This is a genomic window from Pseudoduganella lurida, assembly GCF_007830455.1.
In the GTDB taxonomy this organism is placed as follows: Bacteria; Pseudomonadota; Gammaproteobacteria; order Burkholderiales; family Burkholderiaceae_D; genus Rugamonas; species Rugamonas lurida.
Genome location: NZ_VLLB01000001.1, coordinates 800,364 through 1,031,049, shown reverse-complemented (window position 1 = coordinate 1,031,049; position 230,686 = coordinate 800,364). Strand labels below are relative to the sequence as shown.

Annotated in this window: 183 protein-coding genes, 3 tRNA genes and 1 pseudogene (2 of these 187 only partly in view); 90 read left to right on the top strand and 97 right to left on the bottom strand. The window is 68.3% G+C overall.

The window, feature by feature from the left end; genetic code table 11:
• On the bottom strand, window positions 1-237 hold the 5' portion of the coding sequence (locus IP91_RS04420; RefSeq protein WP_229473860.1) for a DoxX family protein. Its footprint begins 198 nt before the window's first position; only the first 237 of its 435 coding nucleotides appear in the window; its start codon is at window positions 235-237; its stop codon lies beyond the left edge, outside the window.
• 177 nt (window positions 238-414) lie between these two features.
• Here IP91_RS04420 and IP91_RS04415 point away from each other — a divergent pair, with 177 nt between their 5' ends.
• Window positions 415-1,428, top strand: coding sequence for a LacI family DNA-binding transcriptional regulator (locus tag IP91_RS04415; RefSeq protein WP_145647531.1), 1,014 nt, complete (start codon window positions 415-417; stop codon window positions 1,426-1,428).
• Here IP91_RS04415 and IP91_RS04410 read toward each other — a convergent pair whose 3' ends face one another.
• From IP91_RS04410 to IP91_RS04390, 5 genes are all read right to left on the bottom strand, one after another.
• Window positions 1,429-2,511 (bottom strand): alpha/beta fold hydrolase, encoded by a 1,083-nt coding sequence (locus tag IP91_RS04410; protein ID WP_145647530.1) that lies wholly within the window; start codon window positions 2,509-2,511, stop codon window positions 1,429-1,431. It lies immediately after the preceding gene.
• 49 nt (window positions 2,512-2,560) lie between these two features.
• A complete protein-coding gene (locus tag IP91_RS04405) occupies window positions 2,561-3,055 on the bottom strand; it encodes a tetratricopeptide repeat protein (RefSeq protein ID WP_145647529.1) in 495 nt (164 codons plus the stop codon).
• Window positions 3,056-3,151: 96 nt separating this feature from the next.
• A complete protein-coding gene (locus IP91_RS04400) occupies window positions 3,152-4,726 on the bottom strand; it encodes a carboxylesterase/lipase family protein (protein WP_145647528.1) in 1,575 nt (524 codons plus the stop codon).
• A 15-nt stretch (window positions 4,727-4,741) separates the two neighbouring features.
• Complete coding sequence (locus tag IP91_RS04395) at window positions 4,742-5,539, bottom strand: hypothetical protein (protein ID WP_145647527.1); 798 nt, start codon at window positions 5,537-5,539, stop codon at window positions 4,742-4,744.
• 294 nt (window positions 5,540-5,833) lie between these two features.
• A complete protein-coding gene (locus IP91_RS04390) occupies window positions 5,834-8,773 on the bottom strand; it encodes a TonB-dependent receptor (protein ID WP_158643078.1) in 2,940 nt (979 codons plus the stop codon).
• A 251-nt stretch (window positions 8,774-9,024) separates the two neighbouring features.
• Between IP91_RS04390 and IP91_RS04385 the strand changes: the two genes are divergently transcribed.
• Entirely contained in the window at window positions 9,025-11,004 is a 1,980-nt protein-coding gene (locus tag IP91_RS04385; protein ID WP_158643077.1) for a heparinase II/III domain-containing protein, read from the top strand.
• A gap of 24 nt (window positions 11,005-11,028) precedes the next feature.
• Here IP91_RS04385 and IP91_RS04380 read toward each other — a convergent pair whose 3' ends face one another.
• The 6 genes from IP91_RS04380 to cydD all read right to left on the bottom strand — a co-directional run bounded on the left by IP91_RS04380 (window position 11,029) and on the right by cydD (window position 18,275).
• Window positions 11,029-11,778 (bottom strand): ABC transporter ATP-binding protein, encoded by a 750-nt coding sequence (locus IP91_RS04380; protein WP_145647524.1) that lies wholly within the window; start codon window positions 11,776-11,778, stop codon window positions 11,029-11,031.
• A 71-nt stretch (window positions 11,779-11,849) separates the two neighbouring features.
• Window positions 11,850-12,014: a cytochrome bd-I oxidase subunit CydX gene (cydX, locus tag IP91_RS04375; RefSeq protein WP_145647523.1), complete on the bottom strand. Its 165-nt coding sequence runs from the start codon at window positions 12,012-12,014 to the stop codon at window positions 11,850-11,852.
• Between the two features lie 35 nt (window positions 12,015-12,049).
• A complete protein-coding gene (gene cydB, locus IP91_RS04370; RefSeq protein WP_145647522.1) occupies window positions 12,050-13,207 on the bottom strand; it encodes a cytochrome d ubiquinol oxidase subunit II in 1,158 nt (385 codons plus the stop codon).
• A 7-nt stretch (window positions 13,208-13,214) separates the two neighbouring features.
• The gene (locus IP91_RS04365; RefSeq protein WP_145647521.1) at window positions 13,215-14,825 is read right to left on the bottom strand and encodes a cytochrome ubiquinol oxidase subunit I; all 1,611 of its coding nucleotides are present in this window, start codon (window positions 14,823-14,825) and stop codon (window positions 13,215-13,217) included.
• 31 nt (window positions 14,826-14,856) lie between these two features.
• Entirely contained in the window at window positions 14,857-16,530 is a 1,674-nt protein-coding gene (locus IP91_RS04360) for an amino acid ABC transporter ATP-binding/permease protein (protein WP_145647520.1), read from the bottom strand.
• Window positions 16,527-18,275: a thiol reductant ABC exporter subunit CydD gene (gene cydD, locus IP91_RS04355; RefSeq protein WP_145647519.1), complete on the bottom strand. Its 1,749-nt coding sequence runs from the start codon at window positions 18,273-18,275 to the stop codon at window positions 16,527-16,529. Before cydD ends, IP91_RS04360 begins: the two co-directional genes overlap by 4 nt.
• A 278-nt stretch (window positions 18,276-18,553) precedes the next feature.
• Between cydD and IP91_RS04350 the strand changes: the two genes are divergently transcribed.
• Complete coding sequence (locus tag IP91_RS04350) at window positions 18,554-19,129, top strand: GbsR/MarR family transcriptional regulator (protein ID WP_229473857.1); 576 nt, start codon at window positions 18,554-18,556, stop codon at window positions 19,127-19,129.
• A 109-nt stretch (window positions 19,130-19,238) separates the two neighbouring features.
• Window positions 19,239-21,926, top strand: a complete 2,688-nt coding sequence (locus IP91_RS04345; RefSeq protein WP_199754478.1) for a glycoside hydrolase family 3 C-terminal domain-containing protein — start codon at window positions 19,239-19,241, stop codon at window positions 21,924-21,926.
• Between the two features lie 227 nt (window positions 21,927-22,153).
• Here the strand turns inward: IP91_RS04345 and IP91_RS04340 are convergent, their stop codons facing one another.
• The 13 genes from IP91_RS04340 to IP91_RS04280 all read right to left on the bottom strand — a co-directional run bounded on the left by IP91_RS04340 (window position 22,154) and on the right by IP91_RS04280 (window position 41,377).
• Window positions 22,154-24,163: a PAS domain-containing hybrid sensor histidine kinase/response regulator gene (locus tag IP91_RS04340; RefSeq protein ID WP_158643076.1), complete on the bottom strand. Its 2,010-nt coding sequence runs from the start codon at window positions 24,161-24,163 to the stop codon at window positions 22,154-22,156.
• A 67-nt stretch (window positions 24,164-24,230) separates the two neighbouring features.
• Window positions 24,231-28,622, bottom strand: a complete 4,392-nt coding sequence (locus IP91_RS04335) for a DEAD/DEAH box helicase (RefSeq protein WP_229473846.1) — start codon at window positions 28,620-28,622, stop codon at window positions 24,231-24,233.
• Between the two features lie 128 nt (window positions 28,623-28,750).
• Entirely contained in the window at window positions 28,751-29,287 is a 537-nt protein-coding gene (locus tag IP91_RS04330; RefSeq protein ID WP_199754476.1) for a TlpA disulfide reductase family protein, read from the bottom strand.
• Window positions 29,284-29,841 (bottom strand): carboxymuconolactone decarboxylase family protein, encoded by a 558-nt coding sequence (locus IP91_RS04325; RefSeq protein ID WP_145647516.1) that lies wholly within the window; start codon window positions 29,839-29,841, stop codon window positions 29,284-29,286. The genes IP91_RS04330 and IP91_RS04325 overlap by 4 nt, the downstream gene beginning before the upstream one ends.
• A gap of 378 nt (window positions 29,842-30,219) precedes the next feature.
• Window positions 30,220-30,873, bottom strand: a complete 654-nt coding sequence (locus IP91_RS04320; protein ID WP_145647515.1) for a MarR family transcriptional regulator — start codon at window positions 30,871-30,873, stop codon at window positions 30,220-30,222.
• Window positions 30,874-31,057: 184 nt separating this feature from the next.
• Window positions 31,058-31,789, bottom strand: a complete 732-nt coding sequence (locus IP91_RS04315; RefSeq protein WP_145647514.1) for an alpha/beta fold hydrolase — start codon at window positions 31,787-31,789, stop codon at window positions 31,058-31,060.
• A 58-nt stretch (window positions 31,790-31,847) separates the two neighbouring features.
• A complete protein-coding gene (gene uvsE / locus IP91_RS04310) occupies window positions 31,848-32,747 on the bottom strand; it encodes a UV DNA damage repair endonuclease UvsE (protein WP_145647513.1) in 900 nt (299 codons plus the stop codon).
• Window positions 32,748-32,815: 68 nt separating this feature from the next.
• Window positions 32,816-33,265 carry a hypothetical protein gene (locus IP91_RS04305; protein WP_145647512.1) on the bottom strand — a complete coding sequence of 150 codons (450 nt, stop codon included), beginning with the start codon at window positions 33,263-33,265 and terminating at the stop codon, window positions 32,816-32,818.
• A 155-nt stretch (window positions 33,266-33,420) separates the two neighbouring features.
• Window positions 33,421-34,800: a sensor histidine kinase gene (locus IP91_RS04300; protein ID WP_229473844.1), complete on the bottom strand. Its 1,380-nt coding sequence runs from the start codon at window positions 34,798-34,800 to the stop codon at window positions 33,421-33,423.
• Window positions 34,801-34,813: 13 nt separating this feature from the next.
• Window positions 34,814-35,494: a response regulator transcription factor gene (locus tag IP91_RS04295; protein WP_145647511.1), complete on the bottom strand. Its 681-nt coding sequence runs from the start codon at window positions 35,492-35,494 to the stop codon at window positions 34,814-34,816.
• Window positions 35,495-35,510: 16 nt separating this feature from the next.
• Window positions 35,511-37,013 (bottom strand): efflux transporter outer membrane subunit, encoded by a 1,503-nt coding sequence (locus tag IP91_RS04290; RefSeq protein WP_145647510.1) that lies wholly within the window; start codon window positions 37,011-37,013, stop codon window positions 35,511-35,513.
• A 1-nt stretch (window position 37,014) separates the two neighbouring features.
• Entirely contained in the window at window positions 37,015-40,182 is a 3,168-nt protein-coding gene (locus tag IP91_RS04285) for an efflux RND transporter permease subunit (RefSeq protein ID WP_145647509.1), read from the bottom strand.
• A gap of 10 nt (window positions 40,183-40,192) precedes the next feature.
• Window positions 40,193-41,377 carry an efflux RND transporter periplasmic adaptor subunit gene (locus IP91_RS04280; RefSeq protein WP_145647508.1) on the bottom strand — a complete coding sequence of 395 codons (1,185 nt, stop codon included), beginning with the start codon at window positions 41,375-41,377 and terminating at the stop codon, window positions 40,193-40,195.
• A gap of 167 nt (window positions 41,378-41,544) precedes the next feature.
• On the opposite strand from IP91_RS04280, the gene cynS reads away from it, so the two are divergent.
• Both cynS and IP91_RS04270 read left to right on the top strand, forming a co-directional pair.
• A complete protein-coding gene (gene cynS, locus IP91_RS04275) occupies window positions 41,545-41,988 on the top strand; it encodes a cyanase (RefSeq protein WP_145647507.1) in 444 nt (147 codons plus the stop codon).
• A 238-nt stretch (window positions 41,989-42,226) separates the two neighbouring features.
• Complete coding sequence (locus IP91_RS04270; RefSeq protein WP_145647506.1) at window positions 42,227-43,870, top strand: methyl-accepting chemotaxis protein; 1,644 nt, start codon at window positions 42,227-42,229, stop codon at window positions 43,868-43,870.
• On the opposite strand, the gene IP91_RS04265 is transcribed toward IP91_RS04270, so the two are convergent.
• Window positions 43,821-47,627 (bottom strand): ATP-binding protein, encoded by a 3,807-nt coding sequence (locus IP91_RS04265; protein WP_145647505.1) that lies wholly within the window; start codon window positions 47,625-47,627, stop codon window positions 43,821-43,823. The two genes, IP91_RS04270 and IP91_RS04265, sit on opposite strands and share 50 nt — an antisense overlap.
• 159 nt (window positions 47,628-47,786) lie before the next feature.
• Here IP91_RS04265 and IP91_RS04260 point away from each other — a divergent pair, with 159 nt between their 5' ends.
• From IP91_RS04260 to IP91_RS04245, 4 genes are read left to right on the top strand one after another with little or no spacing between them, the layout of a single operon-like run.
• Window positions 47,787-48,815, top strand: a complete 1,029-nt coding sequence (locus tag IP91_RS04260; RefSeq protein ID WP_145647504.1) for an acyl-CoA dehydrogenase family protein — start codon at window positions 47,787-47,789, stop codon at window positions 48,813-48,815.
• The gene (locus IP91_RS04255) at window positions 48,803-49,567 is read left to right on the top strand and encodes a PIG-L deacetylase family protein (protein WP_145647503.1); all 765 of its coding nucleotides are present in this window, start codon (window positions 48,803-48,805) and stop codon (window positions 49,565-49,567) included. The genes IP91_RS04260 and IP91_RS04255 overlap by 13 nt, the downstream gene beginning before the upstream one ends.
• Window positions 49,554-50,147, top strand: a complete 594-nt coding sequence (locus IP91_RS04250) for a methyltransferase domain-containing protein (RefSeq protein WP_145647502.1) — start codon at window positions 49,554-49,556, stop codon at window positions 50,145-50,147. Before IP91_RS04255 ends, IP91_RS04250 begins: the two co-directional genes overlap by 14 nt.
• Complete coding sequence (locus tag IP91_RS04245) at window positions 50,144-50,860, top strand: glycosyltransferase family 2 protein (protein WP_145647501.1); 717 nt, start codon at window positions 50,144-50,146, stop codon at window positions 50,858-50,860. The genes IP91_RS04250 and IP91_RS04245 overlap by 4 nt, the downstream gene beginning before the upstream one ends.
• 58 nt (window positions 50,861-50,918) lie before the next feature.
• On the opposite strand, the gene IP91_RS04240 is transcribed toward IP91_RS04245, so the two are convergent.
• The 18 genes from IP91_RS04240 to IP91_RS04155 all read right to left on the bottom strand — a co-directional run bounded on the left by IP91_RS04240 (window position 50,919) and on the right by IP91_RS04155 (window position 69,481).
• Window positions 50,919-52,226 (bottom strand): type II secretion system protein GspD, encoded by a 1,308-nt coding sequence (locus IP91_RS04240; protein ID WP_145647500.1) that lies wholly within the window; start codon window positions 52,224-52,226, stop codon window positions 50,919-50,921.
• Window positions 52,223-52,606: a hypothetical protein gene (locus tag IP91_RS04235; protein ID WP_145647499.1), complete on the bottom strand. Its 384-nt coding sequence runs from the start codon at window positions 52,604-52,606 to the stop codon at window positions 52,223-52,225. The genes IP91_RS04240 and IP91_RS04235 overlap by 4 nt, the downstream gene beginning before the upstream one ends.
• A complete protein-coding gene (locus IP91_RS04230; protein WP_145647498.1) occupies window positions 52,603-53,154 on the bottom strand; it encodes a GspMb/PilO family protein in 552 nt (183 codons plus the stop codon). The genes IP91_RS04235 and IP91_RS04230 overlap by 4 nt, the downstream gene beginning before the upstream one ends.
• Entirely contained in the window at window positions 53,151-53,777 is a 627-nt protein-coding gene (locus IP91_RS04225; RefSeq protein ID WP_145647497.1) for a PilN family protein, read from the bottom strand. The genes IP91_RS04230 and IP91_RS04225 overlap by 4 nt, the downstream gene beginning before the upstream one ends.
• A complete protein-coding gene (gene pilM, locus IP91_RS04220; protein WP_145647496.1) occupies window positions 53,770-54,882 on the bottom strand; it encodes a pilus assembly protein PilM in 1,113 nt (370 codons plus the stop codon). Before pilM ends, IP91_RS04225 begins: the two co-directional genes overlap by 8 nt.
• Window positions 54,879-56,075 (bottom strand): GGDEF domain-containing protein, encoded by a 1,197-nt coding sequence (locus tag IP91_RS04215; RefSeq protein ID WP_145647495.1) that lies wholly within the window; start codon window positions 56,073-56,075, stop codon window positions 54,879-54,881. Before IP91_RS04215 ends, pilM begins: the two co-directional genes overlap by 4 nt.
• 13 nt (window positions 56,076-56,088) lie before the next feature.
• Window positions 56,089-57,012: a DNRLRE domain-containing protein gene (locus tag IP91_RS04210; protein ID WP_145647494.1), complete on the bottom strand. Its 924-nt coding sequence runs from the start codon at window positions 57,010-57,012 to the stop codon at window positions 56,089-56,091.
• On the bottom strand, window positions 57,009-57,512 hold the full coding sequence (locus IP91_RS04205; protein WP_145647493.1) for a prepilin-type N-terminal cleavage/methylation domain-containing protein: 504 nt from the start codon (window positions 57,510-57,512) through the stop codon (window positions 57,009-57,011). Before IP91_RS04205 ends, IP91_RS04210 begins: the two co-directional genes overlap by 4 nt.
• Window positions 57,509-57,901, bottom strand: coding sequence for a hypothetical protein (locus IP91_RS04200; RefSeq protein ID WP_145647492.1), 393 nt, complete (start codon window positions 57,899-57,901; stop codon window positions 57,509-57,511). Before IP91_RS04200 ends, IP91_RS04205 begins: the two co-directional genes overlap by 4 nt.
• A 50-nt stretch (window positions 57,902-57,951) precedes the next feature.
• Window positions 57,952-58,512, bottom strand: a complete 561-nt coding sequence (locus tag IP91_RS04195) for a pilus assembly FimT family protein (RefSeq protein ID WP_145647491.1) — start codon at window positions 58,510-58,512, stop codon at window positions 57,952-57,954.
• Between the two features lie 15 nt (window positions 58,513-58,527).
• Window positions 58,528-59,103 carry a prepilin-type N-terminal cleavage/methylation domain-containing protein gene (locus IP91_RS26685; protein ID WP_145647490.1) on the bottom strand — a complete coding sequence of 192 codons (576 nt, stop codon included), beginning with the start codon at window positions 59,101-59,103 and terminating at the stop codon, window positions 58,528-58,530.
• Between the two features lie 138 nt (window positions 59,104-59,241).
• Window positions 59,242-60,360, bottom strand: coding sequence for a type II secretion system F family protein (locus tag IP91_RS04185; protein WP_145647489.1), 1,119 nt, complete (start codon window positions 60,358-60,360; stop codon window positions 59,242-59,244).
• A 21-nt stretch (window positions 60,361-60,381) separates the two neighbouring features.
• Window positions 60,382-62,418, bottom strand: coding sequence for an ATPase, T2SS/T4P/T4SS family (locus IP91_RS04180; protein ID WP_145647488.1), 2,037 nt, complete (start codon window positions 62,416-62,418; stop codon window positions 60,382-60,384).
• Window positions 62,415-63,956, bottom strand: a complete 1,542-nt coding sequence (locus IP91_RS04175; RefSeq protein WP_145647487.1) for an HD-GYP domain-containing protein — start codon at window positions 63,954-63,956, stop codon at window positions 62,415-62,417. Before IP91_RS04175 ends, IP91_RS04180 begins: the two co-directional genes overlap by 4 nt.
• Window positions 63,946-64,374 (bottom strand): response regulator, encoded by a 429-nt coding sequence (locus IP91_RS04170; RefSeq protein ID WP_145647486.1) that lies wholly within the window; start codon window positions 64,372-64,374, stop codon window positions 63,946-63,948. Before IP91_RS04170 ends, IP91_RS04175 begins: the two co-directional genes overlap by 11 nt.
• A complete protein-coding gene (locus IP91_RS04165) occupies window positions 64,371-66,191 on the bottom strand; it encodes a PAS domain-containing sensor histidine kinase (RefSeq protein ID WP_145647485.1) in 1,821 nt (606 codons plus the stop codon). The genes IP91_RS04170 and IP91_RS04165 overlap by 4 nt, the downstream gene beginning before the upstream one ends.
• A gap of 208 nt (window positions 66,192-66,399) precedes the next feature.
• Entirely contained in the window at window positions 66,400-68,397 is a 1,998-nt protein-coding gene (locus tag IP91_RS04160; RefSeq protein ID WP_145647484.1) for an LTA synthase family protein, read from the bottom strand.
• A 166-nt stretch (window positions 68,398-68,563) separates the two neighbouring features.
• Window positions 68,564-69,481, bottom strand: coding sequence for a LysR family transcriptional regulator (locus IP91_RS04155; RefSeq protein ID WP_145647483.1), 918 nt, complete (start codon window positions 69,479-69,481; stop codon window positions 68,564-68,566).
• Window positions 69,482-69,592: 111 nt separating this feature from the next.
• Here IP91_RS04155 and IP91_RS04150 point away from each other — a divergent pair, with 111 nt between their 5' ends.
• Complete coding sequence (locus IP91_RS04150; RefSeq protein WP_145647482.1) at window positions 69,593-70,279, top strand: NAD(P)-dependent oxidoreductase; 687 nt, start codon at window positions 69,593-69,595, stop codon at window positions 70,277-70,279.
• 142 nt (window positions 70,280-70,421) lie between these two features.
• Window positions 70,422-72,842, top strand: coding sequence for a PAS domain-containing protein (locus IP91_RS04145; RefSeq protein WP_145647481.1), 2,421 nt, complete (start codon window positions 70,422-70,424; stop codon window positions 72,840-72,842).
• Here the strand turns inward: IP91_RS04145 and IP91_RS04140 are convergent.
• The 3 genes from IP91_RS04140 to IP91_RS04130 form a co-directional block, all read right to left on the bottom strand.
• Window positions 72,811-75,753 carry a glycosyl hydrolase family 95 catalytic domain-containing protein gene (locus IP91_RS04140; protein WP_145647480.1) on the bottom strand — a complete coding sequence of 981 codons (2,943 nt, stop codon included), beginning with the start codon at window positions 75,751-75,753 and terminating at the stop codon, window positions 72,811-72,813. The two genes, IP91_RS04145 and IP91_RS04140, sit on opposite strands and share 32 nt — an antisense overlap.
• 11 nt (window positions 75,754-75,764) lie before the next feature.
• A complete protein-coding gene (locus tag IP91_RS04135; RefSeq protein WP_145647479.1) occupies window positions 75,765-79,526 on the bottom strand; it encodes a TonB-dependent receptor in 3,762 nt (1,253 codons plus the stop codon).
• A 125-nt stretch (window positions 79,527-79,651) separates the two neighbouring features.
• Window positions 79,652-80,650: a pectinesterase family protein gene (locus IP91_RS04130; RefSeq protein WP_145647478.1), complete on the bottom strand. Its 999-nt coding sequence runs from the start codon at window positions 80,648-80,650 to the stop codon at window positions 79,652-79,654.
• A gap of 307 nt (window positions 80,651-80,957) precedes the next feature.
• Between IP91_RS04130 and IP91_RS04125 the strand changes: the two genes are divergently transcribed.
• The 6 genes from IP91_RS04125 to IP91_RS04100 all read left to right on the top strand — a co-directional run bounded on the left by IP91_RS04125 (window position 80,958) and on the right by IP91_RS04100 (window position 86,794).
• Window positions 80,958-81,296 carry a UxaA family hydrolase gene (locus tag IP91_RS04125; RefSeq protein WP_145647477.1) on the top strand — a complete coding sequence of 113 codons (339 nt, stop codon included), beginning with the start codon at window positions 80,958-80,960 and terminating at the stop codon, window positions 81,294-81,296.
• Window positions 81,293-82,522, top strand: coding sequence for a UxaA family hydrolase (locus IP91_RS04120; protein WP_145647476.1), 1,230 nt, complete (start codon window positions 81,293-81,295; stop codon window positions 82,520-82,522). The genes IP91_RS04125 and IP91_RS04120 overlap by 4 nt, the downstream gene beginning before the upstream one ends.
• On the top strand, window positions 82,523-83,575 hold the full coding sequence (locus IP91_RS04115; protein WP_145647475.1) for an aldo/keto reductase: 1,053 nt from the start codon (window positions 82,523-82,525) through the stop codon (window positions 83,573-83,575).
• A gap of 146 nt (window positions 83,576-83,721) precedes the next feature.
• Window positions 83,722-84,585: a fumarylacetoacetate hydrolase family protein gene (locus IP91_RS04110; RefSeq protein ID WP_145647474.1), complete on the top strand. Its 864-nt coding sequence runs from the start codon at window positions 83,722-83,724 to the stop codon at window positions 84,583-84,585.
• Between the two features lie 108 nt (window positions 84,586-84,693).
• Window positions 84,694-86,028: an L-fucose:H+ symporter permease gene (gene fucP, locus IP91_RS04105; RefSeq protein WP_145647473.1), complete on the top strand. Its 1,335-nt coding sequence runs from the start codon at window positions 84,694-84,696 to the stop codon at window positions 86,026-86,028.
• Between the two features lies 1 nt (window position 86,029).
• The gene (locus IP91_RS04100; protein ID WP_145647472.1) at window positions 86,030-86,794 is read left to right on the top strand and encodes an SDR family NAD(P)-dependent oxidoreductase; all 765 of its coding nucleotides are present in this window, start codon (window positions 86,030-86,032) and stop codon (window positions 86,792-86,794) included.
• Here IP91_RS04100 and IP91_RS04095 read toward each other — a convergent pair.
• The 5 genes from IP91_RS04095 to IP91_RS04075 form a co-directional block, all read right to left on the bottom strand.
• Window positions 86,785-88,440, bottom strand: a complete 1,656-nt coding sequence (locus tag IP91_RS04095; RefSeq protein ID WP_145647471.1) for a di-heme oxidoredictase family protein — start codon at window positions 88,438-88,440, stop codon at window positions 86,785-86,787. The two genes, IP91_RS04100 and IP91_RS04095, sit on opposite strands and share 10 nt — an antisense overlap.
• A gap of 11 nt (window positions 88,441-88,451) precedes the next feature.
• Window positions 88,452-92,090, bottom strand: a complete 3,639-nt coding sequence (locus tag IP91_RS04090) for a carboxypeptidase regulatory-like domain-containing protein (RefSeq protein WP_145647470.1) — start codon at window positions 92,088-92,090, stop codon at window positions 88,452-88,454.
• Window positions 92,091-92,132: 42 nt separating this feature from the next.
• Window positions 92,133-93,197, bottom strand: a complete 1,065-nt coding sequence (locus IP91_RS04085) for a hypothetical protein (RefSeq protein ID WP_145647469.1) — start codon at window positions 93,195-93,197, stop codon at window positions 92,133-92,135.
• A gap of 104 nt (window positions 93,198-93,301) precedes the next feature.
• Window positions 93,302-96,835 carry a choice-of-anchor X domain-containing protein gene (locus IP91_RS04080; protein WP_145647468.1) on the bottom strand — a complete coding sequence of 1,178 codons (3,534 nt, stop codon included), beginning with the start codon at window positions 96,833-96,835 and terminating at the stop codon, window positions 93,302-93,304.
• A gap of 93 nt (window positions 96,836-96,928) precedes the next feature.
• On the bottom strand, window positions 96,929-97,561 hold the full coding sequence (locus IP91_RS04075; RefSeq protein ID WP_145647467.1) for a hypothetical protein: 633 nt from the start codon (window positions 97,559-97,561) through the stop codon (window positions 96,929-96,931).
• Window positions 97,562-97,784: 223 nt separating this feature from the next.
• Here IP91_RS04075 and fliD point away from each other — a divergent pair, with 223 nt between their 5' ends.
• On the top strand, window positions 97,785-99,137 hold the full coding sequence (gene fliD, locus IP91_RS04070; RefSeq protein ID WP_145647466.1) for a flagellar filament capping protein FliD: 1,353 nt from the start codon (window positions 97,785-97,787) through the stop codon (window positions 99,135-99,137).
• 23 nt (window positions 99,138-99,160) lie between these two features.
• Here fliD and IP91_RS04065 read toward each other — a convergent pair whose 3' ends face one another.
• A complete protein-coding gene (locus IP91_RS04065; RefSeq protein ID WP_145647465.1) occupies window positions 99,161-99,937 on the bottom strand; it encodes an SDR family oxidoreductase in 777 nt (258 codons plus the stop codon).
• A gap of 109 nt (window positions 99,938-100,046) precedes the next feature.
• Between IP91_RS04065 and IP91_RS04060 the strand changes: the two genes are divergently transcribed.
• Window positions 100,047-100,970: a LysR family transcriptional regulator gene (locus tag IP91_RS04060; protein WP_145647464.1), complete on the top strand. Its 924-nt coding sequence runs from the start codon at window positions 100,047-100,049 to the stop codon at window positions 100,968-100,970.
• Between the two features lie 164 nt (window positions 100,971-101,134).
• Here the strand turns inward: IP91_RS04060 and IP91_RS04055 are convergent, their stop codons facing one another.
• From IP91_RS04055 to IP91_RS04015, 9 genes are all read right to left on the bottom strand, one after another.
• Complete coding sequence (locus IP91_RS04055; protein ID WP_145647463.1) at window positions 101,135-102,814, bottom strand: DUF11 domain-containing protein; 1,680 nt, start codon at window positions 102,812-102,814, stop codon at window positions 101,135-101,137.
• A 21-nt stretch (window positions 102,815-102,835) separates the two neighbouring features.
• Window positions 102,836-107,644: a DUF11 domain-containing protein gene (locus tag IP91_RS04050; protein ID WP_145647462.1), complete on the bottom strand. Its 4,809-nt coding sequence runs from the start codon at window positions 107,642-107,644 to the stop codon at window positions 102,836-102,838.
• A gap of 86 nt (window positions 107,645-107,730) precedes the next feature.
• On the bottom strand, window positions 107,731-109,059 hold the full coding sequence (locus IP91_RS04045) for a DUF11 domain-containing protein (RefSeq protein WP_145647461.1): 1,329 nt from the start codon (window positions 109,057-109,059) through the stop codon (window positions 107,731-107,733).
• A gap of 35 nt (window positions 109,060-109,094) precedes the next feature.
• On the bottom strand, window positions 109,095-109,583 hold the full coding sequence (locus tag IP91_RS04040; protein ID WP_158643075.1) for a DUF11 domain-containing protein: 489 nt from the start codon (window positions 109,581-109,583) through the stop codon (window positions 109,095-109,097).
• A 274-nt stretch (window positions 109,584-109,857) separates the two neighbouring features.
• Window positions 109,858-110,223, bottom strand: coding sequence for a response regulator transcription factor (locus tag IP91_RS04035; protein ID WP_145647459.1), 366 nt, complete (start codon window positions 110,221-110,223; stop codon window positions 109,858-109,860).
• On the bottom strand, window positions 110,220-111,779 hold the full coding sequence (locus tag IP91_RS04030; protein ID WP_145647458.1) for a sensor histidine kinase: 1,560 nt from the start codon (window positions 111,777-111,779) through the stop codon (window positions 110,220-110,222). The genes IP91_RS04035 and IP91_RS04030 overlap by 4 nt, the downstream gene beginning before the upstream one ends.
• A gap of 93 nt (window positions 111,780-111,872) precedes the next feature.
• Window positions 111,873-112,487, bottom strand: a complete 615-nt coding sequence (locus IP91_RS04025; RefSeq protein ID WP_145647457.1) for a response regulator — start codon at window positions 112,485-112,487, stop codon at window positions 111,873-111,875.
• 277 nt (window positions 112,488-112,764) lie between these two features.
• On the bottom strand, window positions 112,765-114,051 hold the full coding sequence (locus IP91_RS04020) for a DUF445 domain-containing protein (protein ID WP_145647456.1): 1,287 nt from the start codon (window positions 114,049-114,051) through the stop codon (window positions 112,765-112,767).
• 37 nt (window positions 114,052-114,088) lie between these two features.
• Window positions 114,089-114,418, bottom strand: a complete 330-nt coding sequence (locus tag IP91_RS04015; RefSeq protein ID WP_199754475.1) for a YkvA family protein — start codon at window positions 114,416-114,418, stop codon at window positions 114,089-114,091.
• Window positions 114,419-114,621: 203 nt separating this feature from the next.
• On the opposite strand from IP91_RS04015, the gene IP91_RS04010 reads away from it, so the two are divergent.
• Complete coding sequence (locus tag IP91_RS04010; protein WP_145647454.1) at window positions 114,622-116,043, top strand: GntP family permease; 1,422 nt, start codon at window positions 114,622-114,624, stop codon at window positions 116,041-116,043.
• Window positions 116,044-116,157: 114 nt separating this feature from the next.
• Here IP91_RS04010 and IP91_RS04005 read toward each other — a convergent pair whose 3' ends face one another.
• On the bottom strand, window positions 116,158-116,793 hold the full coding sequence (locus IP91_RS04005; RefSeq protein ID WP_145647453.1) for a class I SAM-dependent rRNA methyltransferase: 636 nt from the start codon (window positions 116,791-116,793) through the stop codon (window positions 116,158-116,160).
• Between the two features lie 130 nt (window positions 116,794-116,923).
• Here IP91_RS04005 and IP91_RS04000 point away from each other — a divergent pair, with 130 nt between their 5' ends.
• The 6 genes from IP91_RS04000 (at window position 116,924) to IP91_RS03975 (ending at window position 125,364) form a co-directional block, all read left to right on the top strand.
• Window positions 116,924-117,778: an STAS domain-containing protein gene (locus IP91_RS04000; protein WP_145647452.1), complete on the top strand. Its 855-nt coding sequence runs from the start codon at window positions 116,924-116,926 to the stop codon at window positions 117,776-117,778.
• A 64-nt stretch (window positions 117,779-117,842) separates the two neighbouring features.
• Window positions 117,843-119,360: a response regulator gene (locus IP91_RS03995; RefSeq protein WP_158643074.1), complete on the top strand. Its 1,518-nt coding sequence runs from the start codon at window positions 117,843-117,845 to the stop codon at window positions 119,358-119,360.
• 20 nt (window positions 119,361-119,380) lie between these two features.
• Complete coding sequence (locus tag IP91_RS03990; protein ID WP_145647450.1) at window positions 119,381-119,629, top strand: hypothetical protein; 249 nt, start codon at window positions 119,381-119,383, stop codon at window positions 119,627-119,629.
• A gap of 184 nt (window positions 119,630-119,813) precedes the next feature.
• Complete coding sequence (locus tag IP91_RS03985) at window positions 119,814-120,530, top strand: DNA-binding protein (protein WP_145647449.1); 717 nt, start codon at window positions 119,814-119,816, stop codon at window positions 120,528-120,530.
• A gap of 187 nt (window positions 120,531-120,717) precedes the next feature.
• The gene (locus IP91_RS03980; RefSeq protein WP_145647448.1) at window positions 120,718-123,474 is read left to right on the top strand and encodes an exo-rhamnogalacturonan lyase family protein; all 2,757 of its coding nucleotides are present in this window, start codon (window positions 120,718-120,720) and stop codon (window positions 123,472-123,474) included.
• A 15-nt stretch (window positions 123,475-123,489) separates the two neighbouring features.
• Window positions 123,490-125,364, top strand: coding sequence for a glycoside hydrolase family 2 protein (locus tag IP91_RS03975; protein WP_145647447.1), 1,875 nt, complete (start codon window positions 123,490-123,492; stop codon window positions 125,362-125,364).
• Between the two features lie 131 nt (window positions 125,365-125,495).
• Here IP91_RS03975 and IP91_RS03970 read toward each other — a convergent pair whose 3' ends face one another.
• Both IP91_RS03970 and IP91_RS03965 read right to left on the bottom strand, forming a co-directional pair.
• Window positions 125,496-126,119 carry an NUDIX hydrolase gene (locus IP91_RS03970; RefSeq protein WP_145647446.1) on the bottom strand — a complete coding sequence of 208 codons (624 nt, stop codon included), beginning with the start codon at window positions 126,117-126,119 and terminating at the stop codon, window positions 125,496-125,498.
• Between the two features lie 140 nt (window positions 126,120-126,259).
• Window positions 126,260-127,681, bottom strand: coding sequence for a sugar porter family MFS transporter (locus IP91_RS03965; RefSeq protein ID WP_145647445.1), 1,422 nt, complete (start codon window positions 127,679-127,681; stop codon window positions 126,260-126,262).
• A gap of 178 nt (window positions 127,682-127,859) precedes the next feature.
• Here IP91_RS03965 and IP91_RS03960 point away from each other — a divergent pair, with 178 nt between their 5' ends.
• From IP91_RS03960 to IP91_RS03895, 14 genes are all read left to right on the top strand, one after another.
• On the top strand, window positions 127,860-129,743 hold the full coding sequence (locus tag IP91_RS03960) for a P-loop ATPase, Sll1717 family (protein ID WP_145647444.1): 1,884 nt from the start codon (window positions 127,860-127,862) through the stop codon (window positions 129,741-129,743).
• Between the two features lie 113 nt (window positions 129,744-129,856).
• On the top strand, window positions 129,857-130,816 hold the full coding sequence (locus IP91_RS03955; protein ID WP_145647443.1) for an AraC family transcriptional regulator: 960 nt from the start codon (window positions 129,857-129,859) through the stop codon (window positions 130,814-130,816).
• Between the two features lie 99 nt (window positions 130,817-130,915).
• Window positions 130,916-131,518 carry a carboxymuconolactone decarboxylase family protein gene (locus IP91_RS03950; RefSeq protein WP_145647442.1) on the top strand — a complete coding sequence of 201 codons (603 nt, stop codon included), beginning with the start codon at window positions 130,916-130,918 and terminating at the stop codon, window positions 131,516-131,518.
• Complete coding sequence (locus IP91_RS03945) at window positions 131,518-132,645, top strand: acyl-CoA dehydrogenase family protein (RefSeq protein WP_145647441.1); 1,128 nt, start codon at window positions 131,518-131,520, stop codon at window positions 132,643-132,645. The genes IP91_RS03950 and IP91_RS03945 overlap by 1 nt, the downstream gene beginning before the upstream one ends.
• A gap of 38 nt (window positions 132,646-132,683) precedes the next feature.
• Window positions 132,684-133,460 (top strand): ABC transporter ATP-binding protein, encoded by a 777-nt coding sequence (locus tag IP91_RS03940; protein WP_229473985.1) that lies wholly within the window; start codon window positions 132,684-132,686, stop codon window positions 133,458-133,460.
• 19 nt (window positions 133,461-133,479) lie between these two features.
• Complete coding sequence (locus IP91_RS03935) at window positions 133,480-134,709, top strand: ABC transporter substrate-binding protein (protein WP_145647440.1); 1,230 nt, start codon at window positions 133,480-133,482, stop codon at window positions 134,707-134,709.
• 2 nt (window positions 134,710-134,711) lie between these two features.
• Window positions 134,712-135,467: an ABC transporter permease gene (locus tag IP91_RS03930; protein ID WP_145648013.1), complete on the top strand. Its 756-nt coding sequence runs from the start codon at window positions 134,712-134,714 to the stop codon at window positions 135,465-135,467.
• Between the two features lie 414 nt (window positions 135,468-135,881).
• A complete protein-coding gene (locus IP91_RS03925) occupies window positions 135,882-138,821 on the top strand; it encodes a TonB-dependent receptor plug domain-containing protein (RefSeq protein ID WP_145647439.1) in 2,940 nt (979 codons plus the stop codon).
• Window positions 138,822-139,244: 423 nt separating this feature from the next.
• Complete coding sequence (locus tag IP91_RS03920) at window positions 139,245-141,056, top strand: glycoside hydrolase family 28 protein (protein ID WP_199754474.1); 1,812 nt, start codon at window positions 139,245-139,247, stop codon at window positions 141,054-141,056.
• A gap of 2 nt (window positions 141,057-141,058) precedes the next feature.
• On the top strand, window positions 141,059-142,639 hold the full coding sequence (locus IP91_RS03915; protein ID WP_145647438.1) for a DUF5060 domain-containing protein: 1,581 nt from the start codon (window positions 141,059-141,061) through the stop codon (window positions 142,637-142,639).
• A gap of 18 nt (window positions 142,640-142,657) precedes the next feature.
• Window positions 142,658-143,974, top strand: a complete 1,317-nt coding sequence (pelA, locus tag IP91_RS03910) for a pectate lyase (protein WP_145647437.1) — start codon at window positions 142,658-142,660, stop codon at window positions 143,972-143,974.
• A 141-nt stretch (window positions 143,975-144,115) separates the two neighbouring features.
• The gene (locus IP91_RS03905; protein ID WP_145647436.1) at window positions 144,116-144,565 is read left to right on the top strand and encodes a MarR family winged helix-turn-helix transcriptional regulator; all 450 of its coding nucleotides are present in this window, start codon (window positions 144,116-144,118) and stop codon (window positions 144,563-144,565) included.
• A gap of 115 nt (window positions 144,566-144,680) precedes the next feature.
• Entirely contained in the window at window positions 144,681-146,216 is a 1,536-nt protein-coding gene (locus IP91_RS03900) for an MDR family MFS transporter (RefSeq protein WP_229473841.1), read from the top strand.
• 20 nt (window positions 146,217-146,236) lie between these two features.
• Window positions 146,237-146,602: a GFA family protein gene (locus IP91_RS03895; protein WP_145647435.1), complete on the top strand. Its 366-nt coding sequence runs from the start codon at window positions 146,237-146,239 to the stop codon at window positions 146,600-146,602.
• Between the two features lie 89 nt (window positions 146,603-146,691).
• Here the strand turns inward: IP91_RS03895 and IP91_RS03890 are convergent, their stop codons facing one another.
• Window positions 146,692-146,940, bottom strand: coding sequence for a DUF3297 family protein (locus tag IP91_RS03890; protein ID WP_145647434.1), 249 nt, complete (start codon window positions 146,938-146,940; stop codon window positions 146,692-146,694).
• A 145-nt stretch (window positions 146,941-147,085) separates the two neighbouring features.
• On the opposite strand from IP91_RS03890, the gene IP91_RS03885 reads away from it, so the two are divergent.
• Window positions 147,086-147,352 carry a UBP-type zinc finger domain-containing protein gene (locus IP91_RS03885; protein ID WP_145647433.1) on the top strand — a complete coding sequence of 89 codons (267 nt, stop codon included), beginning with the start codon at window positions 147,086-147,088 and terminating at the stop codon, window positions 147,350-147,352.
• Window positions 147,353-147,370: 18 nt separating this feature from the next.
• Here the strand turns inward: IP91_RS03885 and IP91_RS03880 are convergent, their stop codons facing one another.
• Entirely contained in the window at window positions 147,371-147,691 is a 321-nt protein-coding gene (locus IP91_RS03880; protein WP_145647432.1) for a DUF5710 domain-containing protein, read from the bottom strand.
• 175 nt (window positions 147,692-147,866) lie between these two features.
• On the opposite strand from IP91_RS03880, the gene IP91_RS03875 reads away from it, so the two are divergent.
• The 3 genes from IP91_RS03875 (at window position 147,867) to IP91_RS03865 (ending at window position 150,994) form a co-directional block, all read left to right on the top strand.
• A complete protein-coding gene (locus IP91_RS03875; RefSeq protein ID WP_145647431.1) occupies window positions 147,867-148,862 on the top strand; it encodes an OmpA family protein in 996 nt (331 codons plus the stop codon).
• 65 nt (window positions 148,863-148,927) lie between these two features.
• Complete coding sequence (locus IP91_RS03870; protein ID WP_145647430.1) at window positions 148,928-149,950, top strand: MBL fold metallo-hydrolase; 1,023 nt, start codon at window positions 148,928-148,930, stop codon at window positions 149,948-149,950.
• A gap of 27 nt (window positions 149,951-149,977) precedes the next feature.
• On the top strand, window positions 149,978-150,994 hold the full coding sequence (locus tag IP91_RS03865) for an AI-2E family transporter (protein WP_145647429.1): 1,017 nt from the start codon (window positions 149,978-149,980) through the stop codon (window positions 150,992-150,994).
• A 154-nt stretch (window positions 150,995-151,148) separates the two neighbouring features.
• Here the strand turns inward: IP91_RS03865 and IP91_RS03860 are convergent, their stop codons facing one another.
• Both IP91_RS03860 and IP91_RS03855 read right to left on the bottom strand, forming a co-directional pair.
• Window positions 151,149-151,637 carry a hypothetical protein gene (locus IP91_RS03860; protein WP_145647428.1) on the bottom strand — a complete coding sequence of 163 codons (489 nt, stop codon included), beginning with the start codon at window positions 151,635-151,637 and terminating at the stop codon, window positions 151,149-151,151.
• Window positions 151,638-151,731: 94 nt separating this feature from the next.
• Window positions 151,732-152,181 carry an Rrf2 family transcriptional regulator gene (locus tag IP91_RS03855; protein WP_145647427.1) on the bottom strand — a complete coding sequence of 150 codons (450 nt, stop codon included), beginning with the start codon at window positions 152,179-152,181 and terminating at the stop codon, window positions 151,732-151,734.
• 106 nt (window positions 152,182-152,287) lie between these two features.
• On the opposite strand from IP91_RS03855, the gene IP91_RS03850 reads away from it, so the two are divergent.
• Window positions 152,288-153,202: an NAD(P)/FAD-dependent oxidoreductase gene (locus IP91_RS03850; RefSeq protein WP_145647426.1), complete on the top strand. Its 915-nt coding sequence runs from the start codon at window positions 152,288-152,290 to the stop codon at window positions 153,200-153,202.
• 79 nt (window positions 153,203-153,281) lie between these two features.
• Window positions 153,282-154,232 carry a 2-hydroxyacid dehydrogenase gene (locus IP91_RS03845; protein ID WP_145647425.1) on the top strand — a complete coding sequence of 317 codons (951 nt, stop codon included), beginning with the start codon at window positions 153,282-153,284 and terminating at the stop codon, window positions 154,230-154,232.
• 21 nt (window positions 154,233-154,253) lie between these two features.
• Here IP91_RS03845 and IP91_RS03840 read toward each other — a convergent pair whose 3' ends face one another.
• Window positions 154,254-155,177, bottom strand: a complete 924-nt coding sequence (locus IP91_RS03840) for a helix-turn-helix domain-containing protein (RefSeq protein WP_145647424.1) — start codon at window positions 155,175-155,177, stop codon at window positions 154,254-154,256.
• 212 nt (window positions 155,178-155,389) lie between these two features.
• Complete coding sequence (locus IP91_RS03835) at window positions 155,390-155,815, bottom strand: universal stress protein (RefSeq protein WP_145647423.1); 426 nt, start codon at window positions 155,813-155,815, stop codon at window positions 155,390-155,392.
• Between the two features lie 248 nt (window positions 155,816-156,063).
• Here IP91_RS03835 and IP91_RS03830 point away from each other — a divergent pair, with 248 nt between their 5' ends.
• The 3 genes from IP91_RS03830 to IP91_RS03820 all read left to right on the top strand — a co-directional run bounded on the left by IP91_RS03830 (window position 156,064) and on the right by IP91_RS03820 (window position 158,502).
• Window positions 156,064-156,594: a hypothetical protein gene (locus IP91_RS03830; protein ID WP_145647422.1), complete on the top strand. Its 531-nt coding sequence runs from the start codon at window positions 156,064-156,066 to the stop codon at window positions 156,592-156,594.
• Window positions 156,595-156,746: 152 nt separating this feature from the next.
• The gene (locus IP91_RS03825) at window positions 156,747-157,931 is read left to right on the top strand and encodes a zinc-dependent alcohol dehydrogenase (RefSeq protein WP_145647421.1); all 1,185 of its coding nucleotides are present in this window, start codon (window positions 156,747-156,749) and stop codon (window positions 157,929-157,931) included.
• Window positions 157,932-157,941: 10 nt separating this feature from the next.
• On the top strand, window positions 157,942-158,502 hold the full coding sequence (locus IP91_RS03820; RefSeq protein ID WP_229473839.1) for a hypothetical protein: 561 nt from the start codon (window positions 157,942-157,944) through the stop codon (window positions 158,500-158,502).
• Window positions 158,503-158,613: 111 nt separating this feature from the next.
• Here IP91_RS03820 and IP91_RS03815 read toward each other — a convergent pair whose 3' ends face one another.
• The gene (locus tag IP91_RS03815; RefSeq protein WP_229473837.1) at window positions 158,614-159,030 is read right to left on the bottom strand and encodes an NUDIX hydrolase; all 417 of its coding nucleotides are present in this window, start codon (window positions 159,028-159,030) and stop codon (window positions 158,614-158,616) included.
• A 281-nt stretch (window positions 159,031-159,311) separates the two neighbouring features.
• On the opposite strand from IP91_RS03815, the gene IP91_RS03810 reads away from it, so the two are divergent.
• From IP91_RS03810 to IP91_RS03800, 3 genes are read left to right on the top strand one after another with little or no spacing between them, the layout of a single operon-like run.
• Entirely contained in the window at window positions 159,312-160,619 is a 1,308-nt protein-coding gene (locus IP91_RS03810) for a hypothetical protein (protein WP_229473834.1), read from the top strand.
• Window positions 160,620-160,628: 9 nt separating this feature from the next.
• Window positions 160,629-161,063 carry a phosphate ABC transporter substrate-binding protein gene (locus IP91_RS03805; protein ID WP_145647419.1) on the top strand — a complete coding sequence of 145 codons (435 nt, stop codon included), beginning with the start codon at window positions 160,629-160,631 and terminating at the stop codon, window positions 161,061-161,063.
• Window positions 161,063-163,804, top strand: coding sequence for a bifunctional diguanylate cyclase/phosphodiesterase (locus IP91_RS03800; protein ID WP_145647418.1), 2,742 nt, complete (start codon window positions 161,063-161,065; stop codon window positions 163,802-163,804). The genes IP91_RS03805 and IP91_RS03800 overlap by 1 nt, the downstream gene beginning before the upstream one ends.
• A gap of 25 nt (window positions 163,805-163,829) precedes the next feature.
• Here IP91_RS03800 and IP91_RS03795 read toward each other — a convergent pair whose 3' ends face one another.
• Window positions 163,830-164,360 carry a hypothetical protein gene (locus IP91_RS03795; protein WP_145647417.1) on the bottom strand — a complete coding sequence of 177 codons (531 nt, stop codon included), beginning with the start codon at window positions 164,358-164,360 and terminating at the stop codon, window positions 163,830-163,832.
• A 244-nt stretch (window positions 164,361-164,604) separates the two neighbouring features.
• Here IP91_RS03795 and IP91_RS03790 point away from each other — a divergent pair, with 244 nt between their 5' ends.
• From IP91_RS03790 to hmpA, 4 genes are all read left to right on the top strand, one after another.
• Window positions 164,605-166,926, top strand: a complete 2,322-nt coding sequence (locus IP91_RS03790; RefSeq protein ID WP_229473831.1) for an ATP-binding protein — start codon at window positions 164,605-164,607, stop codon at window positions 166,924-166,926.
• 105 nt (window positions 166,927-167,031) lie between these two features.
• On the top strand, window positions 167,032-167,256 hold the full coding sequence (locus IP91_RS03785; protein WP_145647415.1) for a hypothetical protein: 225 nt from the start codon (window positions 167,032-167,034) through the stop codon (window positions 167,254-167,256).
• Window positions 167,257-167,493: 237 nt separating this feature from the next.
• Window positions 167,494-167,952: an RrF2 family transcriptional regulator gene (locus IP91_RS03780; protein WP_145647414.1), complete on the top strand. Its 459-nt coding sequence runs from the start codon at window positions 167,494-167,496 to the stop codon at window positions 167,950-167,952.
• Window positions 167,953-168,248: 296 nt separating this feature from the next.
• A complete protein-coding gene (gene hmpA, locus IP91_RS03775; RefSeq protein WP_145647413.1) occupies window positions 168,249-169,427 on the top strand; it encodes an NO-inducible flavohemoprotein in 1,179 nt (392 codons plus the stop codon).
• Window positions 169,428-169,510: 83 nt separating this feature from the next.
• Here hmpA and IP91_RS03770 read toward each other — a convergent pair whose 3' ends face one another.
• A complete protein-coding gene (locus IP91_RS03770; protein WP_145647412.1) occupies window positions 169,511-170,347 on the bottom strand; it encodes an HDOD domain-containing protein in 837 nt (278 codons plus the stop codon).
• Window positions 170,348-170,389: 42 nt separating this feature from the next.
• Window positions 170,390-171,682, bottom strand: a pseudogene (locus tag IP91_RS03765) (D-amino acid dehydrogenase); the annotation flags it as partial.
• 111 nt (window positions 171,683-171,793) lie between these two features.
• On the opposite strand from IP91_RS03765, the gene IP91_RS03760 reads away from it, so the two are divergent.
• Window positions 171,794-172,285 carry an Lrp/AsnC ligand binding domain-containing protein gene (locus tag IP91_RS03760; protein ID WP_145647410.1) on the top strand — a complete coding sequence of 164 codons (492 nt, stop codon included), beginning with the start codon at window positions 171,794-171,796 and terminating at the stop codon, window positions 172,283-172,285.
• A 75-nt stretch (window positions 172,286-172,360) separates the two neighbouring features.
• Here the strand turns inward: IP91_RS03760 and IP91_RS03755 are convergent, their stop codons facing one another.
• Complete coding sequence (locus IP91_RS03755) at window positions 172,361-174,400, bottom strand: DUF4214 domain-containing protein (RefSeq protein WP_145647409.1); 2,040 nt, start codon at window positions 174,398-174,400, stop codon at window positions 172,361-172,363.
• 271 nt (window positions 174,401-174,671) lie between these two features.
• Here IP91_RS03755 and IP91_RS03750 point away from each other — a divergent pair, with 271 nt between their 5' ends.
• Window positions 174,672-176,258, top strand: coding sequence for a hypothetical protein (locus IP91_RS03750; RefSeq protein ID WP_229473828.1), 1,587 nt, complete (start codon window positions 174,672-174,674; stop codon window positions 176,256-176,258).
• A 33-nt stretch (window positions 176,259-176,291) separates the two neighbouring features.
• Here the strand turns inward: IP91_RS03750 and IP91_RS03745 are convergent, their stop codons facing one another.
• Genes IP91_RS03745 through IP91_RS03730 form a run of 4 tightly spaced genes read right to left on the bottom strand, consistent with a single transcriptional unit; the run spans window position 176,292 to window position 180,944 of the window.
• Window positions 176,292-177,464, bottom strand: coding sequence for an HlyD family secretion protein (locus IP91_RS03745; protein WP_145647408.1), 1,173 nt, complete (start codon window positions 177,462-177,464; stop codon window positions 176,292-176,294).
• 1 nt (window position 177,465) lies between these two features.
• Window positions 177,466-178,971, bottom strand: a complete 1,506-nt coding sequence (locus IP91_RS03740; RefSeq protein ID WP_145647407.1) for an efflux transporter outer membrane subunit — start codon at window positions 178,969-178,971, stop codon at window positions 177,466-177,468.
• A gap of 15 nt (window positions 178,972-178,986) precedes the next feature.
• Entirely contained in the window at window positions 178,987-180,519 is a 1,533-nt protein-coding gene (locus tag IP91_RS03735; RefSeq protein WP_229473817.1) for an MDR family MFS transporter, read from the bottom strand.
• A complete protein-coding gene (locus IP91_RS03730) occupies window positions 180,516-180,944 on the bottom strand; it encodes a MarR family winged helix-turn-helix transcriptional regulator (RefSeq protein WP_145647406.1) in 429 nt (142 codons plus the stop codon). Before IP91_RS03730 ends, IP91_RS03735 begins: the two co-directional genes overlap by 4 nt.
• A 162-nt stretch (window positions 180,945-181,106) precedes the next feature.
• On the opposite strand from IP91_RS03730, the gene IP91_RS03725 reads away from it, so the two are divergent.
• Together IP91_RS03725 and IP91_RS03720 are read left to right on the top strand one after the other, a co-directional pair.
• Window positions 181,107-181,610, top strand: a complete 504-nt coding sequence (locus IP91_RS03725) for a hypothetical protein (protein ID WP_145647405.1) — start codon at window positions 181,107-181,109, stop codon at window positions 181,608-181,610.
• A gap of 31 nt (window positions 181,611-181,641) precedes the next feature.
• The gene (locus IP91_RS03720; protein ID WP_229473815.1) at window positions 181,642-182,931 is read left to right on the top strand and encodes an NAD(P)/FAD-dependent oxidoreductase; all 1,290 of its coding nucleotides are present in this window, start codon (window positions 181,642-181,644) and stop codon (window positions 182,929-182,931) included.
• A gap of 64 nt (window positions 182,932-182,995) precedes the next feature.
• Here IP91_RS03720 and IP91_RS03715 read toward each other — a convergent pair whose 3' ends face one another.
• Window positions 182,996-184,426: a cytochrome P450 gene (locus IP91_RS03715; protein WP_145647403.1), complete on the bottom strand. Its 1,431-nt coding sequence runs from the start codon at window positions 184,424-184,426 to the stop codon at window positions 182,996-182,998.
• Window positions 184,427-184,511: 85 nt separating this feature from the next.
• Here IP91_RS03715 and IP91_RS26680 point away from each other — a divergent pair, with 85 nt between their 5' ends.
• Window positions 184,512-185,375: a helix-turn-helix domain-containing protein gene (locus tag IP91_RS26680; protein WP_145647402.1), complete on the top strand. Its 864-nt coding sequence runs from the start codon at window positions 184,512-184,514 to the stop codon at window positions 185,373-185,375.
• 15 nt (window positions 185,376-185,390) lie between these two features.
• On the opposite strand, the gene IP91_RS03705 is transcribed toward IP91_RS26680, so the two are convergent.
• Window positions 185,391-186,101, bottom strand: coding sequence for a sensor histidine kinase (locus IP91_RS03705; RefSeq protein ID WP_145647401.1), 711 nt, complete (start codon window positions 186,099-186,101; stop codon window positions 185,391-185,393).
• 166 nt (window positions 186,102-186,267) lie between these two features.
• Between IP91_RS03705 and IP91_RS03700 the strand changes: the two genes are divergently transcribed.
• Entirely contained in the window at window positions 186,268-186,792 is a 525-nt protein-coding gene (locus IP91_RS03700; protein WP_145647400.1) for a hemerythrin domain-containing protein, read from the top strand.
• Between the two features lie 202 nt (window positions 186,793-186,994).
• Here IP91_RS03700 and IP91_RS03695 read toward each other — a convergent pair whose 3' ends face one another.
• Window positions 186,995-188,635, bottom strand: a complete 1,641-nt coding sequence (locus tag IP91_RS03695; protein WP_145647399.1) for a response regulator — start codon at window positions 188,633-188,635, stop codon at window positions 186,995-186,997.
• 212 nt (window positions 188,636-188,847) lie between these two features.
• On the opposite strand from IP91_RS03695, the gene IP91_RS03690 reads away from it, so the two are divergent.
• Complete coding sequence (locus IP91_RS03690) at window positions 188,848-189,267, top strand: DNA polymerase Y subunit UmuC family protein (RefSeq protein WP_145647398.1); 420 nt, start codon at window positions 188,848-188,850, stop codon at window positions 189,265-189,267.
• A gap of 232 nt (window positions 189,268-189,499) precedes the next feature.
• Here the strand turns inward: IP91_RS03690 and IP91_RS03685 are convergent, their stop codons facing one another.
• From IP91_RS03685 to IP91_RS03675, 3 genes are all read right to left on the bottom strand, one after another.
• Window positions 189,500-190,495, bottom strand: coding sequence for a diguanylate cyclase domain-containing protein (locus IP91_RS03685; protein WP_145647397.1), 996 nt, complete (start codon window positions 190,493-190,495; stop codon window positions 189,500-189,502).
• Between the two features lie 288 nt (window positions 190,496-190,783).
• Window positions 190,784-193,702, bottom strand: a complete 2,919-nt coding sequence (locus IP91_RS03680; protein WP_145647396.1) for a hybrid sensor histidine kinase/response regulator — start codon at window positions 193,700-193,702, stop codon at window positions 190,784-190,786.
• A gap of 191 nt (window positions 193,703-193,893) precedes the next feature.
• The gene (locus tag IP91_RS03675) at window positions 193,894-194,721 is read right to left on the bottom strand and encodes a response regulator (protein ID WP_145647395.1); all 828 of its coding nucleotides are present in this window, start codon (window positions 194,719-194,721) and stop codon (window positions 193,894-193,896) included.
• Between the two features lie 94 nt (window positions 194,722-194,815).
• On the opposite strand from IP91_RS03675, the gene IP91_RS03670 reads away from it, so the two are divergent.
• The 5 genes from IP91_RS03670 to IP91_RS03650 all read left to right on the top strand — a co-directional run bounded on the left by IP91_RS03670 (window position 194,816) and on the right by IP91_RS03650 (window position 196,857).
• Window positions 194,816-195,088: a hypothetical protein gene (locus tag IP91_RS03670; protein ID WP_145647394.1), complete on the top strand. Its 273-nt coding sequence runs from the start codon at window positions 194,816-194,818 to the stop codon at window positions 195,086-195,088.
• Window positions 195,079-195,155: transfer RNA gene (locus tag IP91_RS03665), tRNA-Arg, on the top strand. The genes IP91_RS03670 and IP91_RS03665 overlap by 10 nt, the downstream gene beginning before the upstream one ends.
• A 118-nt stretch (window positions 195,156-195,273) precedes the next feature.
• Window positions 195,274-195,350: transfer RNA gene (locus IP91_RS03660), tRNA-Arg, on the top strand.
• A gap of 67 nt (window positions 195,351-195,417) precedes the next feature.
• Window positions 195,418-195,494 (top strand) — tRNA-Arg (locus IP91_RS03655).
• Window positions 195,495-195,702: 208 nt separating this feature from the next.
• Entirely contained in the window at window positions 195,703-196,857 is a 1,155-nt protein-coding gene (locus IP91_RS03650; RefSeq protein ID WP_145647393.1) for an alpha-hydroxy acid oxidase, read from the top strand.
• 289 nt (window positions 196,858-197,146) lie between these two features.
• On the opposite strand, the gene bla (IP91_RS03645) is transcribed toward IP91_RS03650, so the two are convergent.
• The 3 genes from bla (IP91_RS03645) to IP91_RS03635 form a co-directional block, all read right to left on the bottom strand.
• Window positions 197,147-198,025, bottom strand: a complete 879-nt coding sequence (gene bla, locus IP91_RS03645; protein WP_145647392.1) for a class A beta-lactamase — start codon at window positions 198,023-198,025, stop codon at window positions 197,147-197,149.
• Window positions 198,026-198,171: 146 nt separating this feature from the next.
• Entirely contained in the window at window positions 198,172-199,146 is a 975-nt protein-coding gene (locus IP91_RS03640) for a D-2-hydroxyacid dehydrogenase (RefSeq protein WP_145647391.1), read from the bottom strand.
• Window positions 199,143-200,084 carry a LysR family transcriptional regulator gene (locus tag IP91_RS03635; RefSeq protein ID WP_145647390.1) on the bottom strand — a complete coding sequence of 314 codons (942 nt, stop codon included), beginning with the start codon at window positions 200,082-200,084 and terminating at the stop codon, window positions 199,143-199,145. The genes IP91_RS03640 and IP91_RS03635 overlap by 4 nt, the downstream gene beginning before the upstream one ends.
• Before the next feature lie 206 nt (window positions 200,085-200,290).
• Between IP91_RS03635 and IP91_RS03630 the strand changes: the two genes are divergently transcribed.
• From IP91_RS03630 to bla (IP91_RS03600), 7 genes are all read left to right on the top strand, one after another.
• Entirely contained in the window at window positions 200,291-200,497 is a 207-nt protein-coding gene (locus IP91_RS03630) for a hypothetical protein (protein WP_145647389.1), read from the top strand.
• Window positions 200,494-201,363, top strand: coding sequence for an alpha/beta hydrolase (locus IP91_RS03625; protein WP_145647388.1), 870 nt, complete (start codon window positions 200,494-200,496; stop codon window positions 201,361-201,363). The genes IP91_RS03630 and IP91_RS03625 overlap by 4 nt, the downstream gene beginning before the upstream one ends.
• A 185-nt stretch (window positions 201,364-201,548) precedes the next feature.
• Window positions 201,549-202,769 (top strand): efflux RND transporter periplasmic adaptor subunit, encoded by a 1,221-nt coding sequence (locus tag IP91_RS03620; protein ID WP_145647387.1) that lies wholly within the window; start codon window positions 201,549-201,551, stop codon window positions 202,767-202,769.
• A gap of 28 nt (window positions 202,770-202,797) precedes the next feature.
• Window positions 202,798-205,986 carry an efflux RND transporter permease subunit gene (locus tag IP91_RS03615; RefSeq protein ID WP_145647386.1) on the top strand — a complete coding sequence of 1,063 codons (3,189 nt, stop codon included), beginning with the start codon at window positions 202,798-202,800 and terminating at the stop codon, window positions 205,984-205,986.
• On the top strand, window positions 205,983-207,506 hold the full coding sequence (locus tag IP91_RS03610; protein ID WP_145647385.1) for an efflux transporter outer membrane subunit: 1,524 nt from the start codon (window positions 205,983-205,985) through the stop codon (window positions 207,504-207,506). The genes IP91_RS03615 and IP91_RS03610 overlap by 4 nt, the downstream gene beginning before the upstream one ends.
• A gap of 425 nt (window positions 207,507-207,931) precedes the next feature.
• Window positions 207,932-208,594, top strand: a complete 663-nt coding sequence (locus IP91_RS03605) for a purine nucleoside phosphorylase YfiH/LACC1 family protein (RefSeq protein ID WP_158643073.1) — start codon at window positions 207,932-207,934, stop codon at window positions 208,592-208,594.
• A gap of 8 nt (window positions 208,595-208,602) precedes the next feature.
• Window positions 208,603-209,451: a subclass B3 metallo-beta-lactamase gene (gene bla / locus IP91_RS03600; protein WP_145647383.1), complete on the top strand. Its 849-nt coding sequence runs from the start codon at window positions 208,603-208,605 to the stop codon at window positions 209,449-209,451.
• Window positions 209,452-209,535: 84 nt separating this feature from the next.
• Here bla (IP91_RS03600) and IP91_RS03595 read toward each other — a convergent pair whose 3' ends face one another.
• Window positions 209,536-210,807 (bottom strand): MFS family transporter, encoded by a 1,272-nt coding sequence (locus tag IP91_RS03595; protein WP_145647382.1) that lies wholly within the window; start codon window positions 210,805-210,807, stop codon window positions 209,536-209,538.
• Between IP91_RS03595 and IP91_RS03590 the strand changes: the two genes are divergently transcribed.
• On the top strand, window positions 210,806-210,997 hold the full coding sequence (locus IP91_RS03590; protein WP_145647381.1) for a hypothetical protein: 192 nt from the start codon (window positions 210,806-210,808) through the stop codon (window positions 210,995-210,997). The two genes, IP91_RS03595 and IP91_RS03590, sit on opposite strands and share 2 nt — an antisense overlap.
• 33 nt (window positions 210,998-211,030) lie before the next feature.
• Here IP91_RS03590 and IP91_RS03585 read toward each other — a convergent pair whose 3' ends face one another.
• Window positions 211,031-211,378 (bottom strand): hypothetical protein, encoded by a 348-nt coding sequence (locus IP91_RS03585; RefSeq protein ID WP_145647380.1) that lies wholly within the window; start codon window positions 211,376-211,378, stop codon window positions 211,031-211,033.
• Window positions 211,379-211,641: 263 nt separating this feature from the next.
• On the opposite strand from IP91_RS03585, the gene ligD reads away from it, so the two are divergent.
• Window positions 211,642-214,815, top strand: coding sequence for a non-homologous end-joining DNA ligase (ligD, locus tag IP91_RS26360; protein WP_229473812.1), 3,174 nt, complete (start codon window positions 211,642-211,644; stop codon window positions 214,813-214,815).
• A gap of 2 nt (window positions 214,816-214,817) precedes the next feature.
• Here ligD and IP91_RS03560 read toward each other — a convergent pair whose 3' ends face one another.
• The 4 genes from IP91_RS03560 to IP91_RS03545 form a co-directional block, all read right to left on the bottom strand.
• Window positions 214,818-215,279 (bottom strand): carboxymuconolactone decarboxylase family protein, encoded by a 462-nt coding sequence (locus IP91_RS03560; RefSeq protein WP_199754473.1) that lies wholly within the window; start codon window positions 215,277-215,279, stop codon window positions 214,818-214,820.
• A 449-nt stretch (window positions 215,280-215,728) separates the two neighbouring features.
• On the bottom strand, window positions 215,729-216,811 hold the full coding sequence (gene ku, locus IP91_RS03555; RefSeq protein WP_145647377.1) for a non-homologous end joining protein Ku: 1,083 nt from the start codon (window positions 216,809-216,811) through the stop codon (window positions 215,729-215,731).
• Window positions 216,812-216,821: 10 nt separating this feature from the next.
• Window positions 216,822-217,799, bottom strand: coding sequence for an SDR family oxidoreductase (locus IP91_RS03550; RefSeq protein ID WP_145647376.1), 978 nt, complete (start codon window positions 217,797-217,799; stop codon window positions 216,822-216,824).
• A gap of 223 nt (window positions 217,800-218,022) precedes the next feature.
• Window positions 218,023-219,075: an aldo/keto reductase gene (locus tag IP91_RS03545; protein ID WP_145647375.1), complete on the bottom strand. Its 1,053-nt coding sequence runs from the start codon at window positions 219,073-219,075 to the stop codon at window positions 218,023-218,025.
• An 87-nt stretch (window positions 219,076-219,162) separates the two neighbouring features.
• Here IP91_RS03545 and IP91_RS03540 point away from each other — a divergent pair, with 87 nt between their 5' ends.
• The 12 genes from IP91_RS03540 to IP91_RS03485 all read left to right on the top strand — a co-directional run bounded on the left by IP91_RS03540 (window position 219,163) and on the right by IP91_RS03485 (window position 229,463).
• Entirely contained in the window at window positions 219,163-219,795 is a 633-nt protein-coding gene (locus tag IP91_RS03540; protein ID WP_145647374.1) for a TetR/AcrR family transcriptional regulator, read from the top strand.
• Between the two features lie 124 nt (window positions 219,796-219,919).
• Window positions 219,920-221,569 carry a SulP family inorganic anion transporter gene (locus IP91_RS03535; protein ID WP_145647373.1) on the top strand — a complete coding sequence of 550 codons (1,650 nt, stop codon included), beginning with the start codon at window positions 219,920-219,922 and terminating at the stop codon, window positions 221,567-221,569.
• On the top strand, window positions 221,566-223,296 hold the full coding sequence (locus IP91_RS03530) for a DUF885 domain-containing protein (RefSeq protein ID WP_145647372.1): 1,731 nt from the start codon (window positions 221,566-221,568) through the stop codon (window positions 223,294-223,296). Before IP91_RS03535 ends, IP91_RS03530 begins: the two co-directional genes overlap by 4 nt.
• A gap of 52 nt (window positions 223,297-223,348) precedes the next feature.
• Entirely contained in the window at window positions 223,349-223,579 is a 231-nt protein-coding gene (locus tag IP91_RS03525; RefSeq protein WP_145647371.1) for a hypothetical protein, read from the top strand.
• Window positions 223,580-223,732: 153 nt separating this feature from the next.
• Window positions 223,733-224,599: an urease accessory protein UreD gene (locus IP91_RS03520; protein ID WP_145647370.1), complete on the top strand. Its 867-nt coding sequence runs from the start codon at window positions 223,733-223,735 to the stop codon at window positions 224,597-224,599.
• Window positions 224,600-224,629: 30 nt separating this feature from the next.
• Window positions 224,630-224,932, top strand: a complete 303-nt coding sequence (locus tag IP91_RS03515; RefSeq protein ID WP_145647369.1) for an urease subunit gamma — start codon at window positions 224,630-224,632, stop codon at window positions 224,930-224,932.
• A 16-nt stretch (window positions 224,933-224,948) separates the two neighbouring features.
• Window positions 224,949-225,275, top strand: a complete 327-nt coding sequence (locus IP91_RS03510) for an urease subunit beta (protein ID WP_145647368.1) — start codon at window positions 224,949-224,951, stop codon at window positions 225,273-225,275.
• A 22-nt stretch (window positions 225,276-225,297) separates the two neighbouring features.
• Window positions 225,298-226,998, top strand: a complete 1,701-nt coding sequence (gene ureC, locus IP91_RS03505) for an urease subunit alpha (protein ID WP_145647367.1) — start codon at window positions 225,298-225,300, stop codon at window positions 226,996-226,998.
• 2 nt (window positions 226,999-227,000) lie between these two features.
• Window positions 227,001-227,531: an urease accessory protein UreE gene (ureE, locus tag IP91_RS03500; protein ID WP_145647366.1), complete on the top strand. Its 531-nt coding sequence runs from the start codon at window positions 227,001-227,003 to the stop codon at window positions 227,529-227,531.
• Window positions 227,531-228,211 carry an urease accessory protein UreF gene (locus tag IP91_RS03495; protein WP_145648005.1) on the top strand — a complete coding sequence of 227 codons (681 nt, stop codon included), beginning with the start codon at window positions 227,531-227,533 and terminating at the stop codon, window positions 228,209-228,211. Before ureE ends, IP91_RS03495 begins: the two co-directional genes overlap by 1 nt.
• A gap of 26 nt (window positions 228,212-228,237) precedes the next feature.
• A complete protein-coding gene (ureG, locus tag IP91_RS03490) occupies window positions 228,238-228,885 on the top strand; it encodes an urease accessory protein UreG (protein ID WP_145647365.1) in 648 nt (215 codons plus the stop codon).
• The gene (locus tag IP91_RS03485) at window positions 228,882-229,463 is read left to right on the top strand and encodes a HupE/UreJ family protein (protein WP_145647364.1); all 582 of its coding nucleotides are present in this window, start codon (window positions 228,882-228,884) and stop codon (window positions 229,461-229,463) included. Before ureG ends, IP91_RS03485 begins: the two co-directional genes overlap by 4 nt.
• Window positions 229,464-229,505: 42 nt before the next feature.
• Here the strand turns inward: IP91_RS03485 and IP91_RS03480 are convergent, their stop codons facing one another.
• Entirely contained in the window at window positions 229,506-230,111 is a 606-nt protein-coding gene (locus tag IP91_RS03480; RefSeq protein WP_145647363.1) for a redoxin domain-containing protein, read from the bottom strand.
• Between the two features lie 45 nt (window positions 230,112-230,156).
• Window positions 230,157-230,686: the end of a protein-disulfide reductase DsbD family protein gene (locus tag IP91_RS03475; protein WP_229473808.1), read on the bottom strand. Its footprint extends 1,567 nt past the window's final position; 530 of the gene's 2,097 nt are visible here — the last part of the coding sequence; its start codon lies beyond the right edge, outside the window; the stop codon is at window positions 230,157-230,159.

The window sequence follows — 230,686 nt, the reverse complement described above, 5'->3', positions numbered from 1 at the left end:
CAGGATGCCGAAGGCGCCCAGCAGCTCGAACACGCCGCTGATGATCACGGCTTGCACGGCCCACGGAATGTAGGGCGGCACGATGGACGCTTCCGTCTCCGTGGCCACGAAGTGCGCGATCCCGCCGATGAAGAACCACAGGAACACGAAGGCGATGCCGGCGCACTGGCCGGTGCTGTAGCGGCGCTGCTGCCAGGCGTGGCGGAGGCGGGAAAATGGCATGGTGTCGGGTCGCATGATGAAGTCCGGCCCACTGTAGCGTACCGCGTGGCGAACCCGACGCCCGGTTGGCCGGGCCGGATGCGTGACATGCTACGATAGGCGACCCCAGCGCCCCCGAAGGAGCATCGCGGCAGGCACGGGCGGCAGCGGCGAGACGGCCGTCGTGCCGGCCCGCGGCAGCCGCAGGACAGCATGACGAAGCGGAACACGATAACGGAAGTGGCGAAGATCGCCGGCGTGTCGGTGATCACGGCATCGCGGGCCATCCGCGGGGTCGGCTATGTGGCCCAGGCCACGCGCGATCGGGTGCTGCAGGCCGCGGCCCAACTGAACTACACGCCGGACCTGCTGGCGCAGCGCATGCGCGGCAGCAGCTCGATGCTGATCGGCGTGTTCATCCACGGCTTCGGTTCGTCCGTCGTCCATGAACTCATCACCAGCATCAACCGCTCGGCGCGCAAGCTGGGCTACGACCTGCTGGCCTTCAATGCGGAACACTTCGATGCACCGGGGCGCGCCAGCACGAGCGAGATGCTGCGCAAGCTGTGCGACGGCCTGGTGCTGGTACTGCCGAACGGCAGCGACACCATCCTCGACAAGCTGGCACGGGCAAAATCGCCCTGCGTGCTGGTGAATTTTTCCGCGCGCGAGGTCGACCTGCCCGTGATCATCGGCGCGAACCGGGCCGGCGCGCGCATCGCCATCGAACACCTGATCGGCCTGGGCCACACACGCATCGCCTTCATCGGCGGCACGCCGCACACGGGCCAGAGCGCCGACCGGCAGCGGGGCTACGAGGATGCGCTGCGCGCGGCCGGCATCCCCGTCGACCCGGCCTGGCTGAAGGAGGGCGACTTCATGCACCCCAGCGGCTATCGCGCCGCCCGCGAACTGTTCGCGCTGCCGCAGCGGCCCACCGCCATCTTCGCGGCGAACGACGACATGGCCTTCGGCGTGCTCGATGCGGCCGGCGAACATGGCATCGCCGTGCCGGCCGACCTGTCCGTCATCGGCTTCGACGACGTGGAAGCGGCCAACTACGTGTTTCCCCGCCTGACCACGCTGCGCCAGCCGCTGGAGGAAATCGGCAGCCGCGCCGTGAAGGAACTGGTCGCCATCATCGACGGCGGGCCGGCGCTGCCCGCGCGCGTGGAACTGCCGGCGCAGTTCATCGTGCGGGATTCGACGGCGGCGGCGCCGCGTTGATCACCGCGCCAGCGGCCGCACGAATTCGAGCAGGCTGACGAGCGTCTTGCCGGGCTCCTCCCATGGCACCATGTGCGCCGAATGCTCGAACCAGACGATGCGTTTCGATGGCGCCTCCACCTGCGCCATCCAGCGCACGGTCGGCGCGGTTGGCGTGGTGTAGTCGTGCCGGCCAAGGAACATCACCACCGGGATCGGAAAGCGTTTCACCGTCGAAAAATCGACCGCCAGGAATTCGGGCAGCACGCGGCCCAGCGTCAGCAGGCTGCCCTTGTCGAGATCGTCGACCTGCGCCGGCGTGTACTCGGGCGAGAGCAGCGGGCCCTGGAAGTAGTAGCCCGATTCACTGCGGAAGGCGCTCAGGCCGCCGTAGTGCTGCGGCCACTTGCGCGCGATGATGATGCGCTCGCGGGTAATGGGCTGGTCGCCCGGATACGGCGCGATCGAGCGCAGCTCCTGCAGCGCTTCGGCATTGTTGTCGCGCTGCGCCTGGGCCATGGCGTACTCGAAGCCGATGCGTTCGTTTTCGCGGATGTCGAGCACCTGGCCGATGCCGACATAGGCAAAGAACAGGTCCGGCCGCTTCAGTGCCGCGCGCAGGCCGATGATGGTGCCCCAGCTGTGGCCCATGAGGATCAGCTTGCGCTTGCCGTAGCGCGCCGTCAGGTGCTCGGCCACTTCGATGGCGTCGTCCACATAGCGCTCAATGCGGATCGTGCCGGCCACCGTCTGCGGGTCGGTCTCGCCATAGCTCTTGCCGGCGCCGCGCTGGTCCCAGTTGGCGACCGTGAAGTACTCCTCGATCGGCCGCTGGAACTGCCATTGCGTGGGCGTGACGGGCGAGGCAGGGCCGCCGTGCACAAACAGGATCATGGGATTGGCGCGGTCCTGGCCGCGCACGTTGAGCCACTGGTCGATGCCGCCGATGCGCGTCTTGTACGAGTCCTGCACACCGCCCGGTGCGGTGATGCGGCCCAGGTCCCCGATGATGGCGCGGGCCTTGGCGTAGGGATCACTGGCTTCCTGCGCCGACGTGCCCGTGCAGGCAAGCAGGGCGGCGAGAAGGATCGGAAGATGTTTCATGCGCTTGTTCGCAGGCTGCATGGTTGGACGGCGGTGTCCTGGCCGTGCTTCAGGTGGCGGGAGCTGCTACCGGCCCGATCTCCCTGCGCAGTTCCGCGGCGCGTGCTGCGGCCGCGGCCCGCTCGCTGTCGCCGAGCCCCTTGCGCACTTCATCGGCGGTGCGCAGGTACATCGCCACCTTGGCTCGCGGGATGAACCACTCGTCGGCATTTTTCGGGATGGTCTCGGCTGCGATGGTGTACCACGCGCTGGCCTGCACCATGTCGATCGGAACGCCCTGGCCGAACCGGTACATGATGCCCAGGCTGTACATCGAACCGTAGTTGCCGCGCCGGGCGGCGCGCCCGAACCAGTCCATCGCCGCGGTGTAATCCTGCGGCACACCGCGGCCCATTGCGTACAGGGCGCCGACGTTATGCATCGCTTCGGTGTCGCCCTTCTGCGCATCGGCCAGCTCGGTTGCAAAGTCGGCGGCGCCGGCGGAAGCGCAACACAGTGCCAGCGCAAAGCCGGCAGCGCGCCAGAAACGGGTAAGGTGGGACATGCGATGGTTCCGTTCAGGGATGTCGCCCAAGCATATCACCTGGCCAGCCCTGCAAAATTCACGAAAAGTCACGCGTGGCCATGGCGTGCGGCCCGTTCACGTCCCCGGCTGCACATACGGCACCTTCGCGAAGATCCTGCGCTCGGCGCCGCGCGGGTCGTCCTCCAGCCGTGGCGGCACGTCGAAGATCATCGTCTGGCGGCGCGCCAGGTCGTACGGCTCCCAGCGCGGGATGAACCTGCTGGCCGGGTTGCCGCTGCGGGCGAACGCAATGAACGCCTCGCTCATCATGTCGGCCATCGCCTGCGCCTGCGGGCCGATGGCGGTGGCGCCCGGCCTGGCGATATTGTCGAACACCAGCTGGATGTCGGATGCATGCGGTGCGCCGAACCTGCCGCCGTCCTTCGGCGTCGCCCAGTCCAGCTGGTAGACGAAGGCCGGGCTGCCCGATTTCGCGCGTTCTTCCGCCTCGATGATCGCGCCGCGCCAGGAGCGCGAGGCGGTGGTGATGCTGAACAGCAGATCGCTTGCCGACAGTGCTGGATACAGCTTGCGGTAGGCCGCGATCACCGCCTCCGGCTGGATGTCCACGCGCATATTGGCCGCCAGCCGTGCCGGCAGGTCGGCCCAGTCCAGCGTGAAATTGCGCGGATCGCCGCCGAGGAAGGCGCGCGTTTCGTCGTGCGTGTTCCCGATCATCATCGGGATGCGCGCCGACTGGGCCGGCGCATCCGGATAGAACGGGTGGCGCGGCAGGTTGCGCTCGTCCAGCACCGGCGCGAACGACACGCCACCGAATGGCAGCACGGGGTCGCGCGTGTTCAGCACCTCGAGGATGCGCTGGAAAGGCAGGGTGCGGAGTTCGTCGACGCGCGACGCCGGCAGCTGCAATGCATCGAGGATCGCCTGCGCGCGCAGGGCGCCGTTCAGCGGGCCGCTGCCGGTCACCTGCTGGCCGCTCATCGTGGCGGCGCGGTGGAACAGGCCGGCCGCGGCGGGCATCGCCATCAGCGTGGCGATCTTGGCGCCGCCGCCGGACTGGCCGAACACCGTCACGTTGCCGGCATCGCCGCCGAATTCGGCAATATTGTCGCGCACCCATTGCAGCGCGAGGATCAGGTCGAGCTGGCCCGCATTGCCCGAGTCCGCGAACTGCGCGCCGCCATGGCGCGCCAGATACAGATAGCCGAAGGCATTGAGGCGGTGGTTGACGGTGACCACCACCACGTCGCCGCGCCGGCACAGCCGCACGCCGTCGTACAGCGGGCTGGAACCGGAGCCGTTGTTGTAGGCGCCACCGTGGATGTAGACCATGACGGGACGCTTCGCCCTGTCGCGCAGGCCGGGCGTGTACACGTTCAGGAACAGGCAGTCCTCGCTGGTAGCGCCTTCGCCTTTCGACTGAGGCGCCGAGGCGCCGTGCTCCAGGGCGTCCCTCACGCCGCGCCAGGGTTCGGGTGGCAGCGGCGCCATGAAACGGCGCGGCGCTGTGTCCGCGCCATAGCGCACCCCCTTGAAGACGTTGATGCCGTTGTCCCGGTAGCCGCGCACCTGGCCGTGGCGGGTGGCGGCAACGGGTGACGGCGCTTCTGCGGCGCCGGCATTCACGGCCAGGCCGGAGGCGAGGGCGAGCGAGTGTTTCAGGAAGAGGCGGCGGGTCGGTGCGGTCATGGGCGGCAGGGCGGCTTACTGCAGGTTGGGGAGGGCGGCGGCAAAGCGGTCGCAATCGGCCGCCTCGATCTTCTTCGACATCGGGATGCCCAGCTCGTTTGCCTGCCACTTCTGGAGCGCGGTCTGTTCTTCCGTTGCCAGCGCGTGCATGTCCGCACCGCCAGTCAGCAGCAGCATCGCACCCTTGTCCAGCGCGGCCTTGCGTGGCGCCTCCCATTGCGCGATCGCGCCCTGGTACCTGCCGGCACCGGCCGCGAAGCGGCTCGCGCAGCCAGCCATCACGCCGCGCAGCAGATCGCGCCGGACCATCGTGTGCAGGGCGGCGCTGTCGTCGGCCGCCAGGGGTTTGGGTGCTGGTGCTGATGTCGGTGCTGGTGCTGGTGCTGGTGGGGCAGCCGGCTTCGGCGGCGCTGCCAGTACGGCATCGACCTTCCGGTAGAACGTGGCCACGTCGGTGCGGTAGATCGAGGCATCGCCGACCTGCTTGCCGCTCCGGAAAATCACCTGGGTCGGGACGCCATACAACTTGATCAGGTCGCCGAAATCGGGGATCGCGGCCCAGGGCGAATGCTGCACGCGGGCGAAGGCGAGCTTGCGGTTGCCGGGCGCTGCGGCCGCCGCGTCGAAGCGCTTGTCGGCGCCGATGCAGTAGCCGCACTTCGGATCGGGTGAGGTGATCTGCACGATCGCATCGGGATTGCGGGCGATGAAGGCGGCGACCTCGGTCGGCTTCAGTTCCTTGACGGGGGCGGCGAGGGCGGCGGTGGACAGCAAGAGGACCGCCAGCGGCGGCAGGCATGCGGTGGGATTCACACGGTCTCCTGGTGGATGGTGGCGAGAGTGTAACTTAAAGGACAACGGTTCAAGCCGGTGCGGACCGACTGGAGGAAGCGGTGCGCGGTAAAGCGACCGGGTAAAAGCCGGAGACCAGCGTGCCGCGGGCGGTGGTCGAAGGACGGGACTCCGGTTCGCGAAGCGCCGGGGGCAGGCACCGCTGGCCCGGCCGCGGACCGGGGCCGCGGGAGCCGATTGCGGAGCCAGCCCCCGGCGTGCCGGCACCGGGGGCATCGACCGCCCGCAACCGCGGCGGATCCCGGTGCGCGGGCATCAGAAGAACGTATAGCGCAGCGTGGCCTGGAAGGTGCGGCCGTCGTAGTCGGCGCGGCGCAGCTTGGCCATCGAGCCTTCGTACTCTTCGCGGAAGCTGTCGGTCAGGTTGAAGCCGTCGACGGCCACCGACAGGTTCTCCGTGATCTTGTACGAGGCCGACAGGTCGAACTGGCCGCGCGCCTTGACGGAGCGGGCTTCGCCGGAGAACGTGCCGCCGCTCGGCAGGTTGTAGTCGTCGCGCCAGTTGTACACGCCGCGCACGCCCCACGCCGGGGTTTCGTAGTACAGGATCAGGTTGGCGGAACGGGGCGAGACATTGTTCAGGAACGCCTGCGTGCCGTCCGGTGCCTTGCCCTTGATGCGCGTGTACGAGTAGTTGAACACGCCGCCCATGCCGTTGAACGGCGCCGGCAGGAAGTCGAACGCCTGCTGCACCGTCAGTTCCGCACCCTCGGCGATGAGGTCGTTCGGCGAGTTCACCGCGCCGCTGACATTGATCGTGTACTTGCCGTTCAGGCCTGCGCCGGCCGGCGCGGCGAGGTCGCTGACGCAGCGGTCGCCCACCACGCTCCACGAACCCAGCCCGAGCCCGTAGCCGTCGGCCGGGCACAGCGCCGCGTTGCGGTTCTCCGCCACGATCATGCCGTGGATATTCTTGCGGTACAGCGCCAGGCCGACCAGGCCGTTCGGGCGGTTGTAGTACTCCAGCGCCAGGTCCTGCGACTTCGACGTGTACGGCGCAATGTCCGTGCGGCCCAGGCTGACCGTGTAGCCGCCGTTGGCGACATCCTGGGTGATCGACGTGGTGAGCGGCGAGATGTCGCGGCCGTTCGGGCGGATGAAGGTCTTGTAGTTCCCGTAGCGGAGCACCAGCTTGTCCGTCAGGTCCGCCGCCAGCAGCATCGACGGCAGGTTGTTCTTGTAGGTCGTCTCGCGCGTGCCCGTCCTGAAGGTCGCCGTGGCGCCGGTGCCCACGCGGTCCATCGAGACCACCGTCTGCTTCGTTTCCTCGTGGCGGATGCCCACGTGGCCGCGCACCTTCACGCCGGCCACCTTGCCATCGAGCTTGGCCATCAGGTACAGCGCCTTGATCTCGTCGTCCTTGCTGAAGTTGTTGCTGGTGAAGCCGCCATCGGACGGATCGTTGACCCAGCCGCTGGCCGTGCGCAGTCCGCTGCCGGTCAGCGTGGGCTGCAGCGTGCCGGCCACCTTGTCGTAGTCGACCGTCTGCCAGTTCTGCAGGTAGTTGCCGGCATTGCCGCCGAAGTAGTCGCCGGAGAAGGCGCTCGGCACGACGAAGCTGCCATTGATCTGGCTGTAGTCGAAGCCGGCCGCGCTGGAGCGGTACGTCTGCGAGTTGTACTCGTTCCGGTTGTACTGCAGGCCGCCCTGCACGGATTCCAGCCAGGGCAGGTCGAGGAAGCGTTCGGTGTCGAGGCGCAGGCCCTTCACCGTGTTGTCCGCGTAGTTGTCGGTGCCGGCCACGATGAACACGTCGCCGTTCGTGTTGGTGACGGTCGGCGCGTTGCCGGCGCCGCCCCAGGTCCAGGGGCCGGTGGTCTGCGCCGCGCCCAGCGCCGGCGACGCCTGGTTGAACGCCAGCAGATAGTTTTCCAGCCCGCCGGACAGGCCCACGCTGCCCGTGATGCCGTTGCCCGCGCCGCCCGTGGTGGCCAGCGATTTCGCCGTGTTGCGCACGTCGACCTGCGCCTGGTAGCCGTAGTTGGTCGCCTTCGACAGGATGCCGTTCGCCTCCACGCGCCAGTCGTCGTTCTGGAACGTGCCGCGCAGGTTCAGGCCATCGGCCTTCTGCTTGAACGGTTCCTTGCGCATCGAGCCGTACACGCGCGGGTTGGTGAAGGTGTAGTCGGAGACGTAGTAGCGGCCATCCGTGTGCTGGTAGGGCGCGCCCGTCGGGTTGATGATCGTGTTCGCATCGCGCAGGTCGATGTCGAGCAGGTCCAGCGACGTGTTCTTCATGCTCCGGTCGGTGAAGAAGTAGTGGCCGCCGATCTTCAGTTCGGGCGAGAGCCTGTACTCGGCGCCGAACGCGCCGGAAACGAGCCGGCCATCGTTGACGCGCGCGGCCTGGCGGATATCGGTCGGCGCGGTCACCCCGACGTTCGAGAGCCTGCCCGTGCCGCCTGGCGCGGCCACGCACGGTGCCGCCTTGCCGGTGCAGTCGGCCGCGTAATAATCGGCGAAGCGGGACAGGAAGTCCGGCGTGGTGACGGGACTCAGCTGCGTGAACTGGTTGACGTACAGCGAGTCGCGGCGGAATTCTTCCTTCTTGGCGGCCAGGTTGGCGAACACGCCCAGCCGGCCGTCCAGGAATTTACTGGCGAAGTTGAACGAGGTCTTCGGCGTGGTGTAGCTGCCCAGCGTGTTGTGTTCGGCCGCCACCTTGACGGACAAGCCTTCCTTGCGCGACAGGGCCGGCGCGATGACCATGTCGATATTGCCGGCGATGCCGCCGCTCTGTTCCGCCGCGGAGACGGATTTCACCACCGTGAAGGAACTGAAGATGTCGGAATCGAAGGCGCCCATCGGCGCCGCGCCACCCAGCACGGGGGCGGCGAAGTCCATGCCGTTCATCGTGATCTTGGCGAAGGCGCTGGGCAGGCCGCGCAGGTTGATCGACGCGCTGCGGCCGTCTTCCTCGCGGTTCACCTGGATGCCGGGAATGCGCTGCAGTGCTTCGCCCACGTTCAGGTCCGGGAAACGGTCCATGCCTTCGGCCGAGATGCTGTCGCTCACGCCGATCGCCTGGCGCTTCATCACCAGCGCGTCCGTATAGCTCTTCTTGTAGCCGGTGACGACCACCGTGCTGGGCGTGGCGTCCGCCGGCGCCTCCTGCCCGAAGGCCGGCAGTGACAACGTTACCATATTGACGGACGTGAAAAGGACGGCAAAGCCGGTATGGGTCCTGATGCTCATTGATTGTCTCCGGTGATAGGCTGAGCCCTTTTTATGGTGTGCGGGAAGACCGATACCTCCCGCCAATCCAGTAAAAGGCAGGCGGCAGCTGCCCGTCAATATCGGCATGGCAGCAACCGCCACCGGCGGCCAGATAATCATGTTTGTGATTGGCAGCGAGCCGGGCTATGACATAAACGCAACGGCCCGGCATGGTAACGTTGGCACCCACGGCGCGCCGACAGCGCCGGAACCATAAGACAGGAGGAGACATGAACCGACGGGAGGTACTGGGCGGCGGCCTCGGGTTGCTGGCCGCGATCAACGTGCCGGGGTCCCATGCGCTGGCCGCGCAGGCGTTGCCACCACGGGATGGGGTCGTGCCGAAGCGCTACCTGCGCACGGTGCTCGACGAAGCCTTCCTGGCGCGGCATCTGCAGCCGGCGAATGCATGGCATCCCTATCCGAAGGCGGCCGACCGCGACGGCTGGCGCGACGTGCCGGCAGACGTCGTTGCGCAGCTCACCACGCGCGCCGACGGCTGGCTGGGCCAGGACTGGCCGCAGTTGCCCGCCAGCCTGTTCCTCGAGTTCCGCGAGAACGGCAACCGCACCCGCTACGAACAGCGCTACTTCGAACGGCGCAACCGGCTCGCGGGCCTGGTGCTGGCCGAGTGCCTGCAGGGCCAGGGCCGCTACCTGCACGCCATCGCGGACGGCGTGTGGCACATCTGCGAGGAAGGTTTCTGGGGCCTGCCGGCGCACAGCGGCATGCAGCGCAGCGGGGTCGGCCTGCCGGATGTGACGGAGCCGGTGATCGACCTGTTCGCGGCCGAAACGGGCGTCACGCTCGCCCATGTCCACTACCTGCTCGGGGCGGAACTGGCCGGCGTGTCGCCGCTGCTGCCGGCCCGGATCGCGGGCGAAGTGAAGCGCCGCATCCTCGATCCCGGCTGGCAGCGCGACGATTTCAAATGGATGGGACTTGGCGCACGCAAGGAGCCGCTGAACAACTGGACATCGTGGATCGCGTCGAGCTGGCTGGAAGCGAACCTGCTGCTGGAGCCCGATCCGGCGCGCCGCATCGGGGCGACATTGAAGATCTGCGGTTGCCTGGACCGCTTCCTGGAGGACTATTCGGCCGATGGCGCCTGCGAGGAGGGCCCCGGCTACTGGGCGCTGTCCGCCGGGCCGTACCTGGACTGCCTGGCCGCACTCGAATCGGCCACCGGTGGCGCCCTGAAGCTGGCCGGCGATCCGTTCGTGCGGCGCATGGGCCGCTACGTGCTGGACGTGCACGTGGCGGACGACTGGTTCGTCAACTACGGCGATGCGCATGCCAGGGTGCGCCACTCGCCGCAGCTGCTGTACCGCTTCGGCCGCGCCACGGGCGACCGCGAGATGATGGCGTTCGGTGCCTGCCGCGCACCGGCGAGCGGTTTCGAAGCGAGCAGCCAGGGCCGCCTGGCGCGCGACATCCCCGACCTGCTGAACGTGGCGGCGCTGCGCGGCCAGGCCAGGGCCGATGCGCTGGTCCGCTCGTCGTGGTACCCGGCGCTCGGGCTGGTCACGGCGCGGCAGCAGGCCGGTTCGAAAGCCGGCTTCTACCTGGCCGCACAGACGGCATCGAACGCGCGCAGCCACGGCCACCACGATTCCGGCAGCTTCATCGTCTTCCACGACGGTGCGCCCGTGTTCATCGATCCCGGTGTGGAGGCGTACACGGCAAGGACCTTCGGGCCCGAGCGGTACAGCATCTGGACGATGCAGTCCGGTTACCACAACCTGCCGCTGGTGGACGGCACGATGCAGGCGGGCGGCGCGACGAACCGCGCCAGCCGCGTCAAGGTCGACGATGGCGCGACTGTCACGATGATGTCGATGGACCTGGCGACGGCTTATGGGCCGGAGGCCGGCGTCACGCGCTGGGACCGCACGCTTGCGCTCCGGCGGGACCGGGGCGTCGTGACGCTGCAGGAGGTCTTCCAGCTGCAGCGGAGCGTTCCGGTGGCGCTGGTGTTCATGACGCCGCGGCTGCCGGAACCTGCCGGCAGCGGGCGCCTGAAGCTGTCGCTGGCCGGCAGCGCGCCCGTGCACCTGAACTTCGACGCGGGCACCGCGCGTGCCGGGATCGAACGGCTGCCGCTCGCCGACGCGGGACTGCGGCGGGAATGGGGAGAAGCGCTGTATCGGGTGACGCTGGCGTCCTTGCAGCCGATGGCGCAAGGGGAACTGGCAATCACGATCAGCTGACCGGGCTCGGCGCCGGCGCGGATGTCAGGCCGTCGGCGCCAGGTCGTCGTGGAACTCGGCGAGCAGCCGGTCATGCAGCGCACCGAAGGCCGGATCGCCGCGACGGCGCGGGTGGGCCAAGTCGACGGACTGGATGCGCCGCACGCTCCGGTCCAGCACCACCACGCGCTGCGCCAGCAGTACGGCTTCCTCGATGTCGTGCGTGACGATGACGACGGTGAGCCCTTCGTCGCGCCACAGCCCCAGCAGCTCCTGCTGCAGCCGGCCGCGCGTGATCGCATCGAGGGCGCTGAACGGCTCGTCCAGCAGCAGCACGGGCGGGCGGTTCACCAGGGCGCGGGCGATCGCCACGCGCTGCGCCATGCCGCCGGAGATCGCCTTCGGATAGGCGTCGACATGGTCGGCCAGTCCCAGCCGGGCCAGCCGTTCCAGTACCCGCGCGTGCTTCTCGGCGGCGGGGAGCGGCAGCTCGGCCAGCGGCAGCATCACGTTCCCGGCCACCGTCAGCCAGGGGAACAGCCGGTGATCCTGGAAGACCACGCCGCGGCGGAGGTCGGTGCCGGTGATCGGTACGCCGTCATGCAGCAGCCGGCCTTCGTGCTCGCGGTCGAGGCCGGCCAGCAGGCGCAGCAGGGTCGACTTGCCGCAGCCGCTGCGGCCGACGATGGCGACGAACTCGCCGTCGCCGATCTCCAGGTCGATGTCCTTCAGGACCTGGCGCCGCTGCGCGCCACTGCCGTAGGTCTTGTTCAGGTGCTGGATGGACAGGCTCATGGCGCTCCTTTTCGACGGCCCGCTGCCGGATGCCGCGGGCCGTCGATCTTAGCACCAGCCGAACGGCCGTGTCAGCGGCGGTTGATGAAACCTTCGTCCGCGGCGCGGCGGCCTTCCGGCGGCAGGCCGGCAGCCCGCTGGCGCTTTGCATCGTCCATCAGTTCGAACCACATCGCGTTCATCACCGCGAACGCGGCGGCCAGGGGCAGGCCGAGAAGCCAGGCGAAATACCACATGATCGTATCCTTTTCAGTCGTTTAAAAAAGCGTGGTCAATAAGCATGAGCCTTGCCATCGCTGATCTCGGCCGGGTTCACCTTGCCCCACAGGACCTTGTAGACCCACGTGGTGTAGGCCAGGATCATCGGCAGGAAGATGCAGGTGCCCACCAGCATGATGAACAGCGTGAGGTGGCTGGACGAGGAATCCCACACGGTCAGGCTGGCCCCCGGCTGGATCGAGGACGGCAGGATGAAGGGGAACATCGAGGCACCCACGCTCAGCACGATGCCGGCGATCGCCAGGCCGGAAAAGACCATCGTGGCGCCTTCCCAGCGCCGCGCCAGGCCCAGCATCGCCAGCAGCGCGCCGAGGAAGCCGAGGGCGGGTGCGGCGATCGTCCACGGATGGGCCGCGTAGTTGGCGAACCACGCGCCGCCGGCATGCGCCTGCACGGTCTTGAACAGGGGGTTCGAGGCACCGGTGGTGATCACTTCGCTGGTGACGCGGTAGCCGTCGATGAAGCTCCACAGGATCACGCCGGCCACCAGGTACAGCACGATCGTCGTCAGCGCCGCGCCGATGCCGATGGTGCGGGCACGGGCCGCCACGGCGCCGTCGCTTTTCAGCACCAGCCAGCCCGCGCCATGCATCACCAGCATGGCCACGGAGACCAGGCCGCACAGCAGCGCGAACGGGTTGAGGAGGCCGAAGAAGCCGCCCTCGTAGAAGATCTGCATGTCCGGCGTGAGGCGGAACGGCACGCCCTGCAGCACATTGCCCATGGCGACGCCGAACACCAGCGCCGGCACGAAGCCGCCCACGAACAGGGCCCAGTCCCAGGCCGCGCGCCACTGCACGTGATCGCGCTTGCTGCGGTACTTGAAGCCGACCGGCCGCAGGATCAGCGCCAGCAGGATGGCCGCCATGGCCAGGTAGAAGCCGGAGAACGACACGGCGTACAGCTGCGGCCAGGCGGCGAAGATGGCGCCGCCGCCCAGCACCAGCCACACCTGGTTGCCTTCCCAGACTGGGCCGACGGTGTTGATGACGACACGGCGTTCCAGGTCGGTCCTGCCGACGAACGGCAGCAGGATGCCGGTGCCCAGGTCGAAGCCATCCGTGACGGCGAAGGCGACCAGCAGCACGCCCAGCAGGATCCACCAGATGAACCGGAGGACATCGTAATCGAGCATGGTATGAAGAATCATGGTGGTATTACTCCGTAGTGATCATGGGGGCCGTGCGCAGCGCCGGGGTGGCGCCGATCAGCGGGCTGGCGGCACCTTGCGGCGACGCGGCTTCGTCTTCCGGGCCCTTGCGGATGGCTTTGAGCATCAGCTTCATCTCGACGATGATGAGGATCGTGTACAGCACCACGAAGCCGATCAGCGTCGTGAGCACCGTCTGGATCCCGAGGTTGGAGACGGCGACGGCGGTGGGCAGCACGCCTTCGATGGCCCACGGCTGCCGGCCCAGTTCCGCGACGATCCAGCCCGCTTCGGCGGCGATCCATGGCAGCGGGATCGACAGCACGGCCACCGTCAGCAGCCACGGATAGGCATCCAGTTTGCGGCGCGCGGACAGGATGAAGAACGTGGCCGTCAGCACGATGAAGTACAGGCCCAGGCCGACCATCACGCGGAAGGACCAGAACAGCGGCGCCACCTGCGGCACGGTGTCGCCGGCGGCCTGCGCGATCTGCGCATCGGTGGCGCGGCGCGGATCGTCCACGTAGCGCTTCAGCAGCAGCGCATAACCGAGCTTGTCGCTGTGTTCCTCGAAGCGGGCGCGCAGGTCGTTCGGCACCGGGCCCTTGCCGCCCAGTGCGCGGATCTGCTCCAGCGCGTCGTACGACAGCAGGCCCTGGCGGATGCGCACGTCCGCCAGCTCCACCAGTTCATGGATGCCGGGGATCTGGCCATCGAGCGAGCGCGTGCCGATCAGGCCCATCACGAACGGGATGTGGATCGCGTAGTGCGTTTCACGCGCCGCCTGGTCCGGAATGCCGAACGCGGTGAACTGGGCCGGTGCCGGTTCCGTGTGCCACATGGCTTCGATGGCGGCCAGCTTCATCTTCTGGTGTTCGCTCGACAGGTAGCCGCTCTCGTCCCCCAGCACGACGACGGACAGCGAGGCAGCGAGGCCGAACGAGGCGGCCACGGTCAGCGAGCGCTTGGCCAGCTCCGTGTGGCGGCCCTTGCGCAGGTACCAGGCCGAGACGCCCAGCACGAACAGCGCAGCGACGACGTAGCCGGCCGAGACGGTGTGCACGAACTTGGCCTGCGCGACCGGGTTGGTCAGCACGGCGTAGAAGTCGTCGACTTCCATGCGCATCGTCTGCGGATTGAGCGAGGCGCCGACCGGGTTCTGCATCCAGCCGTTGGCGATCAGGATCCACAGCGCGGAGAAGTTGGTGCCGAGCGCCACCAGCCACGTCACCACGCAGTGCGCCACTTTCGACAGGCGGTCCCACCCGAAGAAGAACAGGCCCACGAAGGTGGCTTCGAGGAAGAACGCCATCAGGCCTTCCAGGGCCAGCGGCGCGCCGAACACGTCGCCCACGTAATGGCTGTAGTAGCTCCAGTTCATCCCGAACTGGAATTCCATCACGAGGCCGGTGGAGACGCCGATGGCGAAGTTAATCCCGAACAGCACGCCCCAGAACTTGGTCATCTGGCGCCAGATCGTGCGGCCGGTCATCACGTACACCGTCTCCATGATGGCCAGCAGCATCGACAGGCCCAGGGTGAGCGGGACGAACAGGAAGTGGTACAGCGCCGTGAGGGCGAACTGCAGTCGGGAGAGCCCGACAACGTCGAGATCCATGATGAATCCTTTCTGGTTTTAACGATGGGGGTTAGTCATGCCGCAGCGCCTGCAGCGCCGTGGCGAATTCGGGGGAGCCGCGGCGCACGTCGGCCACGATGCGGCCCGCATGCAGCACCAGCAGGCGATCGGCCATGGCAGCCTCGCGGCGCAGGTGCGTGGCCAGCAGCACGGTGCGCGGTCCGGCGTGGCGTGCCAGCCGTGCCATCACGTCGGCCGCGGTGGCACCATCCAGTGCTTCGGTCGGCTCATCCAGCAGCCAGAAGTCGGTACGGCGCAGCAGCAGGCGGGCCAGGGCCAGCCGGCGCGACTGGCCGCCGGACAGTCCCAGGCCGCCTTCGCCCAGCGGCGTGTCCAGGCCCTGGGCGAAGCCGCGGACGTCGCCGTCCAGGCCTGCCGCGTGCAGTGCATTCCACAGCTGCTCGTCATCGGCGTGCGGATCGGCCAGGCGCAGGTTGTCGCGCAGGCTGTCCTGGAACAGCTCCGTGCGCTGCGTCAGCCAGGTGCAGGGGCGGGCCTGCACGAAGCCGGCTCCCTGGCGCAGCTCGCCCGCGGCCAGGGCCAGCAGGGTGGATTTGCCGGCGCCGCTGTGACCGACGACGGCCACCTTCTCGCCGGCGGCGATGCGCAGGCTGACGCCATGCAGGGCGGCCGCTGCGCGACCGTCGTGCTGCACGGTGACGCCTTCCAGATGCAGCGCATCGACGGTGGCGCGCAGGATGTCCGGCACGGCTGCCGGCTCGCGCAGGCGCGGCGCGACACGGCGGGCGGCCAGCCAGCTGCGGCCCGCTTCGATGGCGCCACGGCGCAGCGCGGCAAACGGTTCCAGCGCAGCCAGGGCGATCAGCAGCGCCAGGGCAGCAGCCGGTACTTCCACTCTATTCTGTTGGGCGAGGCTGCCGACTGCCAGCAGCATGCCGGCGACCGTGGCGTGGCCCGCCACGGCGTAGGCCCAGCCGGCGCGCGTGTCGAGGCGGTGCAGGGCATCGTCGGCACTGGCCAGCTTCGCATCGTGCCGCTCCAGCAGCGCGCAGTGGGCGGACAGGCGGCCCGCCATCGCCAGGTCCGTCTGGCCCGCGACGAGGTCGATGGCACCGGCCCGCAGGCGTTCCAGCGCGCGGGCACGGCGCAGGGCGAGCGGCCGGGCACGACGCGTCACGATGGCCGCGGTACCCCAGCCCGCCAGCACCAGCCAGAAGAAGACGGCCGTGCCGAGGCGCCAGTCGATCCCGCCCAGCACGGCCGCCGCCAGCAGCGCGGCGCCGCAAGCGGCGACTGCCGGCACCAGCAGGCGCAGGTAGACCGATTCGAGCGCATCGATGTCGTTCGTCAGGCGGAACAGCAGGCGGGAGGGGCGCTTGATCAGCGCACGGGCGGCCAGCGGTGCGGCCCAGCCGCGGAACAGCCGTTCGCGCAATGCCGCCAGCACGGCCAGCGTTGCATCGTGCGTGACCACGCGCTCGGCGTAGCGGCCGAAGGTGCGGCCCAGCGCCAGCAGGCGGATCGCGGCGCTGGGCAGGAACACGTTGAACACGGTTGCCGCACCGGCCAGGCCGGCCAGCGCCGTCGCCGTGATGAACCAGCCGGAGGTGCCCAGGAGTGCCATCCCGGCCAGCACCACCAGCGCGGCCAGGAAAGCGCCCAGCAGCAGGCGGCGGCCGCTGGTGCGGACGAACAGTGCCAGGATGGTGATGATGTCGTTCATGCTGCTGCCTCCAAGGCACGTGATGGGCCGAGATGGATGACGCGCCCGATGCGCGCTGCCAGTGCAAGGTCGTGCGTGGCGACGACCAGCGTGCGGCCGCGCGCCAGGTCGAGCAGCGCGTCGACGACACCGGCGGCCGTGTCGCGGTCCAGGTGGGCGGTGGGCTCGTCGACCAGCAGCAGGCCGGCATGCGGTGCGACGGCGGCACGGGCGAGTGCGAGGCGCACCAGCTCGCCGCCGGACAATCCCGTGCCGCCTTCGCCCAGGCTGTCCGACGGCGTGGCGTGCTGCACGTGACCGAGTCCGGCGCGCCTGACTGCGGCGCTGACGGCTTCCGTCGAGATGCCGGGCCGCTGCAGCGAGACATTGGCGCGCACGGTGCCGGCGAAGACGTGCGGCTTCTGGCCGATCCAGGCCATGCGGTGGCGCAGGCCGGCGGCGCTGGCGTCATCGAGCGCCGTGCCGTCGATGCGGATCGCGCCGCCGGTGGCCGGGACCAGTCCCGCGATGAGGGACAGCAGCGTGGTCTTGCCGGCGCCGCTGGCACCGACCAGGGCCACGTGCTCGCCCGGCTTGATCTTCAGCGAGAAATCTTTGAACAGCGGCGTTTCGCCAGCGTGCGCGAAATGCAGCCCATCGATGTCGATGGACGGTGCGCCAGCTGGCGGGTCGATGTCATGGCGCCAGGAAGGCGTGTCGCCCGCTATCGCGACTCCGCTCCACAGAGTGTCCCGGTGCCAGGCACCAGGAAACGAGCTCGACAGACCTGGCAGCGGCAGTGCTGCACCGTGCAGCGCATCGAGGGCAGAAAGAGCAGCAAGCGCAGCCTCGCCGGACGCCTTGTCGTGCCAGACGGACGCCAGCTCGCGCAGCGGTTCGAAGAAGGCGGGGGCCAGCAGCAGGATGAACAGGCCCTGTTCGAGCGTCAGGCGCGCGCCCCAGGCACCCGGTCCGAGCTGGCCGAGCAGGTGGAAGCCCACGTACACGGCCACCAGCGCCACGCCCAGTGCCGAGAACAGTTCCAGCGCGGTGGAGGACAAGAAGGCGATGCGCAGCACGCGCATGGTGCTGTGGCGGACCGCTTCGGCCGTGGCGCGCAGCCGCAGCGCGGTGGCGTCGACGGCATCGAGCGAGCGCAGCGTGGACAGGCCGCGCAGCCGGTCCAGCAGGAAGCCGCTCATGCCGCCGAGGACCTGCAGCTGCGTCTCGCTGGCGGCCCTGGCACGCCAGCCGATGACGGCCATGAAGACGGGGATCAGCGGCGCCGCGCCGACGAGAATCAGTGCGGCCAGCCAGGAATACGACCCGACGGCAAGCGCGATCACGGGCGGTACGAGCATGACCTTCCAGCGCGCCGGCTGGTAGCGCACCAGCCAGGGCAGCACGGCCTCGGCCTGCTCGGCCAGCGTGCTGGCGGCCCGGCCCGATGGCAGGCGGTTGCGGTCCAATGGCGAACGGCTGGCGAGGGCGCGGGCGGCGTCGGCGCGCAAGGTGGCCAGATGCTGGCGGGATGCGGCGAACAGGCGGCGCGCACCCCACGCCTCGGTACTGGCGCGGGCCACGCCCAGCAGCAGGAAGGCGAGGGCGGGAAGCAGCATGTCGGCCAGGCCGCCACCCTGCGCCAGCTTCTGCACCGCATGCGCCAGCATTGCCGCCTGGGGGATCCACAGCAGGGACGCGGCGGCGATCACCAGCGTGCCGGTGCGGGTGGCAGCGGACTGCCGGGCGGGCGTGATGCGTTTCACGGTCGTGCTCCCGAAGTGCGGGGAGACGGTGCGGCGGTGTGGTGCGATTGCATGATGACTATCTGCGGCGATGCCGGAACATGCTCCTCCGCCACCCGCGCAACCCTCTTTCGTAGTTATCGAACGTTCTGAGATTTCAGAAAACACTGAAATTATGCGCCTAAATTTAATTGCTGTCAGGAAGCCCGAGCGCGGCGGTCGGGAATTGGCAGGGTCGCAAGAGATGGCGGATTGGCAGGGTGAAAACGCCCATGAGATAATCGAACTTCCAAAAACCTGTGAAAGTTCGCATCGTGACGCCGCTCGTACAAACCTTTGTCAGCCACTTCGGCGAGATGGGCAGCCGCTGGGGCGTCAACCGCACCGTGGGCCAGATCTACGCGCTGCTGTTCGTCACCGAGCGCTCGCTGCATGCGGACGATATCGGCGAGAAGCTGGGCATCTCCCGCTCTAACGTCAGCTTCGGGCTGAAGGAACTCCAGGCCTGGGGCCTGGTGCGGCTGACCCGTGTGCCCGGCGACCGGCGCGAGTATTTTTCCTCGCTGGGCGATGTGTGGGAGATCTTCCGGGTGGTGGCGGCCGAACGGCGCCGGCGCGAGATCGCGCCCACCCTGTCCGTGCTGCGCGAATCGATGCTGGTCAAGCCGGGCGCGCCGGACGATGCGTTTGCCCAGGAGCGCATGCGCGAGATGTACGAGCTGGTGGACCTGGCCAACAACTGGTTCGACGACCTGCAGCGCCTGTCGCCGGAATCGCTGGCGCAGCTGATGCGGATGGGGAACAAGGTGCAGAAGCTGTTATCGGCCAAGGACCGCCTGCTGGGCGGCGCGAAGGCCAAGGAGCCTGACGCCTAGCGCGACAATTTCGTAAGCGGCCTGGCAAAGATCGCAATGCCGCGGCGGGCGGGATCTCACTAGAATGTGCGCACAACAAGCGCACATCAAAGTACATCACAGGAGACCCATGCAGCCCACCGACCGCGCCCCCTCCCGCCCTCCGCCGCCAGGCGCCAGTGTCATGGCCCTGCTGCTGGCGCTGGCCTTCGCGGCCCCTGTCGCCATGGCGCAGGCCTATCGCGATGCTTCATTGGCCCCTGACGTGCGCGCCAGGGACCTGGTGGCGCGCATGACGCTGCAGGAAAAGGCCGAGCAGATGCAGAGCGGCGCGCCGGCCATCGAGCGCCTGGGCCTGAAGCGCTATGGCTGGTGGAACGAGGTGCTGCACGGCGTGGCACGCGCCGGCAATGCCACCGTGTTCCCCCAGGCGATCGGCCTGGCCGCCACCTGGGACACGAAGCTGATGGAACAGACAGCCGATGCCATCGCGCTGGAAGGCCGCGCCAACTACAACGCCGCGCTGCGCCGCGATCCGAAAGGCACCAACCGCTACTTCGGCGTCAATTACTGGACACCGAACATCAACATCTTCCGCGACCCGCGCTGGGGCCGGGGCCAGGAAACCTACGGCGAGGATCCGCACCTGACGGGCCAGCTGGGCATGGCCTTCATCCGCGGCATCCAGGGCACCGATCCGAAGCTCTACAAGGGTGTCGCCACGCCGAAGCACTTCGTGGTGCACTCCGGTCCGGAGCCGCTGCGCCACAGCTTCAACGTGAACGTGGCGCCGTTCGACCTGGAAGACACCTACATGCCGGCGTTCCGCAACGCGATCGTCGATGCCCACGCCTACTCGCTGATGTGCGCCTACAACGCGGTGGACGGCGTGCCGATGTGCGCCAATCCGCTGCTGGAAACGCGGCTGCGCAAGGACTGGTCGTTCAAGGGCTTCGTCGTGTCCGACTGCGATTCGGTGCGCGACCTGATCACCGATTTCAAGACCTCGCCGGACCGTGCGCACGCCTCGGCCACCGCCGTCAAGGCGGGCACGGACCTGGTCTGCGGCACTACTTACCTGGGCCTGCCGGAAGCGGTGAAGCAGGGCCTGATCACGGAAGCGGAGATCGACCGGTCGCTGCTGCGCCTGATGGAAGCGCGCATCCGCATGGGACTCCTGGACGGCAGCGCGCACGATGCCGTGCCGTATGAGGCGATCAATTCGCCGCAGCACCGGGCGCTGGCGCTGCAGGCGGCCGAGGAAGCCATCGTGCTGCTGAAGAACCGCCGCAACGTGCTGCCGTTGCAGGCCACGTCGAAGATCGCCGTGATCGGCCCGAACGCGGCGCTGTTGCAGACGCTGGAGGGCAACTACAACGGCGCCATGGTGAACGTGGAGCTGCCCGTGGACAGCCTGCGCAAGGCCTTCGGCGCGGCGCGCGTGCAGTATGCCGCAGGCGCGCCGCTGATCGACGGCATGCGCACGCCGATCCCGGAGACGTACCTGAAGGTCGCCGCCGACAGCGCGCAGCACGGCCTGAAAGGCGAGTACTACGACAACCTCGAATTCGCCGGCACGCCAAAGATGACGCGGGTCGATCCCGTCATCAACTTCAATTTCGAGCACACGGCGCCGGCCGGTTTCACGCCGAAGCAGTTCTCGATCCGGTGGAGCGGCGTGATCGTGCCGCCGAAGGCCGGCAAGTACGAGCTGGGCTTCCGCATGGTGGTGCCGAAGGACCGGCCGCTGCCGAACATCAAGGTGTGGATCGACGACCAGCTGGTCGTCACGCCGGAACTGGCCGGCATCGGCGCGGGCAATGCTGCCGTCTGCTCGGCCGGCAACTGCCAGCAGAAGATGAACCGCATCGAATTCACGTTCGACGACACGAAGCCGCGCCGCGTGCGCATCGACTACGTGCGCAGCGAGGACGACCGCGCCAGCGCGCTGGAATGGGTGACGCCGCAGGACGTGCTGATCGAGCCGGCCGTCGCGGCCGCGAGAAGCAGCGATGCGGTGGTGGCACTGGTGGGCCTGTCGCCGGACCTGGAAGGCGAGTCGATGAAGGTCGACTATCCCGGCTTCCGCGGCGGCGACCGCATCACGCTGGCCCTGCCGGACGCGCAGCGCCGCCTGCTGCAGGCCGTCAAGGCCACGGGCAAGCCGCTGGTCGTCGTCTACCTGACGGGTGGGCCGATCTCCGATCCGTGGGTGGAGGCCAATGCCGATGCGATCGTGCAGGCCTGGTACCCGGGCGAGGCAGGCGGCGCGGCCATTGCCCGTGTGCTCAAGGGTGACGTGAGCCCGGCGGGCCGCCTGCCGTACACGATCCACCGTTCGGAAGCCGATCTGCCGGCCTTCACCGACTACACGATGACGGGCCGCACCTACCGCTACTTCGACGGTCCCGTGCTGTATCCGTTCGGCCATGGCCTGGGCTACACCAGCTTCCGGTATGCCGCCCCGTCGCTGTCGGCGCAGCGGCTGAAGGCCGGCGATGCATTGCAGGCCACGGTCACGGTGAAGAATACCGGCAGGCGCGATAGCGACGAGGTCGTGCAGCTCTACTTCGGCAAGCCGGGCGACCGGTCGAAGCCGGTGCTGGCGGGCTTCCGCCGCGTGCACGTGAAAGCGGGGGCGACCGAACAGGTCACGCTCGAACTGGATGCCCGCACGCTGTCGCAGGTGGATGCGGAAGGCAACCGCAAGGTGCGTGCCGGTGCGTACACGGTCTATGCGGGCGGCGGCCAGCCAAAGCATGCGCAGGTCACCCAGGCAACGCTGCAGGTCGACGGCGAGCTGGCGCTGCCGAAGTAGCCGCCCAGTTCGTGTCCTGGTGCCAGGCACCAGGACATGGCTCAGGTGTCCCGGTGCCTGGCACCAGGACACGGGCTGGTCCCTGCGGGCGGGGACGGACAGCGCGAATTGCGCTGCTGACCTGCAACGCTCCTCCGCCGGTCCGGGTCACGGACTGGTGTTCATCCCGCCGCGCCATGGCGGGATTTTTTTTTGCTGCAGCGCCGCCAGCGAGAGCAGCTGTCTGCCTATGTTGGCGGCCGCTCGCTGCCGATGAGCGCGAGCAGGGCGCCGATATCGGCCGGCTTGGTGATGTGCGCATCGCAGCCTGCCGCCAGCGACGCGGCGATGTCCTGCTGCTGGCCGTATCCGCTGACGGCGATGAGCTTCGCGGCCGCGCTGCCGGGACGCTGCCGCAGCACCTGCGCCAGCGCATGTCCGCTCATGCCGGGCAGGCCGATATCGAGCAGGTAGACGTCGAACGGCCGGGCATTGCCGAGCGCCGCATCGGCATCGTGCGCCACATCGGCCGCGTGGCCGGCGGCGGCCAGCAGCTGCTGCATCGCCTCGGCGCCGTCGACATTGTCGTCGACGATCAGCACGCGCTTGCTGGCGCCATTGCGCGAGCCGATGCAGGCCGGTTCCCGCTCCCGTGCCACGGCCGCGCAATGGTGCGGCAGGCGCACGGTGAACACGCTGCCCTTGCCGATGCCGTCGCTGTGCACGGCCACGCTGCCGTCGTGCAGGCCGACCAGGCTGCGCACCAGCGCCAGGCCCAGTCCGAGCCCGCCCTGCGAGCGGTCCGGCGTGCGCGTGGCCTGCGTGAACAGGTCGAAGATGTGGGGCAGCAGCCGGGCCTCGATGCCGATGCCGGTATCGGCCACGTCGAGCCGCACTTCGTTCGCCCCCGCATGCAGCGTGACCGTGATCTCGCCCGGCGGCTCGGTGTATTTCGCGGCATTGGTCAGCAGGTTGGCTGCCACCTGGATCAGCCGCTTGCGGTCGCCCAGCACAACTGCATCGCCCGATGCGATGCGGGTGACGAGCACGTGGCCGCGCCGTTCGATCAGCGGGCGCGCCTGTTCGATCGCGGCCTGCACGGCGGCCTTCATGTCGACCGGTGCGCAATCGAGTTCCACCAGCCCGCGCTGCACCCGCGACACATCGAGCAGGTCGTCGACGAGTTCCGTCATGTGCCGCACCTGGCGCCCGATCACCTCCGCCGCGTGCGCCACCTGCGGCGCGCCCATGTCCGGCATGCGCAGGATCTGCGCGGCGCTGCTGATCGGTGCCAGCGGGTTGCGCAGCTCGTGGGCCAGCATGGCCAGGAATTCGTCCTTGCGTTCATTGGCGGCCGCCATCGCTTCGGCGATCGCGCGGTACTTCTCCTCGCTGGCCACCAGGGCCGTTTCGGCGCGGCGCTTTTCCGTGATGTCTGTGAAGAGCAGGGCCACGGCATCGTCGATATGGCCGACCGGGCTGGCGTACACATTGAACCAGCGGCCCATCGTCTCGGACCCTTCGACGAAGCGGCGCGCCACGCCGGTAGCCGCCACCTCGCCGTAGATGTCGATCCAGCGCTGCTCGATGCCGGGCACCAGCTCGCGCACGCGGCGGCCGTTGGCATCGTCCAGGCCCGTCTGCAGCGCGAAGGCGCGGTTGGTTTCCACGAACCGGTAGTCGACCGGGCGGCCCGCTGCGTCGCGCACCATCTGCGCCACGCAGAAGCCTTCGTCCATCGTCTGGATCAGCGTGTCGTAGCTCTGCCGCAGGCCTTCGCGGCTGACGTGCTCGCGCGTGACGTCGTTGCAGATGACCAGCACGCCGCGCACGCGGTCGCCGTCCTCGATCGGGCTGTAGCCGTAGGTCCACCAGACATCTTCGCGCTGGCCGTTGCGTGTCAGCGGCACCAGCCGGTCTTCGTACCACGGCGCGGCGCCCGCGGTCATCACGCTTTCGATGTCCGGCCCGATCAGGTGCCAGGCTTCGGCCCAGCACTCGCGGCCCCGCGCGCCGAGGGCCGACGGATGCCGTTCCGGTCCCAGCGTGTGGCTGTAGCTGTCGTTGTAGAACTGCACCAGGTCGTCGCCCCACCAGATGAACATTGGGTGGTTACTGGTCAGCAGCAGGCGTACGACGGTCTTGAGCGGCTGCGGCCATCCCGCCGGCGGGCCGAGCGACGTGGCGGTCCAGTCGTGGCCGCGGATCAGTGCGCCCATGGTGCCGCCGCCGGAAAGGAAATCGATGCTGTCGCTCAAAGTGTGGGTCTCGCCTGGATGTCCCGGCATTGTACGGCAGGGTGGCGAAGCCCGTTTTCCCGCAGGACTAGCGCGACACGATGAGCCGCGCCCGCAGCAGTTCGCGCTCGGCCGGATCGGGCTTGTGCAGGTAGTGGAACTTGCCCGCCACCTGGGTGGCCACCGGTGCGCCGTCGCGGAACAGGATGCGGTTGCCGGCCAGCGCAGGCACCTTGTCGCCCGGCAGGAGCGTGCCGCACAGGTTGAGGGGATCCACGCCGGAGACGGCCACGTAGCTGCCGGCATGCGGCCGGCGCCGCATCTCGCGCAGCAGCGGAATCGCTTCCGGCAGCGCGAACTGTTCGCCGGACAGGCCGGCCACGAAGCGCCCGCCGCGCACCTCGCCGCGCGCTTCCAGCCGGTGGTACACGGCCAGCAGCTCGCGCCACGGCGGCAGCCAGGCCGCCTCGCGGTCGAGCAGGCTCCAGAACATCACGCCGTAGCGGCGCAGCAGCGTCATGGCGATGTGCTCGAGGGTTTCCGGCGCCGTGCGCGGGCGGCGCACCGGGGCCGGTGCACGGGCCGGTGCTGCGGGTGTTTCACCGCCTTCGATGTCGAAGCCCTTTTCACGGATCGTCATGCCTTCGGCGCGCCGTACCAGGGCCCAGCGGCCCGCTTCCTCCATCGTCGGACCGGCGCCGCGCCGCCGCTTGCGGTCCATCGTGTTGCGCTTGTTGGCCGGCACCAGCATCGCGCGCAGGCCGGCATAGCTGTCGGCATTGACGAGCCCTGTCGCCACCAGTTCGCCCAGCGTGTCTTCCAGTTCGGCGCCCAGCAGGCGGGCATCGTGCGACAGCTCGTCGAAGAACATCGCGCCATGCTGGCGCAGCGCATCGAGCACGCGCACGGCGCGCGACGACACTTCCACCTCGGCGGCGACGGCGGGCAGCGCATGCCACAGGGACAGCTGGCGGCGCGGCAGCAGCACCAGCGGCGTGCTGCGCACCGGCCCGCCCGCGGCACTGGCCGGCGCACCGACGCGCGTCCAGACGATGCGGCCGGCGCGGCACAGTTCGTCGAGCCACAGCATCGAGTAGTCGTCCACGCGCGCGGCCAGCAGCTCGCTTTCCCAGGCGCCGGCCGCGGCCTCGTAGCCTTCCAGCTGGGCCAGTACCTGCGGCAGCGCGTCGGGGCCGCGCAGCTGCGCCTCGTCCGTCAGGTGCTGCCACTCGAACAGGAAGCGCATGAAGTCCTGCCGCTCGACGGGTTCGATCTCGCGGCGCAGGTGCCGGATCGTGTAGCGGTGGATGCGCGCCAGCAGGTGGCGCTCGCACCATTCCTCGTCCGCCACGCCTGGCGTGAAGCGCCCGCGCATCACATAGCCTTCGCTTTCCAGGCTGGTGAGCGCGATGGTGACGGTGCTTTCGGGCAGGGCCAGCGAGGATGCGATCGTCGCCAGCGGCTGCGGCCCGAAGCCGGAGAGCCGCGCGCGCAGCAGCTCGACGAGCGCCGCATCGCGCGTCCACGCCTCGTCGCCGTTCATCGCCAGCGTTTCGGGAATGGCCAGCGCCGGCGTGGCGACGGCCTTCGGATACGCCGCCTGCACCATGGCCAGCCGTTCCAGCGCGACCCAGAAGTCCGCGCCACCGCCCTGCAGGCGGGTGGCGCGGCCGCTGCCCGCCAGCGCCGCCAGCCAGGTGTTCCAGCCATCGTCGGTGTCCGCTTCTGCGCGCGTGATGCAGGCCAGGCCGACGAGCGCTTCATGCATCTCGTCGGCGTTGCGCACGCCCGGCCACGCTTCGTCGGCCACCGCTTCGATGGCGCCGGCATCGAGCGCCCCCATGTCGTCGGTGGACGCGGGATCGCTCCAGCGGCGGTTCAGCACGGCCTGGGTGCGGCGCTCCTCCAGCGGCGCATCGTCCAGGAAGGCGTAGGGACGCGCGTTCAGGATCTCCATCGCCAGCGGCGATGGAGCCGGCAGGTCGCGCGCCAGCAGCCGCACCTCGCCCGCTTCCATGCGGCGCAGCAGGGCGAGCCAGCCCTCGCTGTCCATCGCCTCGTGCAGGCAGTCGTCCAGCGTCTGGTCCACCAGCGGGTGGCTGGGCAGCTCGCGTTCGCCGACGATGTTTTCCAGGCAGGCCGCCTGGTCGGGGAATACGGCGGCCAGCAGGTCGTCGCTCTTCATGCGCTGCAGCTGCGGCGCCACCTTGCGCCCGCCCGTGTAGCGGGGCAGAGCGAGCGCCGTCGTGGCATTCCAGCGCCAGCGCACGTTGAACAGCGGCGCATCGAGCAGCGCCTGCACCAGCACATGCTCGGCCGTGTTCGAGCGCAGGTAGCGCCACACTTCGTCGAGCGGGAAGCTGTGGCTGTCGGACAGCGACAGCACGATGGCGTCCTCGGTGGCCGCGGCCTGCAGTTCGAAGTTGAAGGTGCGGCAGAAGCGCTTGCGCAGCGCCAGGCCCCAGGCGCGGTTGATGCGGCTGCCGTACGGCGTGTGCAGCACCAGCTGCATGCCACCCGACTCGTCGAAGAAGCGCTCCATGACGAGCGTGTCGCGGGTGGGCAGGGCGCCCAGCGCGGAACGGGCGCGGGCCAGGTAGTCGACGATCTGGCGCGCCGCCTCGTCGTGCAGGCCCAGGTGTTCGAACAGCCATGCAACGGCATGCTCGATCGCGTCGCCGCCGTCCTCCTTTTCGCCCAGCAGCCGGTCGATCTCGCCGCGCAGCCGCGCCACGCCGAGCGACAGTTCGTCGGTGCGGCCCGGCGCCTCGCCGATCCAGAACGGGATGTTCGGCGCCGCGCCGTGCGCATCTTCCACGCGCACCTTGCCGGCCTCGATCCGCTGGATGCGGTAGGAGGTGTTCCCGAGCTGGAAGACGTCGCCGGCCAGGCTTTCGACGGCGAAGTCCTCGTGCACGGTGCCGATGTTCTGGCCGGCCGGTTCCAGCACCACCGTGAAATCGGCGTTGTCCGGAATCGTGCCGCCGGAGGTGACGGCCGTCAGCTTGCCGCCGCGCCGCGCCCGCACGGTGCCGCTGACGATGTCGCGGTGCAGGTAGGCGCCACGCGTGCCCTGGCGGCCCGTGTAGCCGTCGGTGAGCATCGCCAGCACGGCATCGAAGCGGTCGCGCGCCAGGCCCGCGTACGGCGTGGCGCCGCGGATCAGGTCGAACAATTCGGTCTCGTTCCACTCGCGGCTGCCCACTTCCGCCACGATCTGCTGGGCCATCACGTCCAGCGGTGCGCGGGGGATGTGCAGCAGATCGAGTTCGTCGCGGCGCACGCAGTCCAGAAGGGCGGCGCATTCGATCAGGTCGTCGCGCGAGGTCGGGAACAGCCGGCCTTTCGGCAGCCCGCCCACGTGGTGGCCGGAGCGCCCCACGCGCTGCAGGAACGAGGCGATGCTGCGCGGCGAACCGATCTGGCAGACCAGGTCCACGTCGCCGATGTCGATGCCCAGTTCCAGCGACGCCGTGGCGATCAGCACGCGCAGGTCGCCCCGTTTCAGGCGCTGTTCCGCATCGAGCCGGTATTCCTTGGCCAGGCTGCCGTGGTGGGCCGCCACGTGCTCGGCGCCGAGGCGGTCCGCCAGGTGGCGCGCCATGCGCTCGGCCATGCGGCGCGTGTTCACGAACACGAGGGTGGTGCGGTGCAGGACGGTCAGTTCGGCCAGCCGGTCGTAGACGCGATCCCACACCTCGTTCGGCATCACGGCTTCCAGCGGCACGGGCGGCAGCTCCAGGCCCAGGTCGCGCGCCCGCACATGGCCCACGTCGACCACGGCACATTCCCTGCCCGCGCCGGCAAGGAAGTCTGCCACCGCCGAGATCGGCTTCTGCGTGGCGGACAGGCCCACGCGCACAGGCGGGCAGCCGCACAGCGCATCGAGCCGTTCGAGACTCAGCGACAGGTGGCTGCCCCGCTTGCCGCCGGCCACGGCGTGGATCTCGTCGACGATCACCGTGCGCACGGTGGCCAGCATGGCGCGGCCGCTGTCGGAACCGAGCAGCACGTACAGCGATTCCGGCGTGGAGACGAGGATGTGCGGCGGGCGCCTGCGCATCGCATTGCGTTCGGCCTGCGGCGTGTCGCCGGTACGCACGGCGCTGCGGATGCCGTGCGGCGGCAGGTCCAGCGCGGCCAGCTCCCTGCCGATGCCTTCGAGCGGCGCCAGCAGGTTGACGCGGATATCGTTCGACAGGGCTTTCAGCGGCGAGACATACAGCACGCGCGTCTCGTCCGGCAGCGGCGTGACGCTGCTCTCGGCCACCAGCGCATCGATCGCGGCCAGGAAGGCCGTCAGTGTCTTGCCCGAGCCGGTGGGCGCGGCGATCAGTGTCGTTCGCCCGCTCTGGATCAGGGGCCAGGCGCGGCGTTGCGCTTCCGTCGCGGCCGGGAAGGTGGCCGTGAACCAGGCCCTGACGGCGGGGTGGAAGGCCTGCCAGTCGAGGGGAGCGGGGGCGAGGCTGGTTGATAACATCGTGGGCAAAGGCATCGTTAACATGTGGGGCCGCCGGGCGGCATTGAAAGGTAGCACGTCCGTGTCCCGCGCCGCGCCGGCGTGTGCAGCCGGCGCGTGCCCTGCGGCGCTGGCGACGCGCCGCCCGTTCACCGCACCGGCAGCGGGGACCCGACGCCGATCCGGCAGCCATCGTCGTCGCACCGGACACCTTCCTCCGCCACCAGCTGGCCGATCAGCGCGCCCACCTGCAGGTCGTCGGTGCGGCCGAACAGATGGTGGCGCAGCCGGCCCTGGCGGTCGAACAGCAGCAGCGTGGGCGTGCCGCGCATGCCGTACAGCGCCATCGTGCGCGGCACCGCGCCGCTGGCGGCCGGCCGGTCGATCCCCACGGGGAAATCGACGCGGTACTCGTGCAGGAACGCCTGCAGCGCGCGCTCCGTCATCACGTCGTGGTGTTCGAACACCGTGTGCAGGCCCAGCACCTCCACTTCGCCAGCGGGGAAGCTGCGGCGGATGGCCTGGGCCTGCGGAAGGCCGTGCGCCACGCAGCCGGGGCACAGCATCTGGAACGCATGCACCGCCACCACCTTGCCGCGCAGGGCGGCAAGGGTGACCGGCCGATGCGTGTTGAGCCAGGCCACGGTGTCGAATTCCGCGCCGGCCTGCATCAGCGCCGCAGTCATTTCGCGTTCACTCCCCTGGTATTGAGTTTCACGCCGGGGAAGTCGACCGGCACGGCAAAGGCCACGTTCACGTAGTTGGTGAACAGGTTCAATGCCACGTGCGCCATGATCTCGACGATCTGGGCATCGTCGAAACCGGCATCGCGCACGGCCTGCACGTCCGCTTCGCCGATGTGCGCACGGCGTTCGACGATGGCCAGCGCGAACGCCAGGGCGGCGGCCGTCTTCGGGTCACCCGAGCGGCCGGCCTGCGCGGCGGCCATGTCGTCGGCACCCACGCCGGCCTTGCGGCCCAGCGCCGTGTGGGCGGCAAGACAGTACTCGCAGCCGTTGCGGTCGGCGATGGCGACGGCGATCTGCTCGCCGAGCCTGGCGCCGAGCGTGCCACCACCCAGCGCGCCGAACGCGCTCCACATGCTTTGCAGCGCGGCAGGCGAGTTCGCCACGGCGCGGAACATATTGGGCGTGGCGCCGAATGCGCCGTGGATCTGTTCCAGCAACCGGGCTGCCTTGCCTTCGGCGGCGGACGGGGTGACGAGTGCGATGCGGGACATGGTGCTTCCTTTCAGTATGGGCCGTTGGGGAACCGGCACGGCTGGCCACGGGGCCGTGTCGATGGTAGGAGTCCTAAATAATGGCTCCAGAAAAAATGGCGGTGGTGCGGCACCGCGTGCATCCTTGCGCGCGCCGCCACCAGTTCCGGCTACACATCGGCCGTCCCTGCGGGATGCTCGTGTCCCGGTGCCAGGCACCAGGACATAGTGGATCGCCTGTGACGGTGTCCCGGTGCCAGGCACCAGGACATAGTGGATCGCCTGTGACGGTGCCAGCACCGGGGCATGCGAACACGGGCATGCAAACACCGGGCATGCGAACACCGGGCATGCAGGCACCGGACATGCAGGCACCGGTACATGATGCGCCAGCGGTGCTCAGGTGAAGATGCGCCAGTTGCGCCGTTCGCTGTCGGCGTCCGCCGGTTCGTGCTCCGCGCAGTCGATGCGCAGGAACTTCAGTGGCAGCGGCGCGTCGACGAGGGCGCAGTGATGCGGCGTCGGCTGCCCCGGGTACCGGTCCGGCTCGAAGAACCGGCAGGACAGGCAGGCGCGCAGTTCCGGAAAGCGCTGCGTCTGCTGCAGTCCCGCGATCAGCCGGAACAGGCCGGTGAGCAGCGCCAGTTGCGTGGCCTCCGGCAGGGCTGCCGCCGCATCGTCCGCGAAGCCCAGCGCAGCCCCTGCGCGGCCGGCCAGCGCCGCGCCGGCATCCGTCAGGAACAGTGCCGTGGCGCGCGCATCCTCGCTGTCGCGCGCCTTGCGCAGCAGGCCTTTCGAGACGAGCGACGCCACCGAATCGCTGGCGCTGGCACTGGAGATCGACAGCTGCCGTGCCAGCCACGTGAGCCGCACGCCCCGGCTGCGCCGGTACAGCAGCTGCAGGATCTCCACCTGCGCCGGGTTCAGTCCCTCGGCCGTGGCAAACGCCCACACGCCGGAACGCAGCACGCCGCCGATCCGGCCGATCGCCGTCACGATGCGGGAGGAGACGTCCGGCGTGCCATCCCACGGGGTTTCTGGTTGTATGTCCATCGTCGCAGTATAAGCGTTCGTCGCACGACATCAAAGACTCCTAAGTATCTCGGGCCTGCCCTGCACCGCCTGCGGCATCCGTGTGATCACGTTTCCTGAAGCTGGATCATACGCGCTTCGCCGATATAGTCAAGAGTCCTAAGTAAATATTCCTGAAGCCGTTGTGGGCGGGGCGGATACCGGTTCAGTGACTGAAGGCGCCGTAGAACGTGACGAGCGCAGTGGCCAGGGGCTGCGGGACCTCGAGCGGGATCATGTGGCCGCTGCCGTCGAGGATCGCCAGCGAGCCGCGTGGCACGAGCGGCGCCATGGCGCGCAGTTCCGCCGCGCCCACCATCTGGTCGTCCTCCGCGCCCACGACCAGCACCGGGCAGCGCAGCTCGGTCAGGCGCGCCATCAGGTCGGGGCGGTCCATCGAGGCCACGAACTGCGCCAGCATCGTCGCCTTGCCCAGGTCGAGGGCCATCTGCTGGATCGTGCCCGCGATCGACGCATCGTCCAGGTGGGCAGGATGCACGAAGCTGCGCAGCTGGTTCATCGGCATGCCTGCGAACGCGTGCTTCTCCAGCGCGGCCATGGTGCGCTGGCGGCGTTCCTTTTCTTCCGGCCGCAGGCCGCGGCCCGACGTGGCGATCAGCACCAGCGAGCGCACGCGGTCCGGGTGCGCCAGCGCATGTTCCAGCGCCAGGTACGCGCCCATCGAAAAGCCGACGAGGTGGGCCGCCGGTGCCGAGTGCGCCGCGACCAGGGCCGCCATCTGCGCGCGGGTGCGCCCTTTGTACAGCGGCACGAAGGCGGGAGTGATGGTGGCCGGCAGCAGCGGCAGCAGCTTGTGCCACAAACGGTCGTCGCACATCGTGCCGGGAATCAGGTCGATGCGCAGCGCGGCATCCGTGCTAAGGTCGGAAGACTTCATGGCGGGATTCATGGCCGAATTCTACCGAAACGGCGGCTTCCTTGTCCGCGAAGGATGCCTACGCCACCCGCACGCCCGCCTGCTCCTGCCAGGGCCGCAGCTTCCGGATCGCTTCTTCCTTCGCCTTGGCCTCGATCTCGATCCATGGCGCCCCCGCGTATGCGGCGGGCATGGTCTCGATCAGGTCCGCATGCTGGCGGTCGTTGAACCCTTCGCGCCCGTTCGAGATGTGCACCAGCTGGTGCGCCGGCTCGGCCCAGGTGCTGCGCGCTTTCGCCAGCATCTCGGCCACGCTCGGATCGTCGTAGCTGGCCAGCTTGTCGTGCACGATGTGGTGGTGCGCGTCGAACACCATCGGCACGCCGCTGCGCTGGCAGATCGCGAAGATCTCGTCCGCGCCATACGCATATTCGTCGTTCTCCAGCCCGAGGCGGTAGCGGATGCCGTCCGGCAGGCCGGCGATGCAATCGACCAGCGCATCGGCGCGATTCGCCTTGCCGCCGTGGATCTCCAGCAGTGCCCATGGCGTACGCGGCTGCGCCAGCAGGTCCATGATGTCGGCGTGCATCTGCAAAATCTTGATGGCGTTGGCCACCACGCCGGCCGAATCGGAATTGAGCACCACGAACTGGTCGGGATGCATCACGAGGCGGATATTGCGTTCCGCCGCGCGCCGGCCCGTATGCGCCAGCGCCGGCGCGAAGCTGGCCAGCAGGTCGCGACCCAGGTCGTCGTCGGCAAACGGGAAGATGGAGGAGGGCATGCGGTACAGCGCGATGTTCTCGCGCTCGCAGTAGCGCAGCGCCTCGTCGAGCGCCTGGATGTTGGAGCGGTAGATGTCGTCCAGCAGCTTCCGCTGCGTGTCCGGCGTCTGTTCTAGCAGGCGCTTGCGCGTGATCGTGCGGTACTTGAAGGCGCCGGACTGGGTGATGCAAACGAGGCCGAGATGGGGAGACATGCGGGCGCCTGGAAATCGTCGAAGGCCCGATGGTACCGGCTCCGGCCGGAACTCAGCGCACGATGGGCCTAGCGGGCGCGGCGCAGGCCCCGGTCGTCCGCCAGCACGCGGGCGATGACGTCGTCCGGAAGGCCTTCGCGGCGCAGCATCCGCTCGGCGCGGTCGTTGCCATAGCGCTCGCGCACGGTGATGGCCGCCTGCACGATGGCTGCGCCGACGACATTGCGGCGGCGCCCGGCGCTGCTGTAGAACTGGCTGTCGGGCACCGCCAGGGGTATCGCGGACATGTCGGACAGTGGCACATGGATCTCCGCGACGGCGGCCACGGGGAGCGGCAGCTCGGCCGGCACGCCACCGCGGCAGCGGGGCCGGTCGGCGAGCACGCGCGCGATGAGCGCTTCGGGCACGTTCTCGGCGACCAGGTAGTCGCGTGCGTCGCCGGTGCCCAGCATGCGCTGGAAAATCAGGCCGGTATCGATCTTCTGCGCCGTCAGTTCGTCTTTGCGTAGTTCGTGCATCGTGTGGTCCCTCGTGGGCACGCGCCGGCGTGCATGGCCGCGTACCCCGGTCGTCCCTGCCGCCGGACGGGCCCTGCCAGAGTAACCGATGAGCAACGGCATTGCCAAGGGTGGCCACCACAATGTGTGGCCTTGCGGCACACGGGATCGGGTGATCAGGCCAGCGTGCGGCGCGCGGCGATGCGCAGGGTGGCGCGCAGGCCGGGCGCATTGTCCTCCAGCGCCAGCGTGCCGCCATGCAGCCGCGCCACCGCGGACACGACGGACAGGCCCAGTCCCACCCCCGGCGTGCCGCGGCTCGCATCGACGCGGTAGAAGCGCTCGACGACCTTCGGCCGCTCGTCTTCGGCGATGCCGGGGCCGTCGTCGGCCACCACGATGGCCAGCGTTTCCGGGTCGGTGCGGCGCGCCGCGATGGTGATCGTGCCCCGCTCGGGCGCGTACTTGATGGCGTTGTCCACCAGGTTGCCGAGCGCCTGCGCGAGCAGCACGGGGTCGCCGATGGCGCTTACCTTGCCGTGCGGCTGGAAGGTCAGCGCGATGTCCTTCAGTTCCGCGAGGGGCAGGTAGAACTCCGCCACTTCGGCGCACAGTTCGGCCAGGTCGACTTCCACGAAGCCGGTGCGCCGGCTGCCGCTGTCGATTTCGGCCAGCCGCAGCAAGGCGTTGAAGATGCCCATCACGCGGTCGACATCGTTGATGGCGGCATCGATCTCGGCGAAGGTTTCTTCCTCGGATGGGCGGGCCACCGACAGTTCCTCCAGGCGCGCACGCAGCTCCGTCAGCGGCGTGCGCAGGTCGTGCGCGATGGCGTTCGACACGTCCTGCACGCCGGTGACGAGGTGCTCGATCTGGTCCAGCATGCCGTTCACGGTGCGCGTGAGCAGCTGCAGCTCGTCGCCTTCGGCCGGTACCGCCAGACGGCGCGACAGCTTGCCGTCGATAATGGCCGCCGTCGTTTCGCTGATGCCCTGCACGCGGGCCAGCAGCGCGCGGCGGATCAGCACACCGCCAAGTGCGGCGCCCAGCATCACGGTGGCCGCGCAACCAAGCAGGCCGTAGACGAAGAAGCGTTCCAGCTCGTCGAAGCGGTTCAGGTTACTGGCCAGCAGCAGCCGGTAGCCGCCATCGAGCGTCACGCGATTGAGTTCGATGCGGCGTTCCTCGCCATCGACCAGAATCGTCGCATCGGCCACCCCGTCGTGGTCGGGCAGGCCGGCGGGCCAGCCGGGCAGGTTCCCGGCCAGCTTCACGCCATTGGGCGCCATGAACAGCAGGATCTTGCGCACGCCATCGTTGGTGCCGGCCGCCTGGCTGTCGATCGCGGCCGCCACGGCATAGGCGCCATTGCGCTTGAAGAGGTTCACCAGGCGCTGCGAATCGGAGCGGATCAGCTCCGTGCGCACCTGCTGGATATTGGTGTGCCAGCCATACCACAGCGGGCCGGCGAACATGGCCAGCACCAGCAGGCTGACGAGCGCGTAGCCGATGGCGATGGTGCGGGCGGAAAAGCCGGGAAGCCTCAGCATGAACATGGGCAGGCGCCGGTCACGGCTGGTCGGTCAGCATGTAGCCGGCATTGCGCACGGTGCGCAGCAGCGGCGTGGCGAAGCCGGCGTCGATCTTCTGGCGCAGCTTGCTGATATGGACGTCGATCACGTTCGTCTGCGGATCGAAGTGGTAGTCCCACACATTCTCCAGCAGCATGGTGCGCGTGACCACCTGGTTGGCATGGCGCAGCAGGTATTCGAGCAGCTTGAATTCGCGCGGCTGCAGCGCCACGGGCTTGCCGGCGCGCGTGACCTTGTGGGCCAGCATGTCCACGCTCAGGTCGCCCAGGGTCAGCGTCGTCTCCACCGCCTGCGGCTGCGCGCGGCGCAGCAGCGCATCGAGGCGCGCCAGCAGTTCGCCGAATGCGAAGGGTTTCACCAGGTAGTCGTCGCCGCCGCTCTTCAGGCCGAGGATGCGGTCATCGACACCGTCGAGGGCGGACAGGATCAGGATCGGCACGCGGTTGCCGCCCTGGCGCAGCGTCTCGACGATGGCGAGACCGTCGATCCCGCCCGGCAGCAGGCGGTCCATGATGATCGCGTCATAGGATTCGCTGACGGCGTGGTACATGCCGTCGCGGCCGTTGTCGGCATGGTCGACCGTGTGGCCCGCTTCCGTCAGGCCCTTCCTGACGAAGCGGGACACGCGTTCGTTGTCTTCGACGAGGAGCAGTTTCACTTCGGGTTCAACCTGTTCAAGAAGCCGGGGCGGGGGCGGGGGCGGCGGTGTCGGCACCGGCATCGGCGGCGGCCGGCGCGTCGCCATTGCGCTCGATCCAGCCGCCGCCGAGCGCGCGGTACAGGTCCACCAGCGCGGCCAGGCGGTCCTGGCGCGCGGCGATCAGTGCAATGCGGGCATTGTACAGATCCGTCCGGGCCGTCAGCACCGTCAGGTAGTCGTTCGTGCCGCTCGAGTACAGCAGCTCGGCCAGGGTCACGCGGCGTGCCTGCGCATCGACATTGCGTTCGCGGGCGGCCAGTTCGCTGTCGTAGGTACCGCGCGCGGCGAGGCCATCGGAGACTTCGCGGAACGCCGTCTGCACCGCCTTGCGGTACTGCGCCACGGCGATCTCGCGCTCCACGCGGGCCGCATCGAGGTTGGCCTGTCGCGCGCCGCCATCGAACAGCGGCAGCAGCAGTTGCGGGGCGAACGACCATACGCCGGCGCCGCCCTTGAACAGGCCGGACAGCGCCGTGCTGGCCACGCCGGCACCGGCCGTGAGCTGGATCGCCGGGAAGAAGGCGGCACGGGCCGCGCCGATGTCCGCGGTTTCCGAGCGCAGGAGCGCCTCGGCCTGCAGGATGTCGGGCCGGCGCAGCAGCAGGTCGGACGGCAGGCCGGCCGGCACGTCGGCCAGGATGGCTTGCTGTTCCAGTGGCGTGGCCGGTGCCCGGTCCGCCGGCAGCGGCTGGCCGAGCAGCAGCACGAGGGCGTTTTCCGCCTGGGCGCGCAGCCGCTGCTGGGCCGACAGGTTGGCCAGCGCCTGCTGCAGCACGCCCTGCGCCTGCGATTCGTCCAGCTCCGACGTGGTGCCCACGTCGTACTGCAGCTTGACGATGCGGTAGGACTCGCGCGCCGCTTCCAGCGTCTGTGCCGTCGCCGCCAGCTGTTCGTCGAAGGACAGCAGGGCCAGGTACTGGTCCGCCACCTGCGAGACCAGCAGGATGTGCGCCGCCTGGCGGCCGTAGGCCGTGGCGAGATACTGTTCGCGGGCGCTCTCCGTCAGGCTTTGCAGGCGGCCGAACAGGTCCACTTCCCACGACGCGTCGAGGCCGACCGCATGCGTGTGCGCGACGGTGCGGCGGCCCGTCGCGCTGTTGACGGCGGTGCTGCGCCCGTTCGAGCTGGATGCTTCCAGTCCCACCTGCGGCAAGGCGGCGGAGCGCTGCAGCTGCAACGCGGCGCGGGCCTGGCTGACGCGCAGCAGCGCCACGCGCAGGTCCTGGTTGTTGGCCAGCGCGACCGTCACGAGCTGGCGCAGCCGCGCATCGACGAGGAAGTCGGCCCAGCCGAGCTCCGCTGCGGGAGGCGTGGCGGCGCCCAGGCCGATGGCCGCCGTGGACGTGGCGTAGGCGGGACCGGTCGGGTAGGCGGCTGCCACCGCCGGCGCGGGCTTCTCGTAGGCCGGCTGCAGGGCGCAGCCGCTGGCCAGCGCGGCGCTCGCCGCCAGCAGCAGGATATTGAGCTTCGTCTTCATGTCAGTGTGCTTCCTTTGCCGTGACCACGGCGGGGGTCGTCCCGTGAGGTTCGCCGGCCTGTTCAACGTTGCGGGTCTTGATCTTGCGCGCGATGATCACGAAGAACAGCGGAATCATGAACGTGGCGAGGAAGGTGGCGGTCAGCATGCCGCCGATCACGCCGATGCCCAGCGCGTTCTGGCTGGCCGCGCCGGCGCCGGTGGCGATCGCCAGCGGCAGCACGCCCAGCACGAAGGCCATCGACGTCATGATGATCGGGCGCAGCCGCAGCTTCGCCGATTCGAGCGCCGCGTCCAGCACGGTGTAGCCCTGGATCTGCAGCTCGCGGGCGAATTCCACGATCAGGATCGCGTTCTTGGCCGACAGGCCGATGGTGGTCAGGAGGCCCACCTGGAAGAACACGTCGTTCTCCAGGCCGAACAGCGTGGCCGCACCGAGCGCGCCCAGCACGCCGATCGGCACCACCATGATCACGGAGACGGGCACCGACCAGCTTTCGTACAGCGCGGCCAGGCTGAGGAACACCACGAGGATCGACAGCGCGTACAGCAGCGGCGCCTGCGAACCGGCCTGGCGTTCCTGCAGCGAGATGCCGCTCCATTCGTAGCCGATGCCCTCGGGCAGCTCCTTGATCAGCCGCTCCATGATGTCCATCGCCTCGCCGGTGCTGTGGCCGGCCGACGGCTGGCCCAGGATCTCGGCCGCCTCGATGCCGTTGTAGCGCTGGATCGCCGGCGCGCCCCAGGCCCACTGCGCGGTGGCGAAGGCGGAGAAGGGCACCATCGTGCCGGCGCCGTTGCGCACGTACAGCAGCTTGACGTCGTCCGGGTTCATGCGGAACTGCGCATCGGCCTGCACGTAGACGCGCTTGATGCGGTTGTCCGTGTCCAGGAAGTTGTTGATGTAGCGCGAGCCCCAGGCCGTCGAGAAGGTCTGGTCGACATTGGCCAGGCTCACGCCCAGCGCCGCCGCCTTCTCGCGGTCGATGTTGATCTTGTAGGTGGCATTGTCGGCCTGGCCGGTGAAGCGCACGCGCGTCAGCGCCGGCTCGTTCTTCGCCAGCGCCAGCAGCTGGTCGCGCGCTTTCGCCAGCGCCTCGTGACCGAGGCCGCCCCGGTCCTGCAGCTGCAGCGAGAAGCCGGTGGCCGAGCCCAGGCCGCGGATCGGCGGCGGTTCCACCGGCGTCACCTGCGCGCCCTGGTAGTTGGCGTAGCGTGCCGCGATGCGGGCCGACAGGGCGCCGACACCTGATGCTTCTTCTTTTCTGTCATCCCACGGCTTCAGGCGCACGAACAGGCGGCCCTGGTTCTGGCCCCGGTTCGGCTGGCTGGCACCGTTCGTCATGAACGTCGAGTCGACCATCGCGCCTTCGTCCTTCAGCAGGTACTGGTTGATCTCCTCCAGCACGCGGCCGGTGGTTTCCAGCGTGCTGCCGGCCGGCGTCTGCACCTGCACGAACATGTAGCCCTGGTCTTCCTTCGGCAGGAAGCCGCCCGGCAGGCGCACGAACAGCAGCGCCACGATACCGACCAGCACCGCGTACAGGATCATCCACACGCCGCGGCGGCGGATGATGCCGGAGACGCCGCCCAGGTACTTGTCGCGCGAACGGTCGAAGCCCCGGTTGAACCAGCCGAAGAAGCCGCGCTTCTCGTGGTGGCCCGGGTCGGGGCGTTTCAGCAGCATGGCGCACAGCGCCGGCGTCAGGGTCAGCGCGATGAACACGGACAGCAGCATCGACGCCACCACCGTCAGCGAGAACTCGCGGTAGATGGCCCCCACCGTGCCGCTGGAGAAGGCCACCGGCACGAACACGGCCGACAGCACCAGTGCCACGCCGATCAGCGCGCTGGTGATCTGGCCCATCGCCTTTTCGGTGGCCTCGTACGGTCCCAGTCCCTCTTCGTGCATCACGCGCTCGACGTTTTCCACCACCACGATGGCATCGTCGACCAAGAGGCCGATGGCCAGCACCAGGCCGAACATCGACAGGGTGTTCACCGTGAAGCCCAGGGCCGACATGATGCCGAAGGTCCCCAGCAGCACCACGGGCACCGTGATCGACGGAATCAGCGTGGCGCGGATATTCTGCAGGAACAGGTACATCACGAGGAACACCAGCACGATGCCTTCGATGAGGGTCTTGACCACTTCGTGGATGGACACCTCGATGAACGGCGTGACGTCGTTCGGGTAGACCACGCGCAGGCCGTGCGGGAAGTACTGGCCCAGTTCCTTCAGGCGGGCGCGCACCGAGTCGGCGGTGGCCAGCGCATTGGCACCCGGCGCCAGCTGGATGCCCAGGCCGGAAGCGGACTTGCCGCTGTAGCGCACGTCCACGTTGTAGTTCTCGGGACCGAGCGCCACGCGCGCCACGTCGCCGATGCGCACGCGCGAACCGTCCGGCTGCACCTTCAGCAGGATCCTGTTGAACTGGTCCGGCGTGCGCAGCAGGCTGGCCTCGTTGATGGTGGCGCTCAGCGTCTGGCCCGCCACGGCCGGCGAGCCGCCCAGCTGGCCGCCGGAGATCTGCACGTTCTGCGCCTGGATCGCCGTGTTCACGTCCAGCGGCGTCAGGGCATAGCTGGTGAGTTTGACCGGGTCGAGCCAGATGCGCATCGCGTACTGCGTGCCGAACAGGTTCATGCTGCCCACGCCGGGAATGCGGCTGAGCGGATCCTGGATATTGGCCGCCACGTAATTGGCGATGTCGAACTTGCTCATGCTGTTGTCGTCCGAGACGAAGGCGGCGACCATCAGGAAGTCGCTGGTCGATTTCGTCACGCGCAGGCCGGACTGCTGCACCTCGCTCGGCAGGCGCGGCTCGGCGGCGCGCAGCTTGTTCTGCACCTGCACCTGGGCGATGTCCGGATCGGTGCCGGCCGCGAAGGTGAGGGTGGTGGTGGACTGGCCGGTATCGTCGGTCGTGGACGTCATGTACAGCAGGTTGTCGATCGCCGTCATCTGCTGCTCGATCACCTGCACCACCGTGTTGGCCAGCGTTTCGGCGGAGGCGCCGGGGAAGGTGGCCTGGATCTGCACGGCTGGCGGCGACACGGGCGGGTACTGCTCGACGGGCATCTTGAACAGGGCGATGCCGCCCACCAGCATGATGAGCAGCGAGATGACGATGGCGAAGACGGGGCGCTGGATGAAGAACTTGGGCATGGGCGGTTCCTCAGCGCTGCGGCGCGGTCTTGTCGGCGGCGCGCGCGACGGCCTGCGGCGCCTGTGCAGCGGTGGCCTTGACCACGATGCCGGGCTTGAGTTTCTGGATGCCGCTGACGACGATCCGTTCGCCATCCTTCAGGCCCTCGTCGACGGTCCAGTGGCCATCGACGAGCGCGCCGGTCTGGATGGTGCGCTGCTGCAGCTTGCTGTCGGCGCCGACCAGCATCACGGTGGCCTCGCCCTGGGGATTGCGCGTCACGGCCGGCGCCGGCACGCGCACCACGCCTTCGCGCACGCCCTGGCCCACGCTGGCGCGCACGAACATGCCGGGCAACAGCAGGTGGTCGGGGTTCGGGAAGCGCGCCCGCAGCGTGACGGAGCCGGTGGCCGGATCGACCGTCACGCCGCTCACTTCCAGCGTGCCGCTGCGGGGATAGGTGGTGCCGTCTTCCAGTTTCAGCGACACCCTGGCGCGGTCCGATCCCGTCAGGCGGATGTTGCCGGCCACGACATCGCGGCGCAGCGCCAGGCCTTCCACGCTGGATTGCTGCAGGTCGACATACATGGGATCGATCTGCTGGATGGTGGTGAGCAGCGTGGCCGAGCCGCCCTGCACGTAGGCGCCCTGGGTGACCTGCGAGACGCTGCTGCGGCCGCCGATCGGCGCCGTCACGCTCGTGTAGCCCAGGTTGATTTTCGCGGTGGTGACGGCAGCCTTCGCGGCCGCCACGTCCGCGGCGGCCTGCAGCTGCGCGGCCTGGGCATTGTCGAAGGCCTGCTTGCTGACGGCATTGCCGCCCACCAGCACCTTGTAGCGTTCGAGCTGCGCGTTGCTGCTCACCGCGTTCGCCTGGGCGCGCTGCAGCTGCGCCTCGGCGCTGGCCAGGGTGGCGCGGTAGGGTGCCGGATCGATCAGGTACAGCGGCTGGCCCTTCTTCACGTCCGACCCTTCCGTGAAGGTGCGTTCCTGCACGATGCCGTCCACCCGCGCGCGCACCTCGGCCAGCAGGAACGGCGCCGTGCGGCCGGGCAGCTCGATGCTGACGGGCAGGCTGGTATGCGCCACCGTCAGCACGGCCACTTCGGGCACGGCGTCGGCCACCGGTTTCTTGTCTTTCTCGCCACAGGCGGCAAGGAGCAGGGTGGCCAGGGTGGCTGCAATCGCGGCGCGGCGCGGGGAAATCGAAGGCATGGGTCGGATCCGGAACTGAATGGGGTCTGGGAAGTGTGCACTATGCCGGGCCGCGCATTAACACGGACTGTGCGAATCATTAAATTTCGTTAATGTCGTTTCGCTTTTGCCACGGTTGGCATGTTTCCTGCAACGGAACGGTACCAGTCAACCGCGAGGAGAGCCGCATGCAACGCACCGATGTGACCGAAATGATCATTACCGAACGTATCCTGAGAGGCATCAAGTGGGCCGACGTGGCCGAGCGCGTGGGGCTGTCGAAGGAGTGGGTGACGGCCGGCTGCCTGGGCCAGATGACGTTCACCGCGAAGCACGCCGCCATCATCGGCGACATCTTCGGCCTGCCGGAGGAGGCCGTGCTGGTGCTGCAGCAGCCGCCGTACCGGGGTTCGCTGCCCACGGCCGTGCCGACCGACCCGCTGATCTACCGGTTCTATGAACTGGTGAGCGTGTATGGCAGCACGTTCAAGGCGCTGATCCATGAAGAGTTCGGCGACGGCATCATGTCCGCCATCGATTTTCGCATGGACATGCAGCGCGAACCGGATCCGGCCGGCGACCGCGTGAGCATCACCATGTCGGGGAAATTCCTGCCTTACAAGACCTATTGAACCGCATTGCACGGGCGCGCGGCACCAAAGCGGTGCAACGCGCCGGACAATAGCAGGATTAGTGTGGCTATTCAGTTGCAAATAGGCAGAGTTAATTGCTCTGCCGTAACCGAGTGTGTATATTGGTGACAATTCGCGTTGCCGATCGCCCATTCCCTGCGGTCACCCCGTTTTCCGGCCCCGTCCCTGCCGCCTGCACCATCCCAGCACGGGCACGCACCCACTACCGGAAAACTACATGAACCTCAACCGTTTCAAAGTCCAGACGCGTCTGGCCATCGGCTTTGCCCTCGTCCTCGTCCTGCTTGCGCTGTGCATTGGCCTGGGCATCCGTTCGCTGGCCAACCTGAATGCCGGCACCAACGACATCGTCAAGATCACCTATCCGAAGGTGCAACTGGCGCAGCAGATCTACAACCACAACAACGTCATGGCGCGGGCACTGCGCAACGCGATGCTGATGACCGACAAGGCCGCGGCGGCGAAGGAGCTCGACCGCATCCACGCCGCGCGGGAAGAAGTGACGAAGACGATGGACGCGCTCGACAATCTGATCCGTTCCGACAAGGGGCGCGAGCTGTTCGCAGCGATGAAGGCATCGCGCGGCCCGTTCCGGTCCTCGATGGACGAAGTGATGCGGCTGGAAAAGAACGGCGAGCACGAAGCGGCTGTGCAGTACATGCTGACCACGCAGCGCGCCAATCAGCTTGCCTACATGAGCAATATCGAGGCCCTGATTGCGCACCAGAGCGAGGGCATGGAAACGGCGCGTCTGGCGGCGGAAGAGACTTATCGGGATGCCCGCAACACCACGCTGGCGCTCGGCGCCGTGTCGCTGGCCCTGGGCATCCTGGCCGCGGCCCTGATCTCGCGCCAGCTGATGCGCGAACTGGGCGGCGAGCCGGCCGACGTGGCCGCCATCGCCGGCAGGATCGCCGCGGGCGACCTGGCCGCACCCATCGACCTGCGCGCCGGTGACAAGACGAGCCTGCTGTTTGCGATCCGTGCGATGCGCGACAGCCTGGCCGATATCGTCGGCCGCGTGCGCTCCGGCGCCGATTCGATCCAGACGGCGGCCAGCGAGATCGCCAGCGGCAATATGGACCTGTCCTCGCGCACCGAGCAGCAGGCCAGCTCGCTGGAAGAAACCGCGTCGTCGATGGAAGAACTGACGGCCACCGTCAAGCAGAATGCCGACAGCGCCCAGCAGGCCGATGCGCTGGCCCGTTCCGCTTCCGAGATCGCCACGAAGGGCGGTGTCGTGGTGACGGGCGTGGTCGAAACGATGGCCGGCATCCACGATTCGGCGAAGAAGATCGGCGACATCATCGGCGTCATCGACGGCATCGCGTTCCAGACCAATATCCTGGCATTGAATGCGGCCGTGGAAGCGGCGCGTGCCGGCGAGCAGGGCCGCGGCTTTGCCGTGGTGGCGTCCGAAGTGCGCACGCTGGCGCAGCGTTCCGCGTCCGCGGCGAAAGAGATCAAGGTGCTGATCGACGAATCGTCCAGCAAGGTGGAAGCGGGCACGGCGCAGGTGGGCCAGGCCGGTGCGACGATGACGGAGATCCTTGGCGCGATTTCGAACCTGTCCGGCCTGATGGCGGAAATCAGCTCGGCCAGCCAGGAGCAGGGCATCGGCATCGAGCAGGTGAACCGCGCGATCGCGGAGATGGACACCGTCACGCAGCAGAACGCCGCGCTGGTGGAGGAAGCGGCCGCCGCGGCGGAAGCGCAGCAGGAGCAGGCGCAGCAGCTCGTCGGCCTGGTGGGCACGTTCCAGCTGGCGCCCACCAGCGTGAACACGATGGGCCTGGCCGGCACCCGCCGCACTAGCCCAGCTGCGCGGCTATCCCATTCAGTATCTGCTGAACCTGCGTGAAGTCGGCCGGCTTCGTCAGATGGTAATCGAAGCCGGCAGCCCTTGAACGCTGCTTGTCCGCCTCGGCACCCCAGCCGGTCAGCGCGATGAGCCGTGCTGCGCCCATGCCGTCCAGCCGGCGCAGTGCCCCCGCCGCTTCATAGCCGCTGATATCGGGCAGCCCGATATCGAGGAACACCACCTGCGGCGGCCGCGCGGCGGCGGCGGCCAGCGCGCCGGCACCGTCGTGCGCCAGCGTGACCGCGTGGCCGGAAAACTCCAGCAGCGCGCACAGCATCTTCGCCGCATCCTCGTTATCGTCCACCACCAGGATCTCCAGGCCGCGGGTCATGCCGGCCGCCTCATGGCCCATCGTGGCTTCGGCAGGTGCGGCATCCTGTGCGGGTGCGTGCTCCTGCGCGGACAGCGGCAGCCAGATCGTGAAGCGGCTGCCCTGGCCGGCACCGTCGCTCTCCGCCGCCACGCGGCCACCGTGCAGCTGCACCAGCCGCCGCACCAGGTTCAGTCCCACGCCCAGCCCGCCCTGCGCCATCGCCTCGCCAGCCGGCACCTGCGCATACAGGTCGAACACGGTCGACAGCTGTTCGGCTTCGATGCCGATGCCATTGTCGGCCACCGCCAATGCCACCTCGTTGCCATCGATCCGCGCGGCCACCGCGATGCGGCCGCCGCCCGGCGTGTACTTGGCGGCGTTGTTGACCAGGTTGCTCAGCACCTGGGCGATGCGGTGGCGGTCGATCGTCAGCGTCACCGGTTCGGGCGGCAGCTGCACCGTGAGCGCATGGCGCCCGGCCTCGACCAGCGGCATGCTCATTTCCACCGCGTCGTTCACCACGTCCGCCAGCAGCACCGGCTCGCTGCGCAGCGTGACCTTGCCCTCAGTGAGGCGCGCCATGTCCAGCAGGTCGTCCACCAGGTGCACCATGTGCTCGACCTGGCGCGTCATCACGCGCTGCACCTGGCCGGAGGACGTCCCGGCCGGATCCCGCCGCATCACTTCCAGGCCGGCGCGGATCGGCGCCAGCGGATTGCGCAGCTCGTGCGCGAGGGTGAACAGGAATTCGCTTTGCAGCCGGTTCTTTTCCGTCAGCTCGCCGGCCAGGCGCTGCGCCGCTTCCTGCGCGACCACGCGCTCATGGATGTCGATCACGGTGCCCACGTAGCCGGTCGGCTCGCCCGCCTCGTTCGTGTGCGGCATGCCCGAGTCGACGGCCCAGCGGTAGCTGCCGTCGCGCTGGCGCAGCCGGTAGTCGACCGAGAACGGCGTGCGGGTGGCGCTGGCCGTCAGGAAGGCATCGCGCGTGAACGCGTAGTCGTCCGGGTGGATGTTCTCCAGCCAGCCCAGGCCCATGTCCTGCTCGGGCGTGCGGCCCGTGCGTTCGTACCAGCGCTCGCTCAGGTAGGTGCACTGGCCATCGACGTCCGTGATCCACAGCATGGCCGGCGACGTGTCGATCACCGAGCGCACGTAGCTGTCGCGCAGGGCGGCATCGAGCTTGTGCTGGCGGCGCTGGCGGCCCAGGGCGACCTGCCGCTGCACGCGCGCCAGCAGTTCGCTGGTCGAAAACGGCTTGACCAGGTAATCGTCCGCGCCGGCCTGCAGGCCTTCCACCTTGGCTTCCTCGCCGGCCCGGGCCGACAGCAGGATCACGGGCAGCTCCCGCACGGCCTCGGTGGCGCGGATGCGTGCGATCAGGCCGAAGCCGTCGAGCCTGGGCATCATCACGTCGCTCAGCAGCACGTCCGGCGGATCGCGCAGCAGGGCTTCGAAGGCCGCTTCGCCGTCGCCGCACACCACCACGTCGGCATGGGGCTCCAGCAGGGATTTCAGGTAGGCGCGCATGTCGCTGTTGTCGTCCGCGATCAGGATGCGCGGGCGGGCCACTTCCGGCTGCAGGGGCGAGCCGCCATCCAGTGGCGCCGGGGGCGCGATGGCAGGTGCATCGGGCAGCCAGCGCAGCGCTTCCTCGAGGAAGGCGGCGCCCATGCGCGGCACGCCGCCTTCGATGACAGCGATGCGGTCCTCGGGCAGGTGCGCATGGCCGAACGGGATGTCGACGTCGAAGCGCGTGCCTTCGCCCGGCGTGCTGCTGACGGCGATGCTGCCGCCGTGCAGGCGCACCAGTTCCTGGATCAGCGCCAGGCCGATGCCGCTGCCTTCCAGGCTGCGGCCGGCGGCGCCTTCGATGCGGTGGAAGCGTTCGAACACCCGCGGCAGTTCCTCGGCCGGGATGCCGCCCCCCGTGTCGGCGACGGACAGCCGCGCCATCCCGTCGTGTTCCCGCAGCGTGACGGTCACGCCGCCGGCCAGCGTGAACTTGAACGCGTTCGACAGCAGGTTGAGCAGGATCTTCTCCCACATGTCGCGGTCCACGTACACGGGCTGGCCGAGCTCGCGCAGGTCCAGCGTGTAGGCCAGGCCGCCTTTCTCCATCGCCGATTCGAATACGCTGGCAATGTCCGTGGACAGGCGCGCCAGGTCCACCGGCGAGTAGGTGGCCTGCACGCGGCCGGCCTCGATGCGCGAGAAATCCAGCAGCGAATTGACGAGTTTCAGCAGGCGCAGCGCGTTGCGGTGCGTGGTCTCGATGCGGCGGCGCTGCGGCGGTGCCAGGCCGTCGGCGGCCAGCGCGTCATCCAGCGGGCCCAGAATGAGCGTGAGCGGCGTGCGGAATTCGTGCGACACGTTCGAGAAGAACGCCGTCTTGGCGCGGTCGATGCGGGCCAGTTCTTCCACGCGCTGCTGTTCCTGCGCGTAAGCCGTCACGTCGCCGACGGCCGTGTTGAACGCGGCGTTCAGCAGGGCGTAGAAGTTCCGGTAGTCGGCATCGAGGGCACGCCGCGCGCTCACGCCGGCAACCAGGAAACCGAACGGCTGCTGCTGGCCGGGCAGGGTGAGGGGCAGTACCAGTGCGGACGCGGGCGGTTCCTCGTACGGGCCGCACACCGTCGTCCCGAAGCGCTGCGCCAGGCCATCGACCTGCTGCGTCTCGCGGCTCGCGGCAGCCCGCGCGAACGGCCAGGCCGCATCGTCCAGGGTGGCCGCCACTGGGGCCAGCGCATGGCCCACTGCGATGCCGGCACTGCCGCGCAGATGGACTTCGCCGGTCTCGCCATCGAGCTGGTAGAACAGCAGGAACGGCAGGTCCAGTGCGAAGCCTTCGTACTGGGCGGCGAACTGGCGGCCGATGTCCTGCACCGTGCGTGCGCCATCGATGGCCGCGCTCAGGTCGCGCAGGCTCTGGGTGCGGCGCGCATTGAGCACCAGCGCCGTGGTCTCCGTGATCGGGTGGAAGATGCCGCCCACGTCGCCGGACTCGGCACGGATCGGCGAGAAGGAGAACGTCATGAACGCTTCCTCCAGGTAGCCATAGCGATCGAGGAACATGCGCTGGTCCTTGATGTACGTGCCTTCGCCCTGCTGCGCGCGGTCGAACTTGTCGCCCACGACCGGCAATGCGGTGGCCCAGCACACCTTGAACGGTTCGCCCATCGACGCGGGATGCTTGCCGCCGCAAATCGGGCGGTAGGCATCGTTGTAGATCTGGATGTATTCGGGGCCCCACGCCACCAGGATCGGGAACGTGGACGACAGGCACAGGCTGACGGTGGTGCGCAGGCTCTGCGGCCATGCGTGCAGGGGACCGAGCGGCGTCTTCGACCAGTCGATCGTCTGGATCAGCGCTCCCGCCTCGCCGCCGCCAGACAGCCAGCTGACGTCATTGGAAAGGTTGGTTTGGCGATCGTTTGGGGACATGCGGCGTGATGGGCGGTAAGCGAAAAGTATTTCATCATTGTAATCGACAAGAAGCCGAAAATTGGGAATGTTGTCAATAGCTTAATCACAAAGCCAGCTCAGCCGTGCGCGGCGATTGCGGTCGTACCTGCTAGCATTCAGTTTTTACATTCTGACATCATGCTTGACGTCCCGACGACCGTTCATTCCGCACTGCCGGCCCTGCGTGAACGCGCGCCGGCAGCGGCCTTGCGCCAGCTCGTGGCACTTGGCGCGGACCGCCTGCCGTTTCCCGGGCAGGGGGCCACGCTGGCGCGCTGGCGTGCCCTGGCCGCCGTCGGCGCACAGGACCTGGGTCTGGCAAAACTGTTCGAAGGCCATACCGACGCACTGGCCATCCTGCACGAAGCGGGCATGCCGCAGACGCCGGCGGGATCGCTGTGGGGCACCTGGTGCGCCGAGCCGCCGGATGCCCGCGTGACGCTCGATGCGGCCGTGGACGGCGGCTACACCGTCAGCGGCCGCAAGGCCTGGTGCTCCGGCGCGCGGCATGTATCGCATGCGGTGGTGAGCTGCTGGAACGGCGCGGGCCAGGCGGTGCTGGCGGCCGTCGACCTGCGGCAGCCGGGCGTTCGGGTCACGGACGACGGCTGGCACGCCGTGGGCATGCAGGGCTCGGAAAGCGTGGACGTGCACTTCGACCGCGTGCCGGCCACGCCGCTGGGCGACGCGGGTTTCTACGTGCGGCGCGCCGGCTTCTGGCATGGCGGCGCCGGTGTCGCGGCGTGCTGGTTCGGTGCCGCCACCGCGCTGGCCGACGCCCTGCGCGAGCGGCTGTCGACGCATGCGGACTCTCAGCCGGATCCGCACCCGGACCCGCACCGCCTTGCGCAACTGGGCGAGGTGGCGGTGGTGCTGCAGGCCAGTGCCGCGCTGCTGCGCGAGACCGCTGCCGGCATCGACCGCGCGCCGGATGCCGATGCGATGCGGGCCGCGCTGTCGGTGCGCCTGAACGTGGAAGACGCGGCGCGCATCACGCTCGACCGGATGGGCCGGGCGCTGGGGCCGGGACCGCTGTGCAAGGATGCGGCGATGGCGCGCCGCTTCGCCGACCTGCCCGTGTTCATCCGCCAGTGCCATGCAGAGCGCGACCAGGAAGCCGTCGGCCGCCTCGTTGCCAGCGGCACGGAGGCGCCATGGACGCTGTGAACCGCGACCGCCGCATCGCCGGCGCAGGCACGCCGGCCGAGGCATGGCGCAATGACGCAGCGCTGGCAGGCGTACCGGCTATCGATCCCGCCGGCCTGCTCGGCACGGCGTCCCGCGTGGTCGTCGTCGCGCCCCATCCCGATGACGAGATCCTGTCCTGCGGCGGCCTGCTGGCGCAATACGGCGGGCCGCTGCTGCTTGTCGCGGTAACGGATGGCGAAGGCAGCCATCCCGGCTCGCCCGCCTGGCCGGTCGACCGCCTGCGCGGGACGCGCCCGCAGGAAAGCCTGGCCGCGCTGCGCAGCCTGGGCATCGCCGCCCCGGCATTCCTGCGGCTGGGGATCGCCGACGGTGGCGTGTCGGCCGCGGAAGGCATGCTGTGCGCACGGCTGCAAGGCATCATCGGACCCGCGGACCTGGTGATCACCACCTGGCGCTACGACGGCCACCCCGACCACGAGGCCACCGCACGCGCCTGCGCCGCTGCGGCCACGCGGTGCGGTGCGCGCCTGCTCGAAGTGCCGGTGTGGGGCTGGCACTGGAGTGCCCCGGGCGATGGCGCCATGCCGCTGGCCAGTGCGAGGCGGCTGGACCTGGATGCCGCGATCGTCGCCCGCAAGCGTGCCGCGATGCTGTGCTTCGACAGCCAGCTTGCCGTCGACGAGAGTACCGGCGCCGCACCGATCCTGCCCGGCCACGCGCTGGAACGGGCCCTGCAACCCTTTGAACTGTACCTGCATGGGCACCCTTGACCACTTCGAGTCGCTGTATGCGGCCAGCGACGATCCCTGGAACGTGCGCGGCGCGTGGTACGAGCAGCGCAAGCGCGCCGTGCTCCTCGCCAGCCTGCGCAAGCCGCGCTACCGCAGCGCCTTCGAACCGGGCTGCGGCAATGGCGAGATGACGGCCGCGCTGGCGCAGCGCTGCGACCGTGTAATGGCCTGCGACGGTTCGGCCAGTGCCATCGCGGCGGCGGCGCAGCGGCTGCGGGATGCGGCCATCGGCAATGTCGACCTGCGCCGCTGCGACCTGCCGGAAGGCTGGCCCGCCGGCGGCACGCATGACCTGGTCGTCATCAGCGAGCTGGGTTACTACTTCGATGCGGCTGCACTGGGCAGCCTGCTGGCGCTGGCAAGGGCCCACCTTGCCGAGGATGGAGAACTCATGATGTGCCATTACCTGCACGATTTCGATGACCGCATGCTGTCCACCGCGGCGGTGCATGCGCTGGCGGACGGCCTGCCCGGCATGGTGCGCACGGTGCAGCACCGCGATGCGGACTTCCTGCTGGAGGCCTGGTCGCCCGCGACCTTGACGGGAGGCGCGGCATGATCGGCATCGCGGTGCCCGCCCACGACGAGGAAGCCAGCCTGCCGGCCTGCCTGGCCGCGCTGCTGGCAGCCGCCTGCCACCCCGCGCTGGAAGGCGAGCCGGTGGTCGTGTGCATCGTGCTGGACGCCTGCGCGGATGGTTCGGAAGCGGTCGTGCGGCAGCACCAGGCGGCGTTCCGCGCGGCCGGCGTGGTGCTGGCCTATTTGCCGGTGGACGAGCGCCGGGTGGGCGCCGCACGGGCCGTGGGTGCGGAATGGCTGCTGGCGCGCGGCGCCCGCTGGCTGGCATTCACGGATGCCGACACGCGCGTGGCGCCGGGCTGGCTGGCGGCCCAGCTGGCGCTCGATGCGGACGCGGCGTGCGGCACGGTGGCGGTCGACGACTGGTCGCCGCACCGCCAGCAGGCGGCCGCGTTGCGCGAGCACTTCGCCACGGTCTATCACGACCGCGACGGCCATCACCACATCCATGGCGCCAACCTGGGCGTGAGTGCGGAAGCCTATCGGAAGGCGGGCGGGTTTTCCGCCGTGACCTGCCACGAGGACGTGCTGCTCGTGAAGGCGCTGGAAGCGGCCGGCGCGCGCCTTGCGTGGACGGCGCAGCCGCGCGTGTTCACCAGTGCCCGCACGGATGCGCGGGCGCGTGGCGGTTTCGGCGATACCTTGCTGACGATGCTGGGCGGCACCGCGCCGTGCGGCAGTTCCGCTGCGTGACCGGCGGCCGCGCGGGGGACGTTGATGCATCGGCCGCGCGCACTGCTGTTGGTTCGACCTATTCCTGCACTGGCGCCAGCCGTTCCAGCTTGTGGTCCAGAGCCTTCGTGTTCGATTCCAGGCCGCCTTCCACCAGGTGCAGCTTGCGTTCGCTGACGGCGTCGATCGTGCCGCCGGCCGGCACGATGCGGGGCGTGATCACCACGATCGTCTCCGTCAGGCTGCCGCCATCGTCGGTGGCGCCGAACGCCTTGCCGACCACGGGCAAGTCGACCAGCAGCGGAATGCCCTGGCGCCGGTAGTTGCGGCTGCTCTTGATCAGGCCGCCGATCAGCACGGGCTGGCCATTGTCCGCCACCAGCTGGGTGTTTACTTCCGTGGTCTTCTTCGACGGGATGCCGGACGACACGGAGCCCGAGCTCACTTCCGGCCGCACCTTGAGCATGATGCGGCCATCCGCATCGACGGACGGCGTCACGCGCAGGATCACGCCCGTGTCGAGGAACTGGATCGACTCGGTGGACACATTGTTGATCGTCGTCGTCACGCGGTAGCCCAGCTGGTCGCCCACATTGGTCGTCGCTTCCTGGTCCTCCAGCGCCAGCAGGCGCGGCGTGGCCAGCGTGTGCACGCGGCCCTTGTTGCTGAGGGCACTCAGGTAGGCCTCGACATTGTTGTTGATGACATTCAGGAAGAAGCGCGGACCGGCCCGCGTGGCGAAGCCCGTGGCGCCCACCGTGTCCGGCCCGTTGCCATTGAAGACGCGCGACCAGTCCACGCCGAAGTTCTCGGTCTGGTCCAGCGTGATCTCCAGGATCTTGGCTTCGATGAGGATCTGCTGCGGCGCCAGGTCGATCGCGCGCAGCGCCTGCGTGGCACGCGCGATGCCCGCTTCGTTCGATTCGATGACCACGCTCTTCGTCTGGTCCAGCACCGTGACGGTGCCGGCCGCGCCGATCTGGCGGGCCAGGATGTCGCCGACCTTCTTCACGTCGGCATAGCGCACCTTCAGCGTCTTGACCTGCATGCCGGCGGTGTCCTTCAGCGCGCCTTTCGGATCGGAGATCAGGAAGCCGCCGGGCCGCTCGGTGACCGTGTAGCCACCCGCTTCGGCGATCGCCTCGATGGCCTGGCGTACCGTCAGGTCGTACAGGTTGATCGAGACATTGCCGGCCACGCCCTTGCCCAGCACGATATTGATGCGCGCCGTGCGCGAGATCATGTTGAACAGTTCGGTGATCGGCGTGTCGCGGAAGGTGTACGACATCACGGCGGCGTCGGTGGGCTGCACCGGCACCGGCGTTGCGGCGTTCGCGCCGCAGGCTGCGAGCAGCGCCAGCAGGAGGAACGAATGGCGGAACTTCATGGCGAATCCTTGTCTTGGGAGGACGGCCGCGCGCGGTCGGCGCGCTGGTCCTCGATCGTGAGCAGCAGTTGTTTGCCGCCGCGGGCGATCAGCGCGCCGCGGGGATCGATGCGCAGCACCGTGTAACCGGCGATCTGTTCGCCGGCGGCCACCACGTCGCCATCGATGTTGGCGAGCGAGCGGGTACCGTTCAGGATCAGCGCGCGCAGGCGCGGCGGCGGTGGCGGTTCGGCCGGTACTTGCGCCGCAGCCGCCGCGGCAGCCGCAGCCGGTGTCGCGAGCGCCGGGCGCACGAACGGGTCGCGCAGCGGCCTGAGCGCCGGTTCGGCCGCGCCGATGCCGGCCGCCAGCAGCAGGGTGATGAAAACGGCGCGCTTCATGGCTTCGCTGCGCCGGCGCCGGCCAGGCTGTAGATCGCCAGCTGCAGCTTCACGTGGCGGTGCTGGCCCGTTTCGTCGGGCCGCAACTCCAGCTGCAGGATGCCGACGGCGGGCTGGCTGTGTTCGATGTCCTCCAGCCACGCCTGGATGCCGGCGTAGCTGCCTGTGGCGGCGATGTCGAGCACCTGCAGGTGCAGGCCGCCGGCGGTCTGCTCGGCGCCCTGTGCCGCCGACGACACGCCCACGCCGGCCAGCGCGGCGCTGCGGCTGACCGCGCCGATCAGGGCGAGCGGGTCCGGCGCGGCTGCCGGTGCTGCCGCGGCGGCAGCGCCCGCGGCCAGCGGCGCCAGGCGCGGTTGCGCTGCCGTTGCCGCGGCAGTGGCCTGCAGCGTGACGAGCGTGGCCCGCTGTGCCTTGAAATTGGCCAGCGGTGCGCGCAGCGCCACGGTCCACGCCAGCGCCGCGGCGATCGCGATGGCGCCGGCGACCAGCAGGTTCAGCTGCCGCGCGGGCAGGGCGGCCAGCGCCGTCTTCCAGCGCGCGTTCATGGACGGTCCTGCCAGGCCAGCGTGACGACGGCGCGGAAATCGATGGCGCTCGCGTCCGGGCTGGCACCGCTGGACTGCAACTGCACGGCGGCCACGCCGGGTGCGCTGCCCAGCTGCGCGAGGAACGTGGTGATGCCGTCATAGGCCGCCGCCTGGCCGGCCAGTTCCACGATGCTCACGGGCGCTGCGGCCACTGCCGGCACCGTGGCGGGTGCCGCCTGCGCGGCGCCGATCGTCGCCGGTGCAGGCCCGGCCTGCGCAGGACGGCGCACGACGATGCCGGTCAGCCAGACATCGGCCGGCAGGGTCGTGTCGAGCGCCTGCGCGAACGCGGCGATCTCGCCCTGGCGGCGCGCCGTGCGCAGCAGGGCATCCTGCTGCATGCGGCGTTCGTGGGCATCGCGTACGGTGGCCTCGCGCGCCTGGTCCGACTGCGCCTGCGTGGCAGCGGCGCGCAGCGTGTCCGCCTGCCGCTCGATGGTGGCGGTACGCCAGCGCAGCGTTGCGCTGCCCGCTGCCGCCGCGACCACGACGACGGTCAGGGCCACCGCGCCATGGCGCACGGTGCGGCGCACGCGCAGGCCATCGCGGTAGCTGCGCGGGATCATGTCGATATCAGGCATCCAGGCCTCCCCGCAGGGCCAGGCCCGCCGCCAGGGCGATCGGGGTCGCCAGTGCGGCGCTGCGCTCGGCCGGCAGCGTGTGGTCGAAGGCATCGAGCGGATTGAGGAGGTGCACCGGCACGTCGATCAGTTCCCCGATGCGGGTCTGGATGTCCGGATAGCGCGCCAGGCTGCCGTTCAGGTACACGCGGGCGATCGAGCTGCCGCGCGTGCGCGAGGCCACGTAGACCTGGGTATGCGCCAGTTCATCTGCCAGCGCCTGGCAGTCGGCATGCAGGATTTCGCGGATGGCGCGACCCAGTTCGCTGTGCGTTTCGACCGCGGCGCCGCCCGGGCGGCCACCGATGCCGTGTTCGCGCAGCAGGTGCGTGGCCGTGTCGGCCGGCAGGTCCAGCGCGGTGGCCAGGCGGCGCGCCAGCCGCTGTTCGCCGAAGTCGATCTCGCGGTCCAGCATCAGGCGGCGGCCCCAGATCACGGTGAGGTAGCTCTTGCCGCTGCCGAAATTGAGCAGCGCGACGGATTGCCCCACGTCGCTGCCGTGCAGCGTGGCCAGCAGGCGGCTGATGGCGGCCGGGCCGATGTCCAGCGCCAGCGGTTCCAGGCGCGCCGCTTCCAGCGCTGCCAGGTAGGCCAGCACGCGCGGCTTCGGTGCGGCGGCCACCAGTACCTGGCGCTCGGCGCCTTCCGAATCGGCGCCGCGCACCTGGTAGTAGTCGAGCACGTGGTCGGCCGCGCTGTCGCCCAGCTGTTCGGCGGCGGCCTTGGCGACGGCCTTCGCTTCCGGCTGGCCCGGCTGCAGGTGCACGGTCAGCGGCAGGATGCGCACGTCGGCCGGGGCCAGCGCGGCGATCACGCGGCGGCCCTGGAACGGCGCCGAGGCCAGCGCGGCATTGACGAAGCGGGCCAGTTCCTTCGGCGCCGCCAGCAGGTCCGCACGCGGCATCGGATACTTCACGGAGGCTGCTGCGCGCAGGTGCCAGCGGCCGGCGCGCACCTCGGCCTGCAGCAGGTTCAGGCGCGAGCCGGCGAAATCGGCGCCGATGGGGCGCACAGTGGCCCGTGCGCTGCGCTGGCCGAAGCGCGTGAGGAGCTGGCGCATGGTCATCGTTTGTCTTCCGTCGGGAGACTGTGACGAATGCAGGCGCCACCGGCGCGCTTGGCTTCGTAAAGTAATTCGTCGGCCTGGGCATAGGCGACATCGAGCGTGACGTTGCGATCCAGTGCGATCATGCCGGCGCTGACGGTCGGTGCCGGCGCATCTGCCGCGCAGCTGTCTTCCGCATGCGTCGCCGCATCGGCCAGCATTCCCGCCAGGCGCGCGACCGGCGATGGGTGGCCGGCGATGACGAAGGCGAATTCGTCGCCGCCGAGCCGCACCAGGTATTCCATCTCGCCATCCAGATCGTCGAATGCGGCGGCCAGCGCCTGCAGCACGCGGTCGCCATGCAGGTGGCCGTAGGTGTCGTTCAGCGGCTTGAAATGGTCGATGTCCAGCAGGCCGAAGCAGGCCGGCGTGCCGGTCTGCGCATGGGCGGCCAGCACACGGTCGAAATCACGTTCGAGGAAGCGGCGGTTCCAGGCACCGGTCAGGTGGTCGCGTTCGGCGAGGACCGCCATGTCGGCGCTGGCACGCTCCAGCCGGAAGCGCACGGCCAGGTTGTGCTTGCGCAGGCCGAGCGCCCGCGCCACCAGGGCCAGTGCCAGCAGCGACGTGGTGAGCATCGTGAACTGCAGCGTCCACAGTTCCACGGGGCCGAACGAGAGGCGCGAGAAGAACGTCAGCGACGTGAACATGGCGTAGATGGACAGGCTGGTCAGGGTTGCCTCGCGCAGGCCCCACGGCATCAGCGGGATCAACATGTACAGCGTGGCCACGCTGAGGAGCAGCATCATGTGCAGCTGGCCGGCCTCGCGCGCCAGCAGCACGAGCGCCGAGGCGCACACGATCAGCAGGGCCATCGCCAGCAGGTTCAGGGCCTGCACGTCGCGCACGCGCGCAGCCGAAAAGCGGATGTGCAGGGCCAGCGCGGCCAGCAGCACGTAAGTCTGGATGTACGGGCGGCCGAGACCGAAGAAGGCGGCAAACGCGCCGGCCTGCACGAGGAACAGCAGGGCGGCCAGCGCCAGCAGCGAGACGCCCTGGCGCGTGTCGCGTTCCAGGTGCGGCGTGGCGTAATCGGCCAGGTCCGGCGCGGCAAAGCGCGTCGAGGACCAGATCAGGGGCAGGCGGCCCAGCAGCGTGCGCAGGCTGGGGGTGGCTGTCCTGCCGCTGGCGGTTGTCGGAGTGAGTGGTCGCATGGTCTTGTTGTTGTCAGCAGGCCTTGGCGCTGGTCACGCGCAGGATGGGCCGGTTCTTGGCGGCGGCGTCGCGGCTGTAGAACGATACCGACTGATTCGGCGTCACGAGGCGCAGCAGCATGCCGTAGTTGGCCAGGCGGCCCTTGTGCCATCCTTCGACGAGGCCCGTCACGTCCCAGGTATAGGTGCTGCCGCTGCCGACGCCCACCGTGTCGAAGGCGAGATTGCCCCAGTCGGTGCCGGTCCAGTAGGTCTTGTCGGTCGGGCTGGTCCAGCTGGCCTTCTGATCCCATGGCGTCATCATCCGCTGCACGGCGACCTGCCGCGTCACGGCGCCGGTGCCGTTCTGCGTCAGGATCAGATTCGCAGACAGCACCTGTGCATCGTTCTTCACATCGGTCGTTGCCCAGTACAGCAGGCCGTAGTACCGGTCCGACATGAGCGCGATATCGGTGCTGTCGGCGTAGATCTTGCTTTGCCAGTACGACTGCAGGACCGTGCCTGCGCCATTGTCGATCCAGGTGTCGATCACGTTGCCGCCCAGGTCCTTGGTCTCCGTCTTCGAGAAGTCGAAGACATTCGACTCGTTAACGCTGCGCGTGCGGATGGTATCGCCGTTGACCGTGCCGGTCGCCGTGATGTTCAGGCGTTTCGACGGCGCCTTCACGACCGCTGCCGAAAAGGTGCCGGTGCCCAGTGCCGTCAGGGGGATCGACGCGCTGGTGCAGCCGCCCACCTGGCTCGCCCACCGGGCGTTGGCGACGGCTGCGTCGGCGAGGTAGCCGGCGGCGCGGGCTTCGTATTCGTCCTGTACGGACAGGGCATCCGCGCCGGTGGCCCGGTTCATGCTGAAAGCCAGTGCGGCCATGGTGGCCAGCAGCAGCGCCACGACCAGCAGGATGGCGCCCGACTGCGGCCGGGGAACGATGGGCTTCATGCCGGAGCTCCCAGCCGCACGATGCGCGAGCGCGTGACCGTGCTGCCGTCCGGACCCTGCAGGGTCAGGTCGATGCGCAGCATGGGATAGCCGGCCACGACTTCGGGCACGGTGAGCTGGAATGCGGTCGCGTTGGCGGCGAGGATGCTGTCGACGGCGATGCCGCTGGTGATGTCGCGCTCGACCAGGCAAACGACGTTCCCGGCATTCGTGACCATCGGCTTGAGCAGGTAGCTGATTTTGCCGAACAGGCTTTCGGGTGCAATGGCCTGTCCCAGCTGCAAGGGATTGGGCAACGTGACGGCCGCGGCACGCTGGGCGATGCGGCTCAGGGCAAGGCGGGCGTCGGTGTTCACATCGAGCGTGGCGCGCACGGCCCGCGCGCCCTCCGTGCCGCTGCGCAGCATGTCGGCCAGCGGCAGGATCAGGATGGCCGCGATGGCGATCCCGGCCAGCAGTTCGGCCAGCGTGAAGCCGGCTTGCGCACGTTGGCGTCTCATCGGGCCACCAGGGTCGCGAGCGGAAAGCCGGCCGCGTTCGCATCGGCCACGCGCACGCCCACATACAGCAGGTAATCGCTGGCGTTCGCCGTGCCGAGCGTGCCGTTGGCGTTCCTGCCGTACCGGGCAATGAACACGCTGAGCGGAGGGCAGGCGGCGGTGGCGATTGTCGAATAGGACGACGGTATGGCGATATTGCCCGCGGCGGCGAACAGCCGGTCGTAGGGTTCGGCGACCACCGTCTCCATCAATCCGCTCACACAGTCGAGATCCCGCGCCGCCGTCGCCGTGTCGCCTGGCGCGGCAATGGCGCCGCGCAGCGCATCGGCGGCCGGAACCAGGAACACGGACAGCAGCAGCAGGGCAAACACCGCTTCGAGCAGCGTCATGCCGGCAGCCTTCCGGGACAGCGGACGGTGGAATATCGGTAACGACATGGTCAGATGGTGGTGACGCGGCCGGTGACGTCGAGGTTGATCGTGCGTTGCGCAGCGCCGCTGCCGACCCTCACGGCACCGGCCCGGAGCGCCTGTGTCAGGCCCGCTGGCCCCCCGCCAGTGCTGCGCACGGGATTGCCGGAAGCGTTGAACGCGACGGTGGTGGCGGTGGTGTTGTCGGCGAACGTAAAGCTGCAGTCGGCCATCGCCATGCCGCCGCCAGCCGGTACCGCATCGAGCGACACCGCATACGCCGTGCGGCTTCCAGGATGCAGCACCGGTGGATCCGTGACCTCGACGAAGTTCGGGCCGACGGCTTTCAGGCTGTAAAGCCGGATCCGGTTGGCCGCCTGTTCGCAGCTGAAGACCCGGTAGTCGCCCACCCGTATCGCCTCTTCACGGGCGAAGCGCAATGCCAGCACGACTTCACCGGCGGCCGCATCGGCGCGAAATTCCGCGACGGGCGCGGCGGCTGGCAGGGCCACCACCGCGGTAACCGACAGCACCGCGCAGACGGCCAGCATTTCGGCCAGCGTGTAGCCGCGCGAAGGGCGCCTATTCATGCCCGTTCGAACGAATCAGTGCAGGTTGTAGTTGCGAGCGTTCGGGTCGGCGAGATTGCTGTTCTTGATGAACTGGCCCGACATGGCGTCATATGCCCAGCCCGGCGTATCGGCTGTCGGCGCGATTGGAGCACCCGTTGCCGAGAAGGCCACCGCCGCGCTGTTGCTGACCGGTTCAGTCGGCACGCCCTGGCGCAGGTAGGGGCCGAAGCGGAAGGTCGCATTGGCGATCGAGCAGGTCTGGCCCGTGGCATTCGATGGCTGCGTCAGTTGCGCCGTCATCGCCAGCAGAGTGCCCGCGCCACCTGTGCCAGCAGTGCCAGTGCAGGCAGCGCCAGCACCCGTGGCAGCAGCGTTGCCCGGATAAGTGCCGCCGTGCTGTGCACGGTATTGTTCCAGCGAGTTGCGGACCGCAGTCAGGTTGGCATCCAGCGCTGCCTGCTGCGCGTCGACAGTGGAGGCGGTGAACTGCGGAATGGCAATGGCAGCCAGAATGGCCAGAATGATCACAACGATCAGCAATTCGATGAGCGTGAAGCCCGCCTGAATGGCGCGCTTGAAGGTCTTCGACGGATTTTGGGTCTTCGACATGATTTTCTCTTAGTGGTAAAAAGCCATCATTGATGACTTTATGGAAGGAATTTTTAAGTTCCACAGAGTAACACATTGAATTGCCCGCACGAATGACATTTTGCATTCGCATGCAAACTGTCGCGCGAAAAATACAGCTCAGTGCGCCTGGCTGGAAAGCTTGAAGATCGGCAGGATCAGGGAGCTGACAATCGTCCCCACCACCACGCCCATCACCATCAGCATCACGGGTTCGGCGAGCTTGGACAGGCGGGCCAGCTGGCGCGTCAGTTCGCGGTCATAGGAATCGGCAACGCGCGTCATCACGCGGCCCAGCGTGCCGGTGGCCTCGCCGGTGGCGATCATCTGGCGCACGGCGACAGGGATGAAATCGCCGTTCTGGAAGCCGATGGCGATACCCTTGCCTTCCGTGACATCCTTCTCCAGGTCGAGGATGAAGCGCTGCACATCGGCGTTCTGCACCACGGCGCGGCAGGCTTCCAGGGTGGCCAGGATCGTCACGCCCCGTTCCAGGGAGATGCCCATCACGCGCAGCAGGCGGGTGAGATAGATTTTCGCGAAGATCTCGCGCAGCACGGGTGCGCGCAGCTTCATCGTATCCAGCGCCGCCCGCGTTTCCGGGCGACGCAGCATCATCCAGCATGCACCGATGACTGCCGCGACAACCGCGCCGACGATCGCGCCATGCTGCGTGAGCAGGTTGCTGACCGCCAGCAGCGCGCGTGTCGTCATCGGCAGCTTCTCGTAGATCGACGCGAACATCACCGAGAACTTCGGGAACACGAAGATCAGGATGAACAGCACCACGGCCATCGAGAACGCCGTCAGGAACAGCGGGTAGGAGAGGGCGGAGACGAGTGTACTGCGCAGGCGCTCCTCCTTTTCGTCCATTTCCACCAGCTGGGCCAGCACCTCGGCCAGGAAGCCGCCCGCCTCGCTGGCCGCGACCAGGTTCACGTAGGTCACGGGGAAGAGCTCGTGCTTGCCCAGCGCGGTGGAGAAGCGCTCGCCGCCCATGATGTCGTCGGCCATCGCATTGATCATCGCCTTCAGTGCCGGCTGTTCGCTCTGCTGGTGCAGCGACTGCAGCGCCGCATGCAGCGGCACGCCCGTCTCCAGCAGCAGCGCCAGGCGTTCCGTGAACAGCACGCGTTCCTTCACCCCCAGGGGCTTGGCCGTGAGGGCGGCGCGCCAGCCGGCGCGCGCGGGCGCGGCAGTGGCGACGGCGGTATCGGGTTCGTCGAGTTCGAGCGGCATGGCGGCGTTGACGTAATCGAGTTACAGCGAGTGGACCACGCGGGCGATTTCTTCCGGCGTGGTGTGGCCGTCGAAGGCGCGCGCCATGCCGTCCGTGTACAGGTCGTGGTGGCCGGTGGAGGCCACGTGCGCCTGCAACTGGTCCTTGCTGGCATTCGCCACGATCATGCGCTGCAGGTCATGGCCCACTTCCAGCAGCTCGTAGATGCCCATGCGGCCCTTGTAGCCGGAGTCGTAGCAGGCCGGGCAGCCGCGGCCGCGCACCAGGCGCAGGTCGCCCTTGCCCTTGTATCGGTAGGCGAGCGCCGCTTCCGGCGTGGCCAGGTAGCTGGTGCGGCAGCCCTGGCAGACGCGCCGCACCAGCCGCTGCGCCATCACGCCGATCAGCGCGGACGACAGCAGGTAGGGCTCCACGCCCATCTCCACCAGGCGCGAGACGGCGCCGAGGGTGTCGTTGGTGTGCAGCGTGGTCAGCACCAGGTGACCGGTCAGCGCGGCCTGCACGGCGATTTCCGCCGTCTGGCGGTCGCGGATCTCGCCGATCATGATGATGTCCGGGTCCTGCCGCAGCACGTGCTTCAGGATCTTCGGGAACGTCAGCCCGATCGCATCATTGACCTGGTTCTGGTTGATGATGTCCAGCTGGTACTCGACCGGATCCTCGATCGTGACGATGTTCTTCTCGATGCTTTTCAGGTGGCTGATCGCCGCATACAGGCTGGTGGTCTTGCCGCTGCCGGTCGGCCCGGTCACGAGGATCAGGCCGTGGCTGCGGCCCAGCAGGCGCTTGAAGGCCGTCACGGCGCCGTCGTTCATGCCCAGCTTGTCCACGTCCAGGATCGACTGGTTCTTGTCGAGCACGCGCAGCACCACCTTCTCGCCGTAGATGCCCGGCAGCGAGGAGAAGCGCAGGTCGACCGTACGGCCCTGCGTGGCGACCTGGATGCGGCCATCCTGCGGCAGGCGGCGTTCGGCGATATCGAGATTGGCCATCACCTTCAGGCGCGACACGATGGCGGGATGCTGGTCCACCTTCGGCGACATCACCTCGTACAGGATGCCGTCGATGCGCAGGCGGATGCGGGCGCGGTTGCGCGAGATCTCGATGTGGATGTCGCTGGCGCTGTCGCGGATCGCGCGCTGGATCACCGCGTTGACCATGTTGATGACGGGGCTGGCGCCTGCCATCTCGTCGATCTGCGTGTAGTCGTCCGGGATGGTCGACTCGATCAGTTCCAGGTCGCTCACTTCCGTGTGCACGAAGTCCGGCATGGCGCCGCCGTACGCTTCGTCGGCCAGCTTGCGGATGTCAGCCGGCGGCGCCACGACCATGCGGATGCGGCAGCCCGTGCGGGTGCGGATCTCGTCGATGTTGTGGATCGCCTGCGGCTCGGCGCTGGCCACCGTCAGGGTGTCGCGCACCTGGAACAGGGGCAGCACGTTCAGGCGCCGCGCCACGTCCTTTTCCAGCACGGCCAGCGCGGCCGGGTCGTACAGGCCGGTGCGCAGGTGCGCGTACGGCAGGTTCAGCTGGTCGGCCAGCGCCTGGTACAGGGCCGCTTCCGTGATCCATTTGCGCTCGACGAGGATCACGCCCATGCGCTTGCCCGTCTGTTCCTGCAGGCGTGCCGCCTCGGCCACCCGTTCGGCGCTGGCGGCACCCCGCTCGACGAGGATGTCGCCCAGCTTGCTGCCCGGCTCGCGCACGCGCCGCACCGGCCCGCGCGCATCGAACAGCGGCAGTTCGTCCAGCAGCCCGGTGACGGTCAGGATCTCCTGCACCAGCGGGTTCGGATACGCCAGCTTCAGCCAGCCGCCCAGGCCTGCCAGGCGTTCGGCCATGTCCACCATCATGCCCAGCGCACGGCCGGACAGCAGCTGTACCTTGCCCAGGTCGACGACGATCGCCACCTGGTGCTGGCCGATGCATTCGTTCAGCGCCGCCTGCAGGGCCTGCACGGCTTCGTCGGCGACGAGCGACGTGACCGGCGCGAGATACGTCATCGCGCCGATGCGGCTGCGGGTGATCGTGTCCCCGCCGGCGGCGTCCATGGTCATGCGGCGGCGCTCTCCACCACCCGCAGTGGCATGGCATCGCGCTGGATGCCGAAGGCGGCGATCCAGTCGGGTTCCAGGCGGCACACCTGTTCGAACGCGGTGATCACGCCCGGATCGAGCTGCGTGCCGGCCACGCGGGCGATTTCCGCCATCGCCACCTCATGGCTGCGGCCGGCGCGGTAGGCGCGCGAGCTGGTGATGGAATCGTACGTGTCCGCCACCGCGATGATGCGCGCGTTGTACGGAATGTCGTTGCCCTCCAGGCCGTGCGGGTAGCCCGTGCCATCGTATTTCTCCTGGTGGTGGCGCGCGCCCGGCACGGCCCCTTTCAGGCGGTCGATGTGGCGCAGGATCTCGTAGCTGCGCTCCGGGTGCACCATGATGAAGGTGAACTCGTCGCGCGTCAGGCGGCCCGGCTTGCACAGCACCGCATCGGGAATGCCGATCTTGCCCACGTCATGCAGCAGCGAGCCCCAGAACAGGTTGTCCAGCTCGCGCGGCGGCAGGCGCAGCGCGCGGCCGATCTCCATCGAGATATGGTGCACGCGTTCCGAGTGGCCGCGGGTGTAGGGGTCCTTCGCTTCCACCGCCTCGATCAGCGCGGCAGCCATCTGCTCGTTGAACTTGCTGGTCTCGGCCAGCATGCTGTGCATGCGCGACAGGCTGGACAGGTGATTGGCCAGCACCTCGCCCAGCTTGCGGTCGCTGTTGGAGAAATCCTCCTTGTTTGCGTGGTTCAGCAGCACCAGGATCGCGACCACGGCCTTGTCCTGGAACACCGGGCAGCACAGGATCTTGAACGGCATGTCCGTGAAGATGTAGGCGCGGCGCGGGTCGTCCGGCTCGTTCATCACGATCGGCTGGCGCGAGGAATGGGAGAAGCGATACAGGTCGCCGCGCATCTCGACCAGCACTAGGTCCAGATTGTGGATCGGCGCGGAGAGGTTGGTGGCCGACACGCACAGGTTATCGCCCGGCTTGATGAAGGCGGCGACATCGGCGTTCATGTGCTCGGCCCAGCTCTCCAGCAGGTTGCCGAAGATGTCCTCGCCGCTCGTCATGTCCTGCACCTGGCGGTCGATCGCATACACCAGGTGCAGCTCTTCGTAGCGGTCCGACAGTTCGTCGGCCATGGCATTGAGTTCGCCCTGCGTGCGGCACTCTTCGCCGATCGCGGCGGCCACGTCTTCCAGCGCCTCGGCCAGCGCATCCCAGGCCAGCGTGGCGGAGGTCGACGCTTCCTGCGGCACCTGCACGGCCAGCCAGCCGATGCGCTGGCCCTTGGCCATCACCGGCATGTACAGCAGGATCGCATCGGCCGCGTCATGACGCTGCAGGCCTTCGCCATCCGCCGTCCACGCGAAGCCCGATGTGTTCAGGCCGGCGAGCCAGCCGCCCAGCGCCTCATGGCCGGGTGCGCTCCAGCAGGGCGCGCCGGCGGCGTCGCAGACGGCGAATGCGTAGTCCATGCCGGTGATGCGCTGCAGCCAGCGGGCATGGCGGGAAAATTCCAGGTTGACGAGGGGGTTAGGCGACATGGCGAGGCTCCGGCTGGTCCGCAGGCGCTGGCGCGGGGGCCAGGGCAAGGGCGGCAAAATGACGGGACAGCCGCGCCACCAGCTGGCGCGGACTGAGAGGTTTTTCAAGGAATTCGGTATTGGGCAGCTCGCGCGCCCAGTTGCGCTCGTCGAGCGCCGTCATCGACGTCATCACGAGGATCAGGAACGGGTGGTCCGGATAGGTGCGGCGCGCGGCCGGGCACAGTTCGCGGCCCGTCATGCCGTCCATCTGGATGTCGCTGATCAGTACATCGGGCAGGCGTTCGGCCATGCAGGCGAGGGCGGCATGGCCGTCGCTGGCGGTGGTGACGCTGTAGCCCTCGCGCTCCAGCGCCAGGCGCAGCACGCGCAGCACGTGCGGTTCGTCGTCGACGAGAAGGATGTGACGTTGGCTCATAGGACGGCGGCGCCGGCCAGGGCGGGCGCGCTCTTCAGGTGGATGGAGAAGGTGCTGCCGACACCGGGTTCGCTGTCGAGCACGATGCGGCCGTGGTGCAGCTCGACGATCTGCGCGGCCAGGTACAGGCCCAGGCCGTGGCCGCCGCGTGCCACCGGTGCACCGCTTTCGCTGACGCGGTAGAACTTCTCGAAGATGCGTTCGCGGTCGCCGGCGGCGATGCCGATGCCGGTGTCGCGCACGCTGATGACGATCTCGTGGCCCTCGTTGCGCGCGGCCAGCGTGACCGTGCCGCCGGTACGGTTGTACTTGATGGCGTTGGTCAGCAGGTTGTTCAGCGCGATGCGGAACAGGTCCTTGTCGATGGTGACGGCATCCAGGTCGCGCGGCAGGTCCAGGTCGATGCGCAGCTGCTTGCCTTCGGCGCGGGGCAGGGCCTGGTCGTAGGCGTCGCGCAGCATGTCGTCCAGCCGCACGCGGTTGCGTTCCGGGCTCATGCTGCCCGTATCGAGCTTCGACACGTTCAGCAGGTTGCCCACCAGCGCGTTCATGCGCTCGATCTCGTCCTGGATCACGTTCAGCGATTCCACGCGCAGGCTTTCGTCGTCGCTGTCGGCCAGCGTTTCGGCATACATGGCGATCACGTTCAGCGGCGACTTCAGTTCGTGCGACACGTGGGCCACGAAGTCGTTGCCGGCCTGGCGCGACAGGTGTTCGCGGGTCACGTCGCGCAGCACCACCAGGGTACCGAAGGACATGGCGCCCTGGCCGCCGCTGAGGGGCTGGGCGGTGGCGCACAGCTGGCGGCCATCCACGTTGACCGGCGCGAATTCGATCGTGTGCGGGCGGCCGCTGTCGCGCGCATCGCCGCTGTAGCGGGCCAGCAGGCCGCGCAGCGCCGTGTCGCGGCACCAGTTGTCCGTCGGCTGGTTCAGCAGCGTTTCCATCGGCACGCCCAGCAGCGGCTCCACCTTGCCGGAAGCGAAGGTCACGTTGCCGCCCGGGTCCAGCATCAGCAGGCCGTCCGGCAGCGACTGCAGCGCGGCGTTCAGCTTCTTGCTGCCATATTGGAGCAGGCGGTTGTCCGCCGTGGTATTGCGCGCGCCCACTTCCAGCTGGGCGATGCGGTCGCCGGCCTGCGCCAGGTAGGACTGCATGCCGCCGACCAGGTCGCGCATGTCGCCCGCTTCGCGCATGGCCGGCGTGTCGCCCGGCGCGGCCAGCTGGCGCAGCTGCGTGTGCAGCGCGGCCAGCGGTGCCATTTCGCGCTTGATGACGATATACAGGACCGGCACGACGAGGAACATCGCCAGCGCCAGCAGGGCCAGAAAGGACACGTCGCGGGCCAGCACGGCGTAGCGCGGCTGGTAGAAGCCCACGCGCACGAAGGCGGTGCCGGCGCTGCGGTCGGCCAGCGGACCATAGAACTCGCGCAGCGGCGGCATGCCGCCGGCGCCCGGCAGCTGGCGTTCGCCGGGGGCGGTGGCGGCGCCGGGTGGCAGTGCGAGGGACGACGGGATCACGCCGCGGCCGGCCACTTCGGCCAGTGCGTGGCCATCGGCGCCCGTGATGGTCGCATAGGCGAAATCGCCATCGTCATGGTAGGCCAGCAGGGCATTGAGCAGGCCGGCCGTCTTGCCGCCATCCTGCAGTGCGGGCACGGGAATGCCGCTCAGCGACTTGACGAGGCCCACGCCCTTGATGCGCACCTGCGTGGCCTTGCTGTCCTGCTGCCGCGCGATCAGCAGCGTGACGACGAGCGTGATGACGGCAAGGGCGCAGGCGATCAGGATGATGCCGATGCGGTTGAGCTTCATGGTTGGGGCGCCAGGCGGCTGGCGATGTTCTGGAAAGGGGACGGAATGCCACTATACTGGCCGAGTTGCAATACGGCAAATTAAATTGCTTCAATCGTGCGCAGGGTATGCATGCGGATGCAATAAACCCACACAACGTGGCCGAACCGGCAACTATCTGGTTGAATCGGCAAGCTTGAAGAACAGGCCAGCCTGGGCCGGCCTGCGCTTATCTGCTTTGCTGATAGCGCTGCTCGCGGTACAGCAGCGATGGGAGGATCACGTGCGCCATGGCGCGATCCACGCTGGCCGGCGCGGGCGGGGAATCGAGCAGGTCCAGGGTGCCGTCGGCGGCATCGTAGCGGCCGGCCACGGCCGGCTGGCCGGGACGCAGGATCGTGGCGCCACTGTCATCGAGCCAGGCGAAGTAATTGTCGAACTGGAGGAGGGCGCGGCCCGGTGACGTACTGTCGCGCGCCAGGTCGCGGCCGATCATCGGGTGCGTGCTGGAGACGCCCATCAGCGACAGCAGCGTGGGCGCCAGGTCGATCTGGCTGGCGATGGTGGCGATGCGCTTCGGTGCGATGTCGGCACCCAGGATCAGGCCGGGGATGTGGAATTTGTTGATCGGCACGAGCGAGTCGCCGTACACGCGGTTGTCGTGGTCGGCCACGATCAGGAACACGGTGTCCTTCCAGTAGTCCTGCTGTTTGGCTTCGCGGATGAATTTGCCGAGCGCAAAATCGGCGTACTTGACGGCGTTGTTCACCGTCTGCTTGGCGGGATCATGCAGGGCGATTTTCCCGTCCGGGAATTCGAACGGTTCGTGGTTCGACGAGGTGAACACGAGGCTGAAGAACGGCTTGTTCTGCGCGTGCAGGTGCTTGAGCCGCACCAGCGCCGTATCGAACAGGTCTTCGTCGGAAGCGCCCCAGCTGCCCTCGAACTTCGGCTGCATCTTGCTGCGGTCGACCACGTTCTGGAAGCCGTTCCCCGTGAAGAAGCTGCGCATATTGTCGAAGTGCGCTTCGCCGCCGTACACGAACTCGGTCTGGTAGCCCTGCCTGCCCAGACCCGCGGCCAGCGTGTAGAAATTCTGCTGCGCCAGCGACAGCTTCACCACGCTGCGCGCGGGCGTGGGCGCATAGCCGGCCACCACGGCCTCGATGCCGCGCACCGAGCGCGTGCCCGTCGCGTACAGGTTGTCGAACCACCAGCCTTCGCCCTTGAGCTTTTCCAGCTCCGGCGTGACCGGCAGGCCGCCCAGCGACTTGACGAAGGTGGCGCCCAGGCTTTCTTCCAGCACGATCACCAGGTTCAGCGGACGCTCGCGCGTGACCACGGCCTGCTGGTGGTGCAGGGTGGGCAGTTCCTGCGACGGGAACTGGTAGCCCTGCAGCCAGGCCGCCGCCTTCACTTCGGGCAGCACCTTCGCGCGCGGGAACTTGCCGTAGATCTCGGAGGAGTTGGCCTCCTTGCGCATCGAGCTGATCGCATCGAGCACGGACCAGGCGGAGTTGATGATCAGCGAATTGACCATCGCATCGCCGCTCAGTGCGAACAGGGCCGGATTGGCGGGGCGGTGGTCCGTGGTGGAGCGGATCTGCAGCGCCACCAGGAACAGCAGCACGGGCCAGGTCAGCAGCAGCTTTTTCGCCGGCCACGGGCGCACGTCCTGCGTGGCATTGCGGAAGAAGCGGTGCAGCAGGACGGCCAGCGCGATCGAACAGGCGATCGTGACGAGCAGCGCGAAGCGGTAGCCGTTCCACAGCGTGCCGAACACCTCGGCCGGGTAGGACAGGTATTCCACGAACAGCCGGTTCGGCCGCACGTCGTACTGCAGGATGAACTGCGGCGAGGCCAGTTCCATGAAACCGATGAACAGCAGCGCCGCGACCGACCACCAGCCGGTGCCGCGCACCCACAGCCGGGATGTGCGGTGCCAGAGCAGCATCGGTGCCAGTGCCAGCGGAATGATCAGGAAGTAGCCAAGCAGGATCAGGTCGGCCCGCACGCCCTGCACGAACACGGCGCCCGTGATGCCGGCGGCCAGCACGCGCTCGTGCTGCCACGCGACCAGCGCCAGGCGGGACAGCGACAGCAGCACGAGGCCGGTGCCCAGGAGGTACAGCAGGTTCAGGTAGGGACCGGCCCAGGGGGCGCAGAGCGCAGGGCGGCGCGTGGCAGCAGGGGGCTGGCCGGTCGTGAGTACTGCGGAGGGAATCATGTCGTCCTGTCGTGATCGTTGCGCGTATCGTTGGCGCAGGCGCGCTGCCGCAATCGTGCGGGCGCACGTTGCCAAGGCAGGATACGGCAATGCAAGTGACGCGTACGTTAATTGGCGGTTAAGTCGGCGTTAATTGACACTGCGTGGCCACGAACGGGCGGAAAAGCTACACTCCGCCGCGGCCGGCAATCCCGGCAAAATAGTCCTGCAGCGCCGCGGCGGCCACGCGCACCTTGGCCGGCTCGCCGTCGCGGCGCGGCGTGAGCAGCGCGACCGGCAGCGGCACGAAGCGCCAGTCCGGCAGCAGGCGCACCAGCCGCCCGGCTTCGAGGGCGGGGTGCACGTCGATGTCCGCCAGCCTGGCGATGCCGGCACCGCCTTCGCACATCTGCTGCAGGGCGAGGTGGTTGTTGCTGGCGATCCGCACGGGAACGTCGACGTGGGCGCGTTCGCCCGAGCCATGCTGCAGCGGGAGAGGCAGCGTGGTTGCCCCGTCGCCGACATCGCGCACCGACGCGATCCAGTGATGCGCCGCCAGGTCGGCGGGCGCCGCGGGCATGCCGAAGCGCCGCAGGTAATCCGGGGCGGCGCACAGGATGATCTCCAGCGCCGTCAGCGGCCGTGCCACCCAGGTCGAATCGGCCAGGCGGCCCACGCGGATGGCGATGTCGATGCGCGCGTCGATCAGGTCGATCAGCGCATCGTCGAACAGCAGCCGCAGGTTCAGCCCCGGCCACTGCGCCAGCACGGGCGCCAGCGCCTGAGCCAGGTGGCCGGCAAAGCCCACCGGCGCGGCGATGCGCAGCTCGCCAGCCGGCGCATCGCGCGCCACCACCAGCGATGCCGCGGCCGCGTTGGCCGCCTCCAGCAGCCGCAGGCAGTGCGGCAGGCAGCGCGCGCCCGCTTCGGTCAGCGCCAGCTTGCGGGTCGAACGGTGGAGGAGGGTCACGCCCGTTTGCCGTTCCAGCGCGCGGATGGTCTGGCTCACGGCCGACGGCGTCATGCCCAGGCGCCGCGCGGCGGCACTCATCGAACCGGCCAGCACGGTTTCGGCCAGCACGGCATAGGGGCGGTAATCCTGCATGGTCTCTCCTGATCTGTTAGTGACACTTCAAGGTATTGGCGATTCTAGCCCGCTTATGCGTGCGGTCCGAAACGGTTATCGTGTCTCTTTCATCACAACAAGGGAGTCACCATGAACATCGCACTGATCGGCGCCACCGGTTTCGTCGGCAAGGCCGTCCTCGCCGAACTGCTGCAGCGGGGCCACCGCGTGACGGCGCTGTCCCGCAGGCCCGGTTTGCAGCAGCCCGATTTGCAGCAGCCCGGTTTGCAGCAGCGCGATGGCGTCACGCCCGTCGCTGTCGATGCCTACGATGCGCAGGCCGTCGCCAGCGCCGTGCGCGGCCACGATGCCGTCATCTCCGCCTTCAACCCGGGCTGGAACGAGCCGGACCTGTATGACAAGTTCATCGCCGGCAGCACCGCCATCGAGGCCGGCGTGGCCGCCGGCGGCGTGCGGCGCCTGCTGGTGGTCGGCGGTGCCGGCAGCCTGTTCGTGGCGCCGGGCGTGCAGCTGGTCGACACGCCGCAGTTCCTCGACCACGTGCCGCCGAACATCGCGCCCGGTGCCCGCGCCGCCCGCGATGCACTGGCCACGCTGCGCACCAACACGCAGCTGGACTGGACCTTCCTCAGCCCGCCGGCCATGCTGGCGCCGGGCGAACGCAGCGGCGCGTATCGCGTCGGCGGCGAGGATCTGCTGATGAACGGCGATGCGCCGGCCGGCATCTCGGTGGCCGACCTGGCGGTGGCGATCGTCGACGAAATCGAGCAGCCGCGGCACGTGCGGGCGCGCTTCACGGTGGCCGGCAAGTTGTAGGACGGCGGACCGGGGCGGGGGCCGGGGCGGCATGGCTGTTGCCGCCGCCGTGACTGCCTGGGCGGCTATAAAGCCGCAACTTTCTCCCGCGAAACCCGCAGATTCAGTAAAATCGGGTTTTCAAACCTGATCCAGGCCACCGGTGAACGACCCGCACGCGCTTTTCGCCTTCTCCCGCAACGGCGGGGCCACCGGTGCCCGTCTCCGCGCACAGGACTGGTCTTCCCACCCGCTCGGTCCCGTCGAAGGCTGGCCGGCGGCGCTGCGCACCACGCTCGGCATCGTGCTCGGTTCGGCCTTCCCCACCTTCATGACATGGGGCCCCGGCCACCACCTGTTCCACAACGATGCCTACCTGCCGATGCTGGGCCGCAAGGCCGGCCTGCCGCTGGGCCGGCCGTATGCCGAGGTGTGGGACGAAGTGTGGAGCGACCTGGCACCCTACGTGGACAAGGTGATGCAGGGCGAATCGTTCTTCTTCGAAAACTACGCCACCACGCTGGACCGCCACGGCCAGCCCGACCGGGCCTACTTCACGTTCTCCTTCAGTCCCCTGCACGATGCCGAACACGCGGGCGTGAAAGGGCTGCTGTGCACCGTCATCGAAGTGACCGACAAGGTGCTGGCGCTGGCGCGCCACAAGGAGGCCGAGGAACGGCTGGCCCTGTCGCTGGAAGCCTCCGGCAATATCGGCACCTGGTCGTATGACCTGGAGACGGGCGCCACCCACGTCGATGAACGCTTCGCGCGCCTGTTCCAGGTCGATGCCGCGCTGGCCCGCAGCGGCACCGAGCTGGCGCGCTTCACCGGCATGATCCATCCGGACGACCGGGGCGCGATCCTCGCGGCGATCGATCATGCGATCGCCACCGAAACCCTGTACGACGTCGAGTACCGCATCCCGCAGCGCACCGGGCGCGACGCCTGGGTGAATGCGCGTGGCAAGGTGTTCCGCGATGTCGACACGGGCCGGCGCCGCTTTGCCGGCGTGGCCGTGGACATCACCGACCGCAAGTGCGCCGAGCAGCGCCGCATCGACAGCGAGCAGATGGCGGCCGCCGCGTCCCGGCGCGCCGAGGAAAGCACGCGGCGGCTGGACGTGCTGCTCGATGCCGCGCCGGTCGGCATCATCTACGTGGACATGACGGGCAAGCTGCTGATCGCGAACGCCTTCAACCGCAGCATCTGGGGCGAGCACCCGGCGCCCGGCGCGGTGGATCAATATGCGGAGTGGAAGGGCTGGTGGCTCGACGAATCGGGCCAGCCGGGCAAGCGCGTGGGGCCCCACGAATGGCCGATCGCACGCGTGCTGCGTGGCGAGGAGGCGGCCGGCTGCGTGGCCGAGATCGAGCCGTTCGGCATGCCGGGCGTGCGCCGCTCGATCCTCGTGCAGGCGGCCGTGATCCGCAACGAGGCGGGCGAACCGATCGGCGGCGTGGCGGCCAATATCGAGATCACGGCGCAGGTGGCGGCGGAACGGGCGATGAAGGACAGCGAGACGCGCTTCCGCCTGATTGCCAACAACATCCCCCAGATCGTCTGGGCCGCCGACGCGGCGGGCGAGAACGACTACGTCAACAACCGCTGGTACGAGTACACGGGGGTGCCGGCCAGCCACCGCGCCGACGAGGATTTCCGCCCGCTGGTGCACCGCGACGACCTGCCGCTGCTGGAAGAGCGCTGGCGGCACTGCATCGCCACCGGCACGCAGCTGGAACTGGAGCACCGGCTGCGCCATCGCTCCGGCCAGTTCCGCTGGGTGCTGAACCGCGCCATGCCGGCCCTCGACAGCGCCGGCCGGCCCACGCGCTGGCTTGGCACGCTGACCGATATCCATGACAAGAAGACGGGCGAGGAGGCGCTGCGCCAGGAATCGCGCCGCAAGGACGACTTCCTGGCGATGCTGGCGCACGAGCTGCGCAACCCGCTGGCGCCGATCGCCAGCGCCGCGCACATGCTGGCGCTGGGCCTGCTCAATCCCGACCGCGCGCGCCAGTCCAGCGAAGTGATCGTGCGGCAGGTGGCCCACATGAAGAGCCTGGTGGACGACCTGCTCGACGTGTCGCGCGTGACGCGCGGCCTGGTGCAGCTCGATCTCGGCGAGGTCGATCTTGCCGGCGTGCTGGCCAGCGCGATCGAACAGGTGCGCCCGCTGGTCGACGCGCGCGGCCACGCGCTGCATCTGGAAACGGACTATGTGAATCCGACCGTGCGCGGCGACCGGGTGCGGCTGGTGCAGATCGTGGCAAACCTGCTGGCCAATGCGGCCAAGTACACGCCGCCGGGCGGGATCATCGCGCTGTCGGTCGGCGTCCTGCCGGGGCGCGTGACGATCGGCGTGCGCGACAACGGCATCGGCATCGGGCCCGAGGTGCTGCCCCATGTGTTCGGGCTGTTCACGCAGGCCGAGCGCACGCCGGACCGGTCGCAGGGCGGCCTGGGGCTGGGACTGGCGCTGGTACAGAGCCTCGTGCAGCTGCATGGCGGCACGGTCAGCGCGGCCAGCGCCGGCGCGGGGCAGGGCAGCACGTTTACCGTGACGTTGCCGGCGCTTGCCAGGTAAATTCCTCGCCAGCCGGCATTGACCGCTCGCGCGTCTCGCCCCGGTACCGCACCCTGAGCGGATTGCCGGCCAGCGAGCGCACGCTGGCCGACGTCAACGCCCCGTCCCGCCACGCGATATCGACCTCGAAGCCGCCCCGCGCGCGCAGGCCTTTCACCGCGCCGTTGCGCCAGGCCTTCGGCAGCGCGGGCAGCAGCTCCACGAAGCCGCGGTGCGACTGCACCAGCATCTCGGCAAACGCCGCGGTGCCGGCGAAATTGCCGTCGATCTGGAACGGCGGCGGGTGGGCATCGAACATGTTCGGGAACGTGCCGCCGTTGCCGTCCTTCGGCGGGCCGATCAGCGTCGCCAGCATGCCGTAGGCCCGGTCGCCGTCGCCGGTGCGGGCCCACAGGTTGCCCTTCCAGGCCAGCGACCAGCCCGTGCCTCCGGTGCCCCGCGCGAGCAGCGAGTGCTTCGCGGCCGCGTACACGGCAGGGTCGCCATCGGGCGTGATGTCCGCGCCGGGGAACAGCCCGTGCAGATGCGAGTTGTGCTTGTGCCGGTCATGCTCGCCATCGATATCCTGCAGCCATTCCTGCAGCTGGCCGTAGCGGCCCACCTGATAAGGCGCGAGGCGGGCGCGCGTGGCCAGTACCGTCTTGCGGAACTCCGCGTCGATGCCGAGGATTTCGGCCGCCTGCGCCGTCTGCCGGAACAGGTCGCGCAGGATCGACATGTCCATCGTCGGTCCCGCCACCAGGCCGCCGTGTTCGGGCGACATCGATGGCGCCGTGACGAGCCAGCCGTGCACGGGTTCAGCGACCAGCGTATCGAGGAAGAATTCCGCGGCGCCCTTCAGGATCGGATACGCATCGGCCAGGAACCGGCGGTCGCCGGAGAACTGGTAATGCTCCCACAGGTTGGCCGTCAGCCACGCGCCGCCGGTGGGCCACATGCCGACGGCCGCATCGATCGGCGCGGTGGCGCGCCAGATATCCGTGTTGTGGTGCGTGACCCAGCCGCGCGCGCGGTACATGACGGACGCGGTGCGGCGCCCCGTCACGGCGATGTCGCGGATCAGCTGGAACAGCGGCTCGGCGCATTCCGCCAGGTTCGTGACCTCGGCCGGCCAGTAGTTTTCCTGCGTGTTGATGTTGATGGTGTACTTGCCGCCCCAGGCCGCCGTCAGCGCGTCGTTCCAGATGCCTTGCAGGTTGGCCGGCTGGGTGCCGGGCCGCGAGGACGAGATCAGCAGGTAGCGGCCGAACTGGAAGTACTGCGCGGCCAGTGCGAGGTCGCCCCCGTCGAAGGTACGGATGCGTTCATCGGTGGGCAGCGACGCCGCCGGCGTGCTGCCCAGGTCGAGCGACACCCGCCGGAACAGCTGGCGGTAATCGGCCACGTGCCGGTCGCGCAGCGCGGCATACGCCTTGCCGCTGGCGCCGGAGAGGTCGCGGGCCACGCGGGCTTCCGGGTCGCCGCTCACATCCTGGTAGTTGACGAAGTTCGTGCCCGCCGCCACCAGCAGCGTGACGGCATCGGCCCGGTCGACGGCAACGGCGCCGCCATCGGCCCGCACGCTGCCGCCTTCGTTCAGCACCTTCACGCGTGACCGGTAGCGGATCGCACCGGGCTTGCCATTGAACGGGCTGCCCGTGCCGGACAGGGTCAGCTCGCCATGGTCGACCGCGATGACGGCATCGTCGAACGGCGTGGCCAGCGACGCGCGGAACGAGATGCTGCGCGGCCTGTCCGCGGCGAGGCGCACCACGACGACGCCGTCCGGCGCGCTGGAAAAGACTTCGCGCGTGTACGTCACGCCGTCGTGGCGGTAGACGGTGGTGGCGACGGCGCTGTCCAGATCGAGCGAGCGGCGGTAACCGCTCACGGCGCCGCGCACGTGCGGGAAATCGAGCAGCAGGCTGCCCAGCGTCTGGTAATTGCTCATGCGCAGGGGCCGGCCCATCGCCGATTTCAGCGTCAGTGCTTCCGCCTCCTTCTGCTTGCCGGCAAACAGCAGCTGCCGGATCGGCCCCATCGCATCGGCCGCGTCCGGGTTGGCCGGATCGTAGGGCGCGCCGGACCAGATGGTGTCCTCGTTGAGCTGGATGCGTTCCTGCGCCACGCCGCCGAACACGGTGCCGCCCAGCCGGCCGTTGCCGAACGGGAGGGATTCGAGCCATTCGCGCGCGGGGCGGGGATACCATAGCGTCAACCCATTGGCCGGCGCACCGGCGGCAGGGCGGATGGCGGCCGGCACCGTCAGGGCCGTGCGCCCCAGCGACGAGGGGATGTCGCCGCGGCCGGACGGGAAGCGCCACGCGTCGAGCTGCCCGGCCGGCGCGGTGCCACCGGCGGCCAGGCCGGCGACTTCATCACCCTTGAGTGCGCGGCCATACACGGCGAGATAGCCGATGCTGCCGGCGAAGCGCCGCTGGCCAGCCAGGTCGGCCCCCACGCGCAGCGGCGTGTAGGAACCGATCATGTCGATCTTGCGCTTCGGGTCCACCGGCAGGCTGGCATCGAGCTTGCCATCGACGTACAGGGCCACGGTCTTCTCGCGCGCGTCGAACGCGGCAAGCAGGTGCGTGGACCGGTCCGTGCGCAGCGGCGCCGTGGTGACGAGGGAACGCCCGCCGGTCGCCGCCATGCGCACCGCGCCGCCGGCCGCCATTTCCAGCCGCACGCCGTGCTGGGTCCCCGGCGTCATGCGCTCGACGATGACGGCGCCTTCCGCCGCGCCGGCCGCCGGCTGCAGCCGCAGTTCGAGGCTGATCGCATCGGACGAGCTGCGCGGCCCCAGGTCCGCCTCCAGCACCGGCGTGCCGGCGTCGAAGACCCGACCTTCCGCCACTGCTGCCGCGCCGGCATGCAGCGCCGGTGCGAACAGCGCGACGGCTACCCATCTTCCAAACCAGTGTTTTCGCATGAATCGTCCGTTTACAAGGTACGGAACTGCACGCCGAGCATGATGCGCCGCCCGGCATAGGCATAGTCCAGCAGGTTCGGCACGCCATTGCCGAGCGGCGCGTACTGCGCCTGGCTGTTCGACGTTGTGGCGTTGCCGATATTGCGGCCCTCGATGAAGAACTCCACGTCCGGCCGCCATTTCCAGCCCAGCTTCGCATCGACGAAGCGGGTGGCATCCTTGAAGTTCGGCGAGCCGGGCGAATAGATCAGTGGCGTGGAGTTGTTCACGTTCGCGCCCTGGGCCGGGTAGTTGATCAGCTCGCGGGGCGTCTGGCCGCACGGCGAGATGCAGGTGAACCAGCTGGCCGCCCCCTGCAGCGCCACGCGGGCCGACAGCCGGCCATCGTCATACCACAGCGCCACGTTGTACTGCGATTCCGATTCGCGCGTCGGCGGCAGCGGCGTGCCCGTCAGCAGGTCGACGATCGCCGCCGTCACGTTCTTCGAGCGCACCTTCGTGTAGTTGGCATCGAAGCCCGTGTTCTTCAGCAGGCCGGGCAGGAAGGTGAACGCCGTCTTGGTGCTGAACTCCAGGCCCTTGCGGGTGGAGACGGGGCCGTTCACGTAGGTGGAGTAGTTGAACGGCAGGTCCGACAGCTTCACGCCGGTCTGCGGATCGACCAGTTCGGAACCGGCGAACAGCTGGCCGCCGCTCACGCCTTCCGTGATGAACTGGCCCACCTTGCCCTTCTGGAGGAAGTAGGCGAGGCTCACCATCGTGTCGCGGTTCGGGTAGTACTCGAGCGACAGGTTGTGGTTGACGTTCTTGCGCGCCTTCAGGGCCGGATTGCCGATCACGCCGTTGCAGCGCTGCGTGCCGTCCGCGTCCAGGTCCGCCGAGCGTTCGTCGTACACGCAGGTGCTGGCCGGCAGCAGCTGGGCGATGGGCGGGCGCGCCACCGTCTTCGCCACGCTGTAGCGCAGCACCAGTTCATCCGGCCGCAGCCAGGTGGCCAGGTTCAGGCTGGGCAGGATGTCCGTCGTCTGCGCATCGACGGCCGTGTTCTGCACGATCGAGGACTGTACGTAGCCGCCCGAATTGGTGGGATCCTCCGGGTTGTAGGCGGCCGTCTTCGAGTACGACGTGAACGTCATCGTGCCGGTGCCGCTGACGCGGCTGCGCACGTAGCGCACGCCCACGTTGCCGTCGAGTTCCAGGCCGAACGGCAGCGCGCGCTCCGTGAACGGCACGTGGTCCAGGCCGAAATCCGTCATCAGGTAGAACGCGTCGATGCGTTCCTTCAGCTTGTTCACTGGCTGGTCGTACACATTGCCATCGGTCGCCGTGCATGTCTTCACGCAGTCCCAGTTGCGGCCCGTGAAACCGGCCAGCTCCACCGCCTTGGCGATATCGATGCCCATCCAGTTCTGCGGCAGGATGCCGGGGCGGCCGCTGGCGCCGTTGAAGTACGAGGTGCCGGTGGCCGGCTTCGTGAGGGTCTGGGCGATGAAATTCTGGAAGTCCTGCGGCGTGAGCACCAGGTTGTTGTCACGGCCGCTGCGCGGGTCGGACGACGGCGTGAAGCCGTACCTGCAGGCGTCGCCGCCGGGCGCCAGCGAGCCGGCCGTGTTCTGGCAGCCCTCGATGCGGTTGTCCAGCCGCGCCTGCGGCAGGTACACGCCGGGCACGTAGCCGGCCTGGCCGTAGGTGCCGACCGGCGCCTTCACCATGCGGTCGCCGGCGCCGCCTTCCCACGAGTTGCTGAAGCTGTCGCGCAGGCTGAAGCCGGACTTGATGCGCTTTAAGAAGGGAATGCTGTCCGGCGTGTTGTACGTGACGTCCAGCTTGGCCGTGCGCTCGCCCGTTTCGCGGATCTGCGGCAGCCACAGGATGCCGGTGGCCGTGGTGCGCAGCGGCTGCTGGGCCGCCGTGTAGTTGGGGCGGAACACGGTGTTCGTGTTGCCCAGCGCGGCGCCGCCCACGGTGCGGGGGAACAGCGCCGCATAGCCGGCGGGATCGGCCTGGTTGACGCCGGACGGGAAGGTGAAGCCCCACAGGCCGCTCGGGTCCAGCGAGAACGTGGTCGGTCCCGTGTTCAGCGTGTAGCTCATGCGCTGCTGCACGCGGCGGAAATCCGACTGGGCATCGGCCACGAAGAATTCCGCCGTCAGGCCGCCGTCCTTGTAGGTGCCGCCCGACTGCAGGTAGCGCGTGATCGTGCGGGCGAATTCCAGCGTCTGGTCCGGGATGGCCTGGCCATCGGACACGGTGAACTGCGTCAGGTGGTGGCTGTCGTCCACGCGCACCGAGGCGGGATCGACGTTCGTCACGGCACCGGCGATGGGGTAGTTGTTCGACCGGGTCGAATACGTGTAGGGATTGCTGTAGGTGTAGAAGCCGGAACCCGGTACGGCCTGGCGCACGCCGCTCGTGTCGCTCGACACGGTGCCCGTGTAGCCGGGCGTGATGAGAGGATTGGGCAGCTGGTTCGGGTTCTTCACGAGGCCCAGCTGGTAGGTCATCTGCTCGATGCGGTTGACGCGGCGGTTGAAGCTGCCCTTGGCGTACACGGTCAGCTTGCTGTTCACCTTGAAGTCGGCGCGCAGGTCCAGGTTGTCCTTCTGCTCGTGCTCCTTCTTCATGAAGTAGCGCACGTTCGATGGCGTGTAGTCGTTCCACTGGCCCAGGCAGGTCATCAGCTCGTTGCCGCGCTGCGCCAGCGCGGCGCCACGGCTGGCGGTGGGGATCTGCGCCAGCTGCGCATCGGTGAAATTCGGGAACAGGTTGGCGCAGTCCTGCTTCGTCTGCGCACCGGCCGACTTGGTGACGAGCGACAGCGGTGACTCGGAGTTCAGGAAGCTGTTGCCGCCGATCGGCGTGCGCACCAGCGGCGTCGTCGCCAGCAGGTCGTTCGAGGCGACGGTCGACGGCAGGAACGTGAAGGTTTTCTCCGGCGAGTTGTCGAAGTCCAGCAGCCGGTAGTAGCCCTGCTGCGCCGTCTGCGACACCTGCATCGAGTGCGCCTCGTTGTTCAGCGTGCTGTGCGACGCGTTCATCATCAGGCCCAGGCGGCCATCGAGGTATTTGTTCGCCACGATCAGGTTGGCGTCCGGCGTCCATTTGCGGTCCAGCGAGTTCTGGCTGCCGCCCACGCGCAGCGAGGCGAACGGCTTCTTGAAGTCGAGGCCCGTGCGGGTCTTGATGACGATGCCGCCGCCGAGGGCGCCTTCCGTCATGTCGGCCGTCGAGCCCTTGACGACGTCGACGCTCTTGATCAGGTCCGCGGACAGCTGGCGGAATTCCGTGCCGCGGCTGTTCGCGCCGCCCGTGCCGCCCTGGTCGGTGCCGCTGGCCGAGTTGACGCTCTGGCCGTCCAGCTCCACGCGCGTCAGGTCGGCGCTGTTGCCGCGCACGGAGACGGTCACGCCTTCGCCGAAATCGCCGCGGTCCAGCACGATGCCGGCCATGCGCGAGATGGCCTCGCCCACGTTCCGGTCCGGCAGCGAGCCCACGTCCTCGGCCACGATGGAATCCATCGCGGTGGCCGCGTTCTTCTTGCGCTCGATGCCGGACTGCTGCGAGGCGCGCGTGGCCACCACTTCCACGCGCGTGACGGGCATGGCGTTGTCGTCCGGCGCCGTCTGCGCCACCGGCGTCTGGCTCTGCGGCTGTGACGTCTGCGCCAGCGCGGCGTTGCCGGCGGCCAGGGCGGCCAGGGCCAGCGAGACGGCCTGGCTGGTGCGTTTCAGTGGCAGGCGGCGTGCGCGCGCCAGCGGGAGGTCAGCATTCATGTGTCTTCTCCATTCTCTGTGTGGTGTCGTTATTTTTTTACGAAGGCGACGGGCGTGACGGTGCCAACCGCGTTCGGCGTGCCGGTGAAGCTGTGTGAAACGGGAGGCCCGCGGCGCGGGCGGGACTACTCGGGACGCCAGTGGTCGCTGCCGCCCAGGATGCTGGCCACCGTGAGCTGGCGCGCTTCCGCCTCGCCCAGCTGCTTCGACCATGCCACCCGTTGCTCCGGATTAGCGCCCGGGCCCGTGCTGTGGTATTCGGCGTAGCGGGCGGTCTTCTCGTTGTCCGCCTTGCCCCAGTTGTTCCAGCCTTCGGGGCGGATGTGCGCATCCATCTGCGTGTCGATGAAGGTCACGCTGCCGTACGGGCGCCACGGCCGGCCGAGGTAGGCAAGGGCGCTGGGAGCCTTGGACGGTGCCTTGGCGTCCGGGTCCACCCAGGGCGTGGGGTCGCCCGTCAGGCGGCTGTTCAGGAACACGAAGCCGTACGGTCGGTCGGGCGGCGTGCTGGCGGCCGTGACGTAGCCGCCGTTCTTGCTGTGGATGCGGCAGCGGTCGAACACGGCGGTGGCGCTGCCGTAGATGAAGTCGACGCGGCCTTCGATGTACGTGTCGCGGAAGTAGTGGCGGCCGTTGTTCAGCATGACCGTATCCTGCCAGCCCAGCAGGCGGCTGTTGGTGACCACGGCGCGGTCGCCGTCGATGCGCAGCGCGAGGGCCTGGCCATGGTCGCCCGAGGTGTTGCGGAAGGTGAGCCTGTCGGCCCTGAAGTCATCCGCGAGGATCACCAGGGCGGTGCCCTTGTGGCGTGGATCGGTGCCGGCCGGCTGCTCCTCGTTGGTATTCACGTGCCAGGTGAGGATGGTCGTCTCGGCCGCTTCGCCCTGCAGCGTGACGTTGCGCTTGTCCTTGCCGAGGATCTTCTGGCCGTCGTACACGCCCGGTTTGACCAGGATGACGGTGCGCTCGGTGCTGTTGTCCGGCACGGCGGCAAAGGCTTCCTGCACCGTGCGCACGTCGCCGCTGCCATCGGCCGCGACGGTGATCCTGCGTTCCTTCGCTTCCGTGCTGCCAGGCAGCAGGAAGCAGGCAGCGGCCAGCAGCGTGGCGGCGGTGGTCTTCATGTCTCTCTCCATGTCAGGCGACTGCCTGTTCTCGTTTTGCTGTCCGGTGTGATGCATGCCGGACGGATGGCATGCTCACGGCCATTCTATGTAAATTGGTCTGGCCAAATCATTGCGTTCTTTTCCAAATGGCTTACGAAATTCACTAGCTGCGCACACCGATCGCTCAAGCTGCTGAGTGCTTGGCGAAGCGCCGATAAAATCGTTGACGGTACTGTATATATTTCGTACAGTGTGCTGCAAGATACCCCAAGATGCCGCACCACGGCACGATTTTTTTGCCCGCCCGACGAGCCGGAGACAATGCATGCCCACCGATGAAGCGCCCGCGGCGCCGCGCCTGCTGCTGATGGCGCCGGAAGACAACTGCCTGATCGCCCGCCTGCCGCTGGCGGCCGGCGAGACGCTGGCGATCGACGGCGCGGACGTCACGCTGCCGGAAGCCGTCCCGCTCGGCTACAAGGTGGCGCGCGTGCCGCTCTCGACCGGCACAAAGGTACTGCGCTATGGCGCGATCATCGGCACCGTGACGGCGCCGGTGGCGCAGGGCGCCGTGCTGCACACGCATAATCTCGTCAGCGACTACATCCCCACCTACACGCTGGCCGGCGACGGCCATGCCTTCATCGGAACCAGACATCCATGACGCCGACGCCCGATCCGACGCTGCCCGCGCTGAGCGGCTACCCCCGCGCCGATGGCCGCAAGGGCATCCGCAATCTCGTGGCCGTGGTGTACACGGTGGAGTGCGCGCATCACGTGGCACGCATGGTCGTCAACAGCTTCCCGGGCCAGCCCGTGCACCTGATCGGCTTCCCCGGCTGCTATCCGAATGACTACGCGGACCGCGTGATGAAGCAGCTCGTCACGCATCCGAACGTGGGCGCCGTGCTGGTCGTGGGCCTGGGCTGCGAGAGCTTCGACCGGCGCGGCCTGGCCGATGCGGTCGATGCCAGCGGCCGGCCCGTGCACGCCATCACCATCCAGGAGAACCGCGGCACGCGCACCAGCGTGGCGTCCGGCGTGGAGTGGGTGCGCTGGGCCCTGGAGGCGATCGCCGCGCAGCCGCGCGTGCCGATGGGGATCGAGGAGCTGATCGTGGCCACCATCTGCGGCGGCTCGGACAGCACCAGCGGCATCACGGCCAACCCGGCCGTCGGCGTGGCGTTCGACCGGCTGGTCGCCGGCGGCGCGGCCTGCATCTTCGAGGAGACGGGCGAACTGGTGGGCTGCGAATTCCACATGAAGCGGCGCGCCGCCACCCCGGCACTGGGCGACGCCATCGTGCGCTGCGTGGACAAGGCCGCGCGCTATTACACGGTGCTGGGCCACGGCAGCTTCGCACCCGGCAATGCCGATGGCGGGCTGACGACCCAGGAAGAAAAATCGCTGGGCGCGTATGCGAAAAGCGGCGCGTCGCCGATCGTCGGCATCCTCAAGCCGGGCGACCGGCCGCAGGTGGGCGGGCTGTACCTGCTGGACGTGGTGCCCGATGGCGAAGTGCGCTTCGGCTTCCCCAACATTTCGGACAACGCGGAGATCGTCGAACTGCTGTCCTGCGGCGCGCATGTGACGCTGTTCACCACGGGCCGCGGCTCGGTGGTGGGCTCGGCGCTGGCGCCCGTGATCAAGGTATGCGCCAATCCCGCCACCTATGAACGGCTGGCGGAGGACATGGATGTCAACGCCGGCCGGATCCTGACCGGGGAAGCGACGCTGCAGCAGGTGGGCGACGAGATCGTGGCGCTGGTGGCGCGCGTGGCCAACGGCGAAGAGACGTGTTCCGAGGCGCTGGGGCACCAGGAATTCATCCTTACCTATAAACAGTTCGAGCCTTCCGGGCCGGGCTGTTTTCCACTGCGGGCGGCCTAGATGGAGTCGATCGGCACACGGTCACTGGCACAGCGCGGCCTGTCGATGGGCTGCATGGGGCTGGGCTGCGCGCAGCTGGGCGGCCTGTACCAGCCGATGGCGGAGGAGGAGGCGCGTGCCATCGTCGATACGGCCTGGTCGCTCGGCATCCGCTATTTCGACACGGCGCCTTACTACGGCTACACGCTGTCGGAACGCCGGCTAGGTGCGGCGCTGCGGGACCGGGCGCGGGACGACTACGTGGTCAGCACGAAGGTGGGCCGGCTGATGGTGCCGGATGATACCGTCCAGCCGGGCGATTCGGGGTGGGCCGCGCCGCTGCCGTTCCGGCCGCAGTTCGACTATACGCATGACGGCATCCTGCGCTCGCACGAGGGCAGCCTGCAGCGCCTGGGACTGGACCGCATCGACATCCTGTACGTGCACGATATCGGCCGCGTCACGCATGGCGCGCGCCATGCGCACTACTGGCACCAGCTGACCGAAGGCGGCGGCTTCCGCGCCTTGCTGCGCCTGCGCGACGAAGGGGCCGTGCGCGCCATCGGCCTGGGCGTCAACGAATGGGAGGTGGTGGCCGATGCGCTGGACGTGTGCGACATCGACTGCGCACTGCTGGCCGGCCGCTATACGCTGCTGGAGCAGGGCGCGCTGGCGTTGCTGGACCACTGCGCGGCGCGCGGCGTGGGCATCGTCATCGGTGGCCCGTTCAACTCCGGCATCCTGGCCGGCGTGCGCAAGTTCGACTACGCGGACGCGCCGGACGCCGTCATCGCCCGTGCCGATGCGCTGGCCGCCGCCTGCCGCGACTTCGACGTGCCGCTGCCGGCCGCCGCGCTGCAGTTCCCGATGGCGCATCCGGCCGTCGTCTCCTGCATCCCCGGCGCCCAGAATCCCGAACAGCTGCGGCAAAACGCGGCGTGGTTTGCCGCACCGATTCCAGCCGATGTGTGGCAAGCCCTGGCCCGCGATGGCCTGATCGACCCGCATGCTCCGTTACCGTCGAGCTCGTGTCACATGCTGGGGTCAGGCGTAGTGACACGCACTCAGCCGTAGGCCATCTTGCCGGGAAAAGTGCTGCAGCAAAGAGGCGATTTCTGATGCAGCACGCTTACGGTAGAGCTCGTGTCACTACGCCTGACCCCATGGTGTGACACGAGCTGGACAGTAGAAAGAAATTGACATCAACCATCAAGGAAAACATGAAACTGCTGCGCTACGGCCCGAAGGGCGACGAGAAACCGGGGCTGCTGGATCCGGAAGGGATGGTGCGCGACCTGTCGGAAGTGATCGAGGACCTGACCTCCGCGCATCTCGGCAAGGCGACGCTGGCAAGGCTGGCGGCACTGGACTGGCGCACGTTGCCGGTCGCGCCGCCGGCAAGGATCGCGCCGATCGTGGCCGATACGGGCAAGCTGATTTGCGTGGGCCTGAATTATTCGGACCACGCGGCCGAATCGGGCATGGCCGTGCCGAACGAGCCGGTGCTGTTCATGAAGGCCAGCAGCGCGATCATCGGCTGCAACGATCCCGTCGTGCTGCCGCGCGATTCGGTGAAGAGCGACTGGGAAGTGGAGCTGGGCGTCGTCATCGGCGCGCGCGCCCGCTACGTGGAAGAGCATGAAGCGCTCGATTACGTGGCCGGGTATTGCGTGGTCAACGACCTGTCCGAGCGCGAATACCAGCTGGAGCGGGGCGGCACTTGGGACAAGGGCAAGGGCTGCGACACCTTCGGCCCGGTCGGCCCCTGGCTGGTGACGACGGACGACGTGCCCGACCCGCAGGATCTCGACATGTGGCTGGAGGTGAACGGCAAGCGCTACCAGCAGGGCAGCACGCGCACGATGGTATTCAATGTCGCGCAGCTGGTCAGCTACATCAGCCGCTTCATGACGCTGAACCCGGGCGACATCATCAGCACCGGCACGCCGCCCGGCGTGGGCCTGGGCCAGCGCCCCGATCCCGTCTACCTGCGCGCCGGCGATACGATGCGGCTGGGGATCGCCGGGCTGGGCGAACAGCGCCAGACCGTGCATGCCTGGGATCCGGAACTGATCGACGGCTAGCGCGCAGCACCGCGCGGGACGTATCATCGCCCCGCGCGCCACCATCGACGTGCAAACCAACACAGGCCGGCGCAATGTACGCGGGCCGCACATGGAGACTTTGCAGACATGGCCGACACGACGACCGGGCGTTCGACGAAATTCGCCTTCGTGATGATCACCTCGCTGTTTTTCCTGTGGGGCTTCGTGCACAACCTGGATCCGATCCTGATCCCGCACCTGCGCAAGTCCTTCCGCCTGACGGTGCTGCAGGCGGCGCTAGTCGATTCGGCCGTGTACATCGCCTACTTCGTGATGGCGCTGCCGGCCGGCCTGCTGATGCGACGCGCCGGCTACCGCATCACCATCATCACCGGCCTGCTGCTGTTCGGCGGCGGCTCGCTGCTGTTCCTGCCGGCCGCCGACACGCACCGCTACGCCATTTTCCTCGCGGCCCTGTTCATCATCGCCTGCGGCCTGTCGCTGCTGGAGACGGCCGCCAATCCGTATGCGGTGCTGCTGGGCCGCCCGGAGCGCGCCACGCAGCGCCTGAACCTGGCGCAGTCGTTCAACGGCCTGGCGCAGGCGCTGGCGCCGATCGTGGGCGCGCGCGTGATCCTCGTGCAGGGCGCCACGGACGAGCAGCTCCACGCCCTGTCGGACAGCGCCCGCACGGCGGTGCTGGCGGCGGAGGCGGCCAGCGTGAAGGGACCTTACACGGTGCTGGCGCTGGTGATCTTCGCCATCGCCGCCGTGTTCTATTTCACGCGGCTGCCGGAACCGGCGCAGCGCCGGAGCGCCAGCGAACCGGTGCGCACCGCCATCTGCCGCGCCTGGCGCAATGCCACCATCCGCCGCGCTGTCATCGCCCAGTTCTTCTACGTGGGCGCGCAGGTGTGCGTGTTCAGCTTCTTCATCCTGTTCGCCGCCACCACGGCAGGCCTGTCGCACATCGCTGCGGCCGATTACCTGGGCTGGGGCTGCGGCATCGCCTTCGTCGTCGGGCGCTTCGCCGGCACCTGCGCCATGAAGTACGTGACGCCGCCGCGGCTGCTACTGGCGTGCGCGCTGCTGTGCGCGGCCCTGAGCGCCGTGACGATGCTGGCCGGCGGCATGACCTCCGTGCTGGCGGCCGTCGGCATCGCCTTCTTCATGGCGATCATGTTCCCCACCATTTTCTCGCTGGGCATCCGCGATGCGGGCGCCAGCACGGAGATGGGCAGCAGCCTGCTGATCATGTCCATCGTCGGCGGCGCGCTGCTGCCGCTGGCGTTCGGCTTCGTCAGCGACGTCACGCACGATATCCGCTACGGCTACGGCGTGCCGCTGGCCTGCTTCCTCGTGGTGGCCTGGTTTGCCGGCACGGTGCTGGCGGGCGAGCGCACGGCGGCAGAGTCGGCTGCAAGATCGGCTGCAGAATCGGCCGCACCGGCCACCGAATCCCTCAACACAGGAGCTCTCTGACATGTTCGACCTGAACGGAAAGCGCGCCGTCGTCACGGGCGCAGGCAGCGGCATCGGCCGCGCCATTGCCACGCTGTTCGCGGCGCAGGGCGCACACGTGGCGGTGCTCGATATCGGCGAGGCGGCCGCGCGCGAGGTGGTGGAAGAAATCCGCGGCGCCGGCGGGCAAGCCACGGCACACGCCTGCAACGTCACGCGGCAGGCCGACGTGATCGCCACGTTCGACGCGATCGGCCCGATCGACATCCTCGTCAACAATGCCGGCATCGCCCACATCGGCAAGGCCGATACCACGGCGGAGGCGGACTTCGACCGCGTCATCGACGTGAACGTGAAAGGCGTCTATAACTGCCTGCACGCGGGCATTCCGGGGCTGCGCGCCAATGGCGGCGGCGTGATCGTCAACATGGCGTCCGTTGCCGCATGGGTGGGCGTCAGCGAGCGTTTCGCGTATTCCACGGCGAAGGGTGCGGTGATGGCGATGACGCTGTCGGTCGCGAAGGACTGCCTGGCGGACCGCATCCGCTGCAATTCGATCTCGCCGGGGCGCGTGCACACGCCGTTCGTCGATGGTTTCCTGGCGAAGAACTACGCGGGCCGCGAGGCCGAGATGTTCGAGAAGCTCTCGAAAACGCAGCCGATCGGCCGCATGGCCCGGCCGGACGAGGTGGCGAAGCTTGCGCTGTACCTGTGCAGCGACGACGCCGCGTTCATCACCGGCACGGATTATCCGATCGACGGCGGCTTCATCACGCTTCAGGGCTGAACGCCGCTCTTGCGGGAGTTGCCCGCCACTGCCCCGGCCGTGATCGTGCCCGCCTCCCGCAGCGGCTTGCGCGGCTGGTAGTGCTCGTCCACGACGAGGCTCGTCGTCCCCGGCGGCAGCACCTGCAGGGATTTGAGGAATTCGATCAGCGCCGCCTGGTCGTCCTTGTCCGCAGCCTGGAAGGCCTTGCGGGACGCCAGCGCCTCGCCGGCATGACCCAGCACCGCCTCGCGCATGGTGCTGTACAGGCCATGGTGGAAGTAGGGGCCGGAGTTGGCGATGCCCCACAGGCGCCGCGTCAGGAAGCGGCGGTTCCCGCCCAAAAACTTCGGCGCCCAGACCGGCCAGTTCATGTCCAGCGACTCGGCCGGCATCGGTTCGCTCGGGTCGGACACATCGTGCAGCTTGAAGTCCGTGTACGCGGGCACCAGCATCACCAGGTCGTCCGGATGCTGCGGCGCCAGGCGCGGCTGCGGCAGGGCCGGATCGTTCAGGTCAACGCGCACGGTTCTCGCATCGCCGGCGCGCAGGTTGCCGGCCGGGTTGAACGGCCCCGGCTCGCTGAACACCCAGCCGCTGCGCGACAGGGGCAGCGACGGCGTGTGGCACGCGGCGCAGCCGAATGCCGTGAAGTGGCGCTGGCCCAGCGCGATGGCGCGCGCGATCGTCGGATCGTTGGGGATCACCTGGCCCGGCACGGCCATCGTGGCCTGGAAGATCGAGGCGGCCGTCACGTCCGCGCGCGTCAGCTCGTTGCTGAAATGGTCGCCGTCGGGATCCGTGTTGGCGCCGAAGCGCTCGGTGGACTGGATGCCGTGGTGGTGGTTGAACGACGTGTTGGTGAAGTCGCGCAGCGAGATCGAGTTGCCGGCCTGGTGCCAGGGCCGCACCACCAGCGTGGGCGGATCGAGCGGCGTGGCCGTGATGAGGGACAGGCGCGGCAGGCCCGTCACGCCGCTCACATCCCATAAACCGTCGGCGCGGCGGGTGAGCTTGCCGAAGTCGATACCCTTCGCAATGAGCGGCCGCGTGTCGCCGCGCCGCATGCCGTCGCGGATGCGCTGCAGGTCGATGGTGATCTCGCGCGCCAGCATTTCGATGTAGCCGGCGCCGAACATGCCGGGCGTGTGGCGCGAATTGCCGATCGAGGCGAGCGTCACGGGCTGGCCGGCCTCGTCGACAGCGCCCCGCGTGGGCACCAGGTCGGCCCGCTCGAACGTGGCGAAATCGAAGCGCTGGCCCTGCACGAACACGTTGGCGACGAAATCGCCGCTGCCGCCCGGCACGCCGTAGGGCTGGTTGTGGCAGCCCATGCAGGAATTGGCATCGGGGCCGGAGATGCGGTTGAAGCCGCGCCCGCCCACCAGCGGCATCGACACGTCCGACAGGCCGCGGCCATTGCCTTTCGTGAGCGGGCGGCCGCCCCCTTCGCCATTGGTCCAGTTGGCGGTGAACACCCGCTTGCCGTGTTCCAGCAGGCGCTCCAGCGTAGCGGTGTATTCCTCGTCGTCCTGCATGTGGACGGGCAGGCCCAGCTCCAGGCCGATGGCGTTTTTCGGCAGCGACGCATCGATGATCAGGCTGGCAGCCGTGGCCCCCGCGGCCACCGTGGCCAGCACCATCGCTGCGGTGGTTTTCCAGTGCATGGCAGCCTCCGTCAATGCTTCTGCTTCGCTTCGGGCGACACGAGTTCCACCTGCAGCGTGGCGCCGCCGGCCGGTCCCGCGACCGCCACGCCCGTGCCGCGCGCCAGCATCACGCCGTTGCGGCGCACCTCCACGTTGATGCCGCCCGGCGGCACGCCCCACAGCGTGAAGCGGCCCTGGCCATCCGTATTGGCCATGCCGAGGTAGTGCGGGTTGCCCGACGACGTGACGCGCACCTCCGCATCGGCCAGCGTGACGCCGTTCAGCGGCGCGGTGGCGGCAGCCTGCACGGCGCGAGAGCGCAGCAGCGTGGACGCGGCCTGCTGCGTGGCGACCGTGGTGGCGCCGGCCACGCTGGCCACCGGCGGCGCGGGCGGCGGGAGCACCGTGCGCACCGCGTAGGCGCCGCCCGGCGCGGGCGTGAACACCACGAAGGCGCCGTCCAGGTCGAACGGACTGGCCGACGTGAAGTATTCGTAGACGGCGTTGCCGGCCGGGATGTCGAGGGTGGGCGTGGCGCTGAAGTCGACCTGCCGGAACGGCGCGTTCGGGCCGGGCGTGATGCCCGTGATGGCACCGCTGCGCAGCGCCGTGATGCCCTGGAAGCCGAACACGATGCGCCCGTCGCGGAACAGCTGGATCTGCAGCGTATTGCTGCCGCCTTCGCTGAACTGGCGCGTGCGGTCGTAGGTGACGACGAAGCGGTCGGCTAGCCGGTCGTTGATCCACACGCCTCCACCGCCGATCAGGTCGTCGAAGAAGGCGGCGATGCGGCGCAGGCTGGAGAACGCGGGCACGTCTTCCGTGTAGGTGGCGTCGCCGTGGCCGAACGTGATGTAGCCGTTGGTGCCCACATAGCCGGTGGTTTCGTTGACCCCGTAGAAGGGGAAGGCGAAGGGCAGCGTCCGCGGCGTGTAATCGTCGTCGCTGGTCGTCCAGAAGGTGCCGTAGTCCGTCTCGAAGCGCACGTCGATGACGGTGATCGTGCCCACGTCCGTGGCGCCGCCCGGCACCGGCGCGGTCGGGATGGAAGCGCCGTTGCGGGCGGTGCCGCCGGCCGGCGTCCAGGTGGCCTGCACCACCAGGTTGCCCAGCACGGTCGGCACGCCGCTGATCGTGAAGCGCCCGTCGCCCCCGGTGGTGGCGGTGCGCCCGCCCGGCGCGGTGACCAGGGCGCCCGCCAGCGGCGTGCCGTCCGCATCGGTCACCAGGCCCGTCACCTGCGTCAGCGGATCGGGCACCACGTTGACCGTTACCGAAGCGGCCGTTCCCTCGTTGCCGCCCAGGTCGCGCGCGATGGCGCCCAGCGCCAGGGTCGAGATCCCCGCCGGGACGGGGAAGGTGTACTGGTAGGGAGCGCTGGTGCTGGTGAACACGGGCTGGCCGCCGGCCAGGAAGCGCACGGCGGCGACCGTGATGTCGTCCTGCGCGTCGACCGTCACCGTCAGCGGCGCGCCTTCGTAGACCAGCGCGCCATTGGCCGGCGCGGTGATGCTGGCGGTGGGCGGCACGCCGGCCAGGTCGACGCGTGGCTGGTACTGGCCGATGTACAGGCGGCTGTCGCCGTTGCTGCCGCCCCGTTCCAGGTTGTTGCGGTCGGCCGCCAGGTAGATGTAGCTGTCGTCCGCCGCGATGCCCATGCCGTTGTCGTCGCGCGCGCTGAAGTTCAGGATCGTGCGCGGCTGCAGCTCGGCCGGATTGCTGATGTCGACGATCGGCACGCCGTTGACGAACACCACGTCCGCGCCCAGTGCGAAGTTCCCGGACAGGATCACGTTCGACAGCAGGCCGCCCAGCGACTGCGGCGTGCGCGACAGGATGGCCGGCGCGCCCAGGTCGGTGATGTCCACCGACGTCATGCTGCTGGCGTAGTCGGCGACGATCGCCGTGTTGCCGCGCAGGGCCACGCCCCGTGCGTCGCCGGTGGGTGCCGAACCGCGCAGCACGGGCGCGGACAGGTTGCTGACATCGACCAGCTTCAGGCCGCCGGCGCCCATCGCCACGGCGGCCAGGTTGCGGGTCGGGTCCAGGTCCAGGTTCCACGCCGTGCCGCCCAGGCTGATGGACCCGGCACCGATCATGGCGCCCGGGTTGGCCACGCTGACGATCGTCAGGCCGCCATTGGCTGCCACGTAGGCCGTGGTGCCACGCACTTTCACGCCCATCGCATTGCCGACCGCGGCAAAGGTGCCCAGCAGCCGCGGCGCGGCCGGATCGGTGATGTCCACCACCTTCAGCCCGCCCGTGGTGGCCAGGTAGGCGAGATTGCCGGCCAGCGTGATGTCATTGGCGCTGGCGTTCAGGTCGAGCGATGCGAGGATGGCCGGCGTGCGGCGGTCGGCACCGAGCGCCACGACCTGCAGGCCGCTGGCGCCGGCTGCCACGTAGGCGAAGTCGCCGCCCACCGCCACGCCGTTGGCCAGGCCGGGAATCGCCACGTACGACAGCGCGCCCGGCGCGAAGTCCTGCACCGTGCCCTGTACCGTCGCGCTGTGGCCGTTGTTGGTGACGGTGATCTCGCAGGTGCCGGCGCTGCTGGCGTACACGCGGCCGTCCGGCGAGCCGAAATTGCAGGAGGCGAGGTTGCTGCTGGCGTACCCCGTCTGGCGCGCCGTGCCGGTCAGGTCGATGTCCACGCCGTCGATCATCGTGCCGGTAACCGTCAGCTGCACGCTGGCGCTGCCGGTGAGCGAGTTGACGATGAGCGTGAAGCTGCCCGGCGTGACGCGCACCGTGCGCAGCGCGGCCGCGAAGTTCACGCTGGCGGGGTTGGCGGGATTGCTGCCGGTCGCGATCTCGGTGCCGTCGCGCACGCCGTCGCCGTCCGTGTCGGCCAGCAGGGGGCTGGTGCAGAAGCCGCGCGCGCAGTTCACTTCGTCGCCGTCGCGCAGGCCGTCGCCATCGCTGTCCGGGTTGCGCGGATCGCTGCCGGCGCGGTATTCGTCGAGCGCCGTGAGGCCGTCCCGGTCCTCGTCGAGCAGCGCGTCGGCCGCGTTGTTCGGGTTCATGCCGAGGCGCAGTTCCTCGTCGTCCGGAATGCCATCGCCATCGCTGTCGGCGCCGGCCAGCGCCACGCGCACCTGCGTGATGCCGGTGGTGCCTTCCTTCAGCGCCTGGATGACGACGGTGCCGCTGCGCACGGCCGTCACCAGGCCGCCGGCCGTGATCGTGGCAATGGCCGGGTTGCTGATGCTGTAGCTGGTGCCGCCCGCACTGACATCGGACTGGCTGCCGTCCGGATAGGTGGCCAGCGCCTGCACCTGGGTGGTGGCGCCGATGGTGGCCAGCACGGGCGCGGGCACGCTCACGGCGAGATGGGTGGGAATCGGCGTCGTCGGCCCGATCGTGATCGGCGGCAGCGTCACCGAGCCGTTTGCGGGGATGGTGAACTCGGCGGACTGGCCGTAGGTGGTGGCGCCGTTCTGCACGCAGGTGGCACGCGCGCGGATGCGGCCGAAGTTGGCCGGCAGGTTGGGCAGCACCCAGGTGCCGTCCGCCTTGGCCTGCACGTTGCGGTTCAGGACGCTGACGACGCAGTTTTCGTTCAGGCCGGCGGCGGCGGGGGCCGCGCCGGCACTGCCGGCGGCACCGGACAGCAGGATCGCACCCGCCAACAGCCGGGCCGGAAGACGGGGAAGGCGCAGGTTCATCGCGGGCCTCGTTGGTAGGTTGCCAGGAAGGGAGACGGCCGCTCAGCGTGCCTGGGCCTGCACGGCGGCACGCACGCGCTCGCCGTTCAGGGCCATGTCCACGGAGCCCGACTTCATCGGGTTGTCCAGCGCGAAGCTGCCCGGCGCCGTCTGGTGCACCACATCGCGCCAGTGGCGGCCGGACGCCGTCTCGGTAAAGAAGATCACGGCGGTGGGACCGTCGACCAGCACGTAGTCGATCGTGCGCGGCGCCGTCAGGCTGTTGTACAGCGCCAGCCTGCGATCGGGCGGCTGGGCATCGTAGGACGATTTCAGGTCGCTGCGCAGGTCCGGCCGCAGGCAGGCCAGGTAGCGCTCCAGCGCGCCCGGCGCCAGGCCTTCGCGGGAAATGCAGCCGGCGTAGTAGGCCATCAGTGCCGCCGTCGGCCCCGTGCTGGCGGGGCCCGCGACGAGGCGCGCGCGCAGCGCCAGCCGGCCCTGCGCGCCGCCGTCTTCCAGCACCACGGTGCGCAGCGGCAGGCTGGCCAGCGCGGGCGCGGGCTGCACGCCCAGGTTGGCGGTGCGCAGGGCGGACAGCACCAGCGGCACCAGCGAGCCCGGCTCCTGGCTTTCCGAGAACAGCCAGCGTTCGCCGGTCTTGCGGAAGGTGAGCACGCGCCAGTCGCCCGGCGCCTGCGGCTTCAGGGGGATCAGCACGACGCCCGACAGGGGCACGGGTGCCTGCACGGTGAAGGCGCCGAAGCGCTCGAAGGAGGCGAACATGCGCTGGCAGTGGGCCGGCTGGTCGCCCGGGCCCAGGCGGTAGGCGGCGGCATCGACGTAGGTCATCGCGGCATTGCAGTCGCGCGCCCGGACGGCGGCCAGGAAGGCGGTACTGGCCTGCAGCGCGGCGCTGGTGTCGGCACTGCGGGCGGCGAGGGCGGGCTGCGGCAGCAGCAGCTGGGTATCGCCGCGTGCCGGCGTGCCCGGTGCCGGGGCCAGCGTGAGCACGCGTTCGGGCGCGGCGGCCGGCGCGGCGCCCGCATGGCCGGCCATCGCCAGGACCAGCAGGAACAGTGGAACCAGCAGCTGCCGCTGGACGGCAAGGGCATGGGTCGGGTACTTCATCGGCGCTTCCTCCATCTTCCGTTCGGGGCGGCCATCGCCCGCGGCGTGGCCTGCTGCATGGGCTGCTGAATGGACTGCCGCGGGGGCTGCTGCTTCGGTGGCCCTCATCCGCAATTGCCGATGATGCAGAAGCCGCCGAACATCTCGTATTCGACCGACAGCGTGGGCAGCAGCGGCAGCTTGAATTCCAGCGCGGCCTTGACGCCGGCCACCTTGGCAAAGCCGGACATGCCGGCCGTGCAGCTGGCCTGGTTGTAGCCGAGCGAGCCCTGGATCGACAGCGCCACCGGCGTGATCTTCGCGTCGATCGTGGGCGAGCAGTACTGCTGCGTGGCCGTCGAGTCGAAGCAGCCCTGGGCCGCCACCTCGGCCGACAGCGCCGCATTCACTTCCGCGCCCAGCCCGCCGAACGCGCAGTTCTCCGTGCCGCAGGCATCGAGCCGGACGCCGCCCTCGCCGGCGAATTTCAGGTCGCTCGTGATGAACACGCCGGCCAGGAACAGGATGCGCACCTCGATGATCTCGCCGAACACCGTCACGTCCCAGCGCCGGTCGATCATCGTCGGCGGCAGCGGCCAGATCTGCACGCGGCGCAGGCTCACGCCCAGCTCGATGGCGGCCTTGCCTTCCTTCTTGCCCAGCGGGACGCTGTTGCCGGTGGCCGGATCGCAGCAGTCCTTCGCCTTGCCCGAGGCGCTCAGCTTCACTTCCGACAGCGTGATGTTCACGCCGGGGATGCGGTTCAGACCATTCTCCAGCGCGTCCTTCAGCCCGTCCGGCAGGTTGGCGCTGGCGCCCACCGTGGCATCGTCCCGCCAGCTGCTGTCGTACTTGTCGACGGGCGTGCCGTTCTTGCACTCCTTGCACAGGTCGGGCGGGCGCTGGCTGTCGTCCGCGATGCAGCTGGCGCCTTCGCATTTCTTGCAGGTGGGGCAGCTGCCGGCCGAGCCGGAGGTGTTCGGGTCGCCGCCGCAGTGCCAGCCGGCCTTGATGACGCCGGCACCCGGGTCGGAGGTGATGGTGGCGCCATCGGCGCTGACGGTGGCGCTGCCGATCGCCACGAAGCTGGCCAGGTCGTGGTCGTACGAATACATCTCCGTGACGGCACGCGGCGCCAGGCCGTCCACGTTGGGGATGGTCATGCGCGCCGCGGGACTGAAGTGCGTGCCGACGGGCTGGATGGTGACGACGAAGCGGGGCTGCTGGCCGAAGCCGGGCGCCATCGGCACCTTGTCCATGTTGACGGGCGTGACGTGCACGCAGCCGCTGCGCGAGCCGCCCGGGAAGGTGGCCGAGCCGGGCGCGATCTGCAGCGCGAAACCCGGCACTTCCGGCAGCGTGAGCGTGCCGCCGGTCGTCTCGCTCACGCACAGGCGGTTGTTCGGATTGAGCGCCGGCAGGAAGATGGGCATGCCCAGCGTGTTGTTCTGGCCGGAGACGGTGACCATGTCGAAGTCGAGGGTCGGCCACACGCCGTCGCGGGTGGCCGTGCCGCCATCGGCCATCAGCTTGAACACGCCGACAGGCACGCCCGTCATCGTGAACTGGCCCTGGGCGTCGGTGCGCACGGCGGGCGCCATCTCCTGCGGGATATTGCTGCGGTTGCCCTGCGTGATCTGCAGCAGCCGCATCGTCACGCCGGGGATCGGCTGGTTGCTGTTGTCGAGCACCACGCCGCTGATGCGGGTCTGCGCGGCCGGCCCCGGTACCAGGCCGTTCGCCGTGAACGCCGCCGCGAAGCCGCTGCCGCCATTGAAATTGGCTTCCACCACATTGTTGTTGACGCCCTGTTCGGGCCCGAGGAACAGCGTGGCCGCCACCCGGCCATCGCTGTCGCTGGCGGTCTGCCAGGTGGTCGCGCGTGCCGTGCCGAAGCCGCCGCCGCCATCCTTGACGGTGAACGTGACGGGAATGCTGGCGAGGCGGTTGTTGTGATCGTCCGTGACGATGGCGATGAAGGGGAAGGGCAGCGCCTGGCCCACCACGCCCGTCTGGTTGTTGCCCGAATCGACCACCATCAGCCGCGCGCCGCCCGGCGTGCCGGTCGCCACGAGATCGACGGTGGCCTGCGCCGCGGCCGAACTGGCCTCGACCAGGTTGCCGCCGCCGGCGCGGCTGCCGAGCCGGTAGAACGCGCGCGCCTTGCCCTCGCTGTCGCTGTTGACGGCCAGGGCCGACAGCGCCGCGCTTCCCGGCAGCAGGTTCGCGCTCAGCGTGCCGTCCAGCCCCACCACGCGGAACACGACGGGCTTGTTGGCGACGGGCGCACCCTGCGCATCGGTCAGCAGCACCACCAGCGGCGCGGCCAGCACGCCGCCGGCGGCACCGCGCTGGTCGTTGCCGGAGACGAGCTGCAGGCCGCCGGCGGCCAGCCGCGTGACGGTGGCGCTGGTGGTGGCGCGGTTGCCGGCGCGGTCGGTGGCCGTGGCCTGCACCGTGTTGCTGCCGGCGGCCAGCGGCACGTCCTTCGCCACGAAGGTGCGGTTCAGCACCTCGGCGGCGATGCCGTTGACGGTGACCGTGGCCTGCTGCGGATTGACGGTACCCACCACGATGTCGTTGACCATGCCGCTGACGGTCACGCTGGCCGCGCCCGTGGTGCCGCCCGCCGCGGGCGAGTAGATCTCCACCTTCGGCGCGGTGGTGTCCAGCGTCACCAGGATGCTGCTGGTGGTGGTGCTGCCGCCGCTGTTGGTGGCCACCGCCGTGACCGTGTTCGGCCCTTCGTTGAGCGGCACCGACGCATTGAAGTCGGTGCCGCTCAACACGGCGGACACCCCGTTGAGCGTGACCCGCGCGCCCGGATCGCCCACCTTGCCGGAGACGGTGACGACGGGCGTGTTCAGGTAGGCGCCGCCGGCCGGCGATGTAATCTCCACGCTGGTGGCCGTGCCCGTGATCGCCACGCTCACCACGTTCGAATACACGGCCTGTGCGTAGCCGGGGAAGGTGCCGGCCACGCGGTAGCGGAGCGTGCCGGGCGTGTTTTCCAGGACCGTGGCGCCCAGCGAATACAGCTTGTCGCCAGCGGTGGCATCGCCTTCCATGCCGTCGTCATGGAGCGTGCCGGCGGTGGCGATCACGGCGCCGTTCGCATCGATCTTCTGCAGCACAAGCGTGGCCGGCGGGGCCGCCGCTTCGACCGCCACGGTGACCAGGCCGGTGACCGCCGTGCCGGCGGCCGTGCTGCCGATGCTGAACGCCGCCCCGTCCAGGCGCGGTGCGGCCGATGCCGCGTCGACCGTCACGGCGAGCGGGCCGGCCACCGTGCGCCGCGGCTCGTTGCGGTAGGCGGCCGAGACCTGGAAGCGGAGCGTGCCCGCGGCAGTTTCGTTGAGCGGCAGGTCGAGCGTGTAGAGGCCGTCGCCGGCCGTGGCGTCGCCGGCGCGGCCGTCGTCGTGCAGCAGGCCGGCAACGCCCTGCACCGTGCCGTCGGCCTTCAGCCGCTGGACGTTGGCGCTGCCGGCCACGTAGTTCGGATCGGTGATCGTGACGGTGAACTTCACCGTGGCCGGCGTGCCCGCCGTGATGCTGGCCGGGCTCAGGGAAGGCGCACCCAGGCTGCCGGCGCCCGCGCTCCCGCCGCACAGGGCGCCGCTGAGTGCGGCGAGGCACATCGCCAGACGGAAGACTCGCATACCGGACTCCTTCAAGCGCGCCGATGGCGGCGCACAGCGCAAGAACATCGATGGGGAAGGCGCGACAGCCGCGCCTCTGCAAGTTTGCGGCGCTCAGCAGCGGCGCCGGCCGGCACGCCGGCGCATCATGAACACCAGCACGGCGAGGGGCGGCAGCACCAGTGCCAGGCTGCCCGGTTCCGGCACAGCGGCCGCGTCGGCCGTCACGGTCAGGTCGTCCAGCGTGAACGAATTGCCGGACTGCGCGGACCGGAATTCCACGCGCGCGATCAGTTCGCCGGTGCTGGCAAAGCCCAGCAGCTCGTTCGGCGTGCTGCCCGGGTCGCCGGAGCCGCCATCGACATTGCTGATGTAATGCGCCGTGATGGCGGCCAGCAGGTTGCCGGTGCTGCCGTAGGCCAGCATCGACATGCCCTCGGAGTAGGTCACGTAGCCGAACACGCTCAGCACCGGCGCATCGAACAGGACGGCGATCGGGCCGCCATCGTCGAACAGCACGGCGTTGCCGGAACGGGGCGGGAACAGGGCGTCGTTCAATGAAATGCCCGCTTCCAGCACCGTGGCATTGGTGAAGTGCAGGCCGGCGTACTGGTCTGTCAGTACCGTGCCGTCGCCGAGGGTGTCGAAGCGGTAGGTGATGGCCGCGGCGGCGGCGGGACCGGCGACGGCAAGACAGAGCAGGCAGGCCGCGAGCGCGCGCCCGGCCCGCAGGCAGATGGCTTTCATGTGACACCCCGTTTATTGTATGTTGCGAGACTGTCAAGCAAAAGAAATGCCAGTGCGCCAAGTGCTTGATTTGCAAGGACGCCTGGTGGATAGCAATTTGCTAGATGTAAGAAAAGTCGACACCAGCGAGGACGATTCCGATACCGCTGCTTCACGAATGCCGACCGTCAAAGGTCCGGTATGCGGTTCTTTTAGCGGCCTGTTCCGTTAATGGGAAGACAGCATGACGACCGATAATCGGTCCATGAATATCGCCAATTCCCCCATCTCGGCCTACCTGCAGGGTGGCAGCGGACTGCAAGGCACGGCCACCACGAAAAGCGCGTCGGGCACCGCCGCCCGCAGCGCCGGCGTGCAGGTGCTCGATGGCCGCATCGAAAAGGATGCGACGCGGCTCGCCACCCTCGGTGCGCTGTCGACGACCCTCGACGGGCTGCAGGCCACGCTGAAGTCGCTGAAGACGCACGGCATGCAGTTCAGCGCCGCGGCCACCGGCACCGCGGTCGGCGTGACGCTCACCAGCGCCAGTCCGGCCCTGGCGACGCACCAGGTGGAGGTGCAGCAGCTGGCGCAGGCGCAGCAGCTGGTGGCGCCGGCCGTGAAGGACGCATCGGCGCCGCTCGGCACCGGCGCGATCACGGTGATCCGCGTGTCGGTGGGCGACGCGACGAAGACGGTGCGTATCGATGGGGCCAGCAGCAGCCTGGCGGGCATCGCCGACAAGCTGCGGGCGGCCGGCGTGGACGCGGAGGTGGTGCCGGGCGAGAAGGGCTACCAGCTGCGCATGACGGGGCAGACGGGTGCCGCGAATGCGATGCGCATCGAGGTGGCCGGCGACGCCACGCTGGAAGACATGCTGACGTGGCAGCCGCCGGAACCCACGGGACTGAAGCAGACGGCCGGGCCGCGCGATGCGCAGCTGACCGTCGACGGGAAGGCCATCCGGAGCGCCTCCAACACGTTGGCGGGCGCGGTGGCCGGCGTCACGCTGACGCTGAAGGCGCCCGGCAGCAGCACGGTCACGCTCAGCGGCGATGCCGGGGCGATCGGCCGCAACGTGCAGGACTTCGCCGCCGCCGTCAACGGGCTTGGGAAGGGGCTCGCCGCGCTGAAGGGCGAGGATGCGGCGACCAATTCCGTGGTGGGGCAGGTGAGCGCGCAGGTCGCGCGCACGCTGCAGGGGAGCGACACGGCGGCCCTGGCGGCGATCGGGATCACGGTGCGCGGCGGCACGCTGGCCGTCGATGCGGAGCGGCTCGACGCCGCCATCGCCGCCGATCCGCAGGCCGTGATGGACCTGTTTGCCGAACCGGGCAACGGCCTGGCCGACCGGCTGGCGGCCAGCCTCGCGCAGCAGCTGGGCCATGGCGGCGCCGTCGCCACCACCGCCGCGAAAACGCAGGACGAGATCGCGGCGCTGGCCGAACAGCGCGATGCGCTGGCCGCGCTCGACACGGCCGCTGCCGGCACGGCGGCCGGCACGCCGGACTACACCGGTGCCGGCGCGGGCGGCTACACCCTGTCCGGCCTGCTGCAGCAGACGTCGCGGCTGTCGCTGTTCGACTTCATCGTCTGAACGGCTGCGTCGGTCCGTGTAGCCTACGCCGCGAAGCCGCCATCGATGGCCAGGTCCGCACCCGTGACGAAGGCCGCCTCGGGGCTGGCCACCCACGCGATCATGGCCGCCACTTCCTCCGCTTTGCCATGCCGCGGCAGCGCCATCAGGCCGTGCAGCGCGGCCGCGAAGTCCGTGTCGGCCGGATTCATGTCCGTGTCGACGGGGCCGGGCAGCACGTTGTTGACGGTGATGCCGCGCGGGCCCAGGTCGCGTGCCAGGCCTTTCGCCAGTCCCGTCAGGGCCGACTTGCTCATCGCGTAGACGGCGCCGCCCTGGAACGGCATGCGTAGCGCATTCGTGCTGCTCACGTTGACGATGCGGCCGCCTTCGCCCATGTGCGCCGCGGCGGCTTTCGAGGCGACGAAGACCGAGCGCACATTCACGGCCACGGTGTCGTCGAAGTCGGCCAGCGAGAACTGGTCGATGCCGCCCAGGCGCAGGATGCCGGCGTTGTTGACGAGGATGTCGAGGCGGCCGTAGCGGGCCGCGACGCTGTCGATGGCATCGGCCAGGGCAGCTGCATCGGCGGCGTCCGCGCGGATCGCCAGGGCCGTGCCGCCAGCGGCCGTGATGTCGGCCACCAGGGCTTCGGCCGCGGCGGTCGATGCGGCGTAGCCGATGGCGACCGTGGCGCCGTCCGCGGCCAGGCGGCGTGCCGTGGCGGCACCGATGCCGCGCGAACCGCCGTTGATGAAGGCAACCTTGCCGGCCAGGGGCTTGTGCGTGATCTGATTGCCGTTGCTTTGCGTGGTGTTCATGTCGATCTCCTTGCGGTGGTGGGAATGAGGCCAGTATCTTCTTCCGCATTCCATCGCGGTAGCCTGCAAAAAGTGCCAACAGTTTCAACTGTGGGTATAAGATCACGGCATGGAACTGAACAGTTTTCTCGACGCTTTCCTCCAGTCCGCCGATGCCGGCAGCTTCTCCGCCGCCGCCCGGGTGCTGGGATTGACGCCGGCCGCCGTCAGCAAGAACGTCGCGCGACTGGAGGCCGAACTGGGCGTGCGGCTGTTCCAGCGCAGCACGCGCAGCCTGTCCCTGACGACCGAGGGGGCGCGCCTGTACGCCCAGGTGCGGCTGCCATGGCGCGAGATCGGCGACGCGCTGACGGACCTGCGGCAGGGCGCCGGCAAGCCGGCCGGCCCGCTGAAGATCGCGCTGGCGCACACGGTGGGGCGCGAATACATCGTGCCGCTGCTGGCGGAATTCCTGGCCCGGTATCCGGACGTGGTGCCGGACCTGCACTTCGATAACCGGCCGGTGGACGTCGTGGCGCAGGGTCTGGACGCGGCCATCGGCGGCGGGCTGGAACTGACGGAAGGGCTGATCGCGCGGGAGCTGACGCGCGTGAAGATCGTGCTGGTGGCGGCGCCGGCCTATCTCGACCGGCATGCCGCGCCCGTGGCGCCGGCCGACCTGGCACGCCACGACGGCCTGGTGCGCCGCGCGCCGGCCACCGGCCGCGTCACCCCGTGGACACTGCGCGACGCGGCCGGCCAGGAGGTCGTCGCCACGCCGCGCCAGGTCGTCACGATGGACGACCCCGAAGCGCTGGCCCGCGCCGCCGCATCCGGCCTCGGCATCACGCTGCTGCCGCTGCCGCATGTCGGCCCGCTGCTGGCCAATGGCGCGCTGGTGCGCATCCTGCCCGGCTGGCACGCGGAAACCCGGCCCCTGTCGATCTACTACTCGAGCCGCAAGCTGGTGCCCGCCAAGGTGCGCGTCTTCGTCGATTTCATCGTCACGTCCTTCCGCACCGGCGACCTGGCGCGCCACTTCTGGCAAGACTGACCGACGGTCCAGCTCGTGTCCACCCTGGGGTCAACCCCGTTTTCGGACACGAGCCCAGCATCGAGCGCCTGCACCGGTGCTGGCTACGGTACAACCCGTGTCCGGTTTCGGGGTTGACCCCATGGTGGACACGGGCTCGGCAGTTGGCAGTTCTTGGTGGGCGGTCATTGGACCAGCACGTTCAGCGTGACGGTGCCGGAGGCGCCGGGCATCAGGGTGCCGGTGAAGGTCCATTCGACGCCGCCGGTGGCGCCGGCCGCGGGCTTGGCGCTCACGCTGCAGTTGGTGAGGCCGGGGGCGAGGGTGCCGCAGGCGCTGGTGCCGAACACGGTGTAGGCGGGCGTGGCGTCGACGATCTTCAGGTTGGTGATCGTCGTGGTGCCGGCGTTCTGGTACGTGATGGTGTAGGCGATCGTGTTGCCCGGCTGCGCGTTGGCCTTGTCGGCCGCCTTCACCAGCTTGAAGTCGTCGCACGCCTGGCCGATGCCGTTGACGGTGACGATCACCTGGCCCAGCCCCACGCCCAGCAGCTGCAGCAGCGGGTCGACGACGCCGGTGAGTACCTGGCCCAGCACCGGCGACAGCGCGCCCGTGACGATGCCCTTCACCAGGCCCAGCACAGTGTCGGTGACGAGGCCCAGGTTCAGCGTGGGAATGCGCAGGCTGGTGTTGCTCACCAGGCCGTTGACGAGGTTCGTGACGAATGCGGCGCTGGTCGAGACGGTCTTCGTCTGCGGGAAGGTGCCGGACATCGTCACGCTGGCCGCCGACGGTGCCTGGCCGCGCGCCCAGCTCCTGATCTCCAGGTCCAGCAAACCGATGCCGGCCGCGGCGATGGTGCCGATCTTGCCGTAATCGAGGTCGGTGGCGGGATTGATGGTGCGCGAGCGGTTGAAGAACACGTCGTCCGAGATCTTGCCCAGGTAGACGTCCGCCACGCCCGGCAGCGCCTGCAGCGTGACGGCCTTGGCCACCGCGTCGACGGCGGTCAGCGTGCCTTCGCCGCGGGCGATTTCCACGTACACGTCCAGCTGGCCGATGGCGATCTGCGTGTTGCCGAGGAGGGTGGTCAGCACCCCTGTCGCGGGTGCCAGCGTGACGAGGTCCAGCTTCAGCTTGACGCGCACGGCGGCGGTGTGGAACTGCGTGCCGGTCGGGCCGCAGATGTACACGGCCGGCTCGATCACCTGGGTGTACAGCTGCAGGCTGTTGATCACGCCCAGCATGCCCAGCGCGCCGCCGGAGATGCCGACCGGCGTGGGCGTCGTGAGCACGTTGCGGCGGTTGTACAGCTGCACGAGGCCCGTCAGCATGTCCAGCGAATTGATGGTGGTGTTGGCCAGGCTGCCCACGTCGGCCGTGAGCTTGAGCAGGTCGCCCACGCGCACGGTGGCGCCGGCGCCGCCCAGCTGCGAACCGAGGGCGGCCAGCACGCCGGACAGGCTCGTGCTGGCCTGCGCCTGCGCCTGCAGGCCGAGGGCGGCGGTGATCTGCGCCAGCGTGGCATTGGCCGTCAGCGCCTGCGACGGCGAGGAGACATTGGTCTGCGCCTGCAGCTTGGTCAGGAAGCCCAGCAGGTTGACCTCCCCGGTGGCCAGCGTGTTCCAGTCCGCCGCCGTCAGGTTCAGGTTCGTGCCCAGCAGGCCGCCCAGCAGGGGATTGAGCAGTGCGCTCTTCGTCGTGTCGACGCTGGCCAGGCGCGGGCCGGCGGAGATGCAGGCGCCAGTGGTGGTGCAGGCGGCATGCGCGCCCAGGCTGGCGAACAGGCCGCAGGCGAGCAGGAACAGCGCCAGCGAGTGTCGAAGGGATTGCAGCACGGTGCGGCGGAACAGAGTCGTCATCATGTTGGTTCTCGAATCGGTCTTTTAATTGAACGCCTTGGCGGACAGCAGGTTTTCCAGCGTGCGCTCGTCGAACTTCATGCGCAGGCGGACGTAGGCGCCCTTGGCGGTGGCTTCGGCGCCGGCCAGGTCGCGTTCGCGGAAGCCCAGCACGTTGTAGCCGGCCGACACCCACGTGTTCTTCATGACCTGGTAGCCCGCCTCGATGCCGGCGCCGAACTGGCGCGCACGCTGGCCGGCGCTGGCCAGCATCGACACGGTCGCCCCCACGTCCCAGTCGCGGCCCACTTCGTGCATCACGCGGGCGCTGACCAGCTGGGCAAAGGCGCGGCTGGTCAGGCCGGCAGTGCGGTCTTCGGCCTTCTTGGCGGCATAGCGGCCGCTGATCACGGTCTCGCGCTGCGGCTGCCAGTTGGCGTTCACGGCCACCATGTGCACGGCGCGGCGCGCATCGGCCAGGCCGGTGTCCTGCTCCTTGCGGAACTCGTACTTGGCCAGGCCGTTCCAGCCCAGCGATGCCAGCGCGCGGTAGGCCACGCCGCTTTGCAGCAGTTCGTTGCTGCGCGTGCCATTGGTGGAGCGGGTGGCCGACAGCGTGTTCTTGCCCAGGAAGGTCCAGGCATCGGTGATCTTGTACGACAGGCCCAGCGTGTTCAGCAGGCCGTCGCTGTCCTGGCCGTGGCGCAGTTCCAGGCGGGCATTGGCCTTGAAGGCCGGGTCGCGGCTGTATTCGATGGCGCCGGTGGCGGCGATCGATTCGTTGGCGGCGGAACCGGCCAGCACCTGCACGCGCTCGAAGCTCGTCTGGGCGCGCACGCCCTCGGCGATCGTCCACAGGTTGCGCAGGCCGATGGCCGCTTCGGCCTGGCGGTCGGACAGGTCGGAACCGCGCGCGCGGTATTCGGAGAACACGCGGCCGTCCTTCATGTAGTCGCCGTCGATGCCGAACACGGTGGCGTTGCGCTGCACGCCTTCGTTCAGCGCGTAGTTCGAGCCGAGGCTGCTGATCAGCTCATGGCGGCCATAGACGCGCGCCCCGTTGTTGAAGCGGTATTCGCCGCCCAGGGCCGCCATGCGGCGGCCGCTGTCCTTGATGTCCTGCTCGGCTTCGGCAAACACGCTGGCCTGCGGCAGGCCCGGCACCTGGGCCGAGACCTTGGCGCGCACGCTGGTCAGGTCCGGCTGGGCGACCACCGCGTTGGCGGCCGCTTCCTCGCGGGACTTGCGCATGCCGGCCTCGACGCGCACGCCGCCGGAGAAGGTGTAGGCCACGGCAGCCTGCACGCCGTCGCGCGAGGCGCCGGTGGCCACGTCGGCCGTGTGCAGCGCTTCGCCCATCAGCTTCACGTGTTCCGTCACGGCGTAGTTGACGCGCGCACCGGCTTCCACGCGGCCCTTCGGCAGGCTGGCCGACTGGTTGTCGAAGGCGACGTCGGTGCGGCCGGCGAACACGTGGGCTTCCAGCTTGCCGTCGACGCGGGTCGCATCGACGCGGGCGGCGCGGCCCGATTTGTCCAGCTTGTCCATCTGCGCCGCTTCGACGATGACGGTGGTCTTGTCGTCCGGCTTGATGGTGGCGTTCACGCTGGCCAGTTCGGTGGCGGCGATCGGGTTGCGGTCGTTGACATAGCTGCCGCCGATCGCCACGTATTGGTTGAATTCGTACTGGGCTGCCAGGCCGCCGACCCAGAAATTCGGCGCGCCCTGGTCCACTTCGTAGCTGATGCGGATCGAGATCGGGTTCAGGTCCGCGTCCAGGCTGGCGACCGGCGAACGGAACAGGATGCGGCCGGACAGCGGCTCGATGTCGTAGTCGGCATAGCGCACCTGGGTGCGGGACGATACCAGCACGCCTGGCTGGTTGCGGTCGCGCACGATCACTTCCACGCGCTCGCTGTTGATGACCATCACGGCGGCGCCGGTCTGGAACGGGCCGGAGGTGCCGTTGGCGGCGAATTCTTCCACCATCTGGCGGGTGCTGTCATGGCTGGCGAAGGCGTCCACCTGCAGGCCGTTCGCTTCGTAGTGGCCGCGCGCGCCGTTCAGGCTGCGGTTGTAGGCGCCCAGGTTGCGCGCCGGCGTCACGCCCGGCGGCGTGAAGTCGCCATACATCAGCCACGATTTCTGGCGCTCGGCACGCACGTACAGGCGGCTGGTGGACTGGGCATCGAAGCCGCGCCTGGCATCGTCGCCGTAGGTCGGGTAGTAGGCGATCGGGTTCTGGTCGCGGAACAGGGGCGTGGCTTCCTTCTTCTCGGAGTCGTAGGCCATCGTCAGCAGCGTGTCGTGGCCGACGCTGCCCTTCATGAACATAGCGGCTCGGCCGGCAGCCGCCAGTTCCGTGTCGCCATGCGCGCTCGACAGGTTGCGCAGCGAGTCCTCGAACGCGTCGAACGAACGGGCCGGATCGGTGTTGTTGCCGCTGATGCGCGACAGGCTGACGGTACCGTCGATGACGCCGGCGGCCACCAGCGGGCGCAGGTCCGGCACGAAGGTGATGGCGCCCGTCTGCTGCAGGTTGCCGGTGTGGACGACGAGGCGGGCTTCGCCGGCTTCCAGCGACGTGCGCAGCGCGAACTCGGCGCTGCCGCCTTCGATCATGGCCTGCAGGCCGGGATCGCGCGGATCCGGGTCGGCCTGCTGCCACTGGCCCAGCGAGGCTTCCAGCGTGACGGGGGTGCGGGCAGCGACCGGCACGCCGCTGGCGTCTTCCAGGTGCACGCGCACGGTGGCCAGCGTGCGGCCGTCGGCGGCCACGCTGTTCTTCGGCAGTTCCAGGCGGATGCGCGCCAGCGGGCCCGGGGCCACCACGGCGATGCGGCGGGTGCCGCGGGCATTGCCGAACTGGTCGCGCTGTTCCACTTCCAGCACGTTGCGGCCGGCCACCAGCGGCACGCCGATGAATTCCCAGCTCGTCATCTTCTTCGCGGCCACGGTGCTGCGCTGGCCGATGCGGGTGTCCGGCACGGCTGCGCCATTCACGCGCAGGCCGAACGAGACGCCGTCGCCGCCCTTGACGCGCACGGTGGCCTGCGTGCCGGCCATCACGGCGCCATCGGCCAGGTCCACGAAGCCCAGCGTGTTGTCCAGCGTTTCCAGGTCGGCAGCGGTCTTCACGACAGCGGCTGCCTTGGCCGGCGCGGCAACCTGCGCCTTCAGTTCCTGTTCCAGCGCGGTGCGGCGCGCCTTGATGATGTCGTTCACGGCCGCGGCGCAGCCGGCGATGGCGAAATCGGCCTTGGCCAGCTCGCCGTCGCGCAGGTCGACGAAGCGGCTGCCGGCATCGCCCGCATTGCGGTTCGACAGGATGGCCAGTGCGGCACCGGCCGGCAGCGTGGACAGGTCGACCTTGGCCACGTGGGTGCGGGGACGCACTTCGGCAAAGCTGTAGCGGCCCAGCGCATCGGTCACGGCGTAGGTGCCGTCTTCCAGGTAGACGCGCACGCCCGGCACGCCGGCTTCTCCATCGCCGCGCAGGCCGTTGTTATCGCAGTCGGCGAAGATGGTGCCGATGATGTGGCCCTTCTCGGAGAACACGCCCGCTTCGATCTTCACCTTGGCGGCCGCCTCTGCGCTGGCGAGGGCCGGCAGCACGCTGGTGGCGCGGGCGCGGTTGATGCCGTCGCCCTGCAGTGCGCCGGGACCCACGCGCACGCGGTAGCGCAGCACGTTGGTGGTGCCGATGTCCATGTCGCCGCCGGCGAACGTCAGCAGGTGGCCCTGCGCGCCGGCCGGGTCGGCAACCTTCGCGCCGTTCATGCGCACGCTGCCCGGTTCCAGCGTGAAGCCGGCCGGCAGGCGGTCTTCCACGGCCACGCCGGCAATCGCCACCTCGCCGCTGTTGTGGATGCGGATGGTGTAGTCGATGAAGTCGGCGATTTCGGCGGTGGCGCGCGAGGCGGCCTTCTCGAGGTACAGGGCGCCCGGGATGCTGTCGACCGGCAGGTCGATCGCCACGGCGCCGGAGGCCAGGCTGACGGTGAAGCTGCCGCCGAACGAGCCGTACAGGTGGATGTCGCGGCCGGCCGGCAGCGTGCCTGGTGCGAGCTTGCTCGGGAACGTGTAGTTCCTGGGTGCCACGACGTTCAGCTGGTACAGGCTGGGCGCGACGAGGGGGAAGATGTAGCGGCCGTCGGCGTCCGTGGTCACGGTGTTCGGGTACCAGGTGGTGCCGTCCATGGCGACCACCTGGGCCGGGGCGCCCGGATGGCCGCCGTTGCCGTCGCCGGTCACGTCGATCAGCGTCACGATGGCGCCGGCGACTGGCGCGTTGGTGCGGCTGTCGAACACGGTGCCGCTCGGGTCGATCAGTACCGACGCGGTGGCTTCGCCCATGCCGCAGTCCTGCACCGTGGCCATCAGTTCGTCGTCGACGGCCACTTCCAGCATGCCGTCGTTGGCGTTCATGCCGCTGGCGCGGGTATCGGCGACCGGCATCACGACGGAATCGATGCGGAACACGCCCGTATCGGCGGCCGTTTCGGTGGCGCTGTACTGTTCGTTGTCGCCCGTCCTGGTCGACTTGATCTTGATCATCACGGTATCGATGCCCGTGTGATCGGCGTTGCAGGCATTCGCCGACGCCTGCACGTACAGGGCCTTGCCGGCCATTGCCGTGCGGGCCATCGTGCTGTAGGCGTCGGAAGTGAAATAGGTAATGGAGACCGGCTGGCGGGCGCGCACCAGGTTCGACTGGGCGCTGCCACTGTTGCCGTTGACATCCGTCCAGGTGACGCTGGCCTGGTTCCGGATCGCCGCCGTTGCGGACTGGCCGAACACGGCCGACAGCACGCAGAGCAGGGCGAAAACGATGCGAACGAAGCAGGTTGTCATGGCCGGATCTCGAAATTCAGGATGCAGGAGTCCCTTCTGCCGCGCCGGTGGGCGCGGCAGGCAGGTCGTTACTGTGGAGGCTGGGATTACGGGTTGATGCGCACGCCGAAGGACATGGTGCTCGACTCGCCGGTGTGCAGCGTGCCGACGTTGGCCTGCAGGGTGGTCACCGGACCGGTCAGCGGCAGGACGATGGCGCCCAGCGTGGCCGCCAGTGCGTTCGTCGTGTGGTACGTCGTGTTGGCAGGAACATCATCCTTGATCACGACGGCGCCCACATCGGTGCCGCCGGCATTGGTGGCAGTGATCTGGTAGCGGATGCAGGCGCCCGGGATCGCGCCGGTGGTGATCGGTGCGTTGCTGTAGGCCGTGTCGGCCACGCCGTTGCAGTCCGCGTCCAGCGCCTGCACCTTCGTCAGCGTCAGCTGGTTGCCGGCGGCGGCGATGGTGATCGCGTTGTGGATCTTGTCCGTCACGCCGGAGGTTGGCGACATCACGCGGAAGTACAGGTCCGTGGTGCCCAGCGCGGAGCCGGCCGGCACGAACACGTCGGCAAACACCTGCACGCTGCTGTTGGCGGCGACGGTGGCGTTGGTGATCACGTTGCCGGCGGCATCCTTGAACACGACGGTCCAGCCGGTGGGCAGCGTCAGGTTGGCGAAGGTGCCGTCGACGGCGGCCTGCAGGTTGAACGTGTCCGGGCTGCCGCCGCTGTTGTTCAGCACCAGCGTGTAGCGCGTGGTGCCGCCCGGTGCGACGGTGTTCGTCACCACGGCGGAGGCTTCCAGGCCGGCGCCGGCACCCGGTGCACCCACACCGGCCGTGTTGGCGGTGATGTCGATGTGCGCGGCCGACGCGGCGGTGGTCGTGTCCACGCTGGTGGCCGTCACGGTGTTCGTGAAGCCGCTGGTGGCGGTGACGGTGATCGTGTTGGTGGTGCCGTTGGCCGGTGCGGCCGGCAGCGTGCCCACGGCCACGAACTTGAACGTGGCGCCGGTGGCCAGCGGGCCGGTGGTGGTGACCGGGGTGGCGTTGTCGGCCACGCCGTCGCCGTTCGCATCGGCGTAGAACACCACGTTCGTCATCGAGAACGTGCCGGTATTGGCGGCGGCCAGCGCGAACGTGTCGGTGCCGTTGCCGGTGTTGGTCACGCTGTGGGCGTAGACGACCTGGGTGCCGGCCGAGGCGTTCTTCGCGGTACCGGCCGGCATCGTCAGGCTGGCGACCTGCTGGACGGTGGTGACGACCGTGTTCGACGTGGTCGTGTGCGAACCCAGCGTCGAATCGAGGTAGGTGGCGGTGGCCGTGTTGCTGATGGTCGTGCCGGCGGCGGTCGCGGCGTTGGCGCCATTGGCGGCGGCGGCGAAGATCGTCGCGGCGAGCACCAGGCGGGTCGGGAGTTTCAAGGCTTGCATGGTCGGATTCCTTTATGAAGAACGGAACGGGTGGATCAGGAACGGTCGCCGGCGCCGTTCAGGCGCATGCGGGATTTGACGGTGGTGGTCTGGCCGGCACGCAGCTCGCCGATGGTCCAGCGCAGGAAGCGGTACTCGGCCGGCGGCACGGTTTCGGTGACGCGGCGGCCTTCGCGCAGGACGGTGCGCTGCAGCGGCACCGGCGCGAATTCCTTGCCGTCCAGGCTGGCCATCACGGCGGCCGGGGCGGCGGTATCGGGGATGTAGGCCATGCCGGCAGCGGGCACCGGCAGCGTGGCGATCACCTGGCGCGCGGCTTCGGCGCCGCGGTTGCGGTAGGCGACCTGGTATTCGATCGTGTCGCCCGGCTTGGCTTCGGTGGTCGGCACCAGCTCGACGCCCTTGGCGGTGGTGACCACCTTGAAGGCCTGCATGGTGACGTCGACAGCGCTATCGGCCGCGAAGGCGGCGACGCCGGCGAACTGTGCGAGGCAGAAGAAAACAGCGAGAAGGAAGCGTTGCATGACAGCTCTCTCAAAGTGCCAGCCCATTGTCCTGGGCAGTAAAGGAGAGATCCGGTATCACTTTTACTGATTTGGATCACGAACGAATCGTATCACTTTTACTGATTTCCGCAATGCATTATCTGTTTCACTGTCGCGTCTGGCTGACGGCATAGCGATAATGAATGCCTATAAGTCAAGCCAAAGAGACGTTGCGGACAGGATGGCCAGCCCGTGTCCTGGAGCCTGGCACGGTGCCGGTGCCCTGGACACGGGCCGGGCGGGAGGGAGGCTGTCAGCCGAGGAGTTCGGCGACGGTGTCGTACAGGTGTTCGGGGCTGAAGGGTTTGACCACGTAGCGGTCGGCGCCGCTGGCAAGGCCTGCTTCGATGTCGCTCTGCTGGCCGCAGGCGGAGAGGAGGATGATGCGGATGGCGGCGGTGGCCGGCGAAGCCTTCAGCTCGCGGCACAGGTCCAGGCCGTTCTCGCCCGGCCCCAGCATCACGTCCAGCACCAGCACGGCCGGCACTTCCGCCAGCATGCGTTCCACCGCGCTGGCGGCATCGGGCACGCAGTCGATGCGGCCCAGCGGCGCCAGGGTCAGCATCGCCAGCAGCCGCAGCTCTTCCAGGTCGTCGACGATCAGGATGAACGGTCTCATGGCGCGGCCGGCAGGATGAGGGTGACGGTGGTGCCGTCCTGCGGCGCCGATTCCATCTGCACGGTGCCGCCATGCAGTTCGACGATCTCCTTGACGATCGCCAGTCCCAGCCCGCTGCCGACGACATCGCGCTTGGTGCCGGTGCGGTAGAACGGATCGAACACGTGGGCCTGCTGCTCGGGCGTCATGCCGATGCCGCTGTCGCGCACGCGGAAGGCGATGGCGGGGCGGCCGGCCCATTGCGTGGCCGTGAGGAACAGCGCGATGGGCGCATCCGGCGCGGAGTACTTGATGGCGTTGCTCACCAGGTTCAGCAGCGCCTGCTGCAGCTTGGCCTTGTCGGCCAGCACCGGCGGCAGCGCGGGCGCCACGTCCACGCTGATGCGCGCGCCTTCGGCCAGGCCGTCCAGGCCGGCCAGCGTTTCGCTCACGAGGGCGGCCGCATCGCGCGGCGCGATGTCGAACGCGGCGCTGCCGCCCGATTCGATGCGCGCCAGGTCCAGCATCTCGTTGATCAGGGCGACGAGGCGGGTGGCCTGCGTGTGCACGATGCCGATGAACTCGCGCATGCTGTCCTGCGTGAAGTCGCGCTTGAGCAGCAGCTCGGTGAAGCCCAGCACGCTGGCCATCGGCGTGCGCAGTTCGTGCGTGGCGGTGGTGAAGTACTTGCGGCGCCGTTCGTCCGTGGCCCGTTCGCGGCGTTCGTTCTCGCGGCGCGGCGTGACGTCGCGCACGATCACGGCGTACTGGCGCGCGCCGGCGATCTGCAGGCAGCTGACGGAGAATTCGGCCGAGAAGGTATTGCCGTCGACGCGGCGGCCGGTGGCCTGCAGCTGGTTGGCGTAGCCGTTGTCGAGCTGCTCGCAGAAGGGCGCCAGTTCGGTGGCCAGCAGGTGGTTGGCGGACAGCCCGGCCATCTTGCCCGGCGCGGCGCGGAACAGGCGCTCGGCGGCGGGATTGGCGGAGATCACGTCGCCTTCGCCATCGAGCAGCACCACGCCTTCCGGCATCTGGTTCAGCAGGCGCGTCATCGACAGCTCGTTCTGCTGCTGTTCGCGCAGCGAGCGCTTCAGCGCGCCGGCCGCCACTTCGCTTTCCACCATGGCGGCCAGGTCGATCAGCGTGGCGCGCTGCGCGGCATCGAGCCGGCGCACGCGCGTATCGAGCAGGCACAGCGTGCCGATATTGCTGCCGTTGGGGGCCTTGACGGGTACGCCGGCGTAGAAGCGCAGGTGCTCCGCGCCGGGCAGGGTCAGGCAGTTGGCGAGGCGTTCATCGGTGGCGGGATTGGCCACCATCACGTCGTCCTGCAGGATGGTGTAGGTGCAGATGGACTGGGCGCGTGCCGTTTCGGTGATGTCCGTGCCGCTGCGCGCCTTGAACCACTGGCGGTCCTGGTCGATCAGGCTGAAGGTGGCGACGGGGACGTCGAAGAGGCGCGCCGCCAGCCGCGTGATGCGGTCGAAGCGCTCCTCGGGCGCCGTATCGAGCAGCGCGAGAGACCGGAGAGTGCGCAGCCGTTGCGCCTCGTCCTTGGGTAGTGGAATGTCCAGCATGTGGGCCTCTTGTTTTACGCAATGCGCTTGCGTCCTTCTTCACGGAACCGGCGCTCAACGCACCCGGCTCTCGCTACACGGGCCCCGTGCCGTTCAGTTTTCCTGCAGCGCCTCCTCCACGGCGGCGCGCAGTCGCTCGAACGGCACCGGCTTCGGAAGCACCAGTATATCGGACGGCAACGACATCGACGTTATTGTCGAACTCTCAATACCACTTACGACGATCACACGTATGTTAGCAAACTCCGCGTTTGCGCGTAACGTTTCGATCATCCGGAACCCGTCCATGCCCGGCATGTGCAGGTCGGTGATCAGGACGGCGGGGCGGACACGGCCGATTTCCAGCAGCGCTTCGAAGCCGTCATGGGCCTTGACGATGTCCATCGGCAGGTCCCAGCCGGCCAGTTCCAGCTCGTACAGGCGCAGCATGGCGGGCTCGTCGTCCACCACCAGCACGCGGCTGGGGGCCGCGGGGGCGGGCGTGCCGGACTTGGCGGCCATGGCCAGCTCGCGTTCCTGCACCAGGCGCTCGACGGAATCCTTGATGATGCGGCGGTGCCCGCCGGCCGTCTTCCAGGCCTGCAGCACGCCGCTTTCCACCCACAGCTGCACGGTGCGGTGGGCAACGCCCAGCAGCTTGGCGGCTTCCTTGGTGGAATAAAAGTCCCCGCTGTCGTTACGGGTCTGGCCGGTGTTATCGATCGTCATTAATGGTTTCAATTGAAACGCCGTGGCATGCGCAGCGCGGGGTATTCGGTGAACCTGCCCGCCGGTTGTCCGACGAAGGGGTCAGATGCCTGGCGGCGTGTGGAAATTGGTGAGAATTATAAGCCAGCGCCTTCCGGTTACAACGGCAGAGCGGCATTTATTTTACTGGAGGATACCATGGGCACGATTTTGTTGCTAAATTGCACTAAGCATGGTGGATAATTCAATCCTGCAAATGTAATGCGGCCCGCTGCCCGGGCCGTTGGGCCCGGAAGGCCTAGAACGCTTGCGTCAGGGCGTGGATCAGCAGGCCCACCAGGCCGCCCACGATCGTGCCGTTGATGCGGATGAACTGCAGGTCGCGGCCGATGGCCAGCTCGATGCGGTCGCTCATCTCCTCGCGCGTCCAGCGTGCCAGCTGGCGCTCGATGAACTTGCCCACCTCGCCCCGATAGCGCCGCACCAGCGCCGTGCCGCCCGCTTCGATGGCGCCATTGACCCAGTCGCGCACGGCGCCAGGCTCGGCCAGTACGCGGCCGCCGTCCTGCACCGCGCTGCCGATGAAGGCCTGCACCGCCGGATCGCCGCCCTGGAGTGCCGCGCCCAGGCGTTCGCGGATGCCGCCCCACAGCCCGCCCAGCGCCGCCTGCAGGTCCGCGTTCTCCAGCGCGCCCTGCTGGTAGCGCGCCACGCCGGCCTGCCACGCCGGATCGGACTGCAGGCGCCGCGCGCTGTCGGCGATCCAGTCGCCCACCTTCGCGCGCAGCGCATGGTCGCGGTTCATGCGGATCTCGACCGCCTGTTCGCGCAGGCCGTCGATGGCCTTCGGCGCGTAGCCCAGCACCATCGTGCGGATCATCGGATTGTCGATGGCGAAGCAGCGCAGGATGAATTCGCCGATCGTGTCGTGGTTGCCTTCGTCGCCCAGCCACGTGATGAGTTTTTCCAGCACGTTGTCCAGCACCTGCTGCGGCATGCCGTTGCCGACCAGCGTTTCCAGGTAGCCGCCGGCCAGGCGGGACAGGTCCAGCTTCGCCAGTTCGGCGCCGGCGAATTCACGCACCACGGCGCGCATGCGCTCGTCGTCCACCCGTTCCAGCGCACGCGCCAGCACGCTGGCCAGCACCTTGCCCGCGCCCGCCGCGTTCTCCGGCACCTGCAGCCATTGGCCGGCACGGCCCGCCAGGTCGGCACCCTTGAGCTGCGCGGCCACGCCGTCTTCCGTCACCAGGTGGTTCTCGACGAAGGCGCCGAGGTTGCTGCCGATGGTCTCCTTGCTGTTCGGGATGATGGCCGTATGCCACAGCGGGATGCCGAGCGGATGGCGGAACAGGGCGACGACGGCGAACCAGTCGGCCATCGCGCCGATCATGGCCGCCTCGGCGAATGCCGCCACGTAGCCCCAGGCCGGATGCTGGTCGCGCAGCGCGCGCGCCACGGCGAACAGCACGGCCGCCAGCAGCAGCAGGCCGACGGCCATGCGCTGCATCGCGCGCAGGCGGCCCCGCTTGAAGGTGTCCTCGGCCTGGTCCAGCTGGCGGACGATGTCCGTGTCGTGTTTCATCGATACCTCAAAAAATCGCAATACGGGGCGCCGGCCGTCAGATCCAGCCGAACCAGGCGTTCATCTTTTCCGACGCCTGCTCCTTCACGTCGTCCGTGATGTGCATCGAGACGGTGGCCAGCGCCGCGGCCAGCGCGGCCAGGTCGTCGCTGTAGCCCACCACGGGCAGGAAGTCGGGCACCGCGTCGAACGGCAGCACGAAGTAGGCGAGGGCGCCGTAGATCGCCGCGCGGGCCCAGGGCGGCGTCTCGGGACGCTGCGCGGCAAAGTACAGCCACAGCGCCTTCTCGATCACCTCGCGGCCGGCGGTCCTGGCGAAACCCTTCACCTTGGCCCAGAAACTGTTGTCGTCGAATTCGTTCGTCATGATGTGCTCTCACCTGGAGGGACGGATTCTAGCAACTGGCGCCCGATGGCGAAAGCGCCGCGCAACAGGACACCCCTTCCGACCGCCATCTTCCGCCATGCAAGCCGTGGCTGCCGGTTCACCGCTGCGCACGGACCGGGAAGTTTTCGCTAGCATGCAGGGGCGCATGCCGACTAACTTTCCATCACCCGTGAAGGCACTCCATGGCATTCCTGATCGTCCTCGCCGCCCTCGGCTTCCTGATGTTCGCCGCCTACCGCGGCTACAGCGTGATCCTGTTCGCCCCCATCGCCGCGCTGGCGGCCGTGCTGCTGACGGAGCCGGCCGCCGTCGCCCCGGTCTTTTCCGGCATCTTCATGGAAAAGATGGTGGGCTTCGTGAAGCTGTATTTCCCCGTGTTCCTGCTCGGCGCCGTGTTCGGCAAGCTGGTCGAACTGGCCGGCTTTTCCGAATCGATCGTGCATGCGGCGATCCGCTACATCGGCCGCACGCGCGCCAATGCGGTGATCGTGGCCGTGTGCGCGCTGCTCACGTATGGCGGGGTGTCGCTGTTCGTGGTGGTGTTTGCCGTCTACCCGTTCGCCGCGGAGCTGTACCGGCAGAGCGGCATCCCGAAGCGGCTGATGCCGGGCGCGATCGCGCTGGGCGCGTTCTCGTTCACGATGGACACCTTGCCCGGCACGCCGCAGATCCAGAACATCATTCCCACCACGTTCTTCCAGACCACCGGCTGGGCCGCGCCGTGGCTGGGCGTGATCGGCTCGATTGCCACGGTCGTCGTGGGACTGGGGTATCTGGAGTGGCGCCGCAGGTCCGTGATGGCGAGCGGCGAAGGCTATGGCGTCGATGACGACAAGCCGCGCGCCGTGGTGGCCGGTGCAGCAACCGGTGGCGCGCCGGCTGCCTTGCCGCATCCGCTGCTGTCGTTGGCACCGCTGGTGCTGGTGGGCGTCGCCAACTTCCTGCTCACCGCCGCCATTGCGAAGTGGTACGGCACCAGCTACACGCTGAACTCGGAACTGCTGCCCGGCCTGCGCGCGCCGGTCGACATGCCGATCAAGCCGCTGATCGGCATCTGGGCGGTGGAAGGCGCGCTGCTGCTCGGGATCCTGCTGGTGTGCGCCACGGCGTTCGGCCGCATCCGCGCCTCGTTCGCCGAAGGCACCAAGGCCGCGGTCGGCGGCGCGCTGCTGGCGGCCATGAACACCGCCTCCGAGTACGGCTTCGGCGGCGTGATCGCCGCGCTGCCGGGCTTCATCGCCGTCAGCGAATCGCTGCGCAGGATTCCCGATCCGCTGGTGAATGCGGCGATCTCGGTGACCACGCTGTCCGGCATCACCGGCTCCGCCTCCGGCGGCATGAGCATCGCGCTGGCGGCCATGTCGGACAGCTTCATCGCCGCCTGCCAGGCCGCCGGCATCCCGCTCGAGGTGCTGCACCGCGTGGTGTCGATGGCCAGCGGCGGCATGGACACGCTGCCGCACAACGGCGCCGTGATCACGCTGCTGGCCGTCACGGGCCTGACGCACCGCCAGTCGTACCGCGACATCTTCGGCATCACCATCATCAAGACCTTGGCCGTGTTCTTCGTCATCGCCGTGTACTACCTGACCGGCATCGTCTAGGCCGTCCCGCCGCCGTTCCACAGCCCAGGCCGTGTCACATGGGGTCAGGCACCGTGACACAGGCTCGGCAGTCACAGCGCGGCGGGCGGCAGTGAGCCATCGGATCGTGAACGTTCAGCGGGGATAGGTGAACCCGGTGCGGATGTCCATCGGCACGAGCCGGCCCGCGTCCCTCACCATCAGCCGGCTCGGCGGCTCGTCGCCGGCCAGCGCACCGGGCGTGTTGGGCAGGCCTTCGCCCTTGCGCAGCAGGAGGTCGCAGCGTTCGTAGACGTTGCGACAGCCGGTGGCGGCCAGCAGCGCCTGCACGACGGGCACCTTCCACAGGTCGACGCCGCCGGCATTGAACTGGCAGACGAGGAAGCCGTCCTTGCCGCCGTAGCTGTGCACCAGCAGTCCCGGCAGGCCGTCCTTCTCGCCATCGACCAGCAGGAACAGCGCCTGCGGATCGGCGGCGCGCAATGCCTCGCCGCGGCGCGCCACGGCGGCCTGCACGCGGCGCTTCATCATCGCGTGATCGATCGGCTCGTCCTCGCGCAGCGTCCACACGCGTGCGGCAATCTGGGACTTGGCGTTGTACGCGGCGCGGGCCAGGAACTGCCGCGCCGAGGACTGCACGATCGCCGTCGCGCCCGGCCTGTTGCGCTCCTGCGGCTTGCCGTCGACCTTCTCGATGGCGGAGGCGTAGATCCACGGGTCGCCGGCCAGCAGGCCTTTTTCCTTACCCTGTTTGATGGTGATGATGAGCATGTGCGGCTTTCGGTTGCAGGACCGGGATGATACCCCATGTGCCACCGGCTCCCGGGCCGCAGGCGGCCGTCACCCGGCGTCGCGCCGTTGGAGTACAATCGGTCCACACACTTCCTTTCTGATCGGGCCTATGAACACTGCAAGTCTGGGCCTCATCGCTCAACTCCTCCATCAACACGAAGCGCCGCTGCTGGACGCGTGGCAAACGCATCTGCTGTCGCAGGCGGTGCGGCGCAACAGTGCCGGCGAAGCGGCCGGCAAGGCGCAGGCGCAGCGGCTGCTGCAGGCGTTCGCGGCCGCGGCCACCACCGGCAGCGGCGACCTGGCCGGCCCCGCCTGGAGCGAGGTGCGCCGGCAGCTCGACGAACTGTCCACCGCGCGCGCACGGCAGGGTTTCTCCAGTACCGAAACGGCGCTGTTCATGTTCTCGCTGAAGGCGCCCCTGTTTGCGCTGCTGCGCGAGGCCGAGGTGCCCGCCGCCCTGATGGCGGACGCCACCATCGATGCGGGCCTGCTGATCGACTGGCTCGGCCTGTACACGATCGAACGCTTCCAGGCCGTGCGCGAGCAGATCATCCTGCGCCAGCAGCACGAGCTGCTGGAGCTGTCCACGCCGGTGGTGGAACTGTGGGAAGGCGTGCTGACGATCCCGCTGATCGGCGCCCTCGACAGCGCACGCACCCAGGTCGTCATGGACAACCTGCTGCAGAAGATCGGCGACACGGGCGCGGGCGTCGTCATCATCGACATCACCGGCGTGCCGACGGTCGATACGCTGGTGGCCCAGCATCTGCTCAAGACGGTGGCGGCGGCGCGCCTGATGGGCACCAGCTGCATCATTTCCGGCATCCGCCCGCATATCGCGCAGACCATCGTGCACCTGGGCGTGGACCTGGAAGACATCGTCACGAAGGCCACGCTGGCCGATGCGCTGCGCGTGGCCCTGCGCGGCCTCGCCACGCAGATCGTCGAGCAGCCTTCATGATGCCTGCATCGACCTGCCGGACCGTGGGCCGGTCCTGCCCATGCGCTGCCACCGGCAGCGCCGGATGGTAGAGGCCACGCTACCCACCACCCACGTGCTGAACGTGGACGATGTTCCCGGCGCACGCTACGCCAAGACGCGGCTGCTGGAACTGGCCGGCTTCCGTGTCAGCGAAGCCGGCACCGGCGAGGAAGCCCTGGTGCTGGCGCGCACGCTGGCGCCGGACCTGATCCTGCTCGACACCAGGCTGCCCGACATCGACGGCTTCGAGGTGTGCCGGCGCCTGCGGGCCGATCCGGACACGGCCACCATCCTCATCCTGCAGACGTCCGCGGCGCATGTGCTGACGGGCGACCGCGTGCGGGCCCTGAACGGCGGCGCCGACAACTTCCTGGTCGAGCCGGTGACGCAGCAGGAGCTGATCGCCAGCGTGCGTGCGCTGGCCAGGGTGGCCGCCGTCGAACGGTCGCTGCGCGAGGAGGACCTGCGCAAGAACGAATTCCTGGCCACGCTGGCCCATGAGCTGCGCAGCCCCCTCGCGCCCGTGCTCGATGCCGTGGAACTGCTGCGCCTGGAACCGCACCCGGCCGGTTCGCACCAGGCCCGCGCCGTGGCGGCCGTGGCACGGCAGGCGGGGCGCCTGGCCGGCCTGGTGGAAGACCTGATGGACGTGGCGCGCCTCGAACAGGGCAAGCTGGGGATCGATGCGGTGCCCGTCAGTGCCCGCGAACTGGTGCAGCGGGCCGCGCAGTGCGCCGCACCCGCACTGGCGGCGGCCGGCCAGGCGTTCGACATCGACCTGCCGCATCCCGCGCTGCGCCTGGCCGCCGACATGCCGCGCCTGCTCAAGGTGCTGGCGGCACTGCTGCAGAATGCCGCCAAGTTCTCGGATCCCGGCAGCCGCGTGATGCTGCGCGCCGCGGCGTTCGATGGCGACCTGCTGGTCCAGGTGCAGGACCATGGCATCGGCATCAGCGCCGCCGACAGCGACCGCATCTTCGACCTGTTCACGCAGGCCGGGCATCGCGCGGGGCGGGTGAAGGACGGCCTGGGCATCGGCCTGTCGCTGGCGCGGGCGGTGCTGGCGCTGCACGGCGGCGAGATCGCCGTCTACAGCAAGGGCGCTGGCCAGGGCAGCGTGTTCGAAGTGCGGCTGCCGCTGGCCGCCTCCGTCGCGGAGGCCCCGCCTGGCCTGCCGGTGCCGATGCCGGATCGGCGGCCGCTGCGCGCGCTGCTGGTGGACGACAACGCCGATGCGGTGGAGATGCTCGGTGCGCTGCTGGAACTGAAGGGCATCGCTGTACGCACCGCAGGCGACGGCGCCACGGCGCTGGCCGCGCTGCGCGAGGAGCAGCCCGATATCGCCATCCTCGACATCGGCCTGCCGGACATGAGCGGCCACCAGCTGGCGCGGCTGATGCGCACGGCAACGGGCGATGCGCTGCCCATCGTCGCGCTGTCCGGCGACGCGGTGCCGGACGCGGCGGACAGCCAGGTATTCGACCGCCTGCTCGACAAGCCCGTGCGCATCGATGCGCTGCTCGCCGTGATGCGCGCCCTCACCGGGCAATATGCGCGATGATGGCGGTGCGCGAGACCATCATGCCTTCCCAAACCTATCGTGGCCATGTCGTCGAGGTCCACTGCCACCTGGACGGCGGCCGGATCTGCTATCGCTGCAGCATCTGCGTTGCGGCGACGGGCGAGCTGCGCCACGAGGCCGTCTCGGACGGCGAGTGCTTCGTCACGGACAGTGCTGCCCAGGACCATGCGTTCCAGGCGGCGCGCGCGTGGATCGAGCACCGCGCGCTGCGCTGGCCGTTTGCCAGCCCGGCCGATGGGTCCGGCTGACAACAACGGCATCCGCCGGTGGACCTGGTTCTGGCTATAGGGCAACTTTTTATAGTAAGCTCTGGCCTCGCCCGGGCAGCCGGGGCCGGTACCGGAACCGGGAGCCGGCACCGGCAGCCGTCATCTATCCCCCGTCTACCCTATCTCCCCATTAACCGAACAGCAGCCACAGCAGCGGAAGATCATGCAGGACCAGACACCCACCTTCGACGCGGTCAGCAGTGCCGCCACCGGCCTGCAGGAACGCGGCCAGCCCGTCACCATCGAGGCCGTCCGCGAGGCCCTCGGCAGCGGTTCCCCGAATCTCATCCAGAAACACCTGTCCGCCTGGCGCGCCACGCAGGACGCGCCCGCACCGGCACCGAAGGCGGAGCTGCCGGCAGCGGTGGTGGCCGCGCTGGCCGACTGGGCGCAGCAGTTTGCCGAGCAGTCCGGCGCGGGCGCGCGGGACGCGCTGGCGCAAAGCGAAAGCGACATGGCGGCGCTGGCCGAAGCGGGCGAAGCGCTCGAGGCGGAACGCGATGCATTGCTGGCCGAACTGTCCGCCGCGAACGTGCTGGCGGCCGAACGCGCCGAGCAGATCGAGCGGCTGACGGTCGAGCTGCGCGATGCCCGCGAGGTGGCCACCAATGCGCTGGTCGGCAAGGCCAAGGACCAGCTGGCGATCGATGGCAAGGACCGCCAGATCGCCGACCTGCGCTCGCAGCTCGAACGCAGCGTCACGTCGGCCGGCACGGATTCGGACGCGCGCCTGGCCGCCGAAATGGAACTGGTCGGCGCCGTCACGGCGCGCGACAATTTCGCCTCCGAGGTAAAGGCCCTGCGTGAACAGCTGGACGCGGCTACCGCCGAGCGGCGCGCGCTGCGGGTCGAGATCGACGGCCTGAAGGGCCGCAGGTAGGACCACGCCAGCGTCGTGGCGCACCGGAGGCAATATCGGGTGCGGTACCGCTTCCAATCATCCGGCTGAGTGATTGCCCGGGTGGATGGACCGGGCAGGGGACAGGCGCTACCATGGGCAAGTCACTAATATATTAGTCGGCTTGCCTTGCGTGCTGCAGGCGCCGGCTATGGGTACCTGGAGTTCCATGCCTCTCACGCCATCGCGCCGCCGCTTCCTGCAATCCGCCTCCGCCCTGCCGCTGCTGTCGGCCTTGCCGGGCCTGTCATCCGCCGCCACCGCCAACACGGCGCCAGGGACGAAGCCGGTGCCCGTCCAGAACACCGTCCTGAACTGGCTCGATGCGGCGCCGCCCCGGCGCTTCGAAGGCAGCACGTTCGGCGTGCCCTGGCCGCGCGGCACGCTGCGGCTGCCCGCCAGCAAGCAGCTGTACTTCACGCTGGGTGCCAATGCGCCCGCCGTGCAGTCCTGGCCCCTGGCCTACTGGCCGGACGGCACGCTGAAGTGGACGGCGCATGCGGTGGAAGGCGGCAGGACCGCAGCGCACTGGCAGCTCGAGGCCGCCGCGCAGTCCGTCAAGCCTGCCCGGGCGGTCGCGGTGCAGCAGGGTGCCAGCCAGATCACCGTCACGGCGGGCGACACCACGTGGATCGTCCCGACGGGTGGCGAGTACCTGATCGCCTCGGCCACGAGGGCCGGCCGGCTGACCATGCAGGGCCTCAGGCTCGTGGCGCTGCGGCAGGACGGGCCCGACCCGGACGACGTGGGCAAGGTCTCAACCGAAGCCTTCACCAGCAAGGTCACGCAGGTGACGGTCGAACAGACCGGACCCGTGCGCGCCGTCATCAAGCTCGATGGCACGCACAGCGGCAACGGGCGCGACTGGCTGCCGTTCTCGGTGCGCCTGTACTTCTACGCCGGCTCGCAAAGCGTGCGCATCGTGCATTCCTTCCTGTTCGACGGCCAGCCGGCACGCGATTTCATCCGCGGCCTGGGCGTGACGGCGCAGGTGCCGATGACCAACGAGACGTATGACCGGCACGTGCGCTTTGCCGGCGAAGGCGCGGGCGTGTGGGGCGAGGCGGTGCGGCCGGTGACCGGCTTGCGGCGCGATCCAGGCCAGGCCTTCAAGGACGCGCAGGTGGCCGGCCAGGCGCTGCCGCCGCTGGCGGGCATGGCAAAGCCGGTACGCGACGGCCTGCAGTGGATTCCCGAGTGGGGCGACTTCTCGCTGGCCCAGCATGCGCCCGATGGCTTTACGTTGCGCAAGCGCACCCGCGCCGGCCAGGCCTGGATCGATGCTAATGCCGGTACGCGCGCGCAGGGCCTGCTGTACGCGGGCGGCGCAGCGGGCGGCGTGGCGCTGGGCCTGAAGGACTTCTGGCAGCGCGCCCCGGTGCGGCTCGACGTGCGCGGCGCGAATACGGCGCTGGCGGACGTGACGGCCTGGCTCTGGTCGCCGTCCGCTCCCGTGATGGACATGCGGCCCTACCGGGGCCTGGACGGCATGGACACGTTCGAGAAGCAGAACGCCGGCCTGAACATCACCTACGAAGACTACGAGCAGGGCTGGGACGACGCGACCGGCATCGCCCGCACGTCCGAGCTGCAGTTGTGGGTGCTGGGCGGCACGCCGTCGCACGCCGACCTGGCGGACATGGCGGAGCAGGTGGCGCGGCCGGCGCGGCTGACCGTGGCGCCGGCGCGCATCCACCAGTGCGGCGTGTTCGGCGACTGGGACGTGGCCGATGCCGGCACGCCGGGCCGCAAGCTGCTCGAGGACGCGCTCACCGTGCAGCTGGACCAGTACCTGCGCGAGGCCGAACAGCACCGCTGGTACGGCTTCTGGTCGTACGGCGACGTGATGCATACCTACGATACGGACCGCCACATGTGGCGCTACGATATCGGCGGCTACGCGTGGGACAACTCGGAACTGTCCACCGACCTGTGGCTGTGGTACAGCTTCCTGCGCACGGGCCGCGCCGACATCTTCCGCTTCGCCGAAGCGATGACGCGCCACACGGGCGAGGTGGACGTGTACCACGCCGGCCGCTTCAAGGGCTACGGCACGCGGCACGGCGTCCAGCACTGGTCCGACTCGTCGAAGCAGCCGCGCGTGTCGAACGCGGCGTACCGGCGCATCTATTACTTCCTCACGGCGGACGAGCGCGTGGGCGACCTGATGCGCGAGCTGCTCGATTCGGACCGGCACCTGGCGAACGTGGACATCTCGCGCAAGCTGGCGAAATCCGCAGCGCGCGAGGCGAAGGACGACTTCATCAGCGTGTCCTTCGGCACCTCGTGGGGCTCGATCGTGGCGGCCTGGCTGGCCGAATGGGAGCGCACCGGCGACCGGCGCTGGCACGACAGGATCCGCGACGGCATGGAGAGCATCGGCGCCTTGCAGCGCCGCTGGTTTGCCGGTACGGCACCTTACGACTTCAACACGGGGAAGTTCATCGGCCCGGGCGAGCACGTCTCCATCTCGCACCTGAACGGCATGTTCGGCGTGATCGAGATGAGCTCCGAGCTGCTGACGCTCGTCGATGCGCCGGCCTACCGCAAGGCCTGGCTCGAATACTGCCGCTACTACACGGCGCCGAAGACCGATGTCGTGGCGCTGCTGGGCAAGGACCCCGGTGGGCGCGGCATGACGGACACGGGGTCGCGCATGACGGGCTATGCCGCCTACCAGGCGCGCGACAAGGCGCTGGCGCTGCGCACCTGGCGCGAGTTCTTCCAGTCCGCCTTCCTGAAGGATGGCGGCGCAGCCCTGACGCCGCGGCGCGTGGGCGGGGCCGATGTCTTGCGGCCGCTCGTCGAGCTGCCCAACCTGAGCACCAACGCCACCGCGCAATGGAGCCTGGCCGCGATCCAGAACATGGCCCTGGTGGGCGAGACCCTCGACGAAGCCGCGCGCGCCGCCGGCCTGATTCCCTGACTGGACGTGAACGACATGAAAAAACTGCTGACCGCCTTGCTGCTGCTGGCGACGGCCGCCGTGGCAATCCCCGCCGCGGCTGCCCCCGCTGTGCCCACATCACCGGACCTGCGTCCCGCCTTCCTGCTGACCGCATCGCCGTCGCGCGACAGCCAGGACCTGTCCGGCCAATGGACCTTTTCCAAGGACCTGTACCGCACGGGCCTGAACGACATCAACGGCTGGGTGGCCAAGTCGCGCATGCAGCGCTACCGCGACCTGGACGTGGCGACCGAGGAAGCGAAGGGCGGCGCCACCTTCTTCGAATTCGACATGGACCGGGGCGCGCAGATGAGCATTCCCGGTGCGTGGAATGCGGCGAAGCCGGAGCTGCGCTACTACGATGGCCTGGTCTGGTTCCAGCGCAAGTTCCGCGCGAAGCCGCTGGCGGGCGGGCGGGCCTTCCTCCGCTTCGAGGCCGTCAACTACCGCGCCTACGTCTACCTGAACGGCAAGGAGATCGGCCGGCATGAAGGCGGCTTCACGCCGTTCGTGCTGGAAGTGACGGAGGCGCTGCGCGACGGCGACAACCGCCTGACCGTCGGCGTGGATTCGTCGCACGATGCGCAGACGATCCCCACGCCGATCACGGACTGGGACCTGTATGGCGGCATCACGCGGCCCGTGCGGCTGGTCTACGCGCCGGCCACGTTCATCGACGATGCGGCGCTCACGCTGAAGGAGAACGGCCGCATCACGGGCGAAGTGCAGCTACAGGGCGCGCGGGCCGCCAACCAGGCGGTCACGGTCGATATCGGCGGCCTGGCGAAAGCCACGGCGACGACGGATGCCAATGGCCGCGCCGCCATCGACATCGCCGCGCCGGCGAAGCTGCAGCGCTGGTCGCCGGACAGCCCGAAGCTGTACGACGTGCGCGTCACGGCGGCCGGCGACACCATCCGCGACCGCATCGGCTTCCGCACGATCGCCGTGAAAGGCAGCCAGATCCTCCTGAACGGCAAGCCGATCTTCCTGCGCGGGATCTCGCTGCACGAAGAAGAGTTCGGGCCGAACCCGGCGCGCAACATGACGGAGCAGGCCGCGCGCGCGCTGCTCACCGAGATCAAGCACGGCCTGCATGGCAACTACGTGCGCCTGTCGCACTATCCGCATTCGGAAACGACGGTGCGGCTGGCCGATGAAATGGGCCTCCTGGTGTGGAGCGAGATTCCCGTCTACTGGACGGTCGACTGGGACAACCCGGCCGTGCTGGGGAAGGCGCTGGCGATGCAGGCCGAAACGATCTACCGCGACCGCAACCGCGCCGCCGTGGTGCTGTGGAGCGTGGGGAACGAGACGCCCGTCTCCGCGCCGCGCACCGCCTTCCACGGCGCGATGGCGGACAATGTGCGCCGGCTCGACCCCACGCGCCTGATCAGCGCCGCACTGCTGGTCGAACGCCACAAGGTCGATGGCGAAGACGTCACGGCCATCCAGGATCCGCTGGTTGACAAGCTCGACGTGCTGGCCGTGAACACCTATGCCGGCTGGTATGGCGACGACCCGCTCGACGCGCTGCCGGGCCTGAAGTGGCAGGTACCCGCGGACCGGCCGCTGATCCTGTCCGAGTTCGGCGCCGATGCGCTCGCCGGCTACCGCAACGACGGAAAGCGCAAATTCACGGAGGAGTACCAGGCCGAGTACTACCGCAAGACGCTGGCGATGGCGGAGAAAATCCCCACGCTGCGCGGCCTGTCGCCGTGGATCCTGAAGGACTTCCAGTCGCCGCGCCGCGAGCATCCCGTGTTCCAGAACGGCTGGAACCGCAAGGGGCTGATGTCCGAGACGGGCGTCAAAAAGGAGGCCTTCGGCGTGCTGGCCGACTACTACGCGACGCGCGCCGGCAGGTAGCCGGGTCGTGTCCTGGTGCCAGGCACCGGGACACAGGCACCGGGACATTGAAGTCGCAGAAGTCATGTCCTGGTGCCTGGCACCGGGACATCAGCCGGGCTCGTTTCCTGGTGCCTGGCACCGGGACACTGTTATCGGGACAGGAGCGCCGCGATGATCGCCACGTCGTTCCTGTGCGTGGCCACTTCCGCCAGCATCGCCAGCGGCACCAGGTGCACGGCCTGGCTCTCCCAGCCCATGGTGCCCGGATGCCCGCCCACGCGGCGCGCCAGGTAGTAGCGCGTGTAGGTCAGCGTGCGGCGCACGTCGATCAGGAAACCGTCGATTTCGACCTTCAGCCCGCTTTCCTCGAATGCCTCGCGCACGGCGGCGCAGCGCAGGCTCGTGCCGGCATCGACACGGCCTTTGGGGAACGTGGCGTCGTAGCCGCCGAAGCCGTTCGATGGCGCCACGAGCCACACGCGGCCGTCTTCTTCCACGATCACGGCACCCGCGGCCGCGGCCAGTCCCGGCGGCAGCACGAATGGGGGCTCGGGATCGGCCGCATCGTTCGCCAGCGCATCCCATGCCCCTTCGGCGGCGCCCGCCCAGGCATCGAACGCGATGCCGTTCAGCGCCGCGGGCATGGCGCCGCCCGGGACGACGGTGGCGATGGCCGCGGCATCCATCCACGCGGCGAGGCCGGTGGGCGCGGAAGGCAAGTGCAGGGTGACGGGCTGGCCATCATCATCGGGGCAGGGGTGCAGGACGGGCATGGAGGAGGGCGATCAAAAACCCGATTATAGGGCGGCATCCGGCGGCCTGCGTTCCATCGGCTCCGCATCCATGCGCAAGCTCGTGCCGCGTGGCGGCAGCGACAGGGGCAGGCGCCGGACACGCGCTGGCGCTTGAAACGTCACCGCCAGCCGGCTTCGATCTCTTCCAGCGTCCTGCCCTGCGTTTCCGGCAGATGCCGCAGCACGAACACGAAGCCGGCCGCGCAGATCACGGCGTACATCCAGAACGTGGCACCGGTGCCCATCGCCTTGTTAATCAGCGGGAAGGTATAGGTGAGCAGGAAGCAGGCGGCCCACAGCGCCGTGGTGGCCACGGCCATGCAGGCGCCGCGCACCTCGTTCGGGAAGATCTCCGAGAGCGCCACCCATGTCACCGGCGCCAGCGTCATCGCATAGCAGGCGATCGCCAGTACCACGAGCAGCAGCAGCGGCCAGCCCTGCATGCCGGCCAGGTAGCAGGCGCCCAGCAGCAGGTAGATGATGGCCAGGCCGGCGCAGCCCAGCAGCATCAGGCGGCGGCGCCCCCAGCGTTCCACCGTCACCAGCGCCACCAGCGTGAACACGCAGTTGACGACACCCGTGATGACGATGTTGAACATGGTGTCCGACACCGCATAACCGGCCGAGGCGAAGATCTCCTGCGCGTAGTTGAAGATCACGTTGATGCCGCACCACTGCTGCAGCACCGCCAGCACGATGCCGATGACAAGGACCTTCATGAAGCGCGGTTCGCGCAGCACTGCGGCCAGGCCGCGCCCGCGCGAGGCACCCAGCGCGCCGCGGATCTCGCGCAGCGCGCCATCGGCATACACGTCGCCGCCCAGGCGGGCGAGGGCGCGCGTGGCGCCGTGCCAGTCGCCGCGGCCCGCCAGCCAGCGCGGGCTCTCCGGGATCATCAGGCAGCCGAGCAGGAAGGCGGCGGCGGGGACGGCCGCGCTGGCGAACATCCAGCGCCAGCCCGTGGTGCCATTCCAGGATGCGGCGATATCGGCCAACGTGGCGCCCGCCGGCACGGGTTCGGCGATCAGCCAGTTGACCACCTGCGCACCGAGGATGCCCAGCACGATGGCAATCTGGTTCAGGCACACGAGGCGGCCGCGGATCGCGGCCGGGGCGATCTCCGCGATATATAGCGGCGACAGTCCCGAGGCCAGCCCGATCGCCACGCCGCCGATCACGCGCCACGCGGTGAACGCGCCCATGCTGCCGGCCCAGCCGGTACCGATCGACGATACCGCGAAGATGACCGCCGCGATCAGCAGGCCGCGGCGCCGCCCCAGCTTCTCGCTGATCACGCCGGAACCCACGGCACCGGCCAGGCAGCCGATCAGCGCGCAGCTGATGGCCCAGGCCTGCGCGGCCGGCGCCACGATGCCGAACCACGCCTCGTAGAACGGCTTGGCCCCGCCGATCACCACCCAGTCGTAGCCGAACAGCAGGCCGCCGAGGGCCGATACGGCGGCGGCAAGCCACAGGGTGGTGGTGGACTGCACGGGCAGTGCTGCGCCATCGTTGGCGGTAATCGTGTCGTGGCCATGCATGCGGGCGGTCTCCTGGATTTTATTCCGGCGATGATACGCAAGGTCGACGGGGCACAGCTATAGCGTTTTGCTGCCCGGCTATCCGGAAATTGCATAGCTGAACTCGTGCAACTGGAGATTGACAGCGGCCGGCCCGGCGCCAATACTGGATCGACGGCCCATCCCGGCAGGAGGCGCTATGCTCGACAAGCTTTATTTCGGCAAGGACGACGCGGAAACGGATATCGGCATGGGCGGCCTGCTGTCGGCCGGCTTCCTGGAAACGACGGCCTACCGTACGGCACTCGCCGGCAAGAAGTGGCTGTTCCTTGGCCGCAAGGGCGCGGGCAAGAGCGCCATCTGCCTGAAGCTGCAGAACGAGTTCGAGGCGTCCGGGCGCAGTTCGCTGGTCACGCCGGACGAGATCTCGGCCGACGAAATCAAGCGCTTCGAGATGGGCGGCATCGCGCCCTATCAGGCCAAGGAGCTGCTGTGGCGCTATATCCTGTGCGTGCAACTGGCCAAGCTGATGCTGCGGCATATCCGCGACCACCCGGGCAAGGAACGCGAAGCCATCGCCGCGCGCCTGCGCCAGTTTCTCGTCGATAACGGCGAGGTCGACGACCTGACGACCTTCGAACGCTTCTGGCGCATCGTCGAGCGCCTGAAGACCAGCCTCACCATCTCGGCCTTCAATGCCGTGGAGGCATCGATCACGATCGAACCGTCGTCCGGTGCGCGGCTGAGCGACCAGGTCGAGGTGGTGGAACGCAAGATCCAGGAATATGCCCGCCAGCTGAAGCTGTTCAAGGTGCGCAATGCCTTCTACATCCTCATCGACCAGATCGAGAAGGTGTGGTCGAACGATCCGGGCAGCGACACGCTCGTCATCGGCCTGCTGCGCGCCGGCAAGCACGCGCAGTCCGTCTACCCGTTCCTGAACTGCTCCGTGTTCCTGCGCATCGACATCTACGAAAAACTCGATTTCAAGGAACGCGACAAGCTGCGCAGCGACGAGTGGCACATCCGCTGGGACAGCGAGGCCCTCATCAACCTGATCCAGACGAGGGCGGCGGCTTCCACCGGCATCCGCAAAGCGGCCGCGGTGCTGTGGGAGCATGGCTTTCCGCGCCATGTGGGCGAAACGGATACCCGCAAGTACATCGTCACGCGCACGCTGAACCGCCCGCGCGACATCATCCAGCTATGCAATGCCTGCCGGGACGTGGGCCACATGCGCGGCGGCACCACCATCGTCGAACGCGATGTGTTCGCGGCGGCCAAGCAGTACAGCCGCTGGAAGCTGGTGGACATCCAGAACGAATGGTCCGTGAACTACCCGTTCCTCAGCGATATCCTGCTGCTGCTGGCCAGCGGCAGCTACCTGTTCAGGCGCGAGCACTTCGCCCGCAAGTACGCGATCATGCAGCCAGACCTGTCCAGCCGCCACCCCGCGCTGCGCCACCAGCTGTCGGCCGATTACCCGCTGTCGGTGCTGTTCTCGATCAGCGTGATCGGCGCCGTGCGCGACGGCGAGCCCGCCTATTTCTGCAATGCCGAGTTCGACGACACGCTCACCCTGCAGGACGAGAGCTTTGCCATTCATCCGTGCTTCCGCGAGGCGCTGCAGTGCCAGTCCGCCATCGAGCTGCCCCAGTTCGAGGATGGCGGCGCCCGCATCGAGGCCGTGCGCGAGCGGATCCGCCGTGGCACGTCCGTCAGTGGCTTCGAGGACAGCGACGTGCCGGTCGAGTACCTCACCAAGGAGTTGCACGCCGGCCTGGTGCTGCTGCGCCGCCAGATCGTGGCGCTCGATATCGCGGCAGACGTGCGGGAGGAGCTGCGCATGAACATCGCCGCCGTGGACCGGGAGGTCACGCGGATCGGCGCCCAGTTCGATGAGGTGGACGCCCGCGATGCCGGCGAGCGCCTGAGTGCCTTCTTCAAGGCGATGTCGAAGGGGCTCGTCAAGGCGGGCATCATGCAGGAACGCAGCGACCTGTACTACCTGCTGAACCAGCTGATCGAGTACTGCCAGGAATTCGCATTCGGCTCGCGCTCGCGGCGTTACCGGCTGGGCTAGCACGGCGCCGTGCCGCCGGCACGAAAACCGTCCGTCGATATGCCAAAAGCTTCGTGGGCAGGCGGCGCCATGCCCGGCATAATCGTGCGTTTGTACTCGCGGATCCGGATACCATGCACAGCGGCGCCAACACCGATCGACTCGTCCACTGGCTGATCGACAGCATCGAACTCGATGCGGCGGCCTTTCATGTCGGCCAGTATTGCGGCCGCTGGCGCGCTTCCACGGCCGGCCGCACGCTGGCCAGCTTCCACGTCATCCTGCATGGCAGCTGCTACCTGCACGTGCAGGGCCGCGCACCGGTAAAGCTGGGGCCGCGCGATGGCGTGTTCCTGCTGCGCGATATTCCGCACTTCCTGAGCCCGGACCCGGACCCGGCGGCGCCGCTGCCGGCCAGCCCGATGCAGCCGCTGTCGTTCGCGGCACCCGATGCCACCGGGCTGGCCTGCGGCTTCTTCGATTTCCGCGGCGCCTTGAGCACGCTGATCGTCGGCTCGTTCCCCGACGTGGTGGAATTGCGCGCGGACGATGCGGCCATGGGGGCGGCGGGCACGATCTTCGACCTGATGCTGGCGGAGGCGGCCAGCAACCGCGCGCCGGACCTGCCGCCGCCCCTGATCTCGCGCCTGGCCGAACTGCTGTTCTTCTATGTCACGCGCCACGTGGCCCGGCAGCAGGACGTGCTGTCAGGCCTGCTGGCATTGGCGCGCCGCCCCGAGTTCACGGCCCTGCTCGATGGCATGATGCGCGAGCCGGGCAACGACTGGTCCACGGTGAACATGGCGCGGGCCGTGCACATGTCCCGTTCGAGCTTCTACAAGCACTTCGTCGATGCGAGCGGCCAGGCGCCGGCCCAGTTCCTGCTGCTGTTGCGGATGAAGATCGCGGCCCAGCAGCTCAACGGCGGCGAAACGATCGAACGCACCGCCGAGCACGTGGGCTACCGCTCGCATGCGGCGTTCTCGCGGGCGTTCAAGAAGGTGATCGGCGAGCATCCGGGCGCGTTCCGGCGGCAGCGTCGCGGCCAGGAGTCAGGCCTGCGGATGGGTAGCGCCGGAGGGCTGAACGGCTGAGCAACTGGACGGATGAGCAGAAAAACGCGACGTACAGTGCTGTGCGTCCTTCGCCGCAGGCTTCTATAATGGCGGTTTCATCTTCACCGAGAGCACCTCATGTCCCTCATCCAGCCCGAAAATCAGTCCAGCGCTCAATCCGGCGCCCAGCCCCGCATCTCTCTGCAGACGCTGGAAACGGCGCCCGAAGCGAGCCGCCCGTTCGTCGAAAAGGCCATCGCCAACAACGGCTTCCTGCCGAACCTGATCGGCGTGCTGGCCAATTCGCCGCAGGCGCTGGAAACCTACATGACGGTCTCCGGCATCAACGCGAAAACCAGCCTGACGCTGGCCGAACGCGAAGTGGTGCAGATCGCCGCGGCGCGCATCCACGGCTGCGATTTCTGCGTGGCCGGCCACACGGCCGTGGCGCTGAAGAAGGCCCAGCTGCCCGTCGAACAGGTGCGCGCGCTGCAGCAGGGCGGCGACACGGGCGATGCGAAACTCGACGCCGTGCACGCCTTCGCCAAGGCCGTCATTGCCCACCGCGGCGCCGTCGCCGATGCGGAACTGCAGGCCTTCCAGGCGGCCGGCTACAACCAGCAGCAGGCCCTCGAAGTGGTGCTGGGCATCAGCCTGGCCACGCTGTGCAACTTCGCCAATTCGCTGGCCGGCAGCGAGATCAACCCGCAGCTGCAGCCTTACGCGACCGGGGCGATCTGATGCCGGATACCGCTGCCACCGACACCACGTCCGTCGCCCGCAAGCCGCTGCCCGCCGACCTGCAGGCCTGGCTGGAGGCGCACACCCAGCAGCTCGATACGGCGCAGGAGCTGGCTGGCGCGGTGCTGCCGCAGCTGGCCGCCGCGGGCCTGTTCCGCATCGGCGTGCCGGAAGCACTGGGCGGCAGCGGTGGCGACGTGCGCGATGCGATCGATGCCATCGCCGCCGTTGCCGAACAGTCGCTCACCAGCGCCTTCGTGTTCTGGGGCCACCGCACCTTCATCGAATACGTGCTGCAAAGTTCGAACGACGCGCTGAAGGCACGCTGGCTGCAGCCCTTGCTGGCCGGCGAACATGCCGGTGCCACGGGCCTGTCGAACGCGATGAAATTCCTGTCCGGGATCGAGTCGCTGCAGATCACCGCCGCGCAGGCGGGCGATGGCTGGCAGCTCGATGGCGGCCTGGCCTGGATCACCAACCTGCGCAAGGAAGGTTTCGTCGCGGCCGCCGCCGTCAACATGCCGAACGGCGCGCCGCCGGCCGTGATGGCGTTTGCCGGCGATGCCCCCGGCGTCACGCGCAGCCCGGACCTGGACCTGATGGCCCTGCGCGGCAGTAATACCGCCGCCGTCTGGCTGAACGCCGTGCCGGCCGGCGCGGCGGACGTGATTGCCCTCGATGCGCGCAAGTTCCTGCCGGCCGTGCGGCCCGCCTTCCTGGGCATGCAGTGCGGGATGTCGATCGGCCTGGCGCGCGCCAGCCTCCGTTCCGCGCTGGCGCTGTGCGCGAAGACGCGCAACACGCTGACGGACCGCGTGCTGGAATTGCAGACGGCGCTGGACGATGCGGTGGCGCGCCTGCTCGAAGGCGTGCACGATGGCCGCTTCCAGAGCGCTGCCGCACCGATGTTCCGCCTGCGGATCACGCTGGCCGAGATCGTGCAGGCGGCCGTGATGCTGGAGCTGCAGGCCAGCGGCGGCCGCGCCTACCTGCGCGACCATGGCCTGGACTTCGCGCGCCGCTGGCGCGAGTCGGCCTTCATCCCGATCGTCACGCCGAGCCTCACGCAGCTGCAGATCGAATTGCAGAAGCAGTCGGCCGCCGGTCCGGCATCGGCCACAGAATGAACGGCGGATTCAAGAAGGACAGGATGCAGGACGTGGCGATGCAGAACGAGGCAGAGGTCGCGCTGGCCGGCAGCGGCCTGCGCTTCGGTTACGACGGGCGCACGATCGTCGATGGCGTATCGCTCTCGGTCGGGCGCCGCGAGATCGTCTGCCTGCTGGGCAGCAGCGGCAGCGGCAAGTCCACGCTGCTGCGCGGGCTGGCCGGCCTTGCCGCGCCCGTGCAGGGCAACGTCAGCTTCCTCGGCGAGCCGCTGCTGGCACCCCATCCGCGCGCAGCGCTCGTGTTCCAGCAACCGAGCCTGCTGCCTTGGCTGGACGTGAGCGCCAATGTCGGCTTCGGCCTCGATTTCGCGCGGCAGCCTGCGATCGACAAGGCAGCACGTACCCGGCGCATCGCCGAGGCGCTGGAAGCCGTCGGCCTGGCCGCGCATGCGCATGCCTATCCGGCGCAGCTGTCCGGCGGCATGGCGCAGCGCGTGGCACTGGCCCGCGCGCTGGCGCGCGAGCCCGAGCTGCTGTTCGCGGACGAGCCGTTCTCCGCCCTCGACGCGATCACGCGCGGCGAAATGCAGACGCTGCTGGTGGACGTGGTGCACCGCTGGCATACGGCCGTGCTGCTCGTCACGCACGATATCGACGAGGCGATCCTGGTGGCCGACCGCATCCTGCTGCTGGCCGGCCAGCCCGGCAATATCGTGCGCGAATGGCGCGTGGACATCCCGCGCCCCCGCCATGACTACGGCGACGACGTGGTGCGGCTGCGGCTCGACATCGTCAATGCGCTGCGCACGGCGGCGTCTCCCGTCACCCCCTGACCAAACAAGGAAAATCAAAATGGCCAACGATTCCATCCATATCTGTACCGCCTCAGACTGCGACTGCGGCATGACGCGCCGCGACTTCCTGCGCATGTCGGCGCTGGCCGGCGCAGGCGCTGCCGCACCGCTGCTGTTTGCCGGCGAGGCCAGGGCTCAGAGCTTCAGGGGCGACGACCAGCCCGTGAAGATCGGCTACCTGCCGATCACGGACGCGGCGCCGCTGCTGGTGGCGCATGGCCGCAAGCTGTTCGAGGCGCAGGGCCTGAAGGTCGAGGCGCCGCGGCTGTTCCGCAGCTGGGCGCAGATCGTCGAGGCGTTCGTGTCCGGCCAGGTGAACGTGATCCACCTGCTGTCGCCGGCCACGCTGTGGGTGCGCTACGGTTCGAAGTTCCCGGCGAAGGTGGTCGCCTGGAACCACGTGAACGGCTCCGCGCTGACCGTGCAGAACGAGATCAACTCGGTCGCGGAACTGGGCGGCAAGACGGTGGCGATTCCGTTCTGGTACTCGATCCACAATATCCTGCTGCAGAAGATCCTCACGGCGCACAAGCTGACCGTGGTCACCCGCGCGCGCGGCGAGCCGGTGAAGGCCAATGAAGTCAACCTGGTCGTGCTGGCGCCGGCCGAGATGGTGTCCGCGCTGGCGGCCAAGTCGATCGCCGGCTTCATCGTCGCCGAGCCGTTCAATGCGGCGGCCGAGACGGCAGGTGTCGGCAAGATCCTGCGCTTCTCCGGCGACGTCTGGAAGAACCACGCGTGCTGCGTCACGTTCCTGGCCGAGCGCGACCTGGTGCAACGTCCCGAGTGGTCGCAGCGCGTAACGAACGCCATCGTGAACGCCCAGCTGTGGTCGCGTTCCAACCAGGTGGAGACGGCCAAGCTGCTGGCCTCCAGCGGCCCGAACCGCTACACGCCGCATCCGCTGCAGACGCTGACCAAGGTGCTGGCAGTGACGGACTATTCGGCCTACGAGCAGCGCAAGATCGTCGTGCACCCGCAGTGGCAGCAGCGCCGCATCGACTTCCAGCCGTTCCCGTTCGCCTCGTACACCGAGGAGATGGTGCGCGCGCTGGTGCAGACGAAGGTGGAAGGGGACAACAAGTTCCTGGCCGGCCTCGATCCGAAGTTCGTCGCGCGCGACCTGGTGGACGACCGCTTCGTGCGCAAGTCCCTCGCGGCCGTCGGCGGTCCGCAGGCGTTCGGCCTGCCGGCCAACCTGCTGCGCACCGAGACGGTGGCTGTTTGACGATGCTCTCGAAGGTCCTGTTGCCGATCGTTGGCCTGGCACTGGCGGTGCTGCTGTGGTCCCTCGGCGTCTCGGCGCTGGAGGCGCGCACGCCGATCGCCGCGGCGTTCGCGCCGCTGGCCACGGCCCATGCCTTCGTAGAGCTGGTGAGCGGCCGCGACATCTGGCTGCACGTGATGCTCAGCCTGAAGCGGGTGGGGATCGGGCTGCTGTGCGCGATCGTCGTCGGCGTGCCGCTGGGGATCCTGGTCGCCATGTCGACGATCTTCTCGCGCGCCGCCACGCCGCTATTCCAGCTGCTGCGCATGGTGTCGCCGCTGTCGTGGATGCCGCTGGCGGTGATGGCGCTGGGCGTCGGCGACGCACCCGTCTACTTCCTGCTGGCGTTCGCGGCCACCTGGCCGCTGATGCTGAACACGGTGGCCGGCGTGAACCAGCTCGATCCGAACTGGCTGCTGCTGGCGCGCAGCCTGTCGGCGACCAGGTGGGAAGTCGTGTGGCGCGTGGTCCTGCCGGGCATCACGGCGCACATCCTCACCGGCGTGCGCCTGGCCATCGGCATCATCTGGATCGTGCTGGTGCCGGCCGAGATGCTGGGCGTGTCGGCGGGCCTGGGCTACTTCATCCTCGATACGCGCGACCGTCTCGCCTACTCGGAACTGATGGCCGCCATCATCCTCATCGGGCTGCTCGGCTACCTGCTCGACTACGCCGCCCGCACCGCCCACGCGCGGTGGCTGCACGCCAAGCCCGCATAAGCGGCTACTGCTCAGCCCGTGTCAACTTCGGGGTCAGTCACCGAAGTTGACACGAGCCGAGCTTCGAAGGCGCGCGCACGTTTTTCTTCCCTGATAGTGATGCGGCATTCGCAAGCTTGCCGCTGCGTGTCGCGTTGCCGACGGCTGATGCCTGGACGCCAAGCGACCCAAAAACGCAGGTAGTGCCCAGCACGTGTCAACTTTCGTGACTGACCCTGAAGTTGACACGGACTCGGCTGTTCGCAGCGCTGTTGTTTCATTGCTACACACATTTGTCAAAATTTCCGCAGGGGGATGACGCCATCCCGCGCCAGGTGCATACTCATTTGTAACTGGTCCGACCAATTGGCGAGACTGGCCAACCAATAATATCAACTGATCAAGCCAATTAATAATGGCTGGCGGAGGAGACAAATGAAGTACACCCACACCCCGCGTCTGCGGCGTGCAACGATGGCGCTCGCCGTGACCGTTGCGATCTGCGAAATGACTGGCCAGGCGATGGCCCAGGAAGCGCTCCAGAACACCACCCCAGCGGCTGCCGCGGCGGCCGAAGAACCTGTCCAGGCGATCGTCGTCACCGGCTCGCTGATCCGTCGCGTGGCCGATGAAGGCGCCACGCCCCTCGTCACCATCAAGGCCACCGAGCTGGAAGCGCGCGGCCACACGGAGCTGAAGGACTTGATCCTCGAGCAGCCGCAGTCGCTGGCGCTGGGCACCAACTCCGGCGCGGCCGGCCCCATGGCCAACCTGCGCGGCCTCGGCCCGATGCGCACGCTGACCCTGCTGAACGGTCGCCGCCTGGCCAACGAACCGCTGCAGGACCAGTACGTGTCCGTCAACGTGATTCCCCGCATGGCGCTGGACCGCGTCGAGACGCTGTCCGGCGGCGCTGCGTCCACGTATGGCGCGGATGCCATCGGCGGCGTGCAGAACTTCATCACGAAGCGCGGCTACAAGGGCTTCTCGATCAAGGGCGAATACGCCGATCCGGAACAGAGCGGCGGCGGCGACACCAAGAGCATCGGCGCCATTGCCGGCTTCGGGGACCTCGCCAAGGATGGCTGGAATGCGTATCTGTCCGTCGACCACCAGAAGAAATCCGCGCTGTTCCAGGCCGACCGCCCCGACCAGTTCGACCCCGACGTGCTGCGCACGCTGGGCCTGGGCCTGCTGCCCGATGCACGCAACCCCAGCCCGACCGCCAACTTCGGTTTCACCCGCGCCGCGAACTCGAACTACAACCCGACCTACGCGAACGGCTGTCTCGATCCGTATTCCCGTCCCACGCTGGGCAACCAGAGCGCCAACACGCCGGCCGTCTACGCGCCGGGCTGCTACCGCAATCCGCTGTACTACAACGCGGTGACGGACGGCTCGAAGATCACCAACGTGGCGGGCCGCGCCTCGTTCAACCTGCCGGGCGGCCACAAGATCGACGTCGACGTGCTGCACTCGGAGTTCACCGTGCAGAAGTACCGCGGCATGCAGGTGCCGGGCGCCACGCAGCCGTTCACCACGTACTCGCTGCCTTCCACCAGCCGCTTCTACCCGGGCAACGGCATCACGCCGACCGTTCAGGTGGTGGGCAGCAATACGGGCGCCAATTCGCCGACGATGTACATCGATCCGACCAGGACGCCCGGTACCGTCAGCAACCTGAACATGAATGGCCGCACGCTGTACTTCCAGTGGGGCCCGGCGGAACTGGGCTCGGCCTACCGCAACGACGAGCAGACCAACGACCGCATCGTGCTGACGGCCGAAGGCGAAGTGCTGGGCTTCGATTACCGCGCGGGCCTGAACTGGGGCATGTCGAAGCGCGACACCAAGGCCGGTGGTGGCTACATCCTGTATTCGAAGGCGCAGGAAGGCTTCAACAACGGCACCCTGAACCCGTTCGGCCTGCAGGACGAGGCGGGTCTCGAATACCTGCGCAGCATCGCGGCGGACGACTACACGTACCGCCTGAACAAGGCCTACAACCGCAGCGCCGACATCACGCTGTCGCGCAGCATCTGGACCTTGGCGGGCGGCGACGTGATGCTGGCCGTCTCCGGCGAACTGCGCCGCGATGGCGCCCGTACCTACGATGCGCCGCTGGACTACGTGCTGAAGAAGGCCGACGGCAGCTACAACATCGACGCCTCCGGCAACGTGCTGCAGACGGACCTCGTGGGCGAGACGCCGTCCGGCGTGGCCAAGCGCCTGAAGCGCAATATCCAGTCGCTGCTGGCCGAAGTGGAAGCGCCGTTCACGGACACGTTCCTGATGAACGCCGCCGTGCGCGCCGACCATTACGACGACCTGAAACAGACCACCGTCAACCCGCGCCTGGCGGCGCGCTGGCAGCCGGTTCCGCAGCTGATCCTGCGCGGTAACGTGTCGACCGGGTTCCGCGCGCCGTCGATCATGGACATCCAGAACCCGACGCCGGAAGTGCGCACGCAGGAGATGGACGATCCGGTCCTGTGCCCGAGTGCGCAGCCGACCGTCAGCGGTACCGGCAATCCCGTCTCCGGCTACACGCGCGACCAGGTCTGCAACGTCAGCACGACGTACTGGACCAAGTCGCCGAACAACAGCTTCCTCAAGCCGGAGAAGTCGCGCGGCTTCTCGTTCGGCTTCGGTCTGGAACCGATCAAGAACCTGTCGCTGACGGTCGACTACTGGGGCCTGAAGCTGAAGGACGTGCTGGGCGCCGTGACGATCGGCGAGATCCAGCAGAATCCCACCAAGTATGCGGACCAGATCCTCCGCGGCGCGGACGGCATCATCGACCACATCGTCGCCAGCCAGGCCAACCGCGGCATGAGCCGCATCCGCGGTGCGGACGTCTCGGGCAGCTACCGCTTCCCGGCCACGACCTACGGCACGTTCGACGCGAAGATTGACGCCACCTGGTACCACAAGTACGAGTTCCAGGCCGAGAAGGATGGCCAGTGGTTCAGCAATATCGGCATCATCTCGAACGATGGCCGCTACGGCGGCGCGGGTCCGAACTCCGGCCTGGCCGGCCTGCCGCAGATCAATCCGCGCTGGAAGTACACGGCGTCGATCGGCTGGAAGCTGGGCAACTGGGGCACCACGCTGTCGCAGCGCTTCAACACGGGCCTGACGGACCTCACGCCGCGCGCCGGCTCGAACCTGACGGAAGTGTCGAAGTACAGCCAGTACAACGCCAACGTGCGCTACACGGGGATCAAGAACACGACCATCAGCCTGGGCGTGAACAACATCAACAAGGAGCTGCCGCCACTCACCGCCAACACGCTGTACGGCGGCGGTTACCTGACCAGCATGGCCGACATGATGGGGCGCGTGTACCGGCTGTCCGCCGAGTACAAGTTCTAGGCGTGACCTCGCGTTGACGCAACTAAGCCGGCCCTGCGCCGGCTTCCCGCGTGCTACGGCCGAGCTCGTGTCACATGCTGGGGTCAGGCGTAGTGACACGGACTCTTCCGTATGCTGAAACATCCTGCTACTGCCCGCATTTCCGCAGGATCGCAACGTCAATGGCGCTGTAAGTGCGCTACTGTCGAGCTCGTGTCACTACGCCTGGAAGGAGTGTGACCTTGCAAGGCCACCGTTCCACAGGCGCAGAGCTGCGCTCCACGAAACCCCTGCGTCACCCCCATGGTGTGACACGGGCTCGGCTGTAACGGGCTTGCCAAATTTCGTAACGGGCTTCCGATTTAATCTAATGCCGGGCGGTGCGGCGACGAGGCACACTGACGCACCGCGCCCGCGCGCATGAAACCGATCACCGAGACCTCCATGAACAACGACTATTCGATCCGCCGCCGCCAACTGCTGAAAGGCGCCGCGGCGCTGGGTGCGGCCGGGGTGTATGGCCTGCCGCTGCAGGCGTTTGCGCAGACGCCCGATCCCTGGGCGCGCGCGCAGCAGATCGTCGACCGCTTCGCCACGCCGCTGGCGTTCCCGAAACGCGATTTCGTCATCACGCAGTTCGGCGCGAAGCCGTGCAAGGTGCACCAGGTGGAAGGCTTCCCGACCATCGAAGCGAAAGGGCAGGTGACGACACCGGTACCGGGTTCGCCGGACAGCCATCCCGCGCTGAAGGCAGCGATCGCAGCGGCCAGCAAGGCGGGCGGCGGCCGCGTGCTGATCCCCAAGGGAGACTGGTACCTGAAAGGCCCGATCACGCTGCTGTCCAACGTGCACGTGCACCTGGCCAAGGGCGCCCACGTGTACTTCAGCGCGAACCCGCGCGACTATGCGCGCGACGGCGACTACGACTGCGGCGCCAACGGCAGGCTGGTGCTGTCGCGCTGGCAGGGCAACGACTGCCTGAACTTCTCGCCGCTCGTCTACGCGCGCGGCCAGAAGAACATCGCGATCACGGGCGACGACTGGACCAGCATCCTCGACGGCCAGGCCGGCGTGCCGTTCGAGGACGGGAGCGGCCCGGGCTGGTGGGGCATGAACCGGAAGGGCGCCAGCAAGGGCGCGCTGCACCAGGGCGTCAACAACCCGGCCAATCCCGCGTCGCTGGCAGCGCTGGCGCCGCAGCTCGATGCGGCCACGCTCAAGCGCATCCAGGGCGGCAGCGCGGACTGGCGCGCCGACGAGAAATTCCTGCCGGCGCTGTCGGAGGCGGGCGTGCCGGCCGAAAAACGCATCTTCGGCCTGGGTCACTTCCTGCGCCCCTGCCTGGTCGAATTCATCGACTGCGAGGACGTGCTGATGGCCGGCTACCTGTCCGTCAACGCGCCGTTCTGGATCCACCATCCCGTCAAGTGCCGCAACGTGCATTTTTCAAAAGTGCGGATGGAGAGCATCGGCCCGAATTCGGACGGCTTCGATCCCGAGTCCTGCGACACGGTGCTGGTGGACGGCTGCTGGTTCAACACGGGCGACGACTGCATCGCCATCAAGGCCGGCAAGAACACGGACATCGGCTACGGTCCCACGCGCAATGTCGTCATCCAGAACTCGGTGATGAACAGCGGCCACGGTGCCGTCACGCTGGGCAGCGAGATGTCCGCCGGGATCGAGCATGTGTATGCGCAGCGCCTCGACGTGCGCAATATGCACTGGGCGACGGACCCGCTGAACACGGCCATCCGCCTGAAGACGAACATGAACCGCGGCGGTTTCCTCCGTTACTTCTACGTGCGCGACATGACCTTGCCGAACGGCGTGAAACTCAAGCCCAGCCTGTACGCGCAGGACACCGGCAGCGCCACGCCGGCGAAGGTGGCGACCGGCGGCGGCGCCGTCATCACCTTCGACTGCAACTACGCCTCCTCGTTCGACGATATCCGCAGCCGCCCGCCGGAGGTCTCCGACATCCACATCTCCAACGTGCGCGCCTCGAACGTGCAGACGAAGGACGGCAGCTTCGCCTGCTACCAGGCCTTCGTGGTGCTGGGCCCCGTGGCGAGGAGCTACAACGGCGGCGAGGGCAAGCCGGTGCTGCCGGTAAAGAACGTGACGATCAGCGACTGCGATTTCGGCACCGCGATCAACGCGCAGGAGCCGTGGTTCGTGCATAACGCCACGGACGTGACACTGACCAACGTGACGATCGGCGGCAAGCGTTACGACGAAATGCTGAAGGGATAAGCATGCGCCGTCTCCTGTTTCTGTGGCTGGCAGCACTGGTGCTGCTCGGCGGCGCGGCGCAGGCCGCGACCGATGAATACGGTGTGGCGACCGGCCAGGTCGAACGCTGGGGAACCTACGAGATCGCCCTCGACGGCCCCCGCGACGGCAACCCGTTCCTGGACGTGGACCTGGCCGCCACCTTCCGCCAGGGCCTGCGCGAGATCGCCGTCGACGGCTTCTACGATGGCGATGGCCGTTACAAGATCCGCTTCATGCCGGACACGGTGGGGCAGTGGGAGTACACCACGCGCAGCAACCGCCCGGCGCTGAATGCGAAGACGGGCCGCTTCACCGTCGTCGCGCCCGCACGGGGCAACCACGGCCCCGTCGCCGTCCACAACACGTTCCACTTCGCCTATGCGGACGGCACGCCGTTCTGGCAGGTGGGCACCACCAGCTACGCCTGGCTCCACCAGTCCGCGCAGTCGCAGGAACAGACGCTGCAGACGCTGGCCGGCGCGCCGTTCAACAAGCTCCGCATGGCGATCTTCCCGAACAACGACGTGCCGCTGCCGGACCAGCGCTTCCCGTTCGTCGGCACGCCGCCGCACAACTGGGACTTCGAGCGCTTCGACCCGGCGTTCTTCCGCAACCTGGACCGGCGCGTGGCCCAGCTGCGTGACAAGGGCATCGAGGCGGACCTGATCCTGTTCCACCCGTATGACAAGGGCAAGTGGGGCTTCGACCGCATGCCCGGCGCGGTGAACGACCGCTACCTGCGCTACGTGATCGCGCGGCTGGCGGCCTACCGCAATGTCTGGTGGTCGATGGCGAACGAGTTCGACCTGATGAAGGAAAAACGCATGGACGAGTGGGACCACTACTTCAAGCTGGTCCAGGCCGGCGATCCCTACGGCCACCTGCGTTCGATCCACCATTCGGTCCGGCTCTACAACTACACGCAGCCGTGGGTGACGCACGCCAGCCTGCAGCAGGGCGCCGCGGTGGAAGATCCGGAGCGCGCCGTGATCTACCGCGACGTATACGAAAAGCCGGTCGTGTTCGACGAGGTGAAGTACGAAGGCAATATCGACCGGCGCTGGGGCCAGCTGACGGCCGAGGAGATGGTGCTGCGCTTCTGGAACGGCGCGATCGCCGGCTCGTATGTCGGCCACAGCGAGATCTTCAAGGATACCGACAGCCGCAGCTGGCTGGGCAAGGGCGGCACCTTGCGCGGCCGGAGCGCGCCGCGCATCGCCTTCTTCCGCAAGATCCTGGAACAGAGCCCGCAGGAGGGCCTGGAGCCGATCGACAAGTGGCAGGAACATCCGTTCGCCGGCCGGCACGCCGAGTACTACCTGGGCTACTTCAACCGCGCCAGGCCGACGGCCTGGCCGTTCGTGCTGTTCAAGACGGGCCTGCAGGACGGCATGCGGTTCCGCGCCGAAGTGATCGACACGTGGAACATGACGGTCACGCCGGTCGACGGCATTTTCACGATCAGGAAGCGCGACGACTACACATTCGCGGACCAGGACGGCCGGGCGATCGCGCTGCCGGGCCGTCCGTACATGGCGGTGCGGATCATCCGCGTACGCTGACAACCAAGGAGGAGACCCATGAAAATCAATCCACGCAAGACGGTGCTGGCACTCGTGCTGGGCCTGTCGCTGGAGCTGGCGCTGGGCGCCGGCCACGCCGAAGTCATCGGCCACATGACGGCCGGCGAGCCGGTGACGGAGGCGCGGCTGGCAGCCGTTCCCGCAGCCGAGCGGGCCGCATGGCGCGAGTACCTGGCGCGCTCGCAGGCGCTGATGGCCGCCGACAAGGCCGCACTGGCCGCCGAGCGCGCCGCCGGCACGCCGCCGGAAACGGCCGGCGCGCACCTGAAGGGCGAAGACGGCATGCCGCTGAAAAAACCGGCCGCCTGGTATGCGACGGCCGAGGCGCGTCACGTGGCCGACAACATCGTCAGCTTCCAGACGCCGGCGGGCGGCTGGGGCAAGAACGTCAACCGCAGCGGGCCGGCACGCCAGCGCGGCGAGCACTACGCGCCGGTCGACGACGATCCTTCGGGTGGCATCATCTCCGGCGCGAAGGGCTGGAGCTACGTGGGCACGATCGACAATGACGCCACCATCACCGAGCTGAAGTTCCTGGCCCGCGTGCAGGCGGCGCTGCCGGGGGCCCAGGCCGACCAGTACCGCGCCACGTTCGCGAAGGGCGTGAACTACCTGCTGGCAGCGCAGTATCCCAACGGCGGCTTCCCGCAGGTGTTCCCCCTGCAGGGCGGCTACCACGATGCCATCACCTTCAACGACAACGCCATCGCGCAGGTCGTGGAACTGCTCGATGACGTGGCGGCGCGCAAGGACGATTACGCATTCGTCCCGAGCGACCTGGCCGGCCGCGCGCTGGCCGCGAAGGAGCGCGCCGTGAAGATGATCCTGGCGACGCAGATCGTCGTCGACGGCGTGCGCACCGGCTGGTGCCAGCAGCACGACGCACTCACGCTGGCCCCCGTCGGCGCGCGCAATTTCGAGCCGGTGGCGATCTCCAGCGGCGAGACGGCGCGGCTGCTGGCGGTGCTGATGAAGCAGCCGTCGTCGCCGCCGATCGTGTCGGCCATCGATGCCGGTGCGGCGTGGCTGAAGAAAGTGGCGGTCTACGACGTCGAATACACGCGGAAAACCGATGCGAAGGACGATGGCGGCAGGCGGCTGGTGGCGCGGCCCGGCGCCGGCCCGCTGTGGTCGCGGCTGTACGACGTGAAGACGATGAAGCCCGTGTTCGGCGACCGCGACAAGTCGATCCACACCGACGTCAACGAGCTCAGTGTCGAACGGCGCAATGGCTACGGCTGGTACGGCAACGGGCCGGCGGCGACCCTGGCGGCGTATGACAAGTGGGCCGCGAAGAAGCGCGCCACGAGCTGATCCTGATACTGCCGGGCCCGTGTCCATGTCGGGGTCTGACCCCGAAACGGACATGAGCCCGAGCCGACACGGGCCCGGGTGCTTGACACCATCCGCGAAAGCCGGCAACATAGATAGCCTACCTATCTATCTGCGTACGCCATGACTCCCCGTAAACCCTCCGTCCGCGCGACCGGCATTGCCGAAGACCTGCGCGGCGCCTTGAAACTGCTGATGCGCGAATTCCGCCGCGATGCGGAGCGGGGCGATGCCGGCCTGTCGCTGATGCAGACGATGCTGCTGGCCACCGTGCTGGAAAACCCCGGCATCGGCGTGGCCGACCTGGCGCGGCTGCAGAACGTGCGCGGCCCCACGATCAGCGGCCAGGTGAAGGCGCTGGAAGCGGCCGGCCTGCTGGAACGCAGCGCGCCCGTGCCGCCGGACCGCCGCCGCACCGGCCTGCAGCTCACGCCCGCCGCGCATGAACACCTGCAGCGCATCCAGAAGGAACGGCTGGACTGGCTGGCGCACCGCGTCGCCCGTCTCGACGCCGCGCAGCTCGACGCGCTGGCCGCCGCCATCGAACCGCTGACCGCCATCGCCAGGCCATGAACATCGCCGCACATCGCGAGCCGGATCAGTCCCGCCATCAGGCGGGCAATGGCAGCTTGAAAGACGCCACCAGCCCGTCCGGCACCGGGCGGCGGATGACACCGAGGATCTCACTATGAACACAGCCCACGACCACAGTCCCGCACCCCACAGTCCCGCACCCGACGCGCCGGTCACCGACCGCGAAATCCGCGCCGTCTACCTGGCCCTGATGGCGGTGCTGGGCCTGGGCGCGCTGGACCAGAGCATCGTCGCCACGGCCTTGCCCCGCATCGTGGGCGACCTGGGCGGCATGGCCCATCTGTCGTGGGTGGTGACGGCCTATGTGCTCACGTCCACCGCCACGATGCCCCTGTACGGCAAGCTGGCCGACCAGTATGGCCGCCGGCCCATGATCTTCGTGGCGCTGATCGCCTTCCTCGTGGGCTCGGTGCTGTGCGGCGTGGCGCAGGACATGCTGCAGCTGATCGTGTTCCGCGCCATCCAGGGCCTGGGCGCGGGCGGCTTCATGCCACTGGCGCAGATCATCATCAGCGACCTGGTGCCGCCGCAGGAACGCGCGAAACGCCAGGGCATGATCGCGATGGTGTTTGCCGTGACGAGCGTGCTGGGCCCCGTGCTGGGCGGCCTGATGACGGACTTCCTGTCCTGGCACTGGATCTTCTTCATCAACCTGCCGATCGGTGCCGTGGCCTTCTACGCCATCGCGCGCTCGCTGCGCAAGCCCGTCATCACGCACGTGCATCGCATCGATTATCTCGGCTCGGTGCTGCTGACGGGGAGCATCACGGCCACGCTGCTGGTCCTGGCGCTCGGCGGCACCGAATGGGCGTGGGACGGCGCGCAGGTGAAGGTGTGCGGCGCGCTGGCGGCGGTGATGGGCGTGTGGCTGGTGGCGCACCTGCGCAGCGCGGCCGAGCCGGTGCTGCCGCCGGAGCTGTTCGCCAGCAAGGTGTTCAACATCGCCAGCATCGTCATGCTGTTCACGTTCATCGGCCTGATGGGCGCCAGCGTGTTCTTCCCGCTGTTCTTCCAGCTCGTGATGGGCAATACGCCGGCGCAGTCCGGGCTGATGACGGTGGCGATGATGGTGGGGATGATCGCCTCGTCCACCGTCAACGGCCGCCTGATGCAGCGTTCGCCGCGCTACAAGACGGCGCAGGTGGCAGGCCTGGCCGTGGCCTGCGTGGCGTTCGGCGTGCTGGCCTGGGCCATCGAGACGGGGCACGGCTACTGGGTGCTGGAGCCGGCCATCTTCGCGCTCGGCATGGGTCTGGGCCTGGTGATGCCCAACATGACGGTGGTGGTGCAGAACGCGCTGCCGGCCGCGCGGCGCGGCGTGGGCACGGCGATGCTGAGCTTCTTCCGCTCGCTCGGCGGGCTGCTGGGCGTGACGGGCTCCGGCGCCATTCTCGCGCACCAGCTGCACCGGCATGGCGTGGACCTGGTGCAGGGCGCGGCGGCCCACGGCGGCGCAGTCGTCGCCACGGCGGCGCAGGCGGCCAGCGTGCCGGTGTACCGCCATGCCATCGCCACCATCTTCGCGGGCGGTACCGTCACGGTGCTGGCCGGCCTGATCGTGTTACTGTTCCTGCCCGAGCTGCCGCTGACGGCGGGCGGCGCGGCAGCACCGGCGCCGCCGGGCGACTGAACTTCGAACGGGAGGTGGACATGCTGAAGGGGAGCTGCTTGTGCGGCGGGGTGGTGTACCACGCCGATGGCAAGGTGCGCGATGCGAGTCACTGCTACTGCACGATGTGCCAGAAGGGGCACGGCGCCGGCGCGGGTTCGTATGTCAACGTGGGCAATGCCGGGCTGACCTACGAACGCGGTGCGGAACTGGTGACGGAGTTTGCTTCGTCCGAGGCCGGACGACGTGGATTCTGCCGCGTGTGCGGCTCGACGCTGTACTGGCGCAGCACGCGCGAGCCGGACAATATCGCCATCGCGCTCGGCACGCTGGAGCCGGAATACGACGGTCCGGTGCAGCGCGAACTGTACACGGACACGAAACCGGCCTGGCTGCCGAAGGCGTAGCGGAACTTCAGTAACGGGACCTCGGCAACGGAACTTCAGGAACCGGACTTCAGTAACGGGACCTCAGTACCGGACTTCAGCCACGCCACTCAGGCATAGAACGCCTCGACCTTGCCCTTCAGCTTGATCAGCATCGGCTGGCCCTTGCGGTCCAGCGTCTTGCCGGCCGGGACCTTGATCCAGCCTTCGCTGATGCAGTATTCGGAGACGTCGGTGCGCTCCTTGTCGTTGAAGCGGATGCCGACGTCGTGTTCGAACACGGCGGGCACGTAGAATTTGCTGCGGGGATCGGTGGACAGGTGATCCGGCAGTTCCGGGCGTTGGGTAGTATCGTTCATGGCGCGCATTATCCTTCAGAATAGTGCCCGCGACAACCGCCGCGGCGATCCGTGCGGCCAGTGCGGCGGGCGGCCGGCTCTCTCCAACGGGGTGTGCGGCAGCCCGCCAGTCGCGGTAAGCTGGGCGCTCACGACGGGAGACGCCATGCCGGACCAATGCGAACACTTCAGCCAGATCCAGATCCGCACGCCGCGCACCGACGGCTGCGAGGAATGCATGCGCACCGGCGACACCTGGGTGCACCTGCGCACCTGCCTGACCTGCGGCCACGTGGGCTGCTGCGACCAGTCGAAGAACAGGCACGCCACGCGGCACTTCCACGCCACGCAGCATCCCATCATCCGTTCCAAGGAACCGGGCGAAACGTGGGGCTGGTGCTACGTCGACCAGCAGTTCTTCGATTCGATCTGACGCGGGCGCGATGGCGCCTTACTCGGTCCAGCGGCTGAAGGGGGCCGGGTTAACGCCTTGCGGCACGTACCACTTCTTCCTGGCCGGGTCCCAGCGCGCACCCAGGCCCTTCGCCTCGTCCTTTTCCGCGAACGGCACCTTCAGGAACAGCTGCGCCTTCGCGGACGGGGCGCCCGGCTTGTCGTTGCTGTACGCGGCACGTTCGGCAGGCGGTGGCAGCGTGGTGGCGGGCGCCGTCGTGTCGACGCGGCTGCCGTCGGCCTGCACCTCGACCCAGCGCCGGCCTTCCGGCGTGTCGATGGCAAGCTTGTAGGGCGGGTCGAAGGGCAGGTCGGTCATGGCGGTGTGAAATGCGGGAGGAAGGGCGGCATTATAGCAACCGGCCGTGGCCGTGTTCATGTCCTGGCGCCCGCCACCAGGACACCAACCCGGCCCCCGGTGGCATTGTAAAACTATTGTCAAAAAAGTATTTCGACCATACACTCGGCGACGTTCAACTCGACCGGGATTCCTCATGCGTGCGCTTCGTCTGTCGGCCTTCGTTCTTGGCGCGGTATTCACTTCGGCGGCCTTCGGCCAGGCACCGCCGAAGGACGTCGTCAACGAGAAGGACCCGCCGCTGCTGTCCCGCTTCGACGGGGCGAAGATGGTGGGGTACGAACAGAAGCAGTACGACGAAGCGACGCTCGTCACCAGCAAGCCCTACTTCAGGAACAACCGGCTGGTCTACGACAGCGCCCTGAAGCTGGAGGGCCGATCCACCCGCATCGCCTACGTGTATGCGAAGGACCGCTCGGCGCTGGAAGTGCTCCGCAACTACCAGGCGGCGCTGGACAAGGCCGGGCTGAAGACGGTGTTTGCCTGCGCGCTGGAGACCTGCGGCGAGCACCTCGACAGCTATTTTCTGAGCACGCACATCGACAGGAACGGCTTTGTCAAAGGCGGCTACCGCAACTCGCTGTATGCGGGCGGCAGCGAGCCGCGCTACCTGGTGGCCAAGGGCACGCGCGCCGACGGTTCTCCGGCCCATGCGGCCATCTACATCGTGCCGCCGAAACGCGATGAATTCGGTGGCGTGTTCCTGCAGATCGTGGAAGGCCAGCCGATGGAAGGCGGCAAGGTCACGGCCTCGCTGGACGCGGGCGACATGGCCAAGCGCATCGCGGCGGACGGCCGGGTGGCGGTCTACGGCGTGTACTTCGATACCGACAAGGCCACCGTGAAGCCCGAGTCGAAAGAAGCGCTGGGCGAGATGGCGAAGCTGCTGCAGCAGGATGCGCAGCTGAAGGTGCACATCGTGGGCCACACGGACAACCAGGGCGCGCTGGCGCACAACCGGCAGCTGTCGCAGCAGCGCGCGGAATCGGTCGTGAAGGCATTGACCACCGAGTACAGGGTCGATGCGAAACGGCTCACGGCACAAGGCGTCGGCCCCTATGCGCCGGTGGCCTCGAACGATGCCGAGGCGGGCCGGGAGAAGAACCGCCGCGTGGAGCTCGTCAAGCAGTAGCCACTGCGCGCCGGCGTGCGGCCGGATCGCCGATAATCGCCCGCACGACCACTCTGGAGCGCGCATTGGAACTGGAATTTCTCGGCACGTCATCGGGCACGCCGACCCGCACGCGCAACGTGGCGGGACTGGCGCTGCGCATGGATGGCAAAGGCAGTGGCTGGGCGCTGGTCGACTGCGGGGAGGGCACGCAGCACCGCATCCTGCGCACCGCGCTGACACTGCACCAGCTGCGCGCCATCTTCATCACGCACCTGCACGGCGACCACTGCTACGGCCTGCCGGGGCTGCTGGCCAGCGCCGGCCTCCTCAACCGGAGCGAGCGGCTGTTCATCGTCGGCCCCCGGCCGCTGGAGCGCTACCTGCAGGGCGTGATGGAGACGACGGAACTGGCGCTGCCGTATCCGCTCACCTTCGTGCCGGTCGAGGAACTCGATGGCACCGACGTGCTGCCGGACTTGACGGTCCGTGCCACCGAGCTGTCGCACCGCATGCGCTCCTTCGCCTACACGTTCACCGAGAAGGAGGTCGAACGCCGGCTCGATGCATCGAAGCTGGCGGCAGCCGGCGTGCCGCGCGGGCCGGCCTGGGGCCTGCTGCAGAAGGGCGAAGACATCACGCTCGATGACGGCCGCACCGTGCGCCCGGCCGAGGTACTGCTGCCGGGGCGCCGTCCCCGCCGGGTCATCGTCGCCGGCGACAACGACCGCCCCGGGCTGCTGGCGGAAGCGGCCATCGATGCGGACGTGCTGGTGCACGAAGCCACGTACACGGAACCGATCCTGGCGAAAGTGGGCCCGGCGCCGCAGCACAGTTCCGCGCAGATGGTGGCCCGCTTCGCCGAAACGGCGGCGCTGCCGAATCTGGTGCTCACGCATTTCAGCCCGCGCTACCAGGACCACCACGGCCCGCTGACGCTGGCGGACGTGGCGGCCGAAGCGCGTGCCGCCTACACGGGCCGGCTGTTCCTGGCGCGCGACCTGGCCCGCTTCGCGCTGGACCGCCAGGGCCGGCTGGAGGAGGTGACGCCGCCACGGGCCGCACCGCCACCCCGGCAGGGCACCGCAGGGGACGCCGCTGAGGCATAATGCGGCACTACCGCCCGCTCCGCTACCATGACGACGAATCGCCAAACCGAATACAGTGTCATTGCCTCCTACCTCCTGATCGGCATCTTCCTGCTGCTGGTATTGAAGAACGGCCTGCTGGGCGCGCTGTTCGCGGGCCTGCTGATGTTCTCGCTGATCCATGTGATCGCGCCGTTCCTGGGACGCCGCTTCAGCGACGTGCGGGCGCGCATCCTGGCCGCCGCTGTCATCGGCAGCATCCTGGTGGCGCTGCTCGGCCTGCTGGCCTGGGGCATGGTGGTGCTGTTCCGCGTGGATGCCAACAGCGTCACGCACCTGTTCGTGCGGCTGGCGGACATCATCGACGCTTCCCGTGACCAGGTACCGCCCTGGATCATCGGGCACCTGCCGGTCGACGCGGACTCGCTGCGCGAAGCGGCCACCAGCTGGCTGCGCGAGCATGCCAGCACGGCGCAGGCGATGGGCGCCGAGGCGGGCAAGACGCTGACGCGGGTGGTGCTGGGCATGATCATCGGCCTGATGGCGTCGCTGCACGATGCGCAGAAGGATGGCGCGCCGCACCGGCCGTTCACCGAGGCCCTGATGCAGCGCGCCCGCGTGCTGGCCAACGCCTTCCGCAGCATCGTCTTCGCGCAGGTGTGGATCTCGGGGATCAACACGGTGATCACGGCGCTGTTCATCTTCGTGGTGCTGCCGCTGGCCGGCGTCAACCTGCCGCTCGGGAAGACCGTGGTGGCGATCACCTTCCTGGCCGGCCTGCTGCCCGTGATCGGCAACCTGATCTCCAACACGGTCGTCGTCGTCGTCGGGCTGTCGCACTCGCTGCATGTGGCGATGGCGGGACTGGCGTTCCTGATCGTCGTCCACAAGCTGGAGTACTTCCTGAACGCCCGCATCATCGGTTCGCACATCAATGCGCGCGCCTGGGAGCTGCTGGCCGCCATGCTGTTTGCCGAAGCCGTGTTCGGGGTGGTGGGCGTGATCGCGGCGCCGGTGTTCTACGCCTACATCAAGGACGAGCTGCGCGCCAGGGAACTGATCTGAGGAGAGCGGCAGGGGCCGCAATGGCCCCTGTGCTGAAGGAGACGACAGCAGCCGCAATGGCCCCGGAGCTGAAGAAAGAACAGTGGCCACAACGGCCCAGGTGCTGAAGAAAGAACAGGAGCCGCAGCGGCCCCCGTGTCGACGACCCCTGCGGTTACTGGCCGCGGCGGATGCGCCGGGCCTCGAACGATTTCTCGAAGAACGTGGTGAGCATCTGTTCGAGCCGTTCGGCCGTCAGCTGCTTGCACGAGATCGTGCCGCCTTCCTTGCCCGAGCCGTCGCGCACGTGTCGGTCGAACGCGCTTTCCCATTCCAGGTGGCAGCTGCTTTCCAGCGCGATGAAGGTGAGCGTGCACGCGTCGCGCCCGGCATGGGCCGCCAGCCGGTTCTTGTCCGGCACGAACGTCAGGCGCACGAAGTCGCTCCAGCCGTCATTGCCTTCCTCGATCTTGCCGTCGTAGTCGTGTTCGTACATCTGCTTGCGCATCGCGGCGAACTGCGGGCGGATGATGTTTTCCAGCGTGCCGCGGTACTGCTCGCGGAAATCGAGGCGGGCCTGGCGCGCGGCCTGCTCCTGCGCAGCCTGCTGGGCAGCGGCAAGATCGGCTTCGTGCTTGATGGCGGCTTTGGTGAAGATGGACATCGTGGGTGTTGGCGACGGAAAGCATCAGTGTACACGGGCGGCGTGCCTTTGTGAGCGCCCGCGCGGCCGGCGTTGCTCCCCGTCGGTGAGCTCGCTAACGTCCGGTGCGCGCATGCTGCGCGGCGCGCAGCTGCGGGCGGATCGAGCCGGCCAGGTCGGCCAGCGTCACGTTGCCGAAGCGTTCCAGCAGCAGGGCCTCGGCATCGCGCAGCGCATCGCCCAGCGCGGCATTCACGGCGCGCTCGACCAGGCAGGCCGCGTGCTCGCTGGTGGTGCCGATCGCGAACACGGGCGGATTGCCCAGTGCGCGGTGGATGTCCAGCAGCGTGATCTCGTCCAGCGGCCGCGCCAGCGACCAGCCCCCGCCATGCCCTTTGCCGGACTGGACGTAGCCGGCCTCGCGCAGTCCCGCCATCGTGCGGCGCACCACCACGGGGTTCGTCTCCAGCATGGCGGCGATCGTTTCGGAGGTGGCGGGGCCGTCATGCGCGTCCAGGTGGACGAGCGCATGCAGCATGCGGGATAGGCGGCTGTCGTGTCTCATCGCATCATCATACCAGCCGGCCGACCGCTTGCGTAACAAACGAAGTTGCGTAAACGGGCCGACCTCGCGTATCCTGTAACTCCGGAAATTACATGAGGAGTGCGACATGTTCGATGTCATCATCGTCGGCGGCGGTTTCGCCGGCCTGTCCGCCGCGCTGCCGCTGGCCCGCGCCCGGCGAAGCGTGCTGCTGGTCGATGCCGGCCAGCCGCGCAACCGCTTTGCCGCCGCCTCCCACAACCTGGTCGGCCACGACGGCCGTGCGCCGGCCGAGATCCGCGCCGATGCGCGCCGCCAGCTCGCTGTCTATCCCACCGTGGCGTTTGCCGATGGCCAGGCCAGCGCCGCGGTCCGCGCCGATGGCGGCTTCCTGGTCGGGATCGGGACGCCCGGCGGCACGCGCCACGAACGGGGCCGCCGCCTCATCCTGGCCACCGGCGTGCGCGACGAACTGCCGGCGATTGCCAGCCTGTGGGAGCGCTGGGGCAGCACGGTCATCCACTGCCCGTACTGCCATGGCTACGAAGTGGCGGGGCGCGCGATCGGCGTCCTCGGCGGCGGCGCGATGGGCGCGCACAAGGCGGCACTGCTGCCGGACTGGGGCCCGACCACCTGGTTCACCGGGGGAGACGAGGAGGGCGACGGCGCGCTGGCCGCGCTGCTGGACGAGCGCGGCGTGCGTATCGAACGCACGCCCGTGGTGGCGCTGCTGGGCGAGGCGCCGGACCTGCAGTCGGCCTGCCTGGCGGACGGCCGCATCGTGCCGCTCGGCGCGCTGCTGGTATCGCCCCGCACGCAGCCGGCCACGCCGCTGGCGGCGCAACTGGGCTGCGCCTTCGACGAAGGGCCGACCGGGCCGCATGTCCGCGTGGATGAACGCCGTCGCACCACGGTACCCGGCGTGTACGCGGCCGGCGACGTCACGCAGCCGATGCACAGCGCCGTACTGGCGGCTGCGGAAGGCGTACTGGCCGGCGTGCATGCCCACCAGTCGCTGGTGTTCCCGGAGGCGGGCGCCTGAAGCGGGGCCATGCAGGCGCGCACGGATCGCCGCCAGGCCCTAGAATGGCGGCTTCGATATCGCCCTGAAAGAGCCGCAGATGAAACCGCAAGTCCTCGTGATGGCCGCCAGCCCTTCCGCCGCCGTGATGGCGCAATTCGACCGGCATTTCGACTGCCATCACGTGTGGCAGCTGCCGGCGGCCGAGCGCGCGGCATGCATTGCGAAGGTGGCGCCGGACGTGCGCGCGCTGGCCACCACCGGCACGATCGGGGTCGACGCGGCGCTGGCCGCGCAGCTGCCGCGACTGGAGATCGTGGCCGTCAACGGCATCGGCGTGGATGCGGTGGACTTCGATGTGCTGCGACCGCGCGGCATCGCGGTGACGAACACCCCGGGCGTGCTGACGGACGACGTGGCCGACCTGGCCGTGGCGCTGCTGCTGGCTGCGGCCCGCCGCATCCCGGCGCTCGACACGTATGTGCGGGAAGGCCAGTGGGCGAAGGGCGTCGCACTGCAGCCGGCGCGCGCCGTGCGCGGCAAGGTGGCCGGCATCTACGGCTTCGGCCGCATCGGCAAGGCGGTGGCCGCGCGCCTGGCCGCATTCGGCATGGCGCTGCGCTACTGGCAGCCGAACGTGGTGGCGGGCACCGACGTGCCGCGCAGCGCGTCGCTGCTGGCGCTGGCGGAGGAGAGCGATTACCTGGTCGTCTGCGCGCCCGGCGGTGCGGCCACGCGCGGGCTCGTCGATGAAACGGTGCTGGCGGCGCTGGGTGCGGAAGGCACGCTGGTGAACGTGGCGCGCGGCACGATCGTCGACGAGCCCGCGCTGATCGCCGCGCTGGCCGATGGCCGGCTGGGGGCGGCCGCGCTGGACGTGTTCGCGGGAGAGCCGGCCGTGCCCGCCGCGCTGGCGGCGCTGCCGAACGTGGTGCTCACGCCGCACGTGGGCAGCTTGACGGTGGAGACGCGCCACGCGATGGGGCAGCTGGTGGTGGACAACCTGCTGGCCCATTTCGCCGGCCAGCCGCTGCTCACGCCGGTGCGCTGATCCCGGCGCGGCCGGCGGCGCTCACTCGACCGTGTCCGGCTGGCCGCTGGCCATGCTCCCGCCCCGTTCCGTGCCGCTCAGCGCCCGGTCGCGGAATTCCTTCGGCGTGACGCCCATCCGCTTGCGGAACAGGCGGCTGAAATAGGCGGGATCGTGGAAGCCGAGCTCCTCGCCCACATTGGCCACCGACGTGGGAATGTGGATCAGCGTGCGGCAGGCCTGCAGCATCAGCCGGTCCTGCGTCATCTCGAAGGCGGACTTGCCGGCGATCTGCTGGCAGGCCCGGTTCAGCCGCGCGCTGGAGGCTTCCAGCACCTCGGCATACTGGCCCACCTGCCACTGCTCGCGGTAGTGCTCCTCGAGCAGCGCGCGGAAGCGGCTGAACAGGTCGAATTCGGCCCTCCCGGCTTCGTCCGCCACGCGGCGCTCCGTTTCCAGCCGCACCAGCAGCAGCAGCACGCTGCGGCCCAGCCACTCGGCCAGCAGCGCGCGGCCGTAGCGCGGTCCGCGCGCCTCGATCACCAGCTGCTCCAGCAGCGCCGTGAGGCGGGCCTGCACTTCCGGATTGTCCTGCAGGCGCAGCACGCGGGCCCGTTCGAACAGGGGCACGAACAGGTCCACCGATTCCACCAGGTTCCAGTTCATCCACAGCGCATAGCCTTTGGCCGTTTCCGAAAACCGCAGGGTGTGGATGGTACCGGGCGGGATCGCCAGGGCGCTGGCCGCCTCGCATTCCCACTGCATGTTGTCGATGTGCGCGCTGACATGGCCATCGAGCATGATCAGCAGCTGGAACAGGCCCCGGTGCATGTGCGGGACGATGTAGCGGTCGTGCAGCAGGCTGCGGGTTTCGATCAGTTCGACGTGCACGAATTCGGCGTTGTCGATGGGCGCGTTGTCGCCATACAGGGCAAAGCGCGGCAGTTCGCGGGACAGTCTTTTCATAACGTGCGGGACGAAAGGATCCAAAAATAGTACAGGCTTTCTCCCGCAAATACTGTTTCGTTAAGGAATTGTTAACGCAAAAGAAGGGGCGGCGTACGGCCCGATGACGGGAATCCGCTATGACACGGGACCTGCCGCTTGCAGTGGCGGTGTGGCCTTTGCACCACGTCGCGATGCCAGGTTCGAGCCGGCAGGCGGCGTTTCCGCCGCTGTCAATCGGTATTGAATACCAGGACAGGTACCCGGCTGTGCGCCAGCACCTTCTGGGTCTGGCTGCCCGCCACCAGTCCGGCCAGGCCGCGCCGGCCATGCGACGCCATGGCGATCAGGTCGCAGCGCCGTTCGATGGCCACCGCCACGATGGCCGATGCGGCGCGGTCCGACTGGCGCAGCAGAAATGCCACGTCCACGCCGCCGCGGCTGGCGGCCGCGACGATCGGCCGGAACACGGGATGACTGGCGGCGCTGGCGTTGCCGGCATCGCCCGGCGCCGGTGCGAACGCCAGTGGATGCTCGCCGGGCAGCACGTGCACGACGGTGGCGCGCGCGCCCCATTCGCCGGCCAGCTTCAGGGCAGCCAGCGCGGCGTTTTCGGAGACGGGCGAACCGTCGATGGGGATCAGGAGGTGGCGGTACATGGTCGTGGTCGGCGTGTCTTGTTCAGTGTGAAATCCCCGCGGGGCAAAAACTTTGATGCAAATCAAAGTATAAAAAAATTGTAAACGACTCGACCATCCGTCCACCGTATTTAAATCTTCATAGCAATTTTGCAAATTGCGTGGCGATGTTCCGACCGCCTGGCGGCATGTACTCCTACGTCGGTGCGTTGCGGCGCATGCCAGAATTTTGTTCCCGCAATGAGCATCATTCGCCAAGGAGAAATGTCATGAAAGCAAAACTCGCAGTCATCCTCACAGCAATGCTCGTCAGCGCAGGCGTGGCGGCCCAGTCGACCAGCACGGGATCGACCAGCACGAGCGCGACTGACAGCGCTCAGAAGCAGTCCGCCGACGCCAAGAAAAAATCCAAGTCCTCGAAAACGAAGCAGCACAGCACCAACCCGGCCGACCAGTCCACGTCCGGCGCCAGTGGCTCGGCCGGGTCGCAGTCCACCGAGACCGCCACCGGCACGTCCAGCGGCGCGTCCAGCACCGGCACGACCAGCGGCACCGACACCTGGCGCGGTCCCAGCGGTACCAGCGGCATGAACAGCACGCAGCCGGGCGCCGCCGGCACACCGGGCGGCACGTCCATGACGCCGAGCACGACGCCCGACACCTCGGGCACCGGCAGCGCCGGCGACACGTCCGGCACGGGCACGACGCGTTCGGGCGCGGGCGACGTGAACAACAGCTCCGGCACGTCCGGGACCAGCGGTACCACCGGGACCACCACGCCGCCACTGCCAGCCCGCTAACGGCGCTTCCACGGGGCCGCCCCCTGGCGGTCTCCTCAACGAATTGACCCGCGCAACGCCTTCGCGCGGGGTTGCCGCCCGGCGTCGGTGCCGGGCAGCGCCCCCGCGCGTCCCGCAGCCGGCCTCGACAGGCCATACAAGGAGAATCACTCATGCTGGCAATGAATTACCGCGGACCTTTCCGCGTCCGTGCCGAACACAAGCCCGATCCCGTCATCGAACATCCGGGCGATGCCATCGTGCGCGTCACCCGCTCCTGCATCTGCGGCTCGGACCTCCACCTGTACCACGGCCTCGTGCCGGACACCCGCGTGGGCACCACGTTCGGCCATGAATTCGTCGGCATCGTCGAGGACGTGGGCTCCCAGGTCACCAAGCTGAAGGTGGGCGACAAGGTGCTGGTGCCGTTCAACGTGTTCTGCGGCTCGTGCTTCTTCTGCCAGAAGGAGCTGTACGGCAATTGCCACAACACGAATCCCCAGGCCACGGCCGTGGGCGGCATCTACGGCTATTCGCACACGGCGGGCGGCTTCGATGGCGGGCAGGCCGAACTGGTGCGCGTGCCGATGGCCGACGTCGGCCCGACCGTGATCCCGTCCGATATCCACGAGGATGACGCGGTGCTGCTGACCGATGCGCTGCCGACCGGCTACCAGGCGGCCGAGATGGGCGATATCAGCGAGGGCGACACGGTCGTCGTGTTCGGCGCCGGCCCGGTCGGCATCTTTGCCGCCAAGTCGGCATGGCTGTTCGGCGCGGGCCGCGTGATCGTCGTCGACCAGGTGGATTACCGGCTCGACTTCGTGCGCCGCTATGCGCAGTGCGAAGTGGTCAACTTCCGCGAAGTGGACGACATGGCGCTGCACATCAAGAAGATGACGGACTGGCTGGGCGCGGACGTGTGCATCGACGCGGTCGGCTGCGAGGCGGCCGGCAACGCGGCGCAGACCTTCACCGGCGTGACGACGATGATGCAGGCCGGCTCGGCCACCGTGCTGCACTGGGCGATCAACTCGGTGCGCAAGGGCGGCAACGTGTCGATCGTGGGCGTGTACGGCCCCACCTTCAATGCGGTCCCGATCGGCAATGCGCTCAACAAGGGCCTGACCCTGCGCATGAACCAGGCCAGCGTGAAGCGCCACCTGCCGCGCCTGATCGAGCATATCCGCGCCGGCCACATCGATCCGAAACAGATCATCACGCACCGCGTGCCCCTCGAAGAGGTGGCGGACGCGTACCACATCTTCTCCAGCAAGCTGGACAACTGCATCAAGACGGTGCTGATCCCGCCCAACGCCGGCCAGGTGAAAGCGGTCGAAGCCACGGCATCGCACTGAGGAGAATACGATGGCAAACGATCACAAGCACGACCACGACCATGACCACAAGCCGAGCGCCGACCTGGCCGTGTTCCAGCACGGCCGCCCGCCGGTGGACCGCTCGGCGATCGCCGGCTGGGGCGCGGACCTGGACCGCAAGAACCGGCCCGCCGTGCCGATGGAGCGCACGCCGCCCCGCATCGACGCGCCGCTGACGCAGCCGGAACAGCAGAAGGAGACCGTCGAGATCCTCGTCTCCCCGGAGCGTCCCCATATCACGCCGCTGTTCGGCACGCCGAACCCGCCGCGCGGCCTGTCCGGGGCGCTGCGCCGCGCCGCCTTCAAGCGCACCGAGAACGACGTGCGCCACTGGTTCATGCTGATGGCGGCCGACCGCGTCGACGTGGTGGAAGGCCTGGTGGACGACCTGGCGCGCGGCCACGTGCCGAACATCCTCGGCGAGATGGGCATCAAGGCCGAGTGGCAGCACAACAAGGCGGGCCTGGCGCAGAAGGTGGTGATCGGTGCCGCCGTGCTGGGCATCGGCTACTGGCTGCTGAACCGCCGCGGCGACCGCGATTCGTACTGAAGGCGGAAGGGGCGCGCTGCCGGATCGCCGCTAGCGCGCTTTGCCCTGCCAGGCGTCGCACCTCCCGGCCGGGCGCCGACCCGGGAAGGTGGCAGGTCGCGGTTCACGGCATCACCAGTCGAGCGACAGCAGGCGTTCCGCCATGCGCGGCCAGCACAGCGTGCGCACATCGTCGCGGCTGGCCCAGCGAAAGCCGTCCGCTTCCGGCAGCGGCTTCCCGGTCACCCGGTGCGGGTAGAAGCTGGTGCATACCAGATGGTCGAGCGACACCAGGTCGTCGCCGGCGTCCACGCGGAACAGGTGCAGGCGCTTGTCGCGGCGATAGTCGAACACGCCCAGGTCCACGAAGCGCGCCGCGTCGAACGCCAGCCCCGCTTCCTCCCGCATTTCGCGCCGCGCTGCCTCCAGCGGCGTCTCGCCCGCATCCTGCAGGCCCTTCGGGATATCCCAGTATTTGGTGGCGGTCACGTGGCACAGCAGCAGTGCGCCGGCACGGTTGACGACGAGGGTACCGCAAGACGTTTCCAAATGGTGCTCCAAGCGTGCGTGATAGTTGTCATGATTTTACTGGACGGCGCCGCCGGCACCCGGTCGCCGGCCCGATCTGTTGTTTCGGCGGCCCCGGCAGGAATTATCATTGATTCCGTGAGGAAACTTCTCGACAAGGTCGCGCGGCTCCATTAAAGTACTGCTCGCGATCCCCCGCTCCCGTATCGCGCCCGAGCCCACTGCCGGCTTACCCGGGCCCCGCCTGTGCCCCTTCCGTCCCGAACGATCCCGCGAGCGCCGCGACCGGCGCATGCCTGCCCATGTCCCGACCTCAGCCTTCTCCGTCGCACCGTTTTTCGTCCGCACACGTGCTTGCGTTCGTGTCCGCGCGGCGCCTTCCTTTCCGCCCGTCTCCGCTGCGTGCCGGCCTGGCATTCGTGCTGGGTGCGCTGGCCACCTGCGCCCATGCCGCGCCCACGTTCTCGTTCGGCGGCTTCGGCACGCTGACGGCCGTGCACTCGACCGAGCGGCAGGCCGACTATACGGCCAGTCCCATCTCGCCCGGCACGGCAGGGTATGGCAAGCAATGGGCGTTCGACGTGGACACCCGCGCCGGCGCCCAGGTGCGTGCCCAGTTCGACAGGCGCTGGTCGGCCGTGGTGCAGGTGGTCGAAGAGCGCGGCGTGGATCATTCGTACGCGCCGCACCTGGAGTGGGCCAATGTGAAATTCCAGGTCACGCCGGACCTGGCGCTGCGCGCCGGCCGCATCGCGCTGCCGCTGTTCCTCACGGCCGACTACCGCAAGGCCGGCTACGCGCTGCCGTGGCTGCGCGCGCCCGTCGAGCTGTACAGCATCATGCCGATCTCGAACAGCGACGGCCTGGACGCGAGCTACCGCTGGGATGGGTTCGGTGCGCGGCACGAGACGCAGCTAATGGCCGGCCGCGCGTCGGTCGACCTGGCGCCCGGCATCAGCGGCAGGACGGACCGCGTGCTCGGCATCACGCACACGGCTTCGGCCGGCGCGCTGACGGTGCGGGGCACGGCGGCACGCGCCAACCTGAAGATCGGCGGCGCGGAGGAATACTTCGATGCCTTCCGGAGCTTCGGGCCGACCGGCGTGGCGTTGGCGGACCGCTACGACATCGCCAACCGCAACGTGGTGGTGCTGAGCGCCGGCTTCAGCTACGACCCGGGCGGCTGGTTCGTGATGGGCGAGATCGGCCGCGTCAACACGCGCTCCGTGCTGGGCGACCAGACCGCCGGCTACCTGAGCGGCGGCTACCGCATCGGCACGCTGACGCCGTACGCCACCTATGCAAAGGTGGACGTGAACATGCCGACCTCTACCGAGGGACTGCCGGTGGCGGGACTGCCGCCGCAGCTGGGCGGCCTGGCAACGCTGCTGAACACGGACCTCAACAACCGCCTGCGCAGCATCGGCGTGCAGGACACGGCCAGCATCGGCCTGCGCTGGGACTTCGCGCGCAACTTCGCGTGGAAGATGCAGCTGGACCGGGTGCAGCCGAAGGGCGGTTCGATGGGCACGCTGACCAATGTGCAGCCGGGCTTCCGGTCCGGGCACGCGTTCGGCGTGGTCAGCGCCGGCATCGATTTCGTTTTCTGAGGAGCCGCCATGTTCAGCAGAAAACGCCTTTGTGCCATCGTTGCCGGCATCGCCCTGGCCAGTACCGCCGGCGTGCAGGCGGCCGACCTGGTCGTGATCGTGTCTGCCCAGTCGCCGGCCGTGACGCTGCGGCCCGAGCAGGTGGCGGGCATCTTCCTGTCCGACGGCAGCCGCTTCCCGGATGGCAGCGAAGCGACCGCCATCGACCAGGACCCCGGCTCGCCGCTGCGCGACGAATTCTATGACCGGGTGGCGCGCCGCTCGCCCGCGCTGATGAAGGCGTGGTGGACCAAGATGATCTTCACGGGCCGCGGCCAGCCGCCGCGCGAGGTGGCCGGCAGCGTGGCCGTGCGCCGGCTGGTGGCCGAGAACCCCGGCATGATCGGCTACATCGAGCGCTCGGCGCTGGACGCCACGGTGCGGCCCGTGCTGGTGGTGCGCTGATGCTGGTTCCGGTGTCGGCCGAAGCGGGCGCGAAGGCCGATGCGCAACCCGACAACGGCCATGTCCGATCGGACGGCAAGCGGCCCGAACGGACGCGGGCGCGCTGGCTGCGCCTCGGCCTGGAGACCTACGTCTCGCTGCCGCTGTTCACGCTGGTGCTGCTGGCGGTGATCTGGAGCGCCACGTTCCACTTCATCGGCAACGAGCGCCGCGCCGCGCAGGCGGCGGCGCACGACTCGGCGCTGGAACTGCTCGATACCTACGAGGCGCAGGTGGCGCGCAACCTGAACGGCATCGACCAGACGCTGAAGGTGCTCAAGTATGCCGTGGAACGGGAAGGCGCCGCGAACGCGCTGCCCGAACTGTCGAAGGTGGGGCTGCTGCCTTCCGGGCTGGTGTTCGCCGTCAGCATCGCCGGTGCCGACGGGCGCATCGTCGCCAGCCGCCCCGAAACGCGCGAGCACGCGGTGGCCGGCGAGCGCTATTTCGACGTGCACCGCGCCCGCGACACGGGCCGCCCGTTCATCGCCGAAACGATGCGCGACGGTGCCCGCAACGAATGGCACATCCACTTCACGCGCCGCCTGAACGACGCGCACGGCGCCTTTGCAGGCGTGGTGATCCTGGAAGTCGATCCGGCCTACTTCACCAGCGGCTACGAGCGCTCGCGCCAGGGCGACCAGGGCCTGCTGGCCGTGGCCGGCCTGGATGGCGTGGTGCGCGCGGTGCGCGTGGGCGAACGTGCCGCCTGGGGCCAGCATGTCAACCTGCTGAAATGGGACCGCCCGCCGGCCCAGCCCTGGGTGGACCAGTTCGATCCCGTGCCGCGCTACACGGCGGCGCGCATCCTCAACGCCTACGGCGTGATGGCCATCGTCGGCCTGGCCGAGCCGGAACAGATGGCCGCCTTCGAGCAGCTGCGGCGCGCGCACCTGTGGGAAGCGGGCATCGCCTCGGCGGTGCTGCTGGGCGTGGCGGCGCTGGTGTGGACCTGGTCATGGCAGGGCGCCAAGGCGCGCCGGCGCATCCGCCGCGCGCAGGAAACCTATGCCGCCGCGTCCGAAGCGAACATGGACGCCTTCTTCGTGCTGCGCGCGCTGCGCGACGACGCCGGCGCGATCCATGACTTCCGCATCGTGTCGGCCAACCGCCGCGCCGAGCAGATGACGGACCGCAGCAAGGAGCAGATGCGCGGCACCACGCTGTGCGCGTGGATGCCGAAGGCGCGCGAGAACGGCATGTTCGAACGGCTGCGCCGCCTGACGGAATCGGGCGGCGTCTACCAGGAAGAGTGGCACAACACCGACATGCCCGAGTTCCGCGCCGAGTGGCTGCACTGGCAGGTGGTCGGCGTGGAAGGCGGCGCCGTGGCCATCCTGCGCGACATCAGCGAGCGCCGGCGCGACGAGGCCCGCATCGTCCACATGGCGCACCACGACGCGCTGACGGGACTGCCGAACCGCAGCCTGGCGGGCGACCGGCTCGACCAGGCGCTGCTGCAGGCGCGCCGCACCGGCGAGGGCGTGATGGTGGCGTTCGTCGACCTGGACAGTTTCAAGCTGGTCAACGATACCCTCGGCCACACCGCCGGCGACGATCTGCTGCAGTCGGTGGCCGGCCGCATGGTGGACTGCGTGCGCGCCGGCGACACCGTGGCGCGTTTCGGCGGCGACGAGTTCGTGCTGGTGCTGCCGCAGGGCCCCGGTGCCGGTGCCCGCGCCGAGTGCGCCGCGCTGATCGAACGCATCCTCGCCGCCGTGGTGCAGCCGGTGCAGCTGGACGGCAAGGAGGTGCAGGTGAGCTGCTCGATCGGCGTGGCCGTCTTCCCGCTCGACGGGCAGGACCGCGACACGCTGATGATGAATGCCGACGCCGCCATGTACCGCGCCAAGGAGCTGGGCAAGAACAACTGCCAGTTCTACCGCCACGAGATGAACGCGTCGCTGGAAGAGAAGGTCGTGCTGCTGGAGGGGCTGCGCAAGGCCGTCGACGAGGACCAGCTGCGCCTCGTGTACCAGCCGCAGGTGGAGCTGGCCACCGGCCGCGTGTTCGGCGTGGAGGCGCTGGTGCGCTGGCAGCATCCCGAGCGCGGTTCCATCCGGCCCGACCAGTTCATTCCGCTGGCCGAGGAGAGCGGCATGATCGTCGCCATCGGCGAATGGGTACTGCGCGAGGCTTGCCGCCAGGCGCGGGCGTGGCAGGATGCCGGGCTGCCGGCGATCACGGTGGCGGTGAACGTGTCGCCGCGCCAGTTCGACGACGACCGGTTGGTGGCACGCGTTTCCGGCGCGCTGGCGGCAGCGGGGCTCGATCCCGCGTGGCTGGAGCTGGAAGTGACGGAGAGCCTGATCATGCGCGACGTGCCGCAGGCGATCGCACGCATGCGGGAACTGGAAGCGATGGGCATCGCGCTGTCGATCGACGATTTCGGCACCGGCTATTCCAGCCTGGCGTCGCTGAAGACCTTCCCGATCAGCCGCCTGAAGATCGACAAGTCCTTCGTGCGCGACCTGGCCGACAGTGCCGACGACCAGGCCATCGCCCGCGCGATCATCTCGCTGTCGCACCAGCTGAACCTGCGCGTGATCGCCGAAGGGGTGGAGACGGAGCAGCAGCGCAGCTTCCTGCAGCAGTATGGCTGCGACGAGATGCAGGGCTACCTGTTCAGCCGGCCGGTACCACCGGCGGAAATCGGCAGCCTGCTGGCGGTCCAGGGCATGGCGCGGCTGGACCTGGCCTAGCGGCGGGCTGCGGCCGCTGCGCCGGTCAGAGGACCATGCCCGGCTGCGGTGCGGGCTGCGGGAGCTGCTGTTCCGGCTGACCGGACGGCGGTACCGCGGACTGGCCGGCAGTCTCCCGTGCCGGCGCCGGCAGGCAGTCCGCCGCGTACAGCGTGTGCCCGCTGCCGTCGACGACGCGGCCGGTAACGACCTGCACGCCTTCTTCACGCATGGTTGCCAGCAGCGGCGCCGTGCAGAAGCGCTCGTGCCAGGCGCGCCGCGCCGCCTCGTCGCGCTCGGCCGCGCGGCCGGATGCGCGTTCGGCCAAAAACGTGACCAGGTAGCCCTGGCGCGGCCGCGGCAGGGTCTCCGCCAGGCCGGCGTAGGCCAGCGGGCCGGCCTGCGCCGCCATGCCGCGCGCCAGCTGCTCGATGCGGCCGGCGGCGGGAAACGCGGTGGGGTCGGCCGCCGGCGCGGCAGCGTCGGTCAGCACCGCCGGCCGCAGCAGCCACCAGCCGGCGGCGGCGGCCAGCACGACGGTGACACAGGAAAGAATGCCGGCCAGACGGTGGTTCATGGTGCGCCGCGAAGGGTGGAGGTGGCCGCGATTATATAGCGGCGCACCGGGGACGGCAGGACCATGCAGGATCTGCATGCAAAATTGCATTTTGGTAAAATGCCGGGGCTTTCATGACAGGAATCGAGCGACAGATGTGGGTGAAATGGGTCAGGGCAGGCGTGCCCCCGGGCCGGGCTGGCATGTCCCCGGCAGCCGCAGGTGCCGGCCACGCCGTGCCGGCGCGGGGCTGAGGAGCGGCGCGGTGACCTGGCTGAACAGCCTGCGCGGTCGGCTGATGCTGCTCGTGGTGCTGGCGATCGCGCCGATGGCCGCGATGACGGTGCTGAGCGGCATGCGCGAGCGCGAGCACGCGATCGACGTCGCGCGCGAGAACCTGCAGCGCCTGGCGAACCTGGCCGCGGCCAACGAAGCGCAATCGCTGGAAGGCGCGCGCCAGATCCTGCGCGACCTGTCCAGCATCCCCGACATCCTCGGCAACCAGCAGGGCTGCAGTACGCTGCTGGCCGATATCCTGGCCAAGAACGCCGACTACGTGAACTTCGGCCTGATCCGGCTGAACGGCGACGTGACCTGCAGCGCGGTGCCGTCCCGTGCACCCGTCAACCTGGCCGACCGCAGCCACTTCCGCCGCGCCATCGCCGAGCGCCGCTTCATCGCCGGGAACTACGTGTTCGGGCGCGTCATCGGCCGCCACACCATCAACCTGACCTACCCCGTGATCCGGGACGACGACGTGGTGGCCGTGCTGTTTGCCGCGATGGACCTGGTGGAGCTGGACAAGTTCGTGCTCGACGTGCAGCTGCCGCCCGGCTCGGTGCTGTGGACGGTGGACCGGGAAGGCACCGTGATCTCGCGGCGGCCGGACGCGGCCAGCTGGTTCGGCCGGCGCGTCGCCACGCCGCTGCGCGATGCGCTGGCGGCCCGGCCGAAGACGCCCGTGTTGCTGGCCGATGCCGACGGCGTGGCGCGGCTGTACGCCTTCGCGCGCGTCGGCAAGGCGCAGATCTCCGACTACACGGTAATGATCGGCATTCCGTACGACGACATCGTGGCGGCCGCGCTGCGCGACCAGGCGATCGCCATCGCCGGCCTGCTGGCCACCGTCACGCTGGCGCTGCTGGCGGCGTGGTTCGGCGGCGACGCACTGATCGCGCGGCGCCTGCGCACGCTGGTGCGCACGGCCGACCGCATCGCCACCGGCGCGCTCGACACCCGCACCGGCATGCGCCACCGTGACGGAGAGCTGAGCGACCTGGCCCGCTCGCTCGACGGCATGGCGGCGGCGCTGCAGAAGAAGGAGGGCGAGCGGGAAGCTGCCACCGCCGCGCTGCAGGCGGCCGACCGGCGCAAGGACAAGTTCCTGGCGATGCTGGCGCACGAGCTGCGCAACCCGCTGGCGCCGATCAGTGCCGGCGCACAGGTGCTGCGCATGGCCGGTGCGAGCGATCCGGCCGTGGCGCGCAGCGCGGCCATCATCGCGCGCCAGGTCGAGCACATGACGCGGCTGATCGACGACCTGCTCGACGTGTCGCGCGTGACGCGCGGGCTGGTGCGGCTCGAGCGCGTGCCGCTGGACCTGTGCGACGTGGTGCGCGACGCCGTGGAGCAGGCCGCGCCGCTGTTCAAGGCGAAGCGCCAGCAGCTCGCGCTGGACCTGCCCGCGGCGGTGCCGGGCGTGCGCGCGGACCACCAGCGCCTGGTGCAGGTGGTGGCCAACCTGCTGAACAACGCGGCGAAATACACGCCCGAGCATGGCCATGTGCGCGTATGCCTTGCGCGCGAGGACGCGACCTTGCGCCTGACGGTGGCCGACGACGGCATCGGCATGACGCGCGAGCTGCTGGACCATGTGTTCGACCTGTTCACGCAGGGCGAACGCACGGCCGACCGGTCGCAGGGCGGGCTCGGTCTGGGGCTGGCGCTGGCACGCACGCTGGTGCAGCTGCATGGCGGCACCGTGCAGGCCGACAGCGCGGGGCCGCAGCAGGGCAGCGTGTTCACGGTGACGCTGCCGCTCGACCAGGCCGTCGGCGGCCCGGCTGCCGCTGTGGCGACCGGCAGCGCCACCCTGCAGGAAGAGCCGCCTGCGCGGCGCGCCGACGCGGCAGGCCACCCTGCGGCAGCGTTGCCCGGTGCGGGACCGTCGCGCGACGCGGTGCCGGCGGCATCCGCGCGGCCAGGGACGCTGAAGTGCCTGATCGTGGACGACAATATCGATGCGGCGCAGACGCTGGCGCTGTTCCTGGAGGCGGCCGGCCACACGGTGCAGGTGGCGCACAGTGCGCGCGCGGCACTGGGCCTGGCTGGCGCCGCACCGCCGCAGGCGGCGTTCCTCGACATCGGCCTGCCGGACCTGGACGGCAATGCGCTGGCGGCGCAGCTGCGCGCGCTGCCCGGCATGGCGCACGCGCGGCTGATCGCCGTCACCGGCTACGGCCGCAAGGAAGACCTGGCAAAATCCGCCGCCGCCGGCTTCGACCATTATTTCGTGAAGCCGATGGACACGGCCAAGCTGGTCAAGCTGCTGGCGCTGCTGACGCACGAGGCGGCCCGGGACGGTTGAATCCCGGCTGCACGCGGGACGACCGGCGACTGCGCGGCAAACGACCTGCAACTGCGCGGCGCCACGCGTGCGCGGACGGCCGGCGCGCCGCGCTACACTGGCGGCATGAAACGCTACCGCAACCTGGAAGGCCATTCCGGCGTCGTCGCCTACGCCATCGGCGAGGACGCGATCGCCGTGCGCTTCGCCGGCGGCGACGTGTACGACTACACCTATGCGGCCACCGGCCGCGCCCGCGTCGAGACGATGAAGGCGCTGGCCGAAGCGGGGCGGGGGCTGTCCACCTTCATCTCGCGCTACGTGCGCGACGACTACGCGCGCCGGCACTGAGCGGCCACGCAGCTGCAACTCAGTTGCAACTCAGCTGCAACGCGCCTTCAACTCAGCTGAAACAAGGCCGAAACAAAGCAGCAACCCAGCGCCATGTCAGCTTCCACTCAGCTGCAACCCAGCTGCAACTCAGCTGCAACTCAGCTGCAACTCAGCTGCAACTCGGCTTCCACCGCACTGCCGGCATGGCGTGGCGGCGACGTCTATAATGTCCCGTGCAGCCCAGCAACGGACACCATGAGACTCACGACCTTCACCGACTACACGCTGCGCTCCCTGATGTACCTCGGCATGCACCGCGACCGCCTGGTGACGATCCAGGACATCGCGGACCTGCACGGCATCTCGAAGAACCACCTGACGAAGGTGATCCACCAGCTGGGCATGTCCGGCCTGGTGGAGACCGTGCGCGGCCGGAACGGCGGACTGCGGCTGAAGGGCGAACCGGCAGACATCAGCATCGGTGCCGTCGTGCGCGCCAGCGAATCGGATTTCCACATGGCCGAATGCTTCGACCCGGCCAACGTCGGCTGCGCCTTTTCCGGTGCCTGCAACCTGAAGGGCAAGCTGGCGGAGGCCACCGAGGCGTTCCTGCAGGTGCTCGACGGCGTGACGCTGGCCGACATGCTGCCGGGCGCCCGCCGTCAGGAACACGCGATCCTCGTGCATATGCCCGACCGCCGTCCCGGCGCATGATTTGCTCCTGCCGTCCCGGCGCATGGTCTCCTCCTGCCGTCCCGGCGCATGATCTTCTGCTGCTGTCCCGGCGCATGACCTCTGCCATGCGGCTCTGCGTGTGATCTCCTGCTGCTGCCGCGGCGGATGATCTCCGCGTGCCTTCCCGGCGCATGGTCCCGGCGTGCTTCTCGGGCGCCTGACCTCTTGCGTGAATGACCTGACAGTCTTGCCACTCCTGGGACATTTTGTCCACTGTGCCGCTCTTCCTTAAACATGCAAACTACATGCATGTTTAACCGCCACAGGAGAACACCATGCTGTCCGCCGCACACCGCGCCATCGTCACCGCCACTGTCCCCATCCTCGAAAAGAGCGGCGAAGCCCTGACGCGCCACTTCTATCCGATCCTGTTCCGCGACCATCCCGCCGTGCTGCCGTACTTTAACCAGGCGCACCAGGGCAGTGGCATGCAGCCGCGCGCGCTGGCCAATGCGGTGCTGATGTATGCGAAGAACATCGACCGCCTCGACGCGCTCGGACCGCTGGTGGGCCGGATCGTCAGCAAGCACGTGTCGCTCGACATCCTGCCGGAACACTATCCGATGGTGGGCAGCAGCCTGCTGCTGGCGATCCGCGAGGTGCTGGGCGCCGACGTGGCGACCGATGCCGTGATCGAAGCGTGGGGCGCGGCGTATGGCCAGCTGGCCGGCATGCTGGCCGGTGCCGAAGCGCAGGCCTACCAGGCGCAGGCCGCCGCGCCGGGCGGCTGGAACGGCGTGCGCCGCTTCGTGGTCGCCGCCACGCGGCGCGAGAGCGACGAGATCACCAGCTTCCTGTTCCGTGCCGAGGACGGCGGCCCCGTCGCCGGTTTCCGGCCCGGCCAGTACCTGGGCATCCGCGCCGTCATCGATGGCGTCGAGCAGCGCCGCAACTACTCGCTGTCCGCGCCGCCGGACGGGCGCACCTACCAGATCAGCGTGAAGCGCGAGCCGGGCGGGAAGATGTCGAACCACCTGCACGATGCGGTGGGCGAGGGAAGCATGGTCGAGCTGCTGCCGCCGTCGGGCGAGTTCGTGCTGGCCGAATCGGACCGGCCGGTGGTGTTCATCACCGGCGGGGTCGGCATCACGCCCACGCTGCCGATGCTGGCGGCCGCGCTGGACAGCGGCCGCGACGTGCACTTCATCCACGCGGCGCGACATGGTGGCGTACATGCGTTCCGCGATCATGTCGAGGCGCTCGCGCGGCTCCATCCGCGACTGCACCGCCACTACGTGTACGCAGAAGACCGTGGCCATGTGGCACCCCATGCGGTGGGCCTGCTGGACAGCGCGCGGCTGGCGGCCTGGCTGCCCGCCACGCGCGATGTCGACACCTACTTCCTGGGTCCGCAGCCGTTCATGCGGGCGGTGCGGCAGTCGCTGCGCGAACTGGGCGTGCCGCCAGCGCAGACGCATTACGAGTTCTTCGGACCGGCCGGCGCGCTCGACTGAGCGGGTGCCGGAGCGGAAGTGGAAAGGGCAGGCCGATGGGCCTGCCCTTTTCAATTGGCGTGCGCGAGGTGCACCAGCAGCGTCTATACGAGCAGGGCCGCGTTCATCGACGTGGCATCCTTCTCCGCCTCGTCGAGCAGCCTGGCGGCCATCGCCTCGTCGATGAACAGGTCGACGACGCTTTCCGATTCCGGCAGTTCCTCGCGCGGCGGTGCGGCCAGCGGCGAATCGACCGGCGCGAAGTGGTTCGCCAGCAGCAGCGTGTCGAGCAGGCTCTCCGGCGGCACGCCCAGGAAGCCGTCCCGCAGGCCTTCGATGGCGATCGACACTTCCTCCGGCACGCCCAGCTTCTTCATGACTTCGCGCGTGATGATCTCTTCGCTGGCCGGCTGCCAGTTGTCCGGATCGGGGTCGAGGAGGCCGGGGAATTCGTCGGCGCGCGACAGCAGGTAGAAGCTGCCGACTTCGTGCACGATGCCGGCGAACAGCGCGGTATCGGGATTGATCTCCGTGACGTCGCGCGCGATCAGGCGTGCCAGGCAGGCGACATGCACGGTGTGCTGCCACAGCTGCTCGGCCTTGGCGCGCACTTCGGGATGGGCGATGCGGCTGCCGAACTGGCGCACCACCATCGCCGCCGCCAGCGCATACAGGTTGTGGTAGCCCACGCGCGTGATCGCCGCGCGCACATTGGTGACGGTGTTGCCGCCCCGGTTGAACATCGCCGAATTCGCCAGCGCGACGGTGCGCGCCGCCAGCTGGGGTTCCGCAAGCACGAGCCGGATCGCTTCGTCGATCGGCGTGTCGGGATCCTCGAGGGCGAGCTGCACGCGCAGCGCGGCGTTCACGCTGGTGGGGAACACGAGGTCCCCACGAATCGCCAGCGCGGCGATGTGCCCGAAGGCTTCCAGTTTATTCATACCGAAAATTATACGGGGTCGGTCCCCCTTGCACAATTGAGCTCAGGCGCGTGCGAACGCGGGCTGGCGCGCGCTGCCGGCGCTGCGGTAGCGTTCCACCGACAGGTCGTCCGCCAGGATCGCCGGACGCCGCGCCGACATGATGTCGGCCAGCAGCTGGGCCGAACCGCAGGACATGGTCCAGCCCAGCGTGCCGTGGCCCGTGTTGAGGAACAGGTTGCGCAGCGGCGTGCGGCCCACCACGGGCGTGCCGTCCGGCGTCATCGGCCGCAGTCCCGTCCAGAAGCTGGCACGCGCCGTGTCGCCGGCACCGGGGAACAGGTCGTTGACAACCATTTCAAGGGTGGCGCGGCGCCGCGGTTTCAGCGTGTGGTCGTAGCCCGCGATCTCCGCCATGCCGCCCACGCGGATGCGGTCGTCGAAGCGCGTGACGGCGATCTTGTAGGTCTCGTCGAGGATCGTCGAGACGGGTGCGCGCGCCGCATCGACGATGGGCACGGTGATGGAGTAACCTTTCAATGGATAGACCGGGATGTCCAGCAGGCCGCGCAGCAGCGGCGTGGAGAACGCGCCCAGCGCCACCACGTACGCATCGGCCGTCACCCGTTCGGCACCGCACTGCACGCCGGCGATCTCGCCACCTTCTTCGACCAGGTGGTCGATCGCCACGCCATAGCGGAAGCGCACGCCCAGTTCCGCGGCCAGCGCGGCCAGCCGCGTCGTGAACAGCTGGCAGTCGCCCGTTTCGTCGTTCGGCAGGCGCAGCCCGCCCACCAGCCGCTCGCCGGCCAGGCCCGGTTCGACCGCGAGCAGTTCGCGCGCGCCCAGCAGCTCATAGGGCACGCCGGTCTCCTGCAGCACGTCGATGTCCTTGGCCGCGCCGTCGAGCTGCTGCTGCGTGCGGAACAGCTGCGTGGTGCCGCGTTCGCGGCCCTCGTAGGCGATGCCGGTGCTGGCGCGCAGGGCCTTGAAACAGTCGCGGCTGTACTCGGCGAGCCGCACCATGCGCTCCTTGTTGACGGCATAGCTGGCGGCATTGCAGTTCTTCAGCATCTGCCACATCCACTGCAGCTGGAACAGCGTGCCGTCCGGGGTGAACGACAGCGGCGCATGCTGCTGGACCATCCACTTCAGCGCCTTCAGCGGGATGCCGGGCGCGGCCCAGGGCGAGGCGTAGCCGGGGGAGATCTGGCCGGCATTGGCGAAGCTCGTTTCCAGGGCGGGACCCGGCTGGCGGTCCAGCACCGTCACCTGGTGGCCGGCGCGGGCCAGGTAGTACGCCGTGGTGACGCCGATGACGCCGCTGCCGAGGATGACTACGCGCATGTGGACCTCTGTGCTGGAAAGATTGTGTGGGGATTTCCGCTATGATAAGTTGCTGCTGGCAGTGCTTGTAACTGTATATCGGCAGAAAAACAGCAGAAAAACATGATCAGCGGAGACATCATGCGAACCCAGAAGGAAACCGTGCGCACCCTGGACCGGCTCGACCGCCGCATCCTGCGCATCCTGCAGGACGACGGCCGCGTGTCGATGAAGGACCTGGCCGAGGCCGTGGGCCTGTCCGTCACGCCGGCCATCGAACGCGTCAAGCGCATGGAGCGCGATGGCGTGATCACGGGCTACCACGCGCGGCTCAACCCGGCCGCGCTGGGCGCCAGCCTGCTGGTATTCGTGGAGATCACGCTGAACCAGAAATCGGCCAGCCATTTCGAGCAGTTCCGGCGCGAGGTGCTGCGCATCCCCGAAGTGCAGGAGTGCCACCTGGTGTCCGGCGACTTCGACTACCTGATCAAGGCGCGCATCCGCGAGATGGCGGAGTACCGCAAGCTGCTGGGCGACATGCTGCTGAACCTGCCCGGCGCGGCGCAGTCGAAGAGCTATGTGGTGATGGAGGAGATCAAGGAGACGCTGGCGCTGGCCACGGGGGGCGAGTAGCTGGCCGTTGCAGAAAGGGCCTCCGCGATGGAGGCCCCGATGCCGGTGCGGCTGACAGGCCCTTCGCAGGCTGCGTCAGGCGTGCAGCTGGATGGAACTGCTGATCTGGCCTACGAGCGCGATGGTGGCCGGTGATTCGGCGATCTGCAGCAGCACCTGGCCGCGATCGAGGCCCTGGTGCATCAGGTCCAGCAGGTTCGCGCTTTCGGCGGCCGTCGGGTCGCGGTGCAGGCCGGTGTGATACAGCTGGTCGATGAAGGCGCTGTCGGACAGGTTGCCGGCCTCGCTCGACAGCGCGAAGCTGCGGGCGATGGTGGCGAACGAGGTACCCGCGTCACGCTGGGCCAGCCAGTGGTTGATGCCCGCTTCGTCCGGCGCGCGGCCGAACATCGTCTGATACAGCCGCGCCAGCACGCCGACGTCGGTGCTGTTGAAGTCCATCGTGACAGCCTGCGCCAGGTGTTCCGGTGAATTGATGAAGCTCAGCGCCACCTGCGCGCGATCGAGGCCGGTACCGATGCTCTTCACCCAGAAATCCACTTCGAGCTGTGCGGGCGTGCGTTCGAGCACGCTTTCGTACAGCGCCGTCACGAAGCCCGCCGTGCCGGAAACACGGAACAGGTCGGCCGCTTCGGCGGAGTTGACGAACGACGTTGCGACGTTTTCCACCGAGGCGCCGTGCGCGATATTGTCGGCCCAGTAGGCCAGCTCCATCGCATTGCCGGCGCGGCCCAGGATGCCCTCGTACAGACGGGCCGCGACCTCGGCCGGCGCGCTGCCCTGGCCGCCGTCGAAGCGCAGCGCATCGATCTGGCTCATCGCATAGCTGGCGCCGCCGTCCGCTGCGCTGACGACCAGCGTGCCATTCACGAACTTCATGGTGTAGTCGGTCGAGTGGCCGGACAGCTGCACCGTGTCCGTGCCGGTGCCACCTGTGATCGTATCGGTGCCCGTGCCGGGAACGAACAGGTCGTTGCCGGCCGTGCCCTTCAGCGTGTCATTGCCTGTGGTGCCTTTGACGGTGGTGACAGCGGCCTCTGCCGGCGTGCCCGAGCCCTGCGGCGCGGGTGCAGGTGCGGGTGCTGGTGCAGGTGCTGGTGCCGGTGCTGGTGCGGGGGCCGGTGCAGGAGCAGGTGCTGGTGCTGGTGCGGGGGCCGGTGCAGGAGCCGGCGCAGGCGCTGGTGCCGGTGCTGGTGCTGGCGCCGGTGCAGGAACAGGGTCCACGACAGGCGTCGTCGTGTTGGCCGGCACGCCGGGTGCCGCGGCCTGGGCCGCAACCACCACGTCGAACGAGCCGGCATTGCCCGAGGCGACGGCCGCGCCCAGGTTGTCGGCAACGGCGCCGGCCACGATGGCCACGCGGTAATGGCCGTTGTCGCTGGCATCCCAGCTGCCGCCCGGCGGAGCGATGGTGTAGGTGGCGGTACTGGTGGCAGCATTCCACGCCGCGCCCGTCACCTGCAGCGTATGCGTGCCGTCGGTGATGGCCAGGTCGTCGGTACCGATCGTGCTGCCGTCGATGGAACCGCCGGCGTCGGCATAGCGCACCTCGATCGTGTAGGGCGTGCTGCCGGCAGTCGTCAGGGTGGGGGCCGTCACGGCGTCGACCACGGGTGCGGTATTCGATTCGACCATGGAGACCACGGCCGTTCCCGTCAGGCCGGCATCGCGCGCCGTGACGACCAGCACATAGTTGGTATTGGCCTTGAGCGTGACGGCGCTCAGCTTCGACAGCATGTTGCCAACGCCACCGTCGGCATCGAAGGTGTCGATGTCCTCGTTGGCCGCGACCAGGTTCATCAGGGGCTGCGCGGGATCGAACGAGCCTTCGTACAACCACAGCTCCGTATCGCTTTCCCCGGCAGTGTCCGAATAGCTGAAGCCGGTCGCGCTTTCCACGGTCAGGTCATAGGCACCCGTCGTGGTGGGCCGCAGCGCCACGGTCGAGTAGCCGAAACTGCTCGCATAGCCGCCGTACGGGTTGGCTGCGACGATTGCGTCGGCACCCCAGGTGGCAGTGTACGCATCTTCAGTAAAGAGGATGTCCCCGGGCATCATCGGACGCTGGAAGGTCAGGGTGCCGTTCACGACCACGTTGTAGTTTACCTTGCTCATGATTAGATGCCTTTGGGAAAGTTTAGGTGATGCTATCAGGAAATTCCCGGCACTTCATTAAAACGTAACGGTAAACAAGGAAAATTGTTATAAAGAAATTTCAATGGTTTATCTTTATGCGGCATCGGAGCAACAACGCGCATTCCAGGACCGGAGCGGGTGTTTTCATTGGCAGCGCAGGTACGCGCAGAGCCCCCGCCGCCCGAGGCTTCCGTTAGAATGTCAAAATGGCATCGGCCATGATCGCGAGCTAACAGAACACATCGAGGGCATGAACGTGAACGACTCCGCATCCAACCAGGTCACCCCACCCGCGCCGGAACACACGCTGGTCCTGCGCAACCTCGATGAACACCTGTGTACGGACCAGAGCTTCGGTTCGGCGCTGGCACGCCTGCTCGGCGCGATCGCGGTGGGCGACGACGGCAGCGTCACACTGGCCCAGTTCGCGGCGGTGACGGACCTGGCCGGCGACGGCAAGGCATCCGCCGTGTTCACGGCGCTGGTGCTCAATGCGATCGAATCGGGTGTCACGGTCGACTGGGCGCTCAATGCGCTGGCCCGCAGCAGCAATGCCGCCGAGCCATCCGCCCGCGAAGGCGCGTTCGCGATGATGAAGCCGCTGCTGGTGCTGCAGGGCCGGCGCGCCCGCCCGCTGGCGGTGCGGGCCGCCCGTGCGCTCGGCATCCGCCTGACGCCCGATCACTACTACGGCCTGCCGCCGGAAGAAGAGCGCCGCCTGCTGAACAACCTGGGCACCCAGGCCCGCAAGCTGGTCAAGGGCCGCGGCCTGGTGGACGCGGTGGCCGACTTCGGCCGCAGCACGGGCCAGGTCGAGCTGCTGAACCACGCGCGCGGCTTCAATGGCGGCATGATGACGCAGGAACAGCTGCGTGACACGGTGCAGCGCGCCGTCGACACGATCGCCCACGGCATCGACACCTATCAGCAGACGGCGGCCGCGCCACTGCCGGCGGAAGCCGGGGCGCCAGCACTCACCGCCACCGTCGAGCAGCTGCGCCAGCAGGTGCTGCAGCGCCTGGCCCTGGTCGATGCCCGCATCGCCTACGAACGCCGGATGCTGTGGCAGGATATCGACGATGCCGTGCACGATGCCGGCAACGCTGTCGAACTGGCGATCGCCGAGCGCCTGGACAGCGAGCAGTGGAAGGATGAAGGGGTTTGGTCCAGCATCGGCCGCGACCAGTTCGCCCGCGAGATGGAACTGCGGCTGGACCGGGTGGCGCGCCGCAAGGGCGAAGCGCTGGACCTGCTGCACAACGACCTGAAGCTGTTCCAGGCCGATATGCGCATCACCCAGGACGGCGCGTTCGGCCGCCAGCACAATGCGGCCCTCGCGCGCCTCATGCCGCGCATGCGCATCGGCACGCGGCTGGTCAATTCGGTGGACACGGCCGCCAACTTCACGCTGATGGGCAGCGCCGTGGCGGCGGCCGGTACCAGCACGGCCGCCTACCTGTTCGGCGTGGCGGTGGTGGTGCCGGTGGTGGCGCCGGTCGTGCCGTTCGTCGGCGGCGCCGTGCTGCTGGCTTCCGCATTCAAGTGGGCCACCGACATCAACAAGCGCAAGCGCGAGGAGATCCGCGAGAAGCGCCGCGCGTTCGAGGATGAACTGCGGCGCCGCATGAAGGAGGCGGAGCAGGGCTTCATCGTGCAGCTGGACCGCATCGGCACGGCGTTCTACGAATCGGCCAGCGCGCTGCTCACGCCACTGATGCTGGAAGCGGAAGCGGCCGGCCGCATCCAGGGCATGCGCAAGCGGATCGCCGACAAGGTGATCGCGCAGTCGCAGGGCGCCATTGCGCAACTGCAGGCGGCGCTGCAGATGCCGGCCTGAGGTTCAACCCGCCACCAGTCGCCGGCCCCGATCTTACTGAACCAGGTTCTTGGCCACGATCGCGGCGGCCGCCGCACCGGCCTGCGCCAGCGGCTGTTCGAGCGCCGCCGTGGTGTACAGCGGCTGGCGCGGCATCGGCGCTCCCAGCACCGGGCCATCGGTGCGGGCGATATCCACCTTCACCGTCGTCGACAGGCCGATGCGCAGCGGATGCGCGCGCAGCTCGCGCGGGTCGAGCGCGATCCGCACCGGCACGCGCTGCACCACCTTGATCCAGTTGCCGCTGGCATTCTGCGCCGGCAGCAGCGAGAACGCGCTGCCCGTGCCGGCCGCCATGCCCAGCACCTTGCCGTGGTACGCAACCTTCCCGCCATACATGTCGGCTTCGATGGTGGCCGGCTGGCCGACGCGGATATCGCGCAGTTCCGATTCCTTGAAGTTGGCATCGACCCACAGCTGGTCGAGCGGCACGATCGACAGCAGCGGCGTGCCGGCCGTGACGTGCGCGCCCACCTGCACGGCGCGCTTGGCGACATAGCCGGTCACCGGCGCCACGATGGCATTGCGGCGCGCGGCGATCCACGCGGCCTCGTAATCGGCCCGCGCGGCCTGCACGGCCGGGTGCTGGTCCAGCGCCACGCCCGCCGTGCCGGCGCGCGCCGCCTCGGCCTGTCTCTGGGCGACGGCGATCGCGGCCTGCGCATCGGCGACGGCGCGGCGGGCATGCTCCACCTCCTCGCCGGACACGGTGTGGTCGGCCGCCAGCGGCAGGCGGCGCGCCAGGTCGGCCTGCGCCGTGGCCAGCACCACGCGGCGCTGCGCGACCAGCGCCTCGTACTGGCCCACGTCGCTGTAGCGCTGGCGCTCCTCGCGCACCACGGCGCCCAGGTGCGCTTCGGCGCGGCGCAGCGCCACGGCGGCATCGGCCGGATCGAGGCGCACCAGCTCCGCGCCGGCCTGCACCAGCTGCGTCTCGTCGGCGCCGATCGCCTGCACATTGCCATCGACCTGCGAGGACAGCGTGACGAGGTTGCCGCCCACGTACGCGTTATCGGTCTCCTGGCGCTTCGACAGCACCATTTCATAGTAGGCGCCATATGCAACGCCGGCCAGGATGAAGGCCACGGTGATGGCCGCCAGCACGGCCTTGCGGCGGCCGGGACGCGCCTTGGCCGGAACGGCCGCCTGGGGATTCGCTTCGCTCATGTCAGTTCGGGATGGTTGAGGGTGTGTGATCGTTGCCGCCAGCCTGCACATGCATCATCGTCGCGGGTGCCGGATCGCTTGCATCGATTGGGGCGGTTGTGTCTCGTGCTGGCGCTGCCTGCCAGCCGCCGCCCAGCGACCGGATCAGCGCCACTTCGGCCAGCGCCTGCAGCTGGTGCAGGGCCAGGGTGTCGTCGCGCTGGCGCAGCAGGCCGGCGCGGGCATCGAGCAGCGCGGCGCGGTCGGCCAGGCCGCGCGCCAGCTTCGTTTCCGTCGCGGCGAGGAGGGCGGCGGCACCGGCATCGGCGCGCGCCTGGCGTTCCAGCTGCGCCTCGATGCCCTGCAGCGCCGCGCCATCCTGGGCCGCGTCGCGCACGGCGTTGACGACAGCCTGGTTGTACTCGGCCACCAGTTCGTTGCGCTCGCTGCGCGCGCCTTCCAGCTGGGCCGACAGGCGGCGGCTGTCGAACAGCGGCACGGTCAATGCGGGGCCGACGAACAGCGTGCGGCTGTTCGCTTCCAGCAGGTGCGACAGCGACACGGTGTCCAGGCCGACCGCGCCGGTCAGGTTCACGTCCGGGTAGAACGCGGCACGCGCCGCATCAATGCGCGACAGCGCCGCTTCCACGCGCCAGCGTGCCGCCTGCAGGTCCGGGCGGCGGGCCAGCAGCTCGATGCCCAGGCGCGCCGGCAGCGCGTGTGCGGTCGGTTGCAGCGGCACCGGCTTCAGGTCGGCCAGCGCCGCGTTGCCGGCACCGAGCAGCGCACGCAGCGCTTCGCGTTCCTGCGCGGCGGCGGTGGCATCCTCGGCCAGGCGCTTTTCCATCAGCGTCAGGTCGTTCTCGAGCGCCTGGCGGTCCAGCGAGTTGCCCAGGCCGCGCGCCACGCGGCGGTCGTACGTGGCGATGCGGTCGCGCTGCGTGGCGATCAGCTGTTCCAGGTTGGCGTGCCGCGCCCAGTCGCCCTGCAGGCTGAAATAGCTTTGCGCGATGGCGGCGGCCAGTGCCTGCTCGGCGGCGGCATACGAGGCATTGCGGGCATTGACTTCACCCGCCGCGGCGGCGATCTGCGCGCGGTTGCGGCCCCACCAGTCGAAATCGTAGCGTGCTTCCACGCGCACCGTCTCGCCCGTGTAGTAGGCGCCGCCGATCGGTGCCGGGAACAGGCCGGTGCCGGAATAGCGCTGCCGGCTCGCGCTTGCCGTCAATGCCGTCGACAGGCCCGTGTCGGCATGGGTGCGCGACAGGGCGGCGCGCGCGGCACCGATCTGCGTGGCGGCCACGTCGAGGCTGGGCGCGCCTTTCAAGCCGCCGGCGATCAGCGCGTCGAGTTGCGGGTCGTGCCAGGCCTGCCACCAGTTCGCATCCGGCCACCCTTCGGCGGCCAGGTGGATGGAAGACGGCAGGTCGGCCGCCACGTCGCGGCGCGCGAGCACGTGATGGTCGGGCGGCACGGTGGCGCAGCCCGCCAGCAGCATCACGGCCACGCAGGTGAGGGATTTGGTCATCGGGGTCTTCATGGTTCAGTCCATCGCGGCATGGTCGATCACGGTTTCGGCATGCTTCGGAGCGGGGCGGATCAGCAGCAGCAGCGGGATCACGGCCACCGTCAGCAGCATCATCAGCCAGAAATCGTCGACATAGGCGATCATCGAGGCCTGCCGGGTGATCTCGTTGTTCACGGCGGCCAGCGCCGCCGGCGTGGTGCCGGTGAGCGCGGGATTGGCGATGGTCACGTGCTCCGTCAGGGAGGCGTGCACGGTGGCCGTGTTCCGCACCAGCAGCGTCTGCACCAGCGCGATGCCGATGCTGCTGCCGATATTGCGCACCAGGCTGTAGATGGCGGTGCCGTCGGCGCGCATGGCCGGCGACAGCGTGGCGAAGGTGGCGGCCGACAGCGGCACGAACACGAGCCCCAGTCCCAGGCCCTGGATCACGCCGGGCCACACGATATCGCTCTGCGACAGCACCAGCGTGTAGCGGCTCATCTGCCACAGCGAGAACGCCGTGATCGCGAAGCCGATTCCCAGCAGCAGCCGCAGGTCGACGCGGCCCACCATGCGCCCGACCAGCAGCATCGCCAGCATCGTGCCCAGGCCGGACGGTGCCGTGACGAGGCCCGCCACGGCGGCCGGATAGCCCATCAGCCCCTGCAGCATCGTCGGCGTCAGCGCGCGGGTGGCGAACAGCACCAGGCCGACGATGAAGATGAACAGCAGGCCGCTCACGTAATTGCCATTGGCAAGCAGGCGGTAGTCGAAGAAGGATTTGCCGGGACCGCTCGTCCACGTGTGCGCCACGAACCAGCTGAACGACAGCGCCAGCAGGATCGCCTCGACCCACGTCTCGGTGGACGCGAACCAGTCGTTCTGTTCGCCCCGGTCGAGCAGCATCTGCAGCGCGCCGATGGCGATCCCCAGCGTCAGAAAGCCGAACAGGTCGAAGCGCATGCGGCGCGGCGCGGCGGCCGGACGGATGTAGCGCCAGATGCCGTAGAACGCCACCGCGCCCACCGGCACATTAATGAAGAACACCCAGCGCCAGTTGTAGCTGTCGGTCAGCCAGCCGCCCAGCGTGGGGCCCAGGATCGGGCCGATCATCACGCCCATGCCCCACACGGCCATCGCCGAGCCGTGCTTCTCGCGCGGATTGATGTCCAGCAGCGTGGCCTGCGACAGCGGTACCAGGGCCGCGCCGAATACGCCCTGCAGCATGCGCGCGACGACGATTTCGGTCAGCGTCTGCGACAGGCCGCATAGCACCGAGGCCACGGTGAAACCGGCCACCGAGGCGAGGAAGACGTTCTTCAGGCCGAAGCGGTCGCACAGCCAGCCGGTCAGCGGCGTGGCGATGGCCGCGGCCACGATGAAGGAGGTGAGCACCCAGGTGATCTGGTCCTGCGAGGCCGACAGGGAGCCCTGCATGTGCGGCAGCGCCACGTTGGCGATGGTGCCGTCCAGCGCCTGGATCACCGTCGCCAGCATGATGGAGACGGTGATCATCGGCCGGTTCAGGCCATCGCCGGGCGTGGCCACGGTCGTTCCGGCCGCTGTCATGGCTGCTGTTCGATCCTGCCCTGCAGCGTCTCCAGCAGGTCCGTCACGGCCTGCAGCTGCGCGCGGTCGATCCCGCCCAGCAGCTCGTGGCGGAACGGGTCGGCCACGGCGCGCAGCTGCGCATAGATCTCGCGGCCCCGTTCCGTCAGGCCCACCAGCTTCACGCGGCGGTCGGTGCCGGACGGGATGCGCACCAGGTAGTCGCCTTTGACGAGGCGGTCGATCATCGCCACCATGGTGGGATTCTCGACGCCGAGGCGGGCCGCCAGTTCGGTCTGCGAGAGCGGCGCGCCCTTGGCCAGCGTGGCGATCGCCAGCCAGCTCGCCTGCGACAGGCCCAGGTGCTTCATGCGGCGGTCCAGCGCCAGGCGCCAGGCGCGGGCCGTGTTGTGCAGCGCGTGGCTGAAGCGTTCTTCGGGTGTCATGTTCGCCAGCTAAAAGTTAGAGGGCGAACTATAATTGCGCTAACTAGTTTCCGTCAAGTATGGCGTGTAACCGTGGCTCGGTTCGGTCGCGAACATACGCGTCTTTTCGGCAGCCCTTACAATGGCGACGGCTCCGGCCGTTCCAAAACAACCGATGCAACCATGAAAACAACAATTTTTGCCGCCGGCCTGCTGGCCGTGTGCTGTTCCGCTTCCGCCCAGGTGTCGATTTCCGTCGGCCAGCCCGGCTTCTATGGCCGCCTCGACCTCGGTGGCATGGCGCCGCCGCCCGTCGTCTATCGCGAACCGCTCATCATCGAGCGCCCGGTGCGCGTGATCCAGGAGCCGCTGTACCTGCGCGTGCCGCCCGGCCACCAGAAGAACTGGCGCCGCCACTGCGGCCGCTACCACGCCTGCGACCGCCGCGTGTACTTCGTGCGCGACAACTGGTACCTGAACGACTACGCGCCGCGCTACCGCTCGCACCACATGGCGCCGCGGCCCCATGGTCCGCGCCACGACGATCGCGGCCACGGCCGTCCGCAGCACCATGACCGCGGTCCGGACCGCCATGATCGCGGCCATGACCGGGGCCATGACCGGGGCCACGGCGGCGGCCATGACCGTGACCACCGCGGCGACCACGACCGCGGCCACGGCCGCTGATGCGGTCCTTGCTCGATACGGGGAGAAGCATTTGCAAAGCCAATACGTGATCGTGGGCGGCGGGGCGGGCGGCCTGGAACTTGCCTGCAAGCTGGGCCGCAAGCTGGGCCCCGGCAAGGTACTGCTGGTGGACAGCCGCCTGTACCACATCTGGAAACCGTCGCTGCACGAAGTGGCGGCCGGCACGCTGGACATCCATGCCGAAGGCCTGTCGTACCAGATGCTGGCGCACGACAACCAGTTCACCTACGTCTACGGCGCGCTGGAAACGATGGACGCCACGGCGCACACAATCACTGTCGGTCCGATCGAGACGGCGGGCGGCGAGCTGGTGCTGCCGCGCCGCACGATCGGCTACGGCTCGCTGGTGCTGGCGGTGGGCAGCACGTCGAACTATTTCGGGGTGCCCGGCGCGGCCGAGAACACCATCTCGCTGAACGGCACCGAGGATGCGGAACGCTTCCGGCTCACGCTCCTCAAGCTGCTGGCGCAGGCCGCCAACGAGAAGCACGAGCAGGGAGTGGACATCGTCATCATCGGCGGCGGTGCGACGGGTGTCGAGCTGGCGGCCGAACTGCGCGAGGCGAGCGGCGTGTATGCGGCCTACGGCTTCGGCGACCTGCAGCCGTTGAAGGACGTGCGCATCACCATCATCGAAGGCGCGCCGCGCATCCTGGCGCCGCTGCCGGAGCGCGTGTCCGCGGCGGCCACCAAGCTGCTGGGCGAACGGGGTGTGAAGGTCGTGGCCGACACGCGCGTCACGCAGATCGACGCGGACAAGGTGACCGTGCAGAGCGGCACCGCGTACCCGGCGGACATCGTCGTGTGGGCGGCCGGCATCAAGGCGCCGGACCTGCTGAAGAACCTGGGGCTGGCGACGACGAAGGGCGGCCAGCTCGACGTCACCGGTGAACTGGTGGTGAAGGGCGTGGCGGATGTCTACGCGCTGGGCGACTGCGCTTTGTGCATCGGCCCGGACGGCAAGCCGGTGCCGCCGCGCGCCCAGGCCGCGCACCAGCAGGCCGAGTACCTGCTCGAGACGCTGCTGCGCCGCGAACGGGGCCAGGCGCCGCAGACGAAGCCGTACGAATACCGCGACTACGGCTCGCTCGTGTCGTTCGGGCGCCGCACCTCGGTCGGCAGCCTGATGGGCTCACTACAGGGCCGCAACTGGTTCGTGGAAGGCGCGTTCGCGCGGCTGATGTACACGAGCCTGCACCTGATGCACCACCAGGCCATCATGGGCACGCTGCGCACCGGCGTGCTGGCCGTGGCCCGCTTCCTCATCAAGCGCTCCACGCCGCTCGTCAAGCTGCACTGACCGGCGCTGAAGAGTTCATGTCCCGGTGCCTGGCACCAGGACATGGGCGCTGTTCCATGCGCGTTCAGCGTGGCCGCGCGCGCAGCGTCATCGTCAATGGCGTGGGCGACATCACGAAGCCCATCCGCTCACGCGGCGCGGCGCCGTCGGCGGTGCGCACATCGAGCACATCGAAGCGGCCCAGCAGGGCCGCCAGCGCCACCTTCACTTCCATCAGCGACAGGTAACGGCCCGGGCACATGCGCGGGCCGCCGCCGAACGGCAGCGCCGCCTGGCGGTCCGCATCGCCACCGGGCAGCCAGCGCTCGGGCCGGAACCGTTCCGGTTCGGGAAACGTCCCCGCGTCCACGCTGTCATGCCGCATCACGCACCACACCAGCGTGTCCTTCGGCACGCGCACGTCGAGGATGGTGGTGTCGCGCAGCGCCTGCAGCGGCAGGAACGGTGCCGGCGGCTTCAGGCGCATCGCTTCCAGCGTGCACGCTTCGATCCATTGCAGCGCGTCGGCCGCGTCCTTCGTCATGGCCGCGACATCGGGCGCGTGCGCCAGCACTTCCTGCTGCGCGCGCGCCAGCGCCTCGGGATGCCGGGCCAGCAGCCACACCAGCCAGGCCAGCGCGCTGGAGGTGGTGTCTTCGCCGGCCAGCAGCATCGTGCTGACATTGCCGGCGACCGTCACGTCATCGACGCCGCTGTCCGGCAGGTCGGCGGCGGCCAGCATCGCCTGCAGCAGGTTGGCCGGCTGCTGGCGCAGTACCGGGTCGGCATCGAGCGCCGCGCGGGCCTGCGCGATGAAGCCGTCCGTGGCGGCGCGCACCGCGGCCACGCTGCGTTCCAGGCGCCGTTCGGCGGGCAGCCGCAGCCAGCGCCAGTACGGCACGGGGCTGAGCGAGCGCCGCGCCACGCCGGCCAGCACCACTTCCACATGGCCCTGGATGGCATCGCCGCCGCTGGCCACCGTGTCCACATCGGCGCCGAAGGCCAGTCCCGCGATCACGTCGACGGCATAGCGCTTCATGTCGCCCGACAGGTCGGCGCTGCCACCCGCTGCTGCCGCGTCATCCCAGCGCCGCTGCAGGCGCACGGCGACCTGCGTCATCCGGCCCAGGTAGGCCTTGACCGCCGCCGGCGAAAAGCCGTGCATCACCATGCGGCGCTGCTGGCGCCAGGCCTCGCCCTCGGCCAGGAACACGCCCGGATTGCCGCCCAGTTCATTCGAGACGTCGGCCGTGACGGCCGGGCGCCGGAAGCCGTCGGGCCGGTCGCGCAGCACGGCGGCAATTGCGGCGCTGTCGGACAGCACAAGCACCCGGTTCGGTCCCAGCCGTGCACGGAACAGCGGACCGTACTGCCGGCTCCAGCGTTCCATGGTCAGGTGGATGGTGGCGGGCGAGAGCTGCAGCGCATTGCCCAGCAGCGGCAGGCCGCGCGGGCCGGGCAGGTCGGCGATGTCGCGCGTGGCGGACAGCGGATCGTTCAGGGTGCTGGCACTCATGGGGACTCCGGTAGCAGGGTGGCGCCAGTGTGCTGCAGGGCCAGTCGCACCGTCTTGAACGTTTGCGACACGCTACAATCGTCGCATGACGACGCCCGACCTTCCTTCGACCGTGGCGCGGCTGGTGGCGCCGCGCAGGGCGCTGGCCTCATGCGTGCGCGGCTGGCTGGTGCGCAGCACGCTGGACGCGCCGCCGCTGCCCCCGCCCCAGCGCCTGAACCGTTTTCCCGCCACGCCGTTCTGCGCCATCACCTGGGTGATCGCGGGACACGCGCAGCTGGTGGCGCCCGGTTTTTCCGAAGCGGGGGCGCAGGCCGGCGACGCGATCTTTTCCGGCCCGCGCACCACCCCGTGCGTGACGGCCAATCCCGGTCCGGTGCACACGCTGACCGTGCTGTTCTACGCCGATGCGCTGCAGCGGCTGACGGGCCTGGACATGCCGGCACAGATCGACCGGATGGCGCCACTGGGCACCGTGCTGGGCGACGCGTGGACCGGCATGAGCGCCGCCCTGCTGGCCGCGCCGGACGACGCCTTGCGCATCACGCTGCTGGAGGATTGGCTGGCACCGCGCTGGCAATCGGTGCGTGGCGACGAGGGACGGGCATGGGCACCGCTGCGCGACTGGCTGCAGGTGCTGGCGGCACGCGCAGCGGCGGCTGGTGCGGGCCGCAGCGCACGCATGGCCGAGCGGCGCGTGCGGGCCTGGGCCGGCCATCCGCTGCGCACGCTGCGCCGGCTGGCACGGGTCGAGGCATCGCTGCTGGCGGCGCGCGAAGAGGAGCGGGACGGGCAGCTGTCGCTGTCGGATGTGGCGGCGCGCGGCGGCTACGCGGACCAGGCGCACCTGTCGCGCGAGGCGCGCGAGCTGGTCGGCACCAGCCCGCGCGAACTGGTGCGCCTGGCGCAGACGGATGAGAGCTACTGGCTGTACCGCATCTGGTGCTGATGCACGCGGGCGCCGTCAGGTAGCTGCGGCGGGCACCTTCGGCAATACCACGCTGAGGACCGTGCCGCCGTCCGGGTGGGCGGCCAGCGTCAGCGCGCCGCCCAGCAGACGGGCCCGTTCCCGCAGCAGGCGCAGGCCGAACTGGCGCGACTGCTGGGCCTCGGGGGCGGGGCCGCGGCCGTTATCGCGCACCGTCAGCATGATTTCATCTTCGTTGTCGTCGATGATCACATCCACTTCGGTCGCGCCCGAATGGGCCGCCACGTTCGACAGGCCCTGTTCGGCAACCCGCAGCAGCACCACGCCCACCTCACGCGGATAGGTGGGCTCGTCGTCAGGCAGGCTGCTGCGCGCGGTGATCTGGTACTGCTGGCCGAACTGCGCCACCAGTTCCGAGATGGCGACCTTGATGCCGAGGAATTCGAGCTTGTCGTTCCACAGCTTGTGCTGCATCTGGCGGTTGTTCTCGATGATCGTGTGCAGCAGGTTCTTCATCTGCGCGGCGCGGTCGTGCAGCGGCTTGCTGTCGGCCGGCAGCTTGGCCGTGAGCAGGCCAAGGTGCATCGTCAGCGCCGTCAGCGACGAGCCGAGGCTGTCGTGCATCTGGCGCGCGAGGCCGCGCTTTTCATTGTCCCAGCTGTTGACGACATGGCCCAGCAGGTCGGACAGGTCGGTGGCGGGTGCGGTCTCGGCGCTCTGGGCCTGGTGATTGATTTCGTCGGGCATGGTTGATCTTGGTTTTTAGCCTTACGGTAACAGGCCGATGATACATGAGCTTTCCGCGAAATGTCGCACCGGCACTATCGTGTGCTGCCGCACAGTCAGCGGTGGCGAACGCGCGCAATCTGGAGTCCTCGAACGCATTTTACCGATCACCCCACAAGGAGCAGCCATGAGTGCCACAGCCAAACCCCTCGACGCGATCGCCCTGCTGAAGAAGGACCATGACGAAGTCAAGGCCATGTTCAAGGAGTACGAAGAACTGGGCGACCGCGCGTACGCCACGAAGCAGAAGCTGGCCGAGAAGATCTGCCTGGAGCTGACCAAGCACGCCATCGCCGAGGAAGAGATCTTCTACCCGGCCGTCCGCGCCGATGTGGACGATGCGGACGACATGGTCGATGAGGCGACCGTCGAACACGCGTCGGCCAAGGACCTGATCGCGCAGATCCACAGCATGGATCCGCACGACGACCTGTACGACGCAAAGGTGAAAGTGCTGGGCGAGTACATCGACCACCACGTGAAGGAAGAGGAAGAAGAGATGTTCCCGGAAGCGCGCAAGGCCAAGCTGGACTTCGTGGAGCTGGGCGAGCGCATCCAGGCCCGCAAGGACGAGATCCTGGAGATCCCGCCGGAAGTGCCGGCTGCCGAGATGCAGGCGAAGGTGAAGTACACGGCGCAGCCGACGGCGTAAGCGCCTTCTGTGTCACGTGACATCCCGCGGTGCCTGAAGGTGCCGCGGGATTTTTGTTTGTGCCGGGGTGGCGTTCGCGGTGCGAAAGGGCACTGCGGTGCGCGGACGGTTACTGCTGGGGTCAGGCCCGCGGCACCGGTCGCCACGCCTCGACGGTACCGGGCGCTGTGGGCCGGACCCCGGCGACCCGGATTCCGGATGCTTACGGCTTCGCGGTGGCGACGGCCGGTTCGGCGGCGCCCTGCGTCAGCGAGGCGATGGCTTTCATCAGGCTGTCGATATCCACCGGTTTCACCAGGTGCATGTCGAAGCCCGCTTCCAGCACGCGGCGCTGGTCCTCGGCCAGGCCGTAGCCGGTCAGCGCGATGAGGCGGATGTTCTGCGTGTCGGGATCGGCGCGCAGGCGGCGCGCCACTTCGTAGCCGTCGATGCCGGGCAGGCCGATGTCGACGAGGGCGACGCCGGGATGGTATTCCTGTGCCACCGCCAGGCCCTGCAGGCCGTCGGCCGCATGGCGCACTTCGTAGCCGTAGCAGGACAGCATCATCGCCATCATTTCACGGCCGTCGTCGTTATCCTCGATCAGCAATACGTTGGGCTTGGACTGTTCTATCGTGTTCATCATGGGCTGGTTGGATTCAGTGATACGTTCGGTGCGTGGCAGGCGGATCAGGAAGGTGCTGCCTTCGCCGGGGCCGGCGCTGTCGGCCTCCACGCTGCCGCCATGCAGTTCGGCCAGCCGCCGCACCAGCGACAGGCCGATGCCGAGGCCGCCCTGTGCGCGGTCCAGCGTGCTGGTGCCCTGCACGAACACGTCGAACACGTGCGGCAGCAGTTCCGGGGCGATGCCGACACCGGTGTCATGCACCGTCAGCACCACTTCGTCGTCTTCCAGTTCGAGCATCACGTCGATCACGCCGCCGGGCGGCGTGTATTTCAGCGCATTGTCGAGCAGGTTCGAGAAGATCTGTTCCAGGCGCGTCACGTCGCCATCGACCCAGCCGCTGTCGAGCTGCACGTGCAGGTCGTAGTCGGCGGTGCGGCCCGTGCTGCGGTAGGTTTCCAGGCAGTTGCCGAACAGCGCCGCCACGTCGACGGGTGCGCGGTTCAGCAGGATCTTGCCGGACATCGCGCGCGACAGGTCCAGCAGGTCGTCGACGATGCGGCCCAGGTGCTGGCTCTGGCGCTGGATGATCTTCTTCGCGCGCACGGCCGCATCGGGCGTCACGGCAGGCAGGCCGAGCAGCGACGCGGCGCTGCTGATGGCCGACAGCGGGTTGCGCAGCTCGTGCCCCAGCATGGCCAGGAACTCGTCCTTCGCATGGTTCTGGCGCTCGGCCACCTTGCGCTCCTCGATTTCCTGCAGCAGCCGCTTGTTGCTGCTGACGAGGTCCGTGGTGCGCTGGCTCAGCTGGCGCGCCTGGCGTTTCAGTTCCTCGTTCTTCATCGCCAGCGCCACGAACACCGTGATCTTGGCGTGCAGGATCTGCGGGATCACCGGGGTGAAGAGGAAGTCGGCCGCGCCTTTCTGGTAGGCCTTCAGGCGGTCCAGCTCATCGGCCACGAAGGCCGTGATGAAGATGATGGGGACATTCGCGGAACGCTCGCGCTGGTGGATCGCCTCGGCCGTCTCGAAGCCGTCCATGCCCGGCATGTTCACGTCGAGCAGGATCACGGCGAAGTCGTGCATCAGCACCTGGCGCAGCGCCTCTTCGCCGCTCCGGGCCGCGATGACTTCGTACGACTCCTGCTCGGCCCACTGGTCGAGCAGACTCGTCAGGGCGAACAGGCTGTTGGCGTCATCATTGACGACCAGTATTTTTGGTTTGTCTGGTTTGGGCACGCTGAGCCACACAGTTTAATGAGTGAAACAATTCTGTAAGACAAACATCTGATCGATCATAGCAACCCCCTATGGCAAAGTCAAAAGTCCACACGGCAATTGAACGCCGCCCGGGACGGGTCCGGTATTGTTCGATTGCGCACATACATGGCATCCGCCGCGTGACATAGTGGAATCATTGAACGAGCCAACACAAGGAAAGGATGCCGATCATGAATATCGATACCGTCGTGGGTAAGGACTATCTGGGTAAATGCTTCCGCGACCTGGCCAATGCGCCGGTCAGCGCGCTGAACGGTGTCGGCGAAGAGGGCGCGCAGGCATTGCAGACCGCCTTCGGTGTCACCACCGTGGGCGAACTGGCCAACCTGAGCTTCATCAAGTGGGCCTCCGCGATCGCCACGCTGGCGGCCGAAGAGCAGATGCAGCCGCACGAGAAGGCCAAGGAAGAACTGCTGGACGACGCCGTGGAGATGACGTTCCCCGCCAGCGATCCGATCTCCGTCGATGCGGGCATCACGCGCATCGAAGTGCCGCCCGAGAAGGTGGACGCGCAGTTCGACCACCAGCATGCGCACAAGACCGAAGAGTCGACCGAAACCGGCAAGGAAAAGGAACAGGCTGCGCATTGATCGGTTGATGCGTAAGGGTCTGGAAACCGGGGCGCACCTGCAAGGGTGCGCCCCGTTTTGTTTTTGACAGCCGCCGAAGGCGGACGTCGTCTTGTCGAGCGGATGGTGCGTGCCGCGGGTTGCGAGCGTTGCTGTTCGAGGCTGGCGAGATGCGGACTGCCGTGCGACCGGCGTACGGCACGGCGCAAAGGGAAGCAGGCCGCATGCGGCCTGCTCCCCTTCGTCATGGCCGTCAGGCGGCGGTCGTTGCCACGCTTTTCAGCGACAGCGGCGCGGGCGCCGGTGCGGACGACGACGGGCCGCCTGGTGCGGCGCAATAGCGGTTCTTGCCGGAGCGCTTGGCGTCGTACAGCGCATTGTCGGCGGCGTGGATCAGTTCGCTCACGCTGTCGGCATTGTCCGGGAACAGCGCGATGCCGATCGAGGTGGACAGGCGCAGCGTCAGGCCGTTCACGAGGTAGGGTTCCGACACGACTTCGATCAGCTTCGAGGCCGGCTCGCGTGCATCGTTCAGGCCATTCACATCGCCCAGCACGATCACGAATTCATCGCCGCCCACGCGCGCCACCGTGTCTTCCTTGCGGGACGAGCCGACCAGCCGCTGGGCGACCTGCTTCAGGATCTCGTCGCCATAGGCGTGGCCGTGGGTGTCGTTGATGCCCTTGAAGCCGTCCAGGTCGAGATACATCACGGCCGCCTTGCGCTGGTGGCGCACGGCGTGCTGGACGGTGGTCTCGATGCGGTCTTCCAGCAGGCGGCGGTTCGGCAAGCCCGTCAGCGGGTCGTGCAGCGCCAGTTCCTGCTGCTTGCGGCTGTACTGCGCCAGCTCCTTGTAGAGCAGGCGCACTTCCAGCATGTTGTGGATGCGCTTGTGTACTTCGAGCAGGTCGAACGGCTTGCTGATGAAGTCGCGGGCACCGGCTTTTAGCGCGGCGATCTTGAAGCTCGGCTGCGCGGTGAGTGCCAGCACGGGCAGGTAGCCTTCCTGTTCGATTTCCTTCAGGCCCTTCATGACCTGGAAGCCGTTCAGGCCGGGCATCTGCAGGTCCAGCAGGATCAGATCGTAGTTATGCTGGCGATGCAGGGCACAGACCTGATCGGGCAGCATGGTGGCCGTGACGTTGGCGTAGCCGGCTTCGCGGAGAATCTCGAGCATCAGGTCGACATTGTCCGCGCAGTCGTCTACGACCAGTATCTTGGCGTTGAGGATCTCATCCGGGCTGGGCATAGTTGTCTCGCAATACGGGCCCCGGCATTGGTTGGGCCGGAGCGGAACACTAAGTCTAGCGCCGTAGAATTTGCTGCGGCGCACGTATTAAAAAATTCTTGTCTTGGATAGAATTTTCTATCTCCCGAGTCTATCAAACACCCGACAAGTTTCTTGTAGGACATTGCCGCGTTGTACGGTAGGACTCGCTTCGGATTATAAATTAATTAATAGACTTAAGTGTTGTCTTTAACAAACGTGCGCGCTGCAAGGAACTTTCATTTCCTTATGCGATAAACGCATAAGGAATCACGCGCGGGTCCCCGGCAGGCGGCGGCGTGCGGCGGCCAGGGCGACCGCGGCAACGAGTTCGGATGGTTCGACCGGCTTGGCGATGTGGTCCGTAAAGCCTGCTTCCAGCACGCGCAGCCGGTCCTCGCTGCGGGCAAAGGCCGTCAGCGCGATGGCCGGCACGCCACCGCCGGCCTCCGGCGCCAGTGCGCGTACCTGGGCCAGCAGCTCGAATCCGTCCATTTCAGGCATGCCGATATCGGACAGCAGCAGTTCCGGATGCCATTGCGGCAACCTCTGCAGCGCCTCCTGCGCGCTGCTGGCCGTCAGGACCTGGGCATTGCAGTCCGACAGCACGCGCTTGATCAGCTCCCGCGTGTCCGGTTCGTCGTCGACCACCAGCACCCGCAGGCCGGCCAGGTCGCGCATGCTCTCGGCCGTGGCCGGGAGGGCTTCTCCGGCGGCCGGGGCAGGGCGGGTGGAGCGCTCGCCCGTGGCCAGCCCGGTGGTCAGCGGCAGCCGCACGGTGAACGTGGCGCCATGGCCTTCGCCGCCGCTGGCCGCCGACACCGTGCCGCCATGCTGCTCGACGAGGTGCTTGACGATGGACAGGCCGAGGCCCAGGCCGCCGTGGCGCCGCGTCGTCGAGGCATCGGCCTGGCGGAAGCGCTCGAAGGCGTGGGCCAGGAATTCCGGCCGGATGCCGATGCCGCTGTCGGCCACGATGATTTCGGCGTGCCCCTCCGACTCGCGCACTGCCACGCGCACCACGCCATCGCGCTGGGTGAACTTGATGGCGTTCGACAGCAGGTTCCACAGCACCTGCTGCAGGCGCGCCGGATCGGCCGCGACCATGCCGCACGGGCCGTCGTCCCGCTCGATGCGGATGTTCTTCGCCGCCGCCGCCGGACGCACCGTCTCGATGGCCGCGTCGGCAATCATCGACGGCGCCACGGCCCGCATGTCGAGCAGCACGTTGCCCGACATGATGCGGCTCATGTCCAGCAGGTCCTCGATCAGCTGGGCCTGGGCGCGGGCATTGCGTTCGATGGTCTGCAGGCCTTTCTGCAGGTCGGCCTCGCCGCGGCTGCCGCGGCGCAGCACCTGCGACCAGCCGAGGATGGCCGTCAGTGGCGTGCGCAGTTCGTGCGACAGCGTGGCCAGGAACTCGTCCTTCATCTGGCTGGTGCGCTCGGCCTCGGCGCGCGCATTGCGTTCGCTGTCGAGCAGGGCGATGCGCTCCTCGGCCGCCTGGCGCGCCGCTTCGTTCAGCCGGGCGTTGTCGATCGCCACGCCGGCCTGTGCCGCAATGCCGCCGATGATGCGCTCGGTGCGTTCCGAGAACATGTCCGGCTCCGGATGGCCGAACAGCAGCGAGCCGACCACCGAACCGTCGCGCGACGTGACGGGGGCGGCCAGGTAGCTGCGCATCTGTTCCGCATGGCGTGGATCGAGGGAGGGCGCGCACTGCGGCTGCTGCTGCAGATCGTCGCAGCGGGTGATCGAGGCGCCGCTCAGCGTGTCCCCGAACAGCGCCGCCGCGCTGGTGCGCGACAGGTTGCCATAGGCCGCCGGCGGCTGGCCGGACAGCGTGTACAGCGTCAGCGCATCGCTGTCGTGCAGCCCCTGGTCGCTCACATTGTTGTAGAAGAAGGCGCCGAAGCGCGCGCCGCTGATGCGGGTGGCGGCATCCGTCACTTCCTGCAGCAGCGGGTGCAGGTCGCGGTGGCGCGCCAGTGCATTCCCGGTGGTATTGAGCAGTTCCAGCACGGCCGATTCGTCGCGCAGCGCCTCCTGGGCGCGCTTGACCTGGTCCACGTCGGTGCTGGTGCCGAACCAGCGCAGCGTGCGGCCATCGGCGGCGCGTACCGGATTGGCGCGCGTGAGGAACCAGCGGTACTGGCCGTCCGCACCGAGGATCGGGAATTCCATCTCGAACGGCTGGCCGCTGCGCAGCGAGGCGTTCCAGCGCTCCAGGATGGCCGGCATGCACTCGGGTTCGTACACGCGCGACCAGTCGTCCTCGCGGGTGGCGGCCGGGTCGAGCCCCGTGTATTCGTACCAGCGGCGGTTGTACCACATCATGCCGCCGTCCGAGCCGGCGATCCAGGCCAGCTGCGGGATCGAATCGGCCAGCGCGCGCAGCTGTTCTTCGCTGGTCTTCAGGGCCTCCTCGGCGGCGCGGCGGGCGGTGATGTCCTGCACCATGCCGGTCATGCCGAGCAGTTCGCCGGCATCGTCGTAGTTGCCGTGGCCGACGACGGAAACCCAGCAGCGCTGGCCGTCGCTTCGCGTGATGCGGCACTCGATATCGAAGTCGCTGTGCGTCAGGTAGGCCTGGGCAAACACGACGCGCGCGGCATCGCGGTCTTCCGGAGCCTGGCGTTCGCGCAGCTCGCTCCAGGGCACCGGCGTATCGGCCGGCAGCTCGAAGATCTCGGCGGCGCGCCGGCCCAGGGACACATTGCCGCTGCGCGCATCCCAGGTCCATTCGCCCAGCTTGCCGGCGGCCATGGCCACCTGCAGGCGGTTGCCGCTTTCGCGCAGCAGCCGTTCCTCCACCTTGCGCTGGTGGATATCCTGCAGCGTGAAGGCGAGGCCCTCGGCGGACGGGTAGGCGCGCACTTCCAGCCAGCGCTGGCGCGGCACATAATAGACCTCGAAATCGGTGCTGTGGCGTTCCGCCATGGCCTGTCGCAGCCGCGTTTCGAACACGGTGCCGGCCAGGCCGGGGAGGGCGGTCCACAGTGCCTGCCCCAGGAAGGGCGCCGGCGCCGCGCCGGCCGGCAGCAGCGCTGCGCCGGCCTGGCTGTTCAGGTAGGTGATCGTCCAGTCGCTGTCCACCACGGCCAGGCCGTCGGTGATGCCTTCCAGGACGGCGCCCAGCCAGGCCGGCGCAGTGCGCGCGGCATCGCCGGCGTCCTGGCTGGGGCGCATCGGGTCTGCATCGGAAGGGGAGCCCCCGGTTGAAAAGATCATGAGATGGTCGGAACGTGAGTCATAGCGGCGCCGGCGGGGTCACCTGGACCGATTGTAGCGTCCCGCTGCAGCAGGGGTACGCACGGTTGACCTGCCGTCCTGGCCGGGCGCCCGGGCGGCCGGAGCGTGCCGCCATGCGGCGTTCCGGCTCAGCCACCGATGCGCGCGGCGATGCGTTCGAGGATCGCCTGCAACTGTTCGATGTCATACGGCTTCTGGATCGCTTCGGCGTGGAACTCGAGCTGCTGCGTCAGCGCGCCGCTGTAGCCGGAAGCGAAGATCACCTGCAGCCCTGGCCAGCGGGCGACCGCCTGGCGGGCCAGTTCGACGCCGGACATGCCGGGCAGGCTGACGTCCGAGAACAGCAGGTCGAAGCTGCCCGCTTCCAGCTGCTGCAGGGCGCTCTCGCCATCCGACGCCGCGTCGACTTCGTGCCCGATCGCGCGCAGCATCTCGCAGACGAGGTACTGGGCATCCAGATTGTCTTCCACCACCAGCATGCGCAGCGAACGCTCGGCCGCCGGCGCGCTGCTGGCGGCAGGCGGCGCCAGCGTGCACAGGATGCCTGCCACCTCGTCCGTGCCGTCGCGCAGCGGCGTGTAGTACAGGTCGAAGCATTGTTCGCTCATGCCATCGCTGCGCCACAGCTGCAGCACCTGGCCGCGGAACAGCTGCGCCTCGCCGCCCCATGCGCCTTCGAGGGCGCGCGGGTTCCAGCTCCACGCGGCTGGCTGCATGGCGGGGATGCGGCCGCCCGGCGGTTGCGTGGGGCTCCCCGTGAGGGTGGCATACGGCTGGTTCAGCAGCATCACCTGCTGGCGCCCCCACAGCAGCACGGCGGGCAGCGGCGAGTTGAGCATGATGTCGACGGCGGCGCGCAGCGCGGGCGACCAGCCGGCCGGCGAGCCCACATCCGTGCGCGACCAGTCGACCGCGCCAAGTGCGGCGACGCTCTGCGATGCGGAAGCGCTCGTCATAGGGAATGTCTCCGAGGAATGGTCATTGCAATTGTGCTTCGAACATTGTTGTGTTGTTATCAGGCTTCAGCATCGTACACCAAGGATAAGAGCGGTGGCTGACAAACTGTCCCGTGCCGCCGCCATGCTTTTCGATCCTCCCGTGAAGATCGGTGCCACCACCGCGACAGGCCATTCGCAATTCGCTCTGGACAAGCGGACAAGTTCTTCCTATAATCCTGCCTCCTCGAACGGCAACGTCGTGAAGGGAAAGGCGGAACGGATGCCGTTCTGGCGCGGAAAACGGGTGGCGATCGAGAGATTAAAACAAGCTTTCCAAGCCGTAATGAATCCGGTACAATGCCGACGCAGCAAATTGCGGCTGTAGCTCAGCTGGATAGAGTACTTGGCTACGAACCAAGGGGTCGTGGGTTCGATTCCTGCCAGCCGCACCAGATTTTACGAGGCACCGGAAGGTCTCTCGGAGCAGCAAGGAAATGCACGACTGCCGTGCGCCGAGCGCGGCGGCAGTCATGATAGTTTTACGGAAGTCCTGTTTCACGGAGTTTCATTGCGGCTGTAGCTCAGCTGGATAGAGTACTTGGCTACGAACCAAGGGGTCGTGGGTTCGATTCCTGCCAGCCGCACCAGTTTCAACGTAGGCACCAGCCTTCGGCAATGCCATGTGGGTCGCCATATGGGCAGTAAATAAGTTTTGCGGCTGTAGCTCAGCTGGATAGAGTACTTGGCTACGAACCAAGGGGTCGTGGGTTCGATTCCTGCCAGCCGCACCAGTAAGAAGAAGAGGGACCGGATAAAACCGGTCCCTTTTCGCATTCTGCGCCCGCTTTTTCGGCATTTGATTCTCTTGACATGCAGCCCGCATCGAATTGCCATTTTGTATGGTCAATTTCCTGAGCGTTTCCTGAGCGGTCCTGATCCGGTCTTGGCAGTGCCGCCGAAATCGCCGATCATCGGGGGTTACCACCTCCTGGAGCATCCATGCCGATCGTCACCTGCATCGAAGACCTGCGCCTGCTGGCGAAACAGCGCGTGCCCCGCATGTTCTACGACTATGCCGATTCCGGTTCCTGGACCGAATCCACCTACCGCGCCAACAATACCGAATTCGCACCGATCAAGTTCCGCCAGCGCGTGGCGGTGGACATGTCGAACCGCACGCTGGCCACCGAGATGATCGGCCAGCCGGTCGCGATGCCGGTGGCGCTGGCGCCGACCGGCCTGACGGGCATGCAGCACGCGGATGGCGAGATCCTGGCGGCCCGCGCGGCGGAAAAATTCGGCGTGCCCTTCACGCTGTCGACGATGAGCATCTGCTCCATCGAGGACGTGGAGGCGCACACCACGAAGCCGTTCTGGTTCCAGCTGTACGTGATGAAGGACCGCGACTTCATCGCCCGCCTGATCGAGCGCGCGCGCGCCGCGAACTGCTCCGCCCTGGTGCTGACGCTGGACCTGCAGGTGCTGGGCCAGCGCCACAAGGACATCCGCAACGGCCTGTCCGCGCCGCCGAAACTGACGCTGCCGAACATCGTCAACATGGCGACGAAGCCGCGCTGGTGCATGGGCATGCTGGGCACGAAGCGCCGCTACTTCGGCAATATCGTCGGCCATGCGCCGAAGGTTGCGGACATGTCTTCGCTGTCGTCGTGGACCGCCAACCAGTTCGACCTGACCCTGTCGTGGAAGGACGTGGAATGGATCAAGAAGCTGTGGGGTGGCAAGCTGATCATCAAGGGCATCATGGATGTCGAGGATGCGCGCCTGGCCCGTGACAGCGGCGCCGATGCGCTGATCGTCTCCAACCACGGCGGCCGCCAGCTCGATGGCGCGCAGACGTCGATCGCCGCGCTGCCGGCCATCGTCGAGGCGGTGGGCGACGGCATCGAGGTGCACATGGATGGCGGCATCCGCTCCGGGCAGGACATCATCAAGGCCGTGGCGCTGGGCGCGAAGGGCGTCTATATCGGCCGGCCGTTCCTGTACGGGCTCGGTGCCATGGGCGAGGCGGGCGTGACGAAGTGCCTGGAGATCCTGCAGAAGGAACTCGATCTGACGATGGCGTTCTGCGGATTGCGCGATATCCGCGATGTCGATCGCAGGATTCTGCTGCCGGGGACGTTCCCGACGGCTTGAGGGCGCTGGCCGAGGCGTTGCGCGCGGGACGGCTGCGGTGACCAGATACCGGTGCCGGACTCCGGTGGAGCTGGTGTCGGAGGCCAGGCACTGCAGGTGGCCTGTAAAAGGTGCCTGCGGCATGCGAGCAGCCGTCGGCGTGGCTGGGGTCCGACACCGGCCCGGGTGTCGGGCACCGGTCACCGACCGGGGCCTGCGCAGCAAAGGCCGGCGTTGATTTGCCGGATCCGCGGCGCAGCAAAGGCCGGCGTCGCCTTACCGTATCCAGCGCGGCAAACGCGGCGTCGACTTACCGTATCCCCAGCGCGGCAAACGCCGCCCGCGCCGCCGCCGCCACGATGTCCTCGCGTACCGGCGCATCCTTCGCCGGCTGGTGCGTGTAGATGGCGATGACGACGGGGCCGCGTCCCGTGCTGCCGGCCGGCGGGTAGGCGATGCCGATATCGTTGGTGCTGCCGTAGCCGCCGGTGCCCGTCTTGTCCCCGACCTGCCAGCCGGCTGGCGCGGCGGCGCGAATGCGCTTGTCGCCCGTCGTCGTGCCGATCATCCAGTCGTTCAGCTGGCGGCGCTGCGGCGCGGGCAGGCCGTCGCCCACCAGCAGCTTCTGCAGCGTGCGTGCCATGGCCAGCGGCGTGGTGGTGTCGCGCGCGTCGCCGGCCAGCGCGGCGTTCAGCTCGGGCTCCCAGCGGTCGAGGCGGAACGTGGTGTCGCCGATGCTGCGTGCGAACGCCGTCACGGCCTGCGGGCCGCCCAGTTCCTTCAGCAGCACGTTGGCCGCCGTGTTGTCGCTCAGTTGCACGGTGGCCGCACACAGTTCGGCGACCGTCATGCCGTCCTCCACGTGCTTGCTGGTCACCGGCGCGTAGCTGAGCAGGTCCGCCTTCGTGTAGCGCAGCCGCTTGTCGATGAAACCCGGCTCGCGGGCGTCGCGTGCCAGCATTGCCGCAGCCAGGGTTGCCTTGAAGGTGCTGGCCATGGGGAAGCGTTCGTCCTGGCGGTTGCCGGCGATCCTGCCCGTCGCGAGGTCGATGGCGGCGACACCCAGGCGGCCGCCGAGATCCCTTTCGATGGCGGCGAAGTCCGGTGGCGTCGCTGCCGAAGCGAACGAATGGATGAATGGCGTGACGGCGGCAGCCAGCAGCAGGGTACGGCGTTTGGAAGAGGTCATGTGGCGTCGAGGTGGTTGGTATCGACGCATTCTAGGATGAGGCGCGGGCCGCCGTCACCGGCATTCGTCCCGCCGGCGCACGTGCTCGCGTCACGGCCACCGCCATGCGCGCAGCAGCCACGGTGCCGGTGCGGCCTGCGAAGCCGTCAGGTGACGACGTTCACCGGCGCGCCGCGCACGAATGCTTCGACATTGCCGATCAGCTGGTCGGCCAGGCCCTGCATGGCTTCCTGGCTGGCCCACGCATTGTGCGGCGTGAGAAGGAAATTCGGCAGCCGCAGGCGGAGCAGCGGATTGTCCGGCGGCGGCGGCTCCTGCGTCAGCACATCGAAGCCCGCGCCCGCGATCACCCCTTCCGTCAGCGCCGTCGCCAGCGCCGCCTCGTCGACCAGGCCGCCGCGCGCCGTGTTGATCAGGAGCGCCGTGCGCTTCATGCGCGCCAGTTCCGCCGCGCCGATCAGGTTGCGCGTGGCCGCGCTCAGGGGCGCGTGCAGCGACAGCACGTCCGATGTCGCCAGCAGCTCGTCGAAGGTCACATTGATCACGCCAGCCTCGTCGACCGGCGTGCGCTTGTGGACGGCAATCGCCATGCCGAAGGCACGGCCGATCGCCGCCACCTGCCTGCCCAGCGCGCCATAGCCCAGCAGGCCAAGCCGGCTGCCATGCAGGTCGCGGATCGGATGATCGAACAGGCAGAAGCGCGTGCCGCCTTCCCACTTGCCCGCCTCGACATCGGCGCGGTAGGCCACCAGGTTGCGGCGCAGCGCTAGGATCAGCGCGAAGGTGTGCTCTGGCACGGCCGCATACGCATAGTCGCGGATGTTCGAGACGACGATTCCCCGTTCGCGCGCCGCCGGCAGGTCGATGATGTCGGTGCCGGTCGCGGCCACGGCGATCATGCGCAGCTTCGGCAGCCGCGCCAGCGTCTCGGCGCGCAGCGGCACCTTGTTGGTGATGGCGATCGTCGCATCGCGCAGGCGTTCGGCGGCATCCTGCGCGGTGGTGGCTGGGTATTCCGTCCACGTGTGGTCGAATGCCGGCCGGCGCACATTGGCGATCACGCTGTCGCGGTCGAGAAAGACGAGGTGCTCGGTAGTCGATGTCATTGTGGTCGCTGTCATGCCGCCTCCTGCAACGTGGGGGCCAGCCGGTGGATGCGCATGGCGGGGTGGTTGGCGAACAGCTCGGCGACCCATTCGACGAACACGCGCACCTTGGCCGACAGGTGCCGGTTCTGCGGATAGACCACGTGCACCGGCAGCGGGTCCGTCTGCCAGTCCGCCAGCAGCTGCACCATGCGGCCGGCGCGCACGTGTTCCAGCAGCAGGTAGTCCGTCATCTGGATCACGCCGAGGCCGACGAGGCCCGCCTGCACGTAGGCGTTCGAATCGTTCAGCGCGATCACGCCGGGCATCGGCACCTGGATGCGTTCGCCGTCCTTCGTGAAATCCCAGTCGAGCACCTTGCCCGTCTTGGCGGAAAAATAGTTCACGCAGCGGTGCCGCTCCAGCTCGCGGGGATGCTGCGGGGCGCCGTAGCGTTCCAGGTACGAAGGCGCGGCGCAGGTGACGAAATGGATCATGCCGATGCGGCGCGCGATCAGGTTCGAATCGGCCAGCGCGCCGCCGCGCACGGCGCAGTCGACACCTTCCTCGATCAGGTCGACGGTGCGGTCGGAGCTGCCCAGTTCCAGCTGGATGTCCGGATAGCGCTCGAAAAAGGCGGGCAGGGCGGGGATCAGGATCTCGCTGGCCAGGCCGGTGGGCGAGTCCACGCGCAGGCGGCCGGCCGGCGACAGGCGCGTGCGCGACAGCGATTCCTCGGCATCCTTCACGTCCGCCAGGATGCGCAGGCAGCGCTCGTAGTAGGCCGCGCCGTCCGCCGTCACGGTCACCTGCCGCGTCGTGCGGTGCAGCAGTTTCACGGACAGGGCCGCTTCCAGCTGCTGGATGGCGGTCGATACGGTGGCCTTCGGCAGCTGCATATTGTCGGCGGCCTTGGAGAAGCCGCCGGCATCGACTACCTGCACAAAAACCTCCATCGCCTGCAGTTTGTTCATCGCCTGCCTTTCATTCAACCACAAGATACGGGGTGCTTATAACGCGACCAAATGCTGTAATGCCGTTGTCATTGTTCGGGATCCTGAACAATCAATTCGTCATTGTCGTCTTTATCAGATTGTAGAACATGTTTATAGTTACTGCACTGCATCAAAGAAGTTTCATCTGCTTTCATCATTCACGTTCATTACCGAGAAAGAACATCATGGCCTCGCGCTTCAAACACCTGCTGGGACAAACCATCATCGCGGCCGCGCTCGCGCTGCTGGCGGTGGTCCTGGGCGGCATCGTCAACACCGACTCGTACTCGCGCGCCGCCGGCGCCGAGGCGCGTGGGGTGGACGCGCTGATGCGCCAGGTGGCCGGCGCGGGGCAGGCCGGTACGAGCCTGGCGCCGGGAGCGATCCGATGAGCGCGCAGCCGCAGCTGGTTCCGCTGGCGGACGACCTGCTGGTGCGCGACCTGGAAGTGGGTGGCGCCGCAGGCCCGCTGGGCGGCCGACTGTACCTGGCCGGTGCCGCCGCCACCAAGCGCGACACGCTGGTGGTGTTCTTCCACGGCGGCGGATTCGTTGGCGGCGCGTTCGACGAGGCCGACGATTTCCTGTCCCGCCTCGTGAGCGCCGACAGCGGCCAGGCCGTGCTGTCCTCCGGCTACACGCTGGCCTCGCAGAAGCCGTTCCCCGCCGCCGTCGAGGATGCGCATGCCGTGCTGCTGTGGGCGAAGAAGAACAAGGCGAAGCTGTCCTGGAACGGCAAGCGCCTCGTCGTTGCCGGCGTCGAAGCCGGTGCCAACCTGGCGGCCGTGGTATCGCTGATGTCGCGCGACCGCGGCGGCCCGGCGCTGGCCGGCCAGGTGCTGATCATGCCGATGCTGGACCCGGGCCTGTCCACCTGTTCGATGCGCGAACTGCCGGTGTGCCGCGACAAGGCGGCCGTCGTCGACAAGATTGCCGGCACGTGCGCGGCCGGCTACCGCGGCTACCTGCCGAACGCGGCGGACCGCACCCACCCGTATGCCTCGCCGCTGCAGTCCTCGCGGCTGAAGAATCTGCCGCCCGCGCTGATCCTGTCCGCCGAGGACGATCCGCTGCGCGACGAAGCCGAACAATACGGCGCCAAGCTGATCACGTGTGGCATCACCACCACCGTGCGGCGGCTGCCGCCCCCGCCGCTCGCCGAAGCTGGCGGCCGCAACGATTGCGCCTGTGTGTATGCACTGGCCGAAATCGCCGCCTTCATCCGCGGCATCGATGGGACGGAGACCCCACCAGCCTAGAACATCCATAAAACGTTCGTGCACCGTCGGGCTGGCGGTGCCGGCGAGCGACCTTTCCTGTAACCACTAGTAAACGCGCGCCAGACTGCACCCGGCAGCGTAGCGGGCCCGCTTCGTTTTCGTTTTCGTGAAACGCGGCGGGAAGGGCAAATCTTCACCATTTTTCAAACAAAACGGGGTTAATAATGAAAAAGATTCAACATTTGAAAACGTTGGCAGCATCGGCCGTGCGACCGATGGTTGCAGCACTGGCCGTGGCCGGCATCGCCGTCACGCTGGCCGGCTGCGACAATGCCAAGGGCAAGGATGCCGCTGCAGCCGCGCCGCCGGCCGGCGGTCCGCCGATCTCCGCCGCCGTGGTGCTGGAAAAACCGATCACCGAAACGCAGGAGTTCTCCGGCCGCCTGGAAGCCATCGAACGCGTCGAGATCCGTCCGCGCGTCTCCGGCTTCATCACCGCGGTGAACTTCAAGCCGGGCAGCGAAGTGAAGAAGGGCGACGTGCTGTTCGTGATCGATCCGCGTCCCTACCAGGCCGAGGCCGACCGCGCCCAGGCCGCCGCCAGCTCGGCGCGCGCCAAGGCCGAACTGGCCCGGCTGGAACTGACCCGCGCCGAACGCCTGCTGGGCGACAAGGCCATCGCGCAGCGCGAGTTCGACGAACGCGCCTCGTCGCAGAAGGAGCTCGATGCCAGCGCGCGTGCAGCCCAGGCCCAGTATGAAGCGGCCAAGCTGAACCTGACCTACACGAAGGTGACGGCACCGATCAACGGCCGCGTCTCGAAGGCCGAGATCACGCTGGGCAACCTGGTCGACGCATCGGCCGTGCTGACCTCCGTCGTCTCGCTCGACCGCATCTACGCCAGCTTCGATGGCGACGAAAGCACCTACCTGCGCGTGGGCGCCAAGAGCCAGCGCGGCCAGCCGGTCGTCGTCAAGGTGGGCCTGGCCAATGAAGAAGGCTTCCCGCACGAAGGCAAGCTCGAATTCGTCGACAACCAGCTCGACCCGCAGACCGGTTCGGTGCGCATGCGCGCCACGTTCGAGAACAGCGACCGCGAGCTCACGCCCGGCCTGTTCGCCCGCGTCCAGCTGGGCGGTGCCGGCGACACGAAGAACACCATCCTGATCAACGACCGCGCCGTCGGCACGGACCAGGCCCGCAAGTTCGTGTTCGTCGTCAGTGCCGACAACAAGGCCGAGTACCGCGCCGTCACGCTGGGACCGACGGTCGATGGCCTGCGCGTGGTGCGCAGCGGCCTGAAGGCGAACGAGAAGATCGTCGTCAACGGCTTGCAGCGCGTGCGCCCCGGCGCGCCGATCACGCCGACCACCGTCAAGATGGACGCCGACCTGACCGCCAAGACGCCCGACGCCAAGAAGGACGCCAAGGTCGCCGCCCTGTAAGCCTTTGGGATAACACGCAAGGAATAATATGAATATCTCCCGCTTCTTCGTCGACAAACCGATCTTCGCAGCCGTGCTGTCGATCATCGTGTTCGTCGCCGGCTTGATCTCGATTTTCAAGCTCCCCATTTCCGAGTACCCGGACGTCGTGCCGCCCTCGGTCGTCGTGCGCGCCCAGTACCCCGGCGCCAATCCGAAGATCATTGCCGAAACGGTCGCCGCGCCGCTCGAGGAACAGATCAACGGCGTGGAAAACATGCTGTACATGTCGTCGCAGAACACCAGCGACGGCGCGCTGCAGCTGACCGTCACGTTCGCCATCGGCACCAATGTCGAGCAGGCCGAAACGGCGGTGCAGAACCGCGTGCAGCGTGCCTTGCCGCGCCTGCCCGAGGAAGTGCGCCAGATCGGCGTGACGACCGTCAAGTCGTCGCCCAACCTGACCATGGTGGTCCACCTGAATTCGCCGGACGGCCGCTACGACGACCTGTACCTGCGCAATTACGCGGTGCTGAACATCAAGGACCAGCTGGCCCGCATCCACGGCATGGGCGACGTCCAGCTGTTCGGTTCGGGCGACTACGCGATGCGCGTCTGGCTCGATCCGCAGAAGGTGGCGGCACGGGGCCTCACGGCCGGCGATGTCGTCAGCGCGATCCGCGAGCAGAACGTGCAGGTCGCGGCCGGTGTCATCGGCCAGGGCCCGTCGAAGGATGCCGACTTCCAGCTGACCGTCAACACGCAGGGCCGCCTGCAGTCCGTCGAAGAATTCGGCGACATCGTCGTCAAGGCCAATACGGACGGCGCCACCACGCTGCTCAAGGACGTGGCGCGCCTGGAAATGGGCTCGAACTCGTACGCCCTGCGCGCACTGCTGAACAACAAGTCGGCCGTTGCCATCCCGATCTTCGAGGCGCCGAACGCCAATGCGCTGCAGCTGTCCACCGACGTGCGGGCCCGCATGGCCGAACTGTCGAAGGACTTCCCGGAAGGCGTCGAGTACAGCATCGTGTATGACCCGACCCAGTTCGTGCGCAAGTCGATCGACTCCGTCGTGCACACGCTGGTCGAGGCCGTGATCCTGGTCGCGCTGGTCGTGATCATCTTCCTGCAGACGTGGCGCGCTTCCATCATCCCGCTGCTGGCCGTCCCGGTCTCCATCGTGGGGACGTTCGCCGTGATGCTGGCCTTCGGCTTCTCGATCAACACGCTGTCGCTGTTCGGCCTCGTGCTGGCCATCGGTATCGTCGTCGACGATGCGATCGTGGTGGTGGAGAACGTGGAACGCAACATCGAGAACGGCCTGACGCCGCGCGATGCCACCATCCAGGCGATGAAGGAAGTCTCCGGCCCGATCATCGCGATCGCCCTGGTGCTGTGCGCCGTGTTCGTGCCGATCGCCTTCGTGTCCGGCCTGACGGGCCAGTTCTACCGACAGTTCGCCCTGACGATCGCCATCTCGACCGTGATCTCGGCCTTCTCGTCGCTGACCCTGGCGCCGGCGCTGTCGGCCGCGCTGCTGCGTGGCCACGACCAGCCGAAGGACATCGTCACGCGCGGCATGGACAAGGTGTTCGGCGGCTTCTTCCGCGGCTTCAACAAGTTCTTCAACCGTTCGGCCCACAGCTATGAAGGCGGCGTGCGCGGCGTGCTGCGCCACAAGGGTGCCTCGCTGGTGATCTACGTGCTGCTGGGGATCGCCGGCCTGTTCATGTTCAAGGCCGTGCCGCCGGGCTTCGTGCCGGGCCAGGACAAGCAGTACCTGATCGGCTTCGCGCAGCTGCCGGATGCCGCCTCGCTGGACCGCACGGACAAGGTGATCCGCCAGATGTCGGCGATCGCCAAGGACATTCCGGGCGTGGCCGATTCGATCGCCTTCCCGGGCCTGTCGATCAACGGCTTCACCAACGCGCCGAACGCCGGCATCGTGTTCCTGGGCCTGGACGCCTTCGAGAAGCGCACCGACAAGAGCATGTCCGCCGAGGCGATCGCCGCCGAGATGAACAAGCGCATGGGCGCCGTGCAGGATGCGTTCGTGATGGTACTGCCACCGCCGCCCGTCAACGGCCTCGGTACCACCGGCGGCTTCAAGCTGATGATCGAGGACCGCGGCAACCTGGGCTACGACGAACTGTTCAAGGCCGTGCAGGCCGTGCAGGCGAAGGCCTGGCAGGAACCGCGCCTGCAGGGCGTGTTCTCCGGCTACCAGATCAACGTGCCGCAGCTGTTCGCGGACGTGGACAAGGTCAAGGCCAAGCAGCTGGGCGTGCCGCTGCAGACGATCTACCAGACCCTGCAGATCAACCTGGGCTCGCTGTACGTGAACGACTTCAACCAGTTCGGCCGGACCTACCAGGTGCGCGTGCAGGCCGATGCGCAGTTCCGCTCGCAGCCCGAGCAGATCGCCCAGCTGAAGGTGAAGAACGACAAGGGCGAGATGATCCCGCTGTCGTCGCTGATGCGCGTGAAGAACACGTATGGCCCGGACCGCGTGGAGCGCTACAACAACTACGTGGCGGCCGACATGAACGGCGCCGGCGCACCGGGCATCTCGTCCGGCCAGGCGCAGCAGATCATGGACCAGATCCTGCGCGACACGCTGCCGAAAGGGATCACGTACGAATGGACCGAGCTGACCTACCAGGACATCCTGGCCGGTAACACCATGATCTACGTGTTCCCCCTGTGCGTGCTGCTGGTGTTCCTGGTGCTGGCCGCGCAGTACGAAAGCTGGACGCTGCCGCTGGCCGTGATCCTGATCGTGCCGATGTCGATCCTGTGCGCGCTGGTGGGCGTGAAGCTGACGGGGGGCGACAACAACGTCTTCACGCAGATCGCCCTGTTCGTGCTGGTGGGCCTGGCCTCGAAGAATGCGATCCTGATCGTGGAATTCGCCCGCGAGCTGGAAGACCATGGCCGCACGATCGTGGAAGCGGCGCTGGAAGCCTGCCGCCTGCGTCTGCGTCCGATCCTGATGACGTCGATCGCGTTCATCATGGGCGTGCTGCCGCTGGTGTTCTCGAGCGGTGCCGGTTCGGAGATGCGGCATGCGATGGGCGTGGCCGTGTTTGCCGGCATGCTGGGCGTGACGTTCTTCGGCCTGTTCCTGACGCCCGTGTTCTACGTGCTGCTGCGGACCCTGGCCCAGCGTCTCGATAAAAACAAAGTGCCGGCCTCCGACATGGCGCCGGCGAAACTGGAAGGAACCCACGGATGAAAACGATGATTGCGAACGGTGTGGCTCCGCTGGTGGCGGCATTGCTGCTGACCGCGTGTGCCGCGCCCGAATTCAAGCAGCCCGACGTGGCCGTACCTAACGCGTTCAAGGAGCAGCAGGCGTCTCCCGATGACGTGAAGGTGGCGGCCGACGGCACCCGCTGGAAGGCCGCGCAACCGGCCGAGCTGCAGCCGCGCGGCGAGTGGTGGCTGGCCTTCAACGATGCGGGCCTGAACGACCTGATCGCCGAAGCGACGCGCAACAACGCGAACCTGGCCGTGGCCGCGGCCCGCATCAGGCAGGCGCGTGCCATCGCCGGCATCGCCGAGGCGGACCGCATGCCGCAGGTGGGCGTCGGCGTCGGTGCCAACCGCGTGCGTCCTTCGCCGCAGGAAGCGAACCTGCCGCAGGGCACGGCGATCGCGCCGTACAACAGCTACAGCGCAAGGCTGTCGGCAAGTTATGAACTGGACCTGTTCGGTCGCGTGTCGTCGAATGTGACGGCCGCGCGCAGCGATGCGGCAACCGTGGAAGCGAACTACCGCTCCGTGCTGCTGTCGCTGCAGGCCGACGTGGCCCAGACCTGGTTCCGCCTGCGTGCCACGGACGCCGAACTGGCGACCGTGGCGCAGACGGTCCGTTTGCGCGAAGAGAATGTGCGCGTCAACCAGCGCCGCTTCGACCTGGGCGACATCGGCGAGTTCGACCTGGCACGTGCCAAGACCGAACTGTCGACGACCCGGTCCGAAGCGATCGGCCTGCAACGCCAGCGCAGCAACGCCGAGCACGCACTGGCTGTCCTGCTGGGCAAGCCGGCAGCGCAGTTCGCGGCGGCCGTCAATCCGCTGACGGAAGCGGGGCTGCTGCCGTCGATCCCGGCGGGGCTGCCGTCGTCGCTGCTGGAACGCCGCCCGGATATCGCGGCGGCACAGCGGGCGATGGAAGCGTCGAACGCCCGCATCGGCGTGGCCCGCTCGGCCATGTTCCCGGCGCTGTCGCTGTCCGCGGATGGCGGCGGCGTGGGCCCGGCGTTTGCCGACGTGTTCCGCTGGAGCAGCCGCTCCTGGCTGCTGGGCGCCGCGCTGTCGATGCCGCTGATCGATGGGGGCCGCAACAGGGCCAACGTCACGCGCAGCGAAGCCGTGCTGGAAGAGTCGGTCGGCCAGTACCGTCAGACCGTGCTCGCCGCGTTTGCCGAAGTCGAGGACAACCTCGCCGGCCTGCGCATCCTGTCTGGCCAGACGGCGCAGATCGACGATGCCGTCGTCTCCGCACGCCGCTCGACCGACCTGGCGCAGAAGCTGTATGACGCCGGCCGCTCCAGCTACCTGGAACTGCTGGACGCGCAGCGCAACCTGGCTGCCGTCGAACGCAATGCCGTGCAGCTGCGCGGCGACCGCGCCGTGACCACCGTGGCGCTGATCCGCGCGCTGGGCGGCGGCTGGGACGGCACGCCGGCACCCGCTGCGACCCCGGTCGCGGCCACCGCGTCGATCAGCAACCCCCAAGCGCGCAACTAAGACCCAGCGCAGCTCCGAACAACTCCGCAAGGAGTTGTAATCCCCGCTTTGCCCTTCGCGGCGGCCTCCTCCCGGAGCCGCCGCTTTTTTTTCGCCTGCAATATTTCCCAAAACCGGGGACTGTCCCCTTCTTTAAGCAATATTTCCTAAGAACGGGGACAGTCCCCTGTTTCAGGAAACACCCTGATGAAGGGTGGCGGGCGTTCTGATGTTGCGTAAATGTTACGAGAATCCGATAGTATTTGCCCGCCCCGGCACCGCGGAGAACAGGGGACAGTCCCCGTTTTTAGGCAATATTTCCTAAAAAAGGGGCCTGTCCCCGGTTTCTGGAAACACCCCAGCGATGGGGCGTTTCGTCCCAGCGTTGCGCAAATGTCACGGGGATTGGCTATGATTGGCCTGTCACGACACCCGCGAGTCCGCCCTTGATCAAGAGCGCATTGCTCAGCAGTATTCCGAATATCGTCCACGGCTTCGGCACGGCGTCCGAGCTGGTGCCACAGGCGCTGCAGTCGGTGTGGGAGCGCCGGCCGCAGAAGAAGCAGGTGCATGGGACGCGCATCGCGCAGGTCACCGAAGCGCACCAGCACATCGGCGAGGCGGACGGGTTTCACACGCGGCTGGCAGGCATTCCGGTCTCGGTGATTACGGCCGACTGCGTACCGCTGCTGCTGGCGAAGCGCGACGGCAGCCATGTCGCGGCCGTGCATGCGGGCTGGCGTGGACTGGCCGGCGGCATCATCCCGCACGCGCTGGAGGTGCTCGACGCAGGCGGCGACTGGGTTGCGGCAATCGGACCGACGATCTGCGCGGCATGCTACGAGGTCAGCGAGGAGCTCGCGCAGAGGTTTGCGCAAAGCTTCCCCGCCATTGCGCGTGAACGGCTGCTGCCCACGCATCGGCACCTGGAGCTTCGCGCCGTGGCCGAGTACCAGCTGCTTCAAGGCGGCGTGACGGCCCTCGAGCACGTCGGCGGCTGCGCCTGTTGCGCGCGGGACGAGCACGGCGCACTGGTGTATCGCAGCTACCGCCGCGGCGACCGCAACTCGCAGCAGCATGCCGGCCTTTATATCGTTCCACCCACCTGAGAGAGAAAATGAAAAAGCTGATGATCACCGCAATGCTCGGTGTGGCGATGTTCGCCCATGCCGCCGACTGGGACGCCCCGCAGGCGCCGTTCGCCCTGTACGGCAACACGTACTACGTGGGGCCGCACGGCGTGAGCTCGGTGCTGGTCACGTCGCCGGCAGGCCACATCCTGATCGATGGCGGCACGCCGCAGTCGCCGGCCGCGATCGCCGCCAGCATCCGCAAGCTGGGCTTCAAGGTGGAGGACATCAAGTACATCCTGTCCTCGCACGAGCACTACGACCACGCGGGCGGGATGGCGGCGCTGCAGAAGATGTCCGGCGCGGTCGTCGTCGGCAGCGTCAAGAGTGCGCCGGTGCTTGCCAGCGGCAAGGCCGACAAGGGCGATCCGCAGTACGGCCGGCTGGACGACATGGCACCGGTGGCCAGGGTGCGGGCGGTGAAGGAGGGCGACGTGATCACGCTCGGCCCCTTGCAACTCACCGCGCACGAGACCCCGGGCCACACGCAGGGTGGCCTGAGCTGGACGTGGCAGTCGACCGAAAACGGCCGCACCGCGAACATGGTCTACGCGGACAGCCTGTCGGCGCTTGGCCTGAACGGCTTCCGCTTCGCCGGTGATCCACGCTGGCCGACTGCGCAGCAGGAGCTGAAGGCAACGATGGCGAAGGTGGCAGCGTTCGACTGCGACATCATCGTCTCGGCCCACCCGGAAGCGAGCGGGCTGTGGGAGAAGCTGGCGCGCCAGCCGAAGCTCGGCAACGCCGCCTTCCTCGACAAGGAAGGCTGCCGCAAGTACGTCGAAACGGCCAAGGTGCGGTTGGCCAAGCAGCTGGCCGACGAGCCCATTCAGTAACGTGCCGGTCGCGCATAAATCCTGACACCGGTACCATCGTCGATATGCCGCGACGGCCAGGCACCGGTTCATGCCACCGCAAAGCTAGTCCTTCAGATACCCATGCCGGCGCGAATCCGGCATGATCCACGAAGCGGCCAGGGCCACCGCACTGATGGCGCTCACGTACCAGAAGAACATGCTTTCGTGGCCCAGTGACTTGAACAGCAGCGCCACGTATTCGGCCGTACCGCCAAAGGCCGCGTTACCGATCGCATAAGACAGGCCGACGGCCAGCGCGCGCACTTCGGGCGGGAACATCTCGGCCTTGACGATGCCGCTGATCGACGTATAGAAGCTCACGCCCACGAGTGCCGCCAGCGCCAGGCCGAACGCGGCCTGGGGCGTCTGAACCTGGCCGATGGCCGTCATGATCGGGTAGGTGCCCAGCATCGTCAGCACGCCGAACGCGATCATCATGTTGCGGCGCCCGATGCGGTCGGACAGCGCGCCGAACAGTGGCTGCAGCACCATGAAGCAGGCCAGCACGGCCGTCATCACGAGCGTCGCCGTCTCGGCATTCATGTGCGCCGTGTTGACCAGGTACTTCTGCATGTACGTGGTGTAGGTGTAGAACGCCAGCGAGCCGCCGGCCGTGTAGCCCAGCACCGTCAGCAGTGCGCGCGGGTGTTCCAGGATGCCCTTGATGGTGCCGGCCTTGGCGTTCTTGCGCGATTCCTCGCTCGTCGTTTCGACCAGCGAGCGGCGCAGGTACAGCGCGATGAGCGCGGCAAACGCGCCGATCACGAACGGAATGCGCCAGGCCCACGAACGCAGGTCATCCGGCGTGACGAACTGCTGCAGTGCCACGAGCACCAGCGTGGCCAGCAGCTGGCCGCCGATCAGCGTGACGTACTGGAACGAGGCGTAGAAGCCCCGCTTGCCGGCCACGGCCACCTCGCTCATGTAGGTGGCGCTGGTGCCGTACTCGCCGCCGACCGACAGGCCCTGGATCAGGCGGGCCACCAGCAGCAGGATCGGTGCCCAGAAGCCGATGTTTTCGTAGGTCGGCAGGCACGCGACCATCAGCGAGCCGAAGCACATCAGCAGCACGGAGGACATCATCGAGTTGCGCCGGCCGTATTTGTCGGCGATGCGGCCGAACAGCCAGCCGCCGAGCGGACGCATGAAGAACCCGACGGCGAAGATCCCGGCAGTGTTCAGCAGTTGCGTGGTGGGGTCGCCCTTCGGGAAGAAGGCCGCAGCGAAGTACAGCGAGGTGAAGGAGTAGGCGTAGAAGTCATACCATTCGACGAGGTTGCCGGATGACGCGCCGATGATGGCGAAGATGGGATGTTTTTTTGGGTCTGTATGCATGATGGCTTCCCTTGGTGAAGCAACACATGATAGCGGACTGATAAAAAGGGTGCCGGCACTGCTGGCGATGCTGCCGGATGGCGCCGGAATTCGCCCCCTGGCGGCGCAGGCAAAAAAAACCCGCGCCGAAGGCGCGGGCAAGGGAGGCTGTAATGATTTTTTGCGCCCGAGAGTAGTTGTTGTCCTTTGATGCGGCGTGCGTGGTGGGTGGTGGCCCGAACGCTCAGCGAACGGGCGGCGTGGCGACTGTGGTGGTGTGCGCGTCCGCTGCGGCGTCCGCTTTCTTCTGTGCGGCCTTGCTGTGGGCCTTGGCCTTTTTCTCTTTCGCGTCGGCCTTGGCTTCCGCCACGTCCTGTTTCGCTTCGGCCTTGGCTTTCGCTTCCTTCGCGTCTGCCTTCGCGACTTCCTTGGCCTCTTTCGCATCGGCCTTGGCGGTTTCCTTCGTTTGCTTGGCCTCGGCATGTGGCGTCGTGGCGGGCGCAGTCGTCTGCGCGGTGGCGGCACCGGCGAAGAGTCCGGCAATCAGGGCGGCGCTGATGGCCGAGACGATGGGGGTGATGCGTTTATTCATGGCGTGTTCCTCATGGGTGGACCGGCTGACGGATCGACTACTGGATCAACTTCGCAATCAACATCTGAATCAACATCGGAATCAACATCCGGATCGACATCGAACGGGTCGAACAGGGCGTGGCGCATCGGCGTCACTGGTCCCAGAACGCCGCCCGCGCGGGGCCAGTTGACGGCCGGCGTCCGCATTTACACTTTTTACAAATCGACGGCTCTGTTAGCTGACGAACCGAAGCTGCCGTGTTCCGCGCCTAGAGTCGTGGCATGACCGACGCTCTCAAACTCTACAAGGCCAAGCGCAATTTCTCGATCACGCCCGAGCCCGCGGAAGGCGGCGAGGAAGGTACCGAGGCGCTCACGTTCGTGATCCAGAAGCACTGGGCCACGCGCCTGCACTACGACTTCCGGATCGAGCTCGATGGCACGATGAAGAGCTGGGCCGTGCCGAAGGGCCCCAGCTACGACAGCCACGACAAGCGCATGGCCGTGCACGTGGAAGACCATCCGATCTCGTACAACGACTTCGAGGGCACCATCCCGGAGAAGCAGTACGGCGCGGGCAAGGTCATCATCTGGGACAAGGGTACCTGGCACCCGGTCGGCGATCCGCACCAGGGCTACCGCGACGGCAACCTGAAGTTCGAGCTGCGCGGCCACAAGATGCACGGCCGCTGGGTGCTGGTGCGCATGCGCCGCTCCGGCGAGAAGCAGGAACCGTGGCTGCTCATCAAGGAGAAGGACGACTACGTGCGCCCGGCGGACGAGTTCTCCGTCGTCGACGAAATGCCCGACAGCGTGAAGTCCCTCGGCATGCCGACGGCCGAGCGCCTGACACCCGAGGCAGAGGATGCCGAGGACACCGCGATGGCGCACCAGGGCAAGCCGGCACGCAAACCGGCACCGAAGAAGGCGGTAGCGAAGGCGCCTGCGGCGAAGAAGTCGGCCAAGGCGGCTGCGGACGAGGCAGTCGCAGAAGCGGCGGCTCCGCAAAAGCCCGCGGCGAAGAAAGCTGCCGCGCGCAGGAAGAGCGTCCCGGATGGTCCTGCCGCGAAGGTCGCGCTGCCCGACACGCTGGCGCCGGAACTGGCGACGCTCGTCGACGGTCCGCCATCCGATCCGTCCGAATGGATCTTCGAGCTGAAGTTCGATGGCTACCGGTTGCTGGCCCGCGTCGAGAACGGCGCGATCCAGCTGTGGACGCGCAACGGCAACGACTGGACCGACAAGCTCGAAGCGCTGCGCGCCAAGCTGGACAAGCTGGCGCTGCCGGACGGCTGGTACGACGGCGAGATCGTCGTGCACGACAGGAACGGCCGACCCAGCTTCGGCCTGCTGCAGCAGGCGTTCGACGGCGCGAAGGCCGAGCAGATCGTCTACTTCATCTTCGACGCGCCGTACCTGGACGGCTACGACCTGCGCGACGTGCCGCTGGCGCAGCGCCGCGAACTGCTGCAGACGGTAATGGCCACCCGCGCCACCGACAGCATCCGCTTCTCGGCCGAGCTGGATGCACCGCCGGCCGAAATCGTGGCGGCGGCCTGCCGGCTCGGGCTGGAAGGCATCATCGGCAAGCGGCGCGATGCGCTGTACACCTCGCGCCGCTCGGGCGACTGGATCAAGCTGAAATGCGCGCTGCGGCAGGAATTCGTCATCGGCGGCTACACCGATCCGCAGGGCTCGCGCGTGGGCATCGGCTCGCTGCTGCTGGGCTATTACGACGATGACGGCAAGCTGCACTATGCCGGCAACGTGGGCACCGGCTTCAATGAATCCACGCTGCGCGACATCACGGCAAAGCTGAAGAAGAACGCCAGCGACAGTAACCCGTTCGCGCCCACCAAGGCCATCGCGAAGAAGGCGCACTGGGTCAAGCCCGTGCTGGTGGCCGAGGTGACGTTCGGCGAGTGGACCGGCAGCGGCTCGATCCGCCACTCCGTGTTCCAGGGCCTGCGCACCGACAAGAAGGCCGCCGGCATCCGCCGCGAGCAGGCGGTACATATCCAGGACATCGACGTGGAGGACATCATGCAGACCGGGGCCGAGACGAAACCGAAGCGCACCGCTGCTGGCGCGGCAACGGCGGCGTCAAAGACAGCCGTAAAGCCCGCGGCAAAATCGGCCGCGAAATCGGCCGCGAAGTCCGCTGCAAAATCGGCCGCGAAATCGGCCGCGAAATCGGTCGAGAAGCCGGCTCCAAAAACAGCCGCGAAATCGGCCGAGAGGCCTGCAGCGAAATCAGCCGCAAAAGCAGCCACACAAACAGCCACAAAATCAGCCGCGAAGTCAGCCGCTAAAGCAGCCGCGAATTCGGTCGCGAATTCGACCGAGGGGCCCGCAGAAAAGACAGCCGCAACATCATCCGCAGGAACAGTGGCGCAATCGGCCGATCAGCCCGCAGCAAGATCAGCCGCGAGATCAGACGCAAAGCCAGCCACAAAGTCAGCCACAAAGTCAGCCGCAAAGTCAGCCACAACGTCAGCCACAAAGCAGGCTGCTTCCGGCACCAGAGCCAAGGCCGATCCGGTCGCGGCCTCCGATGTCGACAGCAAGCTGCCGGCCACGCTGAAGGTCACCAACCCGGACCGCCTGATCGACAAGACCAGCGGCATGACGAAGATCGGGCTGGTGCGCTACTACGCCCTGGTATCGTCCCTGATGCTGGAGCACCTGAAGGGGCGTCCCGTGGCGCTGGTGCGGGCACCGGCCGGCGTGGGCGGCGAGCTGTTCTTCCAGAAGCATTCCGAGGTGGGCAAGCTGCCCGGCGTGAAGCAGCTGCCGCAGGAGCTGGACCCGGAGCATCCCACCATGCTGGAAGTGGGCTCGGTCGAAGGATTGCTGTCCTGCGCGCAGTGGAACGTGGTGGAGCTCCACACGCAGAACGCCTTCGCGAAAAACTACTTCAAGCCGAACCGCCTCGTGTTCGACCTGGACCCGGGCGAAGGCGTGACCTGGCCGATGATCCAGGAAGCAGCCCAGCTGATGCGCGCCTTCCTCGATACCCTCGGCCTGCCGGCATTCCTGAAGACCAGCGGCGGCAAGGGCCTGCACGTGGTCGTCAACGTGAAGCCGCAGCATGACTGGGACACGGTGAAAGGCTTCTCGAAGGCGATCGTGGAACATATGGCGCGCACGCTGCCCGACCGCTTCTCCGTCAAGAGCGGCCCGAAGAACCGCATCGGCAAGATCTTCATCGACTACCTGCGCAATGGTCGCGGCGCCACCACGGTTGCAGCTTGGTCGGCCCGCACGAGGCCCGGCCTCGGCATTTCCGTGCCGGTCGCTTGGGAAGAACTGCCGCACCTGAAGGGCGGCGACCAGTGGACCGTGGCCACCGTCCACACGCGCCTCGATCATGGCAACGAGCCATGGGACGGTTATGCGGACAGCGCCGTCAGCATCACGAAGGCGATGAAGCAGCTGGGCTACAGCGGCGAGTAGGCCTACATGCCCGGCGGTGGAGCCACCGGGATCTGGTTGCGCAGCGAGATGTTGATGACGTTCCAGCCGCGGATCACGGCGATCGCATAACCCAGTTCGGCGATCTCCGTTTCGGTGAAGTGTTCGCGCAGTGCGCCGTACGCGGCATCCGTGTCGTCCCGCTGGGGCAGGGCATTGACGGCATCGGCCCAGCCCAGCGCGGCCCGTTCCCGGTCATTGAAGAACGGCGACTCGCGCCAGCCTGCGACCGTGTTGAGGTGGCGCGGATCGGCGCCCTGTTTCACGAGGTCGCGCCAGTGCATGTCGACGCACACGCCGCAGCCATTGACCTGCGAGACGCGCAGGTTCACCAGTTCGACGATGCGGTCGCCCAGCGTGCTTTCCTTGGCAGCCTTCGACAGGCCGATCATTGCGTGCAGGCTTTTCGGCGCGAGCTTGAAGAGGGGGATTCGGGCAGTGGACATGATGTTCCTTTCGGTGGGAGGGACGCGTGGTGCGGCCCTTTCACTTCCTTAGACGGAACAGCTGCCACCGCTGTGACAGCGCGGCCGAAGGTTGTGCACAAAAACTGTGGATAAGCTTGTGCAGCAGGCTGATATTTGTGCGACAAGTGGCTGATTCAAAAGCGTTTCTTCGACCCGCCAACAAATCGCGCAATGCCCGGCCAGGGACTTGACCGGAGCGGCTTTGCGCACCTGAACCGCCGCGAACAGCACCGCAGCGCCGCCAACCCGCGTATGTGCGGCTGGCGGCGGAAGTCAGGCGGCGCAAGTCAGGCGGTGTAAGTCAGGCGCCATAAGTCAGGGAGCGCAAGTCAGGCAGCGCAAGTCAGGCGGGGCAAGTAAGGCGGCATAAGTCAGGCGGCGTAACTCAGGCGGCGTAACTCAGGCGGCGTAACTCAGGCTGCGGTACCTCAGGCTGCTTTGCGACGGGGCGCCGCCACCGGCTTGCTGGCCGCCTTCCTGGCCGCGGGCTTGCTGGCGGCCTTCGCCGCTGTTTTGCCGGCAGCTTTTACCGGCGACTTCACCGCAGCCGGCTTCGAAGCGGCCGCCTTGGCGGCCCCCGACTTCGGTCCGGAACGCACCGTGCCGCTGGTACCATGGCTGGCAGCCTTCTTCGACTTCGGCGGCGGCGCTTCTTCCTCTTCCTCGTCGTCCGTTTCGTCTTCGGGCGGCGGCGCGGCCTTCCGCCCCTTGCCCGGCTTGTTGCCGAGCGACTGCTGCAGCAGCGCGACCAGGTCGATCACGTTGGACGACTGGGCCGGCGCATCGTCCTTCGATGGTGCGGTGATGGTCTTCGTCTGGCCGGCCTTCACCTTCTTCTCGACCAGCGCCAGCACGTCTTCCTTGTAGGTGTCGTGGTAGGCGGACGGATCCCAGTCCTCGCTCATGCCTTCCACCAGCGACAGCGCCATCTGGATTTCCTTGTCCGAGATGTTCGAGCCCTTCATTCCCTTGGCGGGCAGGTCGAGGCCTTCCGTGTCGCGGATCTCGTCCTGGTAGCGCAGCGTGTTCATGATGATGCCGTCTTCGGTGGCCACCAGCGCGCACAGGTGCTGCTTGGTGCGGATCACCACCGTCGCCACGCCGATCTTGCCGGCGCGGCGCAGCGTCTCGCGCAGCAGCGCGTAGACTTTCGCGCCGCCGCGGCCCGGTGCCAGGTAGTAGGGCGTTTCGTAGTACGTGAGCGGCACGTCCTCGGCATCGACGAAGGAGATGATGTCGATCGTCTGCGTCGCCTTCACGTTGGCGCGCTTCAGGTCTTCGTCGGACAGCACCACGTATTCGCCGGGCGTGTATTCATAGCCCTTGATGATGTTGTCCCACGCGACTTCCTTGTTGTTGCCCTTGTTGTAGCGCTTGAAGCCGATGGGCGAGAAGTCGCGCTTGTCGAGCATCGTCAGGTCCAGCTCGTTCTGCTTGACGGCCGAGTACAGGTCGACCGGGATGTGGACCAGACCGAAGCTGATGGCGCCTTTCCAGAGCGAGCGGGCCATGGCGTTCTCCTTAGCCCACGCTGCCGGTGATCGGCAGCACGATACCGGTGATGTAGCTCGCGCACGCGGGCGAGGCCAGGAACACGTAGGCGGGTGACAGCTCTTCCGGCTGGGCGGGGCGCTTCATGTCCGTCTGCGAACCGAACTGCTCGATCTGCTCGGGCGTCTGGTCGGCCGGATTGAGCGGCGTCCACACGGGGCCCGGCGCCACGGCGTTCACGCGGATGCCTTTCTCCAGCACGTTCGAGGCCAGCGACATGGTGAACGCGTGGATGGCGCCTTTCGTGGAAGAGTAGTCCAGCAGCTTCGACGAACCCTCCAGGCCGGTGACGGAACCCGTGTTGATGATCGACGAGCCCTTCTTCAGGTGCGGCAGCACGGCCTTGGCCATGTGGAAGTAGCCGTAGATATTGGTCTTCATCGTCAGGTCGAAGCGCTCTTCGGTAATGTCCTCGAGCGAATCGGCGTGCTCCTGGAAGGCTGCGTTGTTGACGAGGATGTCGATCTTGCCGAAGGCCTTGACGGTTTGCTCGACCGCGTCCCGGCAGAACTGCGCATCGCGCACGTCGCCTGGAATGAGCAGGCAGCGCTGGCCTTCGGCCTCGATGTAGCCCTTGGTGTCTTCCGCATCGCGCTGCTCGTCGGCCAGGTAGACGATCGCCACGTCCGCCCCTTCGCGCGCATACAGCACCGCGACGGCGCGGCCGATGCCGGAGTCGCCACCCGTGATGATGGCGCTCATGCCTTCCAGCTTGCCGCTGCCCTTGTAGCCCGGCGCGAGGAACTGCGGCTTCAATTCCAGGTCGGCTTCGATGCCCGGCTTGGCCAGGTGCTGCTGGGGCAATGGCGGCACGGGGAAGTCATGCGTGCCGGTCTGCACGCCTTTCGATTCTTCCTTGCTGCTCGATTTCGACGCATCGAGCTGATCCTGCTCCTGCTGGATCTTGCGCTGCAGGTCGCCTACGGATTGTTGATCGGAACTGGACATGTGAGATTCTCCCAAAATTCGAAAGAACAGTATTCGCGCAGGTCCCGCCCGTCACAGTGCGCTCCCGCACAATGGCGGCCCATCCGTGGTGCACCACGGCCGAGCCCGTGTCCACATTGGGGTCAACCCCGAAATCGGACACGAGCTCGACCATGCGCAATGCTGAGTTCGTGTCCGAAACCGGGGTTGACCCCAGGGTGGACACGAACCCGGCTCTAGCGATTCAGGCGACCGGGATGGCGCGTGGCTGCAGCAGCTCGGGCTTGCCGCCGGCGATGCTGGCGGCGCTGCGGGCGATGGCCTCGTGCGGTGCGCCGAGGGGCACGGCGCTGGCGCTATCGAGGCGGGCCAGCTGGTCGCCGGTGAGGCGCAGGTCGAGGGCGCCCAGCGTGCCGTCCAGCTGCGCCAGCGTGCGCGGGCCGAGGATCGGAATCAGCGTTGTCGACGAGGCCGCATCGCGGTGCAGCAGCCAGGCGATGGCGACATGGGCCGGCGGGGCGTCCACCTCGGCGGCGATGGCCAGCACGGCATCGACGGTGTCGGTGGCCCGCTGCGAATCTTCCCGGCGCACCAGCACGCCGCCGAAGCCCTGCAGGCGGCCCGCTTCGTTGTTGCGGTACTTGCCCGTGAGCGTGCCGCCGCCCAGGGGCGACCACAGCGCGCCGCCCAGGCCCAGCGCTTCGATCATCGGCAGCAGTTCGCGGTCCGCCGTGCGCTCGGCCAGGCTGTACTCGAGCTGCACGCCGATCAGTGGCGCCCAGCCGCGCAGTTCCGCGATGGCATCGGCGCGGGCAATGCGCCAGGCCGGGAAGTTCGACAGGCCGGCGTACAGGATTTTGCCGGTGCGGACCAGGTCGTCGAACGCCCGCAGCACTTCCTCGGTCGGCGTGTGGGCATCGGCGAAGTGGGCCCAGTACAGGTCGATGCGGTCCGTGCCCAGGCGGCGCAGGCTGGCCTCGACGGACTGCACCATCGCCTTGCGGCTGTTGCCGGTCCCAGCCAGGCCGCCCGGGCCGCCCAGCGTGTACTTGGTCGCGAGGACGAGACGGTCCCGCTCCGCGGCGATGAACTCGCCCGTCAGCTGTTCGGCCTGGCCGGCCTGGTAGCCGTCGGCCGTGTCGATGAAGTTGCCGCCCGCCGCCAGGTAGCGGTCGAACACGGCCTTCGCTTCGTCGCGTTCGGCGCCATAGCCCCAGCCCGTGCCGAAGTTGCCCGTGCCGAGCGCGACCTCGGAGACCCGCAGGCCGCTGCGGCGGCCGAAACTTTTCATGCGCATGATGGTTTCCTCTTAGATGATGGATGTCATGAAAGATATATTACGTGCGTCATATATAATGTCAAGTATCTTGAGAAGGAGGCGACCATGAAAGTCACGCGCGAACAGGCAGCGCAGAACCGCGAGCGCATCGTCGACGGCGCCGCCAGGCTGTTCCGGGAAAAAGGTTTCGAGGGGATCGGCGTGGCGGACCTGATGAAAAGCGCCGGCCTTACCCACGGCGGTTTCTACGGCCACTTCGAGTCGAAGGAAGCACTGCTGGCCGAAGCGGCAGGACGTGCACTGGCCGGCTCCGAAGAACGCTGGCGCGGGCTCATCGACACGCATCCGGACGATGCCCTCGGCGCCATCGCCCGCGCCTACCTCACGCCGTCCCATCGCGACAACCCGGGTATCGGCTGCGCGTTCTCGGCACTCGGCGCGGACGTGGCGCGGGCCGGCCCTGCGGTGCGCGAGGTAGTCACGAAGCGTACCGATGCCGCACTCGACCTGCTGGCCGCAGCCATGGGCGACGGCACGCACGACGAGCGCCGCCGCCGCGCGATGGTCGCCTACGCCGCGATGATCGGAGCGCTCGTGATGTCGCGCGCCGTCGCCGATCCTGTGCTGTCCGCCGACATCCTCGCCGCCGTCGCGGCCTCCCTCACTGCCGAGCCCGTGTCCACCTTGGGGTCTGACCCCGACATGGACACGGGCTCAACCGCGGGGTCAGTCACCTGAGTTGACACGAGCTCGGCCAGCCAGACTGCCGAGTCCGTGGCAACATTCGTGACTGACCCCGATGTTGACACGAACCCGGCCGTGATACGCTCTCGTCTTTAATCGAAGCAACAGGTAGTGCGGCATGCTGGATTGGCTGAAGGGGTACCGCCGGGCGGCGCTGCCGGGGGATGTGGGGGCGGGGATCGTCGTGGCGATGATGATGATCCCGCAGGGAATGGCGTATGCGCTCGTGGCCGGCCTGCCGCCGGTGGCGGGGCTGTATGCCAGCATCCTGCCGCCGCTCGTCTACGCGCTGTTCGGCAGCAGCATGACGCAGTCGGTCGGGCCGATGGCCATCGTGTCGCTGATGACGGCGGCCGCGATCGGGCCGCTGGCGGCGCCCGGCTCGGGCCTCGCGACGGTGCTGGCGGCGCAGCTCGCGCTGGTGGCGGGCGCGATGCTGCTGCTGTGCGGCCTGCTGCGGCTGGGCTTCCTCGCCAATTTCTTCTCGCGGCCCGTGATGAGCGGCTTCACGGTCGGCGCCTCTCTCCTCATCGCCTGGGGCCAGGTAAAAGCCCTGTTCGGCGCATCGCCGCTGCATCCGCATCTGCCCAGCGCGCTGCTGGGCATCGGCTCGCTCGTGGCCCTTGTCCTGGCACGCAGCCATTTGTCGAAACTGCTGCACCGCGCCGGGCTGCGCAAGAACCTGGCCGATGTGCTGTCGAAGCTCGCGCCGATGGTGGTGGTGCTGGCTGCGACGGCACTGGTTGCCGCGCTGGACCTCGGCACGCAAGGTGTCGCGGTGACGGGCCCCGTGCCTACCGGCCTGCCGCGCCTGAACCTGGCCACGTCGGGCGAGCACTGGCGCGCGCTGCTCCAGCCGGGCCTGCTGATCGGCTTCGTGGTCTTCCTGATGAGCATGAGCGCGGCGCAGACGCTGGCCCAGAAGCGCGGCGAGAAGCTGGTCTCGAACCGCGAGCTGGTGGGACTGGGGGCCGCCAACGTGGCCAGCATGTTCTCCGGCGGCTTCCCCGTGACGGGCAGCCTGTCGCGCTCTGCCGTGAACTTCGCGGCCGGTGCCAACACGCCGCTGGCCAGCGTGCTGTCGGCCCTGCTGCTGGCCCTGGCCCTTGTGCTGCCCACCGGCTGGCTGGCGCTGCTGCCCCTGCCCACGCTGGCGGCCACCATCATCGTCGCCGTGCTGGGCATGCTGGAACTCGATACCTTGAAGACGGCCTGGCGGTATGACCGCGCCGATGCGCTGGCCTGGATCGTCACCTTCCTCGGCGTGCTGGCGCTGGGCGTGGAGGCGGGCGTCGTGGTGGGCGTGGTGCTGTCGATGGGCACGCTGATCTGGCGCGCCAGCCGACCCCACATCGCCGTGCTGGGCCGCATTCCCGGCACCGAGCACTTTCGCAACGTGGACCGCTACGCCGCCACCACCTGCGCCACAGTCCTGATCCTGCGCATCGACGCCAATCTGTTCTTCGGCAACGTGGAGTCCGTCACCGAAAAGATCGAGGACGAGCTGCGCGAGCATCCCGGCGCGCGGCACCTGGTGCTGACGATGACGGCCGTGAGCTCGATCGACACCACCGCGCTGTTCGCCCTCGCCGAACTGAACGCCAGCCTGCGCACGCGCGGCATCGGCCTGCACCTGGCCGAAGTGAAGGGCCCCGTGATGGACCGCCTGCGCGCCAGCAGCCTGCCCGATGTGCTGAACGGCCGCATCTTCCTCAGCACGGCGATGGCCAGCGACCACCTCAACGAACAACAAGGAAACCACCGATGAAGAAGCTGAGCGCGGCCATCGCCGCCGGCCTGCTGTGCACACTGGCGCATGCCGCCGCGCCGGACGCCGATACGAAGCTGCGCGCCATCTACACGAGCGAATGGGAATGGCGCCAGACCCAGCGCCTGGAGGACGAGGAAGACGACACCAACGGCATCCGCGCCACCTTGCCCCGCATCGACGCAGCCACGCAGCTGGAACGCCGGCGCCGCTGGGAAGCCGTGCTGGCGCAGCTCGACGGCATCGACGAGAAGGGACTCTCGGCCAGCGAACGCATCAACTACGCCGTCTACCGCGCGCAGGTGGCCGCACTGGTGCAGAACCAGCACTTCCGCGAGTACGAAAAGCCGCTGAACGCCGACTCCGCGTTCTGGACCAATATGGCCTACGAGACGCGCAAGACCTTCCTCACGAAGGACGACTACGCCAACTACATCGCCCAGCTCAACGACGTGCCGCGCTACTTCCGCGACCAGGTCGTCAACATGCGGGCCGGCCTGGCGCGCGGCTTCACGCCGCCGCGGGTCACGCTGACCGGCCGCGATGCATCGCTGGCGAAGGTCGTGAACGCAAAGCCGGTCGACACGGCGTTCTACGAGCCGTTCAAATCGATGCCATCCGCGATTCCCGCCGCCGAACAGGAGCGCCTGCGCGCCGCCGTTGTCACGGCCATCGCCACCAAGGTGATCCCGGCCCACGCGCAACTGCTGGCCTTCATGCGCGACGAGTACATGCCCCGCGCCACCCCGACGCTGGCCGCGCACAGCCTGCCGGACGGCCCGGCCTACTACCAGTCGAAGATCGTCGAATACACCACCACCACGCTGACGGCCGACGAAATCCACGCCATCGGCTTGCAGGAGATGGCGAAGATCCGCGCCGAAATGGGGCAGGTGATGGCGCAAGTAAAATTCCAGGGCGACCTGCCGGCCTTTTTGCACTTCCTGCGCACCGATGCGCAGTTCTACGCGAAGACGCCGGAAGAGCTGCTGATGCGCGCGGCCTGGATCGCCAAGAAGTTCGACGGCAAGGCCGACCAGTACTTCGGCCGCCTGCCGCGCAGCCGCTTCGCCATCGTGCCGGTGCCGCCCGAGCAGGCGCCGTACTACACGTCCGGCCGCGGCGGACCCGGCGTCTATCTCGTCAACACCTACAACCTGCCGGCCCGCGCGCTGTACAGCCTGCCCGCGCTGACGCTGCACGAATCGGCGCCGGGCCATGCATTCCAGATGCCGGTGGCGCTGGAGCAGACGGGGCGGCCCGCCTTCCGCAATGCCTACATCTCGGCATACGGCGAAGGCTGGGCCCTGTATGCCGAGCGGCTGGGCACGGAGATGGGCATCTACGACACGCCGTACGAGGTGTTCGGCATGCTGAGCTACCAGGCCTGGCGCGCCTCGCGCCTCGTCGTCGATACGGGCATCCATGCGAAGGGCTGGACCCGCGAACAGGCGCTGCGCTACCTGATGGAGAACACGGCCTTGTCCGAACACGAGGTGGCGACGGAGGTGGACCGCTACATCTCGTGGCCCGGCCAGGCACTGTCCTACTACCTGGGCGAGATGGCGATCGTCGACGCGCGTCGCAAGGCGGAAGCGGCGCTCGGGACGAAATTCGACATCCGCGCCTTCCATGACACGGTGCTGGAACTGGGTTCCGTGCCGCTGCCCGTGCTGGCCGCGCGCATCGACCGTTTCATCGCCGAGGGCGGCAAGGGACCCTATTGAGCAGTCTTTGTTATGATGACGAACTGCTATTTGCTCAACCTCGGAGAATCCCATGCCGCTCTATCAGATCTGGTACAACGAAGGCGAACAGCCCGTCACCGTCAACTCGCCTTACCGCCTGCGCGATATCGAACTGGCCGGTGAACTGGTCAAGAACACCCAGCCGGGCAACCGCCAGAGCGCCGACCCGGAAGGCCTGACGGTGCGCGAACTGCTGCGCGTGAACGGCCTGCGCAACGTCTATTACACGATGGACGAGAGCGAGCAGATCGACCTGGCCTGACAGGCTCGGCCGCACCAGTTTGAAGCGCGCCCTCGACCGGCGCACTGTGCTGGTGCGGTCGCTCCGGACTGGTGCGCCAGGCCGTCGTTTCACTCTGCAAAGTCTGGCACGCAACTTGCTCGTCTATAGGGGTTTTCGACGACGAAGTGCCCCATGCCGGACTGTATCGACCGTAGCACCCCAGTGGAAGTCCACGCGCATCCGCCGTGGCAAGCCCGCCTCGTGCTGGGCTTTACGCTCGACAGCAACGGCATTCAACCCGTCACGCGCCTGACGCGCCGCGAGCACAGCGGCCCGCTCCGCGTGCAGAAACCCCTGTATCCCGAAACGCCGGCGATCTGCCACGCCATCGTGGTGCATCCGCCGGGCGGGGTGGTGGGCGGCGACCAGCTGACCATCGATGCAACCCTCCATCCCGGCAGCCACGCACTGCTGACCAATCCCGGCGCCGCCAAGTGGTACCGCGCCAACGGCCGCGTATCGCGCCAGCGCGTGACGCTCGATGCCGGTGCGGGCGCCGCGCTCGAATGGCTGCCGCAGGAAACCATCTTCTTCAACGACGCCCACGTCGAGCTCGACCACCATGTCACGCTGGCGGCCGACGCGCAGTATCTGGGCTGCGAGATCCTGTGCCTGGGCCGCCGCGCTTCCGGCGAGCGGTTCAGCCACGGAACCATCCGGCAGACCACGTCCGTGCGCCGCGGCGGCAGGCTGCTGTGGTGGGAGCAGGGCGCCCTGACGCCGGCCGTGCTGGCCAGCCCGCTGGGCCTGGGCGGGCACACGGTGTGCGCCACCTTGCTGGCGGTCGGCCAGCCGCTGCCTGCCACCATCGTCACCGCATTGCGCGCGCTGGCCGACGACCCCTGCTACGGCGTCACGCAGATGAAGGGCGTGCTGGCCGTGCGCTGGCTCGGCCAGGACAGCGAAGCAGCGCGCGAACTCATGCTGGATGCCTGGCGCATCGTGCGGCCCGCGCTGCTGGGCGTGGACGCCGTCGTGCCGCGCATCTGGCGCACCTGAACAACCGGATCAACGAGAGACAAGAACACCATGGACCTGACGCCACGCGAAAAAGACAAGCTGCTGATCTTCACGGCCGGCCTGGTGGCCGAACGCCGCCTGGCGCGCGGCCTGAAACTGAATCACCCCGAAGCGGTGGCGCTGATCACGGCGGCCATCATGGAAGGTGCGCGCGACGGCAAAAGCGTCGCGCAGCTGATGTCCGAGGGTACGCAAATCCTGACCCGCGACCAGGTGATGGACGGGATCCCCGAAATGATCCCCGACATCCAGGTCGAAGCGACTTTCCCGGACGGGAGCAAACTCGTGACCGTCCACAACCCGATACCGTAAACGAATGGGAGGAAGCATGATCCCCGGTGAATATCAATTGAAGGACGGCGACATCGCCCTGAACGAGGGCCGCGAGACGGTGACCGTCGTCGTGTCCAACCAGGGCGACCGCCCGATCCAGGTCGGCTCCCATTTCCACTTCTTCGAGGCGAACAGCGCGCTGTCGTTCGAACGGTGGAAGGCCTACGGCAAGCGCCTCAACATCGCCGCCGGTACCGCAGTGCGGTTCGAACCGGGCCAGCAGCGCACGGTGGAACTGATCGCGGTGGAAGGCGACCGCGAGATCTACGGTTTCGCCGGCCAGGTCATGGGCAAGCTGAAAGACGCGCCGGACCAAAGTTAAAAGCATCAGCAAAGGAGACCGAATGGCACACCTGACCCGCCGCGCGTATGCGGAAATGTACGGGCCCACGACGGGCGACCGCATCCGTCTCGCCGACACGGAACTGTTCATCGAAATCGAGAAGGACTACGCCATCTATGGCGAGGAAGTGAAGTTCGGCGGCGGCAAGGTGATCCGCGATGGCATGGGCCAGTCGCAGCGCGTGCATGCCGACGTGATGGACACCGTGATCACCAATGCCGTGATCGTCGACCACTGGGGCATCGTCAAGGCCGACATCGGCATCAAGAACGGCCTGATCGCGGCGATCGGCAAGGCCGGCAATCCGGACATCCAGCGCGGCGTGACGATGGCCATCGGCGCGGCCACCGAGATCATCGCCGGCGAAGGCATGATCGTCACGGCCGGCGGCATCGACAGCCATATCCACTTCATCTGCCCGCAGCAGATCGAGGAAGCGTTGATGAGCGGCGTGACGACGATGCTGGGCGGCGGTACCGGCCCGGCCGTCGGCACGGCTGCCACCACCTGCACGCCGGGCCCGTGGCACATCCATGCGATGCTGCAGGCCGCCGATGCCTTCCCCATGAACCTGGGTTTCCTGGGCAAGGGCAATGTCAGCCTGCCGCGGCCGCTGGAAGAACAGGTGGAGGCGGGCGCGATCGGCATGAAGCTGCACGAGGACTGGGGCAGCACGCCGGCCGCCATCGACAACTGCCTGTCCGTGGCGGACCGCATGGACGTGCAGGTGGCGCTGCACAGCGACACGCTCAACGAAGGCGGTTTTCTCGAGCACACGCTGGCCGCGTTCAAGGACCGCACCATCCACACCTTCCACACGGAAGGGGCGGGTGGCGGCCATGCGCCGGACATCATTGCCGCGGTCGGCCAGGGCAATGTGCTGCCGTCGTCGACCAATCCCACGCGCCCGTTCACCGTCAACACGCTCGACGAGCACCTGGACATGCTGATGGTGTGCCACCACCTCGATCCGGCCATTGCGGAAGACGTGGCGTTTGCCGAGTCGCGCATCCGCCGCGAGACGATCGCCGCCGAGGACATCTTGCACGATATCGGCGCGATCTCGATGATGTCCTCCGACTCGCAGGCCATGGGCCGCGTGGGCGAAGTCGTGATGCGCACCTGGCAGACCGCGCACAAGATGAAGATCCAGCGCGGGCCGCTGCCGGAAGACGGCAACGGCGCGGATAACTTCAGGATCAAGCGCTACATCGCCAAGTACACGATCAATCCGGCGATCACGCACGGCATCTCCCATGTCGTGGGCTCGCTGGAAGTGGGCAAGATCGCCGACATCGTGCTGTGGAAGCCGGCGTTCTTCGGCGTCAAGCCGTCCATGATCCTGAAAGGCGGCATGATTGCGGCGGCGCAGATGGGCGACCCGAACGCGTCGATCCCCACGCCGCAACCGGTGCACTACCGGATGATGTTCGGCGCGTTCGGCGGCGGCCTGAAGAAGTCGTTCACGTTCGTGTCGCAGCATGCCTTCGATGCGGGCATAGCCCAGCGGCTGAATCTCTCCAAGACCACTATCCCGGTTAAGAACACGCGCCATGTGCGCAAGCACGACATGATCCACAACGGCGCCACGCCGGTGATGGAAGTCGATCCCGAAACCTATGAAGTGCGGGCCGATGGCCGGCTGCTGGTCTGCGAACCGGTGGCCGTGCTGCCGATGGCCCAGCGCTATTTCCTGTTCTGACCATGCTCACTCTCCACACCAAACTGGCCAGCGCCGACCGCATCGACGGATCGCTGGTGCTGCCCTACGAACTGCGTGAAAAATGCCGGCTGCGCGCCGCGCTGGAGGGCGGCGAGGAAGTCGCCGTCTTCACCGTGCGCGGCACCGTGCTGCGCGATGGCGACCTGCTGACGGGCGAAGATGGCCGCGTCGTGCGCGTCGTCGCCGCGCCGGAGGCAACCTATAAAGTCACCGCGCCCGATGCGCATGCGCTGCTGCGCTGCGCGTTCCACCTGGGGAACCGCCATACGCAGGCGCACATCGGCAACTGTTTCCTGCGTATCCGGGCCGATGCGGTACTGAAGGACATGCTGCACGGCCTGGGCGCGACGGTGGTCGAGGAAGCGGCGGCCTTCGAACCGGAGTCCGGCGCATATTCGGCCGGATTCGGCGGGGGCCATCACCACCACGATCATGGGGGCGGTCCGCTGGCGCCGATTCCGCTGCGCCAGAAGATCCATCGCCCGAGCGATCCGAAGGAGCCGGCATCATGATCGCCGCCGCCCAGCTGCTGCACCTGCTGCAGTTCGCCAGCCCGCAGCTGCCGATCGGCGCCTACAGCTATTCGCAGGGTCTGGAGGCCGCGCTGGAAGGGGGCATCGTCCATGATGCGGCCACGGCCAAGGCATGGATCGCGCGGCAGCTGCATGAAGTGGTGGCGCGCTGGGAGGCGCCGCTGTGCTGGCGGCTGATGGAAGCATTCACGGGGCGCGATGCGCAGGCCGTCACGGAACTGTCCGAGAAGGCCATCGCCTCGCGCGACACGGCGGAGTTCCGCGCCGAGTCCGTGCAGATGGGTTTTTCGCTGGCGCGGCTGATCGCCGAGCTGGGCATCGCGGACGAAGGCGCGCTGGCGATGCTGAACGCGCAGGGCGAGGTGCCGCTGGTGTCGGCCTACGCGTGCGCCGTGTCGTCGCTGGGCATTCCGCACGAGGAGGCGCTGCTGGCCATGCTGTTCGCGTGGGTGGAGAACCAGGTGCTCGTGTGCGTGAAGTCCGTGCCGCTGGGGCAGGTGGCGGGACAGCGGCTGCTGCTGGCGCTGCAGCCCGAAATCGAGGCGGCCGCGCTGTGCGCGCAGTCGCTCGCCGAACATGAACTGTCGAACTGGTCGCCGGGGCTGTCGCTGCTGTCGATGCGGCACGAGGTGCAGTACAGCCGCGTCTATCGATCTTGAGTACGGTTCTTAGAAAAGGAATTCACATGCAACACACATCCTCCCCACTGCGCGTGGGCATCGGCGGCCCGGTGGGCTCCGGCAAGACAGCGCTCTGCGAAATGCTCTGCAAGGGCATGCGCGACACGGTCGACATGGCCGTCATCACGAACGACATCTACACCCGCGAGGACATGGAAATCCTGCTGCGCGCCGAGGCATTGCCGGCCGAGCGGCTGATGGGCGTGGAAACGGGCGGCTGCCCGCACACGGCGATCCGCGAGGACGCCTCCATCAACCTGGAAGCCATCGCGCGCATGCAGGCCGACTTCCCGGACCTGGACCTGATTCTGGTGGAATCGGGCGGCGACAACCTGGCCGCCACGTTCAGTCCCGAACTGTCCGACCTGACGATCTACGTGATCGACGTGGCCGGCGGCGAGAAGATCCCGAGGAAGGGCGGCCCCGGCATCACGCGTTCGGACCTCCTCATCATCAACAAGACCGACCTGGCGCCGCACGTGGGCGCCAACCTGGACGTGATGGCGGCCGATGCGAAACGCATGCGCGGCACGCGGCCGTTCGTGTTCACCAACCTGCGCAGCGGCGAAGGGGTCGCCACCGTGATCGAATTCATCCGCGAACAGGGCCTTCTCGGCCAGGCGCCATCCCACCACAACCAGGAGATCCAATGAAGAAGTCCGTCGTCACCGCCGTGCTGCTGGCCGCTGCCGCTGTTGCTGCCACACCTGCGCTTGCGCATCCGGGCCATGCCGACACGGGTCTTGCGGCCGGCATGCTGCATCCGCTGACGGGGCTCGACCACCTGCTGGCGATGCTGGCGGCCGGCATCTGGAGCGCCCGCCAGCGCGTGGCGAGCGGCACGCCGTTCCGTGATCCGTCGCTGGCGCAGCGCCTGGCGCTGCCGGCCGCGTTCCTGGCGATGATGGGGGCCGGCGCGGCAGCCGGTGCGCTGGGCCTGCAGGTGCCCGGACTGGAAGGCGGCATCGCGCTGACCGTGCTGCTGATGGGTGTGCTGATTGCTTGCGCCGTGCGCCTGCCAACATGGGCCGGTGCCGCCATGCTGGGCGTGTTCGCCGTCCTGCATGGCAATGCGCACGGGCTCGAACTGCCGCAACTCACCAGCGCGGCGGGCTACCTGATCGGCAGCGCGCTGCTGCTGGCTGGTGGACGGGTCCTCGGCAAGCTGCCCGGCGCGCGTTTCGCCGGCGCGGCCATTGCCGCCGCCGGCGCGGGCCTGCTGGCGCTGTAACAGCCGGGCCTGTGTCCTGGAGCCAGGCACCAGGACACGAACTCAGCCGTACTTGACGGAGCAGCCGTAGGGCTGCGTCAGCGGCTTGGTGATCGGCTTGCCGGCCTTCGCTTCGTCGATCGCCTGCGTGGCGTAGTTGGTGGCGCCGGCGATGTCGGCCGCGTTCGCGCTGGGCTTGCTGTCGATGGCGCCGTTGTAGACGATCCGGCCCGCCGGGTCGATCAGGAAGATCTGCGGCGTCGTCTTCGCCCCGTAGGCGCGGCCGATCCTGCCGTCGTCCACGACGAGTGCGGTGGGCACGGCGCCCTTGTCCTTCACCCAGCCGTTCAGCGCCGGCGCGACCTTCGGATCGGCCGCGCCCTTCGCGCTCGTGTTCACCGACAGCCACACCACGTCCTTGCCCAGCGCATGCTTCTGCGTGGCCGGCATGTTGCCGCTGTCGTAGTGCTTCTTCACGAACGGGCAGTCGGGGTTGACCCATTCCAGCACCACGTACTTGCCTTTGTAGTCGGCCAGCGACACGGCCTTGCCGGCCGCGTCCACGCCCGTGAAGGCCGGCGCCGCCTGGCCCACCGTCGCCTGTGCCTGCGCCATGCCCGCCGCGATGGAGCCGGCGGCCAGGACTGCGATCATCGTCATCTGCTTCATTTGCGTCTCTCCGGTTGGTTGAACGAAAACTGCAGCAACAGGCGATCAGATGCGGGCCAGTGCCGCCTTCACCTGGTCGACCGTCAGGATCTCGGACAGCACCTGCGGCGTGCCGTCCTTCGCACCGTACAGCACATACACGGGCACGCCGCTGCGGCCCAGCTGGGCCAGCTGCTGCGTGATGGCGGGATCGCGGCGCGTCCAGTCGGCGCGCAGCAGCACCACGTTCTTCGTGCCGAATTCCTTCACGAGAGCGGCATCGTTCAGTACGGTGCGCTTGTTGAACTGGCAGGTGATGCACCAGGCGGCCGTGAAATCGATGAAGACGGGCTTGCCGGCACCGCGCGCGGCTTCGACTGCCTGCGCGGACCAGGGTGCCCAGCCCGCGTGGGCCTGCGCCGGTGCCGCCGGTTCGGCATGCAGCAGCGGCCAGGCGAAGCGGGCCGACAGGGCCAGTACCACCAGTCCCGTCCCGGCCAGCAGTGCGCGACCGCGGCGCGTTTGCGCGGGCGTGCCGACCGTCCAGCAGGCAAATGCCAGCGCCACCAGCAAGGCGGCCACGGCGGCCATCGCAT

Excerpts from the sequence above, each read along its gene's own strand:
- IP91_RS03845 (WP_145647425.1), top strand. The coding sequence starts at position 153,282 with ATGAAACCGCAAGTCCTCGTGATGGCCGCCAGCCCTTCCGCCGCCGTG.
- IP91_RS03545 (WP_145647375.1), bottom strand. The coding sequence starts at position 219,075 with ATGCGCATGAAAAGTTTCGGCCGCCGCAGCGGCCTGCGGGTCTCCGAG.
- IP91_RS04095 (WP_145647471.1), bottom strand. The coding sequence starts at position 88,440 with ATGCACTGGAAAACCACCGCAGCGATGGTGCTGGCCACGGTGGCCGCG.
- IP91_RS03895 (WP_145647435.1), top strand. The coding sequence starts at position 146,237 with ATGCTGAAGGGGAGCTGCTTGTGCGGCGGGGTGGTGTACCACGCCGAT.
- uvsE (WP_145647513.1), bottom strand. The coding sequence starts at position 32,747 with ATGTCTCCCCATCTCGGCCTCGTTTGCATCACCCAGTCCGGCGCCTTC.
- IP91_RS03530 (WP_145647372.1), top strand. The coding sequence starts at position 221,566 with ATGAAGAAGCTGAGCGCGGCCATCGCCGCCGGCCTGCTGTGCACACTG.
- IP91_RS04155 (WP_145647483.1), bottom strand. The coding sequence starts at position 69,481 with ATGCAGGATTACCGCCCCTATGCCGTGCTGGCCGAAACCGTGCTGGCC.
- IP91_RS03825 (WP_145647421.1), top strand. The coding sequence starts at position 156,747 with ATGCTGGCAATGAATTACCGCGGACCTTTCCGCGTCCGTGCCGAACAC.
- IP91_RS03485 (WP_145647364.1), top strand. The coding sequence starts at position 228,882 with ATGAAGAAGTCCGTCGTCACCGCCGTGCTGCTGGCCGCTGCCGCTGTT.
- cynS (WP_145647507.1), top strand. The coding sequence starts at position 41,545 with ATGCAACGCACCGATGTGACCGAAATGATCATTACCGAACGTATCCTG.
- IP91_RS04200 (WP_145647492.1), bottom strand. The coding sequence starts at position 57,901 with ATGACGCTGCTCGAAGCGGTGTTTGCCCTGCTGCTGCTGTCCGTGTTC.
- cydX (WP_145647523.1), bottom strand. The coding sequence starts at position 12,014 with ATGTGGTATTTCGCCTGGCTTCTCGGCCTGCCCCTGGCCGCCGCGTTC.
- IP91_RS03890 (WP_145647434.1), bottom strand. The coding sequence starts at position 146,940 with ATGAACGATACTACCCAACGCCCGGAACTGCCGGATCACCTGTCCACC.
- IP91_RS03800 (WP_145647418.1), top strand. The coding sequence starts at position 161,063 with ATGCTGGTTCCGGTGTCGGCCGAAGCGGGCGCGAAGGCCGATGCGCAA.
- IP91_RS03650 (WP_145647393.1), top strand. The coding sequence starts at position 195,703 with ATGCCGATCGTCACCTGCATCGAAGACCTGCGCCTGCTGGCGAAACAG.
- IP91_RS03560 (WP_199754473.1), bottom strand. The coding sequence starts at position 215,279 with ATGTCCACTGCCCGAATCCCCCTCTTCAAGCTCGCGCCGAAAAGCCTG.
- IP91_RS04405 (WP_145647529.1), bottom strand. The coding sequence starts at position 3,055 with ATGTCCCACCTTACCCGTTTCTGGCGCGCTGCCGGCTTTGCGCTGGCA.
- IP91_RS04135 (WP_145647479.1), bottom strand. The coding sequence starts at position 79,526 with ATGAATGCTGACCTCCCGCTGGCGCGCGCACGCCGCCTGCCACTGAAA.
- IP91_RS04080 (WP_145647468.1), bottom strand. The coding sequence starts at position 96,835 with ATGCGAGTCTTCCGTCTGGCGATGTGCCTCGCCGCACTCAGCGGCGCC.
- IP91_RS03715 (WP_145647403.1), bottom strand. The coding sequence starts at position 184,426 with ATGAGTGCCAGCACCCTGAACGATCCGCTGTCCGCCACGCGCGACATC.
- IP91_RS03550 (WP_145647376.1), bottom strand. The coding sequence starts at position 217,799 with ATGTCCAGTTCCGATCAACAATCCGTAGGCGACCTGCAGCGCAAGATC.
- IP91_RS04300 (WP_229473844.1), bottom strand. The coding sequence starts at position 34,800 with ATGTTCATGCTGAGGCTTCCCGGCTTTTCCGCCCGCACCATCGCCATC.
- IP91_RS04255 (WP_145647503.1), top strand. The coding sequence starts at position 48,803 with ATGGACGCTGTGAACCGCGACCGCCGCATCGCCGGCGCAGGCACGCCG.
- IP91_RS03940 (WP_229473985.1), top strand. The coding sequence starts at position 132,684 with ATGCAGAACGAGGCAGAGGTCGCGCTGGCCGGCAGCGGCCTGCGCTTC.
- cydB (WP_145647522.1), bottom strand. The coding sequence starts at position 13,207 with ATGATTCTTCATACCATGCTCGATTACGATGTCCTCCGGTTCATCTGG.
- ureG (WP_145647365.1), top strand. The coding sequence starts at position 228,238 with ATGCAACACACATCCTCCCCACTGCGCGTGGGCATCGGCGGCCCGGTG.
- IP91_RS03615 (WP_145647386.1), top strand. The coding sequence starts at position 202,798 with ATGAATATCTCCCGCTTCTTCGTCGACAAACCGATCTTCGCAGCCGTG.
- IP91_RS04025 (WP_145647457.1), bottom strand. The coding sequence starts at position 112,487 with ATGACGATCGATAACACCGGCCAGACCCGTAACGACAGCGGGGACTTT.
- IP91_RS03785 (WP_145647415.1), top strand. The coding sequence starts at position 167,032 with ATGAAACGCTACCGCAACCTGGAAGGCCATTCCGGCGTCGTCGCCTAC.
- IP91_RS03880 (WP_145647432.1), bottom strand. The coding sequence starts at position 147,691 with ATGACCGACCTGCCCTTCGACCCGCCCTACAAGCTTGCCATCGACACG.
- IP91_RS04245 (WP_145647501.1), top strand. The coding sequence starts at position 50,144 with ATGATCGGCATCGCGGTGCCCGCCCACGACGAGGAAGCCAGCCTGCCG.
- IP91_RS04120 (WP_145647476.1), top strand. The coding sequence starts at position 81,293 with ATGACGCCGACGCCCGATCCGACGCTGCCCGCGCTGAGCGGCTACCCC.
- IP91_RS03990 (WP_145647450.1), top strand. The coding sequence starts at position 119,381 with ATGCCTTCCCAAACCTATCGTGGCCATGTCGTCGAGGTCCACTGCCAC.
- IP91_RS03860 (WP_145647428.1), bottom strand. The coding sequence starts at position 151,637 with ATGTCCATCTTCACCAAAGCCGCCATCAAGCACGAAGCCGATCTTGCC.
- IP91_RS03540 (WP_145647374.1), top strand. The coding sequence starts at position 219,163 with ATGAAAGTCACGCGCGAACAGGCAGCGCAGAACCGCGAGCGCATCGTC.
- IP91_RS03770 (WP_145647412.1), bottom strand. The coding sequence starts at position 170,347 with ATGAATAAACTGGAAGCCTTCGGGCACATCGCCGCGCTGGCGATTCGT.
- IP91_RS04240 (WP_145647500.1), bottom strand. The coding sequence starts at position 52,226 with ATGAAGTTCCGCCATTCGTTCCTCCTGCTGGCGCTGCTCGCAGCCTGC.
- IP91_RS04065 (WP_145647465.1), bottom strand. The coding sequence starts at position 99,937 with ATGAACACCACGCAAAGCAACGGCAATCAGATCACGCACAAGCCCCTG.
- IP91_RS03920 (WP_199754474.1), top strand. The coding sequence starts at position 139,245 with ATGAACAACGACTATTCGATCCGCCGCCGCCAACTGCTGAAAGGCGCC.
- IP91_RS03810 (WP_229473834.1), top strand. The coding sequence starts at position 159,312 with ATGTCCCGACCTCAGCCTTCTCCGTCGCACCGTTTTTCGTCCGCACAC.
- IP91_RS04020 (WP_145647456.1), bottom strand. The coding sequence starts at position 114,051 with ATGAAACACGACACGGACATCGTCCGCCAGCTGGACCAGGCCGAGGAC.
- IP91_RS04165 (WP_145647485.1), bottom strand. The coding sequence starts at position 66,191 with ATGAAGCTCAACCGCATCGGCATCATCCTGATCGCCTGCGCCCTTGCC.
- IP91_RS03740 (WP_145647407.1), bottom strand. The coding sequence starts at position 178,971 with ATGACCAAATCCCTCACCTGCGTGGCCGTGATGCTGCTGGCGGGCTGC.
- IP91_RS04015 (WP_199754475.1), bottom strand. The coding sequence starts at position 114,418 with ATGACGAACGAATTCGACGACAACAGTTTCTGGGCCAAGGTGAAGGGT.
- IP91_RS03980 (WP_145647448.1), top strand. The coding sequence starts at position 120,718 with ATGCCTCTCACGCCATCGCGCCGCCGCTTCCTGCAATCCGCCTCCGCC.
- bla (WP_145647383.1), top strand. The coding sequence starts at position 208,603 with ATGAAAAAGCTGATGATCACCGCAATGCTCGGTGTGGCGATGTTCGCC.
- ku (WP_145647377.1), bottom strand. The coding sequence starts at position 216,811 with ATGGCCCGCTCGCTCTGGAAAGGCGCCATCAGCTTCGGTCTGGTCCAC.
- IP91_RS04035 (WP_145647459.1), bottom strand. The coding sequence starts at position 110,223 with ATGAGACCGTTCATCCTGATCGTCGACGACCTGGAAGAGCTGCGGCTG.
- IP91_RS03795 (WP_145647417.1), bottom strand. The coding sequence starts at position 164,360 with ATGAACCACCGTCTGGCCGGCATTCTTTCCTGTGTCACCGTCGTGCTG.
- IP91_RS03905 (WP_145647436.1), top strand. The coding sequence starts at position 144,116 with ATGACTCCCCGTAAACCCTCCGTCCGCGCGACCGGCATTGCCGAAGAC.
- IP91_RS04365 (WP_145647521.1), bottom strand. The coding sequence starts at position 14,825 with ATGGATCTCGACGTTGTCGGGCTCTCCCGACTGCAGTTCGCCCTCACG.
- IP91_RS04380 (WP_145647524.1), bottom strand. The coding sequence starts at position 11,778 with ATGAGCCTGTCCATCCAGCACCTGAACAAGACCTACGGCAGTGGCGCG.
- ureC (WP_145647367.1), top strand. The coding sequence starts at position 225,298 with ATGGCACACCTGACCCGCCGCGCGTATGCGGAAATGTACGGGCCCACG.
- IP91_RS03595 (WP_145647382.1), bottom strand. The coding sequence starts at position 210,807 with ATGCATACAGACCCAAAAAAACATCCCATCTTCGCCATCATCGGCGCG.
- IP91_RS03730 (WP_145647406.1), bottom strand. The coding sequence starts at position 180,944 with ATGACACCCGAAGAACGCTTCAGCCACGCGCTGCACAACACGGCCCGC.
- IP91_RS03960 (WP_145647444.1), top strand. The coding sequence starts at position 127,860 with ATGCTCGACAAGCTTTATTTCGGCAAGGACGACGCGGAAACGGATATC.
- IP91_RS04085 (WP_145647469.1), bottom strand. The coding sequence starts at position 93,197 with ATGAAGTACCCGACCCATGCCCTTGCCGTCCAGCGGCAGCTGCTGGTT.
- IP91_RS04225 (WP_145647497.1), bottom strand. The coding sequence starts at position 53,777 with ATGCCTGATATCGACATGATCCCGCGCAGCTACCGCGATGGCCTGCGC.
- pelA (WP_145647437.1), top strand. The coding sequence starts at position 142,658 with ATGAAAATCAATCCACGCAAGACGGTGCTGGCACTCGTGCTGGGCCTG.
- IP91_RS04410 (WP_145647530.1), bottom strand. The coding sequence starts at position 2,511 with ATGAAACATCTTCCGATCCTTCTCGCCGCCCTGCTTGCCTGCACGGGC.
- IP91_RS04265 (WP_145647505.1), bottom strand. The coding sequence starts at position 47,627 with ATGTCCCCAAACGATCGCCAAACCAACCTTTCCAATGACGTCAGCTGG.
- IP91_RS04335 (WP_229473846.1), bottom strand. The coding sequence starts at position 28,622 with ATGTTATCAACCAGCCTCGCCCCCGCTCCCCTCGACTGGCAGGCCTTC.
- IP91_RS04290 (WP_145647510.1), bottom strand. The coding sequence starts at position 37,013 with ATGAAGACGAAGCTCAATATCCTGCTGCTGGCGGCGAGCGCCGCGCTG.
- IP91_RS03760 (WP_145647410.1), top strand. The coding sequence starts at position 171,794 with ATGCGAACCCAGAAGGAAACCGTGCGCACCCTGGACCGGCTCGACCGC.
- IP91_RS04160 (WP_145647484.1), bottom strand. The coding sequence starts at position 68,397 with ATGATTCCCTCCGCAGTACTCACGACCGGCCAGCCCCCTGCTGCCACG.
- IP91_RS04390 (WP_158643078.1), bottom strand. The coding sequence starts at position 8,773 with ATGAGCATCAGGACCCATACCGGCTTTGCCGTCCTTTTCACGTCCGTC.
- IP91_RS04150 (WP_145647482.1), top strand. The coding sequence starts at position 69,593 with ATGAACATCGCACTGATCGGCGCCACCGGTTTCGTCGGCAAGGCCGTC.
- IP91_RS03780 (WP_145647414.1), top strand. The coding sequence starts at position 167,494 with ATGAGACTCACGACCTTCACCGACTACACGCTGCGCTCCCTGATGTAC.
- IP91_RS03610 (WP_145647385.1), top strand. The coding sequence starts at position 205,983 with ATGAAAACGATGATTGCGAACGGTGTGGCTCCGCTGGTGGCGGCATTG.
- IP91_RS04385 (WP_158643077.1), top strand. The coding sequence starts at position 9,025 with ATGAACCGACGGGAGGTACTGGGCGGCGGCCTCGGGTTGCTGGCCGCG.
- IP91_RS04055 (WP_145647463.1), bottom strand. The coding sequence starts at position 102,814 with ATGATGACGACTCTGTTCCGCCGCACCGTGCTGCAATCCCTTCGACAC.
- IP91_RS04110 (WP_145647474.1), top strand. The coding sequence starts at position 83,722 with ATGAAACTGCTGCGCTACGGCCCGAAGGGCGACGAGAAACCGGGGCTG.
- IP91_RS04185 (WP_145647489.1), bottom strand. The coding sequence starts at position 60,360 with ATGCCGCTCGAACTCGACGAACCCGATACCGCCGTCGCCACTGCCGCG.
- IP91_RS03955 (WP_145647443.1), top strand. The coding sequence starts at position 129,857 with ATGCACAGCGGCGCCAACACCGATCGACTCGTCCACTGGCTGATCGAC.
- hmpA (WP_145647413.1), top strand. The coding sequence starts at position 168,249 with ATGCTGTCCGCCGCACACCGCGCCATCGTCACCGCCACTGTCCCCATC.
- IP91_RS03620 (WP_145647387.1), top strand. The coding sequence starts at position 201,549 with ATGAAAAAGATTCAACATTTGAAAACGTTGGCAGCATCGGCCGTGCGA.
- IP91_RS04345 (WP_199754478.1), top strand. The coding sequence starts at position 19,239 with ATGCAGCCCACCGACCGCGCCCCCTCCCGCCCTCCGCCGCCAGGCGCC.
- IP91_RS04090 (WP_145647470.1), bottom strand. The coding sequence starts at position 92,090 with ATGAACCTGCGCCTTCCCCGTCTTCCGGCCCGGCTGTTGGCGGGTGCG.
- IP91_RS04050 (WP_145647462.1), bottom strand. The coding sequence starts at position 107,644 with ATGACAACCTGCTTCGTTCGCATCGTTTTCGCCCTGCTCTGCGTGCTG.
- IP91_RS04285 (WP_145647509.1), bottom strand. The coding sequence starts at position 40,182 with ATGCCCAAGTTCTTCATCCAGCGCCCCGTCTTCGCCATCGTCATCTCG.
- IP91_RS04415 (WP_145647531.1), top strand. The coding sequence starts at position 415 with ATGACGAAGCGGAACACGATAACGGAAGTGGCGAAGATCGCCGGCGTG.
- IP91_RS04130 (WP_145647478.1), bottom strand. The coding sequence starts at position 80,650 with ATGAAGACCACCGCCGCCACGCTGCTGGCCGCTGCCTGCTTCCTGCTG.
- IP91_RS03625 (WP_145647388.1), top strand. The coding sequence starts at position 200,494 with ATGAGCGCGCAGCCGCAGCTGGTTCCGCTGGCGGACGACCTGCTGGTG.
- IP91_RS03585 (WP_145647380.1), bottom strand. The coding sequence starts at position 211,378 with ATGAATAAACGCATCACCCCCATCGTCTCGGCCATCAGCGCCGCCCTG.
- IP91_RS03835 (WP_145647423.1), bottom strand. The coding sequence starts at position 155,815 with ATGTACCGCCACCTCCTGATCCCCATCGACGGTTCGCCCGTCTCCGAA.
- IP91_RS03965 (WP_145647445.1), bottom strand. The coding sequence starts at position 127,681 with ATGCATGGCCACGACACGATTACCGCCAACGATGGCGCAGCACTGCCC.
- IP91_RS03935 (WP_145647440.1), top strand. The coding sequence starts at position 133,480 with ATGGCCAACGATTCCATCCATATCTGTACCGCCTCAGACTGCGACTGC.
- IP91_RS04045 (WP_145647461.1), bottom strand. The coding sequence starts at position 109,059 with ATGCAAGCCTTGAAACTCCCGACCCGCCTGGTGCTCGCCGCGACGATC.
- IP91_RS03930 (WP_145648013.1), top strand. The coding sequence starts at position 134,712 with ATGCTCTCGAAGGTCCTGTTGCCGATCGTTGGCCTGGCACTGGCGGTG.
- IP91_RS03725 (WP_145647405.1), top strand. The coding sequence starts at position 181,107 with ATGAAAACAACAATTTTTGCCGCCGGCCTGCTGGCCGTGTGCTGTTCC.
- IP91_RS04210 (WP_145647494.1), bottom strand. The coding sequence starts at position 57,012 with ATGAAGCCCATCGTTCCCCGGCCGCAGTCGGGCGCCATCCTGCTGGTC.
- IP91_RS03630 (WP_145647389.1), top strand. The coding sequence starts at position 200,291 with ATGGCCTCGCGCTTCAAACACCTGCTGGGACAAACCATCATCGCGGCC.
- IP91_RS04270 (WP_145647506.1), top strand. The coding sequence starts at position 42,227 with ATGAACCTCAACCGTTTCAAAGTCCAGACGCGTCTGGCCATCGGCTTT.
- IP91_RS04125 (WP_145647477.1), top strand. The coding sequence starts at position 80,958 with ATGCCCACCGATGAAGCGCCCGCGGCGCCGCGCCTGCTGCTGATGGCG.
- fucP (WP_145647473.1), top strand. The coding sequence starts at position 84,694 with ATGGCCGACACGACGACCGGGCGTTCGACGAAATTCGCCTTCGTGATG.
- IP91_RS04250 (WP_145647502.1), top strand. The coding sequence starts at position 49,554 with ATGGGCACCCTTGACCACTTCGAGTCGCTGTATGCGGCCAGCGACGAT.
- IP91_RS26685 (WP_145647490.1), bottom strand. The coding sequence starts at position 59,103 with ATGTCGAAGACCCAAAATCCGTCGAAGACCTTCAAGCGCGCCATTCAG.
- IP91_RS04140 (WP_145647480.1), bottom strand. The coding sequence starts at position 75,753 with ATGCGAAAACACTGGTTTGGAAGATGGGTAGCCGTCGCGCTGTTCGCA.
- IP91_RS03850 (WP_145647426.1), top strand. The coding sequence starts at position 152,288 with ATGTTCGATGTCATCATCGTCGGCGGCGGTTTCGCCGGCCTGTCCGCC.
- fliD (WP_145647466.1), top strand. The coding sequence starts at position 97,785 with ATGACGACCGATAATCGGTCCATGAATATCGCCAATTCCCCCATCTCG.
- IP91_RS04315 (WP_145647514.1), bottom strand. The coding sequence starts at position 31,789 with ATGAAGTCTTCCGACCTTAGCACGGATGCCGCGCTGCGCATCGACCTG.
- IP91_RS03925 (WP_145647439.1), top strand. The coding sequence starts at position 135,882 with ATGAAGTACACCCACACCCCGCGTCTGCGGCGTGCAACGATGGCGCTC.
- IP91_RS04030 (WP_145647458.1), bottom strand. The coding sequence starts at position 111,779 with ATGCTGGACATTCCACTACCCAAGGACGAGGCGCAACGGCTGCGCACT.
- IP91_RS04010 (WP_145647454.1), top strand. The coding sequence starts at position 114,622 with ATGGCATTCCTGATCGTCCTCGCCGCCCTCGGCTTCCTGATGTTCGCC.
- IP91_RS04230 (WP_145647498.1), bottom strand. The coding sequence starts at position 53,154 with ATGAACGCGCGCTGGAAGACGGCGCTGGCCGCCCTGCCCGCGCGGCAG.
- IP91_RS03535 (WP_145647373.1), top strand. The coding sequence starts at position 219,920 with ATGCTGGATTGGCTGAAGGGGTACCGCCGGGCGGCGCTGCCGGGGGAT.
- IP91_RS03755 (WP_145647409.1), bottom strand. The coding sequence starts at position 174,400 with ATGAGCAAGGTAAACTACAACGTGGTCGTGAACGGCACCCTGACCTTC.
- IP91_RS03590 (WP_145647381.1), top strand. The coding sequence starts at position 210,806 with ATGATGGCTTCCCTTGGTGAAGCAACACATGATAGCGGACTGATAAAA.
- IP91_RS03480 (WP_145647363.1), bottom strand. The coding sequence starts at position 230,111 with ATGAAGCAGATGACGATGATCGCAGTCCTGGCCGCCGGCTCCATCGCG.
- IP91_RS03700 (WP_145647400.1), top strand. The coding sequence starts at position 186,268 with ATGAGTGCCACAGCCAAACCCCTCGACGCGATCGCCCTGCTGAAGAAG.
- IP91_RS04075 (WP_145647467.1), bottom strand. The coding sequence starts at position 97,561 with ATGAAAGCCATCTGCCTGCGGGCCGGGCGCGCGCTCGCGGCCTGCCTG.
- IP91_RS04005 (WP_145647453.1), bottom strand. The coding sequence starts at position 116,793 with ATGCTCATCATCACCATCAAACAGGGTAAGGAAAAAGGCCTGCTGGCC.
- IP91_RS04115 (WP_145647475.1), top strand. The coding sequence starts at position 82,523 with ATGGAGTCGATCGGCACACGGTCACTGGCACAGCGCGGCCTGTCGATG.
- IP91_RS03970 (WP_145647446.1), bottom strand. The coding sequence starts at position 126,119 with ATGCCCGTCCTGCACCCCTGCCCCGATGATGATGGCCAGCCCGTCACC.
- IP91_RS03875 (WP_145647431.1), top strand. The coding sequence starts at position 147,867 with ATGCGTGCGCTTCGTCTGTCGGCCTTCGTTCTTGGCGCGGTATTCACT.
- IP91_RS04175 (WP_145647487.1), bottom strand. The coding sequence starts at position 63,956 with ATGTCGCCTAACCCCCTCGTCAACCTGGAATTTTCCCGCCATGCCCGC.
- IP91_RS03915 (WP_145647438.1), top strand. The coding sequence starts at position 141,059 with ATGCGCCGTCTCCTGTTTCTGTGGCTGGCAGCACTGGTGCTGCTCGGC.
- ureE (WP_145647366.1), top strand. The coding sequence starts at position 227,001 with ATGCTCACTCTCCACACCAAACTGGCCAGCGCCGACCGCATCGACGGA.
- IP91_RS03865 (WP_145647429.1), top strand. The coding sequence starts at position 149,978 with ATGACGACGAATCGCCAAACCGAATACAGTGTCATTGCCTCCTACCTC.
- IP91_RS04060 (WP_145647464.1), top strand. The coding sequence starts at position 100,047 with ATGGAACTGAACAGTTTTCTCGACGCTTTCCTCCAGTCCGCCGATGCC.
- IP91_RS04000 (WP_145647452.1), top strand. The coding sequence starts at position 116,924 with ATGAACACTGCAAGTCTGGGCCTCATCGCTCAACTCCTCCATCAACAC.
- IP91_RS03820 (WP_229473839.1), top strand. The coding sequence starts at position 157,942 with ATGGCAAACGATCACAAGCACGACCACGACCATGACCACAAGCCGAGC.
- IP91_RS04180 (WP_145647488.1), bottom strand. The coding sequence starts at position 62,418 with ATGACCATGGACGCCGCCGGCGGGGACACGATCACCCGCAGCCGCATC.
- IP91_RS04400 (WP_145647528.1), bottom strand. The coding sequence starts at position 4,726 with ATGACCGCACCGACCCGCCGCCTCTTCCTGAAACACTCGCTCGCCCTC.
- IP91_RS03680 (WP_145647396.1), bottom strand. The coding sequence starts at position 193,702 with ATGCGCCCCAGCCAGGACGCCGGCGATGCCGCGCGCACTGCGCCGGCC.
- IP91_RS03945 (WP_145647441.1), top strand. The coding sequence starts at position 131,518 with ATGCCGGATACCGCTGCCACCGACACCACGTCCGTCGCCCGCAAGCCG.
- bla (WP_145647392.1), bottom strand. The coding sequence starts at position 198,025 with ATGACCTCTTCCAAACGCCGTACCCTGCTGCTGGCTGCCGCCGTCACG.
- IP91_RS03805 (WP_145647419.1), top strand. The coding sequence starts at position 160,629 with ATGTTCAGCAGAAAACGCCTTTGTGCCATCGTTGCCGGCATCGCCCTG.
- IP91_RS04320 (WP_145647515.1), bottom strand. The coding sequence starts at position 30,873 with ATGGACATACAACCAGAAACCCCGTGGGATGGCACGCCGGACGTCTCC.
- IP91_RS04260 (WP_145647504.1), top strand. The coding sequence starts at position 47,787 with ATGCTTGACGTCCCGACGACCGTTCATTCCGCACTGCCGGCCCTGCGT.
- IP91_RS04280 (WP_145647508.1), bottom strand. The coding sequence starts at position 41,377 with ATGCCTTCGATTTCCCCGCGCCGCGCCGCGATTGCAGCCACCCTGGCC.
- IP91_RS03685 (WP_145647397.1), bottom strand. The coding sequence starts at position 190,495 with ATGCCCAGCCCGGATGAGATCCTCAACGCCAAGATACTGGTCGTAGAC.
- IP91_RS03690 (WP_145647398.1), top strand. The coding sequence starts at position 188,848 with ATGAATATCGATACCGTCGTGGGTAAGGACTATCTGGGTAAATGCTTC.
- IP91_RS03900 (WP_229473841.1), top strand. The coding sequence starts at position 144,681 with ATGAACACAGCCCACGACCACAGTCCCGCACCCCACAGTCCCGCACCC.
- IP91_RS03975 (WP_145647447.1), top strand. The coding sequence starts at position 123,490 with ATGAAAAAACTGCTGACCGCCTTGCTGCTGCTGGCGACGGCCGCCGTG.
- IP91_RS04305 (WP_145647512.1), bottom strand. The coding sequence starts at position 33,265 with ATGCACGAACTACGCAAAGACGAACTGACGGCGCAGAAGATCGATACC.
- IP91_RS04195 (WP_145647491.1), bottom strand. The coding sequence starts at position 58,512 with ATGAATAGGCGCCCTTCGCGCGGCTACACGCTGGCCGAAATGCTGGCC.
- pilM (WP_145647496.1), bottom strand. The coding sequence starts at position 54,882 with ATGACCATGCGCCAGCTCCTCACGCGCTTCGGCCAGCGCAGCGCACGG.
- IP91_RS03885 (WP_145647433.1), top strand. The coding sequence starts at position 147,086 with ATGCCGGACCAATGCGAACACTTCAGCCAGATCCAGATCCGCACGCCG.
- IP91_RS03705 (WP_145647401.1), bottom strand. The coding sequence starts at position 186,101 with ATGCCCGACGAAATCAATCACCAGGCCCAGAGCGCCGAGACCGCACCC.
- IP91_RS04360 (WP_145647520.1), bottom strand. The coding sequence starts at position 16,530 with ATGAACGACATCATCACCATCCTGGCACTGTTCGTCCGCACCAGCGGC.
- IP91_RS03985 (WP_145647449.1), top strand. The coding sequence starts at position 119,814 with ATGCAGGACCAGACACCCACCTTCGACGCGGTCAGCAGTGCCGCCACC.
- IP91_RS03995 (WP_158643074.1), top strand. The coding sequence starts at position 117,843 with ATGGTAGAGGCCACGCTACCCACCACCCACGTGCTGAACGTGGACGAT.
- IP91_RS03840 (WP_145647424.1), bottom strand. The coding sequence starts at position 155,177 with ATGAAAAGACTGTCCCGCGAACTGCCGCGCTTTGCCCTGTATGGCGAC.
- IP91_RS04205 (WP_145647493.1), bottom strand. The coding sequence starts at position 57,512 with ATGAGACGCCAACGTGCGCAAGCCGGCTTCACGCTGGCCGAACTGCTG.
- IP91_RS03675 (WP_145647395.1), bottom strand. The coding sequence starts at position 194,721 with ATGACGAGCGCTTCCGCATCGCAGAGCGTCGCCGCACTTGGCGCGGTC.
- ligD (WP_229473812.1), top strand. The coding sequence starts at position 211,642 with ATGACCGACGCTCTCAAACTCTACAAGGCCAAGCGCAATTTCTCGATC.
- IP91_RS03745 (WP_145647408.1), bottom strand. The coding sequence starts at position 177,464 with ATGAGCGAAGCGAATCCCCAGGCGGCCGTTCCGGCCAAGGCGCGTCCC.
- IP91_RS03830 (WP_145647422.1), top strand. The coding sequence starts at position 156,064 with ATGAAAGCAAAACTCGCAGTCATCCTCACAGCAATGCTCGTCAGCGCA.
- IP91_RS03640 (WP_145647391.1), bottom strand. The coding sequence starts at position 199,146 with ATGACAGCGACCACAATGACATCGACTACCGAGCACCTCGTCTTTCTC.
- IP91_RS26680 (WP_145647402.1), top strand. The coding sequence starts at position 184,512 with ATGACGACGCCCGACCTTCCTTCGACCGTGGCGCGGCTGGTGGCGCCG.
- IP91_RS04100 (WP_145647472.1), top strand. The coding sequence starts at position 86,030 with ATGTTCGACCTGAACGGAAAGCGCGCCGTCGTCACGGGCGCAGGCAGC.
- IP91_RS04330 (WP_199754476.1), bottom strand. The coding sequence starts at position 29,287 with ATGACTGCGGCGCTGATGCAGGCCGGCGCGGAATTCGACACCGTGGCC.
- IP91_RS03750 (WP_229473828.1), top strand. The coding sequence starts at position 174,672 with ATGAACGTGAACGACTCCGCATCCAACCAGGTCACCCCACCCGCGCCG.
- IP91_RS03520 (WP_145647370.1), top strand. The coding sequence starts at position 223,733 with ATGCCGGACTGTATCGACCGTAGCACCCCAGTGGAAGTCCACGCGCAT.
- IP91_RS04235 (WP_145647499.1), bottom strand. The coding sequence starts at position 52,606 with ATGAAGCGCGCCGTTTTCATCACCCTGCTGCTGGCGGCCGGCATCGGC.
- IP91_RS03510 (WP_145647368.1), top strand. The coding sequence starts at position 224,949 with ATGATCCCCGGTGAATATCAATTGAAGGACGGCGACATCGCCCTGAAC.
- IP91_RS04170 (WP_145647486.1), bottom strand. The coding sequence starts at position 64,374 with ATGAGCCAACGTCACATCCTTCTCGTCGACGACGAACCGCACGTGCTG.
- IP91_RS03950 (WP_145647442.1), top strand. The coding sequence starts at position 130,916 with ATGTCCCTCATCCAGCCCGAAAATCAGTCCAGCGCTCAATCCGGCGCC.
- IP91_RS03635 (WP_145647390.1), bottom strand. The coding sequence starts at position 200,084 with ATGAACAAACTGCAGGCGATGGAGGTTTTTGTGCAGGTAGTCGATGCC.
- IP91_RS04040 (WP_158643075.1), bottom strand. The coding sequence starts at position 109,583 with ATGCAACGCTTCCTTCTCGCTGTTTTCTTCTGCCTCGCACAGTTCGCC.
- IP91_RS04325 (WP_145647516.1), bottom strand. The coding sequence starts at position 29,841 with ATGTCCCGCATCGCACTCGTCACCCCGTCCGCCGCCGAAGGCAAGGCA.
- IP91_RS03515 (WP_145647369.1), top strand. The coding sequence starts at position 224,630 with ATGGACCTGACGCCACGCGAAAAAGACAAGCTGCTGATCTTCACGGCC.
- IP91_RS03525 (WP_145647371.1), top strand. The coding sequence starts at position 223,349 with ATGCCGCTCTATCAGATCTGGTACAACGAAGGCGAACAGCCCGTCACC.
- IP91_RS03855 (WP_145647427.1), bottom strand. The coding sequence starts at position 152,181 with ATGAGACACGACAGCCGCCTATCCCGCATGCTGCATGCGCTCGTCCAC.
- IP91_RS04215 (WP_145647495.1), bottom strand. The coding sequence starts at position 56,075 with ATGCGACCACTCACTCCGACAACCGCCAGCGGCAGGACAGCCACCCCC.
- IP91_RS03735 (WP_229473817.1), bottom strand. The coding sequence starts at position 180,519 with ATGACAGCGGCCGGAACGACCGTGGCCACGCCCGGCGATGGCCTGAAC.